Annotated in this window: 190 protein-coding genes, 2 tRNA genes, 1 other RNA gene, 2 pseudogenes and 1 riboswitch (1 of these 196 cut by a window edge); of the genes and pseudogenes, 119 read left to right on the top strand and 76 right to left on the bottom strand. The window is 72.7% G+C overall.

Features of this window, described 5'->3' with window-relative positions; all coding sequences use genetic code 11:
• Window positions 1–92: 92 nt before the first annotated feature.
• From ACGFZL_RS21295 to ACGFZL_RS21275, 5 genes are read right to left on the bottom strand one after another with little or no spacing between them, the layout of a single operon-like run.
• Window positions 93–1,403: a DUF58 domain-containing protein gene (locus ACGFZL_RS21295; RefSeq protein WP_393693751.1), complete on the bottom strand. Its 1,311-nt coding sequence runs from the start codon at window positions 1,401–1,403 to the stop codon at window positions 93–95.
• The gene (locus ACGFZL_RS21290; RefSeq protein WP_393693749.1) at window positions 1,403–2,422 is read right to left on the bottom strand and encodes an AAA family ATPase; all 1,020 of its coding nucleotides are present in this window, start codon (window positions 2,420–2,422) and stop codon (window positions 1,403–1,405) included. Before ACGFZL_RS21290 ends, ACGFZL_RS21295 begins: the two co-directional genes overlap by 1 nt.
• On the bottom strand, window positions 2,419–3,624 hold the full coding sequence (locus ACGFZL_RS21285; protein WP_393693747.1) for a DUF4350 domain-containing protein: 1,206 nt from the start codon (window positions 3,622–3,624) through the stop codon (window positions 2,419–2,421). Before ACGFZL_RS21285 ends, ACGFZL_RS21290 begins: the two co-directional genes overlap by 4 nt.
• Window positions 3,621–4,316 carry a DUF4129 domain-containing protein gene (locus tag ACGFZL_RS21280; RefSeq protein WP_393693770.1) on the bottom strand — a complete coding sequence of 232 codons (696 nt, stop codon included), beginning with the start codon at window positions 4,314–4,316 and terminating at the stop codon, window positions 3,621–3,623. The genes ACGFZL_RS21285 and ACGFZL_RS21280 overlap by 4 nt, the downstream gene beginning before the upstream one ends.
• Window positions 4,317–4,359: 43 nt before the next feature.
• Window positions 4,360–5,775 (bottom strand): glycerophosphoryl diester phosphodiesterase membrane domain-containing protein, encoded by a 1,416-nt coding sequence (locus tag ACGFZL_RS21275; RefSeq protein ID WP_393693745.1) that lies wholly within the window; start codon window positions 5,773–5,775, stop codon window positions 4,360–4,362.
• A 140-nt stretch (window positions 5,776–5,915) separates the two neighbouring features.
• Between ACGFZL_RS21275 and mtnA the strand changes: the two genes are divergently transcribed.
• From mtnA to ACGFZL_RS21240, 7 genes are all read left to right on the top strand, one after another.
• Window positions 5,916–7,058 (top strand): S-methyl-5-thioribose-1-phosphate isomerase, encoded by a 1,143-nt coding sequence (gene mtnA / locus ACGFZL_RS21270; protein ID WP_393693743.1) that lies wholly within the window; start codon window positions 5,916–5,918, stop codon window positions 7,056–7,058.
• A 4-nt stretch (window positions 7,059–7,062) separates the two neighbouring features.
• Window positions 7,063–7,752, top strand: a complete 690-nt coding sequence (gene mtrA / locus ACGFZL_RS21265) for a two-component system response regulator MtrA (RefSeq protein WP_355176337.1) — start codon at window positions 7,063–7,065, stop codon at window positions 7,750–7,752.
• A gap of 1 nt (window position 7,753) precedes the next feature.
• Window positions 7,754–9,850: an MtrAB system histidine kinase MtrB gene (gene mtrB / locus ACGFZL_RS21260; RefSeq protein WP_393693740.1), complete on the top strand. Its 2,097-nt coding sequence runs from the start codon at window positions 7,754–7,756 to the stop codon at window positions 9,848–9,850.
• Between the two features lie 85 nt (window positions 9,851–9,935).
• Window positions 9,936–11,681: an LpqB family beta-propeller domain-containing protein gene (locus ACGFZL_RS21255; RefSeq protein ID WP_393693768.1), complete on the top strand. Its 1,746-nt coding sequence runs from the start codon at window positions 9,936–9,938 to the stop codon at window positions 11,679–11,681.
• A gap of 100 nt (window positions 11,682–11,781) precedes the next feature.
• Complete coding sequence (locus ACGFZL_RS21250) at window positions 11,782–12,660, top strand: ComF family protein (protein ID WP_393693738.1); 879 nt, start codon at window positions 11,782–11,784, stop codon at window positions 12,658–12,660.
• Between the two features lie 256 nt (window positions 12,661–12,916).
• Window positions 12,917–13,609: a ribosome hibernation-promoting factor, HPF/YfiA family gene (gene hpf / locus ACGFZL_RS21245; RefSeq protein WP_355176334.1), complete on the top strand. Its 693-nt coding sequence runs from the start codon at window positions 12,917–12,919 to the stop codon at window positions 13,607–13,609.
• Window positions 13,610–13,842: 233 nt separating this feature from the next.
• Window positions 13,843–14,589 (top strand): response regulator, encoded by a 747-nt coding sequence (locus tag ACGFZL_RS21240; protein WP_393693736.1) that lies wholly within the window; start codon window positions 13,843–13,845, stop codon window positions 14,587–14,589.
• Here ACGFZL_RS21240 and ACGFZL_RS21235 read toward each other — a convergent pair whose 3' ends face one another.
• Window positions 14,590–15,777: a winged helix-turn-helix domain-containing protein gene (locus ACGFZL_RS21235; RefSeq protein WP_393693734.1), complete on the bottom strand. Its 1,188-nt coding sequence runs from the start codon at window positions 15,775–15,777 to the stop codon at window positions 14,590–14,592.
• Window positions 15,774–16,391 carry a GNAT family N-acetyltransferase gene (locus ACGFZL_RS21230; protein WP_355176331.1) on the bottom strand — a complete coding sequence of 206 codons (618 nt, stop codon included), beginning with the start codon at window positions 16,389–16,391 and terminating at the stop codon, window positions 15,774–15,776. Before ACGFZL_RS21230 ends, ACGFZL_RS21235 begins: the two co-directional genes overlap by 4 nt.
• Before the next feature lie 249 nt (window positions 16,392–16,640).
• Here ACGFZL_RS21230 and secA point away from each other — a divergent pair, with 249 nt between their 5' ends.
• Window positions 16,641–19,457, top strand: coding sequence for a preprotein translocase subunit SecA (secA, locus tag ACGFZL_RS21225; protein WP_355176330.1), 2,817 nt, complete (start codon window positions 16,641–16,643; stop codon window positions 19,455–19,457).
• Window positions 19,458–19,600: 143 nt separating this feature from the next.
• On the opposite strand, the gene ACGFZL_RS21220 is transcribed toward secA, so the two are convergent.
• The gene (locus ACGFZL_RS21220) at window positions 19,601–20,203 is read right to left on the bottom strand and encodes an Rv3235 family protein (RefSeq protein ID WP_393693731.1); all 603 of its coding nucleotides are present in this window, start codon (window positions 20,201–20,203) and stop codon (window positions 19,601–19,603) included.
• Window positions 20,204–20,505: 302 nt separating this feature from the next.
• Here ACGFZL_RS21220 and ACGFZL_RS21215 point away from each other — a divergent pair, with 302 nt between their 5' ends.
• The 3 genes from ACGFZL_RS21215 (at window position 20,506) to ACGFZL_RS21205 (ending at window position 27,121) form a co-directional block, all read left to right on the top strand.
• Window positions 20,506–20,955 carry a DUF6912 family protein gene (locus ACGFZL_RS21215; RefSeq protein ID WP_393693766.1) on the top strand — a complete coding sequence of 150 codons (450 nt, stop codon included), beginning with the start codon at window positions 20,506–20,508 and terminating at the stop codon, window positions 20,953–20,955.
• Window positions 20,956–21,013: 58 nt separating this feature from the next.
• Window positions 21,014–21,682, top strand: coding sequence for an HAD family hydrolase (locus ACGFZL_RS21210; protein ID WP_393693729.1), 669 nt, complete (start codon window positions 21,014–21,016; stop codon window positions 21,680–21,682).
• Between the two features lie 483 nt (window positions 21,683–22,165).
• Window positions 22,166–27,121, top strand: coding sequence for an NAD-glutamate dehydrogenase (locus ACGFZL_RS21205; protein WP_393693727.1), 4,956 nt, complete (start codon window positions 22,166–22,168; stop codon window positions 27,119–27,121).
• 15 nt (window positions 27,122–27,136) lie between these two features.
• Here the strand turns inward: ACGFZL_RS21205 and ACGFZL_RS21200 are convergent, their stop codons facing one another.
• Window positions 27,137–27,721, bottom strand: coding sequence for a dihydrofolate reductase family protein (locus tag ACGFZL_RS21200; protein WP_393693725.1), 585 nt, complete (start codon window positions 27,719–27,721; stop codon window positions 27,137–27,139).
• Window positions 27,722–27,824: 103 nt separating this feature from the next.
• On the opposite strand from ACGFZL_RS21200, the gene ACGFZL_RS21195 reads away from it, so the two are divergent.
• Entirely contained in the window at window positions 27,825–29,300 is a 1,476-nt protein-coding gene (locus ACGFZL_RS21195) for a hypothetical protein (protein ID WP_393693723.1), read from the top strand.
• A 172-nt stretch (window positions 29,301–29,472) separates the two neighbouring features.
• On the opposite strand, the gene ACGFZL_RS21190 is transcribed toward ACGFZL_RS21195, so the two are convergent.
• The 4 genes and pseudogenes from ACGFZL_RS21190 to ACGFZL_RS21175 all read right to left on the bottom strand — a co-directional run bounded on the left by ACGFZL_RS21190 (window position 29,473) and on the right by ACGFZL_RS21175 (window position 35,292).
• Window positions 29,473–31,140 (bottom strand): glycosyltransferase family 2 protein, encoded by a 1,668-nt coding sequence (locus ACGFZL_RS21190; protein WP_393693721.1) that lies wholly within the window; start codon window positions 31,138–31,140, stop codon window positions 29,473–29,475.
• The gene (locus tag ACGFZL_RS21185; protein WP_393693719.1) at window positions 31,137–33,374 is read right to left on the bottom strand and encodes a CDP-glycerol glycerophosphotransferase family protein; all 2,238 of its coding nucleotides are present in this window, start codon (window positions 33,372–33,374) and stop codon (window positions 31,137–31,139) included. Before ACGFZL_RS21185 ends, ACGFZL_RS21190 begins: the two co-directional genes overlap by 4 nt.
• A 120-nt stretch (window positions 33,375–33,494) precedes the next feature.
• Window positions 33,495–34,355, bottom strand: a pseudogene (locus ACGFZL_RS21180) (ABC transporter ATP-binding protein); the annotation flags it as partial.
• Entirely contained in the window at window positions 34,348–35,292 is a 945-nt protein-coding gene (locus ACGFZL_RS21175; protein ID WP_393693717.1) for an ABC transporter permease, read from the bottom strand. The pseudogene ACGFZL_RS21180 and the gene ACGFZL_RS21175, both read right to left, overlap by 8 nt.
• A 167-nt stretch (window positions 35,293–35,459) precedes the next feature.
• Here ACGFZL_RS21175 and ACGFZL_RS21170 point away from each other — a divergent pair, with 167 nt between their 5' ends.
• The gene (locus ACGFZL_RS21170; protein WP_393693715.1) at window positions 35,460–36,080 is read left to right on the top strand and encodes a TetR/AcrR family transcriptional regulator; all 621 of its coding nucleotides are present in this window, start codon (window positions 35,460–35,462) and stop codon (window positions 36,078–36,080) included.
• A gap of 15 nt (window positions 36,081–36,095) precedes the next feature.
• Here ACGFZL_RS21170 and ACGFZL_RS21165 read toward each other — a convergent pair whose 3' ends face one another.
• Entirely contained in the window at window positions 36,096–37,034 is a 939-nt protein-coding gene (locus tag ACGFZL_RS21165; protein WP_393693713.1) for an ADP-ribosylglycohydrolase family protein, read from the bottom strand.
• 109 nt (window positions 37,035–37,143) lie between these two features.
• Here ACGFZL_RS21165 and ACGFZL_RS21160 point away from each other — a divergent pair, with 109 nt between their 5' ends.
• Entirely contained in the window at window positions 37,144–38,025 is an 882-nt protein-coding gene (locus tag ACGFZL_RS21160; RefSeq protein WP_393693711.1) for an aminoglycoside phosphotransferase family protein, read from the top strand.
• On the opposite strand, the gene galE is transcribed toward ACGFZL_RS21160, so the two are convergent.
• Complete coding sequence (galE, locus tag ACGFZL_RS21155) at window positions 38,022–39,002, bottom strand: UDP-glucose 4-epimerase GalE (protein ID WP_393693709.1); 981 nt, start codon at window positions 39,000–39,002, stop codon at window positions 38,022–38,024. The genes ACGFZL_RS21160 and galE overlap by 4 nt on opposite strands.
• Window positions 39,003–39,095: 93 nt before the next feature.
• Window positions 39,096–39,593 carry a MarR family winged helix-turn-helix transcriptional regulator gene (locus tag ACGFZL_RS21150; RefSeq protein WP_393693707.1) on the bottom strand — a complete coding sequence of 166 codons (498 nt, stop codon included), beginning with the start codon at window positions 39,591–39,593 and terminating at the stop codon, window positions 39,096–39,098.
• A 110-nt stretch (window positions 39,594–39,703) separates the two neighbouring features.
• Between ACGFZL_RS21150 and ACGFZL_RS21145 the strand changes: the two genes are divergently transcribed.
• Window positions 39,704–40,117 carry an organic hydroperoxide resistance protein gene (locus tag ACGFZL_RS21145; protein WP_355176315.1) on the top strand — a complete coding sequence of 138 codons (414 nt, stop codon included), beginning with the start codon at window positions 39,704–39,706 and terminating at the stop codon, window positions 40,115–40,117.
• Window positions 40,118–40,132: 15 nt separating this feature from the next.
• On the opposite strand, the gene ACGFZL_RS21140 is transcribed toward ACGFZL_RS21145, so the two are convergent.
• The 9 genes from ACGFZL_RS21140 to ACGFZL_RS21100 form a co-directional block, all read right to left on the bottom strand.
• The gene (locus ACGFZL_RS21140; protein WP_393693705.1) at window positions 40,133–41,680 is read right to left on the bottom strand and encodes a hypothetical protein; all 1,548 of its coding nucleotides are present in this window, start codon (window positions 41,678–41,680) and stop codon (window positions 40,133–40,135) included.
• Window positions 41,681–41,778: 98 nt separating this feature from the next.
• Window positions 41,779–43,026 carry a hypothetical protein gene (locus tag ACGFZL_RS21135; RefSeq protein ID WP_393693765.1) on the bottom strand — a complete coding sequence of 416 codons (1,248 nt, stop codon included), beginning with the start codon at window positions 43,024–43,026 and terminating at the stop codon, window positions 41,779–41,781.
• Window positions 43,027–43,049: 23 nt separating this feature from the next.
• Complete coding sequence (locus ACGFZL_RS21130) at window positions 43,050–45,272, bottom strand: CDP-glycerol glycerophosphotransferase family protein (RefSeq protein WP_393693703.1); 2,223 nt, start codon at window positions 45,270–45,272, stop codon at window positions 43,050–43,052.
• A gap of 5 nt (window positions 45,273–45,277) precedes the next feature.
• Window positions 45,278–47,485 (bottom strand): CDP-glycerol glycerophosphotransferase family protein, encoded by a 2,208-nt coding sequence (locus ACGFZL_RS21125; RefSeq protein WP_393693701.1) that lies wholly within the window; start codon window positions 47,483–47,485, stop codon window positions 45,278–45,280.
• 92 nt (window positions 47,486–47,577) lie between these two features.
• Complete coding sequence (locus ACGFZL_RS21120; protein WP_393693699.1) at window positions 47,578–49,923, bottom strand: CDP-glycerol glycerophosphotransferase family protein; 2,346 nt, start codon at window positions 49,921–49,923, stop codon at window positions 47,578–47,580.
• 143 nt (window positions 49,924–50,066) lie between these two features.
• Window positions 50,067–50,975: a carbohydrate ABC transporter permease gene (locus tag ACGFZL_RS21115; RefSeq protein ID WP_355176310.1), complete on the bottom strand. Its 909-nt coding sequence runs from the start codon at window positions 50,973–50,975 to the stop codon at window positions 50,067–50,069.
• Window positions 50,972–52,303 (bottom strand): carbohydrate ABC transporter permease, encoded by a 1,332-nt coding sequence (locus ACGFZL_RS21110; protein ID WP_393693696.1) that lies wholly within the window; start codon window positions 52,301–52,303, stop codon window positions 50,972–50,974. The genes ACGFZL_RS21115 and ACGFZL_RS21110 overlap by 4 nt, the downstream gene beginning before the upstream one ends.
• Window positions 52,304–52,307: 4 nt before the next feature.
• Window positions 52,308–53,702, bottom strand: coding sequence for an ABC transporter substrate-binding protein (locus ACGFZL_RS21105; protein ID WP_393693693.1), 1,395 nt, complete (start codon window positions 53,700–53,702; stop codon window positions 52,308–52,310).
• Window positions 53,703–53,980: 278 nt separating this feature from the next.
• On the bottom strand, window positions 53,981–54,424 hold the full coding sequence (locus ACGFZL_RS21100; protein WP_355165255.1) for an NUDIX domain-containing protein: 444 nt from the start codon (window positions 54,422–54,424) through the stop codon (window positions 53,981–53,983).
• A 163-nt stretch (window positions 54,425–54,587) separates the two neighbouring features.
• On the opposite strand from ACGFZL_RS21100, the gene ACGFZL_RS21095 reads away from it, so the two are divergent.
• Window positions 54,588–55,010 carry a hypothetical protein gene (locus ACGFZL_RS21095; protein ID WP_393693691.1) on the top strand — a complete coding sequence of 141 codons (423 nt, stop codon included), beginning with the start codon at window positions 54,588–54,590 and terminating at the stop codon, window positions 55,008–55,010.
• Here the strand turns inward: ACGFZL_RS21095 and ACGFZL_RS21090 are convergent.
• The gene (locus ACGFZL_RS21090; protein ID WP_393693689.1) at window positions 54,999–58,310 is read right to left on the bottom strand and encodes an FHA domain-containing protein; all 3,312 of its coding nucleotides are present in this window, start codon (window positions 58,308–58,310) and stop codon (window positions 54,999–55,001) included. The two genes, ACGFZL_RS21095 and ACGFZL_RS21090, sit on opposite strands and share 12 nt — an antisense overlap.
• Window positions 58,311–58,722: 412 nt before the next feature.
• Here ACGFZL_RS21090 and ACGFZL_RS21085 point away from each other — a divergent pair, with 412 nt between their 5' ends.
• The 4 genes from ACGFZL_RS21085 (at window position 58,723) to ACGFZL_RS21070 (ending at window position 63,831) form a co-directional block, all read left to right on the top strand.
• A complete protein-coding gene (locus ACGFZL_RS21085; protein WP_393693687.1) occupies window positions 58,723–60,408 on the top strand; it encodes a serine/threonine-protein kinase in 1,686 nt (561 codons plus the stop codon).
• 110 nt (window positions 60,409–60,518) lie between these two features.
• Entirely contained in the window at window positions 60,519–61,751 is a 1,233-nt protein-coding gene (locus tag ACGFZL_RS21080) for a serine/threonine-protein kinase (protein WP_355165272.1), read from the top strand.
• Window positions 61,752–61,797: 46 nt separating this feature from the next.
• Window positions 61,798–62,904 carry a peptide chain release factor 2 gene (gene prfB / locus ACGFZL_RS21075; protein WP_355165274.1) on the top strand — a complete coding sequence of 369 codons (1,107 nt, stop codon included), beginning with the start codon at window positions 61,798–61,800 and terminating at the stop codon, window positions 62,902–62,904.
• A 261-nt stretch (window positions 62,905–63,165) separates the two neighbouring features.
• Window positions 63,166–63,831 (top strand): hypothetical protein, encoded by a 666-nt coding sequence (locus ACGFZL_RS21070; protein ID WP_393693685.1) that lies wholly within the window; start codon window positions 63,166–63,168, stop codon window positions 63,829–63,831.
• 86 nt (window positions 63,832–63,917) lie between these two features.
• Here ACGFZL_RS21070 and ACGFZL_RS21065 read toward each other — a convergent pair whose 3' ends face one another.
• Window positions 63,918–64,112 (bottom strand): hypothetical protein, encoded by a 195-nt coding sequence (locus ACGFZL_RS21065; RefSeq protein ID WP_355165278.1) that lies wholly within the window; start codon window positions 64,110–64,112, stop codon window positions 63,918–63,920.
• Window positions 64,113–64,367: 255 nt separating this feature from the next.
• Here ACGFZL_RS21065 and ftsE point away from each other — a divergent pair, with 255 nt between their 5' ends.
• The 5 genes from ftsE to ssrA all read left to right on the top strand — a co-directional run bounded on the left by ftsE (window position 64,368) and on the right by ssrA (window position 68,245).
• Entirely contained in the window at window positions 64,368–65,057 is a 690-nt protein-coding gene (ftsE, locus tag ACGFZL_RS21060) for a cell division ATP-binding protein FtsE (protein ID WP_355165280.1), read from the top strand.
• 24 nt (window positions 65,058–65,081) lie between these two features.
• On the top strand, window positions 65,082–65,999 hold the full coding sequence (gene ftsX, locus ACGFZL_RS21055) for a permease-like cell division protein FtsX (protein WP_355165282.1): 918 nt from the start codon (window positions 65,082–65,084) through the stop codon (window positions 65,997–65,999).
• A gap of 68 nt (window positions 66,000–66,067) precedes the next feature.
• A complete protein-coding gene (locus ACGFZL_RS21050) occupies window positions 66,068–67,246 on the top strand; it encodes a S41 family peptidase (protein ID WP_393693682.1) in 1,179 nt (392 codons plus the stop codon).
• A 46-nt stretch (window positions 67,247–67,292) separates the two neighbouring features.
• On the top strand, window positions 67,293–67,772 hold the full coding sequence (smpB, locus tag ACGFZL_RS21045) for an SsrA-binding protein SmpB (protein ID WP_355165286.1): 480 nt from the start codon (window positions 67,293–67,295) through the stop codon (window positions 67,770–67,772).
• A 73-nt stretch (window positions 67,773–67,845) separates the two neighbouring features.
• Window positions 67,846–68,245, top strand: a transfer-messenger RNA (tmRNA) gene (ssrA, locus tag ACGFZL_RS21040).
• 48 nt (window positions 68,246–68,293) lie between these two features.
• On the opposite strand, the gene ACGFZL_RS21035 is transcribed toward ssrA, so the two are convergent.
• Window positions 68,294–69,586, bottom strand: coding sequence for an MFS transporter (locus ACGFZL_RS21035; protein WP_393693680.1), 1,293 nt, complete (start codon window positions 69,584–69,586; stop codon window positions 68,294–68,296).
• An 83-nt stretch (window positions 69,587–69,669) separates the two neighbouring features.
• On the opposite strand from ACGFZL_RS21035, the gene ACGFZL_RS21030 reads away from it, so the two are divergent.
• From ACGFZL_RS21030 to ACGFZL_RS21010, 5 genes are all read left to right on the top strand, one after another.
• A complete protein-coding gene (locus ACGFZL_RS21030; RefSeq protein WP_393693678.1) occupies window positions 69,670–70,638 on the top strand; it encodes a LysR family transcriptional regulator in 969 nt (322 codons plus the stop codon).
• A gap of 110 nt (window positions 70,639–70,748) precedes the next feature.
• A complete protein-coding gene (locus ACGFZL_RS21025) occupies window positions 70,749–70,931 on the top strand; it encodes a hypothetical protein (RefSeq protein WP_393693676.1) in 183 nt (60 codons plus the stop codon).
• A complete protein-coding gene (locus ACGFZL_RS21020; RefSeq protein WP_393693674.1) occupies window positions 70,922–71,431 on the top strand; it encodes a hypothetical protein in 510 nt (169 codons plus the stop codon). Before ACGFZL_RS21025 ends, ACGFZL_RS21020 begins: the two co-directional genes overlap by 10 nt.
• A gap of 140 nt (window positions 71,432–71,571) precedes the next feature.
• Entirely contained in the window at window positions 71,572–72,897 is a 1,326-nt protein-coding gene (locus tag ACGFZL_RS21015) for a nitrate/nitrite transporter (RefSeq protein WP_393693672.1), read from the top strand.
• Between the two features lie 88 nt (window positions 72,898–72,985).
• Window positions 72,986–74,161 carry a uroporphyrinogen-III synthase gene (locus ACGFZL_RS21010; RefSeq protein WP_393693670.1) on the top strand — a complete coding sequence of 392 codons (1,176 nt, stop codon included), beginning with the start codon at window positions 72,986–72,988 and terminating at the stop codon, window positions 74,159–74,161.
• A 150-nt stretch (window positions 74,162–74,311) separates the two neighbouring features.
• Here ACGFZL_RS21010 and ACGFZL_RS21005 read toward each other — a convergent pair whose 3' ends face one another.
• Complete coding sequence (locus tag ACGFZL_RS21005) at window positions 74,312–74,770, bottom strand: DUF1772 domain-containing protein (protein WP_393693668.1); 459 nt, start codon at window positions 74,768–74,770, stop codon at window positions 74,312–74,314.
• Window positions 74,771–74,934: 164 nt separating this feature from the next.
• Between ACGFZL_RS21005 and ACGFZL_RS21000 the strand changes: the two genes are divergently transcribed.
• The 6 genes from ACGFZL_RS21000 (at window position 74,935) to ACGFZL_RS20975 (ending at window position 81,731) form a co-directional block, all read left to right on the top strand.
• On the top strand, window positions 74,935–75,528 hold the full coding sequence (locus tag ACGFZL_RS21000; protein ID WP_393693666.1) for a CGNR zinc finger domain-containing protein: 594 nt from the start codon (window positions 74,935–74,937) through the stop codon (window positions 75,526–75,528).
• Between the two features lie 199 nt (window positions 75,529–75,727).
• Window positions 75,728–76,249: a sigma-70 family RNA polymerase sigma factor gene (locus ACGFZL_RS20995; protein WP_355165302.1), complete on the top strand. Its 522-nt coding sequence runs from the start codon at window positions 75,728–75,730 to the stop codon at window positions 76,247–76,249.
• 59 nt (window positions 76,250–76,308) lie between these two features.
• A complete protein-coding gene (locus ACGFZL_RS20990) occupies window positions 76,309–77,079 on the top strand; it encodes an anti-sigma factor family protein (protein WP_393693664.1) in 771 nt (256 codons plus the stop codon).
• 88 nt (window positions 77,080–77,167) lie between these two features.
• Window positions 77,168–79,453, top strand: coding sequence for a HelD family protein (locus ACGFZL_RS20985; protein ID WP_393693662.1), 2,286 nt, complete (start codon window positions 77,168–77,170; stop codon window positions 79,451–79,453).
• A gap of 297 nt (window positions 79,454–79,750) precedes the next feature.
• Window positions 79,751–81,172: an NAD-dependent malic enzyme gene (locus ACGFZL_RS20980; RefSeq protein ID WP_393693660.1), complete on the top strand. Its 1,422-nt coding sequence runs from the start codon at window positions 79,751–79,753 to the stop codon at window positions 81,170–81,172.
• 277 nt (window positions 81,173–81,449) lie between these two features.
• Window positions 81,450–81,731 carry an HU family DNA-binding protein gene (locus tag ACGFZL_RS20975; protein WP_355165310.1) on the top strand — a complete coding sequence of 94 codons (282 nt, stop codon included), beginning with the start codon at window positions 81,450–81,452 and terminating at the stop codon, window positions 81,729–81,731.
• Between the two features lie 93 nt (window positions 81,732–81,824).
• On the opposite strand, the gene murA is transcribed toward ACGFZL_RS20975, so the two are convergent.
• Window positions 81,825–83,171 carry a UDP-N-acetylglucosamine 1-carboxyvinyltransferase gene (murA, locus tag ACGFZL_RS20970; RefSeq protein WP_355165312.1) on the bottom strand — a complete coding sequence of 449 codons (1,347 nt, stop codon included), beginning with the start codon at window positions 83,169–83,171 and terminating at the stop codon, window positions 81,825–81,827.
• 200 nt (window positions 83,172–83,371) lie between these two features.
• Between murA and ACGFZL_RS20965 the strand changes: the two genes are divergently transcribed.
• The 12 genes from ACGFZL_RS20965 (at window position 83,372) to ACGFZL_RS20910 (ending at window position 97,125) form a co-directional block, all read left to right on the top strand.
• Window positions 83,372–83,944: a YqgE/AlgH family protein gene (locus tag ACGFZL_RS20965; protein ID WP_393693657.1), complete on the top strand. Its 573-nt coding sequence runs from the start codon at window positions 83,372–83,374 to the stop codon at window positions 83,942–83,944.
• Between the two features lie 61 nt (window positions 83,945–84,005).
• Entirely contained in the window at window positions 84,006–84,293 is a 288-nt protein-coding gene (locus tag ACGFZL_RS20960) for a DUF3039 domain-containing protein (protein ID WP_355165316.1), read from the top strand.
• A 192-nt stretch (window positions 84,294–84,485) separates the two neighbouring features.
• Window positions 84,486–85,784, top strand: a complete 1,299-nt coding sequence (locus ACGFZL_RS20955) for an extracellular solute-binding protein (protein ID WP_393693654.1) — start codon at window positions 84,486–84,488, stop codon at window positions 85,782–85,784.
• Window positions 85,781–86,743 carry a carbohydrate ABC transporter permease gene (locus ACGFZL_RS20950; RefSeq protein ID WP_393693652.1) on the top strand — a complete coding sequence of 321 codons (963 nt, stop codon included), beginning with the start codon at window positions 85,781–85,783 and terminating at the stop codon, window positions 86,741–86,743. The genes ACGFZL_RS20955 and ACGFZL_RS20950 overlap by 4 nt, the downstream gene beginning before the upstream one ends.
• Window positions 86,743–87,579, top strand: coding sequence for a carbohydrate ABC transporter permease (locus tag ACGFZL_RS20945; protein WP_355165322.1), 837 nt, complete (start codon window positions 86,743–86,745; stop codon window positions 87,577–87,579). Before ACGFZL_RS20950 ends, ACGFZL_RS20945 begins: the two co-directional genes overlap by 1 nt.
• A gap of 10 nt (window positions 87,580–87,589) precedes the next feature.
• Window positions 87,590–89,194, top strand: a complete 1,605-nt coding sequence (locus tag ACGFZL_RS20940; RefSeq protein WP_393693649.1) for a beta-N-acetylhexosaminidase — start codon at window positions 87,590–87,592, stop codon at window positions 89,192–89,194.
• Window positions 89,195–89,515: 321 nt separating this feature from the next.
• Complete coding sequence (locus ACGFZL_RS20935; protein WP_393693647.1) at window positions 89,516–90,409, top strand: FAD binding domain-containing protein; 894 nt, start codon at window positions 89,516–89,518, stop codon at window positions 90,407–90,409.
• Window positions 90,406–92,100, top strand: coding sequence for a 2Fe-2S iron-sulfur cluster-binding protein (locus tag ACGFZL_RS20930; protein ID WP_393693645.1), 1,695 nt, complete (start codon window positions 90,406–90,408; stop codon window positions 92,098–92,100). The genes ACGFZL_RS20935 and ACGFZL_RS20930 overlap by 4 nt, the downstream gene beginning before the upstream one ends.
• Window positions 92,097–94,442 carry a xanthine dehydrogenase family protein molybdopterin-binding subunit gene (locus tag ACGFZL_RS20925; RefSeq protein WP_393693643.1) on the top strand — a complete coding sequence of 782 codons (2,346 nt, stop codon included), beginning with the start codon at window positions 92,097–92,099 and terminating at the stop codon, window positions 94,440–94,442. Before ACGFZL_RS20930 ends, ACGFZL_RS20925 begins: the two co-directional genes overlap by 4 nt.
• Window positions 94,443–94,529: 87 nt before the next feature.
• Window positions 94,530–94,985 carry an SUKH-4 family immunity protein gene (locus ACGFZL_RS20920; protein WP_393693641.1) on the top strand — a complete coding sequence of 152 codons (456 nt, stop codon included), beginning with the start codon at window positions 94,530–94,532 and terminating at the stop codon, window positions 94,983–94,985.
• A gap of 78 nt (window positions 94,986–95,063) precedes the next feature.
• Entirely contained in the window at window positions 95,064–96,323 is a 1,260-nt protein-coding gene (locus tag ACGFZL_RS20915) for an MFS transporter (protein ID WP_393693638.1), read from the top strand.
• Window positions 96,324–96,432: 109 nt separating this feature from the next.
• Window positions 96,433–97,125, top strand: coding sequence for a class I SAM-dependent methyltransferase (locus ACGFZL_RS20910; protein WP_393693636.1), 693 nt, complete (start codon window positions 96,433–96,435; stop codon window positions 97,123–97,125).
• 38 nt (window positions 97,126–97,163) lie between these two features.
• On the opposite strand, the gene ACGFZL_RS20905 is transcribed toward ACGFZL_RS20910, so the two are convergent.
• The gene (locus ACGFZL_RS20905; protein WP_393693634.1) at window positions 97,164–97,619 is read right to left on the bottom strand and encodes an Lrp/AsnC family transcriptional regulator; all 456 of its coding nucleotides are present in this window, start codon (window positions 97,617–97,619) and stop codon (window positions 97,164–97,166) included.
• A gap of 123 nt (window positions 97,620–97,742) precedes the next feature.
• Between ACGFZL_RS20905 and ACGFZL_RS20900 the strand changes: the two genes are divergently transcribed.
• The 3 genes from ACGFZL_RS20900 to ACGFZL_RS20890 are packed head-to-tail and all read left to right on the top strand — an operon-like array spanning window position 97,743 to window position 99,089.
• Window positions 97,743–98,336, top strand: a complete 594-nt coding sequence (locus ACGFZL_RS20900; protein WP_393693632.1) for an RBBP9/YdeN family alpha/beta hydrolase — start codon at window positions 97,743–97,745, stop codon at window positions 98,334–98,336.
• A gap of 9 nt (window positions 98,337–98,345) precedes the next feature.
• Window positions 98,346–98,888, top strand: coding sequence for a GNAT family N-acetyltransferase (locus ACGFZL_RS20895; RefSeq protein ID WP_393693629.1), 543 nt, complete (start codon window positions 98,346–98,348; stop codon window positions 98,886–98,888).
• A gap of 9 nt (window positions 98,889–98,897) precedes the next feature.
• Entirely contained in the window at window positions 98,898–99,089 is a 192-nt protein-coding gene (locus ACGFZL_RS20890; protein WP_393693627.1) for a hypothetical protein, read from the top strand.
• Between the two features lie 33 nt (window positions 99,090–99,122).
• Here the strand turns inward: ACGFZL_RS20890 and ACGFZL_RS20885 are convergent.
• Window positions 99,123–99,194 (bottom strand) — tRNA-Cys (locus tag ACGFZL_RS20885).
• Between the two features lie 183 nt (window positions 99,195–99,377).
• On the opposite strand from ACGFZL_RS20885, the gene ACGFZL_RS20880 reads away from it, so the two are divergent.
• From ACGFZL_RS20880 to ACGFZL_RS20860, 5 genes are all read left to right on the top strand, one after another.
• The gene (locus tag ACGFZL_RS20880; RefSeq protein WP_393693625.1) at window positions 99,378–100,826 is read left to right on the top strand and encodes an MFS transporter; all 1,449 of its coding nucleotides are present in this window, start codon (window positions 99,378–99,380) and stop codon (window positions 100,824–100,826) included.
• Between the two features lie 8 nt (window positions 100,827–100,834).
• A complete protein-coding gene (locus tag ACGFZL_RS20875) occupies window positions 100,835–100,975 on the top strand; it encodes a hypothetical protein (RefSeq protein WP_393693623.1) in 141 nt (46 codons plus the stop codon).
• A gap of 217 nt (window positions 100,976–101,192) precedes the next feature.
• Window positions 101,193–102,983 (top strand): DEAD/DEAH box helicase, encoded by a 1,791-nt coding sequence (locus tag ACGFZL_RS20870; RefSeq protein WP_355165346.1) that lies wholly within the window; start codon window positions 101,193–101,195, stop codon window positions 102,981–102,983.
• 301 nt (window positions 102,984–103,284) lie between these two features.
• Complete coding sequence (locus ACGFZL_RS20865; protein ID WP_393693620.1) at window positions 103,285–103,926, top strand: IclR family transcriptional regulator; 642 nt, start codon at window positions 103,285–103,287, stop codon at window positions 103,924–103,926.
• A 52-nt stretch (window positions 103,927–103,978) separates the two neighbouring features.
• On the top strand, window positions 103,979–104,770 hold the full coding sequence (locus ACGFZL_RS20860) for a S16 family serine protease (RefSeq protein WP_355165350.1): 792 nt from the start codon (window positions 103,979–103,981) through the stop codon (window positions 104,768–104,770).
• Window positions 104,771–104,782: 12 nt separating this feature from the next.
• Here the strand turns inward: ACGFZL_RS20860 and ACGFZL_RS20855 are convergent, their stop codons facing one another.
• The 5 genes from ACGFZL_RS20855 to ACGFZL_RS20835 are packed head-to-tail and all read right to left on the bottom strand — an operon-like array spanning window position 104,783 to window position 108,968.
• On the bottom strand, window positions 104,783–105,748 hold the full coding sequence (locus ACGFZL_RS20855) for a glycine betaine ABC transporter substrate-binding protein (protein ID WP_355165352.1): 966 nt from the start codon (window positions 105,746–105,748) through the stop codon (window positions 104,783–104,785).
• Window positions 105,745–106,566, bottom strand: coding sequence for an ABC transporter permease (locus ACGFZL_RS20850; protein WP_393693617.1), 822 nt, complete (start codon window positions 106,564–106,566; stop codon window positions 105,745–105,747). Before ACGFZL_RS20850 ends, ACGFZL_RS20855 begins: the two co-directional genes overlap by 4 nt.
• On the bottom strand, window positions 106,563–107,810 hold the full coding sequence (locus ACGFZL_RS20845) for a betaine/proline/choline family ABC transporter ATP-binding protein (RefSeq protein WP_355165354.1): 1,248 nt from the start codon (window positions 107,808–107,810) through the stop codon (window positions 106,563–106,565). The genes ACGFZL_RS20850 and ACGFZL_RS20845 overlap by 4 nt, the downstream gene beginning before the upstream one ends.
• On the bottom strand, window positions 107,803–108,450 hold the full coding sequence (locus tag ACGFZL_RS20840; RefSeq protein WP_355165356.1) for an ABC transporter permease: 648 nt from the start codon (window positions 108,448–108,450) through the stop codon (window positions 107,803–107,805). The genes ACGFZL_RS20845 and ACGFZL_RS20840 overlap by 8 nt, the downstream gene beginning before the upstream one ends.
• A 32-nt stretch (window positions 108,451–108,482) precedes the next feature.
• Entirely contained in the window at window positions 108,483–108,968 is a 486-nt protein-coding gene (locus tag ACGFZL_RS20835; RefSeq protein WP_355165358.1) for an Lrp/AsnC family transcriptional regulator, read from the bottom strand.
• 141 nt (window positions 108,969–109,109) lie between these two features.
• Here ACGFZL_RS20835 and hppD point away from each other — a divergent pair, with 141 nt between their 5' ends.
• Window positions 109,110–110,255, top strand: coding sequence for a 4-hydroxyphenylpyruvate dioxygenase (gene hppD, locus ACGFZL_RS20830; protein ID WP_393693613.1), 1,146 nt, complete (start codon window positions 109,110–109,112; stop codon window positions 110,253–110,255).
• Window positions 110,256–110,826: 571 nt separating this feature from the next.
• Here hppD and ACGFZL_RS20825 read toward each other — a convergent pair.
• The gene (locus ACGFZL_RS20825; RefSeq protein WP_393693763.1) at window positions 110,827–111,459 is read right to left on the bottom strand and encodes an HAD-IA family hydrolase; all 633 of its coding nucleotides are present in this window, start codon (window positions 111,457–111,459) and stop codon (window positions 110,827–110,829) included.
• A 171-nt stretch (window positions 111,460–111,630) separates the two neighbouring features.
• Between ACGFZL_RS20825 and ACGFZL_RS20820 the strand changes: the two genes are divergently transcribed.
• The 8 genes from ACGFZL_RS20820 to ACGFZL_RS20785 all read left to right on the top strand — a co-directional run bounded on the left by ACGFZL_RS20820 (window position 111,631) and on the right by ACGFZL_RS20785 (window position 118,743).
• Window positions 111,631–112,851, top strand: coding sequence for a helix-turn-helix domain-containing protein (locus tag ACGFZL_RS20820; RefSeq protein ID WP_393693611.1), 1,221 nt, complete (start codon window positions 111,631–111,633; stop codon window positions 112,849–112,851).
• An 81-nt stretch (window positions 112,852–112,932) separates the two neighbouring features.
• Window positions 112,933–113,487 (top strand): ATP-binding protein, encoded by a 555-nt coding sequence (locus ACGFZL_RS20815; RefSeq protein ID WP_393693609.1) that lies wholly within the window; start codon window positions 112,933–112,935, stop codon window positions 113,485–113,487.
• A 20-nt stretch (window positions 113,488–113,507) separates the two neighbouring features.
• The gene (locus ACGFZL_RS20810) at window positions 113,508–114,527 is read left to right on the top strand and encodes a thymidylate synthase (RefSeq protein ID WP_393693607.1); all 1,020 of its coding nucleotides are present in this window, start codon (window positions 113,508–113,510) and stop codon (window positions 114,525–114,527) included.
• On the top strand, window positions 114,524–115,561 hold the full coding sequence (locus ACGFZL_RS20805) for a nucleoside-diphosphate kinase (protein WP_393693605.1): 1,038 nt from the start codon (window positions 114,524–114,526) through the stop codon (window positions 115,559–115,561). The genes ACGFZL_RS20810 and ACGFZL_RS20805 overlap by 4 nt, the downstream gene beginning before the upstream one ends.
• Before the next feature lie 17 nt (window positions 115,562–115,578).
• Entirely contained in the window at window positions 115,579–116,757 is a 1,179-nt protein-coding gene (locus ACGFZL_RS20800) for a radical SAM protein (protein WP_393693603.1), read from the top strand.
• Complete coding sequence (locus ACGFZL_RS20795) at window positions 116,754–117,356, top strand: exonuclease domain-containing protein (RefSeq protein WP_393693601.1); 603 nt, start codon at window positions 116,754–116,756, stop codon at window positions 117,354–117,356. Before ACGFZL_RS20800 ends, ACGFZL_RS20795 begins: the two co-directional genes overlap by 4 nt.
• Window positions 117,353–117,964 carry an AAA family ATPase gene (locus ACGFZL_RS20790; protein WP_393693599.1) on the top strand — a complete coding sequence of 204 codons (612 nt, stop codon included), beginning with the start codon at window positions 117,353–117,355 and terminating at the stop codon, window positions 117,962–117,964. The genes ACGFZL_RS20795 and ACGFZL_RS20790 overlap by 4 nt, the downstream gene beginning before the upstream one ends.
• Complete coding sequence (locus ACGFZL_RS20785) at window positions 117,961–118,743, top strand: aldo/keto reductase (protein ID WP_393693597.1); 783 nt, start codon at window positions 117,961–117,963, stop codon at window positions 118,741–118,743. Before ACGFZL_RS20790 ends, ACGFZL_RS20785 begins: the two co-directional genes overlap by 4 nt.
• 511 nt (window positions 118,744–119,254) lie before the next feature.
• Here ACGFZL_RS20785 and ACGFZL_RS20780 read toward each other — a convergent pair.
• A complete protein-coding gene (locus ACGFZL_RS20780) occupies window positions 119,255–120,691 on the bottom strand; it encodes a tetratricopeptide repeat protein (RefSeq protein WP_393693595.1) in 1,437 nt (478 codons plus the stop codon).
• A 98-nt stretch (window positions 120,692–120,789) separates the two neighbouring features.
• Here ACGFZL_RS20780 and ACGFZL_RS20775 point away from each other — a divergent pair, with 98 nt between their 5' ends.
• Window positions 120,790–122,211, top strand: a complete 1,422-nt coding sequence (locus ACGFZL_RS20775) for an FAD-binding oxidoreductase (protein ID WP_393693593.1) — start codon at window positions 120,790–120,792, stop codon at window positions 122,209–122,211.
• Window positions 122,212–122,254: 43 nt separating this feature from the next.
• Here the strand turns inward: ACGFZL_RS20775 and ACGFZL_RS20770 are convergent, their stop codons facing one another.
• Window positions 122,255–122,671: an SsgA family sporulation/cell division regulator gene (locus tag ACGFZL_RS20770; RefSeq protein ID WP_355165366.1), complete on the bottom strand. Its 417-nt coding sequence runs from the start codon at window positions 122,669–122,671 to the stop codon at window positions 122,255–122,257.
• Window positions 122,672–122,876: 205 nt separating this feature from the next.
• Here ACGFZL_RS20770 and ACGFZL_RS20765 point away from each other — a divergent pair, with 205 nt between their 5' ends.
• The 3 genes from ACGFZL_RS20765 (at window position 122,877) to ACGFZL_RS20755 (ending at window position 127,880) form a co-directional block, all read left to right on the top strand.
• Window positions 122,877–124,196 carry an RDD family protein gene (locus ACGFZL_RS20765; RefSeq protein ID WP_393693591.1) on the top strand — a complete coding sequence of 440 codons (1,320 nt, stop codon included), beginning with the start codon at window positions 122,877–122,879 and terminating at the stop codon, window positions 124,194–124,196.
• Window positions 124,197–124,306: 110 nt separating this feature from the next.
• Window positions 124,307–127,081 (top strand): CDP-glycerol glycerophosphotransferase family protein, encoded by a 2,775-nt coding sequence (locus tag ACGFZL_RS20760; RefSeq protein ID WP_393693590.1) that lies wholly within the window; start codon window positions 124,307–124,309, stop codon window positions 127,079–127,081.
• A gap of 73 nt (window positions 127,082–127,154) precedes the next feature.
• Window positions 127,155–127,880, top strand: coding sequence for an RDD family protein (locus ACGFZL_RS20755; protein WP_393693589.1), 726 nt, complete (start codon window positions 127,155–127,157; stop codon window positions 127,878–127,880).
• A gap of 9 nt (window positions 127,881–127,889) precedes the next feature.
• Here the strand turns inward: ACGFZL_RS20755 and ACGFZL_RS20750 are convergent, their stop codons facing one another.
• On the bottom strand, window positions 127,890–128,189 hold the full coding sequence (locus ACGFZL_RS20750) for a hypothetical protein (protein WP_393693587.1): 300 nt from the start codon (window positions 128,187–128,189) through the stop codon (window positions 127,890–127,892).
• Window positions 128,190–128,545: 356 nt separating this feature from the next.
• Between ACGFZL_RS20750 and ACGFZL_RS20745 the strand changes: the two genes are divergently transcribed.
• Entirely contained in the window at window positions 128,546–130,903 is a 2,358-nt protein-coding gene (locus ACGFZL_RS20745) for an immune inhibitor A domain-containing protein (protein WP_393693585.1), read from the top strand.
• A 145-nt stretch (window positions 130,904–131,048) separates the two neighbouring features.
• On the top strand, window positions 131,049–131,381 hold the full coding sequence (locus ACGFZL_RS20740; RefSeq protein ID WP_355165378.1) for a hypothetical protein: 333 nt from the start codon (window positions 131,049–131,051) through the stop codon (window positions 131,379–131,381).
• A gap of 25 nt (window positions 131,382–131,406) precedes the next feature.
• On the opposite strand, the gene ACGFZL_RS20735 is transcribed toward ACGFZL_RS20740, so the two are convergent.
• Window positions 131,407–131,994: an isochorismatase family protein gene (locus ACGFZL_RS20735; RefSeq protein WP_355165380.1), complete on the bottom strand. Its 588-nt coding sequence runs from the start codon at window positions 131,992–131,994 to the stop codon at window positions 131,407–131,409.
• A gap of 46 nt (window positions 131,995–132,040) precedes the next feature.
• Window positions 132,041–133,387 carry a nicotinate phosphoribosyltransferase gene (locus tag ACGFZL_RS20730; protein WP_393693582.1) on the bottom strand — a complete coding sequence of 449 codons (1,347 nt, stop codon included), beginning with the start codon at window positions 133,385–133,387 and terminating at the stop codon, window positions 132,041–132,043.
• 78 nt (window positions 133,388–133,465) lie between these two features.
• Here ACGFZL_RS20730 and clpS point away from each other — a divergent pair, with 78 nt between their 5' ends.
• The 7 genes from clpS (at window position 133,466) to ACGFZL_RS20695 (ending at window position 138,276) form a co-directional block, all read left to right on the top strand.
• Window positions 133,466–133,783 (top strand): ATP-dependent Clp protease adapter ClpS, encoded by a 318-nt coding sequence (gene clpS, locus ACGFZL_RS20725; RefSeq protein WP_355165384.1) that lies wholly within the window; start codon window positions 133,466–133,468, stop codon window positions 133,781–133,783.
• A gap of 14 nt (window positions 133,784–133,797) precedes the next feature.
• Window positions 133,798–134,418: a DUF2017 domain-containing protein gene (locus ACGFZL_RS20720; protein WP_393693580.1), complete on the top strand. Its 621-nt coding sequence runs from the start codon at window positions 133,798–133,800 to the stop codon at window positions 134,416–134,418.
• A 322-nt stretch (window positions 134,419–134,740) separates the two neighbouring features.
• Complete coding sequence (locus ACGFZL_RS20715) at window positions 134,741–136,177, top strand: amino acid permease (RefSeq protein ID WP_393693578.1); 1,437 nt, start codon at window positions 134,741–134,743, stop codon at window positions 136,175–136,177.
• A gap of 144 nt (window positions 136,178–136,321) precedes the next feature.
• Complete coding sequence (locus ACGFZL_RS20710; protein WP_393693576.1) at window positions 136,322–136,741, top strand: Mov34/MPN/PAD-1 family protein; 420 nt, start codon at window positions 136,322–136,324, stop codon at window positions 136,739–136,741.
• 101 nt (window positions 136,742–136,842) lie between these two features.
• Window positions 136,843–136,938, top strand: coding sequence for a putative leader peptide (locus ACGFZL_RS20705; RefSeq protein ID WP_355165392.1), 96 nt, complete (start codon window positions 136,843–136,845; stop codon window positions 136,936–136,938).
• A 102-nt stretch (window positions 136,939–137,040) separates the two neighbouring features.
• Complete coding sequence (locus ACGFZL_RS20700; protein ID WP_355165394.1) at window positions 137,041–137,319, top strand: MoaD/ThiS family protein; 279 nt, start codon at window positions 137,041–137,043, stop codon at window positions 137,317–137,319.
• 6 nt (window positions 137,320–137,325) lie between these two features.
• Window positions 137,326–138,276, top strand: a complete 951-nt coding sequence (locus tag ACGFZL_RS20695; RefSeq protein WP_393693573.1) for a PLP-dependent cysteine synthase family protein — start codon at window positions 137,326–137,328, stop codon at window positions 138,274–138,276.
• A 54-nt stretch (window positions 138,277–138,330) separates the two neighbouring features.
• Here the strand turns inward: ACGFZL_RS20695 and ACGFZL_RS20690 are convergent, their stop codons facing one another.
• Entirely contained in the window at window positions 138,331–138,777 is a 447-nt protein-coding gene (locus ACGFZL_RS20690; protein WP_393693571.1) for a type II toxin-antitoxin system PemK/MazF family toxin, read from the bottom strand.
• Window positions 138,778–138,979: 202 nt separating this feature from the next.
• On the opposite strand from ACGFZL_RS20690, the gene ACGFZL_RS20685 reads away from it, so the two are divergent.
• Window positions 138,980–139,732 carry an MBL fold metallo-hydrolase gene (locus ACGFZL_RS20685; protein WP_355165400.1) on the top strand — a complete coding sequence of 251 codons (753 nt, stop codon included), beginning with the start codon at window positions 138,980–138,982 and terminating at the stop codon, window positions 139,730–139,732.
• Window positions 139,733–139,788: 56 nt separating this feature from the next.
• On the opposite strand, the gene ACGFZL_RS20680 is transcribed toward ACGFZL_RS20685, so the two are convergent.
• Window positions 139,789–141,051 carry a PTS transporter subunit EIIC gene (locus ACGFZL_RS20680; protein ID WP_393693569.1) on the bottom strand — a complete coding sequence of 421 codons (1,263 nt, stop codon included), beginning with the start codon at window positions 141,049–141,051 and terminating at the stop codon, window positions 139,789–139,791.
• A gap of 152 nt (window positions 141,052–141,203) precedes the next feature.
• Complete coding sequence (locus ACGFZL_RS20675) at window positions 141,204–142,499, bottom strand: PTS transporter subunit EIIC (protein ID WP_393693567.1); 1,296 nt, start codon at window positions 142,497–142,499, stop codon at window positions 141,204–141,206.
• Window positions 142,500–142,671: 172 nt separating this feature from the next.
• On the opposite strand from ACGFZL_RS20675, the gene ACGFZL_RS20670 reads away from it, so the two are divergent.
• The 4 genes from ACGFZL_RS20670 to rdgB all read left to right on the top strand — a co-directional run bounded on the left by ACGFZL_RS20670 (window position 142,672) and on the right by rdgB (window position 144,947).
• Entirely contained in the window at window positions 142,672–142,905 is a 234-nt protein-coding gene (locus tag ACGFZL_RS20670; protein WP_061444474.1) for a glucose PTS transporter subunit EIIB, read from the top strand.
• Between the two features lie 92 nt (window positions 142,906–142,997).
• A complete protein-coding gene (rph, locus tag ACGFZL_RS20665; RefSeq protein WP_393693565.1) occupies window positions 142,998–143,735 on the top strand; it encodes a ribonuclease PH in 738 nt (245 codons plus the stop codon).
• Window positions 143,736–143,911: 176 nt separating this feature from the next.
• Entirely contained in the window at window positions 143,912–144,307 is a 396-nt protein-coding gene (locus ACGFZL_RS20660; RefSeq protein ID WP_393693563.1) for a hypothetical protein, read from the top strand.
• 37 nt (window positions 144,308–144,344) lie between these two features.
• Window positions 144,345–144,947 (top strand): RdgB/HAM1 family non-canonical purine NTP pyrophosphatase, encoded by a 603-nt coding sequence (gene rdgB / locus ACGFZL_RS20655; RefSeq protein WP_393693561.1) that lies wholly within the window; start codon window positions 144,345–144,347, stop codon window positions 144,945–144,947.
• Window positions 144,948–145,000: 53 nt separating this feature from the next.
• On the opposite strand, the gene ACGFZL_RS20650 is transcribed toward rdgB, so the two are convergent.
• The 4 genes from ACGFZL_RS20650 to bcp form a co-directional block, all read right to left on the bottom strand.
• Window positions 145,001–145,073: transfer RNA gene (locus tag ACGFZL_RS20650), tRNA-Leu, on the bottom strand.
• A 15-nt stretch (window positions 145,074–145,088) separates the two neighbouring features.
• Window positions 145,089–145,562 carry an HNH endonuclease gene (locus tag ACGFZL_RS20645; protein ID WP_393693559.1) on the bottom strand — a complete coding sequence of 158 codons (474 nt, stop codon included), beginning with the start codon at window positions 145,560–145,562 and terminating at the stop codon, window positions 145,089–145,091.
• Window positions 145,559–146,203 (bottom strand): HNH endonuclease signature motif containing protein, encoded by a 645-nt coding sequence (locus ACGFZL_RS20640; RefSeq protein ID WP_393693557.1) that lies wholly within the window; start codon window positions 146,201–146,203, stop codon window positions 145,559–145,561. The genes ACGFZL_RS20645 and ACGFZL_RS20640 overlap by 4 nt, the downstream gene beginning before the upstream one ends.
• Window positions 146,204–146,332: 129 nt before the next feature.
• Window positions 146,333–146,800: a thioredoxin-dependent thiol peroxidase gene (gene bcp / locus ACGFZL_RS20635; protein WP_393693555.1), complete on the bottom strand. Its 468-nt coding sequence runs from the start codon at window positions 146,798–146,800 to the stop codon at window positions 146,333–146,335.
• A 93-nt stretch (window positions 146,801–146,893) separates the two neighbouring features.
• On the opposite strand from bcp, the gene ACGFZL_RS20630 reads away from it, so the two are divergent.
• From ACGFZL_RS20630 to ACGFZL_RS20620, 3 genes are all read left to right on the top strand, one after another.
• The gene (locus tag ACGFZL_RS20630; RefSeq protein ID WP_393693553.1) at window positions 146,894–147,223 is read left to right on the top strand and encodes a DUF3618 domain-containing protein; all 330 of its coding nucleotides are present in this window, start codon (window positions 146,894–146,896) and stop codon (window positions 147,221–147,223) included.
• Window positions 147,224–147,301: 78 nt separating this feature from the next.
• Window positions 147,302–147,604: a co-chaperone GroES gene (locus tag ACGFZL_RS20625; protein WP_203634995.1), complete on the top strand. Its 303-nt coding sequence runs from the start codon at window positions 147,302–147,304 to the stop codon at window positions 147,602–147,604.
• 58 nt (window positions 147,605–147,662) lie between these two features.
• A riboswitch (guanidine-III (ykkC-III) riboswitch) is annotated at window positions 147,663–147,731 on the top strand.
• 32 nt (window positions 147,732–147,763) lie between these two features.
• Window positions 147,764–148,084: an SMR family transporter gene (locus tag ACGFZL_RS20620; protein ID WP_355165418.1), complete on the top strand. Its 321-nt coding sequence runs from the start codon at window positions 147,764–147,766 to the stop codon at window positions 148,082–148,084.
• 11 nt (window positions 148,085–148,095) lie between these two features.
• Here the strand turns inward: ACGFZL_RS20620 and ACGFZL_RS20615 are convergent, their stop codons facing one another.
• Entirely contained in the window at window positions 148,096–150,450 is a 2,355-nt protein-coding gene (locus ACGFZL_RS20615) for a transglycosylase domain-containing protein (protein ID WP_393693550.1), read from the bottom strand.
• Window positions 150,451–150,700: 250 nt separating this feature from the next.
• Here ACGFZL_RS20615 and ACGFZL_RS20610 point away from each other — a divergent pair, with 250 nt between their 5' ends.
• From ACGFZL_RS20610 to ACGFZL_RS20595, 4 genes are read left to right on the top strand one after another with little or no spacing between them, the layout of a single operon-like run.
• Window positions 150,701–151,501, top strand: coding sequence for an ABC transporter permease (locus ACGFZL_RS20610; protein ID WP_393693548.1), 801 nt, complete (start codon window positions 150,701–150,703; stop codon window positions 151,499–151,501).
• A 31-nt stretch (window positions 151,502–151,532) separates the two neighbouring features.
• Window positions 151,533–152,354, top strand: a complete 822-nt coding sequence (locus tag ACGFZL_RS20605) for an ABC transporter permease (protein WP_393693761.1) — start codon at window positions 151,533–151,535, stop codon at window positions 152,352–152,354.
• A gap of 11 nt (window positions 152,355–152,365) precedes the next feature.
• On the top strand, window positions 152,366–153,343 hold the full coding sequence (locus ACGFZL_RS20600) for an ABC transporter ATP-binding protein (RefSeq protein ID WP_355165422.1): 978 nt from the start codon (window positions 152,366–152,368) through the stop codon (window positions 153,341–153,343).
• Between the two features lie 33 nt (window positions 153,344–153,376).
• A complete protein-coding gene (locus tag ACGFZL_RS20595; protein ID WP_393693546.1) occupies window positions 153,377–154,246 on the top strand; it encodes a DUF1707 domain-containing protein in 870 nt (289 codons plus the stop codon).
• Window positions 154,247–154,282: 36 nt separating this feature from the next.
• Here ACGFZL_RS20595 and ACGFZL_RS20590 read toward each other — a convergent pair whose 3' ends face one another.
• Entirely contained in the window at window positions 154,283–155,647 is a 1,365-nt protein-coding gene (locus ACGFZL_RS20590; RefSeq protein ID WP_393693544.1) for an SGNH/GDSL hydrolase family protein, read from the bottom strand.
• 292 nt (window positions 155,648–155,939) lie between these two features.
• On the opposite strand from ACGFZL_RS20590, the gene ACGFZL_RS20585 reads away from it, so the two are divergent.
• The 3 genes from ACGFZL_RS20585 (at window position 155,940) to ACGFZL_RS20575 (ending at window position 159,312) form a co-directional block, all read left to right on the top strand.
• The gene (locus tag ACGFZL_RS20585; RefSeq protein ID WP_393693542.1) at window positions 155,940–157,325 is read left to right on the top strand and encodes a DUF445 domain-containing protein; all 1,386 of its coding nucleotides are present in this window, start codon (window positions 155,940–155,942) and stop codon (window positions 157,323–157,325) included.
• 70 nt (window positions 157,326–157,395) lie between these two features.
• Window positions 157,396–158,910, top strand: a complete 1,515-nt coding sequence (locus tag ACGFZL_RS20580) for an MFS transporter (protein ID WP_393693540.1) — start codon at window positions 157,396–157,398, stop codon at window positions 158,908–158,910.
• A gap of 42 nt (window positions 158,911–158,952) precedes the next feature.
• Entirely contained in the window at window positions 158,953–159,312 is a 360-nt protein-coding gene (locus ACGFZL_RS20575; RefSeq protein ID WP_355165433.1) for a VOC family protein, read from the top strand.
• Between the two features lie 21 nt (window positions 159,313–159,333).
• Here ACGFZL_RS20575 and ACGFZL_RS20570 read toward each other — a convergent pair whose 3' ends face one another.
• Together ACGFZL_RS20570 and ACGFZL_RS20565 are read right to left on the bottom strand one after the other, a co-directional pair.
• Window positions 159,334–159,663, bottom strand: coding sequence for a hypothetical protein (locus ACGFZL_RS20570; protein ID WP_393693538.1), 330 nt, complete (start codon window positions 159,661–159,663; stop codon window positions 159,334–159,336).
• A gap of 57 nt (window positions 159,664–159,720) precedes the next feature.
• Window positions 159,721–160,110 carry a winged helix-turn-helix transcriptional regulator gene (locus ACGFZL_RS20565; protein WP_393693536.1) on the bottom strand — a complete coding sequence of 130 codons (390 nt, stop codon included), beginning with the start codon at window positions 160,108–160,110 and terminating at the stop codon, window positions 159,721–159,723.
• Window positions 160,111–160,214: 104 nt separating this feature from the next.
• Between ACGFZL_RS20565 and ACGFZL_RS20560 the strand changes: the two genes are divergently transcribed.
• On the top strand, window positions 160,215–160,964 hold the full coding sequence (locus ACGFZL_RS20560; RefSeq protein ID WP_393693534.1) for an SDR family oxidoreductase: 750 nt from the start codon (window positions 160,215–160,217) through the stop codon (window positions 160,962–160,964).
• Between the two features lie 111 nt (window positions 160,965–161,075).
• Complete coding sequence (locus tag ACGFZL_RS20555) at window positions 161,076–161,549, top strand: carboxymuconolactone decarboxylase family protein (protein ID WP_393693532.1); 474 nt, start codon at window positions 161,076–161,078, stop codon at window positions 161,547–161,549.
• A gap of 18 nt (window positions 161,550–161,567) precedes the next feature.
• Here ACGFZL_RS20555 and ACGFZL_RS20550 read toward each other — a convergent pair whose 3' ends face one another.
• The gene (locus ACGFZL_RS20550) at window positions 161,568–162,020 is read right to left on the bottom strand and encodes a TIGR03618 family F420-dependent PPOX class oxidoreductase (protein ID WP_393693530.1); all 453 of its coding nucleotides are present in this window, start codon (window positions 162,018–162,020) and stop codon (window positions 161,568–161,570) included.
• Window positions 162,021–162,132: 112 nt separating this feature from the next.
• Window positions 162,133–163,617 (bottom strand): MFS transporter, encoded by a 1,485-nt coding sequence (locus ACGFZL_RS20545; RefSeq protein WP_393693528.1) that lies wholly within the window; start codon window positions 163,615–163,617, stop codon window positions 162,133–162,135.
• 71 nt (window positions 163,618–163,688) lie between these two features.
• Between ACGFZL_RS20545 and ACGFZL_RS20540 the strand changes: the two genes are divergently transcribed.
• The 5 genes and pseudogenes from ACGFZL_RS20540 to ACGFZL_RS20520 all read left to right on the top strand — a co-directional run bounded on the left by ACGFZL_RS20540 (window position 163,689) and on the right by ACGFZL_RS20520 (window position 167,237).
• Window positions 163,689–164,183 (top strand): MarR family winged helix-turn-helix transcriptional regulator, encoded by a 495-nt coding sequence (locus ACGFZL_RS20540; RefSeq protein ID WP_393693526.1) that lies wholly within the window; start codon window positions 163,689–163,691, stop codon window positions 164,181–164,183.
• Between the two features lie 164 nt (window positions 164,184–164,347).
• Window positions 164,348–164,923, top strand: coding sequence for a hypothetical protein (locus tag ACGFZL_RS20535; RefSeq protein WP_393693524.1), 576 nt, complete (start codon window positions 164,348–164,350; stop codon window positions 164,921–164,923).
• A gap of 94 nt (window positions 164,924–165,017) precedes the next feature.
• Window positions 165,018–165,595: pseudogene (locus tag ACGFZL_RS20530) on the top strand (SAM-dependent methyltransferase).
• 17 nt (window positions 165,596–165,612) lie between these two features.
• On the top strand, window positions 165,613–166,071 hold the full coding sequence (locus ACGFZL_RS20525) for a hypothetical protein (RefSeq protein ID WP_393693522.1): 459 nt from the start codon (window positions 165,613–165,615) through the stop codon (window positions 166,069–166,071).
• A gap of 59 nt (window positions 166,072–166,130) precedes the next feature.
• Window positions 166,131–167,237, top strand: a complete 1,107-nt coding sequence (locus ACGFZL_RS20520; protein ID WP_393693520.1) for a hypothetical protein — start codon at window positions 166,131–166,133, stop codon at window positions 167,235–167,237.
• 89 nt (window positions 167,238–167,326) lie between these two features.
• Here ACGFZL_RS20520 and ACGFZL_RS20515 read toward each other — a convergent pair whose 3' ends face one another.
• A complete protein-coding gene (locus ACGFZL_RS20515; RefSeq protein ID WP_393693518.1) occupies window positions 167,327–167,959 on the bottom strand; it encodes a LysE family translocator in 633 nt (210 codons plus the stop codon).
• Between the two features lie 104 nt (window positions 167,960–168,063).
• On the opposite strand from ACGFZL_RS20515, the gene ACGFZL_RS20510 reads away from it, so the two are divergent.
• Together ACGFZL_RS20510 and ACGFZL_RS20505 are read left to right on the top strand one after the other, a co-directional pair.
• Window positions 168,064–168,972 (top strand): MFS transporter, encoded by a 909-nt coding sequence (locus ACGFZL_RS20510; protein WP_393693516.1) that lies wholly within the window; start codon window positions 168,064–168,066, stop codon window positions 168,970–168,972.
• On the top strand, window positions 168,969–169,571 hold the full coding sequence (locus ACGFZL_RS20505) for an MFS transporter (RefSeq protein WP_393693514.1): 603 nt from the start codon (window positions 168,969–168,971) through the stop codon (window positions 169,569–169,571). Before ACGFZL_RS20510 ends, ACGFZL_RS20505 begins: the two co-directional genes overlap by 4 nt.
• A 233-nt stretch (window positions 169,572–169,804) precedes the next feature.
• On the opposite strand, the gene ACGFZL_RS20500 is transcribed toward ACGFZL_RS20505, so the two are convergent.
• The 3 genes from ACGFZL_RS20500 to ACGFZL_RS20490 form a co-directional block, all read right to left on the bottom strand.
• Complete coding sequence (locus tag ACGFZL_RS20500; protein ID WP_393693512.1) at window positions 169,805–170,071, bottom strand: hypothetical protein; 267 nt, start codon at window positions 170,069–170,071, stop codon at window positions 169,805–169,807.
• Between the two features lie 151 nt (window positions 170,072–170,222).
• Window positions 170,223–170,432, bottom strand: coding sequence for a DUF397 domain-containing protein (locus tag ACGFZL_RS20495; protein ID WP_393693510.1), 210 nt, complete (start codon window positions 170,430–170,432; stop codon window positions 170,223–170,225).
• Window positions 170,433–171,278, bottom strand: coding sequence for a helix-turn-helix domain-containing protein (locus tag ACGFZL_RS20490; protein ID WP_393693508.1), 846 nt, complete (start codon window positions 171,276–171,278; stop codon window positions 170,433–170,435).
• A 227-nt stretch (window positions 171,279–171,505) separates the two neighbouring features.
• Here ACGFZL_RS20490 and ACGFZL_RS20485 point away from each other — a divergent pair, with 227 nt between their 5' ends.
• Window positions 171,506–172,135, top strand: a complete 630-nt coding sequence (locus ACGFZL_RS20485) for an ATP-binding protein (protein WP_393693506.1) — start codon at window positions 171,506–171,508, stop codon at window positions 172,133–172,135.
• 17 nt (window positions 172,136–172,152) lie between these two features.
• Here the strand turns inward: ACGFZL_RS20485 and drmB are convergent, their stop codons facing one another.
• Genes drmB through ACGFZL_RS20465 form a run of 4 tightly spaced genes read right to left on the bottom strand, consistent with a single transcriptional unit; the run spans window position 172,153 to window position 183,942 of the window.
• Window positions 172,153–174,030, bottom strand: a complete 1,878-nt coding sequence (gene drmB, locus ACGFZL_RS20480; RefSeq protein ID WP_393693504.1) for a DrmB family protein — start codon at window positions 174,028–174,030, stop codon at window positions 172,153–172,155.
• On the bottom strand, window positions 174,027–177,272 hold the full coding sequence (locus ACGFZL_RS20475; RefSeq protein ID WP_393693502.1) for a helicase-related protein: 3,246 nt from the start codon (window positions 177,270–177,272) through the stop codon (window positions 174,027–174,029). The genes drmB and ACGFZL_RS20475 overlap by 4 nt, the downstream gene beginning before the upstream one ends.
• The gene (locus ACGFZL_RS20470) at window positions 177,269–179,173 is read right to left on the bottom strand and encodes a UvrD-helicase domain-containing protein (protein ID WP_393693500.1); all 1,905 of its coding nucleotides are present in this window, start codon (window positions 179,171–179,173) and stop codon (window positions 177,269–177,271) included. Before ACGFZL_RS20470 ends, ACGFZL_RS20475 begins: the two co-directional genes overlap by 4 nt.
• Window positions 179,170–183,942, bottom strand: a complete 4,773-nt coding sequence (locus tag ACGFZL_RS20465; protein WP_393693759.1) for a sacsin N-terminal ATP-binding-like domain-containing protein — start codon at window positions 183,940–183,942, stop codon at window positions 179,170–179,172. The genes ACGFZL_RS20470 and ACGFZL_RS20465 overlap by 4 nt, the downstream gene beginning before the upstream one ends.
• A 500-nt stretch (window positions 183,943–184,442) precedes the next feature.
• On the opposite strand from ACGFZL_RS20465, the gene ACGFZL_RS20460 reads away from it, so the two are divergent.
• The 3 genes from ACGFZL_RS20460 to ACGFZL_RS20450 are packed head-to-tail and all read left to right on the top strand — an operon-like array spanning window position 184,443 to window position 188,458.
• On the top strand, window positions 184,443–186,590 hold the full coding sequence (locus ACGFZL_RS20460) for a helix-turn-helix domain-containing protein (RefSeq protein WP_393693498.1): 2,148 nt from the start codon (window positions 184,443–184,445) through the stop codon (window positions 186,588–186,590).
• Window positions 186,591–186,593: 3 nt separating this feature from the next.
• A complete protein-coding gene (locus tag ACGFZL_RS20455) occupies window positions 186,594–187,589 on the top strand; it encodes a hypothetical protein (protein ID WP_393693496.1) in 996 nt (331 codons plus the stop codon).
• A complete protein-coding gene (locus ACGFZL_RS20450) occupies window positions 187,586–188,458 on the top strand; it encodes a DUF6339 family protein (RefSeq protein WP_393693494.1) in 873 nt (290 codons plus the stop codon). Before ACGFZL_RS20455 ends, ACGFZL_RS20450 begins: the two co-directional genes overlap by 4 nt.
• Before the next feature lie 16 nt (window positions 188,459–188,474).
• Here the strand turns inward: ACGFZL_RS20450 and ACGFZL_RS20445 are convergent, their stop codons facing one another.
• From ACGFZL_RS20445 to ACGFZL_RS20410, 8 genes are all read right to left on the bottom strand, one after another.
• Window positions 188,475–190,022 (bottom strand): DNA cytosine methyltransferase, encoded by a 1,548-nt coding sequence (locus ACGFZL_RS20445; protein ID WP_393693492.1) that lies wholly within the window; start codon window positions 190,020–190,022, stop codon window positions 188,475–188,477.
• A 43-nt stretch (window positions 190,023–190,065) separates the two neighbouring features.
• On the bottom strand, window positions 190,066–191,049 hold the full coding sequence (locus tag ACGFZL_RS20440; RefSeq protein WP_393693490.1) for a DNA cytosine methyltransferase: 984 nt from the start codon (window positions 191,047–191,049) through the stop codon (window positions 190,066–190,068).
• 9 nt (window positions 191,050–191,058) lie between these two features.
• Complete coding sequence (locus tag ACGFZL_RS20435; protein WP_393693488.1) at window positions 191,059–191,490, bottom strand: very short patch repair endonuclease; 432 nt, start codon at window positions 191,488–191,490, stop codon at window positions 191,059–191,061.
• 33 nt (window positions 191,491–191,523) lie between these two features.
• Window positions 191,524–192,837: a hypothetical protein gene (locus ACGFZL_RS20430; protein WP_393693486.1), complete on the bottom strand. Its 1,314-nt coding sequence runs from the start codon at window positions 192,835–192,837 to the stop codon at window positions 191,524–191,526.
• Window positions 192,834–193,100, bottom strand: a complete 267-nt coding sequence (locus tag ACGFZL_RS20425; RefSeq protein WP_393693484.1) for a hypothetical protein — start codon at window positions 193,098–193,100, stop codon at window positions 192,834–192,836. The genes ACGFZL_RS20430 and ACGFZL_RS20425 overlap by 4 nt, the downstream gene beginning before the upstream one ends.
• 28 nt (window positions 193,101–193,128) lie before the next feature.
• Window positions 193,129–195,813 carry an SUMF1/EgtB/PvdO family nonheme iron enzyme gene (locus ACGFZL_RS20420; RefSeq protein WP_393693482.1) on the bottom strand — a complete coding sequence of 895 codons (2,685 nt, stop codon included), beginning with the start codon at window positions 195,811–195,813 and terminating at the stop codon, window positions 193,129–193,131.
• Entirely contained in the window at window positions 195,810–196,496 is a 687-nt protein-coding gene (locus ACGFZL_RS20415; RefSeq protein WP_393693480.1) for a class I SAM-dependent methyltransferase, read from the bottom strand. Before ACGFZL_RS20415 ends, ACGFZL_RS20420 begins: the two co-directional genes overlap by 4 nt.
• 296 nt (window positions 196,497–196,792) lie before the next feature.
• The gene (locus tag ACGFZL_RS20410; protein WP_393693478.1) at window positions 196,793–197,830 is read right to left on the bottom strand and encodes an SEC-C domain-containing protein; all 1,038 of its coding nucleotides are present in this window, start codon (window positions 197,828–197,830) and stop codon (window positions 196,793–196,795) included.
• Between the two features lie 159 nt (window positions 197,831–197,989).
• Between ACGFZL_RS20410 and ACGFZL_RS20405 the strand changes: the two genes are divergently transcribed.
• The 4 genes from ACGFZL_RS20405 to ACGFZL_RS20390 all read left to right on the top strand — a co-directional run bounded on the left by ACGFZL_RS20405 (window position 197,990) and on the right by ACGFZL_RS20390 (window position 200,295).
• Complete coding sequence (locus ACGFZL_RS20405; protein ID WP_393693476.1) at window positions 197,990–198,115, top strand: hypothetical protein; 126 nt, start codon at window positions 197,990–197,992, stop codon at window positions 198,113–198,115.
• A 27-nt stretch (window positions 198,116–198,142) separates the two neighbouring features.
• Window positions 198,143–198,475, top strand: a complete 333-nt coding sequence (locus ACGFZL_RS20400; protein WP_393693474.1) for a DUF6412 domain-containing protein — start codon at window positions 198,143–198,145, stop codon at window positions 198,473–198,475.
• Between the two features lie 108 nt (window positions 198,476–198,583).
• On the top strand, window positions 198,584–199,288 hold the full coding sequence (locus ACGFZL_RS20395; protein WP_393693472.1) for a YidC/Oxa1 family membrane protein insertase: 705 nt from the start codon (window positions 198,584–198,586) through the stop codon (window positions 199,286–199,288).
• Window positions 199,289–199,437: 149 nt separating this feature from the next.
• The gene (locus tag ACGFZL_RS20390; RefSeq protein WP_393693470.1) at window positions 199,438–200,295 is read left to right on the top strand and encodes a fumarylacetoacetate hydrolase family protein; all 858 of its coding nucleotides are present in this window, start codon (window positions 199,438–199,440) and stop codon (window positions 200,293–200,295) included.
• A gap of 82 nt (window positions 200,296–200,377) precedes the next feature.
• On the opposite strand, the gene ACGFZL_RS20385 is transcribed toward ACGFZL_RS20390, so the two are convergent.
• The 3 genes from ACGFZL_RS20385 to ACGFZL_RS20375 form a co-directional block, all read right to left on the bottom strand.
• Window positions 200,378–201,250 (bottom strand): LLM class F420-dependent oxidoreductase, encoded by an 873-nt coding sequence (locus tag ACGFZL_RS20385; protein ID WP_393693468.1) that lies wholly within the window; start codon window positions 201,248–201,250, stop codon window positions 200,378–200,380.
• Between the two features lie 76 nt (window positions 201,251–201,326).
• On the bottom strand, window positions 201,327–201,836 hold the full coding sequence (locus tag ACGFZL_RS20380) for a heme-degrading domain-containing protein (RefSeq protein WP_393693466.1): 510 nt from the start codon (window positions 201,834–201,836) through the stop codon (window positions 201,327–201,329).
• Complete coding sequence (locus ACGFZL_RS20375; protein WP_393693464.1) at window positions 201,833–202,921, bottom strand: Gfo/Idh/MocA family oxidoreductase; 1,089 nt, start codon at window positions 202,919–202,921, stop codon at window positions 201,833–201,835. The genes ACGFZL_RS20380 and ACGFZL_RS20375 overlap by 4 nt, the downstream gene beginning before the upstream one ends.
• 47 nt (window positions 202,922–202,968) lie before the next feature.
• Here ACGFZL_RS20375 and ACGFZL_RS20370 point away from each other — a divergent pair, with 47 nt between their 5' ends.
• Window positions 202,969–204,165 (top strand): ROK family protein, encoded by a 1,197-nt coding sequence (locus ACGFZL_RS20370; RefSeq protein ID WP_393693462.1) that lies wholly within the window; start codon window positions 202,969–202,971, stop codon window positions 204,163–204,165.
• 20 nt (window positions 204,166–204,185) lie between these two features.
• Here the strand turns inward: ACGFZL_RS20370 and ACGFZL_RS20365 are convergent, their stop codons facing one another.
• Window positions 204,186–205,625, bottom strand: a complete 1,440-nt coding sequence (locus ACGFZL_RS20365; RefSeq protein WP_393693460.1) for an MFS transporter — start codon at window positions 205,623–205,625, stop codon at window positions 204,186–204,188.
• A 207-nt stretch (window positions 205,626–205,832) separates the two neighbouring features.
• On the opposite strand from ACGFZL_RS20365, the gene ACGFZL_RS20360 reads away from it, so the two are divergent.
• The 8 genes from ACGFZL_RS20360 to ACGFZL_RS20325 form a co-directional block, all read left to right on the top strand.
• Window positions 205,833–206,639 (top strand): hypothetical protein, encoded by an 807-nt coding sequence (locus tag ACGFZL_RS20360; protein ID WP_393693458.1) that lies wholly within the window; start codon window positions 205,833–205,835, stop codon window positions 206,637–206,639.
• Between the two features lie 34 nt (window positions 206,640–206,673).
• Window positions 206,674–207,429 carry a GntR family transcriptional regulator gene (locus tag ACGFZL_RS20355; protein WP_393693456.1) on the top strand — a complete coding sequence of 252 codons (756 nt, stop codon included), beginning with the start codon at window positions 206,674–206,676 and terminating at the stop codon, window positions 207,427–207,429.
• A gap of 132 nt (window positions 207,430–207,561) precedes the next feature.
• Complete coding sequence (locus ACGFZL_RS20350) at window positions 207,562–208,686, top strand: TIGR03364 family FAD-dependent oxidoreductase (protein ID WP_355165504.1); 1,125 nt, start codon at window positions 207,562–207,564, stop codon at window positions 208,684–208,686.
• Between the two features lie 5 nt (window positions 208,687–208,691).
• Window positions 208,692–209,414 carry an HAD family hydrolase gene (locus tag ACGFZL_RS20345; protein ID WP_393693454.1) on the top strand — a complete coding sequence of 241 codons (723 nt, stop codon included), beginning with the start codon at window positions 208,692–208,694 and terminating at the stop codon, window positions 209,412–209,414.
• On the top strand, window positions 209,414–210,463 hold the full coding sequence (locus ACGFZL_RS20340) for an ABC transporter ATP-binding protein (RefSeq protein ID WP_393693452.1): 1,050 nt from the start codon (window positions 209,414–209,416) through the stop codon (window positions 210,461–210,463). Before ACGFZL_RS20345 ends, ACGFZL_RS20340 begins: the two co-directional genes overlap by 1 nt.
• Entirely contained in the window at window positions 210,456–211,310 is an 855-nt protein-coding gene (locus ACGFZL_RS20335; RefSeq protein ID WP_393693450.1) for a 2-aminoethylphosphonate ABC transporter permease subunit, read from the top strand. The genes ACGFZL_RS20340 and ACGFZL_RS20335 overlap by 8 nt, the downstream gene beginning before the upstream one ends.
• Entirely contained in the window at window positions 211,297–212,094 is a 798-nt protein-coding gene (locus ACGFZL_RS20330; protein WP_393693448.1) for an ABC transporter permease, read from the top strand. Before ACGFZL_RS20335 ends, ACGFZL_RS20330 begins: the two co-directional genes overlap by 14 nt.
• A 42-nt stretch (window positions 212,095–212,136) precedes the next feature.
• Window positions 212,137–212,908, top strand: the 5' portion of a protein-coding gene (locus tag ACGFZL_RS20325) for a 2-aminoethylphosphonate ABC transporter substrate-binding protein (RefSeq protein ID WP_393693446.1). It continues 302 nt past the right edge of the window; only the first 772 of its 1,074 coding nucleotides appear in the window; the start codon lies at window positions 212,137–212,139; its stop codon lies beyond the right edge, outside the window.

Here is a 212,908-nt window from a genome sequence, read left to right as displayed (position 1 = left end):
CTGCAGGGGGGACCCTGTGGGAGAGTAGGACGCCGCCGAACAATCATTAGGGGAAGGCCCCGCACCGTTTATGGTGCGGGGCCTTTCTGCGTTTACAGCCGGCCCGTCGCCTTCAGTTCGAGGTACGCGTCGGCCAGCGTCGGCGGGAGTTCCTCCGGGGTCGCGTCCACCACCGTCACGCCGTAGCGGCGGAGGCGGTCTGCCGTGCGGCGGCGTTCCTCCTGGGACTGGGCTGCTGCTGCCGCCTCGTAGACCGACTCGGTGGTGCCGCGGGCCTTCGCCATGCCCGCGATGTGCGGGTCCGCCACCGAGGCGAGCAGGACCGTGTGGCGTTGGGTGAGCTGGGGGAGTACCGGGAGCAGGCCCTCCTCGACGGGGGCCGCGTCCAGGGTCGTCAGGAGCACGATCAGGGAGCGGCGGGGGGCCGAGCGGAGGGCGGTGGCGGTGAGGCCGCGCGCGTCGGTCTCCGTCAGTTCCGGCTCCAGCGTGGCCATGGCCGTGACCAGGGACGGCAGGACGTCGCCGGCGGTGCGGCCCTGGACCAGGGCGCGTACCCGGCGGTCGTAGGCCAGCAGGTCGACGCGGTCGCCCGCGCGGGAGGCGAGGGCGGCGAGGAGCAGGGCGGCGTCCATGGCGGCGTCCAGGCGCGGGGCGTCGCCGACGCGGCCGGCGGAGGTGCGGCCGGTGTCGAGGACGATGAGGATGTGCCGGTCGCGCTCGGGGCGCCAGGTGCGTACGGCGACCGTGGTCTGACGGGCGGTGGCCCGCCAGTCGATGGAGCGGGTGTCGTCGCCGGGGACGTAGGAGCGCAGGCTGTCGAACTCGGTGCCCTCGCCTCGGGTCAGGACGCTGGTGCGGCCGTCGAGTTCGCGCAGGCGGGAGAGCTTGGACGGCAGGTGTTTGCGGCTGGTGAAGGGCGGTAGGACGCGTACCGTCCACGGGACGCGGTGGGTGCCCTGGCGGGTGAAGAGGCCGAGGGGGCCGTAGGAGCGGATGGTGACGCGGTCGGCCTGGCGGTCGCCGCGGCGGGTCGGGCTGAGGCGGGTGGTGACGCGCCGGCGTTCGCCGGGGGGCACGGTGAGCCGGTGCCGGGAGGCGTCCGTCTCCGTGCCGGGCCGCCAGGTGCTGGGCGGCCAGGCGTCGCGGAGTTGGGCGCGCAACGGGCGGCGGGACGGGTTGGTGACCGTCAGGGTGACGTCCGCGGTGTCGCCCAGACGGGTGGAGGTGTCGCCGGAGCGGGTCAGGCCGAGGCGGCGGACCGGGGCGGCCAGCGCGAAGTCGCAGGCGCAGGCGGCGGCCAAGGGGGCGTTGACGGCGAGGATGCCCGTCCAGCCCGGGTCCCAGAGGCCGACGGGGAGCGAGGCGAGGGCCGCGACGAGGGCGGCGCGTCCGGTGAGCGCCATCAGCGGGGGACCGGGACGTGCGCGAGGATCGCGTTGATGACGGAGTCGGCGGTGACGCCCTCCATCTCGGCCTCGGGGCGCAGCTGGACGCGGTGCCGCAGGGTCGGCAGGGCGAGGGCCTTCACGTCGTCGGGGGTGACGTAGTCGCGGCCGGTCAGCCAGGCCCAGGCGCGGGCGGTCGACAGCAGGGCGGTGGCGCCGCGCGGGGAGACGCCGAGGGTGAGGGACGGCGACTCGCGGGTGGCGCGGCACAGGTCGACGACGTAGGCGGTGATCTCGGGGGAGACGGTGGTGCGGGCGACCTCGTCGCGGGCGGCGGCCAGGTCGGCGGCGGTGGCGACGGGGCGTACGCCGGCGGCGTGCAGGTCACGCGGGTTGAAGCCGGCGGCGTGGCGGGTGAGGACGTCGATCTCGTCCGCGCGGGAGGGCAGGGGGACGGTCAGCTTGAGCAGGAAGCGGTCCAGCTGGGCTTCCGGGAGGGGGTAGGTGCCCTCGTACTCGACGGGGTTCTGGGTGGCGGCGACCAGGAACGGGTCGGGGAGGGCGCGGGGGGTGCCGTCGACGGTGACCTGGCGTTCCTCCATGGCCTCCAGGAGGGAGGACTGCGTCTTGGGCGGGGTGCGGTTGATCTCGTCGGCCAGGAGGAGGTTGGTGAAGACCGGGCCGGGCTGGAAGGAGAACTCGGCGGTGCGGGCGTCGTAGATCAGCGAGCCGGTCACGTCGCTCGGCATGAGGTCCGGGGTGAACTGGACGCGCTTGGTGTCGACGTCGAGGGCGGCGGCCAGGGCGCGGACCAGCAGGGTCTTGGCGACGCCGGGGACGCCCTCGAGGAGGACGTGGCCGCGGCACAGCAGGGCGACGACGAGGCCGGTGACGGCGGCGTCCTGGCCGACCACGGCCTTGGCGATCTCCGCCCGCAGGGCCTCCAGGGCGGCGCGGGCGTCGGCCTTGTCCGCGTACTCCCCGTTGCCCCGGTTCTCACCGGTGCGCCCGGCATTGTCAGTGGTCGGGTCCATCATGGACGGCGTACCTCTCTTTCGAGGGCGTCGAGTCGGTCGGCGAGGGCCACGAGGGCCGGGTCGTCGGCGGGGGGCGGGCCGAAGAGCAGGTCGGGCAGGGCGGGTTCGTCGCCGTGGAGGTGGGCGGACAGGGCGGGGAGCAGGGTCTCGGGCGTGTGCGCCTGGGAGACGGGGACACCGACGAGAGGGGCGAGGCGGGTGCGGGTGGCGGAGCGAAGAGCGGTCGAGGCGCGGTCGCGTGCCTTGGTCCTGCGGTAGAGGCGGGCGCGGCCCTCGGCGGTCTCGGAGGCGCGGATCGCGACGGGCAGCCGCTCGGGCACGAGGGGGCCGAAGCGGCGGGCCCGCCACAGGGCGGCGAGGGCCGCGGCGACGAAGAGCTGCAGGGTGCCCCAGAGCCAGCCGCCGGGGATCAGGTCCAGGAAGCCGCGCTCGTCGTCGGAGGCGGTGGTGTCGGAGAGCGAGGGGAGGTACCAGACGAGATGAGGGCGCGAACCGAGGAGTTGGAGGGCGAGCGAGGCGTTGCCGTGCTCGTCGAGGCGGTCGTTGAGGAGGATGTCGGGGGCGCCGAGGAGGACCGTGTCGCCCTGGGCGGCGTCTTCCTCGGGGGCCTGGTCGGGGACGCGCAGGAGGGTGGCCGCGCCCTCGCTGGGGTAGCAGGCGTCGGCGCCGGGGAGGGCGGTGCGGTAGCGGATGCCGGCGGTGTCGGCGGTGCCCGCGCGGCGGGCGGCGGGCAGGGCGCAGCCGGGGGCGAGGGTGGTGCCGGTGCCGGCCGGGGGAGCGGCGGTGACGCCGGGGGCGAGGCGGTCGGTGGCCCGGGCGCCGGGGGCGACGAGGACGGTGCGGCTGCCGGAGTCGGCGGTGGTGGCGCGCAGGTCGTCCTGCTGGCGTTGCGTCAGCCGGTCGGGGACGGCGACCAGCAGCGTGGTGTCCGGCCCGGCCGCGGCGCGGGCGTCGGCCAGGGTGGTGACCACGCGGGTGGACACGCCCCGGTCGGCGAGGAGTTCGGCGACGGCCCGGCTGCCGTGCGGGGCGGCGGAGCGGGGGTCGAGTTCGCCGTGCCGGGTGTCCGAGCGGACCACGGCGATGGCGACGGCGGCGGCCAGCACGACGACGAGCGCGAGGGTGATGCCGCGCGCGCGGGTCCACACCTGGCGGGCGGTGGGCGCGGCGGAGGTGGCGGGGAGCGTGGCCTCCGCGGTCATCCGGCGGCTCCCCGGCGGGTGTCGGTGCCGGCCAGGAGGGGCTTGGCGCGGGTCAGGTCGTGGTCGAGGGCGGTGAGGCGCCGGTACGCCTGCTCGGTGCCGGGGCGTCCGCCGTATGTGACGTCGTCGAAGTCCCGGGCGGCGGCGCGCAGTCGGTCGCCGTGGGCGGGCAGGGCGCGGGCTGCCTCGGCGGCTGCCTCGGCGGCGGTGCGGCCGGGGCGGACGTCGAGCAGGGCGCGTTCCTCCAGGGCGCGGACGACGGCCCGCATGCGTTCCCGCACGGCCTGGCTCCAGTGGCCCTGGGCGGCGTGCGCGTCGGCGGCCGAGCGGTGTTCGGCGGCGCTGCGCGGACGGTCGTCGAAGAGGGCGGCGGCGGAGACCGGCCCGCGGCGCGGGGTGCCCAGGCGCCACCAGAGCGCGCCGAGCACGGCGAGGACGGCCAGGACGACGACGAACAGGCCGAGCGCCCCGCCGGGGGTCGCGGCGGACGCCGTGTCGAAGAGGTCGCCGACCCAGTCCCAGAAGGCGTTGAGGGCCCGCTGGAACCAGCTGGGGTCGTTCTCGTGGTACATGCGCTTGGACAGCTCGCGGCGCGCCGCCTCCCGCGCGGGGTCGCGCGGGACGGTCACCGGCGGTTCGTCGCCGGAGCGCGGCAGCGACCGGGCGCGCGCCGGGACGGCCGCGTGCCCCAGGAGGTGTGCCTGTGCGAGAAGCTCCCCCGAGCGGCTCACCGCATCAGCTCCCCGGGGTGGAGCCGGGGCGGGCGTCCTGGGGGCCGGCGGCGCGGGCCAGTTCGAGGTCGAGGGCCTCGCGGCGGATGCGCTGGTCGATGTAGAGCAGCACGGTGACGCCTGCGGTGATCGGGAAGGTGATCATGGAGCCGATCACCGAGCCGACGCCGCTGATGATCAGGTAGGTCCAGCCGAGGTCGCCGGTGCCCTCCAGGAGGCCGCCGACGCCGTCGCCGCTGAGGGCGGCGGCGAGGAAGCTGAACGGGATGACGATGATCGACGCGACGATGTTCGCGATGACCCCCGCGAGCAACTGGATGCCGAAGACCCGCCACCAGGAGCCGCGCACCAGCTTCACCGAGCGGCTCAGCGCCTTCTTGATGCCTTGCTTCTCCAGCATCAGCGCGGGCGACGCCAGCGAGAAGCGGATCATGATCCACAGGGCGACCACGCCGGCGCCGAGCATGCCGAACACCGCCAGGGCCGCGCCCACCCCCTTGTCGGCGGTGAGGGCGACGAGGACGCCGGGCAGGGAGCCGGCGGCGACGATGGCGGCGGCCAGGAGCAGCAGCGAGACGATGAGGCCGAACAGCCTCGGCAGCTGTGGGCGGGCGTCCCGCCACGCCTCGCCGATGGTCACGGACCTGCCGAGGACGGCGCGGCTGGTGACGGTGGTCAGCAGGGCGGTGGCGACGACGGTGCCGATGAGGGAGATCAGGAGGACGACGCCGGAGTTGATCGCCGTGTCGACCATGGCGTCGCTGACTTCGCCCACGGTGGCGTCGGGGTCGTTGAGCGCGTCGGTGCTGCCGGTGTTGTCCAGGACGAGGCCCTGGAGGAGGACGACGAGGATCTCGGAGAAGACGGCGACGGTCAGCGAGATGCCGAGGACCGTGCGCCAGTAGGTGCGCATGGTGGAGACCGCGCCGTCGAGGATCTCGCCGACGCCCAGCGGGCGCAGGGGTATCACGCCGGGCTTGGCCGCGGGCGGGGGTCCGCCCCAGCCGCCGGGCGGGCCTCCCCAGCCGCCCGGGCCGCCGCCATAGCCGCCGTAGCCTCCGGGGCCGCCGTAGCCTCCGTGACCGCCGGGGGGCGGAGCGCCCCAGCCCTGGCCCCAGCCCTGGCCGTGGCCGGGGGCCTGGCCCTGGCCGCCGGCCGGCGGCGCGGGTGGCGCCTGGCCGGGGCCGGTGGGCGCGGACCACTGGCCGGGGGGCGGCTGCTGCGGGGACCACTTCGGGCCGGGGCCCGACGGCTGCGCGGCCGGGTCGTTCGCGGGCGGCGAAGGCTCTGCGGGACCCGAGGGCTCGCCGGACGCTCCGGACCGGTCCTGGGCGGGGCGGTCGGCGGGGCCGGACGCGCCGGGGTCCCGCCCGTCGGACGGGGCGGATCCGGGCGAGGCCCAGCCCGGAGAGTCGTTCATCGTCGCTCCTTCACGGTGCCCGTCCGCGGTCGCGGCGGCAGGTTGGCAGCCATCGTGCCATGGGGCGGTGGGCCGCGGACCGGGCGCGGTAGGCCGTCGGCACCTTCAATTGTCCGCCGGTTAGCGGGCAGACTGACCGCATGGCTGATCAGTACGCGCAGAGCGGCGAGGACAAGCGGCCCACCGAGATACCGGCGCTTCGCTGGGAGGAACCACCCGAGGGCCCGGTGCTGGTCCTCCTGGACCAGACGAGGCTCCCGTCCGAGGAGGTCGAACTGGTCTGCACGGACGCCTCCGCGCTCGTCGAGGCGATCCACTCCCTCGCCGTGCGCGGCGCGCCGCTGCTCGGCATCGCGGGCGCCTACGGCGTCGCGCTCGCCGCCGTGCGGGGCTTCGACGTGGAGGAGGCCGCGACGGCGCTGACCGGCGCCCGGCCCACCGCGGTGAACCTCGCCGTCGGCGTGCGGCGGGCCAAGGCGGCGTACCGCGAGACGGTCGCGGCGACCGGTGACCCCGGACGGGCCGCGGCGGCCGCGCTGGAGGCGGCGCGGGCGCTGCACCGCGAGGACGCCGCCGCCAGCGCCCGGATGGCCGAGCACGGCACGGCGCTCCTGGACGAGCTGCTGCCCGGCGGCGGCCACCGGCTGCTCACGCACTGCAACAGCGGCGCGCTCGTGTCGGGCGGCGAGGGCACCGCCTTCGCGGTGGCGCTCGCCGCGCACCGGGCGGGGCGGCTGCGCCGGCTGTGGGTGGACGAGACGCGTCCGCTGCTGCAGGGCGCCCGGCTGACGGCGTACGAGGCGGCGCGCAACGACATGGCGTACACGCTGCTCACCGACAACGCGGCCGGTTCGCTGTTCGCGGCGGGCGAGGTGGACGCGGTGCTGGTCGGGGCGGACCGGATCGCGGCCGACGGCACGGTGGCGAACAAGGTGGGCACCTACCCGCTGGCGGTGCTCGCGCGCTACCACCACGTGCCGTTCGTCGTGGTCGCCCCGCTGACCTCGCTGGACCCGGACACGCCGGACGGGGCGGCCATCGAGATCGAGCAGCGTCCCGGGTACGAGGTGACCGAGGTCATGGCGCCGCAGGTGCCGGTCAGCGGGTCGGGTGGCGGGATCCCGGTGGCCCCGCTGGGAACCCAGGCGTACAACCCGGCGTTCGACCTGACACCACCCGAGTTGGTGACGGCGATCGTCACCGAGGCGGGGGTCGTCTCGCCCGTCACGGGAGAGGCGCTGGCCGACCTGTGTGCCAGGTCACGCCAGGTCACCATGAGCTGATGGGATGATGTCCTCCATGAAGGGACGAGTCCTTGTCGTCGACGACGACACCGCGCTGGCCGAGATGCTCGGCATTGTGCTGCGTGGCGAGGGTTTTGAGCCGTCTTTCGTGGCCGACGGCGACAAGGCGCTGGCCGCCTTCCGGGAGGCGAAGCCTGACCTGGTGCTGCTCGACCTGATGCTGCCCGGCCGGGACGGCATCGAGGTGTGCCGCCTGATCCGGGCGGAGTCGGGTGTGCCCATCGTGATGCTGACGGCGAAGAGCGACACCGTCGATGTGGTCGTCGGCCTGGAGTCCGGCGCCGACGACTACATCGTCAAGCCGTTCAAGCCCAAGGAGCTGGTGGCCCGCATCCGGGCCCGGCTGCGCAGGTCGGAGGAGCCGGCGCCGGAGCAGCTCACCATAGGGGACCTGGTCATCGACGTGGCCGGGCACTCCGTGAAGCGGGAGGGGCAGTCGATCGCGCTGACCCCGCTGGAGTTCGACCTCCTGGTGGCCCTGGCCCGCAAGCCGTGGCAGGTGTTCACCCGGGAGGTGCTCCTGGAGCAGGTCTGGGGCTACCGGCACGCGGCCGACACCCGGCTGGTCAACGTCCACGTGCAGCGGCTGCGCTCCAAGGTCGAGAAGGACCCGGAGCGCCCGGAGATCGTGGTGACCGTCCGCGGCGTCGGGTACAAGGCCGGACCGAGCTGACATGAGCAGGGACAGTGCCGCTTCGGCGACCCCCGGCCGGTCCGGGACCCCCGCCGGGCGGCCTGTCGGCCCCGAGGACGCCGGCTCCCGGCCGCGCCGGCTGCCCGCGGGCGGGCTGCTGCACGGCCAGGTGCAGGGCAGCAGCCCGCTGCTGCGGCTCTTCACCCGCTGGGTGCGCCGGCCGCTGCTGCCGGTGATGCGGCTGTGGCGGCGCAACATCCAGCTCAAGGTCGTCGCCACCACGCTGCTGATGTCGCTCGGCGTGGTCCTGCTGCTCGGCTTCGTGGTGATCGGGCAGGTCCGCAACGGCCTGCTCGACGCCAAGGTGCGCGCCTCGCAGTCCCAGGCCACCGGCGGCTTCGCGGCGGCCAAGCAGAAGGCCGACGAGGCGGCCTCTGCGGTCGGCGGCGACGATGCGGTGTCCGTCGACGGCCGTCCCTCGCAGAACCTCACCGAGTGGATGAGCGAGCTGGTCAAGTCGCTCTCCAGCGGCGGCCAGGGCGCCTTCGACGTGGCCACCCTGCCGATGGGCGGCGAGAGCGGCAGCGGGCGCTTCCCGCGCGCCTCCGGCGGCGTCGAGCCCCCGGCCAGCGTGCCCGAGGACCTGCGCGACCGCGTCGACGGTTCCACCGCGGCGGCCCAGAGCTACACCCGGGTCGTCTACACCACCGCCTCCGGCCAGCCGTCCCAGCCGGCGCTGGTGATCGGCAAGCAGGTCAACGACCCGAACGGGGAGCCGTACCAGCTGTACTACCTCTTCCCGCTGACGCAGGAGGAGAAGTCGCTCAGCTTGATCAAGGGCACGCTGGCGACCGCCGGGCTGTTCGTCGTCGTGCTGCTCGGGGCGATCGCCTGGCTCGTGGTGCGCCAGGTGGTCACGCCGGTGCGGATGGCGGCGAGCATCGCCGAGCGGCTGTCTGCCGGGCGCCTTCAGGAGCGGATGAAGGTCACCGGCGAGGACGACATCGCCCGGCTCGGCGAGGCGTTCAACAAGATGGCGCAGAACCTCCAGCTCAAGATCAGCCAGCTGGAGGACCTGTCGCGGATGCAGCGGCGGTTCGTCTCCGACGTCTCCCACGAGCTGCGCACGCCGTTGACCACCGTGCGGATGGCCGCCGACGTCATCCACGACGCGCGCGTGGACTTCGATCCGGTGACCGCGCGCTCGGCGGAACTGCTCGCCGACCAGCTGGACCGGTTCGAGACGCTCCTCGCCGACCTGCTGGAGATCAGCCGGTTCGACGCGGGCGCGGCGGCCCTGGAGGCCGAGCCGATCGACCTGCGCGTGGTGGTGCGCCGGGTGGTCAGCGGCGCCGAGCCGCTGGCCGAGCGCAAGCGGACGCGGATCCTCGTCGCCGGCGACCAGCAGCCCGTCGTCGCCGAGGCCGATGCCCGGCGCGTGGAGCGGGTGCTGCGCAATCTCGTCGTCAACGCCGTCGAGCACGGCGAGGGCAAGGACGTCGTGGTCAAGCTGGCCGCGGCCGGCGGCGCGGTGGCCGTCGCGGTGCGCGACTACGGCGTCGGGCTCAAGCCCGGCGAGGCCACCCGGGTCTTCAGCCGCTTCTGGCGGGCCGACCCGGCACGCGCGCGTACCACGGGCGGCACGGGCCTCGGGTTGTCGATAGCCCTCGAGGACGCCCGGCTGCACGGCGGCTGGCTGCAGGCGTGGGGGGAGCCGGGTGGCGGCTCGCAGTTCCGGCTGACGCTGCCGCGGACGGCGGACGAGCCGCTGCGGGGCTCGCCGATACCGCTGGAGCCGGCCGACTCGCGCCGCAGCCGCGGACTGCAGGACGCCGGCGCGGCGGAGACCGGCCCGGTGGCCGCCGGTCCCGCGACGGCGGTGCCGTCGCAGCCCGGACCCGCCTCGAAGGTGCCGGACCGGGGCCCGATACCGCCGCGCCAGGGCACCGCGGCGCCCGCGGTCGACCCGACCGCGCTGCCCGGCAGTGGCGCGCGCGTGGTGCCGCGGCCCGCGCCCGGCACCGGCGGCGGAACCGGCTCCGGTGGCGGGCCGGAGGGCACACCCCCGCCCGGGGGCCGGGGCGGGCACCAGGACGCCGGCAGGCAAGGGGAGGCAAGCCGTGGACGAGGACGCTGACCGCGAGGGGGGCGCCCGGCGCACGCCGGGGCGCGCGGTGGTGTACGCCGTCTGCGGCGCCGTCCTGCTGGCCGGCTGCGCGTCGATGCCGGACAGCGGGGACCTGCGGGGCGTGGAGTCCACGCCCCGGCAGGACCCGCAGGTGCGGGTCTTCGCGATGCCGCCGCCGGAGGGCGCCGCGCCCTATGACATCGTGCAGGGCTTCCTGGAGGCGCTGACCAGCGACGACCCGCACTACGAGACGGCGCGCAAGTACCTGACCGGCGACGCGGCGAAGAAGTGGCGGCCCGAGCAGTCCACCACGGTGCTCGCCGGCGGCCCGAGCACCGAGTTCGGCCGCTCCGGCGGCCGCGAGGCCGGCGACGCCTACGCCGTCACCCTGACCGGCACCCGGGTCGCCACGGTCGACGCGCAGCAGGCGTACGCGCCGGCCGGCGGCGACTACCGCGAGCCGGTGCACCTCACCAAGGACCGCAAGAGCGGGCAGTGGCGCATCGACACGGTGCCGCAGGGCGTCATCGTGGGCAAGTCGGACTTCCAGCGCACCTACACGTCGGTCAACACGTACTACTTCGCCTCGGACGCCGCCGCGAAGGTCGAGGCCGGCGCCGAGGCGCGGCCGGCCGCCGTCGCCGACCCGGTCTACGTGCGGCGCCTGGTGGACCCGATGACCCAGGTGGTGCGGTCCCTGATCGACGGGCCGACCAGCACGCTGGGGCCCGCCGTCCGCACCAGCTTCCCGCGTGGTACGGCGCTGGCGAAGGACGTCGTCTCGCTGGCGCCGGACGACAACAACAAGCTGACGGTGCCGCTGAACGCCCGGGCCGCCCGGGTCGACGCGGACACCTGCGACGGGATGGCGGCGCAGCTCCTCTACACGCTGCAGAGCCTCGCCCCGACGGTCGAGGAGGTCGAACTGCGCTCCGGCGGCCGGCAGCTGTGCGCCCTCACCGAGGACCGCGCCGAAGCGGTCGCCGCCCGCGGCTCCGCCCACCGCCCCGACTACCTGTACTTCGTCAACGACCAGCAGCGCCTGGTGCGCATCGCCGCGGGCAGCGGCGGCACCCGGCCCGAGCCGGTGCCCGGCGCGTTCGGCGGGGGCGGCCTGGCGCTGCGGTCGGTGGCGGTCTCCCGCGACGAGCACAGCGCGGCCGGGATCGGCCCCGGGCGGCGCGGGCTGTACGTCGGCTCGCTGGTGTCGGGTGGGCCGCTCGGGGACCCGGTGCTGGTCAGTGGCGGCAAGACGGAGGGGGACCGGCTGACGCCGCCCAGCTGGGATCCGCGCGGCGACCTGTGGGTGGCCGACCGCGATCCGGCCCGGCCGCGGCTGCTGGTGCTGCGCGAGGGGGAGGGCGCGCCGGTGGAGGTGGCGACGCAGGGCCTGGACGGGCGGATCCAGGCGGTACGGGTCGCGGCCGACGGGGTGCGCATCGCGCTCGTGGTGGAGAAGGACGGGGAGCGGTCGCTGCTCATCGGGCGGATCGCCCGGGGCGGGGACGACTCCCGGGGGCCGGAGATCAGCGTCCTCGGGCTGCGCTCGGCGACCCCGGGGCTTGAGGAGGTCACGGCGATGTCGTGGGCCGGGGACAGCCGGCTCGTGGTGGTCGGGCGGGAGCGCGGGGGCGTCCAGCAGATCGGGTACGTGCAGGTCGACGGGTCGGCGCCGGAGGTGTCGGTGCCGGCGGCGCTGACCGGGGTGCGGGAGATCGCCGCGACCGAGGACGAGCGGCTGCCGCTGGTCGGGCACTCCGAGGACCTGATCGTGCGGCTGCCGTCGGGGGCGCAGTGGCAGAAGGTGACCGAGGGGACCGGGCCGGTCTATCCGGGGTGACGGCGGGTGGCGCCCGTGGATGGGCTGGGCCTGTGGATGATCTGGGGAGGGGTTTTCCACAGGTCTGGCAGGGCGGCGCGGGGCCCGGCACAGTGAGGCCATGCGCGGATGGTGGCGGGAGATGGCCGACCTGGTGCTGCCGGCCGAGTGCGAGGGCTGCGGCAGGGCCGGCGCGGTGCTGTGCTCCCGGTGCCGGGCGGCGCTGACCGGGACCGAACCGTGGCGGGCCCGGCCGGATCCGGAGCCGCCGGGACTGCCGGCCGTGCACGCGGCGACCCGGTACGGGGACGAGGTGCGGGCCGCGCTCCTCGCCCACAAGGAACGGGGCGCGCTGGCGCTCACCGGCCCGCTCGGCGCGGCCCTCGCCGGGGCGGTGCGGGCCGGATCGGCGGCGGCGCGGGAGGGGCCGGCTGCGGGGCGCGGCGCGGTGCTGCTCGTGCCGGTGCCCTCCGCGCGGCGGGCGGTGCGGGCCCGGGGGCACGACCCGGTGCGGCGGATCGCCCTCGCGGCGGCGGGGGAGCTGCGCCGGAGCGGTACTCCCGCGCGGGTGCTGGCCGTGCTGCGCCAGCGGCACGCGGTGGCCGACCAGTCGGGGCTGGCCGCCCGGGAGCGGCTGGAGAACCTGCGGGGCGCGCTGGCGGTGGTGCGCGGTGGCGGCCGGCTGCTGTCGGGCGGGGGGCCGGTGGTCCTGGTCGACGACCTGATGACGACCGGGGCGTCCCTCGCGGAGGCGGCCCGCGCGGTGCGGGCGTCTCGGGGCGCGGAGCGGGGTCTGGAGAGGTACTCGTACGGGAGCACGAAATGGTCCGTGTATCCCTCTGCGGCAGGGGAAGGCAGAGAGGAACGGAAGGCCGGGCCCGCAACCGAGGAGGGCCCGAACGGAGGCGGTGACGTGGTCCGGGACGGGGTCCGCGCCGCGGTGGTGGCGGCTTCTCCGGACGCAAGCGAAAACCGGCTGAATTCACTGGAACGGAGGTAGGGCGAGCGAGAGGGTGACGACTTCCGTCCGGGCGAGATATGTTCGGTTGTGAGGAAAAGCCGCAGGCCAGACCTTACGCAACCGACCGCCGTGCTGCGAGGTCGACCCTCGTCACCCGCACCGGTGGAATGCAGATCCTGCCCGTTGGGGAGGAGGTGGACGTCACCGAGTCCGAGGTTCCGGGACCCACCGGAGCCTGGTGCAAAAGGGAGACGCTCCGCCGTGGAAGCGGAGCTATCCGGGAACGGAGTTCTGCGTGGACATCGTCGTCAAGGGCCGCAAGACCGAGGTGCCCGAGCGGTTCCGGAAGCACGTGGCCGAGAAGCTGAAGCTGGAGAAGATCCAGAAGCTCGATGGCAAGGTGATCAGCCTCGACGTCGAGGTGTCCAAGGAGCCGAACCCGCGGCAGGCCGACCGCTGCGACCGGGTGGAGATCACGCTCCGCTCGCGCGGCCCGGTGATCCGCGCGGAGGCGGCGGCGAGCGACCCCTACGCGGCGCTCGACCTGGCGGCGGAGAAGCTGGACGCCCGGCTGCGCAAGCAGCACGACAAGCGCTTCTCGCGCCGCGGATCGCGGCGGATCCCGGCCGCGGAGGTCGCCGACCACGTCCCGGGCGCGGCGACGCTGAACAGCGCCGGGGACGTCATCCCCCAGGAGCCGGTGGACGGCGTACCCACCAAGAAGATCGGCTCGCTGGAGGTCCAGGGCGACGGACCCCTCGTCGTCCGCGAGAAGACCCACGTGGCCGCCCCCATGTCCCTCGACCAGGCGCTCTACGAGATGGAGCTGGTCGGGCACGACTTCTACCTGTTCGTCGACTCCGAGACCAAGGAACCCAGCGTCGTCTACCGGCGGCACGCCTACGACTACGGCGTGATCCACCTGACGACGGACACGATGGTCACGCAGACGCACGCCCCCGACGCGGGCGACGCGCTCGGTGGCTGACGACGCCGGGTGACAACGGGACGGTGCCCCTGGAGCGCGTACGCGCCCCCAGGGGCACCGGTGTGCGACGGTGCGCTCGCCGTGCTCCGCCGCAGGCCGCGGCTTCGTCACCGCGGCGTCGTCCGGACGTGGAATCATGGCGTCGACAGCCCAACCGGTGGGCGGTTGCCCTGGGTTGGCGGGGGCGGCGATGGCTCGGGACCTTGAGGCCGCGGCCTTCAGGGGGAGGAACGATGGCGGACAGTTTCGGACCGATGCGGGACGACGACGGCCCCCCTGGCGTCGTCGGCGTGGGCCCGGAGGAGGGCGCCGCGCGCACGGAGCCGATCAGGGTCCTGGTCGTGGACGACCACGCGCTGTTCCGCCGCGGTCTGGAGATCGTGCTCCAGGCCGAGGAGGACATCCAGGTCGTCGGCGAGGCCGGGGACGGCGCCGAGGCCGTGGAGAAGGCCGCCGACCTGCTGCCGGACATCGTGCTGATGGATGTGCGGATGCCTCGGAGGGGCGGGATCGAGGCGTGCACCTCGATCAAGGAGGTCGCCCCCAGCGCCAAGATCATCATGCTGACCATAAGCGACGAGGAAGCCGACCTCTACGAGGCCATCAAGGCGGGCGCGACCGGCTATCTCCTCAAGGAGATCTCCACCGACGAGGTGGCCACCGCCATCCGCGCGGTCGCCGACGGGCAGTCGCAGATCAGCCCCTCCATGGCGTCGAAGCTGCTCACCGAGTTCAAGTCGATGATCCAGCGCACCGACGAGCGTCGCCTGGTGCCCGCGCCGCGGCTCACCGACCGGGAGCTGGAGGTGCTGAAGCTGGTCGCCACCGGGATGAACAACCGGGACATCGCCAAGGAGCTGTTCATCTCCGAGAACACCGTGAAGAACCACGTGCGCAACATCCTGGAGAAGCTCCAGCTGCACTCCCGGATGGAGGCCGTGGTCTACGCGATGCGGGAGAAGATCCTCGAGATCCGCTGATCACGTCAGCAGGCGGGCGAGCTCCTTCGTGAGCGGCCCGTGCAGTTCCGCCGCGTCGATCCGCTCCACCCGCACGTCCGTGCAGCCCACCCAGCCCGCCGCCTCGACCAGCGCCTGGGCCACCGCCGGCACCGCCCTCGGGCCGTCCAACGTGACCTGCCTGGCCACCAGGGTGCGCCCCTCGCGCGCCGGGTCGACCCGGCCGATCAGCCGCCCGCCGGCCAGGACCGGCATCGCGAAGTAGCCGTGCACCCGCTTCGGCCTGGGCACGTAGGCCTCCAGGCGGTGGGTGAAGCCGAAGATCCGCTCGGTGCGCGCCCGCTCCCAGACCAAGGAGTCGAAGGGGGACAGCAGCGTCGTGCGGTGCCGGCCGCGCGGTGGCGTCGCCAGGGCCGCCGGGTCCGCCCAGGCGGGACGCGCCCAGCCCGCCACGCTCACCGGCACCAGACCCGAGTCGGCGATCACCGCGTCGACCTGCTCGGCCTTGAGCCGGTGGTAGTCGGCGATGTCCGCGCGGGTGCCCACGCCGAGGGCCTCGCCGGCCAGCCGGACCAGGCGGCGCAGGCACTCGCGGTCGTCCAGGTCGTCGTGGAGCAGCTCGGCCGGGATCGCGCGCTCGGCGAGGTCGTACACCCGCTTCCAGCCGCGGCGCTCCACGCAGACCACCTCGCCGTACATCAGCGCCCGCTCGACGGCGACCTTGGTGCCCGACCAGTCCCACCACTCGCTGGTCCGCTTCGCGCCGCCCAGGTCGGTGGCGGTGAGCGGGCCCTCGGCGCGCAGCTGCGCGATCACCTGCTCGTAGGCACCCTCGGGCAGGTGGTGGCCCCAGTGCGGGCGGGCGCGGTAGGTGCGGCGGCGGAAGGCGAAGTGCGGCCACTCCTCGACGGGCAGGATGCACGCGGCGTGCGACCAGTACTCGAAGGCGCGGGGCGGCGCGCCGGCCGGCTTCCAGTAGGCGGCCTCGACGGCCGCGCGGCCCACCGCGCCGAGGCGGGCGTAGGGGATCAGCTCGTGGGAGCGGGCGAGGACGGAGATGGTGTCGAGCTGCACCGCGCCCAGGTGCCGCAGCACCCCGCGGACGCCGGCGCGGCGGTCCGGGGCGCCGAGGAAGCCCTGTGCGCGGAGGGCGAGGCGGCGGGCCTCGTCGGCGGAGAGTTCCGTGGCGGGCGGCGGGAGCGTCGTCATACGTCCGCACGATAGGCGGTGGGTGTGACAGCGGGGGAGCCGTCGGGCGCGGGGGCCGGGAGGTAGGGGGCCGCCGACGGCAGCGACAGGTCGGACGGGAGCAGGGAGCCGATCCAGACGTCCCGGCGTACGCCGTTGTTGTCGAGGCCGGCACGCAGGGTGCCCTCCATGACGAAGCCGAGGCGTTCGGCCACCGCGCGGGAGGCGTGGTTGCCGACCTCGGCGCGCCACTCCAGGCGGTCGACGCCCCGCTCGGTGAGCACCCAGCGGGCCAGGGCGGCGCACGCCTCGGTGACGTAACCGCGGCCGCGGTGCTCCTTGGCGCACCAGTAGCCCAGCTCGCCGACGCCGGGGGCGTGCATCGTGACGCCCGTCATGGCGGCCAGCTCCCCGGAGGGCAGGAAGGCGCCGAGCGTGAACATGGAGTCGCCCGCCCAGCCGGCCGGGACCAGCAGCCCGGTGAAGCCGCTCGCGTGCTCGGGGCGGTAGGGCGAGGGGACCGTGGTCCAGCGCTGGATGTCGGGGTCCTGGCAGGCGGCGTACACGGTGTCCGTGTCCGCCGGACCGGGGGCGCGCAGGACGAGGCGTTCGGTGGTCAGCGTCAACGGTTCCATCGGCCGATTCTGCTGGGCGGGCCGCCCGGGACGCCATCGCGTTTTCGCCGGGTGAACGGGCGGGCACGTTTCGTACGAATGTCGGCGGCATGCGGCACCATCGGCGGGCCCCGGACGTTGGACGGGGTGACGGCGGACCGCCGCCGCAGGGCCTCCCGGGGCGGCGGGGTCCTCGCATACGATGGCCGTTGCTCAGTGAGTCAAGGAAACCGACCGTCCCAGGCCCGACCGGCAAGGAGACCAACCCCCGTGTCCGTCCTCTCGAAGATCATGCGTGCAGGCGAAGGCAAGATCCTGCGCAAGCTGCACCGCATCGCGGACCAGGTCAACTCCATCGAAGAGGACTTCACCGACCTCTCCGACGCCGAGCTGCGGGCCCTCACCGATGAGTACCGGCAGCGCTACGCCGACGGCGAGAGCCTGGACGACCTGCTGCCGGAGGCCTTCGCCACCGTCCGCGAGGCCGCCAAGCGCGTCCTGGGCCAGCGCCACTACGACGTGCAGCTGATGGGCGGCGCCGCCCTGCACCTCGGCTATGTCGCCGAGATGAAGACCGGCGAGGGCAAGACCCTGGTCGGCACCCTGCCCGCGTATCTGAACGCGCTGTCGGGCGACGGCGTGCACATCGTCACGGTCAACGACTACCTGGCCGAGCGCGACTCCGAGATGATGGGTCGCGTCCACAAGTTCCTGGGCCTGAACGTCGGCTGCATCCTCGCCAACATGACCCCGGCCCAGCGCCGCGAGATGTACGGCTGCGACATCACCTACGGCACGAACAACGAGTTCGGCTTCGACTACCTGCGCGACAACATGGCCTGGTCGAAGGACGAGCTGGTCCAGCGCGGCCACAACTTCGCCATCGTGGACGAGGTCGACTCCATCCTGGTGGACGAGGCCCGTACGCCGCTGATCATCTCCGGCCCCGCCGACCAGGCCACCAAGTGGTACGGCGACTTCGCCAAGCTGGTCACCCGCCTCAAGCGCGGCGAGGCGGGCAACCCCCTCAAGGGCCTGGAGGAGACCGGCGACTACGACGTGGACGAGAAGAAGCGCACCGTCGCCATCCACGAGTCGGGCGTCGCCAAGGTCGAGGACTGGCTGGGCATCGACAACCTCTACGAGTCGGTGAACACCCCGCTCGTCGGCTATCTGAACAACGCCATCAAGGCGAAGGAACTCTTCAAGAAGGACAAGGACTACGTCGTCCTCGACGGCGAGGTCATGATCGTCGACGAGCACACCGGCCGCATCCTCGCCGGCCGCCGCTACAACGAGGGCATGCACCAGGCGATCGAGGCGAAGGAAGGGGTGGACATCAAGGACGAGAACCAGACGCTCGCCACGATCACCCTCCAGAACTTCTTCCGCCTCTACGGCAAGCTCTCCGGCATGACCGGTACGGCGATGACCGAGGCCGCCGAGTTCCACCAGATCTACAAGCTCGGCGTCGTCCCGATCCCGACCAACAAGCCGATGGTCCGCCTGGACCAGTCGGACCTGATCTACCGCACCGAGGTCGCCAAGTTCGAGGCGGTCGTCGACGACATCGCCGAGAAGCACGAGAAGGGCCAGCCGATCCTGGTCGGCACCACCTCGGTCGAGAAGTCCGAGTACCTCTCGCAGCAGCTCAGCAAGCGCGGCGTGCAGCACGAGGTGCTCAACGCCAAGCAGCACGACCGGGAGGCGATCATCGTCGCCCAGGCCGGCCGCAAGGGCTCGGTCACCGTCGCCACGAACATGGCCGGCCGCGGTACCGACATCAAGCTCGGCGGCAACCCCGAGGATCTCGCCGAGGCGGAGCTGCGCCAGCGCGGCCTCGACCCCGAGGAGCACATCGAGGAGTGGGCCGCGGCGCTGCCCACCGCCCTGGAGCGGGCCGAGCAGGCGGTCAAGGCCGAGAAGGACGAGGTCGAGAAGCTCGGCGGCCTGTATGTGCTCGGCACCGAGCGGCACGAGTCGCGGCGCATCGACAACCAGCTGCGCGGTCGTTCCGGCCGTCAGGGCGACCCCGGCGAGTCCCGGTTCTACCTCTCCCTGGGCGACGACCTGATGCGGCTGTTCAAGGCGCAGATGGTCGAGCGCGTGATGTCGATGGCCAACGTGCCGGACGACGTGCCGATCGAGAACAAGATGGTCACCCGCGCGATCGCCTCCGCGCAGTCGCAGGTCGAGACGCAGAACTTCGAGACCCGCAAGAACGTCCTGAAGTACGACGAGGTCCTCAACCGCCAGCGCGAGGTCATCTACGGCGAGCGGCGCCGCGTCCTGGAGGGCGAGGACCTCCAGGAGCAGATCCAGCACTTCATGAACGACACGATCGACGCCTATGTCCAGGCCGAGACCGCCGAGGGCTTCCCCGAGGACTGGGACCTGGACCGGCTGTGGGGCGCCTTCAAGCAGCTCTACCCGGTGAAGATCACCGTGGAGGAGCTGGAGGAGGCGGCCGGCGACCGGGCCGGGCTGACCGCGGAGTTCATCGGCGAGTCCATCAAGGACGACGTCCTGGAGCAGTACGAGGCGCGCGAGGCGCAGCTCGGCTCCGAGATCATGCGGGAGCTGGAGCGGCGGGTCGTGCTGTCGGTCCTGGACCGCAAGTGGCGCGAGCACCTCTACGAGATGGACTACCTCCAGGAGGGCATCGGCCTGCGCGCGATGGCCCAGAAGGACCCGCTGGTGGAGTACCAGCGCGAGGGCTTCGACATGTTCACCGCCATGATGGAGGGCATCAAGGAGGAGTCCGTCGGCTATCTGTTCAACCTGGAGGTCCAGGTCGAGCAGCAGGTCGAGGAGGTTCCCGTCGCGGACACCGTGCCGGCGCCGGCCGAGGGCGCGGACGCGGTGCCCGTGCAGGCGGGGGCGCGTCCCGAGATCCGCGCCAAGGGCTTGGACGCCCCGCAGCGCCGGGAGCTGCACTTCTCCGCGCCGACGGTGGACGGCGAGGGCGGCGTGGTCGAGGGCGACTTCGCCGCGGACGACGAGGGCGGGCCCGCCGAGGGCGACGGCCTCACCCGCGCGGAGCGCCGCAAGGCCGCGAAGGGTGGCGGGCGGCGCCGCAAGAAGTGACCTGAGGGTCGTACGAGGGGCCGGCCGCCGACGAGGCGACCGGCCCTTCGGCCTGTCCGGGGGCGCCGAACGCGCGCTCCGGGGCCGGTCAGCCGTCCCTGCGCGGGCCCTGCCGGGGGCGTGTGGCGTCGTGCCGGGGCGTGTCAGCCCTCCCCGCGCCGGCCGCCCAGCTCGACCGCTGTGCAGCGCCAGCGCAGATCGTTGCCCCGCTCCAGGCGGAACGCCATCGCCCGCACCTGCTCCCCGGCGGCGATCCGGGCGAACACCTCCAGGGCGCCGGGCCGGGCCTCGTACCACCCGAGGTCCCGCACCACCGGCAGCACGCCGCGGGTGCGCAGCGGACCCCGCTCGGCGAGCACCGCCAGATCGTCGTAGGCCTGTCCCCGCGTGTGCCGCAGCATCGAGTGCACGGGCCGGCGCCCGCTGAGCACGGCGAGCAGCAGCTCGGCGAAGTGGTCGGTGGGGCGGGGCGGGGGCACCGGGCGGCGCAGGGTGCGGTCGGGGGCGGGGGCCGGGGCGCTCGTGCGCGGGCCTGAGCCGACGGTCGGCGGGCGGGTGTCCGCAGGCCGGGTGCGGGACCGCGCCGACCTGCCCGGGGAGCCGGGCGGACGGCCGCCGGAGGGCGCGGTGCGCACGCCGGTGCCGCCTGGCCTGCGGGGCGGGAGGCCGACTCGGTCCTGCGGTGTGGGGGCGTCCGAGGGGCTCGGCACCGCGCGGAGCTGGGCTCTCGTCATGACCTTGCGCATGTGGATTTCCCCGTTTCCGGTGGCCGACTGGTACCAGTCGGTAACTTTTTGTGGTCGGGGATCTTGTACGGGGTGGGGGCGGGGTGGGGCAAGGCGTGGGGGAGCGGTGGCGTGGGGGCGGGGGATTTCACTTATCCGGGTGATTCTGGGGGTCCATGGCCGGTGTTCAGGCGGGTGGGGAGGGTGAATTTCTGGCGTGGAGTGGACGGGTTCGGGGCTGTGGGGGGCAGCTCGATAGGGGACGGGCGCGCGTATTCTGGGGGTCCGTTCGGATCATGTCCCGAGAACGAAAGCAGCTCAATATGCGCGTCTACGTCCCCTTGACCCTCCCCGGCCTCGCCGAGGCCCACCGGACGGGCGAGCTGGGGACCGGTGCCGCCTACGCCGTCACGCCCGCGCTGCGCGACTGGTACGGCTCGGAGGACGTCGAGGAGCTGGAGTACGCCGCGCTGAACGCGGCCGGGACGGCCTCGCTGCGGCTGCTGGCCGGTGACGACGGGGCGGCCCGGCGGCGGGTGGTCGTCGCGGTGGACGTGGCCGACGGGGCGGTCACCGCGGTACCGGACGCCGACGAACCCGGTGAGGTGAGCGTCGCCGGGCCCGTGCGGCTGGCCAAGGCGGCGGCCGTGCACCTCGACTCCGCCGACGCGGAGGCCGCCGTCGCCGCCGGTGACGCGGACGCGCTGGAGGACCACGACCTGCTCTGGTACGCCACGCAGGAGATCCCGAACCTGCTGGCGGACGGTCACTGACCGGTCGTTCATCCACAGGCCGCCGTCACTGTCAGTGGCGGCGGGTACGGTTTTGGGCATGGGGACGAACACGGGCACACACATCGTCTGGGACTGGAACGGCACGCTGTTCCACGACAACGACGCGATCATCGGCGCGACCAACGCGGCCTTCGCCGAGCTGGGCCTGGCGCCGATCACGCTGGAGCAGTACCGCTCGCTGTACTGCGTGCCGGTGCCGAAGTTCTACGAGCGGCTGATGGGCCGGCTGCCCACCGGCGCCGAGTGGGAGCTGATGGACGCCGTCTTCCACCGGTACTACACCGAGCACCGGGTGCGCTGCACGCTCGCCGAGGGCGCGGCCGAGCTGCTCGCCGGCTGGCGGGCGGCCGGGCGCAGCCAGTCCATCCTCAGCATGTACGGGCACGAGGACCTGCTGCCCCTGGTGCGCGGCCTCGGCATCGAGACGCACTTCATACGCGTCGACGGCCGCACCGGCCCCTCCGGCGGCAGCAAGGCCGAGCACATGGTCCGCCACCTCGCCGCCCTCGCGGACACCGTCGAGCCCGCCCGCACTGTCGTCATAGGCGACGCCGCCGACGACGCGGTGGCCGCGCTGCACGTGGGGGCGCGGGCGGTGCTGTACACCGGGGGCTCGCACAGCCGGGCCAGCCTGGAGGGGGCCGGCGTGCCGGTGGTGGACACCCTGCGGGAGGCCGTCGCGGAGGCCGAGCGCCTCGCCGCGTGACGCGAGTCGTGACGCGAGTGACACGCGGGGCGTGAAGGGACCGTACGCCGTCCGGAGCTGTGCAGAACGTCAAAGTTCCACCCCCGGTTTTGTACACATACGGCTCATGACGGGGGCCCCGCACGGGGCGATAGCCTTGTGGCGTGATCAGCGCGATAGCTCGCGGGGGCATCGGCGCCCCCGCTCCGCGCCCGGCGCCCACGGACGACATCCGCGGCCGGGCGCAGGTCGCTGGTCTTCGCGGGCGGGACGGGGCGTCGAAGGCCCCCGGCATCACGCCGCACCCTTCCCCGGCGGTGGCGGCGAGAGCCATGTCACACCCGGCGGGCGCGGTGACATCGGCCGATATGCCCCCGCTCCTCCCGCCTTGCGGCATAGCGTCGGACCAGACCGGAAACCCCGCGTCTCGGCGTCACGTCGGAGGGCAGGAGACCGTACTTCCTTCTACGTCACGCAACGGCGCGCGACAGGAGCCAGAGGACAATGCAGACCAAGCTGGACGAAGCCAAGGCCGAGCTGCTCGAGAGGGCCGCCCGGGTAGCTGAGAACAGCCCGGTCGGGGGGCACCTACCGACTGGGACGACGGACGAGGGCACGCCGGACACCCCGGGCCCCTCGGGAACCCCCGACCAGGCATCCGTGTTCGCGTTCCTCCAGCGCTACTACCGGCACACGGCCCCCGAGGACCTCGCCGACCGCGACCCGGTCGACGTCTTCGGCGCCGCCGTCTCCCACTACCGGCTGGCCGAGAACCGCCCGCAGGGCACCGCCAACGTCCGGGTGCACACCCCGACGGTGGAGGAGAACGGCTGGACGTGCAGCCACTCCGTGGTCGAGGTGGTCACGGACGACATGCCCTTCCTCGTCGACTCCGTCACCAACGAGCTGACCCGGCAGGGCCGCGGCATCCACGTCGTCGTCCACCCGCAGTTCGTGGTCCGGCGCGACGTCGCCGGGCGGCTCATCGAAATGCTCCCCAAGAGCGCCGCCGGCGAGCTGCCGCACGACGCGCACGTCGAGTCCTGGATCCACGTCGAGATCGACCGCGAGACCGACCGCGGCGACCTCAAGCAGATCACCGCCGATCTGCTGCGCGTCCTCAACGACGTCCGGGAGACCGTCGAGGACTGGAGCAAGATGCGGGACACCGCCGCCCGCCTCGCCGACGACCTGCCGGGCGAGCCCACCCCCGGCGACCTGCCCGCCGGAGAGGTCGAGGAGGCCCGCGAACTGCTGCGCTGGCTGTCCGACGACCACTTCACCTTCCTCGGCTACCGCGAGTACCAGCTGCGCGAGGACGACTCCCTCGGCGCCGTCGCCGGCACCGGCCTCGGCATCCTGCGCTCCGACCCGCACCACGAGACCGACGAGGCCCACCCGGTCAGCCCCTCCTTCGAGCGGCTGCCGGCCGACGCCCGCGCCAAGGCCCGCGAGCACCGCCTGCTGGTGCTGACCAAGGCCAACAGCCGGGCCACCGTGCACCGGCCGTCGTACCTCGACTACGTCGGCGTCAAGAGGTTCGACGCGGACGGCAACGTGGTCGGCGAGCGCCGCTTCCTCGGCCTGTTCTCCTCCGCCGCCTACACCGAGTCCGTGCGCCGGGTGCCGGTCATCCGCCGCAAGGTGGCCGAGGTGCTCGACCGGGCCGGCTTCTCCGCCAGCAGCCACGACGGGCGCGACCTGCTCCAGATCCTGGAGACCTACCCGCGCGACGAGCTGTTCCAGACCCCGGCCGACGAGCTCCAGTCCATCGCCACCTCCGTCCTCTACCTCCAGGAGCGGCGCCGGCTGCGCCTCTACCTGCGCCAGGACGAGTACGGGCGCTACTACTCGGCCCTCGTCTACCTCCCCCGGGACCGCTACACCACCGGCGTCCGGCTGCGGATCATCGACATCCTGAAGGAGGAGCTGGGCGGCACCAGCGTCGACTTCACCGCCTGGAACACCGAGTCGATCCTGTCCCGGCTGCACTTCGTGGTCCGCGTCCCGCAGGGCACCGAGCTGCCGGAGCTGTCCGACGCCGACAAGGAGCGCATCGAGGCCCGCCTGGTGGAGGCCGCCCGCTCCTGGGCCGACGGCTTCGCCGAGGCGCTCAACGCCGAGATGGGCGAGGAGCGCGCCGCCGAGCTGCTGCGCCACTACGCGGGCGCCTTCCCCGAGGGCTACAAGGCCGACCACGGCCCGCGCTCCGCGGTCGCCGACCTCGGCCACCTGGAGCGGCTCGACGCGCACAACACCTTCGCGCTCAGCCTGTACGAACCGGTGGGTGCCGCGCCCGGCGAGCGCCGGTTCAAGATCTACCAGAAGGGAGGCTCGGTCTCCCTGTCGGCCGTGCTGCCGGTGCTCAGCCGGCTCGGCGTCGAGGTCACCGACGAGCGCCCCTACGAACTGCGCTGCGCCGACCGCACCACCGCCTGGATCTACGACTTCGGGCTGCGCGTGCCGAAGCTCACCGCCGGCGGCGAGCACCTCGGCGACGACGCCCGCGAGCGCTTCCAGGATGCCTTCGCCGCGGCCTGGAACGACAAGGCGGAGAACGACGGCTTCAACGCCCTCGTGCTCGGCGCCGGGCTGACCTGGCGGCAGGCGATGGTGCTGCGCGCCTACGCCAAGTACCTGCGGCAGGCCGGCTCCACCTTCAGCCAGGACTACATGGAGGACACCCTCCGCAACAACGTCCACACCACCCGCCTGCTGGTCTCCCTCTTCGAGGCCCGGATGGCCCCGGCCCGCCAGCGCGCCGGGCACGAGATCGTGGACGCCCTGCTCGAAGAGGTCGACGCGGCGCTCGACCAGGTGGCGAGCCTGGACGAGGACCGCATCCTGCGCTCCTTCCTCACCGTCATCAAGGCGACGCTGCGCACCAACTTCTTCCAGACGGCGGAGAGCGGCGAGCCGCACGACTACGTGTCGATGAAGTTCGACCCGCAGGCCATCCCCGACCTGCCCGCCCCCCGCCCGGCCTACGAGATCTGGGTGTACTCGCCGCGCGTCGAGGGCGTGCACCTGCGCTTCGGCAAGGTCGCGCGCGGCGGCCTGCGCTGGTCGGACCGGCGGGAGGACTTCCGCACCGAGATCCTCGGCCTGGTCAAGGCGCAGATGGTGAAGAACACCGTCATCGTGCCGGTCGGCGCCAAGGGCGGCTTCGTCGCCAAGCAGCTGCCCGACCCGGCCGCCGACCGCGAGGCGTGGCTCGCCGAGGGCATCGCCAGCTACCGCACCTTCATCTCGGCGCTGCTCGACATCACCGACAACATGGTCGGCGGCGAGGTCGTCCCGCCCACCGACGTCGTCCGGCACGACGGGGACGACACCTACCTCGTCGTCGCCGCCGACAAGGGCACCGCGACCTTCTCCGACATCGCCAACGAGGTCGCCGAGTCCTACAACCTCTGGCTCGGCGACGCCTTCGCCTCCGGCGGCTCGGCGGGCTACGACCACAAGGGCATGGGCATCACCGCCCGCGGCGCCTGGGAGTCCGTCAAGCGGCACTTCCGTGAGCTGGGCGTGGACACGCAGAACGAGGACTTCACGGTCGTCGGCATCGGCGACATGTCCGGCGACGTGTTCGGCAACGGCATGCTGCTCAGCGAGCACATCCGCCTGGTCGCCGCCTTCGACCACCGGCACATCTTCCTCGACCCGACCCCGGACGCGGCCACCTCCTACGCCGAGCGCCGCCGCCTGTTCGAGCTGCCCCGCTCCTCCTGGGAGGAGTACGACACCTCCCTGCTGTCGGCCGGCGGCGGGATCTTCCCGCGCACCGCGAAGTCGATCCCGGTCAACGCGCACGTCCGCGAGGCCCTCGGTATCGAGGCCGGCGTCACCAAGATGACCCCGGCCGACCTGATGAAGGCGATCCTCCAGTCGCCGGTCGACCTGCTGTGGAACGGCGGCATCGGCACGTACGTGAAGGCCGCCGCCGAGTCCAACGGGGACGTCGGCGACAAGGCCAACGACGCCATCCGCGTCGACGGCGCCGACCTCAGGGTCAAGGTGGTCGGCGAGGGCGGCAACCTGGGCCTGACCCAGCTCGGCCGGATCGAGTTCGCCACGCGGGGCGGGCGGGTCAACACCGACGCGATCGACAACAGCGCCGGCGTGGACACCTCCGACCACGAGGTGAACATCAAGATCCTGCTCAACGGCCTGGTCAAGGAGGGCGACATGACCGTCAAGCAGCGCAACAAGCTGCTGGCGGAGATGACCGACGAGGTCGGCGCGCTGGTGCTGCGCAACAACTACGCGCAGAACACCGCGCTGGCCAACGCGCTCGCCCAGTCCAAGGACATGCTCAACGCCCAGCAGCGCTTCATGCGCCACCTGGTGCGCGAGGGCCACCTCAACCGGGCCCTGGAGTTCCTGCCCACCGACCGCCAGATCCGCGAGCGCCTCGGCGCGGGCCAGGGCCTGACCGGCCCGGAGACGGCCGTGCTCCTGGCGTACACGAAGATCACGGTCGCCGAGGAGCTGCTGCACACCTCGCTGCCCGACGACCCCTACCTGCGCGGGCTGCTGCACGCCTACTTCCCCACCCAGCTGCGCGAGCAGTTCGCCGAGCAGATCGACACCCACCCGCTGCGCCGCGAGATCACCACGACGGTGCTGGTCAACGACACGGTCAACACCGGCGGTACGACCTACCTGCACCGGATGCGGGAGGAGACCGGCGCCTCCCTCGAAGAGGTCGTGCGGGCGCAGACCGCGGCGCGGGCGATCTTCCGCTCGGCCCCGGTGTGGGACGCGGTGGAGGCCCTGGACAACCGGGCCGAGGCCGCGGTGCAGACCCGCATCCGGCTGCACTCGCGCCGGCTGGTCGAGCGCGGCACCCGCTGGCTGCTCAACAACCGGCCGCAGCCGCTGCAGCTCGCCGAGACGGTGGAGTTCTTCGCCGAGCGGGTCGGGCAGGTCTGGGCCGAGCTGCCCAAGCTGCTGCGCGGCGCGGATGCGGAGTGGTACCAGCGGATCTACGACGAGCTGACCGCCGCCGGCGTGCCGGACGAGACGGCCACCCGGGTCGCCGGGTTCTCCTCGGCCTTCCCGACGCTGGACATCGTCTCGGTGGCCGACCGCATGGGCAAGGAGCCGCTGGAGGTCGCCGAGGTGTACTACGACCTCGCCGACCGGCTGCGGATCACCCAGCTGATGGACCGGATCAGCGACCTGCCCCGCGCCGACCGCTGGCAGTCCATGGCCCGCGCGGCGATCCGCGAGGACCTGTACGCGGCGCACGCGGCGCTTACCGCGGACGTGCTCGCGGCGGGCCACGGCACGTCGACGCCGGAGGAGCGGTTCACCGTGTGGGAGCAGAAGAACGCGGCGATCCTGAGCCGGGCGCGCACCACGCTGGAGGAGATCCAGTCCTCCGACGCCTTCGACCTGGCGAATCTGTCGGTGGCGATGCGGACGATGCGGACGCTGCTGCGTACGCACGCGTAGCCGCGTGCGCCGCGCTCACCTCCGGGTGTAGTGCGCGATGATCACTCCCTTGGGGGTGGTGACGCTGCCGGTCAGCTCGTACTCGGTCAGCGGGGCGGGGCCTTCGAACAGCCTCGTCCCGCTGCCGAGCGTCAGCGGGTGGATCAGCAGCGTGTAGTGGTCGATCAGGCCGGCGGCGTGCAGGCTCCGCACCAGCGCCGCGCTGCCGTTGATCGACAGGTCGTTGCCCGGCCGGGCCTTCAGTCCGGCCACCGTCTCGGTGGCGTCGCCCCGCAGCAGGGTCGAGTTCGGCCAGTCGGCGACGTCGTCGAGGGTGCGCGACACGACGTACTTGGTGGCCGCGTTCATGTGGGCGCTGAAGGGGTTGCCGTCGCTCGCGCGCCCCCACACCGCGAGGAAGTCCTGCCAGGTGCGGCGGCCGAACAGCAGGTCGCCGGGCGCGGCCATGCCCTTGGCCAGCTCGCGGCCCATGACGTCGTCGTTGTACCGGGGGCCCCAGCCGCCGTGCGGGAAGCCGCCGCGGGTGTCCTCGTCGGGGCGGCCCAGGCCCTGGACGACGCCGTCCAGGGTCATGAACATCCGGGCGGTGATCGAGCGCATGTCGTTCTCCCTTCCGCACTCATGGACCCGACGGGGTCGCGGAACTCATCGCTGCGCGGTCTTCTGGTGCGGCCTAAACGGACATTGCGGATAAAGTGACCGGGTGACTGGGCGCTTCTCGGGTGTGCGGGTCGTTTCCGGGGTGGGGGCGGGGCTGGTGCTCGTCCTGTTGCTCCTGGTGGTGGTGCGGCTGCCGTGGATCGGCGACCTCGGCATGCACGCGGCCACGCTGGAGCGGCTGCGGCACAGTCTCACGGACCCGGGGAATCCGCTGGTCGACGCGGATACGCCGAGTCCGTACTACTCGCCGTGGACGGTGCTGCTCGGGTGTCTCGCGCGGGTGTCGGGGTGGTCGGTGTTCGTCGTGCTGCGGGTCGGGGCGGTGGTGGCGCTCGGGGTGCTGGGGTCCGGGGTGTGGCGGTGGGTGCGGACGCTGAGCGGGCGGGCGGTGGCGGTGCCGCTGGTGTTTCTGTGCCTGGTGCTGCTGTGGGGGTGGGTGCCGTTCGACTGGAGCGGGTTGCTGGGGCTCGAGTCGTTGGCGCTGACGGTGGCGTATCCGAGTGTGCTCGCGTTGGGGCTGGCGTTTCATCTGTGGGCCTGGGTGGGGCGGGCGGTGCGTGGTCCGGTTGGGTGGGGGGCGGGGGTCGGTCTCGGGGTGCTGTGGGCCGTCGTTCTGCTGTGCCATCAGTTCTCGGGTGTTGTCGCCTCGTTGGGGGCGTTGGCCGTGGTGGTCGCCGGGCGGCCCGGGGGGAGGGTGCTGGCGCGGCTGGGGGTCGGGGTTCTGGTGGGGGTGGGGGTGCTGTGGGTGTGGCCGTACTACGACTTCTTCGCGTTGTTCGGGGCGGGGGGTGCGTTGGAGGCGGTGCATCGGCCGCTGTACGCGGGGCTGGGGGCGCGGTTGTGGCTGGTGGGGGTGGTGGGGGTGGTCGCCCTGGTCGTGCGGGGGCGGCGGGTCGGGTTCGGCCGGGATCCGCTGGTGGTGTTCTTCGTGCTGGGGGTGCTGGTGTTCGCGGCGGGCGGGGTGACGGGGCACTGGTCGTGGGGGCGGGTGCTGCCCGCCGTGGTGATTCCGGCGCAGGTCGCGGTGGGGGTGGAGGTGGCCGAGGCCGCGGCCGTCGGGCGGCGGGTGTGGGTGGCGGGGGTGGCGTTGGCGCTGGTGGTGGGGGCGTGGGCGCAGGTCGGGGCGGTGGGGTTCGTGGTGGGGCGGGGGGTGTTGCCGCGGTGGGTCGAGGCGAAGTACCGGGAGCCGTGGGAGGGGTATCACTGGATCACGCGGTGGGTGGGGTACGGGGATGTGGTGATGGCTCGGCGGGTGCCGTCGCGGGAGATTCCGGCGTATGGGGCGTACACGGTGGTGCCGGGGTATCCCGACTTCTTTCTCGCGGATGAGGGGGCTCGGGAGGGGGCGGTGCGGGCGTATTTCGCGCGGGGGGCTGGGGGTGGGGTGCGGAGGGGGATTCTGGAGGAGTACGGGGTGCGGTGGGTGGTGGATCGGGGGAGTGGGCTTCGGGGGGTTGCCGGGTTGCGGGAGGTGGGGCGGGGGCCTCGGGGAGAGGTGCTGTACGCGGTGGTGCGGTGAGGGGCCTCTGGTGGTGCCGGGGTCGGGTCCGGTGCCCGGGGATCGGCCGGGGGGGGGCGTCACGCAGCCCGGCGTAGCGGGTTGCCGCCTGCGCCCACCCGTGCCGCCCCAGCGGCACGACTGCCCGCAGGCTGGGCCGGCTGGGTGGCCGTGGTGCCGGTGGTGGGTGGGGTTACTTCAGGCGGATCAGGTTGGTGGCCAGGCGGGTTGCCCGGCGTACTCGGGGGGTCGCCAGGTGGTGGACGGCGGGGGCGATCAAGGTGGCCGTCGGGCCGACGGGGTGCCAGTGGAGTTGGAGGCGGCCCGGGTCGTGGCCCTCGGGTTCGGCGGTGACGGTGTGGTGGGGGGTCTGCATCGTCACCGGCGGGAAGGACAGCGGGGCCAGCAGGATCGCCGTGTGGGTCTGGGACTGGTGGGTCAGGCGCAGGACCGGGTGGCGGACGCCCTCGAAGCCCTGGAGGGGGAGGCGGGCGGCGGCCAGGTCGAGGCGGACGGTGCCCTCGTAGACGCCGGGGCGCACGGGGGAGAGGCGGAAGGGGACCGTCAGGCGTCGGCGGCCGGGGGTGAGGACGAGGGTGGCGCGCTGCGGGCCCACGGGGAGGCGCAGGGCGGGGTCGTACGTGCGGATCGTCAGGTCCAGGGCGGCGGCCGAGCGGACCGGGGTGATGTCCGTGATCTCGTGGCGCAGCAGGGCGCTGAAGAACGGCCGGGTGTCCGGCTCCAGGTCGCTCAGGTCCAGTTCGCGGCGGGCCGTCTCCGACAAGGGGATCCCGGCGCCCCAGTAGGTGCGGTCCGTCGCCGGGTCCGTGGTCAGACGGCGGGGGGCGACGGTGTGGCCGAGGCCCCGGGCGGCCTCGCGGACGTCGGCGGGGCGGCGGTCGCGCACCAGTTGCAGGACGATCCGCTCGGGGCGCGGCAGCCGGGCGAAGGCGCCGGGGGCGAGGGTGTCGAGGTAGGGGGCCATGATGTCGGCGAAGGCGGCGTGCCAGGCGTCGTCGCGGTAGGGGAGGTCGCCGGCGTACATGCGGAAGTCGTGCTTGAGGAACTTGAAGTCCTTGTCCTCGCGCAGCGACTCGTGCCCGCTCTCCGCCAGGAACGCGTCGATCAGCCGCTGCACGTGGACGCGGTCGCGGACGTTGGAGAGCTTGTGCCGCTGGTTGGAGATGGAGGCGGTGTCCCCGGCGGCGTACGGCTCGATGTACCAGCGGTAGACCGGCTCCGGCACGACGGCGAACGCCTTGGCGAGGCAGTACGCCTGCGCCGAGAAGAGCTGGTCCTCGTAGTGGATGCCCTCGGGGAAGCGCAGGCCGTGCCGGTCCAGGAAGGCGCGGGCGTACATCTTGCTGGTCGAGAGGTGCTCGAAGAGCAGCCGCGGGTCGGCCTCGATGCCGTCCACCGTGCGGGCCTCGCGCACCAGGTGCGGCATCCACAGCGAGCGCTTGCCGTTGTCGACGCGGACCCGCTGCACCTGGCCCATCGCGAAGTCGAGGTCGCGTTCGCGGTGGGCGGCGAGGAGCACCTCGACGGCGCGCTCGGGGAGTTCGTCGTCGCTGTCCAGGAACATCAGGTACGGGGCCCGCGCGATCTCCAGGGCCCGGTTGCGCGGGGCGCTGCACCCGCCGCTGTTCTCGTCCAGGCGCAGGTACACGATCCGGGGGTCCTCGGCGGCCAGCGCGCGGGCGACCTCGGAAGTCGCGTCCGTGGAGTGGTCGTCGCTGATGACGATCTCGATGTTCGCGTGGGTCTGGCGGCGGACCGACTCGACGGCGCGGGGGAGGCGTGCGGCGTCGTTGTAGACGATCACCGTGACGGTGACGTCGGGGGTCGGGTCGACGGTCATGCGATCGCCTCCGGGCTCGGCGCCGGTGTCCGTTCGGCGAGCGGCAGCACCGGCGGCAGCGCGCGCTCGTCCTCGCCCAGGAAGACCCGGCGCACGACGCGTTCGGCGGCGCGGCCGTCGTCGTACTCGCAGAAGCGGCGCCGGAAGGCGGCCCGCGCCTTCGCCGCGCGCTCGTCGCGCCAGGCGTCCGTGGTGAGCAGCTCGGTCAGCTCCTCCTGGGTGCGGGCGACCGGGCCGGGCGCCTCGGCCATCAGGTCGAAGTAGACGCCGCGGGTGGTGCGGTAGGTCTCCCAGTCGTCGGCGTGGACGACGATCGGGCGGTCCAGGTTGGCGTAGTCGAACATGATGGACGAGTAGTCGGTGACCAGCGCGTCGGCGGCCAGGCACAGGTCCTCGACGGGGTCGTACGAGGAGACGTCGATGATCCGGCCGGTGCGGCGCAGGCCGGCCAGCGGGGAGGCGGCGCCCTCGTAGAAGTAGTGGCCGCGCACCAGCAGGATCGTTTCCTCGCCGAGCCGGTCGGCGAGGGCGGCGAGGTCCAGGCGGGGGGTCCAGCCGGCCTCGTAGTCGCGGTGGGTGGGCGCGTAGAGGATCGCCCGGCGGCCCGGGGCGATGCCGAGGCGCTCGCGGACGGCGCGGACCTGCTCGGCGCCGGCCGTGTAGAAGACGTCGTTGCGCGGATAGCCGTGGTCCAGGGAGACGTACCCGGAGGGGTAGGCGCGCTGCCACATGCGGGTGGTGTGGCTGTTGGCCGAGACGCTGAAGTCCCAGCGGTCGACGCGCTCCAGGAGGGCCTGGAAGTTCAGGCCGCGGGCGGCGGCCGGGTAGGGCATCTGGTCCACGCCCATCTGCTTGAGCGGGGTGCCGTGATGGGTCTGGAGGTGGACGCTGCCGGGCCGTTTGACCACCGCGTCCGGGAAGTTGACGTTGTTGACCAGGTACTTCGCCCGGGCCAGCACCTCCCAGTAGCGGCGGGTGCCGGGGACGACATGGTCGGTGCCGGGCGGCAGCAGGGCCGCGTTGCGGTCGGTGACGACCCACACCGGGTGGATGTGCGGGGCGAGTTCGGCCAGCTTGGCGGCGACGGCGGCCGGGTTGCAGGCCACGCCGCGGGCCCAGTACGCGGAGAAGACGGCCAGGTGCGGGTCGAGCGGGGCGGCGAGCGCGCGGCGGTACTGGAGGGTGCGCAGCCGGGTCCCGGCGCGGCGGCGTCCGGTGCGGACCGCCTTCTTGACCGTGCGGCGGGCGCGGTTGGCGGCCTGGAGGGCGTGGTAGCGGCCGAAGGCGCCCTCTTCGAGCAGCGAGCGGCGTACGCCCTCCAGACCGGCCGGCGTCTTCAGGCCGCCCGGGCGGCGGCGTCGTACGGCGTCGGAGGCGCGGCGGAAGAACTCGCGGGCGACGTCGTCGGGCATGCCGGAGCGGGCGTAGGTGCGCAGGCAGTCGCGGACCATCAGGTCGTAGAGGGTCGAGTACACCGCGGGGCGAGCCTCTTCGCGGACGTCCTCGCGGCCCTCGGCGAGATCCAGGAGCCGCTCGTGGCGCTCGATCAGCGCGTACCACTGCTCCGGCGTCAGCGGCGGCAGGCTCTCCGGGCGCAGCCGGCGGTCCTCCAGGGCGGGCAGCGGCAGGCAGGCGACACGGTCGGCGAGCAGCAGGGCGGCGGTGGCGGCGAACGGCTCGTCGTCGGTGGTCAGGAGGCGTTCGTGGGCTCGCCAGAAGTCGGCCCGCACGGCCCGGTTGCCGAGCAGTGGGGTCAGGCGCAGCAGGCCGGCGGCGGCGTCGAGGGCGAGGTCGGCGCGGCCGGCGCGGGCGAGGCGGGGGCCGTCGGGGGAGGGCAGCGACGTGGTGCGCCAGGTGCTGCGGACGTGGTCGAGGAGGAGGACGTCCACCGTGTCGGGCAGGGACGCGGTGTGCTCGGCGACCCGGCGGACGGCGCCGGCGGGCAGGCCGTCCTTCGCGCGGACGAAGTGCAGCCACCGGCCCCGCGCACGCGCCGCCCCCGCCGCGCGGGCCGCCGAGTCGGCGGCGCCCTCCGGGAGGGGCAGCACGGTGAACGCCGGGGTGTGCCGCTCTGCCGTCTCGCGGGCCCAGTCCCCGACGGCGGCGACGATCACCTCGGTGCCGGTGAGGGGGTGGGCGTCCAGGGAGTCCAGGAGGGCGGCGAGGTGGCCCTGGACGTCGGGGCCGTGGACGACGACGCTCAGGGCCGGGGTCTGCGAATCGGGTTCGGGCATCGCGGGGACTCCTTCGCCTTCGTCGTTCCCGGCGGCTCCTCCTGTTCGGACATACTGGCACTGATCGGACAGGCGGGCCATGTGCGGCTGCGCCCGATGGGGGACGGGGCGTGGGCGTCAGGCGGCCTTGGGCTTGGGTTTGGCCGCCCGCTTGGCGGCCCCGCCGGTGCCGGTGAACTTCTCGTACTCCCGCAGCACCTCCTCCGTCGGCCCGTCCATGCGCAGCTCGCCGCGCTCCAGCCACAGCACCCGCTCGCAGGTGTCGCGGATGGAGGAGTTGCTGTGGCTGACCAGGAACACCGTGCCGGCGTGCGCCCGCAGCTCCCGGATCCGCTGCTCGGAGCGCTTCTGGAAGGACCGGTCGCCGGTGGCCAGCGCCTCGTCGACGAGCAGGACGTCGTGGTCCTTGGCGGCGGCGATGGAGAAGCGCAGCCGGGCCGCCATGCCGGAGGAGTACGTGCGCATCGGCAGCGAGATGAAGTCGCCCTTGTCGTTGATCCCCGAGAAATCCACGATCTCCTCGTACCGCTCCTTGATCTGCGCCCGGGACATGCCCATCGCGAGGCCGCCGAGGTAGACGTTGCGCTCGCCGGTCAGGTCGCTCATCAGGGCGGCGTTCACGCCGAGCAGGGAGGGCTGGCCGTCGGTGTGGATGCGGCCGTTCTCCACCGGGAGCAGGCCGGCGACCGCCTTGAGCAGCGTCGACTTGCCGGAGCCGTTGGTGCCGATCAGGCCGATGGCCTCGCCGCGGTACGCCACGAAGGAGACGTTCTTCACCGCGTGCACCTTGCGGACGCCGGCCGCCTTCTCGGCCCGGCCGCGGCGCAGGATGCGGTTGAGGGCGGCGGTGGCGGAGCCGCGTCCGGCGCCGGTGCCGTTGACCCGGTAGACGATGTCGACGCCGTCGGCGACGACGGTGGGGACGCGGGCCCCGTCACGGGTGTCGGGGGTATCGGGAGTGTCAGGGGTGTTGTCAGCCACGACCGTACGTCTCCTCGGCCTTCCAGAAGTAGATGAATCCGCCGATGCCGGCGACCAGCGCCCAGGCCACCGCGAGCGCCCACACGTGGGGCGGCAGCTGGTCGCCGTGGAAGCTGTCGATCAGGGCGAAGCGCACCAGGTCGATGTAGACGACGGCGGGGTTGCACTGGAGCACCGGCCCCACCCAGGACGGCACCCCGCTCGCGGAGTCGGTCATGTGGCTGATGCTGAACATCACGCCCGAGCCGTACATCCAGGTGCGCAGCACGAAGGGCATCAGCTGGGCGATGTCCGGGATCTTGGCGCCGACCCGGGCCATGGCCATGGACACGCCGGTGTTGAACACGAACTGCAGCGCCAGCGCCGGGATCACCAGCAGCCAGGAGGTGGCGGGCGGCACGCCGAAGCCGAGCAGGATGACGAGGAGGGCGCCCATCGAGAAGAGCAGCTGCTGGAGCTGCTGGAGCGAGAAGGAGACGGGCAGCGCGGCGCGCGGGAAGTGCAGGGCGCGGACCAGGCCGAGGTTGCCGGAGATGGCGCGGGTGCCGGCCATCAGGGAGTTCTGCGTGAAGGTCCAGATGAAGACGCCGGTCACCAGGAAGGGCACGAAGTCCGCGATGCCGCGCTGGGTGTGGAGCAGCACGCCGAAGATCAGGTAATAGACGGCCGCGTTCAGTAGGGGCGTCATCACCTGCCAGACCTGGCCGAGCTTGGCCTGGCTGTACTGGGCGGTGAGCTTGGCGGTGGCGAAGGCGCCGATGAAGTGCCGGCGGTCCCAGAGCTGCCGCACGTAGTCGGGGAGTGAGGGGCGGGCGCCGCTGACCGAGAGGCCGTGGCGGGCGGCGAGGGCCGCGAGGTCGGTCTCGTCGGCGGCGGCCGGGGCCGCGGACGCGGCGGGGGCCGGTGTCGGGGGCGGTGTGTCGAGGACCTGGCTCACATCCGCTGCTTTCGCTCGGGGGTCTCGGGGAGGTCGGTTCACCTGACGCAGGGCGGGTGTTCATCTGCCCGCCACGTCGGGACGGAACCGTATCGTCGTGGCGTGAGCGTAGGGCGTCACGACGTCGGAACGCAACCGTCACGTCGTGACGCCCTATGCTGGGCCGTATGACTACCGACGCCGACGAGCCGCGCCCGCGCCGACGGGCCCCCGCCGGTGCGGCGGTGCTCCGCGAGGACGTGACGGAGGCGATCCGGGCCGCGGTCTTCGAGGAACTGGCGGCCGTCGGCTACGCGCGCATGTCCATCGAGGGCATCGCCCGCCGGGCCGGGGTCGGCAAGACGGCGGTCTACCGGCGTTGGCGCTCCAAGCTGCACCTGGTGCTCGACGTCGTCTCGGCGCTGGCCGTCCAGGGCCTGCCCGCCCCGGACACCGGCTCCCTGGAGACCGACCTGCGCCTGCTCTACGAGGTGACCTCCCGCGCCCTGCGCCACCCGATGGCCTCGCAGATCATCCCCGACCTCCAGGCGGAGGCGGCCCGCAACCCGGAGATCGACGACGCGCTCCAGAAGGCGTTGCGGGAGGGCCAGGTGGGCGTCGCCAGCAAGATCCTCGCGGCGGCGGAACACCGCGGCGAAGTCCGCCCCGGTCTCGCCCCGGACCTCGCCCTCGACCTGATCTCCGGGCCCCTGTACTGGCGCTCCGTGGTCATCCGCGGCCCGAAGCCGCCCAAGGGCTACCTGGCGGCCCTTGCCCGGACGACGGCGGCGGCCCTCAAGGCGCTGTGAGCCACGGGGCCCCGCTCAGCGGCACAGCCGCCGGGTGAGCGCGTCCAGGTCGGCCGCCCGCAGCACCCGCCCGCCGAACCCGGGCAACGGCACGTGCAGGGCGTCGGTCCAGCGCTGGGGCACGGCCGCGACGCCGTGCACGGCCCCGGCCAGACCGCCGGTGACGGCGGCCACGGTGTCGGTGTCGCCGCCCAGGTCGACCGCGGCGCGCAGGGCGTCCTCGAAGGAGGAGGTCGTGCGCAGCGCCCAGACCGCCGAGGCGAGGCAGGGCCAGACGGCGCCGTTGAACTCGGTCGCGAGGTCGGGGTGCCAGTCCGGGGCGAGGGCGGTGGCGTAGCGCCGCCGGTGCTCGGGGTGGACGGCGTCCAGGGCGGCGTCCACGGCGGCCAGGGGGTCGTCGCCGGCCAGGGCCACGCGGACCAGCTCGTGGAAGAGGGCGGTGCCCTCCCAGGCGGCCCGGTCCCCGTGCGTCAGCGCGGCGATGCGCCGGGCGGCGTCCATCGTCGCCTCGCGGCCCAGCGGCGCGAAGTGCACGGCGGCCGGCGCGGCCCGCATCAGCGCGCCGTTCCCGGCGCCCCGCTGACTGCTCTCGAAGTGCAGCGCGGCGGCGCGGTCCCAGGGATCCCCGGAGCCCAGCACGGCCTCGGTCTGGAGGCCGATGTCCTTGGGCTCGGCCGCCGCCCAGCGCTGGAACCGCCGGAACACGTCCGGCAGGTCGAGCCCGCCGCACTCCAGCAGCGACTCCGCGACCAGCACCGCCATCTGCGTGTCGTCCGTGGCCTCCCCGGGGTCCCAGCCACCGCCCCCGCACATCTCCCCGCCCCTGCCCGGCTCCGGGAAGCGCGCGGAGAAGGCGCCCTCGGGCCCGAACTCGAAGGGCGCGCCCAGCGCGTCCCCGACGGCGGAGCCGATGACGGCGCCCAGGGCGCGGTGGAGGGTCGCGGGTGTGGCCATGAGGGGAGCGTAGGGCCCCGGGGAAATGCGGTCGACAAGGGGTGAGGTGCCGGACTGTGATGGGCCCCCGACGCCCGCCGCCCCGTGCGGGCTCCGTACAGGAGGTGCCGTGGGGACCGTTGAAACCGCCCCTGAGATCGACGTCGCCCTGATCCGGCGGCTGGTCGACGACCGGTTCCCGCAGTGGGCGGGGCCGGCGCTGGAGGAGGTGCGGTCGGGGGGACTCGATCACGTGATCTACCGGCTGGGGGAGGGGCTGGCCGTGCGGCTGCCCCGGCGGGTCGGCGTGGCCGGGCACGTACGGGTCGAGGCGGAGTGGTTGCCGCGGCTGGCCCCTGCGCTGCCGTTGGCCGTGCCGGTGGTGGTGGGGGTCGGGGAGCCCGGGTTCGGGTATCCGTGGCCCTGGGCGGTGTCGCGGTGGCTGGACGGCGAGGTGGCGACCGTCGAGTTGCTGGGGGACTCCGTCGAGGCTGCCGGGGAGCTGGCGCGGTTTCTCGGCGCCCTGCACGGCTTTCCGGTCGATCACGCCGACGAAGGGCTCGCCGCCTGGGCGCTCGCCGACCGGGACCGGGTGACCCGTGAGGGCATCGCCGAGGTCGCCGGGGTGTTCGACGCGGCGGCGATGACGCGGGTGTGGGACGCGGCGCTGGACGCCCCGGCGTGGGACCGGCCGCCGGTGCTGTTCCACGGGGACTTCCACACGGGCAACCTGCTGATGGACGGCGGCCGGCTCAGCGCCGTCATCGACTTCGGCGGACTCGGCGCCGGCGACCCGGCCTGCGACCTGATGATCGCCTTCACTCTCCTTGGCGCCGAGGCCCGGGCGGTTTTCCGGGAGACCCTCGCCGTGGACGACGCCACCTGGGCGAGGGGCCGCGGCTGGGCTCTGGCCACCGGGCTGAACGCCTACACGTACTACGCCGCCGTGGACGACCGGATCGCCGCGCAGACCAGGAGGCAGATCCACGCGGCGCTCGCCGACGCCCCTTAGCCCGCCGCCTCCGGGTGGTGATGGACCCAGCCCGCCCACGCCGACGTGATCATGTCGTCCACGTCGTGCCGGGCCTTCCAGCCCAGTTCCGTCGCCGCCCGGTCCGACGAGGCGACGACGCGGGCCGGGTCGCCGGGGCGGCGGGGGGTGACGGTGGGCGGGGTGGTGTGGCCGGTGAGGGTGTTGACGCGGGCGATCAGCTCGCGGACGGAGACGCCCTCGCCGCGGCCGATGTTCAGGGTGAGGGTGCGGCCGGGGGGCGATGCCTGGAGGGCGCGGGCCGCGGCCACGTGGGCCTCGGCGAGGTCGACCACGTGGACGTAGTCCCGTACGCAGGTGCCGTCCGGGGTCGCGTAGTCGTCGCCGAAGATCAGCGGGGCCTCGCCCGCGGTGAGCTTCTCGAAGACCATCGGGACGATGTTGTAGACCCCGGTGTCGGCCAGCTCGGGGCCGGCCGCGCCCGCCACGTTGAAGTAGCGCAGGGACGCCGTCGCGAGGCCGTAGGCGCGGCCGGTCGCGCGGACCAGCCACTCGCCGGCCAGCTTGGTCTCGCCGTACGGCGACATGGGGACGCAGGGCGTCTCCTCCGTGACCAGGTCCACGTCCGGGGTGCCGTACACGGCCGCCGAGGAGGAGAGGACGAAGGAGCCGACGCCGGCCGCGGTGACCGCGTCGAGGAGGACGCGCAGGCCCTCCACGTTCTCCCGGTAGTAGTGCAGCGGCAGCTCCACCGACTCGCCGACCTGCTTCTTCGCCGCCAGGTGCACCACGCCGGTGATCTCGTGGTCGGCCAGGGCGCGGGCGACGCGCTCGCCGTCCAGGACCGAGCCGACCACCAGGGGGACGCCGTCGGGCACGCGCTGGGCGACGCCGGTGGACAGGTCGTCGTAGACCACCGCCCGCTCGCCCGCCTCGGTCAGCGCCCGGACGACATGCGCTCCGATGTAACCGGCGCCGCCGGTGATCAGCCAGGTCATGTGCCTTCTCGTTCCGTGGTCGTCGGTGGCGTGCCCGCCCTGTGCCTACCGGCCATGATCCGCCATGATCCGGCATCGCGGGTGTGGCGGCCGTCAGGACTCCGGGTCGTAGGGGTCGTGGGGGTTGTGGGGGCCGTCGGGGTGGTACGCGTCCAGCGCCGTGGTCAGCCGGTCCAGGCGGGTCCGCAGCTCCTGGATCTCCGTCAGGTCGAAGCCGGTCGCCGCCGCGATCCGGCGGGGCACCTCCACCGCGCGCTCGCGCAGCGCCACGCCCTCGCCGGTGAGCCGGATCTCCACCGACCGCTCGTCGCGCGCGCTGCGCTCGCGCCGCACCAGGCCGGCCGCCTCCAGCCGCTTGAGCAGCGGCGACAGGGTGCCGGAGTCCAGGCGCAAGTGCTCGCCCAGCTTCTTGACCGGCAGCTCGCCGTGCTCCCAGAGAGCCAGCATCACGAGGTACTGCGGGTAGGTGAGCCCGAGGTCCTTCAGGAGCACGCGGTAGACGCCGCCGAAGGCACGCGCCGCCGCGTTCAGGGAGAAGCAGATCTGCTGGTCCAGGCGGAGCCAGTCGGACCCGGTGGTGGAGATGGGCATGCGTTCAGGGTAGCCGGGGTGGGGTGGGAGCGCTATTTAGTTGTGTGCAATTGAATTGCGTGCTTCACTGAGTCCGTCAGGATGCCCCGAGACACTTAGGACGGTTCCCCATGGACGCGATCTACACCGCCGCCGCCACCGCGACCCACGGCCGGGGCGGCCGCGCCGTCAGCTCCGACGGCAAGCTGGACCTCGATCTCAGCGCCCCCGTCGAGATGGGCGGCGACGGCAAGGGCACCAACCCGGAGCAGCTCTTCGCCGCCGGGTACGCGGCCTGCTTCGGCGGCGCGCTCGGCGTGGTCGGCAAGAAGGCGAACGTCGACGTCAGCGAGGCCGCGGTGACCGCCGAGGTCGGCATCGGCAAGCAGGGCGAGGGCTTCGGCCTCAAGGTCACCCTCCGGGTCGAGCTGCCCGAGGGCGTGGACGAGAACACCGGCCGCGAGCTGGTCGAGCAGGCCCACCAGGTCTGCCCGTACTCCAACGCCACCCGCGGCAACATCGAGGTCGACCTCGTCGTCGAGTAACCGCCGCTCGAAGATTCACCGCACCCGCGCCAGCACCTCCCCCGTCCGCTCGCTCCACGCCACCACCACCGCCTCCGCCGGCACCCGCCGCCACCGCGTCAGCAGCAACCACCGCACGTGGTAGCGGCGGACCACGGCGGTGCGCCGGGCGGCGGTGGAGTCCGGGGCGAGGTACGCCGCCACGTCGGCCGCCCGCCGCGCCCGCTCCCGTTCGTCCAGTGAGGCGTCCGGCCAGGCGGGCGCGGCGAGGTCCGGCCCGTAGCCGGCGATGGCGTGCCCGGCGTAGTACCCGTCGGTGATCACCACCTCGCCGGGGCGCATGTGCCGCGCCGCCCAGGTGTACGACGGCCACTCGGGCGGCTGCGGAAAGCCCCCGGGGATCAGCGCCCCCGCCTGCACGGTCAGGAACCCGGTGAGCGCCCCCGCCGCCGCCGCGCAGCCCAGCACCCGGCGCCACCGCCCCCACGGCCGGGGCGCCGCCAGTTCCACCGCCAGCGCGAACTGCGCGGGCACCAGGCTCAGGCCCAGGATGCGGCCGTAGGTGTAGTGGCCGCTGACCCAGCCGTACGCCACCACCGCGCAGTCCAGCGCGAACATCAGCACCAGCGGGTCCCGCGCCGAGCGCCGCCCGCGCAGCCACAGCGCCGGCAGCCCGAGCAGCGCCAGCCAGAACTCGCCCGGCAGATCCAGGTACAGCACCCGGTGCATGCCGTCCACGCTGCCGTCCCCGGCCAGCGCGAAGACGTCGAAGTACGGCCACAGCGCGGCGGCGCCCAGTGCCACCGCCCCGGTCAGTGCCCAGCGTCCGGCGACCGCCGCCCGCCAACCCCGCTGCCAGCCGGCCACCAGCGCCACCGCGCCGAGCACCGCGGCCACCGAGGTGATCGGGTGGACCAGGAGGATCAGCGCGTAGAGCAGGCCGAGCAGCGCGTACCCGGGCAGCCCGCGCAGTCCGCCCGGGCCGACGTACCGCACCCGGCGCCCGTCCCGCGCCCGCGCGCCGGTCAGCGCCCAGGCCCAGAAGGTCAGGCCGATGGCGAAGGTCGACGGGTAGCCGAGGTTGCCCGTCATCGACATCAGCCCCAGATACCCGCTCCACCAGGCCCGGTCGGTGCCCCACAGCAGCGTCATCGCGCCGAGCGCCAGGACCGGCGCCCACGGCCGCGGGGTCAGGACGCGCACGAAGCGGTTCAGGCCGGTCAGCAGCACCAGCAGGTTCAGCGGGCCGGCCAGGCGCAGCACCTCCCAGCCGCCGAAGCCGGTCAGCCGGGCGAAGACGCCCTCGGCCAGCGCGTACGGCGAGTAATAGGGGCTGCCGGCGCCGGGCAGGTCGGCCATCGGGTGGCGCGGGTGCAGCAGGCTCGCCCGGAGCCGTTCGACCACCGCCGCGTGCTGTCCGGCGTCGCAGCACAGCGGCACCCGCCAGTAAGCGAGGGACATGGCGAGGAAGAACAGCAGGCCGGCGACCTGGAACGGGGTCGGCCGCCAGGCGCGGCCACCGCGCAGCGCCGTCGCGCCGCGCACGGAGCGCCCGGTGCCGGTGGTGAGGACGCCGGTGCTCACAGGGCGACGGAAGGCAGGGACATTCGAGGCATTTGCCGTACCTTCCCGCCAGGATGGGTCAGCTGGCGTCACGTCACCCCAACGAGTGAGCCGCGCCGCTAACCGACCGCACCCACCCGCGCACCCTGCCCCTGCGCCGGCACCGCCACCCGCCCCCGCACCACCGGCTCCAGGAGCAGCGGCAGCCCGAGCACCGGCAGCAGCCAGGCCAGCACGATCAGCCGGTCGCCCCAGATGGCGATGTCCGGATGCGCGGCCTGGGTGAGCACGCCGGTGGCGGCAGCCGCGACGACGAAGCCGCCGGCCGCCCGCCCCCGCCGCAGCGCGCCCCAGGCGCCGGCGGCCAGGGCGGCGAGGAAGAGCGGCTGCACCGCCTGCCGGCGCAGCCACTCCACCCAGAAGTTGCCCTCCAGCTGCCAGAACTCCGGCCACGGACGCGGACGGTCGGGCCGTGCGAAGTGCCCGGTGAGCAGGTCCTGGAGGCTGTCCGTCTCCGACGGGTAGTGCAGCAGCCGGGCCAGCACCATCGTGCCCAGCGCGCCCGCGAGGCCGACCGCGGCGAGCGGCAGCGCGTCCCGGGCGGCCGACCGGCGGCGCACGGCGATCAGCGCGCCCGCCGCCGCGAGGGCGAGGCCGAGGAACAGCGCCTGGGAGTGCTTCACGGTGAACAGCGCCGCCAGCGACCCGGCGACCAGCGCGAGACCCGCCCGCCGCCGGTCCGTCCGCAGCACCAGCGCGCAGCCCCACACCGCCGCCAGCGTCAGCGCCATGAGCAGCCCCTCGGCCATCGGCCGCATCGCCGTCGACCCGCACGGCAGCACGTAGTACAGCGCCTGCCCGGTCAGCGCGAGCGGCACCGGCACCGCGAGGGTGCGCAGGATCAGGAAGGCCAGCACGCCACCCGCCACCGCGATCACCACGCCGGCCGTCCACAGCCCCCAGTCCGCCCCGAGGGCGGTGACGAAGGGCACCAGGAACGCCGGGTAGCCGGGGCGCACCTCGAAGATGCGCATGTAGCGCTCCGTCAGGTACGGCACAGTGTGCCCGCCGGTCTGCCCGGCCGCCAGCCGGGGCGCCACCTGCGCCCACTCCCGCTCCCGGCACGTCTCGGTGACCGGCACGGTGGGGTCGGCGCGGTGGAAGCGCAGCACGTGCACGCTCTGCGTGCGCCGGGCCGTCGAGGCTTGGCTGGCGCACACGTAGTCGATGGTCTCGGCGGCCACGCTCCGCTTGTCGCCGCCGCTCAGGCTCAGCGCGTACGCCAGGTAGTTCTTGGTGTCCGGGGTGTCCCGGCCGGTGACGCCCGCGAGCTGGACCACCGCGAACAGCGCGGCGAGGAGCAGCACCCAGGTCCGCGGCCTCGGCGCCGTCACGACGAGGTCAGCAGGTCGCGGCCGGGCGTGGCGGCGCGGGCGCCGGGCACGGCGGCCCGGGGCGCGGGCATCGGCTCGCCGAGCAGCAGCGTGCGCACCACCCGCTCGGCGGCCCGCCCGTCGTCGTACTCGCCGAACCGCCGCCGGAAGGCCGACCGCAGCCGCGCCGACTCCTCGTCCCGCCACGCGCCCGAGGTGAGCAGCCAGGTCAGTTCGCGCTGCGAGCGCGCGACATGGCCCGGCGGCTCGGCGGTGAGGTCGACGTACAGGCCGCGGCTCGCGGTGTACGCGGCCCAGTCGTCGGCGTGCAGCACGATCGGGCGGTCCAGGAGCGCGTAGTCGGCCATCAGGGCCGAGTAGTCGGTGACCAGGACGTCGGCGGCGAGCAGCACCTGCTCGACGTGCGGCTCGCCGGTCGCGTCGACCAGCACGCCCCTGCGGTGCAGCTCGGCCAGGCCCAGGCCGCGCGCCGGGCCGCCGGCCAGGCTCGGGTGCAGCCGCACCACCAGGGTGTGCCCGGCGCCGAGGTCCGCGGCGAGCCGCTCCAGGTCGAGCCGGTCGACGTGCCCGCCGCGCCGGTAGTCCCGGCGGGTCGGCGCGTACAGCACCGCCGTGTGCCCGTCCGGGACGCCGAGCCGGGCGCGGGCCCGGGCGGTGTCGGCCGGGCCGGCGTTCACCAGCACGTCGTTGCGCGGGCTGCCGGTGCGGGCCGAGGCGAAGTGGCAGGGGTAGGCCCGCTCCCACACCCGCTCCGAGTACCGGTCGGCGACCAGGCTGACGTCCCAGCGGTCGGCCCGGCGCAGCATCTGCGGCACGTCCAGGCCGAGCCGGGCGCCGGGCCTGCCCAGCAGGTCGACGCCCATGTACTTCAGCGGGGTGCCCTGGTGGGTGTGGATGTGCAGGCTGCCGGGCCGCTTGGGCACGGCACCGGGCCAGTTGACGTTGTTCACGAGGAACGCCGCCCGCTCGGTCGCCCGGCGGTAGGCCGCGCTGCCGAGCAGCACGTAGTCGGTGTCCGGCGGCAGCAGCGCGGCCTCCTCGGCGCCGCGCACCACCCACACGCCGCGCAGCCGGGGCGCGATCTCGCGGGCCTTGGCGTGGATCGCCGCCGGGTCGCCGAGGGCGCCGCGGTGCGAGAACGCCGAGTACAGGACGAGATCCTCGTCGAGGGGGCGGCGGACGTGCACCGCCGAGCGGGCCCGGCCGAGCCGCCCGGTGACCTGCTCGCGGGCCTGCCGGCCGCGCCGCTCCGCCGTGCGGGCGGCCCGCGCGGCGCGGCGGTGCAGCAGGTAGGCGGGCCAGCCGTGCTCCAGGACCCGCAGTGCGGCCGGCACCTCGGCGCCCTCGGGGCGGTGGGCGCGGAACAGCTCGGCGGTGCGGCGGAAGAACTCCGCCCGGTCGGCGGGGGGCAGCCGGTCGGGCTTGGAGAGGATGTCCAGGCAGTGCTCGCCCATCTTGGCGTGCAGGAAGGGCCGCCAGCGGGCGAGGTGCGGGCGGGCGTCGAGGAAGGCGAAGACCCGCTCGTACTGCTCGTGCACGTCGAAGTGCTTGCGGCTGGTGGTGGAGAGGATGTTGCCCTGTCTGCGCTGCCGGTAGTTCAGGCAGATCCGGTCCAGGACGGCGATCCGGTCGGCGCTGAACATCACCGGGAAGGTCCAGGGGGTGTCCTCGTAGTAGCCCGGCGGGAAGGCGAAGCCCTCGCGCTCGACGAAGTCGCGGCGGTAGACCTTGTTCCACACCACCATCAACAGGTCGAGGATCTCCGGGCGTTCGGCGGCGGTGAAGGGTGCGGGACCCGCCTCGGTGAGGACCCGGGCGAGCGCGTTGCGCCGGGTGCCGCCCCACCAGTAGGCGCGGGCGTAGTCGAAGACCAGCACGTCCGGGTCGCCGGCCTCCGCCAGGCGGGCGGCGGTCGCGGCCAGGGCGCCCGGGGTGAGGGTGTCGTCGCTGTCCAGGAAGAACAGGTAGTCGCCGCGCGCGTGCGGCAGCCCGGCGTTGCGGGCCCGGCCCAGGCCCACGTTCTCCGGCAGGTGCAGCACCCGCACCCGGGCGTCGCGGGCCGCGTACTCGTCCAGGATCGCGCCGCAGCCGTCCGGGGAGCGGTCGTCCACCGCGATGACCTCGAGGTCCCGCCAGGACTGCCCGAGGACCGAGTCCAGGCACTCGCGCAGGAAGGCCTGCACCTTGAAGCAGGGGATGATCACGCTGAAGCGGGGCACGACGGTCAGCTCCTCACGGGGGTGGCGGCGGCGGGGGCCGGGACGCGTTCGGCGAGCGGCACCACCGGCGGGATCGCCTCGGGCGGCTCGCCGAGCAGCACCCGGCGCACCACGCGCTCGGCGGCCCGGCCGTCGTCGAACTCGCAGAACCGCTCCCGGAACGCGGCCCGCAGCGCCGCCGACTCCGCGCCCAGGTGCTCGCCGTCGCGGAAGACGCGGGCCAGCTCCTCGGGCGTGCGCGCGAAGGGGCCCGGCGGGGCGGCCGGCAGGTCGAAGTAGACGCCCCGGGTCTCCCGGTAGACCTCCCAGTCGTCGGCGTACACGACGATGGGCCGGTCCAGGTTGGCGTAGTCGAACATGATGGACGAGTAGTCGGTGACCAGCGCGTCGGCGGCCAGGCACACCTCCTCGGCGGAGGGGTGCGCGGTGACGTCGATGACCCGGCCGGTGGAGCGGGCGCCGCCGCGGTCGTAGAAGTAGTGGGCGCGCAGCAGCACCACCACGTCCTCGCCGGCCGCCGCGCAGAACGCCTCCAGGTCCAGGCCGCCGGCGCCGAAGCCGGTCTCCCAGTCGCGGTGGGTGGGCGCGTACAGCACGGCGGTCCTGCCGTCCGGGACGCCGAGCGCGCGCCGGGCGCGGGCCACGTCGTCGGCGGTCGCGGTCAGGTACACGTCGTTGCGCGGGTAGCCGTACTCCAGTTGCTCGTACGAGCCCGGGAAGGCCCGCTCCCACATCTGGGTGGAGTGGCGGTTGGCGGAGAGGTTGAAGTCCCAGCGGTCGACCCGGCCGAGCAGCTTGCCGAAGCTGCCGGTGGCCGCCGCGACCACGGGGTACGTCGACTGGTCGACGCCCATGGTCTTCAGCGGGGTGCCGTGCTGGGTCTGGAGGTGCACGCTGCCGGGGCGCTTGACGACGCCCTCGGCGAAGTTGGCGTTGTTCACCAGGTACGTGGCCCGCGCCAGCACCTCCCAGGCGCGGCGGGTGCCGAGCACGGCGGTCTCGACGCCGGCCGGCACGGTGTGCGCCCGGCCCGGCTCGACCAGGAACACCCCGCGCAGGTGGGGGGCGAGTTCGCGGGCCTTGGCGTGGATCGCGGCCGGGTTGCAGGCGTAGCCGCGGCCCCAGTAGGCGCAGTACGCGACGAGGTTCGGGTCCAGGGGGCGGCGCAGCGCGCGCCGGTAGCGCAGCCGGGTGCCGAGGCCGCGCGGGGGGCGGGGCAGCCGGGTCAGCGCGCCGGCCGCCGCGCGGTTGGCGGCGCGCAGCGCGCGGAAGCCGGAGTACGAGCCGGACGCCAGGAGCCGGTGCTGCACGCCGAGCCGGCCGCCCGGGACGCGGAAGCCGGCCGGGCGGTGACGCCGGTAGAGGCGGCTCGCGCGGCGGAACCAGTCCCGGCGGCCGTCGGTGAGGCGCCGGGGGTGCACGGCGGTCTTCAGGATCGCGGCGAAGAGCTGCTCGAAGAGGGCCGCCCGGCGCTCCGCCGCGAGGCCCCGCTCGGCGGCGTGCGCCAGCGCCCGCTCCGCCTGGTCGAGGAGGTCGGCGTGGTGCGGCCCCGGCAGGCTGAGCCGGCTGCCCTGGCGGCGTACCAGGTGCCGCACGATCACCGCGCGCAGCACCGCCACCCGGGTCGCCTCGGCGGCGGCAGGCGCGCCGAAGCCGACGTCCGTGAAGTGGCCCTCGGGGAAGGACAGGCGGCGGTCGGCGAGGAACGCCCGGCGGTAGAGCGCGCTCCAGGCGGGCAGCTGCACGCCGGTCAGCCACGGGGCCCGGTCGGGGGAGAAGGCGTCGCGCGGGGCCTTCGCGAGCAGCGGGGCCGCCGGGTTGGCGGGCTCGCCCTCCCACCAGGGCACCCGCTCGTGCTCGGCGTACAGCACGTCCACGCCGCCGGTGTCCGCGAGGCGGGCGTCCAGCGCGGTCAGGGCGCCGGGGGCGAGGGTGTCGTCGCCGTCGAGGAAGAGCAGGTAGGCGCCGGTCGCCGCCCGGGTGCCGGCGTTGCGCGCGCCGGCCAGGCCGGCCGACGGCGGGGCGTGCACCGGGCGCACCCGGGGGTCGTGCGCGGCACGGGCGGCGACGACGTCCGCGGCGGCGGCGTCGGCCGCGTCGTGCACGGGGATCAGCTCGAAGTCGCCGAAGGACTGGGCGAGGACCGAGTCGAGGGCGAGGGGCAGCCGGCCCGCGACGCCGTGGGACGGGACGATGATGCTGAAGCGGGGCATGCTGCTGCTCTTTCTCTCTGGTCGTTCTCTCCGTGACCGGCGCGTGTCGTCCGTGGACCGGCGCGCGGGTGCTCGCGGTGGACCAACGCCGGTCAGCGGCTGTCGGTGACGGTGCGGGGCCCCGCGGGATGCGGCACGGCGGGTGGCGGCGCGGCCGGGTGGGGCACGGCGGGGTGGGGCACGGCGGGGTGCGGCACGGTCGCCGACGGGGTGCGCGCGAGGGCGGTCGCCGCGAGCGTGGCGGACGGTGCCGGGTGCCGGTCGGCGAGCGGCACCACCGGGGGCAGCGCGGCCTCCGGCTCGCCGAGCACCACGCGGCGCACCACGCGCTCGGCGGCGCGGCCGTCGTCCCACGGGCAGAACCGCTCCCGGAAGGCGGCCCTGAGCCGGGCGGACCGGGCGCCGCGCCAGTGCCCGGAGACGAAGACGTCGACCAGTTCGTCCTCGTCCCGGGCGACGGCTCCTGGCGGGTGCGCGGCCAGGTCGACGTAGGTCCCGCGGACCGCCTCGAAGACCTCCGCGTCGGCGGTGTGCAGCACGATGGGGCGGTCCAGGCCCGCGTAGTCGCACATCAGTGCCGACCAGTCGGTGACCAGGGCGTCGGAGGCGAGGCAGAGCGCGGCGAGGCTCGGGTGCTCCCGTACGTCGCTGACGTCCAGCACCCGGCCCCGGGTCTCCGCGAGCGGGCCGCCGTGGCCCAGCGGGGCGCGGGCCAGCACCGTGAAGCGGGGGCCGAGCCGCCCGGCGACGCGCTGGAGGTCAAGGGCGCAGTGCTGGGTGCGCCGGTGGTCGCGGGCCACGGGCGCGTACAGGATCGCGACGGTGCCCTCGGGGATGCCGAGCGCCGCGCGCAGCCGGGCCACGTCGGCGGCGGTCGCCCGCTGGAGGACGTCGGTGCGCGGCCGACCGTACTCCAGGGTGGTGTAGCGGCCGGGGTGGACGCGCTCCCAGGTCAGGGTGGAGTGGCGGTTGGCGGAGAGGACGAAGTTCCAGGAGTCGACGTCCGCGAGCAGCCGCGCGAAGTCGGTGCCGACCGAGGCGGCCGGGCGCTCCTGGAGGTCGAGGCCCGCGTGCGCCAGCGGCGTCCCGGCCTGCGTCTGCACCAGCACCTGGCCCCGGCGGCGGCGCAGGCCGGGGTCGAAGGGGGCGTCGTGGACGAGGTACTTGGAGCGGGCCAGCGCCGTCCAGTACGCCGCCGAGCCGGGCGTCAGCCGGCGGGTGCCGGGCGGCACGGTGGGGTGGTGCGCGGGGTCGGCCGCCCACGCCGTGCGGAGGTGCGGGGCGAGGGAGCGCACGGCCTGCTCCAGGGCGCCCGGGTCGCCGCCGTGGCCCCCTTCGGCGGAGGCGAACACCGCGCGGTCCGCGCGCAGCGGGAGGGCCCGCTGGAGGCGGTAGTGCAGGCACAGGGCGCCGGTGCGGGTCGCTGTCCGCAGCCGGCGCCCGAGCCCGCGGATCCGGCGCCCGACGGCGGCGGCCAGGCGCAGGGCGTCGTAGGCGCCGGGCGGGCCAAGGCGGAGCAGGGCGTGGCGCAGCCGGGCGGGCGGCGCGGCGGGGGCGCCGGGGACGCGGTGGCGGCGGCAGTGGACGCGGGCCCGGCGCAGGAACTCGGGGCGCAGGGCGCGGGGGAGGCGGTCGGGGCGGGCGTACACCGCGACGAGGTGGTCGGCCATCCGCCGGTACAGGGCGGGTCGCCAGCGGGACAGCTCGGGGTGCGTCCCCAGGAAGGCGAAGACCCGGTCGTACTGGTCGAAGACGTCCAGGTGGCGCTCGCTCGGCGTGCCGAGGATGCTGCCGCTGCGGCGTTGGCGGTAGTGCACGCAGACCCGGTCCAGGGTGGCGATCGTCCCCGCCCGCATCAGCACCGGGTAGGTCCACGGGGTGTCCTCGTAGTAGCCGGGCGGGAAGGCGAAGCCCCCGCGTTCGGCGTACGCGCGGCGGACGGCCTTGTTCCAGGCCACCATCAGCAGCCGGAGCAGGCCGGGCCGGTCGGTGAGCGCGAAGGGCTGTTCCGCCCCCCGCTCCGTGAGGTGTGCGGCGGCCTGGTTGCGCACCGCCTCGCCGGTCCACGCCACGCGCGCGTAGTCGTAGACCAGGACGTCCGGCTCGCCGGTCTCCTCCACCCGGCCCGCGACGGCGGCGAGCGCGCCCGGGGTGAGGGTGTCGTCGCCGTCCAGGAAGACCAGGTAGTCGCCGCGCGCCCGCGCCATACCGGCGTTGCGGGCGGGGCCCAGGCCGCCGTTGGCCGGCAGGTGCACGGGCCGCACCCGGGGGTCGCGGGCCGCGAACTCGGCGATGACCTCCGCGCAGGCGTCCGGCGAGCAGTCGTCCACCACGATCAGTTCGAGGTCCGGGTACGACTGGGACAGCACCGACTCCAGGCACGCGTGCAGATACGCCTGCACCCGGTACGCGGGGACGATGACACTGAACCTGGGCACGGGGACATCCATGGGTCGGCGCGGGCGTTCTGCCCGGCAACGTCCCGTGCGGCGGGTTGGTTACGGCCGCTGCGGCAATCGGGGGACGCGGAAGGGGCGGACCCGTGCCGGGTCCGCCCCTCTCAAGTGCGTTACCGCAGGGCCTACTTGACGGCGCCCGCCATCACGCCGGACACGAACTGCCGCTGGAAGGCGAAGAACACCGCCAGCGGGATCACCATGGAGATGAACGCGCCCGGCGCCAGCACGTCCACGTTGTTCCCGAACTGCCGTACCTGCGTCTGCAGGGCGACCGTGATCGGCTGGCTCCCGGAGTCCGAGAAGATCAGCGCGACCAGCATGTCGTTCCACACCCACAGGAACTGGAAGATGCCCAGGCTGGCGATGGCCGGCCCGCCCAGCGGCATCACCACCCGGGCGAACAGCCGGAGTTCACCTGCGCCGTCGAGCCGGGCCGCCTCGAGCAGCTCGCGGGGTATCTCCGCGAAGAAGTTCCGCAGCAGGAACACGGCGAAGGGCAGCCCGAAGCCGACGTGGAAGAGGATCACCCCGAGGATCGAGCCGAACAGGCCGATCTTGCCGAAGAGTTCGGCGATCGGGATGAGCGCCACCTGCACCGGCACCACGAGCAGCCCCACCACGGCCAGGAACCACCAGTCGCGGCCGGGGAACTCCATCCACGCGAACGCGTAGCCCGCGAGCGCCCCGATGACCACGACGAGCACCGTCGCCGGGACGGTGATCAGCGCGGTGTTGACGAGGGAGTCGGTGATGTCGCCGTTCTTCAGCAGGTCCTCGTAGGCCGAGAAGGTCAGCTTCGACGGCTCGCTGAACACCTGCCACCAGCCGCTGTCCGCCATCTCCCGCGAGCTGCGCAGCGAGGACAGCAGCAGCCCGAGGGTCGGCACCAGCCAGAACAGCCCGACCACGATCAGGAACACCTGGACGAGGCCGCCGCTGACGCCCCCGGCGAGCCGCGAACCCAGCGACGGCTTCGCCTTGGCCGTCGCCTCGGGCGCCTTCGTGAGGGAACCCGCCGCCTCCGCGGTCATCGCCGCACCTCCCGCCTGAGCCGCCGTACGTTGAACCACATCACCGGGATGACCAGGAGCAGCAGGAACACCGCGATGGCGCTGGCGATGCCCGGCTGGTCGGAGGCGAAGCCCTTGCGGTACAGCTCCAGGGCGAGCACGTTCGCGTCGTCCTGCGAGGAGCCCGGGGCGATGATGAACACCAGGTCGAACACCTTCAGTACGTTGATCATCAGGGTGACGACCACGACCGCGAGGACCGGCGCCAGCAGCGGCACGGTGACCCGGCGGAACACCTGCCACTCGTTGGCGCCGTCCACCCGGGCCGCCTCGAGCAGCTCGCGCGGCACGCCGGCCAGCCCCGCCGCGATCAGCACCATCGCGAAGCCGGCCCACATCCACACGTACGAGCCGATGATGGCCGGGGTGACCAGCGACGGGCCGAGCCAGTCCAGGCCGTTGTACGCCTCCGCGAAGTTGCTCGCGGGCAGCCGCAGCAGCGCGCCGTCGGCCTCGGCGGGCAGCGTGAACGTGCCGTCGTCGGCCGCCTTGGTGGACGCGACGACCTCGCCGTCCTTGACGGCCTCGATCCGCATCCCCGGGTAGCCCAGCTCGGCCGCGTCGACCCCGCCCAGCTTGCCGACGCCCTTGCCGCGGGTGAAGTCCTGCCAGGTGGTGCCGGTGACCTTGCCGTCCTCGGCCTTCGGGGCCGCCGCCGGCTGCGCGCCGTCCGGCAGCTGGTCGGGGGCGACGCCGACCAGGGGCAGCGCGACCGGGGTGCCGGCGGAGACGGGCGCCTTGGTGACGAAGGCGCCCCCGCCGGCCGCCTTCAGCGGCGACTGCCGCCCCGGGTGGGCCTTCGGGAACGCCGAGGACTCGGCGAAGGTGTCGTGCACCCCGACCCACACCGCGTTGGCGACGCCCTTGTCCGGGTCCTGGTCGTACACCAGGCGGAAGATGATGCCGGCGGCGAGCATCGAGATCGCCATCGGCATGAAGACGACCAGCTTGAACGCCGTGCCCCAGCGCACCCGTTCGGTCAGCACGGCGAAGACCAGCCCGAGGGCGGTGGCGACGGTGGGGGCGAACACCACCCAGATGACGTTGTTCTTCAGCGCGGTGCGGATACCGTCGTCGGTGAACAGCGCCTGGTAGTTGTCGAAGCCGGCGAAGCCGTCGCCCGACTGGTCGTAGAAGCTGCGGACCAGGGAGTACCCGATCGGGTAGACGACGAGCGCGCCGAGCAGGACGAGGGCGGGCAGCAGGAAGAGGGCGGCGACGGTCCGGCGGGTGCCGGTGACGCTCTTCCTGGTCCTGGGCCCGGTGGGCGCCGCGGTGGCGGACGTCATCGCGTCAGTCCTTGTAGGCGGCGGCCGCTTCCGCCTCCAGCTTCGCCTGGGCGCCGGCCACGTCCTTCGGGTTCTTCAGGAAGTCCTGGAGCGCCTTCCACTCGCCCTTGCCGGGTGTGCCGCCGAACGCCTGCGGGGCCTGGTCGGACATGTCGAAGCGGAAGTCGTCGCCGGCGGCGACGAGCGCCTGGGCGGTCTTGCGCTGCACGTCGTTCGGGTAGGCCGAGTTGTCCACGGCCTTGTTGGGGGAGAGGTAGCCGCCGAGCTTGGCCTGGATGGTGGCCGCGTCCGGGGAGGCGAGGAAGGTGGCCAGCGCCTGGGCGCCCTTGGAGTCCTTCAGCACCACGGCCGCGTCGCCGCCGGACACCACGGGCGCGGTGTCGCCGACCTTGGGGAACGGGAAGACCTTCGCGTCGGTGCCGACCTTGGCGCCCGCCTCACCGACCGTGACCTGCACGAAGTCGCCCTCGTAGACCATGCCGGCCTTGGGCTGGTCGCCGCCGGTGAAGGTCTGGGTGACCGAGGCGGGGAACTCGGTCTGCAGCGCGCCGTCGGCGCCGCCCGCCACGAAGTCCTTCTTGCCCCAGACCTGCGCGAGCGTGGTCAGCGCCTGCTTGACGCTCGGGTCGGTCCACTTGATCTCGTGCTTGGCCAGCTGGTCGTACTTCTCCGGACCCGCCTGGGAGAGGTAGACGTTCTCGAACCAGTCGGTGAGGGTCCAGCCGTCGGCGCCGCCGACGGAGAAGGGGGTGACGCCGGAGTCGTAGACGGTCTGGGCGGTGCTGAGCAACTCGTCCCAGGACTTGGGCTCGGCGGCGCCGGCGTTCTCGAAGACCTTGGCGTTGTACCAGACCAGCGACTTGTTGGCGGCCTTGTAGTACACCCCGTACTGCTTGCCGCCGACCTTCCCGATGTCCTGCCAGCCCTGGGAGTAGTTCTCCCCCAGCTCCTTGCTCGCCTCCGCCCCCAGCGGCTTGGCCCAGCCCTTGTCGACGGCCTGCTTGATGGCGCCGGGCTGCGGGAGCATCGCCACGTCGGGCGGGGCGCCGCCGGCGATCTTCGAGCCGAGGAAGTTGATGATCGGGTCCTGGGCCGGCACGAAGGTCACCTTGGCGCCGGTCCGCTTCTCGAACTCGGCCAGCACCTTCTTGAAGTTCTCCTGCTCGGTGCCGGTCCACACGGCGGCGACCTCGATCGTCTCGCCGTTCAGCTTGGGAAGCGTGACCGTGGCGGCGGTCTCCTTCCCCCCGTCCCCCTTGTCCCCGCTGCCCTCGTCACCGTCGTCACCGCCGCACGCCGTGAGCGAGAGCGTGAGGGCTCCGGCTGCGGCGAAGGCGGCTGCGGCTCTCATCGTGCGGGTGGCGGTCCGTGAGCGGTCGTGCGTGATACGCGTGCGCATAGCTGCCCCGTTCTTCGTCCTCATCGACGTCCAGCGCTGTCCCGTGGGCTCTGGTGTACGCCAGGGGGTGACCACCGGCAAGACCGCGTCCCAGGCCGCAACGGAGATCGTGACCGCGTCGTGACTCGGCTGACAGAGCTGGGGAGTTGGGGGCGATCGTGCGCTAGGGCGTGTCCGTAAAGTCCCGTCGTCCGCCCGTAGGGCGGGCCGCGCGGGGTCCGGTGCGGCGAGAGTGCGTGCCGGGCGTCGCCAGGCAGACGAGACTTTGCGGACCCGCCCTAGGCCCAGCCGTGCTCGGTGAGCGGCTCACCGCCCTTGAGGTAGCCGAGCAGCCCGGCCTCGGGGTACTCGATGATGTCCTCGGGCAGCTCGTGCACGGACCACCACCGCAGGCCGAGGCACTTCTCGGGCTCGCGGTTGACCGGCTCTCCCGCCCACAGGGTGGCCAGGAAGAAGAGGCCGATGCGCTCCGTCTCCAAGCCCTGCTTGTGGTGCACCACGTGCACGAGCCTCAGGTGCTCGGGGTCGACCTCGACGCCGGTCTCTTCGTTCAGCTCGCGCGCGGCGCCGACGGTGAGCGGCTCACCGGCGTCCAGCTTGCCCGAGGGGGCGTGCCACCGGCCGTACCCGTACGGGCCTCCACGCTGCGACAGCAGCACTTTGTCGCCGTCGCGCAGAATCACGTGCGTGTCGATCGTGGGGGTCGCGGGCGTCGGGGTCATGAGTTCACCGTGGGGTTGTCGGGTGTGGTGGGGGTGCTGACGCTACCGCCGGGTGCCGGCACGGCGTCGGCGATTCGCTTGGCTACGTCCGTAGGAGTGGAAGTGCTGGAGTCGGCGGGGGGCCGCAGATGTCGCTCGACGGCTGGGGCCAGGGGGGCTGAGCGTGGAGAACATGCTGTCCGTGGCCGTCGGGGCCGCTGTCGGGCTCATAGGGGTCGTGTTCGGGGCGTGGTTCACCGCGCGGCGGCAGGATCGGATGTGGGTGCGGGAGCAGAAGCTCACGGCGGGGGTCGGGTTCAACACCGCCGTGGTCCAGCTGCTCGATCAGCTGAAGGGCACGCGGCTGGGGGACGACGGGCCCGGAGCCGAGGAGTTGGCCGGGCGGATGCAGGAGGCGCGGTCGGCGCTGTATCTGCTGTGCGCCCGCGAGACCGTCGATCTCGCCGACGCTCTCGCGCGTCGGGTGTGGAGCACGCGGCCCACCGACGGCAGGGAGGAGCGCAGGGCCGAGTTCCGGGAGACGCTGGAGCTGCTGGGCCGCTTCACCCGGCGGCTTCGGCGGGAGATCGCCGGATCAGAGCAGTGACGGGACCTCCGCCGCCGCCACCTCCCGCGCCGCCCGTTCCAGCGCGCTGGCCAGGAGGGCCAGGTCGGTGGGGCCGTTGCCCAGTTCGCGGACCGGGCGGTGGGTCGGGGGGTCGCCCATGCGGGGCCAGTCCAGGGGGACGACCGTGGGGCGGAGGGTGGCCGTGCGGGGGATGCGGCCGGTGACGCGGCCCGCCTGGAAGGGGGTGGTCCGGCCGTCGGGGGTGGCGAGGTGGCCGCGGCCGGGGGACGGTTCGTCCGGGCCGGGGCGGGGGGCGTCCAGGGTGACGCGGAGGGAGGCGCGACGGGACGGTTCCGTCTCGGCCGTGCGGCCGCCCGGCGCCGTGGCGGCCACCAGGTGGACGCCCAGGCGCTCGCCGTCTCGCGCCACCGCCTCCAGGGCCCGGGTCACCGAACCCGCGGCCGGTCGACCGGGTGAGCCCAGCGCGGGAGTGACCAGGGCGTCAAGGTCGTCCACGACCACGACCAGGCGGGGGAGCGGCGGGGGCGCGGCCGTCGTGCGTTGCCGGGACGCGGCGGGGCGCAGGCGCATGGTGGTGCTGGGCGGGGAATCTATGTCCGCGGAGTCGGCGCTCGTGCGTTGCGGGACCAGGCGGTCGGCGACCTCATGGCCCGTGTGCCAGTCGGTGAACGAACCCCGGCCCAGCAGCTCGGCCCGCCGCTTCAGCTCGGCGCTCAGGGACTGGGCGAACTCCCGCATCCGGATCGGGTCGTTGGCGCCCAGGTGGGTGGTGACGTGCGGGACGTCCGTGCACACGCGCAGGCCCTCGCCCGCGCCAGTGGTGACGCCGTCCCGGCCGTCCAGCAGGACGATGCCCAGGCGGTCGGGGCGCTCGGCGGAGGCGAGGGAGGCGACCGTCGCGCGCAGCAGCTCCGTACGGCCGCTGCCCGGCGGGCCCTCGATCAGCAGGTGCGGGCCCTCGGCCGCCAGGTCCACCGCGACCGGGCCGCGCGGGCCCGCGCCCAGCACGCCCTGGGCGCGTCCGCCGAGCGACTCGGTGTCGTCCACCGCGTCCGCCCAGCGGGCCATCAGGGACGCCGGGGTGGCCCGGGCGAGGCCCAGCTCGTCCAGGAGCCGGGCCGCCTGGGGCAGCGGCGCGGACACCCGGGCCGGCCGCTCGGCGCCCGAGCCGTCGGTGCGCAGCGGCGCCACGGCCCGCGCGAACCGCTCGGCCCAGGCCGCGGAGACGGCGTCCACCGTGCCGAGCGTGCCATTGCCGACGGGGCCGCCCGGGGCGACGCGCAGCAGCCGGAGGGTGGTCGCCACGTCACCGCTGAGCAGCGCGACGGCCCCGCACTCCCGGAACACCGCCGACGCCGCACAGGCCGCCTCGTAGGTCTCCGCCACCGGGGAGGCGGGGGACGCGGCGGGCGTCTCGGCAAGGGCCACCACATGGATGCCGGCCCGCGGGCCCTCCTGCGCCAGCCGCGCCAGCGACCCGCGCAGGTCGGCGCCGCCGGGGTCGCCGTCCACGACCACCACCGTGTACGGGCCGGTGTGCTCGCCGGTGTCGGTGTCCGGCAGCGCCCAGGAGGGGCGCCGGGCCGGGCCCTCGCCCGGGGACGCGGTCGGCTGGGCCGGGATCCTCTCGGAGGCGGAGGCGCGGGCCCCCGTGTCGGCGACGTGGTCCTCCAGGCGGCGCAGCAGCTCCGCGGCGCGGGCGCCGGCCTGCTCGCGGTCGTGGGCCAGCAGCAGCCGGCAGTCCTGGCCGTGCGCCGGGCGCAGCTGCGGCAGCCAGCCCAGCCAGGCCCACTCGGCGCTGCGCTCGGCGAGCGGCCGAGCGCGGTCCGCGCTGATCAGGACGATCTCCAGCAGGTCGGGCGAGTGCAGCGCCGCGAGCTGGGCCAGCACCGCGCGGGCCAGGCCGGCCAGCCGCTCGCGCGGGCCGGCGAGGCCCAGCGCCCCGGCCTCGCGCAGTCCGACGGTCACCGGCACGGCGGGCAGCGCCCCGCCGCCGGGGGCGAGGCGGTCGGCGGTGCCCAGCCGCACGGCAAGCACCTCGGGGTGGCCGGGGCCGCGCTCCCACAGCCGCGGGCCCGGCCCGAGCGCGGTCAGCAGCAGGGCGGCGGGGTCCGGCCAGGTCTCCGGCGCGGGGGAGGGACCGGCGGCCGGAGGCGACGGTGCCGCCGGCTCGGCGTACGGGTCGGTCCCGTGCCCGGCGGGGCCCTCGTGCTCCCCGTACCCGTCGTTCGTGTACCCGTCGTCCGTCGTCGCGCGCGGGCCCGGTACGGCGGCGCCCGCCCCCTCCGGGCGCCCGCCGGTGAGCCGGCGCGCCCAGGCGCCGAGCCCGCCGCGCCGGCGCGCGCCCTGCGGGAGGTCGTGCCCGAGATCCCGCGGTACGTCCGTGCCGTGCGACGGCGTGGCCGTGCGGCCCGCCTCGCCGGGGCGGTCCGCCCAGCCGAGGCCGCCGAAGCCGCTCGCGTGCGTGGCGTCCGCGCCCGGGCCGCCGCCGTCGGTGCCGTACGCCATGGCCCCTCGCGCGTGATGCGTCCCCGCGGCCGGCGCCTTGCCGGTGACCCGCACGGCACCGGCCGCCCCCGCCGCGTCGGCCACGCGCGCGTGGGCGACGGCATCGACCTCGCCGACCCCCTCGGCGGCGGCGTGACCCGGCGCCGGTGCCACCCGCACGCACCCCTCCCCGTCCGGCACCGTCCGCACCCGCGCCGCCTCCGACAGGGCCGCCGGCACCAGGCGCAGCGCCGACTCGCCGACCCGCAGCAGCGCCCCCGGCGCGAAGCGGACCGGGCGCTCGCCGACCCGGACGCCGTCCAGCAGGGTGCCGTTCGTGGAGCCGAGGTCGGCGACCGTGACCTGGCCGTCGCCGGCGACGGTCACCGCGCAGTGGGTGCGCGAGACGTCCGGGTCGTCGAGCGGGACGTCGGCGTCGGCGGACCGGCCGAGCCTGACCTGGCCGCCGTGCAGCAGGTGGACGCCGCCCGCGTCGGGACCGGCGACCACATGGAGCTGGGCCGGGGCGGCGGCCGGCTCGCCGTGCGGGTCGGGCTCGCCGGGGGCGCCCAGGCTGAGCACGGCGCCGTCGATCAGCGGGGGCTCGCCCAGGGTGCAGCGCTGGGCGTCGAGGCGGCGCGCGCCCGCGTAGAGCACCACCGGGCCGGAGGCGGGGGCCTCGCCGCCGGGCAGCGCCGCGGCCAGCGCGGAGGCGACCGCGGCCAGCGCGGTGCCGGCGGGCGCGGTGACGAGGAGGTCCCGCCACACGGCGCGGGTGCCCGCCGCGGCATGCGGGCCCTGCGGGTCTACGACGGTCAGCCGGATCTGCATCGCCGTCAGCGGTCCCTTCGCGCGGGCGCCCGGGCACCGGGGGCGAAGCGGTCCCCGCGGTCCCCACCGCGGACTTCCCCCACCGCCGCACGAGCACGTCGGCCAGTACTGCACGCATCCTCGCACCTGCCACTGACAACCCGCCCGCCGCGGGCCGTCGAATGATCTTGATTGCTCGGCTCTGCCCGCAAAAGTGCCTGACAGGTGCCCCGCGGGTGATCGGAAACGCCCGTCTTGAGATCGGTCACGTCCGGGTTCGGCAACCATGGGACCGGGTCGCGCGTCTTTCCGGACCCGCACCGAGGACTGCGACAACCCGGCGCGGGACGGCTGCGGCACTACAGTGGGTCGGCGGGAGCAGTCCCCCGCAGCACCCCGGAACACCGTCCAGAACCAGCAGGGAGCGCATGACGTGCGGCCGGTAGGCAGCAAGTACCTCCTGGAGGAGCCGCTCGGTCGCGGCGCCACCGGGACCGTCTGGCGAGCCCGCCAGAACCAGACGGCGGGCGCCGAGGCGGCCGTCGCGGGACAGCCCGGCGAGCTCGTCGCGATCAAGGTCCTCAAGGAGGAGCTGGCGAGCGACGCCGACGTGGTGATGCGCTTCCTGCGGGAGCGCTCCGTCCTGCTGCGGCTGACCCACCCCAACATCGTCCGGGTCCGCGACCTGGTCGTGGAGGGTGATCTGCTGGCGCTGGTCATGGACCTCGTCGACGGCCCCGACCTCCACCGCCACCTGCGCGAGAACGGCCCCTTCACCCCGGTCGCCGCCGCGCTGCTCACCGCGCAGATCGCCGACGCGCTGGCCGCCAGCCACGCCGACGGCGTGGTCCACCGCGACCTGAAGCCGGCCAACGTGCTGCTGAAGCAGGCCGGCGGCGAGCTGCACCCGATGCTCACCGACTTCGGCATCGCCCGCCTCGCCGACTCGCCGGGACTCACCCGCACCCACGAGTTCGTCGGCACGCCCGCGTACGTCGCGCCGGAGTCCGCCGAGGGCCGCCCGCAGACCTCCGCCGTGGACGTCTACGGCGCCGGCATCCTGCTCTACGAGCTGGTCACCGGCCGCCCGCCGTTCTCCGGCGGCAGTGCCCTGGAGGTGCTGCACCAGCACCTGAGCGCCGAGCCGCGCCGCCCCTCCACCGTCCCCGACCCGCTGTGGACGGTGATCGAGCGCTGCCTGCGCAAGAACCCCGAGGACCGCCCCAGCGCCGAGAACCTCGCCCGCGGCCTGCGCGTCGTCGCCGAGGGCATCGGCGTGCACGCGAGCAGCGCCCAGATCGGCGCCGCCGAGGGCGTCGGCGCGCTGCTCGCCCCCGACCCCGCGCCCGCGCAGGTGCCGGAGGCGGCCGGGGCCGCCGACCCGACCCAGGTCCTGCCGCACGGGCAGGGCGCGTACACCCCGCCGGGCGCGTACGACCCGCAGGGCCAGGGCGCGTACGACCCGAACGGCGCCACCAGCGTCCTCCCGCACACCGGCGCCCCGGGCGGGCAGGGCGGCGCCGACCCGACCACCGTCATGCCGCCGGTCCCCCCGGGCCAGCAGGGACAGCCCGGCCCCCAGGACCCCCACCCCTGGCAGAACCAGCTCCGCGCCGCCCGCGACCGCAACGAGCAGACGCAGGTGCAGTACCTCGACCCGAACGAGGACCCGCTGCGCCGCCGCCCCCAGCGCCAGGTCGCCCGCCCGCAGCAGCCGCCCCGCCAGGCCCCGCCCGGCGGCCCCCAGCAGCCCCCGCCGGGGTACGGCTACCCGCAGCAGCCCCAGCCGCAGCGCTACGCCACCCCGCAGCCGCAGCAGCCCCAGCAGCCGGCGCCCCAGCGGTACGCCCCGCCGCCCGCGCCCGAGCCGGCCGCCCCCCGGCGCGAGCCCCGGCCGCCCCGGCAGCGCAGCGCCAACCCGATGCGCATCCCCGGCCTCGGCTGCCTGAAGGGCTGCGTGGTCACCCTGGTCGTCCTCTTCGTGGCCGGCTGGCTGGTCTGGGAGCTGAGCCCGCTCCAGGACTGGATCGGCACGGGCAAGGGCTACTGGGCCCAGCTGAGCGACTGGTTCACCACGGTGACCGACTGGATCGGCGACCTCAGCTCGGGCGCCAACTGACCCGACTCTGGGGATTTGTCGACAACCAGCGGGTGAATCCGCCCTCCTTGGTGAAGGCTGCCTCCGTCAACGCGTAGCTTTGTCGGCAACACGCGTCGGTAGGAGCAGTCTTGGCACGGAAGATCGGCAGCCGGTACACCGCCCACCAGATCCTCGGGCGGGGCAGCGCCGGCACGGTGTGGCTGGGCGAGGGTCCCGAGGGGCCCGTCGCGATCAAGCTGCTGCGCGAGGACCTGTCGTCCGACCAGGAGCTGGTCGGGCGCTTCGTGCAGGAGCGCACCGCCCTGCTCGGCCTGGAGCACCCGCACGTCGTGCCGGTGCGCGACCTGGTGGTGGACGGCAACGACCTCGCGCTCGTCATGGACCTGGTGCGCGGCACCGACCTGCGCACCCGCCTCGACCGCGAGCGGCGCCTGGCGCCCGAGGCCGCGGTCGCCGTGGTGGCCGACGTGGCCGACGGCCTGGCCGCCGCGCACGCCGCCGGCGTGGTGCACCGGGACGTCAAGCCGGAGAACGTCCTCCTCGACATGCAGGGCCCGCTCGGCCCCGGCGGCTCGCACCCCGCGCTGCTGACCGACTTCGGGGTGGCCAAGCTCATCGACACCCCGCGCCGCACCCGCGCCACGAAGATCATCGGCACCCCGGACTACCTCGCCCCGGAGATCGTCGAGGGCCTGCCCCCGCGCGCGGCCGTCGACATCTACGCCCTGGCGACCGTCCTGTACGAGCTGCTCGCGGGCTTCACCCCGTTCGGCGGCGGCCACCCGGGCGCGGTGCTGCGCCGGCACGTCACCGAGTCCGTCGTCCCGCTGCCCGGCATCCCGGACGAGCTGTGGCAGCTGCTCGTGCAGTGCCTCGCCAAGGCGCCGGCCTCCCGGCTGCGCGCCTCCGAGCTGGCCGCCCGGCTGCGCGAGCTGCTGCCGATGCTGGCCGGGATGGCCCCGCTGGACGTGGACGAGCCGGAGACGGAGGAGGAGCGCGAGGGCCTCGCCGAGCCTGCCGCGTCCCCCGCCGGGGAGCGGGCCCGGCGCGGGGCGGTGCCGCTGGTGCCGGGCGCCAAGCCGGCCGACGCCAACCGGGACACCCACACCTCGATGCGGGTCCCGGCCCCGGACGAGCTGGCCGGCGGCGCCCACGGCACCGCCCGCGCCCCGCGCGCGTCCGGCGCCCCGCGCCCCGGCTCGGCCCGCAACCGCGCCACCACGCGCCGCCGCCGCGTCGTCCTCGGCACGTCCGCCGCCGTCCTGCTGGCCGCCGTCGGCGCCGGCACCTGGCTGGCCACGTCGGGCGACGACGCCCCGTCCCCGCCCGACCAGCGGAACTCGGCCCCGGCGGTCCCCTGAGCGGAGCGGGGCCGGAGCCGGCCGGCGGAGCCGTTACGCTGGTTGCGTGGCAGTCGTCGATGTATCCGAAGAGCTGAAGTCCCTCTCCTCGACCATGGAGTCGATCGAGGCCGTCCTGGACCTCGACAAGATGAGGGCAGACATCGCCTCGCTCGAGGAGCAGGCGGCAGCGCCGTCGCTGTGGGACGACCCGGACGCGGCGCAGAAGATCACCAGCCGCCTCTCCCACCTCCAGGCCGAGGTGCGCAAGGCGGAGGGCCTGCGCGGGCGCATCGACGACCTCTCGGTCCTCTTCGAGATGGCCGAGGAGGAGGACGACCCGGACACCCGCGCCGAGGCCGAGTCCGAGCTGGCCTCCGTCCGCAAGGCGCTGGACGAGATGGAGGTCCGCACCCTGCTCAGCGGCGAGTACGACGCCCGCGAGGCGCTCGTCAACATCCGCGCCGAGGCCGGCGGCGTCGACGCCGCCGACTTCGCCGAGAAGCTCCAGCGGATGTACCTGCGCTGGGCCGAGCAGCACGGCTACAAGACGGAGATCTACGAGACGTCGTACGCGGAGGAGGCCGGCATCAAGTCGACCACCTTCGCCGTGCAGGTGCCGTACGCCTACGGCACCCTCTCTGTCGAGCAGGGCACCCACCGCCTGGTGCGCATCTCGCCCTACGACAACCAGGGCCGCCGCCAGACCTCCTTCGCCGGCGTCGAGGTGCTGCCCGTGGTCGAGCAGACCGACCACGTCGAGATCGACGAGTCCGAACTGCGCGTGGACGTCTACCGCTCCTCGGGCCCCGGCGGCCAGGGCGTGAACACCACCGACTCCGCGGTGCGCCTCACCCACCTGCCCACCGGCATCGTCGTCTCCTGCCAGAACGAGCGCTCGCAGATCCAGAACAAGGCCACCGCCATGAACGTCCTCCAGGCCAAGCTCCTGGAGCGGCGCCGCCAGGAGGAGCAGGCCAAGATGGACGCCCTCAAGGGCGACGGCGGCAACTCCTGGGGCAACCAGATGCGTTCGTACGTCCTGCACCCCTACCAGATGGTCAAGGACCTGCGCACCGAGCACGAGGTCGGCAACCCCGAGTCGGTGTTCAACGGCGAGATCGACGGCTTCCTGGAGGCCGGGATCCGCTGGCGCAAGCAGCGCGAGAAGTAGCGGCAGACGCGGCGGGAAGCGTCGAGACGCGGCGAGTTTTACAACACACTCACACCCTTCGCGACCGGCATACCCCTCGCTACCCGGACATCCCCCAACACACCGCCCTTGACTCGCCTTTGAGCTTTGGGAAGGGTAAGGCGCGGCATGCGTGTTTCGCGGGGCGCATGTGAACCGGGGGGTCCGAGCGCAGCCACCCCCCGTAGATCACGGCCCCGAGCGCCGCATCACTGACGATGAGCTACTGGGGGTAGCAACCTTATGACCAAGAAGACGCGGATCCGGTTCGCACGCATAGCGGCCGGTGCCGTGATCGCGGCCGGCGCCTCGCTGACCGCCGCCGGCGCCGCCTCGGCGCTCGACATCGGCGGGAGCGTCGACGTCGGCGTGACCGTCGGCGACGACGACACGACGCCGCCGCCCTCGCCGTCGTCCCCGGACGACACCATCCCGACCAGCCCGAACGAGACGCCGCCGCCCTCGCCGTCGGCCCCTGAGGACCCGACGACGCCGCCGGCCCCCGAGGACCCGACCACCCCGCCGCCGGCCACCGACAACCCTACCGAGCCCGCCGAGGAGCCGTCGGAGCCCACGGAGGACCCCTCCGACCCCTCCAACCCCACCGAGCAGCCCCCGGGCGGCGGTGACAACGGCAACGGCAACGCAGGCGGCAACGGCGGCAGCGGCAACAACGCCGACCCGGCCGGCGGCGCCGCACAGGAGCAGGGCTCCTCGTCGCTGACCGACACCGGCCAGGAGCTCCCGCGCGCCGACACCTCCGCCCAGGGCGGTGGCGCCGAGCTGGCCGAGACCGGTGCCGCGGAGACCACCTTCCTGCTGGCCGGTGCCGCGACGATGATCGCCGGCGGCATCGCCTTCCGCGTCCTGCCCCGCGTGATGGGCAACCGGGGCGGCGCGGCCGCCTGAGCCGACGCGGCCACGTGAAGGGGCCCGGAGCGCGCGACAGCGCCTCCGGGCCCCTTCCAGCTTCTGTACGGGTCTCTACGGGCCGCTCAGGCCGTCTGGTGCGCCAGCAGGGCCACCGCCGCGATCAGCACCGCGAGCAGCGCCACGAGCGCCACCGGATTCAGTCCCGCGAAGAAGGACTCCTGCTGCTGGAGTCGCTCGCGGTTCGCCCGGCACACCGGGCAGCGGCCCTCGCTCACGGGCGCCGCGCAGTTCGCGCACACCAACCGGTCGTACGTCATGCGCTCGCCCTCCTAGCCGCCGGCTCCGTCCGGAGAACGCCCGCAAGGACGCGAACGTTCCCCCTCCACTGTGCCAGGTTCCGCCAGGGCCCGCGCGCGTTCCCGGCGGTACCGGGACAGGACCGGTACAAGGGCACGCTGGGCACCCGGGGACAAAACGCGCAAGTGCCACTCAACTACGCCCGGTGACTGCGGGGGCCTCCCCGGGTCGCGTATGGTCACGCTCATCTACCCCCGGCGACCCGTGGTGCACCCGTGATCCGATTCGACAACGTCTCCAAGGTCTACCCCAAGCAGACCCACCCGGCACTCAGGGATGTCTCCCTGGAGGTCGAGAAGGGCGAGTTCGTCTTCCTCGTGGGCTCCTCCGGCTCGGGCAAGTCCACCTTCCTGCGGCTCATCCTGCGCGAGGAGCGGTGCAGCCACGGGCAGGTGCACGTCCTGGGCAAGGACCTCGCGCGCCTGTCCAACTGGAAGGTCCCGCACATGCGGCGCCAGCTGGGCACCGTGTTCCAGGACTTCCGCCTGCTGCCGAACAAGACGGTCGGCGAGAACGTCGCCTTCGCGCAGGAGGTGATCGGCAAGTCCCGTGGCGAGATCCGCAAGTCGGTGCCGCAGGTGCTGGACCTGGTCGGCCTCGGAGGCAAGGAGGACCGCAGGCCCGGCGAGCTGTCCGGCGGCGAGCAGCAGCGCGTCGCCATCGCGCGCGCCTTCGTCAACCGGCCCAAGCTGCTGATCGCCGACGAGCCCACCGGCAACCTCGACCCGCAGACCTCCGTCGGCATCATGAAGCTGCTCGACCGCATCAACCGCACCGGCACCACCGTGGTGATGGCCACGCACGACCAGAACATCGTGGACCAGATGCGCAAGCGCGTCATCGAGCTGGAGAAGGGCCGCCTCGTCCGCGACCAGGCGCGCGGCGTCTACGGCTACCAGCACTGACCACGAAAGGTTCATCCAGACGCCATGCGCGCCCAGTTCGTCCTCTCGGAGATCGGTGTCGGTCTTCGCCGCAACCTGACGATGACCTTCGCGGTGATCGTCTCCGTCGCCCTGTCCCTGGCCCTCTTCGGCGGCTCGCTGCTGATGAGCGACCAGGTCAACACCATGAAGGGCTACTGGTACGACAAGGTCAACGTCTCGATCTTCCTGTGCAACAAGAGCGACGCCGGCTCCGACGCCAAGTGCGCCAAGGGCGCGGTCACCGAGGACCAGAAGAAGCAGATCAAGGCCGACCTCGACGAGATGGCCGTGGTCGAGAAGGTGACGTACGAATCGCAGGACGAGGCGTACAAGCACTACAAGGAGCAGTTCGGCGACTCCCCGCTGGCCAGCTCCCTCACCCCGGACCAGATGCAGGAGTCGTACCGCATCAAGCTGAAGGACCCGGAGAAGTACCAGGTCATCGCGACCGCCTTCGACGGCCGTGAGGGCGTGCAGTCGGTGCAGGACCAGAAGGGCATCCTGGACAACCTCTTCGGGCTGCTCAACGGCATGAACTGGGCCGCGCGGGCGATCATGGCGCTGATGCTGGTCGTCGCGCTGATGCTGATCGTCAACACCGTGCGCGTATCGGCGTTCAGCCGCCGCCGGGAGACCGGCATCATGCGCCTGGTGGGCGCCTCCGGCTTCTACATCCAGGCGCCGTTCATCATGGAGGCCGCGGTCGCGGGGCTGATCGGCGGCGGTGTCGCCTGCGGATTCCTGGTCGTCGCCCGGTACTTCATCATCGACCACGGCCTGGCGCTGTCCGAGAAGCTGAACCTCATCAACTTCATCGGCTGGGACGCGGTGCTGACCAAGCTGCCGCTCATCCTCGCGACCAGCCTGCTGATGCCCGCACTTGCCGCGTTCTTCGCCCTGCGCAAGTACCTGAAGGTGTGACACATGCCAAGGGGGCGGGACGGCCAACGGCCCGTCCCGCCCTTTCGGCTTGTCCTAGACTCACCCGCATGTCAGGCCGTGACCCGTTCTGTCAGCCCCGTCGCGTACGCCGCGGGGCCGCCCTGACCTTGGTGTTCGCCGGTGTGCTGGTGGCCGGGGCGGTCACCGGCAGCTTCCCGGAATCGGACCGGAAGTCCCCTGCCGAGACGGCCCGTTCGGTCAGCCCCGTCGGACACCACGAGGCGGTCGCCCGGGCGGCGGCCGAGGCGATGGCGGACGGCAAGTCCCCGACGGAGGCCGCCGAACGCGCCGTCAGCCGCAGCGGGGACCGCTGGGGCGCCGTCTACTCCCCGGACGAGTACGAGGAGTTGGAGGAGTCGCTCGACGGCCGCTACACCGGCGTCGGCCTCTCCGCGCGGCGCGAGCACGACGGCGGGATCGAGGTGACCCGGGTGCGCTCCGGCTCGCCCGCCGCCGGCGCCGGCATCCGCGAGGGCGACCGGCTGCGCAGCGTCGACGGGCGCCGGGTGGACGGCCGGCCGGTGACCGAGGTGGTCGCCATACTGCGCGGCGACGCCGAGCGGGAGCCCGCCGGCAGCGCCGTCCGGCTCGGCCTGGAGCGGGGCACGCGCGCGTGGACGGAGACCGTGCGCCGGGCCACGCTCTCCACGGACCCGGTCGGCGTCCGCACCCTCTCCGACGGCCTCACCGTCATCCGGGTCTCCTCCTTCACCCGGGGCACCGGCGACCAGGTGCGCGCCGCCGTCGACCGCGCCCGGCGCGGCACCGGCGCCGTCCTCGACCTGCGGGGCAACTCCGGCGGCCTGGTCGCCGAGGCCGTCACCGCCGCCTCCGCCTTCCTCGACGGCGGCCTGGTCGCCACGTACGACGTCGACGGCGACCAGCGCGCCCTGCACGCCGCGCCCGGCGGCGACACCGCCCGCCCGCTGGTCGCCCTGGTCGACGGCGGCACGATGAGCGCGGCCGAGCTGCTCGCCGGCGCGCTGCAGGACCGGGGCCGCGCGGTCGTCCTCGGCTCGCGCACCTTCGGCAAGGGCTCGGTGCAGATGCCGAGCACGCTGCCCGGCGGCTCGGTGGCCGAGCTGACCGTCGGCCACTACCGCACCCCGTCCGGGCGGGCCGTCGACGGCCGGGGCATCACGCCCGACCTGGATGTGGACCCGGCGGACCCGGGCACCCTGGAGCGGGCCCGCACGGTGCTCGGCGGCCTGGGCCGGCCCTCGTAATCGGCTTTCCCCCGCGGGGCGTCGTAGTGCCAAAATGGGCGGCACTATGGCTAAGGAAAAAGGGCGCAAGCTGATCGCGCAGAACAAGAAGGCGCGGCACGACTACCAGATCCTCGACACCTACGAGGCCGGCCTGGTCCTCACCGGCACCGAGGTGAAGTCGCTGCGCCAGGGGCGGGCCTCGCTCGTCGACGGCTTCGTGCAGCTGGACGGCAACGAGGCGTGGCTGCACAACGTGCACGTGCCGGAGTACAGCCAGGGCACCTGGACCAACCACAGCGCCCGCCGCAAGCGCAAGCTGCTGCTGCACCGGCTGGAGATCGACAAGCTGGAGTCGAAGTCCCAGGAGACCGGCCACACCGTCGTGCCGCTGGCGCTGTACTTCAAGGACGGCCGGGCCAAGGTCGAGATCGCGCTGGCCCGGGGCAAGAAGGAGTACGACAAGCGGCAGACGCTGCGGGAGAAGCAGGACCGGCGGGAGGCGGAGCGCACGGTGTCGGCGCTGCGGCGCCAGCGGCGGGCCTGATACACTTGATCTGTACCACGTAGCTGGTGCGCGCCCCTCCCGGTGTTTCAGGGAGGGTTTGAGAAATCAACATGGGGATGATCGGTTTCGACAGCGGTTGTCGAAGCAGGGGAAGCGTGTCGAGGAAGCGGCCATGATCTCGTAAACCACAGGCCGAAACAAATAATCGCCAACACCAAGCGCGATTCCTCCCAGCAGGCCTTCGCCCTCGCTGCCTGATCTCAGGTAGCAGAGCGAGCCTCCTACTACGGGAGTGTCAGCCCGGGGCTGTTCCCGTCCCGGATCCTGGCATCAGCTAGGGGACTAAACCTTGATCCCGGTCACGGGGTGAAGAGGGAAACCAAACAGTGACTGAGCCCGTCGGAGACTTGTCCGCGTGATCTCCGGGGCTGAGAAAATCGAAGCGGACTGCACACGGAGAAGCCCTGGTTCCGCACCGTTGGACGCGGGTTCGATTCCCGCCATCTCCACAGTTCCCATGTGGGCCGAGGCCCCGTCGCTCCCACGCGGCGGGGCCTTCGTCATGCCCGGGGCCCGTCACCGACGCCCCGCAGGGTCAGCAGCAGCGCCACCGCGGCGGCCGTCGCCGGGGTGCCGTAGCCGGCCGTGGGGGAGAGGTGCTCCGTCGTCCAGCCGCCTGCCGCGCTGCCGCAGGCGATGCCGCCGAGGAGGGCGGTCACCGCGAGGGTCATGCCCTCGGTGAGGCGGCCCTCGGGGGTGCGGCGCTGGACCAGGGTCATCGTGGTGATCATCGTCGGCGCGGTCGCCGTCCCGGCGGCGAGCAGGGAGAGGGCCAGCAGCGGCAGGCCGCCGCCGAGGGAGGCCGCGAGCAGCGGGAGGGTCATCAGGCCCGCCATCGCCGCCACGCACCACGGCAGCCGGCCGGCCGGCGACCCGGCCGGGCGCACCGCCCCGAACAGCAGGCCCGCCGCGCAGGAGCCGGCCGCCTGGAGGGCGAGCACGGCGCCGGCGGCGGCACGGTGCCCCCGGGCGTCCGCGAAGGCGAGGGTGACCACCTCCATCGCGCCGAAGACCGCGCCCATCGCCAGGCACACCGCGAGCAGCGGCGGCATGCCGGGCGCCCGCAGCGGTCCCCGTGCCACCGGCGGACGCGCCCTGGCCGGGGGCTCCGTGGCCCGCTGGGTCGCCAGGAGCAGCACGCCGGACAGGAGCAGGGCCACCCCGGTCAGCGTGCCGGCCTCCGGGAAGAGCGCCGTGCACAGCAGGGCCGCGAGCAGCGGGCCCAGCATGAAGCACAGCTCGTCGGCGGCCTGCTCGAAGGAGTTCGCGGTGTGCAGCGCCCCCGCGTCGCCGCGCAGCAGGTGCGCCCAGCGGGCCCGGGCCATGCCGCCGGTGTTGGGCGTCGTGGCGGTGGCGGCGTAGGCGGCGAGGAGGGTCCAGTCGGGGGCGCCGGTGCGCACGCACAGCACCAGGGCGAGCGAGCCGAGCACGGCGCACAGGGTGGCCGGCACGGCGACCTTCGCCTGGCCGTGCCGGTCCACCAGGCGGGCGGTCCACGGCCCGACCAGCGCGGTCGCCGCCAGGCCCGTCGCGGTGACGGCGCCGGCGAGGGCGTAGGAACCCCGGGTGGCGGCGATCATCACCACCGCGCTCACGCTGAACATGCCCATGGGCAGGCGGGCGAGCAGGTTCCCGGCGGTGACCGCCCGGGCGCCGGGCGTCGCGAGGAGCCGGCGGTACGGGCCCGGCGGCCGGCGGTGTCGGTCGCGGGGCCGGAAGTCGGCGATGACGGGGGAGTCGGCGATGACGGAGAAGAACGGGTCGCGGGCGTCCCGCGGGGTGGGCTTCGGCATGTCCGTACCGTCGCCCGCGGCCGGCGACGGCGTCCAACACCTGCCATGTGCCCATTCACGCACCGGTGTTGTAAGTTCGCCCGATGCCCGCACCCGTCCACCTGGACCCCCGCCTGCTGCGCGCCTTCGTCACGGTGGCCGAGGAGCTGCACTTCACCCGGGCCGCCGCCCGCCTCTACGTCGCCCAGCAGGCGCTCAGCCGCGATGTGCGGCGTCTGGAGCGGGAGTTGGGTGCGGAGCTGTTCGTGCGCAGCACCCGGCAGGTGGCCCTCACCGCCGACGGCGAGCGGCTGCTGCCGTACGCCCGCCGGGCCCTCCAGGCGCAGGACGACCTGCTCGCCGCCGCCGGGCAGGCCCGCGCCCTCCTGGTGGACCTCAACTCCCCGGGCCTGTCCACCGGGAGCCTGGTCCTGGACCGGGCCCGGCGGCTCGCCCCCGAACTGGAGCTGATGGCCCGCTACGAGAGCGGCCTCACGCATGCCGCCGCCGAACTGCTCGCCGGCCGCCTCGACGCCTCCTTCGGCCGGGTCGCCGGCCTCGCTCCGGCGCTCCGGGCGGGCCTGGACCACCAGCCCGTGCGCTACGAGGCCATGGCGCTGGTCCTGGCCGAGGACCACCCGCTGGCCGCGTCGCCCGCGGTCCCGCTCGCCGCGCTCGCAGGGGAGACGGTCTACGCCGGGGCCGGCAACCCGCGCACGCCGGAGTGGACCGACCTCGCGCACCGGCTGTTCGCCGGGCGGGACATCGAGGTGGCACCGCCGATGCCGCTGGCGGTCGGCGTGGAGGAGTTCCGGCGCGTCGTCGGCCGCGCCGGCCACCCGGTCCTCGCCGTGACGGGCTTCCCGGCCATGCCCGGCACCGTGGTACGGCCGCTGGTCGAGCCGGTGCCGCTCTCGCCGGTGTCGCTGGTCTGGCGGAGGGGCCTGGCGCACCCGGCGCTCACGGCGCTGCGCCGGGCGGCGGCGCGGGTCGCGGCCGAGGAGGGGTGGCTGGAGCGGCCCGACGGGGGGTGGCTTCCGGCCACCGACCTGGCGGTGATGTCCGGGGCGTGACCGCAGCCGGATCGCGACCGGCGGCCCCGTCGTATGGTTCGGCTGGGCGGCGGGCGTGGCGGGTGAGGCGCACGCTCCCCGTGGTGGCCGGACGGACGAAGGGGGCAGGGGTGGGCAAGCGGCAGATCCAGGGCATGCTGCGGCTGATGGCGGGTGGCGGGCCCGTCGAGGTGCGCAGCAGGACGGCGTCCGTGAAGAAGCTCGCCCGGCTCGCCTTCACGGCCCAGCAGTTCGGCTACGAGTACGCCGACGTGCGGACCGGCACCCAGCGCGGGACACCGCGATGCGGATGACCCTGGTGCCCGACCACAGCCCCCAGGCCCGCGCCCGCGCCGCGCACCACTGGGCGCAGTACCCGAACGCCCACGACGGGGTGTCCCTGCCGCCTCTGGTGCCGGACGCGGTCGAACTGCTCAAGGCCCGGATCAACTTCGACCTCACCGGCAGGAGCGCCGAGAAGCGGCTGGGTCTCGCCGCGCTCGCACTCACCGTCGCGGTCCTCGCGTACACCCTCCAGGAGGGCAGCCTCGGGGTCACCGCGGTGGTGTGGGTGGTGGTCCTCGCCCTCCTCGGTGTCGCCTTCGTCGCCAACCGCCGGCGCAACGCCGGGTTCGCGGCGCGGCTGCGGGCCGCCGGCTTCGTGCCGGTCACCGACGCCGGCGGCCGGGTGCGGTACCTGCCGGCCACCGGATCGCCGTACGGGACTGCGCCGCCGCACCCCGGTACGCCCGCCCAGCCGCCCCACGCCCCCCAGCAGAACCCGTACTGGCAGCCCCAGCAGCCACCGCGCTGATCCTGGGCCTCTCATCCGGCCCACCGGCGGGGTGAGAGCAACGTTCCCTGCCGGTCACCCGGGGCCCCACCGGGCCGAAACGCGCCCTCCCTAGCTTCGGCGGCTCAGCCACTCGCAGCGCGGAGCACCGTGGAGGCGTCATGACAGGCAACGGCCGTCGCTGGATCCGGCACTGGGATCCGGAGGACGAGACCTTCTGGAGGGAGACGGGGGAGCGGGTCGCCCGGCGGAACCTGCTCTTCTCCGTGCTGAGCGAGCACATCGGGTTCTCGGTCTGGACGATGTGGTCGGTCCTCGTGCTCTTCATGGGCCCGGAGTACGGGCTGACCCCCGCCGACAAGTTCCTGCTGACGTCCCTGGTGACGCTGGTCGGCGCGGTGGCCCGGGTGCCGTACACCTTCGCGGTGGCGCTCTTCGGCGGGCGGAACTGGACGGTCGTCTCCGCCGGGCTGCTGCTCGTCCCGACCGCCGCCGCCCTCGCGGTCATGGAACCCGGCACGTCCTTCCGGACCTTTCTCCTGGTCGGCCTGCTGGCCGGCATCGGCGGCGGCAACTTCGCCTCCTCCATGACCAACATCAACGCCTTCTTCCCGCTGCGTCGGAAGGGCTGGGCGCTCGGCCTCAACGCGGGCGGCGGGAACATCGGCGTGCCGGTCGTGCAGCTCGCCGCGCTCGCGGTGATCGGCGCGGGCGGCGGGCCGCGGGTGCTGCTCGGCATCTACCTCCCGCTGATCGTCGTGGCGGCGGCGCTGGCCTGGGTCTTCATGGACAACCTCGCCGACGTGCGGGGCGACACCGGCGCGGCCCGGGACGCCGCCCGCGACCCGCACACCTGGATCATGTCCGTGCTGTACATCGGCACCTTCGGCTCGTTCATCGGCTACAGCTTCGCCTTCGGGCAGGTGCTCACCACGCAGTTCGGGCGCACCCCGCTCCAGGCCGCGTACCTCACGTTCATCGGCCCGCTGCTCGGCTCCCTGGTCCGGCCGGTGGGCGGGCGGCTCGCCGACCGGTACGGCGGGGCACGGATCACCCTGTGGACCTTCGTCGCGATGGGCGCCGCCACGGGCGCGCTGATCGCCGCCGGCATGGCGGGCTCGCTGAGCCCCTTCGTCGCCGTGTTCGTGGTGCTGTTCCTGCTCAGCGGGGTCGGCAACGGCTCGGCGTTCAAGATGGTCCCCGGCATCTTCCAGCGCAAGGCCCTCGCCCGGGGCCTGGTGGGCGAGGCGGCCGTCGCCCACGGGCGCCGGCTCTCCGGGGCCTCCATGGGGCTGATCGGCGCGGTGGGCGCGCTCGGCGGCGTCGGCATCAACCTCGCCTTCCGGCAGTCCTTCCTCACCGTCGGCTCCGGCACCGGCGCCTTCGTGGCCTTCCTCGCCTACTACGGCCTCTGCTCCGCGGTGACCTGGGCGGTATACCTTCGCCGTCCGGCCGCCGCCCCGTCAGCGGTGCCGGTGCTGACGTAACACTCGGGACACGCGACGGAACGAGCCTGTTCACGCGGGATTGACAGGCTCGTCCGGAGCCGGGAGCCGACCGACCGGGACGAGAGTGATGGACGACGACCTGCCCGACCACGTGCCCGCACCCCTGCCCGCACCCCCTTGCGGGCCCCTCGCCGGATTCACCGTCGGCGTCACCGCCGCGCGCCGCGCCGACGAACTGGGCGCCCTCCTCGAGCGGCGCGGCGCCGCGGTGCTGCACGCCCCCGCGCTGCGGATCGTGCCGCTCGCCGACGACGCCAAACTGCTGGCCGCGACCGAGCAGCTCATCGGGCGGGCGCCGGACGTCGTGGTGGCCACGACCGCCATCGGCTTCCGCGGCTGGGTGGAGGCCGCCGAGGGGTGGGGCCTCGGCGGCGCGCTCCTGGAGCGGCTGGGCTCGGTGGAGCTGCTGGCCCGCGGCCCCAAGGTCAAGGGCGCGGTGCGGGCCGCCGGGCTGACCGAGCGGTGGTCGCCGGCCTCGGAGTCGATGGCGGAGGTCCTCGACCGGCTCCTGGAGGAGGGCGTCGAGGGGCGCCGGATCGCCGTCCAGCTGCACGGGGAGCCGCTGCCGGGGTTCGTGGAGGCGCTGCGGGCGGCGGGCGCGGAGGTGGTGGGGGTGCCGGTGTACCGGTGGCTGCCGCCGCGGGACATCGGGCCGGTGGACCGGCTGCTCGACGCGGCCGTGGCGCGGGGCGTGGACGCGGTGACGTTCACCAGCGCGCCGGCGGCGGCGTCGCTGCTCGCGCGGGCGGAGGAGCGGGGGGTGCTGGGGGAGTTGCTGGGTGCGTTCGGGCACGGGCTGGTGGCGGCGTGCGTCGGGCCCGTGACGGCGGTGCCGTTGCAGGCGTACGGGGTGGAGACGGTGCAGCCGGTGCGGTTCCGGCTCGGGCCGCTCGTGCAGGTGCTCTGCCAGGAGCTGCCCGGGCGGGCGCGGCGATTGCCTGTCGCCGGGCGGCTGTTGGAGATACGCGGGCACGCGGTGCTGGTCGACGGGGAGTTGCGGGCGGTGCCGCCGGCGGGGATGGCGTTGCTGCGGGCGCTGGCGCGGCGGCCGGGGTGGGTGGTGTCGCGGGGGGAGCTGCTGCGGGCGCTGCCGGGGGCGGGGCGGGACGAGCACGCGGTGGAGACGGCGATGGCTCGGCTGCGGGTCTCTCTCGGGGCGGCGAAGCTGGTGCAGACGGTGGTGAAGCGGGGGTACCGGTTGGCGTTGGACGCGGCTACGGATGCGAAGTACGGGGGCGGTTAGGGGCACTGGGGGAGGCACGACTGCCGGTAGCGGCGGCTGTGCGGCAGACGTGACGGCAACCCCCTGGGGGCGCGGGGCTGTGACATTTGCGGCTCCGCCGCGGGGCGCGACCAGCCACGACGCGGCCGGACCCGACAGACGGTCCGCAGCTCAGCCGGCACGGCTGCCCGCGGCCAGGCAGCCCATGGCGATCGTGCACAGGGCCGCCCTCACTCCGTTCCACAGGACCCACGTGTCCTCGAAGTGGGCCCGCAGGGACGCCGGATCGCCCGGCTCGGCCAGGGCGTCGTTCAACGGGACGTTGATCGCCGAAGTGATGACGAAGGCCGCCGCATACGCCGCCGCACCGATCCAGACCCACCAGCGGCCCGGCCGGTGCCGTGCCTGCCAGGACGCCCAGCCCGCCAGCAGCAGCGCGCCCACGAACACCGGAAGGAACACCGGGTTCTGGATGACGTCGTTGACGTCGCGCATCACGTCGACGTACACCCGGTCGTCGCTGCGCGACAGCGCCGGCATCACCGCGCAGGCGAAGGCGTAGAAGGTGCCGGCCATCAGGCCGGTGGCGACCGTGGCCGCGACGAGTACTCCCCGTTTGGTCGTTGTCATGCCCTCCAGTCAAGGCCCGCGAGGCGCCCGGCGACATGGCCCGGACACCCAGCCGCATACGCGTGCGTCCATCCCCGGGGCGGTGGGAGGGGTTCCGGGCGCGGGAGCGGGCAGGCACTGTAGGGAGAGGGTGCGTTCGGGCGACCGCAGGTGGTGACAGGGACATGGCATTCGGAACGGACACCGGCCCCTACGACCTGCGCTTCCATACCGGAAGGGTCTGCCTCGACCTCCTCGCCACCACCCACCCCGCCGAACGACTGGACCGCGTACCGGCGTTGCGGGCCTGGATCGCCGGCAGCGGACTCGTCCCGCCCGGCACGCCGCTCGCCCACGTCGACCTCGGCTGGCTCACCGCCTTCCGCGAACTGCGCGGCCACACCGCCAGGTTGGTCCGCGTCCACCCGCCGGCGTCCCCCGCCGCCGCCCGCGACCTCGCCCTGGCCCGCGTCAACGACCTCGCCCGCACCGCGCCTCCGGCCCCGCGCGCGGTGCCCGGCGAGAACGGGGCGCTGGTACGGGAGTTGACCGCCCCGCCCGAGTGCCCCGCGCTGCTCGGCGCCGTCGCCCGGGACGCGGTGGACCTGCTCACCGACCCCGCCGCCCGCGCGGCCCTGCGGCAGTGCGAGGGCGACAACTGCCCGATCCTGTACCTGGACACCTCCCGCGGGCAACGCCGGCGCTGGTGCTCCAGCGAGATCTGCGGCAACCGGGAGCGCGTGGCCCGGCACCGCCGTCGCGCCGCCCTGGCCCGCTGACGGGGCGTCCGGCAGCCGGCCGCGCCCAGGAGGCGGTAGCCCCGCCGCGCCCAGGTGGCGGTAGCCCGTTGAACACCCCGGCCCCCGCGTCCGTAGGGATGGGCGAGCGACCGACTGGGGGAACCCCCGGACATCGGAGGTGGGCGTGCGCAAGGATTCCGTCGTGGCCGGTGAACGCGGTGCGAGGGCCCGACATCGCATGTCCTCGGCCCCGGAGCCCGACGAGGACCTGATGCGCGCCCTGTACCGGGAGCACGCCGGTCCGCTGCTCGCGTACGTGCTGCGCCTGGTCGCGGGGGACCGCCAGCGCGCCGAGGACGTCGTCCAGGAGACGCTCATCCGGGCCTGGAAGAACGCCGGTCAGCTCAACCGGGCGACCGGATCGGTACGCCCCTGGCTGGTGACGGTCGCCCGGCGCATCGTCATCGACGGCCACCGCAGCCGGCAGGCCCGGCCGCAGGAGGTCGATCCGTCGCCGCTGGAGGTCATCCCCGCGGAGGACGAGATCGACAAGGCGCTGTGGCTCATGACGCTGTCGGACGCGCTCCAGGACCTGACCCCGGCGCACCGGGAGGTACTCGTGGAGACCTACTTCAAGGGGCGTACCGTCAACGAGGCGGCCCAGACCCTGGGCATACCCAGCGGCACCGTGCGCTCCCGGGTGTTCTACGCCCTGCGTTCGATGAAGCTGGCACTGGAGGAGCGGGGGGTGACGGCGTGACGGGCGGATACGGGGGTTCGCAGGAATTCGGGGCCGGTGACACGGGTAACCCTGCCCACATGCCGAACGAGCACGAGACCGTCGGCGCGTACGCCCTCGGCATCCTGGACGACGCCGAGGCGACCGCCTTCGAGGCCCACCTGGCCGGCTGCCAGTGGTGTGCCCGGCAACTGGACGAACTGGCCGGCATGGAGCCGATGCTGGCCGCCCTCGCCGACCTGCCGCCGGGCGGCACGGGCATCCCCGCCGGCGCCGAGTCGCTGACCGCGCGGCCGAGCCCCCGGCTTGCGGAGCGCCTGGTGGACGAGGTCGCCGAGCGCCGGGCCGCCAAGCGGCGCCGCAACCTCTACCTGGTCGGCACGGCCGCCGCGCTGATCATCGGCGGCCCGTTCGCGGCGGTGGCGACGACCGGCGCGGGCGGTGGCGGCGACGGTGACGGCGGCCGGCGGACGCAGGCCCGGGAGACGACCTCGCCCGCCGCCTCCGACTTCGCCGCCATGCCCGACCGGGTCACCGCCACCGACCCGGCGACGAGGGTCAGCGCGACCGTCGCCCTGGAGCAGCGGGCCTGGGGCACGCAGACGGTCCTGGAGCTGAAGAACGTCAAGGGCCCGGAGAAGTGCTCCCTGATCGCCGTCGGCAAGAACGGCGAGCGCGAGACGGTCACCTCCTGGTCGGTCCCCGACCGGGGCTACGGCATCCCCGAGGCCACCGACAAGGCCAAGGAGCCCCTGTACGTCCACGGCGGCGCCGCCTTCACCCCGAACGAGATCGACCACTTCGAGGTGACCACCTTCGGCGGCAAGCGGTTGGTGGAGGTGGATGCCTAGAGGCGCCCTCACAGGGAGTGCCCCGTGGCACTCGGGTACCCCCGTGGCGTACGGTTGACGGCTGCCCAGCACGTCAGAAGGGGGCCCGGTGGCCGCACAGGCGCAACAGGATTCGGCGGTCGACTCGGTACGGGACCGGGAGATCGGTGTGGAGCAGGCACACCTGGACCGGGTGTACCGGCGGCTCGAGGAGAAGATCCACGAGGCGGAGTTCCTCATGGCCGACGCCGCCAAGCGCGGCCAGGTCGGCACGCCGGGGGCGCTGGCCGAGCGGGACGCGCAGGTCTTCCGGGCCGGCATCCACCTGAACCGCCTGAACAGCGAGTTCGAGGACTTCCTCTTCGGGCGCATCGACCTGCTGACCGGCAAGGACGGCAAGAAGGGCCCCGACGGCGCCTACACGGCCGTGGAGCCCGCCGACGGCGCCGTCAGGCCCGACGGCACCGCCGACATCGCCGAGACCCTGCACATCGGCCGCATCGGCGTCCTGGACACGGACTACGCCCCGCTGGTCATCGACTGGCGGGCGCCGGCCGCGGCCCCGTTCTACCGCTCCACCCCCGTCGACCCCGGCCGGGTCGTGCGCCGCCGCGTCATCCGCTCCCGGGGCCGGCGCGTCCTGGGCGTCGAGGACGACCTGATGCGCCCCGAGATCCGGGCCAGCCTGGACGGCGAGGCGCTGCCCGTCATCGGCGACGGCGCCCTGATGGCCGCCCTGGGCCAGGCCCGTACGCACTCCATGCGGGACATCGTGGCCTCCATCCAGGCCGAGCAGGACCTGGTCATCCGCGCCCCCGCCGCCTCCGTGACCTACGTCGAGGGCGGCCCCGGCACCGGCAAGACCGCCGTCGCCCTGCACCGCGCCGCCTACCTGCTCTACCAGGACCGGCGCCGCTATGCGGGCGGCATCCTCATCGTCTCCCCGACCCCGCTGCTCGTGGCGTACACCGAGGGCGTGCTGCCCTCGCTCGGCGAGGAGGGCCAGGTCGCCATCCGCGCGGTCGGCTCGCTGGTCGACGGCGCCGAGGCGACGGCCTACGACTCCCCGGCGACCGCCCGCGCCAAGGGCTCCTCGCGGATGCTGAGGGTGCTGCGCCGGGCCGCCCGCGGGGCCCTTGAGCCGGAGGGCTCCCCGACCCTGCTGCGCGTCGTGGCCTTCGGGCGCCGCCTGGAGCTGGCGGCCGAGCAGCTGGCCGGCATCAGACGGACCGTCCTCGGCGGCACCGCCCCCGTCAACCTGCTGCGCCCCCGCGCCCGCCGCCTCCTCCTGGACGCCCTCTGGGAGCAGTCCGGCGCCGGCTCCCGGCACAGCGACCCGGAGCTGGCCGCCGAGCTGCGCTCCTCCTTCGACGAGGACGTCACCTCCGAGGACTCCTTCCTCGCCTTCCTGGACGCCTGGTGGCCCGAGCTGACCCCCAGGGGCGTGCTCGTCGCGATGGCCGACGAGAAGCGCCTGGGCCGCTGGGCCCGCCGCATCCTCAACCCCGGCGAGGTCCGCAAGGTGGCCCGCTCCCTGCGCCGGGACGCCTACTCCGTGCACGACATCGCCCTGCTCGACGAGCTGCAGGCCGTCCTCGGCGCCCCGGCCCGCCCCCGCAGGCGCCGCGAGCTGGACCCGTTGGACCAGCTCACCGGCCTGGAGGAGCTGATGCCGCAGCGCGAGGAGACCCAGCGCGAGCGCGCCGAGCGCCTCGCCCAGGAGCGCACGGAGTACGCGCACGTGATCGTGGACGAGGCGCAGGACCTCACGCCGATGCAGTGGCGGATGGTCGGCCGCCGCGGCCGGCACGCCACCTGGACGGTCGTCGGCGACCCGGCCCAGTCCTCCTGGTCCGACCCGGAGGAGGCCGCCGCCGCCCGCGACGAGGCCCTCGGCACCCGTCCGCGCCGCCGCTTCGAGCTGACCGTGAACTACCGCAACCCGGCCGAGATCGCCGAGCTGGCGGCCAAGGTGCTGGCCCTCGCCATGCCGGGCGCCGACGCGCCGCGGGCGGTCCGCTCCACCGGCGTACGGCCCCGGTTCGCCGCGGTCGGGAACTCCCTCGCGGAGACGGTGCGCGCGGAGGCCGCCCGGCTCCTGGAGCAGGTCGACGGCACGGTGGGCGTGGTCGTGGCGATGAACCGGCGCGAGGAGGCCCGCCGCTGGCTGGCCGGCCTGGGGGAGCGCGTGGTGGCGCTGGGCAGCCTGGAGGCCAAGGGCCTGGAGTACGACGCCACGGTGGTGGTCTCGCCGGCCGAGGTCGCGGACGAGTCGCCGGCCGGGCTGCGCGTGCTGTACGTGGCCCTGACCCGGGCGACCCAGCAGCTCACGGTGGTCTCGGGCGAGCGGGACGAGCCGGACGCGGACGGGGTGCCGGACCTGCTGCGCGATTGAGAGAAGTAGGTGGCACCGACCCGCCATGCTCGCCTCGCGGCAAGTGGTCGCTCTAGGCGACGAAGGTTGGGCCCGGGGGCTTGGATCGGGCCGGTGCCATGTCCAAGGTAACAAACGATCCCCGTAAGACAATTCCCCTCACACGGGTTTCTCGCCTCTTCCGTCGCTGCGGTACTTCTCGTATGGTGGAAGTCGTTTTCCGCTCTCGATGCCGTTCCCGGTTACCACGTACCCGGTGGTAGGTGCGACGATCGGACGGCACCACCAGCGACACCGTGAAAGCAGAGGAAGTCGGCCATGGCAACGGCGCCCAGCGTCTCCTACTCGATGACCATCCGGTTGGAGGTGCCCGCGAGCGGAACGGCCGTCTCGCAGCTCACCACCGCCGTCGAGTCCTCCGGAGGCTCGGTCACCGGCCTCGACGTCACGGCTTCCGGCCACGACAAGCTCCGCATCGACGTCACCATCGCGGCCGGCTCCACCTCGCACGCCGACGAGATCGTGGCCCAACTGCGCACCATCGAGGGCGTCAACCTGGGGAAGGTCTCCGACCGTACGTTCCTCATGCACCTCGGTGGCAAGATCGAGATGGCGTCCAAGCACCCCATCCGCAACCGCGACGACCTCTCCATGGTCTACACCCCCGGCGTCGCCCGGGTCTGCATGGCCATCGCGGAGAACCCCGAGGACGCCCGGCGCCTGACCATCAAGCGCAACTCCGTCGCGGTCGTCACCGACGGCTCCGCGGTGCTCGGCCTCGGCAACATCGGGCCCAAGGCCGCGCTGCCGGTCATGGAGGGCAAGGCGGCCCTGTTCAAGCGGTTCGCCGGCATCGACGCCTGGCCGATCTGCCTGGACACCCAGGACACCGACGCGATCGTGGAGATCGTCAAGGCCATCGCCCCGGGCTTCGCCGGCATCAACCTGGAGGACATCTCCGCGCCGCGCTGCTTCGAGATCGAGGCGCGGCTGCGCGAGGCCCTGGACATCCCGGTCTTCCACGACGACCAGCACGGCACCGCCATCGTCGTGCTCGCCGCGCTGACCAACGCGCTGCGCGTGGTCGACAAGAACATCGAGAACGTGCGCGTGGTCATGTCCGGCGCCGGCGCGGCCGGCACGGCCATCCTGAAGCTGCTGCTCGCCGCGGGCGTGAAGAACGCCGTGGTGGCCGACATCCACGGCGTCGTGCACGCCGGGCGCGCCGACCTGGTCGACGCGGCGCCCGAGTCGGCGCTGCGCTGGATCGCCGACAACACCAACCCCGAGGGGCTGACCGGCACGCTGAAGGAGGCCGTGCACGGCGCGGACGTCTTCATCGGCGTCTCCGCCCCGAACGTCCTGGACGGCGAGGACGTGTCCGCCATGGCGGACGGCGCGATCGTCTTCGCGCTGGCCAACCCGGACCCCGAGGTCGACCCGGCCGTGGCCCGCCTGACGGCGGCCGTGGTGGCCACAGGCCGCTCGGACTTCCCGAACCAGATCAACAACGTGCTGGTCTTCCCGGGTGTCTTCCGCGGCCTCCTGGACGCCCAGTCCCGCACGGTCAACACCGAGATGATGCTGGCCGCCGCGCAGGCGCTGGCGGACGTGGTGTCCGAGGACGAGCTGAACCCCAACTACATCGTGCCGAGCGTCTTCAACGACAAGGTCGCCGGCGCGGTCGCGGGCGCCGTGCGCGAGGCGGCGAAGGCCGCCGGCGTGGTCGCGGGCGCCTAGCGAGGAACGTACGGCGGCTGCCGCCGTGGCTGTGAGGATGGCCACGGCGGGCCGCCGGACCGGCGCGTCGCGGAACGGCGGGCCGCCGACCGCCCTCTAAGGTGGCGCCAGGCTCAGACCCTCCGGATCGGGGGACTCCCCAAGGGTGGTCTCCACGACGTGTGGGGGTGCCGGATTGGCTTTACCGCCGCAGGTGGAGGCAGGATGCCTCCCTGGGCGCGATGCGGCTCCGCCGCGTGGCACGCCTCAACGGCAAGAAGAACACGGGAGTAAGAACATGAACCGCAGTGAGCTGGTGGCCGCCCTGGCCGACCGCGCCGAGGTGACCCGCAAGGACGCCGACGCCGTGCTGGCCGCGTTCGCCGAGGTCGTCGGCGACGTCGTCTCCAAGGGCGACGAGAAGATCACCGTCCCCGGCTTCCTGAACTTCGAGCGCACCCACCGTGCCGCTCGCACCGCCCGCAACCCGCAGACCGGTGAGCCGATCCAGATTCCGGCCGGCTACAGCGTCAAGGTCTCCGCGGGCTCCAAGCTCAAGGAAGCCGCCAAGGGCAAGTGACCCTGCCGTAGGCAGCGCCTGCTGCCGTGGGCAGCGACACCAAGGGGCGACCACCCGTCGAGGGTGGCCGCCCCTTCGCCGTACGCGCGCCGGCTAGCCGAGCGCCTTGCCCGGCAGCTCGACCTTCGCCCCCAGTTCCACGAGCTTCTCCATGAAGTTCTCGTAGCCCCGGTTGATCAGGTCGATGCCGTGGACGCGGGACGTGCCCTGGGCGGCGAGGGCCGCGATCAGGTAGGAGAAGCCGCCGCGGAGGTCGGGGATGACCAGGTCGGCGCCCTCCAGCTTGGTGGGTCCGGAGACGACCGCCGAGTGGAGGAAGTTGCGCTGGCCGAAGCGGCAGTCGGAGCCGCCCAGGCACTCGCGGTAGAGCTGGATGTGCGCGCCCATCTGGTTCAGCGCGGAGGTGAAGCCGAGCCGGGACTCGTAGACCGTCTCGTGGATGATCGACAGGCCGGTGGCCTGCGTGAGCGCCACCACCAGCGGCTGCTGCCAGTCGGTCTGGAAGCCGGGGTGGACGTCCGTCTCCAGGGCGATGGACTTCAGCTGCCCGCCCGGGTGCCAGAAGCGGATGCCCTCGTCCTCGATCTGGAAGGCGCCGCCCACCTTCCGGTAGGTGTTGAGGAACGTCATCATCGAGCGCTGCTGCGCCCCGCGCACGTAGACGTCGCCCTCGGTCGCCAGTGCCGCCGACGCCCAGGAGGCGGCCTCCAGGCGGTCCGAGAGGGCGCGGTGGGTGTAGCCGCCCAGCTCGTCCACACCGGTGATGCGGATCGTCCGGTCGGTGTCCATCGCGATGATCGCGCCCATCTTCTGCAGCACGCAGATGAGGTCCTCGATCTCCGGCTCGACGGCCGCGTTGGACAGCTCGGTGACGCCCTCGGCCAGCACGGCCGTCAGCAGCACCTGCTCGGTCGCGCCGACGGACGGGTACGGCAGGTTGATCTTCGTGCCGCGCAGCCGCTGCGGGGCCTCCAGGTACTGCCCGTCCGCCCGCTTCTCGATCTTCGCGCCGAACTGCCGCAGCACGTCGAAGTGGAAGTCGATGGGCCGGCCGCCGATGTCGCAGCCGCCCAGACCGGGGATGAAGGCGTGCCCGAGGCGGTGGAGCAGCGGGCCGCAGAAGAGGATCGGGATGCGCGACGAGCCCGCGTGGGCGTCGATGTCGGCGACGTTCGCGCTCTCCACGCGGGTCGGGTCGAGCACCAGCTCACCGGGCTCCTCGCCCGGCCGTACGGAGACCCCGTGCAGCTGGAGCAGGCCGCGTACGACGCGCACGTCCCGGATGTCCGGCACATTGCGCAGCCGGCTCGGCGCGCTGCCGAGCAGGGCCGCGACCATGGCCTTCGGCACGAGGTTCTTCGCACCGCGGACCCGGATCTCGCCCTCCAGCGGGGTGCCGCCGTGGACGAGCAGTACGTCATCAGTGCCGTTGACGGTCATGGATCTCGCGTTCCGTTGGGGTTGGGCGGGGGGTCAGAAGGGAAAGGGTAATCGCCTTCTACCCCCGTTCTGTAAGCCCGCGCAGGGTCGGGGACCGTCATAGGTGTGTCACAACACGGTCCGTCCGCCGCCGGGCACGTGCGGTCACGCACCGGGGGGTTGCCTCCCCAGCGAAGGGAACATGCGGGATCATGTCTGGCATGACCGAGGTGTCCTCGCTCACGGGGCGGCTGCTCGTGGCCACGCCCGCCCTGGCCGACGCGAACTTCGAGCGTGCGGTGGTGCTGCTCCTCGACCACGACGAGGAGGGCTCCCTCGGCGTCGTCCTGAACCGCCCCACTCCGGTGGGCGTCGGCGACATCCTGGAGGGCTGGGCGGAGCTGGCCGGCGAGCCCGGCGTCGTCTTCCAGGGCGGCCCCGTCTCGCTCGACTCCGCCCTCGGGGTCGCCGTCGTCCCGGGCGAGTCGTCCACGGACGCCGCGCCGATCGGCTGGCGCCGGGTGCACGGCGCGATCGGCCTGGTCGACCTGGAGGCCCCGCCGGAGCTGCTGGCCCCCGCGGTGGGCGCCCTGCGCATCTTCGCCGGGTACGCCGGCTGGGGCCCGGGCCAGCTGGAGGACGAGCTGGCGGAGGGCGCCTGGTACGTGGTGGAGTCCGAGCCCGGCGACGTCTCCAGCTCGTCCCCCCAGCGCCTGTGGCGCGAGGTGCTGCGCCGCCAGCGCGGCGAGCTTGCCATGATCGCGACGTACCCGGACGACCCCTCGCTCAACTGACGCACCGGCCGGTCGCGGCGCACCCCGCCGAGGACCCGCCCGGCTTCAGTACCCTGGCTGCATGAGCACTCTCGAGCCCGAGCGCGGGACTGGTACGGGGACCCTCGTCGAGCCGACGCCGCAGGTGTCCCACGGCGACGGCGACCACGAGCGCTTCGCCCACTATGTCCAGAAGGACAAGATCATGGCGAGCGCCCTCGACGGCACCCCCGTCGTGGCGCTGTGCGGCAAGGTGTGGGTGCCGGGCCGCGACCCGAAGAAGTACCCCGTGTGCCCCATGTGCAAGGAGATCTACGAGTCCATGAACGGCGGCGGGGACGAGGGCAAGGGCGGCGGCGACAAGAAGTAGCGCCCCTCCCCGGCCGGTCTCGGTCTCCGAAGGCCCCCGGAGCGCGTTCGACGCGCTCCGGGGGCCTTCGTGCATCACGAAGTGGTGGAGACCTCTTGTGGACATGTTCATGTACTCCATAACCTCACGGGTGTTGTGCAGAGCGAAACCGTCATTGCATATGTTGCAACGCACGCCCGGAGGATCGACTCCATGAAGCTCCACGCCCGGCCGGCCCTCTTCCTGGCCGCCGCTGCCCTGACCGCCGCCGCCTGCGCGCCCCAGACCTCGGACGACTCCTCCTCGAACAAGGACGAGAAGACCGGCACGCTGCGGGTGTGGCTCTTCCAGGAGGTCAACAACAAGCCCAAGGAACACGTCGTCGACACCGTGCTGGCCGACTTCAAGAAGGCCCACGCGGACACGAAGGTCACGGTCGAGTACATCCCGGTCGAGACCCGCGCCCAGCGGATCAAGGCCGCCTTCAACGACCCGAAGAGCGCCCCCGACGTCATCGAGTACGGCAACACCGACACCGCCGGCTACGTCAAGGACGGCGGACTCGCCGACGTCAGCGAGGAGTTCGCCGCCTGGGACGAGGCCAAGGACACCGACCCGACCGCCCGCCAGTCGGTCACCGTGGACGGCAAGGTCTACGGCGCCCCCTACTTCGTCGGCGTCCGCGCCCTGTACTACCGCACGGACGTCTTCAAGAAGCACGGCTACGAGGTCCCCAAGACCCTGTCCGAGCTGACCGACCTCGCCGAGCGGGCGCACAAGGACGAGCCCGGCATGTACGGCCTCGCCGTCGGCGGCGCCTACACCTACGGCGCGATGCCCTTCCTCTGGGCGCACGGCGGCGAACTCGCCACCGGCAAGGGCGACTCGTACGCCTCCGCGATCGACAGCGACGCCGCCCGCGAGGGCGTCGAGGCGTACACCGACCTCTTCGGCGACGCCAACTGCCCCGCCGCCAAGTGCGCCGGCATGGGCGGCAACGACACCGTCACCGCCTTCGCCTCCGGCAAGGCCGCGATGGCCATCGGGGGCGACTTCAGCCACCAGGCCGTGGAGGCGGGCGCGGTGAAGGGGAAGTACGCGGTCGTCCCGCTGCCGGGCGTCAAGGCCGGTTCCATCGCACCGGCCTTCGCGGGCGGGAACAACATCGGCGTCCTCAAGAGCACCTCGCACCGCACCCTCGCCGTCGACCTGATGGAGCGGCTCGCCTCGAAGAAGGCGCAGGGCGAACTCTTCGACGCGATGGGCTTCCTGCCGACCTACAAGGACGTGCGCGACGAGGCCGCGAAGAAGCAGCCGTTCGTCGAGCCCTTCGTGAAGACGCTGGCCGCGGGGGCCAAGTTCGTGCCGGCCTCGCCCGCGTGGGCGCAGATCGACTCGTCGCTGGTGCTGCCGACGATGTTCCAGGAGATCGTCAGTGGCAAGAAGGATGTGAAGGCGGCCACGGGGGACGCGGCTCGGAAGATGAACGAGGCGTTTGGCTCCGCCGGATGAGCGGGGCGCCCTTCAGCTCGGGGGGTGCGGTGCGTGGGCGGGTGCGGGTGCTGGGTGGCTGGTCGCGCAGTTCCTCGCGCCCCTGGGGGGTTCGTGCCACGCCCTGGATCTATCTCGCGCCTGCTCTTGTGGTGCTCGGGGGGTTGCTTGTCTACCCCGTTTACCAGCTTGGGCTGATCTCTTTTCTGGAGTACACCCAGGCGCAGGTCAGCGGTGGGGAGCCGGCCACCTTCCAGGGGTTCGGGAACTACGCCACGCTGCTCGGGGATTCCGAGTTCTGGCGGGTGCTGCTCGCCACCGTCGTGTTCGCGGGGGCCTGTGTCGTCTCCACGCTGGCCGTGGGGTGTGCGCTGGCCGTGTTGCTCACGCGGGTGCGGGCCGTGCCGCGGCTGGCGTTGATGCTGGCCGCGCTCGGGGCGTGGGCGACGCCGGCGGTGACCGGGTCGACGGTCTGGCTGCTGCTGTTCGACCCGGACTTCGGGCCGGTCAACCGGATGCTCGGTCTCGGGGACCACTCCTGGACGTACGGGCGCTACAGCGCGTTCCTGCTGGTCCTGCTCGAAGTGGTCTGGTGCTCCTTCCCGTTCGTCATGGTCACCGTCTACGCGGGCATCCGCGCCGTCCCCACCGAGGTCCTGGAGGCCGCCGCCCTGGACGGGGCCTCGCAGTGGCGGACCTGGCGGTCGGTGCTCGCCCCGATGCTCCGGCCGATCCTGGTGGTCGTCACCATCCAGTCGGTCATCTGGGACTTCAAGGTCTTCACCCAGATCTACGTCATGACGAACGGCGGCGGCATCGCCGGCCAGAACCTGGTCCTCAACGTCTACGCCTACCAGAAGGCGTTCGCGTCCTCGCAGTACAGCCTCGGCTCGGCGATCGGCGTCGTGATGCTGCTGATCCTGCTCGCGGTGACGCTGGTCTACTTGCGGCTGCTGCGCCGCCAGGGGGAGGAGCTGTGATGCGTGCCCTGGTGCGCCGGCCCCGGCGCCTCGCGGCCGAGGCCGCCGCGCTGCTGATCGCCGTGGTGGTGGCCTTCCCGCTGTACTGGATGGTGCTCAGCGCCTTCAAGCCGGCCGGCGAGATCGAGACGACCGACCCGCGGCCCTGGACCCTGTCGCCGTCCCTGGACTCCTTCCGACGGGTCTTCGGGCAGCAGGAGTTCGGCCGTTACTTCCTCAACAGCCTGTTCGTCGCGGCCGTCGTGGTGGTCGCCTCCGGGCTGATCGCCTTCCTCGCGGCCACCGCGGTGACCCGCTTCAGGTTCCGCTTCCGCACCACCCTGCTGATCATGTTCCTGATCGCGCAGATGGTGCCGGTGGAGGCGCTGACCATCCCGCTCTTCTTCCTCATGCGGGACGCCGGGCAGCTCAACACGCTCGGCTCGCTGATCCTGCCGCACCTCGCCTTCTCGCTGCCCTTCGCGATCTGGATGCTGCGCGGCTTCGTGAAGGGCGTCCCGGAGGCGCTGGAGGAGGCGGCGGCCCTGGACGGCGCCAGCCGGACCCGGTTTCTGTGGCAGATCCTCTTCCCGCTGGTGCTGCCGGGGCTGACCGCCACCAGCGTGTTCTCCTTCATCTCCACCTGGAACGACTTCCTGTTCGCCAAGTCGTTCATCATCAGCGACACCTCCCAGTCGACGCTGCCGATGGCGCTGCTGGTGTTCTTCAAGCCCGACGACCCCGACTGGGGCGGGGTGATGGCGGGCTCCACCGTCATGACCGTCCCGGTGCTCGTCTTCTTCGTACTCGTGCAACGGCGGCTGGTCTCCGGGCTGGCCGGCGCGGTCAAGGACTGAGGAGTCTCACGTGACCGACCTGATCCCCGCTCCCCGCGGCGTCCAGGGGCCCTGGCGCCGCGCCGTCCCGCTCACCGAGGCCACCGCCCTGTGGGCGGGACCCGGCACGGAGACCGCCGAGCACTGGCTGCGCGCCACGCTGGGAGCCGCCCTCGGCCTGCCGCTGCGCCCGGGGCCCGAGGACGCGCGGGACGCCGTACGGCTGCGCCTGGACGCCTCCCTCGGGCCGGAGGCGTACCGGCTGACCGTCAGCCATGGCTCCGGCGTGGAGATCGCCGGCGGCGACGCGGCCGGCGTCTTCTGGGGCGCCCAGACCCTGCGCCAGCTCCTCGGCCCGGAAGCCTTCCGCAGGGCGCCGGTGGGCGGTCGGGGGGCGCCGTACGTCCTCACCGATCAGGTGATCGAGGACGCCCCCCGCTTCCGCTGGCGCGGCGTCCTCCTGGACGTCGCCCGGCACTTCATGCCCAAGGACGGCGTGCTGCGCCACCTCGACCTGATGGCGGCGCACAAACTCAACGTCCTGCACCTCCACCTGACGGACGACCAGGGCTGGCGGATCGAGATCCTGCGCCACTCGAAGCTGACCGAAACCGCCTCCTGGCGGTCGCGCACCAAGTACGGCCACCGCGACTCCCCGCTCTGGGAGGACAAGCCGCACGGCGGCTTCTACACCCAAGACGACATCCGGGAGATCGTCGCCTACGCCGCCGCCCGGCACATCACCGTCGTCCCGGAGATCGACGTCCCGGGCCACTCCCAGGCCGCGATCGCCGCCTACCCGGAACTGGGCAACGCCGACGTCGTCGACACGGCCGCCCTCTCCGTCTGGGACACCTGGGGAATCAACCCGAACATCCTCGCCCCCACCGAGGCCGTGCTGCGCTTCTACGAGGGGGTGTTCGAGGAGGTCCTCGACCTGTTCCCCTCGGCGTACGTCCATGTCGGCGGCGACGAGTGCCCCAAGGACCAGTGGCGGGCCTCGCCCACCGCGCAGGCCCGGATCGCCGAGCTGGGGCTGGCCGACGAGGACCAGTTGCAGTCGTGGTTCATCGGACACTTCGACGCCTGGCTGAGCGCGCGGGGGCGCCGGCTGGTCGGCTGGGACGAGATCCTGGAGGGCGGTCTCGCGAAGGGCGCCACGGTGTCGTCGTGGCGCGGCTACGAGGGCGGCATCGCCGCCGCACGGGCCGGGCACGACGTGGTGATGTGCCCCGAGCAGGAGGTCTACCTCGACCACCGCCAGGACCCCGGCCCCGACGAGCCGATCCCGATCGGCTTCGTGCACACCCTGGAGGACGTCTATCGCTTCGAGCCGGTACCGCCGGAACTGACCCCGGAGGAGTCGGCACATGTCATCGGCACACAGGCCAACCTGTGGACCGAGGTGTTGGAGAACCAGTCCCGGGTCGACTACCAGCTCTTCCCGCGCCTGTCCGCCTTCGCGGAGGTGGCGTGGAGCACCTTGCCGCCCCCTTCCGAACGGGACTTCCTCGACTTCACGCGCCGCATGACAACCCACTACGCCCGCCTGGACGCCCTGGGCGTCGCCTACCGCCCCCCGACGGGCCCCTTGCCATGGCAACGCCGACCGGGGGTCCTGGGCAGGCCCCGCTAGCCGGTCCGCAGAGCTGCGGGCAGTCGTGCCGCTGGGGCGGCACGGGTGGGCGCAGCGGCACCCCGCTGCGCCGGGTTGCGCGAGGTGTCGTTACCCGCACGCACCCTCGCCTACCAAGCCAACTCCCGCCGTATGCCCGATCAACGCCCCAGCACCCCCAAACCGGGGCATCTAGGAGCCGAGGAGGGCGAACACCTCCTACCGGACCCGTGCGTTCGCCCCCTGCAAAGATGTGCCAGAGTTGCCCCGACCGCCCGGTCAGCACGTACCGTACGGCGACACGAGCGGCACCACGTGGGTCAGCGGGAAGGGGCAGACGGTTTGACCACGCACACACCCCAGGCGGCGCACCCCGTCACGCTGCCCACCACCCTGGACGAGGCCGTCGCGGCACTCACCGCGCACCCCGCCGCCGTCCCGGTCGCGGGCGGCACCGACCTCATGGCCGCGGTCAACTCCGGCCAGCTCAGGCCCGCCGCCCTGGTCGGCCTCGGCCGCATCAGCGAGATCCGCGGCTGGCAGTACCTCGACGGCCACGCCCTCCTCGGCGCCGGCCTCACCCACGCCCGCATGGGCCGCCCCGACTTCGCCGCCCTGATCCCGGCCCTGGCCGCCGCCGCCCGCGCCGCGGGGCCGCCGCAGATCCGCAACGCCGGCACCCTGGGCGGCAACATCGCCTCCGCCGCCCCCACCGGCGACGCCCTCCCGGTGCTCGCGGCCCTGGAGGCGACGCTGATCATCGCGGGGCCGGAGGGCGCCCGCCGGGAGATCCCCGTCTCGCACCTGCTGGCCGGCATGGAGCTGCTCCGCCCCGGCGAGCTGATCGGCCACGTGCGCGTGCCGCTGCTGCACGCGCCCCAGGTCTTCCTCAAGGCGACCGGGCGCACCGGCCCCGGCCGCGCGTCGGCCTCCGTGGCCCTGGTCCTCGACCCCGCCCGCCGCGGCGTGCGCTGCGCCGTCGGCGCCATCGCGCCGATGCCCCTGCGGCCGTTGGAGGCCGAGGAGTGGGTGGCCCGGCTCATCGACTGGGACAACGGCCGCGCGATCGTCCCGGAGGCGCTGACCGCCTTCGGCGAGTACGTCGCCGCCGCCTGCATCCCCGACGCGGCCCCGGAGGCGGACGGCTCGGTGCCGTCGCTCCCGCCGGCCGTCCTGCACCTGCGGCGCACCGTCGCCGCGCTGGCCCGACGAGCACTGGGGAGGGCGCTGTCGTGACCGACGACCAGCAGGGCGAGGGCGGTGCGCCCCGCGGCGGCCGCTGGGACCCGCTGCCCCAGGGCGACTACGACGACGGCGCGACCGCCTTCTTCAAGCTCCCCGAGGGCGCCGTCGACGCGCCGCCCGCCCCCGGCGACAGCCCGCTCGCCGCACCCGGGCACGGCTACGTGCCGCCGCAGATAACGGTCGCCCCCGCCACCACCGCAGGCACCGACCCGGCGGCCACCGGCACCTGGAGCATCCCCGTGGTGCCGGCCGACGGCGCCGACTGGCACACGCCGGGGGAGGACACCGGCGGCCACGACGGCTACGAGCCCGAGGGCGGCGAGGCGTACCAGGAGCCCGGCGGGCCCCAGGACTACGCCGGCTACCCGCAGCACGACCCGTACGGCCAGGCCGCGCAGTACGACGCGACGGCCGGCCACGTCGGCACCTACGCCTACGACCCGGCCGCCGGCACCGGCCACTGGGACTTCGCCGCGGTCGCCGAGGAGGCCGCCGCGCCGGACGCCGCGCCCGCGCCGGAGGCGACCGGGCACGACGTGACCGGGCAGTGGTCCATCCCCGTCGCCGGGGGCGACCTGCCCGAGGAGTCCGGCGAGTTCACCGCGTCGGCGCTCGCGGAGCAGTACGCGGGCACGGCCCCGGCGACCCTGCCCGGCGGCGCCCCCGCGCCCTGGGCGGTCACGGAGACGCCCGCGGAGGCCGCTGCGAGCCTCGCTGAGCCCCGTACCGAGCCGTCCGGGACCCCGGAGCCGGAAGCGGCGCCGGAGGCCGCCGAGGAGCCGCTGACGGACGCGGCGCCGGAGTCGGATGCGGGTACGGATGCGGATGCGGACGTGGCGGAGACGGTCGAGGCGCCCGAGGCCGAGGAGGACTCTCAGCCCGAGCCCGGCTCCGAGCCCGAAGCCGAGCCGGACTCGGCCGAGGAGGAGCCCCGGCCGGACGCGATCCCGGCCGCCGCCGAGGCTCCAGAAGCCCCCGAGCCCCTTGCAGCTGAGCAGCCGCACTCCGCAGCCCCCGCGGCCCCCCAGGACGAACACCCCCTCGCCTCCTACGTCCTGCGCGTGAACGGCGTCGACCGCCCCGTCACCGACGCCTGGATCGGCGAGTCGCTGCTCTACGTGCTGCGCGAGCGCCTCGGCCTGGCCGGTGCCAAGGACGGCTGCTCGCAGGGCGAGTGCGGCGCGTGCAACGTCCAGGTGGACGGCCGGCTCGTCGCCTCCTGCCTCGTCCCCTCGGTGACCGCCGCCGGCAGCGAGGTGCGCACCGTCGAGGGCCTGGCCGCCGACGGGCAGCCCTCGGACGTGCAGCGGGCGCTCGCCCGGTGCGGCGCGGTGCAGTGCGGCTTCTGCGTGCCCGGCATGGCGATGACCGTGCACAACCTCCTGGAGGGCAACCCGGCCCCGACCGACCTGGAGGCCCGGCAGGCCCTGTGCGGCAACCTGTGCCGCTGCTCGGGCTACCGGGGCGTCCTGGACGCCGTCCAGGAGGTCGTCGCCGAACGCCGCGCGCTGAGCGGCGCGGACAGCGCCGACACCGCCGAGACGGACGCCGACGAGCCCCGTATCCCCCATCAGGCGGGCCCCGGCGCCGGCGGCGTGCACGCCTCGGCGTTCGACCCGCCCGGGTTCGCCCCGGGCCGGCCCGACCAGCAGCACTACGGCCAGGACGGAGGCCAGGCGTGAGCCAAGACGCCGCGACGGCGGAGTCCGCGGGGGCCACCGGGCCCGTCGAGCCCACCGTCTCCGCCGCCCCGGAGCCGATCCCGCACGGCCTCGGCGTGTCCCTCCCGGCCGCGGACGCCCGCGCCAAGACGGAGGGCACCTTCCCGTACGCCGCCGACCTGTGGGCCGAGGGCCTGCTCTGGGCGGCCGTCCTGCGCTCACCGCACCCGCACGCGCGCATCGTCTCCATCGACACCACCCACGCGCGCGAGATGCCCGGCGTCCGCGCCGTCGTCACCCACGAGGACGTGCCCGGCACCCCGCTGCACGGCCGGGGCCGCGCCGACCGGCCGGTGTTCGCCTCCGACGTCGTGCGCCACCACGGCGAGCCCATCGCCGCCGTCGCCGCCGACCACCCGGACACCGCGCGGATGGCCGCCGCCGCCGTCATCGTCGAGTACGAGGTGCTCGACCCGGTGACCGACCCGGAGCACGCCTTCGAGGCCGAGCCGCTGCACCCCGACGGCAACCTGATCCGGCACATCCCGCTGCGCCACGGCGACACCGAGGCGGCCGGTGAGGTCGTCGCGGAGGGCCTGTACCGCATCGGCCGTCAGGACCCCGCGCCCATCGGCGCCGAGGCGGGCCTGGCCGTGCCGCGCCCCGACGGGGGCGTGGAGCTGTACCTGGCCTCCACCGACCCGCACACCGACCGGGACACGGCCGCCGCCTGCTTCGGCCTCGACCCCGAACGGGTGAAGATCGTGGTGACCGGCGTCCCCGGCGCCACCGCCGACCGCGAGGACCAGGGCTTCCAGCTGCCGCTCGGCCTCCTGGCACTGCGCACCGGCTGCCCGGTGAAGCTGACCGCCACCCGCGAGGAGTCCTTCCTCGGCCACGCCCACCGCCACCCCACCCTGCTGCGCTACCGCCACCACGCCGACGCCGAGGGCCGCCTGGTCAAGGTCGAGGCGCAGATCCTGCTCGACGCGGGGGCGTACGCGGACACGTCGTCCGAGGCGCTGGCCGCCGCGGTTGCCTTCGCGTGCGGCCCGTACGTCGTCCCGAACGCCTTCATCGAGGGCTGGGCGGTGCGCACCAACAACCCGCCCTCCGGGCACGTGCGCGGCGAGGGCGCGATGCAGGTGTGCGCGGCGTACGAGGCGCAGATGGACAAGCTCGCCAAGAAGCTCGGCCTGGACCCGGCCGAGGTGCGGCTGCGCAACGTCCTGGCCACCGGCGACGTGCTGCCCACCGGGCAGACGGTCACCTGCCCGGCCCCGGTCGCCGAACTCCTCCAGGCGGTCCGCGACTTCCCGCTCCCCGCGCTCCCCAAGGACACCCCCGAGGACGAGTGGCTGCTGCCCGGCGGCCCCGAGGGCGCGGGCGAACCGGGTGCGGTGCGGCGGGGCGTGGGCTACGGCGTCGGCATGGTGCACATGCTCGGCGCGGAGGGCGCCGACGAGGTGTCGACGGCCACCGTCAAGGTGCACGACGGCGTGGCGACGGTGCTGTGCGCGGCGGTGGAGACGGGCCAGGGCTTCGCGACCCTGGCGCGGCAGATCGTCCAGGACACGCTCGGCGTGGACGAGGTCCACGTGGCCCCCGTGGACACCGACCAGCCCCCCGCCGGACCCGGCTGCCGGGGCCGGCACACCTGGGTCTCGGGCGGCGCGGTGGAACGGGCGGCCAAGATGGTCCGTACGCAGTTGTTGCAGCCCCTGGCGCACAAGTTCGGCATGTCCACCGAACTCCTGCAGATCGCCGACGGCAAGATCACCTCGTACGACGGCGTCCTGTCGACCACGGTCGCGGAGACCCTGGAGGGCAAGGAACTGTGGGCCACGGCCCAGTGCCGCCCGCACCCCACCGAGCCGCTCGACGAGGCCGGCCAGGGCGACGCCTTCGTGGGCATGGCCTTCTGCGCGATCCGCGCGGTGGTGGACGTCGACATCGAGATCGGCTCGGTGCGGGTGGTGGAGCTGGCCGTCGCCCAGGACGTGGGCCGCGTCCTGAACCCGGCCCAGCTGACCGCGCGCATCGAGGGCGGCGTCACCCAGGGAGTGGGCATCGCGCTGACCGAGAACCTGCGCGCCCCGCGCGGCCAGATCCGCCACCCCGACCTCACCGGGTACGCCCTGCCCACCGCTCTGGACACCCCGGACATCAGGATCGTCAAGCTGGTGGAGGAGCGGGACGTGGTGGCCCCGTTCGGCGCGAAGGCGGCCGGCGCGGCGCCCGTGGTGGCCTCGCCGGCCGCGGTGGCGTCGGCGGTGCGGGCGGCGACGGGCCGCCCGGTCAACCGCCTGCCGATCCGGCCGCAGGCGGCGGTGGTCACGGCGGCCACGGCGGTCACGGCCTGAGGCCGTTGTCAGTGGTGGCCCCTAGGCTGCGGAGCAGTGGCGGACGACGGCCGTCACGGCACGGCACGCACGGGGGACGCACGCACCATGACGACGACGCTCACCACCCGCACACCGCCCGGGACCCGCTCCGGCCTGGCCCTTGACCTCCCGCCCCGCTTCCTGACGGACGCCTTCGGCCCCCACCGGATCGTCCACTTCGAGGACATCGACTTCCCGCCCACGCTCACCCACGCCCCGACCCGGCACTTCCTGCGCGAGCACGGCCTGCCGGAGGAGGGTGGCGGCTTCGCGCTGAACACGGACGTCCCGCTCCCGACGCTGGCGGAACACTGGTGGGACGCGCCCGCGGCGGCCTCCCTGCCGCCGGACGCGGACGACCTGATACACCTCGGCCACCTCCACGACCACACCGCGCTGCTGGTGCACGGCCGGACGGGCGCGATCCTGACATGGACCGCCGAGGACCCCGCCCCGCACCCGCTGACCCGGGACCTCTCCACGCTGGCCGCACAACTCCTGGTTGTGCCGGCGCCCGCTTGAGGTTGTTTGACCTGCGCCGCCGCCCCCCGCTTGACTCCGGTCGACGGCGAATCGGTGACAGGGCGGTGCGGGCGGGGAATGGACGCGGACACGAGGGGCGGGCCCCGTCTGGGGCGGGCGTTCGGCTGGCTCTGGGCGGCCTACGGGACCAGCGCCCTCGGTACGTGGCTGGCCTTCGGCGCCTTCCCGCTGATCGCCATCCAGGTGCTGCACGCCGGCCCGGCGGAGGTCGCCGCGCTCTCGTCGGTGGGGGCGGCGGTGGGCGCGGCGGTGGCGGTGCCGCTGGGGCCGTGGGTGGAGTTCCGCCGCAAGCGCCCGGTGCTGATCGGCATGGACCTGCTGCGGTGCGGGGCGCTCCTGACGATCCCGGCGGCGTACGCGCTGGGCGTCCTCGGCTTCCTCCAACTCCTGCTGGTCTCGGTGGTCGTCGCCGCGTCGGACATCACGTTCCGGGCGGCGTCGGGCGCGTATGTGAAGGCACTGGTCCCGGCGGAGCACCTGCTGGTGGCCAACGCCCGCTTCGAGTCCACGTCCTGGACCTCGACGATCATCGGACCACCACTCGGCGGCGCGGCGATCGGTCTGCTCGGCCCGGTGGCGACGGTGGTCGCGGACGCGGCCAGCTACCTGCTCTCGGCGCTGGGCATCCGCGCGACCGGCGGCACGGAGCCGCGCCCCACACCCCGGGAGCCGGCCACCCGCCTGCGCGCCGGCGACCTGCTCCACGGCTGGCGCCACATCCTGTCCGACCCGACCCTGCGCCCGCTGTTCCTCAACACCGCCCTGTTCAACGGCCTGCTGATGGCCGCCGACGCGCTCCTTGCGGTCCTGATGCTGGGCCGTCTCGGCTTCACCCCCTGGCAGTACGGCCTGGCCTTCGCGGCCCCGTCGATCGCGGGCCTCCTCGGCTCCCGCCTGGCCCGCCCCCTGGCCGCCCGCCACGGCGCCCACCGCGTCCTGCGCACCACGGGCACCCTCCGCGCCCTCTGGCCGATCGGCCTGGCCTTCCTGACTCCGGGGACGGGCGGCCTGCTCCTGGTGATGACGCTCCAACTGGGCCTCATCTTCTGCTGCGGCGTCTTCAACCCCGTCCAGGCCACGTACCGCCTGGAACGCACCGCCCCCGACCTCATCACCCGCACCCTCTCCGCCTGGTCGGTGACGACAAAGGCGACGACGGCCCTCCTGACGGCCCTCTGGGGCGCCCTGGGCACCTGGCTGGGCCCCCGCCCCGCCATCGCCCTGGCCGGCGCCCTCATCCTCCTGACCCCCCTCCTCCTGCCCCGCCCCGCCGACACACCCCGACAGGCCCCGGACCCGACCCCCACCCACGCCTGACGAGCGGACCGAGCAGGAGCCTTCCCGTCAGCTCTGTCCGCTCCCGCTGCCGGAGTGACATGCGGCGGAAGCGGCCCGCTGTCGGCCGGGCTCCAGCAGTATGGGCCGGGTGACCACCGGCACCGCAGACCTCTGGCACCACTACGGCCGCGCCCGCGCCCAGCGTGACCGGGCCGTCCCCGGCGTCTTCTCCTGGTCGTGGGATCAGAACGGCGGTCCCGGGGCCGAAGTCCTCGGCGACCTGACCGGCCGGTGCGTCGGAGATCTGGGCGCGGGGACCGCCCGGCACGCGGCCCACCTGGTCGTCCACCACCGCCCCGCCCGGGTGGACGCCGTCGACGCCTCACCGGCGCAGCATGCCATGGCCCGCGGTCTGTACGGCCGCCTCGCACCGGCACTGAGGATCGTGCACTCCGATGTCACGCGCCACCTCCGGGCGAAACCCGGCGAATACGACGTGTTGTACAGCGTCTTCGGTGCGGCCTGTTTCTCCGACCCGGGTGAGCTGATGCCCGCGGCAGCCGCCGCCCTCCGGCCGGGCGGGAAGCTGGTCGTCTCGACCCTCGCGCACCACCTGAGCGGCGAGTCGGCGCAGCCGGACGTCCTCGCCGCCGACATCCCGGCGAGGACGCCGGACGGAGAAGCGGCCACGATGCGCCGCTGGGTGCTTCAGGACAAGGTGTGGGTGAAGGTCCTCGGCTCCGCCGGATTCTCCCGCGTCGACGTGCGCGTGCTGCGCTCCTCGACCGAGGGGCCACGCGCTGCCGACACTCTGCTGGTGACCGCGCACGCCGGGGTGTGACCGGTCTCGTCGGCGGGGGCGCGGCGGAGCCCCCTTGATCACGGCGTCGTGGAGGGCTTCGGCGGCAGCGGCTTGGGTGGGTAGCCGCGCAGGACGAGGGAGGTGGTGACCGGGCCGTAGCGGGCCAGGGAGTCCACGACCTGCTCCAGGCGTTCGGCGTGGGAGCAGTACACGTCGAGCAGCAGGCAGTCCTCGCCGGTCACGCGGAGGGTCGAGACGACCTCGGGGGTGCGGGCGGCGAGTGTGAGCGCGGAGGAGAGCTGCGCGTGGGTGGTCCGGAGCCGGACGACGGCGTGGATGTTCAGCCCGACCGCGGCCGGCGCGACGACGGCACGGTAGCCCGTGATGACGCCGTTCTTCTCCAGGCGCTGGATGCGGGCGCCGGCGGCCGGCTGGGACAGTCCGACCCGGCGTCCGACCTCCGCGCCGGTGAGCCGGCCGTCGGTCTGGAGCAGTGCCAGGATGGCCCGGTCGATCTCGTCGAGTGATTCCATCGTTGTCGCCCCCACTTTCTTCGTCATCACTTGCCGGGCCGGGTCGCGGCCGATGCTCCATCGAGAATCGCCCCAGGACGGCCTCGCCACGGGCGGGGGCCACGACTGGAAGGGCGGCAAGCGGTGGTCGCGTACGTCATCATCCCCGGTATCGACGGTTCGGACGAGAGGCACTGGCAGAGCCGGTGGGAGGAGCAGTGGGGGGCCTCGGCGGTCCGGACCGCACCGGCCTCGTGGAGCGAGCCGGACCTGGGGGACTGGGTCGCCGCGGTGGAGGGCGCCTACGAGAGCGCCGCCCGGCGGGACAGCCGGGTGGTGCTGGTGGCCCACAGCCTCGGCTGCTGGGCGGCCGCGCAGTGGCTGGCCGGGCGGGCGGGGACCGGCACCGGCCCGGTGGCGGCCTTCCTGGTCGCGCCCCCGGACCCCGCCGGGCCGGGGTTCCCGCGGGAGGCCGCCGCCACGTTCCTCGGCCTGACCGCCCGCCCGCTGCCCTGCCCGAGCCTCCTGGTGGCCAGCGACGACGACCCCTACTGCGACCCGGCGACGGCCGTGTCGTTCGGGCACGGGTGGCAGGCGGAGGTGCACCTCGTGGAGAGCCACGGCCACATCAACTCCGGCAGCGGCCTCGGCGACTGGCCGGCCGGCCGGGAACTCCTGCGCGGACTCGTCGACCGCGGCCACCGTAATTCACTTGGCTCCGGCGGCCCCGTCGCATAGAAAGCGCGCATGCTCAGAGGCGGCAAGGTCGGGCTCAGGGCCCGGCACGAAGACGACATACCGGTGCTGCAGGCCGGGTTGCACGACGACGTGGTGACCTACTCGCAGGCCGAGGGAGCGCCGTGGCGGCCGATCACGCCCGGTTCGAAGGCGTCGCAGTTCGTCGTCGACGACTCCGACCAGCGCAATGCGTGTTTCTCCGTGGTGGAGCTGGAGGGCGGTGCGCTGATCGGGGCCGCGGAGCTGTGGAAGATCGACACCCACAACCGGTCCGCCCACATCGGCCTCGCGCTGCTGCCGTCCGCGCGCGGCAAGGGGTACGGCGCCGACGCGGTCGCCGTGCTGTGCCACTACGGCTTCGCCGTGCGCGGGCTCCGGCGGCTCCAGATCGAGACGCTGTCGGACAACGCCGCGATGCTGCACTGCGCCGAGCGCAACGGCTTCGTCCGCGAGGGCGTGCTGCGCTCCGCGGCCTGGATGATGGGCGGGTTCGTGGACGAGGTGCTGCTCGGGCTGCTCGCCGAGGAGTGGCAGCCGGACGGGACGCCGTAGGTGGATCCGTTGCCCCCTTCCGCCCTCTGCTGCTTCTGCTTCCGGACCGTCGACCTCGCCCAGGACCGGGCAACCACCGCGCTCCTGCTCGGCGCCGTCGACCCGGAACGGGGCGGCCACGTGCGGCAGAAGGCCTACGCGCACTCGACCTGCCTGCGCGACCGGGTCGACCCGAACATCGACCTCTGGTGGGAGATCTGAGCGCGGTCCGACCGCAGAGGTCGGCCGCGTCGGAGGCCGTGGCGGGGATCGAACCCGCGTAACTCGCTTTGCAGGCGAGCCCCTCAACCACTCGGGCACACGGCCGGGATCCGGAGGTGGTGCGTGGTCCGGACTCGGTGCTGTCGACCGTAGGGCGGGGTGGGGGAGGGGCTCAAGGGACGCGGGCGGGTTGCCACGGGGGGCAATGGGACTGCCATACGCCGTTCATGAAGGGGCGGGGGCGTAGGACAGGGGTCAATGCCGGTTACGGGCCTTACGCTTGCGGGCATGGCTGTTTCCGAGTCGCGTGACGACGCCGAGGTCACGGCGCTCTCCCCTGGGCCCCGCGAGGGCGACGAGGGCGTGCTGGGGCGGGGGTTCCGGGCGCTCAGTGTCGGGATCGTGTCCGTCGTCGTGCTGATCGCCTTCGAGGCGACCGCCGTCGGGACGGCCATGCCGGTCGCGGCGCGGGAGCTGGACGGGGTGTCGCTGTACGCGTTCGCCTTCTCCGGGTACTTCACCACCAGCCTGTTCGGCATGGTGCTCTCCGGGCAGTGGTCCGACCGGCGCGGGCCGCTCGGGCCGTTGACCGGGGGGATCGGGGCGTTCGCGGCGGGGCTCGTGGTGGCCGGGACGGCCGGGGGGATGTGGCTGTTCGTCGTCGGGCGGGCCGTGCAGGGGCTCGGCGGGGGGCTGGTGATCGTCGCGTTGTACGTGGTGGTCGGGCGGGCCTACCCGGAGCGGTTGCGGCCCGCGATCATGGCGGGGTTCGCGGCGGCGTGGGTCGTGCCGTCCGTCGTCGGGCCGCTGGCCGCCGGGGCGGTGACCGAGCAGCTGGGGTGGCGGTGGGTGTTCCTCGGGATCCCGGTGCTGGTCGTCGTTCCCCTCGGGCTGGCGCTGCCGCAGATCCGCCGGCGCGCGTCCGGGGCCGTGGCCGCTGGCGGTGACGCCGCCTTCGACCGGCGGCGTATCCGGCTCGCCCTCGGGATCTCGCTGGGGGCGGGGCTCCTCCAGTACGCCGCGCAGGACCTCCGGTGGGTCTCCCTGCTGCCCGGCGCCGCCGGACTCGCGCTGCTCGTGCCCGCCGTGCTGGGGCTGCTGCCCCGCGGGACCTGCCGGGCCGCCCGCGGACTGCCCTCCGTCGTGCTGCTGCGCGGCATCGCCGCGGGGTCCTTCATCGCCGCCGAGTCCTTCGTGCCGCTGATGCTGGTCACCCAGCGGGGGCTCAGCTCGACCCTGGCCGGGCTCTCGCTGGCCGCGGGCGGGGCGACCTGGGCGGCGGGGTCGTGGGTGCAGTCGCGGCCGCGTGCGGAGCCGTACCGGGAGCGGCTGATGACGGTGGGGATGGCGCTGGTGGCCGCCGCGATCGCCGCCGCGCCCAGTGTGCTCCTCGACGCCGTGCCCGTCTGGACGGTGGCCGTGGCGTGGGGGTTCGGCTGCTTCGGGATGGGGCTGGTGATCGCCTCCACCAGCGTGCTGCTGCTGAAGCTCTCCGCCCCCGAGGAGGCCGGTGCCAACTCCGCCGCCCTGCAGATCTCCGACGGCCTCTCCAACGTCCTCCTCCTCGCCGCCGGCGGCGCCGCCTTCGCCGCCCTGGGCGGCGGCACGGTGACCGACGCGGCCACCGAGGCATCCGGCTCCGGCTCCCGTCCGGCGGCCTTCGCGGCGGTGTTCCTGCCGATGGCGGGGGTGGCGTTGGTGGGGGCGTGGGTGACACGCAGGGTGCGGGTCGGCTGAGTCGGCCGGTGTCGCCGTGGACTGTGCACGCCCTCGTGCTCAGAGCGGTGGACGAATACCTGGCCAGGACCTCGCACGAGGCGCTCGTGAGCGAGGCAGCCGAGCAGCAGACCGCGAAATGGGCCGAGCTGCTGGAGCGGCTCGAGTGACGTGTGCCCCACTACGGCCGAGGACATCCTCACCTCGGCCCGCGTGCGGTGGGCGATCGTAGGTCCGACCCGGTGATGTGACGTCGGTCCCACCCCCGCGTCCCCCCGGCCGGGCCGGACGCCCGGCGCCCCCGGGCGCCGGTAGGGTGACCCGGTCGTCATACGTGGCCGAGCCGTTCCACGTCCATCGGACACCCACCGGACCCCTTCGGAGACCGTGACTACCACCGCCAGCACCTCGCACCACCTGTCCCCCGCCTTCCCCGGCCGCGCCCCCTGGGGCACCGCCAGCAAGCTGAGGGCCTGGCAGGAGGGGGCGATGGGGAAGTACCTCCAGGAGCAGCCCCGGGACTTCCTCGCGGTCGCCACGCCCGGCGCCGGGAAGACCACCTTCGCGCTGACCCTGGCGTCCTGGCTGCTGCACCACCACGTCGTGCAGCAGGTGACCGTCGTCGCGCCGACCGAGCACCTCAAGAGCCAGTGGGCCGAGGCGGCGGCCCGGATAGGGATCCGCCTCGACCCCGAGTACAGCGCCGGGCCGCTCAGCCGGGAGTACCACGGCGTCGCCGTGACGTACGCGGGTGTCGGCGTGCGGCCGATGCTGCACCGGAACCGGGTCGAGCAGCGCAAGACGCTCGTCATCCTGGACGAGATCCACCACGCCGGCGACTCCAAGTCGTGGGGCGAGGCGTGCCTGGAGGCTTTCGAGCCGGCCACGCGGCGGCTCGCGCTCACCGGTACGCCGTTCCGGTCGGACACCAATCCCATCCCCTTTGTCGTGTACGAGGAGGGGGACGACGGGATCCGGCGGTCCGCCGCCGACTACACCTACGGGTACGGCGCCGCGCTCAACGACGGCGTCGTGCGGCCCGTCATCTTCATGAGCTACAGCGGCAACATGCGCTGGCGCACCAAGGCCGGCGACGAGATCGCCGCGCGGCTCGGCGAGCCGATGACCAAGGACGCCGTCAGCCAGGCCTGGCGCACCGCGCTCGACCCGCGCGGCGAGTGGATGCCGGCCGTGCTGCGCGCCGCCGACCAGCGGCTCACCGAGGTCAGGAAGGCCATCCCGGACGCCGGCGCCCTCGTCATCGCCGCCGACCAGGACTCCGCCCGCGCCTACGCCAAGCTCATCCGGGAGATCACCGGCACCGGCCCGACGGTCGTGCTCTCCGACGACACCGGCGCCTCCAAGCGCATCGACGACTTCAGCGCCAGCGACGACCGGTGGATGGTCGCCGTCCGGATGGTGTCGGAGGGCGTCGACGTGCCCCGGCTCGCCGTCGGGGTGTACGCCACCACCATCTCCACCCCCCTCTTCTTCGCCCAGGCCGTCGGGCGCTTCGTACGGTCCCGGCGGCGCGGCGAGACCGCGTCCGTGTTCCTGCCGACCGTGCCCGACCTGCTCTCCTTCGCCAACGAGATGGAGCGCGAGCGCGACCACGTCCTCGACAAGCCCAAGAAGGAGGGCGAGGAGGACCCCTACGCCGAGTCCGAGAAGGAGATGGACGAGGCCAACCGGGAGCAGGACGAGGACACCGGCGAGCAGGACACGCTGCCCTTCGAGGCGCTGGAGTCCGACGCCGTCTTCGACCGGGTCATGTACAACGGCGCCGAGTTCGGCATGCAGGCCCACCCCGGCAGCGAGGAGGAGCAGGACTACCTCGGCATCCCGGGGCTGCTCGAACCCGACCAGGTGCAGCTGCTGCTCCAGAAGCGGCAGGCCCGCCAGATCGCGCACAGCCGCAAGAAGCCGGACGAGGAGGCCGACCTCCTGGAGATGCCCGCCGAGCGCCGCCCGGTCGTCTCGCACAAGGAGATGATGGAGCTGCGCCGCCAGCTCAACAACCTCGTCGGCGCCTACGTCCACCAGACCGGCAAGCCGCACGGCGTCATCCACACCGAGCTGCGCCGCACCTGCGGCGGCCCGCCCAGCGCCGAGGCCACCGCCGGACAGCTCCGCCAGCGCATCGCCAAGGTCCAGGAGTGGGCCACCCGCATGAAGTGAACCCCGCTCGGCCACAGCCCCGGCGACCCGATCACGTACCGGGGTAAAGAGCGGCATTCCGCACCCCGCGCTGCCCGGATTCTGGACGGAGCCTTCCGCTGAGCGGACCGGCTCGCTACTGTCCCGCTACGCACACGCCCCGTGGCAGCGCCGCCGCGGAGCGCAGCCGTGAAGCGACTGGGCCCGGGGCAACGCCGGGCCCTCCAACGATCGGCGGCCTCTGAAGCGCGTCGCCGACGGGACTCGGCGACGCACCTGCCGCGAGGAGACCGCCGACCTCACCACTTAAGGAGTGGGCGTCGTGACCGCGGAGACCTCTCAGACGCTCGACCGGGGACTGCGCGTCCTCAAACTGCTGGCCGACACCGACCACGGGCTGACCGTCACCGAACTCTCGCAGCGCCTCGGGGTGAACCGGACGGTGGTCTACCGCCTGCTCGCCACCCTCGAACAGCACGCCCTGGTCCGCCGCGACCTCGGTGGCCGCGCCCGCGTCGGCCTCGGAGTGCTCGGCCTCGGCCGCCAGGTGCACCCCCTGGTACGCGAGGCCGCCATGCCGGCCCTGCGCTCCCTGGCCGAGGACATCGGGGCCACCGCCCACCTCACCCTGGTGGACGGCGCCGAGGCGCTGGCCGTCGCGGTGGTCGAGCCGACCTGGACCGACTACCACGTGGCCTACCGGGCCGGCTTCCGGCACCCGCTGGAGCGCGGCGCCGCCGGCAAGGCGATACTCGCCGCCCGGCGCCAGCCGGCCGCCGACCCCGGCTACACCCTCACCCAGGGCGAACTGGAGGCCGGCGCCAGCGGGGCCGCCGCGCCGCTCCTCGGGGTGACCGGCGTGGAGGGCAGCGTGGGCGTGGTGATGCTGTCCGACGTGGTGCCCGAGCGGGTGGGCAGCCGGGTGGTGGACGCGGCCCGGGAGGTGGCGGAGGCGCTGCGCTGACGCCCGGGCCCCAGGGGCCTGCCGGAGGGCCGGCCCGCGTTAGATTGACCCCGTGCTCTCTCGCCTCACCCGCCTCCAGGCCCTCGTCCTGTGCGCCCTGCCCGTGCTCGCGCTGCTCGGCGTCGCGGTGTTCGCGCCGCTGCCGTTCTCCGTGGCGCAGCCAGGGCTGACCGCCGACGTGCTGGGCAGGAACCAGGGCGCGCAGGTGATCACGATCAAGGGCGCGCCGACCCGGAAGACCGACGGCCAGCTGCGGATGACGACCATCGAGGCGACCAGCCCGGACGCCCGGGTCTCCCTCTCCGACGTGCTCGGCAACTGGTTCCGCACCGACCGGGCGGTCATGCCGCGCGACGCCGTCTACCCGAGCGGCGACGACGTCCAGGAGATCGAGGACTACAACAAGAAGCAGATGACCGAGTCCCAGGACGCCGCGACCACCGCCGCCCTGGACTACCTGAAGCTGGACCCGGCCGACGTCGACGTCTCCCTGCGCCTGGAGGACGTCGGCGGCCCCAGCGCCGGTCTGCTCTTCTCCCTCGGCATCGTCGACAAGCTCGGCGGCGACGGCAGCGGCGGCGACCTCACCGGCGGCCGGGTCGTGGCCGGCACCGGCACCATCGACGGCAAGGGCGCGGTCGGCGCGGTCGGCGGGGTGCCGCTGAAGACGAAGGCCGCCCGGCGCGACGGCGCCACCGTCTTCCTCGTACCGAGGGCGGAGTGCTCCGACGCCCGCACCGAGCTGCCCAAGGGCCTGCGGCTGATCCCGGTCACCACCCTCAAGGGCGCCGTGGACTCCCTGCGCGCCCTGGAGAGCGGCAAGGGCGCGATTCCCTCCTGCTGAACTCGTAGAAGGTCAGCCCTCCTTCACGAAGCCCCGGTCCTTCATCCAGTCCAGGGCCACCTGGTGCGGGTCCTCCCCGTCCACGTCGACCTTCGCGTTGAGCGTCCGCGCCACGTCGTTGGTGAGCGCCCGGGTGACCGGGTCGAGGACCCCGGCGATGGCCGGCCACTTCTTCATCGTCGAGGTGCGGATCATCGGGGCCGCGTTGTAGATGGGGAAGAACTTCTTGTCGTCCGCCATCACCACCAGGTTCATCGACTTGATCCGCCCGTCGGTGGTGAACACCTCGCCGTACGTGCAACTGCCCTTCGCCGTCTGCGTGTAGATGATCCCGGTGTCCATCTGCGTGATGTTGCGCGCCGGGATGTCCATCCCGTACGCCTTCTCCAGACCCGGCAGCCCGTCCGCGCGGTTGGCGAACTCGCCCTCCACGCACAGCGTCACCGCGCCCGGGTCGGTCTTCGACAACTCGGCGACCTGGGACAGCGTCCGCGTGCGGTACTTGCGGAAGTTGGCCTGGTTCATGGCCAGCGCGTACGTGTTGTTCATCGGCGCCCGGGGCAGCCAGGTCAGCCCCTCCTTCGCGTCCGCCGCGCGCACCGCCTCCCACTGCTTGCGCGAGTCGGGGATGGGCTTGCTGTTGCCCTGGTACGTGATCCAGGCGGTGCCCGTGTACTCGTACGTGGCGTCCGCGTCGCCGTTCACCACGGCCGCCCGGGTGCCCACCGAGCCCTGGATGCCGGTGCGGTCCAGGACCTCGGCGCCGGCCGCCTCGAAGGCGATGCCCATGATGGCGCCGAGGACGAGCTGCTCGGTGAACTCCTTGGAGACGACGGTGAGGTGGGCGCCCTCCAGCGGCCGGCCCTTCCCGATCGAACCCGGCTCCACGTCGTCGACCATGGGGGAGCCGCTGGTCAGGCCGCACCCGGCGGCGGCCAGGAGCAGCACCGCCGCCACTGCCACCGGACGGCGCCTCATGTCCGTACCTCCAGTCCCCGCGGCCGCAGCAGCAGCTCCGCCAGTGAGGCCAGCCAGTCCACCAGCAGCGCCAGCGCGACGGTGAGGATCGAGCCGAGGACCAGCACCGGCATCCGCTGGCTGGTGATCCCGGTGGTGATCAGCACCCCCAGCCCCCCGCCCCCGCCGAAGGTGGCCAGCGTCGCCGTGCCGACGTTGAGCACCAGGGCGGTGCGCACGCCGGCCAGGATCAGCGGCACGGCGAGCGGCAGCTCCACCCGGGTCAGCACGCCCAGCGGCGACATGCCGATGCCCCGGGCCGCCTCCAGGAGGGTCGGGTCGTTGGCGCGCAGGCCGGCGATGGTGTTGGAGAGCACCGGCAGGATGGCGTAGATGATGATGCCGATCAGCGCGGAGCGGCGGCCGATGCCCAGCCAGATCACCAGCAGCGCGAGCAGGCCGATGGCCGGTGTCGCCTGGCCCATGTTGGCCAGCGCCATCGCCACCGGGGTGGCCCGGCGGAACATGCGGCGGGTGAGCAGGATGCCCAGCGGGATGGCGATGATCAGCACGAAGAAGGTCGAGATGACGGTCAGCTGGACGTGCTGCCACAGCGCCTTGGTGACCTGGCCGCCGCCCAGCGCGTTCTGGCTGAGCGCGTCCAGAGTGGCCTGCCGGAACCACAGCCAGGTGGCCAGCAGCACGGCGATCAGGAAGACGGGCAGGAAGGTCAGCTTGCGCCAGCCGATGCGCCGTACGGCCGCGGTCACCCGCGAGGGGCGCGGCTGCTCGGCGGCCTCCGCCGCGGGGTCCGTGGCCGGTTCCGGTGGCGCGTTCACGCCCGGCCCCCCGCCGCGCCGCCGCCCTCCTGCTCGGAGTGCGTCTGCGCCGTCCGCGACTCCTCCAGGTCGTGCCGGTGCTCCAGCGCGTCCAGGCGGTCGGCCTCGAGCAGCTCCTGCACGGAGGTCATCAGCGTCTCCATGTCCACCACGCCCGTGTACTCCCCGCGCCGCCCGGTGACCGCGACCCGGCCCGTGTTGTCGGTCAGCACCGCCTCCAGGGCGTCCCGCAGCGTCGCGTCCCGGGTCACCGTGTCGCTGACCAGCGTCCCGGCCCGGGCCAGCGAGCCGCGGGCCCGCATCAGGTCGCCGCGGCGCAGCCACTTGTAGGGACGGCCGCGCCGGTCGAGGAGGAGGATCTCGTTGGTACCGGCGTCGCGCAGCCGGTCGAAGATGTGCTGGAGCGGGTCCTCCACGGTCACCGTCGGGTAGTCGGTGACCTCCACGTCCCGCACCCGGGTCAGGTTCAGCCGCTTCAGCGCCGCGCCCGCGCCGACGAAGCCGGAGACGAAGTCGTCGGCCGGGTTGGTGAGGATGGCCTCCGGCGTGTCGAACTGGGCGATGTGCGAGCGCTCGCGCAGCACCGCGATCCGGTCGCCCAGCTTGATCGCCTCGTCGAAGTCGTGGGTGACGAAGACGATCGTCTTGTGCAGCTCGTGCTGGAGGCGGATCAGCTCGTCCTGGAGGTGGTCCCGGGTGATCGGGTCGACCGCGCCGAACGGCTCGTCCATCAGCAGCACCGGCGGGTCCGCGGCCAGCGCCCGGGCCACCCCGACGCGCTGCTGCTGCCCGCCGGAGAGCTGGCGCGGGTAGCGGCCCTGGAACTCCCCGGCGTCCAGGCCGACCAGGTCCAGCATCTCCTCCACCCGGGCCTTGGTCCTGGCCTTCGACCAGCCGATCATCCGCGGCACCAGCGCGATGTTCTGGGCGACGGTCATGTGCGGGAAGAGGCCGGAGGACTGGATGGCGTAGCCGACCTTGCGGCGCAGCTTCACCGGGTCGATGGAGGTGACGTCCTCGCCGCCGATGCGGATGCGGCCGCCGCTCGGCTCGATCAGCCGGTTGATCATCTTCAGGGTGGTGGACTTCCCGCACCCCGAGGGGCCGACGAAGATGACGATCTCGCCCGCCTTGATCTCCATGGAGACGTTCTCCACGGCGGGCGTCGGGTTGCCCGGATAGAGCTTGGTGAGGCTGTCCAGCTCGATGGTCGCGCCCGTGGCGGCGCCGGTCGTCTCAGGCACGGATCCCCCTCGGAATGGTCAGCCGCCCGAGCAGCACGTACGCGGCGTCGAACAGCAGGGCCAGGACGATGATGCCGAGCGTGCCCGCGAGCACCTGGTTCAGCGCGTTCTTGCTGCCCAGCGAGGCGATGCCGCGGAAGATCTCGTTGCCGAGCCCGGGCCCGGAGGCGTAGGCGGCGATGGCGGCGATGCCCATCAGCATCTGCGTGGAGACCCGGATGCCGGTCAGGATCGGCGGCCACGCCAGCGGCAGCTCCACCCGCAGCAGCCGGGCCGCGCGGGACATGCCGATGCCCTTGGCCGCGTCCACCAGGGCCGGGTCGACGCCGCGCAGCCCGACGATGGCGTTGCGCACCACCGGCAGCAGCCCGTACAGCGTCAGCGCGGTCACCGTCGGCGGCACGCCGAGGCCGAGCACCGGGATGAGCAGGCCGATCATGGCCAGCGAGGGGATGGTCAGGACGGTGGAGGTGGCCAGGGTGGCCAGGTTCCCGGCCCACTCGCTGCGGTAGGTGGCGACGCCGATCGCCACCCCGATCAGGGTCGCCACCACCATGCACTGGAACACCGCGCTGGCGTGCTGGTAGGCGTCGGTGAGCAGCTGCTGGTGGCGGCTGCCCAGGAACTCCCAGAAGTCCACCCGTCACCCACCTCCCGGAGCCTTGAGCCGCGCTAGTCGGTCCGTACGTCGCCGTCCCGGGCCGCCTGCTCCACCAGCGGGATGATCCGCAGCGGGACGGGGTTCTCCATGACGATCGCCGTGGCGGCCCGGACGATGCCATCAAAACCGACGACGAGGTCGATCACCCGCTGGAGATCGGCGTTGGAGCGGGCCACCAGGCGGCACAGCATGTCTCCGGAGCCGGTGGTGGTGTGCAGTTCGAGCACCTCCGGCACACCCGCCAAGTGCGCCCGTACGTCCGGGCCTTGGCCCTGTCGGATCTCCAGCGTGGCGAAGGCGGTGACCGGGTATCCGAGGGCCGCCGGGTCCACCTCGGGGCCGAAGCCGCGGATGACTCCGTTCGACTGAAGCCGGTCGAGCCGGGCCTGCGCGGTGCCGCGCGCCACGCCGAGCCGCCGGGACATCTCCAGGACCCCGATCCGCGGCTCCACGGCCAGCAGCCCGATGATCCGCCCGTCCAGCGCGTCGATCCCCATCCCCGCCACCCCTCCCACCGCCGCCGGGCGCCCTGTACACCCTGTACAGATCGTCCGCCCGGACCGGTCCTTCACTGGGCAGAGTGCCCAGCGAATGCGCAAACTATTGCGCACCTTGCGGAGCCGTAAGACCCTGCGCCTATGACGCAGACCACACACCACACTCCCGACACCGCCCGGCAGGCCGATCCCTTCCCGGTCAAGGGAATGGACGCGGTCGTCTTCGCCGTGGGCAACGCCAAGCAGGCCGCGCACTACTACTCCACCGCCTTCGGCATGCAGCTGGTCGCCTACTCCGGACCGGAGAACGGCAGCCGGGAGACCGCCGCCTACGTCCTGGAGAACGGCTCCGCCCGCTTCGTCTTCACCTCGGTGATCAAGCCCTCCTCCGACTGGGGCCGCTTCCTCGACAGCCACGTCGCCGAGCACGGCGACGGCGTGGTCGACCTCGCCATCGAGGTCCCCGACGCCCGCGCCGCGCACGCCTACGCCGTCGAGCACGGCGCCCGCTCGCTCGCCGAGCCGCACGAGGTGAAGGACGAGCACGGCACGGTGGTCCTCGCCGCCATCGCCACGTACGGCAAGACCCGCCACACCCTGGTCGAGCGCGCCGGCTACGACGGCCCCTACCTGCCCGGCTTCGTCGCCGCCGACCCGATCGTCGAGCCGCCCGCCCACCGCACCTTCCAGGCCGTGGACCACTGCGTGGGCAACGTCGAGCTGGGCCGCATGAACGAGTGGGTCGGCTTCTACAACAAGGTCATGGGCTTCACGAACATGAAGGAGTTCGTGGGCGACGACATCGCGACCGAGTACAGCGCGCTGATGTCCAAGGTGGTCGCGGACGGCACCCTCAAGGTCAAGTTCCCGATCAACGAGCCGGCCGTCGCGAAGAAGAAGTCCCAGATCGACGAGTACCTGGAGTTCTACGGCGGCGCCGGCGTCCAGCACATCGCGCTCAACACGGGCGACATCGTGCAGACGGTGCGCACCATGAAGGCGGCCGGCGTCCAGTTCCTGGACACGCCCGACTCCTATTACGACACCCTCGGCGAGTGGGCCGGCGAGACCCGCGTGCCCGTCGACACCCTGCGCGAGCTGAAGATCCTGGTCGACCGGGACGAGGACGGCTACCTGCTGCAGATCTTCACCAAGCCGGTCCAGGACCGCCCGACGGTCTTCTTCGAGCTGATCGAACGCCACGGCTCGATGGGCTTCGGCAAGGGCAACTTCAAGGCCCTGTTCGAGGCGATCGAGCGCGAGCAGGAGAAGCGCGGCAACCTGTGACGCCGGTGAGGTGACATGAGGGCCCGGCTCCGCCGGGCCCTCATGCGTTCAGCGGAAGGCCAGTTCCCGGAAAAGGAGCTTGTTGGTCAGCAGCACCGCCCCCGATCCTTCGAGGGGGAGGTCCACATGCCGGTGCCGGTGGCTGGGCCCGCAGTGGGAGGCTTGCGGTCCGGGTCAGCAGCCGGCGGGCGGTGACCGTGCCGAGCGGCCGGTCGGTGACCTCGTCCCAGAAGGTGCCCAGCGGGGCGTCGAAGTCGAGGACGCCGTCTTCACACAGGGCGCCGATGGAGGACCGCAGAGAGGACCTAGGTGAAGACGGCGGCATCGCTGGCGGCCCACACGGCGCCGGGCGGACCTTGTTGCCGACGCCTCCGTTCAGCAGGGCTTCGATGCGGTCGATTGCGTGCGCCATGGTCTCCCTGTTCGCCGTCTGCTCCCGTCGATCAGCGCAGTGATGCGGTGAGGTCGGACCGGGCAGTGGCGCGACGGCACGCCCGGCCCTGACCGTCGCGCCTGCGCTGGCGGGGGGTGCTGGACCCAGCAGCCCTGGGCGCCACACTCTCCTGCCCGATCAGGCCGGGGCCCGGTCGAGCAGGAGGGCGTCCAGGAGGGCGGCGGTGCCAGCCGGGTCCACGGTGTGGTGCACGGTTCGGATGCCCAGGGTCTCGGCGGGCGGCAAGTTCTCCGCGTGGTCGTCCACGAAGACGCATTCCGGGCCGGTTAGCTCCAAGGCGTCGAGGACTCGCTGGTAGATGAGCGGGGACGGCTTCCGTACGCCCTCCAGTTCCGAGAGGATCACGGCGTCGAAGAAGTCGGTCCACATGCCCTTGTCCACGTACGGGTTGTACGGCTCGATCCCGAAGCTGTTGCTCAGCATGGCGACTTTGACACCGGCCGCACGGGCACGCTTCGCCGCGGCGATGATCTGCGGCTCTGGACGCAGGTTGGCGAGCGCGCGCTGCATCAGGTTTGTGGGGTCGATGCCCAGGATGCCGCCGACGACGCGGTTCCAGTCTTCCTGCGTCGCCTCCCCGACCTCCAGCGCCGCGTAGATCGCGACCCCGTCAGGGTTCTCGTTCAGCGCTGCGAAGTACTCACCGGGCTTGAGGCCCTCCGACCTCTCGAACGCCTCCCCGTTGAGTCGCATGCGCGTGGTGAGCACACCGCCGAAGTCGAGAATCAGGCCACGGTACGGGGGTGCCAAAGCGACCTCCTTGCCTTCGCTCACGTGTCGAGGCCCCCCGGCCGTCGGCGCGACAGGGGGACCGCTGAGTGCTCTCTCCCGGAGAGAGGCATTCAGTATCACCCCTGCCCGTCTCTCTTGGGGCATACGCTTGACGGGACGCCTTGCCCCCCAGCGACGGACGGTCAACCCATGACTTACGACGCGGAGTTGTTCAGTATCGGCCAGCGGATCAAGTGGTACCGGGAACGTCGAGGGATGTCCCAGAAGATGCTGGGCGATCTCACCGGTCGATCCGAGAACTGGGTCTACAAGATCGAGAACGACCGCATTCCGCTGGACCGGCTGCAGAACCTGATTGCGCTCAGCAGGGCCCTCCGCTGCAGTGTCAGCGATCTGACCGGTGGCTACGTCTCCGGGTTGGACACCGGAGGGACCGAGCACCAGCACGTCCCCGCCATTCGGCAAGCCCTGTCCTTACCAGCCTCGCTGCTTCCTCGACGCGTCGGCGCTATCAGCGCCGACGACTTCAAAGAATCCGTGGCTGCTGCCTGGACCGTCTACGAGACGCAGGCCGAGGGTCGCTACCGTGATGTCGGGGAACGGCTGCCCACGCTGCTCAGGCAGGGCCACGCGGCGCTCCGTGATGCTCCGGCCGAGCAGCAGGCCGCCGTCCTGCGGCGGCTCATCAGCCTCTACAGCTTGCACCAGATCTGGTTGCGCCGTGTCGGAGAGCCAACGCTTGCCCGAGTCGCTGCCGACCGCGGCATGTCTCTCGCGGACACCGCCGGCGACCCGGCCCTACTCGCGGCAGCGGCCTGGGCTCTGGCCTGTGTCCTCACCTCCGCCGGGGACGTGGAGGACAGCTACGAGCTGGTGCAGCAGACGATCGCCCAGTGCCGTCCGCAGGATGACTCTAGCCCGGAGCACTGGTCCGCGTATGGGGCACTGCACCTTCAGGGCGCCGTCGCGGCCGTACGGGCCACCAAGGGACCGCGGGCATGGGACCTGTACCACGGTGCTCAGCGGGCCGTGGAGCGGGTCGGATCGGATGCCAACCACTGGCACACCTGCTTCGGGCCCACCAATGTCGCGATGCACGAGGTGCACTTGAAGGCCGAGGAGGGCGACGTCGGCGAGGCACTGCGGGCGGCGGATCACGTCAGGACCGACCCCGACGTTCCGTTGGAGCGCCGGACCAGGTACCTGATCGAGCTGGTGAACCTGAATCGCATCCAGCGCGACGACTACGCGACGGTGCACATCCTGGGCAAGCTGTTGAAGCAGTCCCCCGAAGAGATCGTGTTCTCTTCGCTGGTCAGGGAGGCGGTGGCCGACCTGCTGAAGCGTGAGAAGCCGTTGTGGCGCGATGACCTCCGCGCGGTCGCCGCGCACATCGGGCTCACGGCATAGGCGACTGCCGACCCTGAGCGCCAGTCAGCCCTGAAACTTCTTCAGGGCTGAGGTGCGGAAGTGGCTCTACGTTGACTGCTTATGACGAACAGTCACGCTGAGGTAGAGCCGGGCGCGGCGTCCTCGCCTCCCGTCGGGCCCGGCCCGTTCTCGCAACGCCCGACCTCGCCTCGGTACGGCCGCTTGGTGAGGGAGGTTTTCCCCATCGCCAAGCATGATCCGGGCGAACCTCTTCCACCTGAAGACGGGCGCCGGGTACGTGCCATGCGGCAGGTCACCCAGGACCGACTTCGCTCTTGTGGCCTGCACTGCGTCGCCGATGAAGCGATCCTGATCGTCTCCGAGCTGGTCACCAACGCCATCTTGCACGGCGGCGGCCAGCAGGTGTGTCTCACGCTCGATCTCGAAGGGGACCTTCTCCGCATCCGTGTCCACGATGGCGTTGCCAGCCACCGGGGGACCGTGCGACGCCCCGGTGATGAGGAGGAACACGGTCGCGGCCTCGCCCTGATCCAGGAGCTCGCCCGCCAGAAACGAGGGGCCTGGGGCGTCGATGACGACGGAGCCACCACATGGTGCGACCTGAGGTTGGCTGCCGACGACCTCAGCGCGTCTTCCAGCACCCGATCCGGGTGAAGAACCGATCAGGAGAGACGATGCCCACTGCACCCACCTATCGCACCGTCGAGGACGCGTACCTCGCCCTGCTGCGGCTGGCCTGTGACAGGCCCGAGTACCGTATCCGGGCTCGTGGGAACGACGCGCGCGAAGTCGTCGGCGTGACCTTCCGGCTGCCGGACCCCCGCCAGCGGCTGCCCTACATCGTTGCGAGGAAGGTCAATCCGGTCTTCCACTTCGCCGAAGCGCTCTGGTACCTGGCCGGCCGCCGGGACCTGGAGATGATCGGTTACTACGCGCCGTCCATGCGTTCCAGCTCCGCCGACGGCGTCGCTCTGGGCGGATCGGCGTACGGACACACCCTGTTCAACCCCGCCGACGGCGACACGGTCTCTCCGTTCGACCGGGTGTTGGGGTTACTGCGCACGGAGACCGACAGCAAGCGCGGGTACTTGCCGGTCTTCTCGGCGAAGGAACTGGTCGTCTCCGACAACCCCGACATGGCCTGCCTCGCGGGCCTCCACCTGTTGGTCCGTGACGGCCGGCTGCACATGGTGTGCCACATGCGGGCGAACGACCTCGACTGCGGACTGCTCAGCGACGTGTTCTCCTTCACGATGATCCAGGAGTACGCGGCCGTCCAACTCGGCCTCCAACTGGGCCATTACACGCACACGATCGGCTCCGCTCACATCAACGATCGGAACGCCGAGCGCGTACGACTGGTGCTGAACGAGGCCGAGCTGCGCCGCGCCCCGCAGCAGTTCCCGTTTCCGGCCATGTCGGCGGAGACCGGTCCGGACACGATCAGCCGCCTCATGGAGCACGAGGAACTGCTGCGGACCAACATGGTCAAGTACAGCGCGGACGAGATCGCGCACCTGGACGTGGACGCGTACTGGCAGCAGGTCCTCTTGCTGTTCGAGGTGTACCGCCAGATCCAGCACGACGCGACCGACACGGTGAGCCGCGATCTCCTCGATGCCCTGCACCCCGGTCTGCGCTGGCTCCTCGGGCACAAGTGGGCGGCGTGCGTGACCGCCGAGGACGCCCGATGAGCCGGAAACCGGCGTCCGGTGCTGTGGTCACCGGAATCGACTTCGACCGCTGGGCCGTCGTCCTGTGCAAGCCGGACGCAGTGGATCGCGGCTTGGTCGATGTCGTCCTCGACCGGATCGAAGGAGCTGGTGTCTCCGTCCGCGCCCGGACGGAGCTGGTCGCGGAGCCGTGGCAGGCCCACGTTGCCTACCGCGACATGCTGGCCGACCCGGGACGATTCCCCGCGGACCTGCCCGCGCGCATTGACGACGCGTACGCGGGACAACGCGTCACGGTCGCGCTGGCGCACGGCGGGCCCGACATCCACGCCCGTCTTCGGCGGCTGATAGGGCACACCGACCCCACGAAGGCCGTGGTCGGCACGATCCGCGGCGACTTCGGCAACGACAGTGTCGCGGCTGCCGCCAGGGGAGGCCGGCTCGTGCGGAACCTCGTGCACACCTCCGACGATCCGGCATCTGCCCGTCGGGACTTCGGCACCTGGTACGGCCCCGGACGGACCCTGAAGGTCTCCGACTTCGACCGCCGCTCGGTCATCCTCTGCAAGCCGGACGCCGTGGAGCGCGGTTTGGTCGACGCCGTCTTGGAGCGGATCGCCGCGACGGGCGCCACGGTCGCGAACCGGCAGGAGATCACTGTTCAACCCTGGCAGGTGCACGTCCACTACTGGGACCTCCTGGTGGACCGCGACTGGTTCCCTGACCGGGACATCCCCGCCTGCCTGGACGAGACGTACGCCGGGCGCAACGTCGCCGTCGCCCTGGCCTATGGCGGGCCGGGGCTGCACACCCAACTCCGCGATCTGTTGGGCCACTTCGACCCGACATTGGCTGCCCCCGGCACCATCCGCGGCGACCTGGGCGACGACAGCCTTGCCGCTGCCCTCGCCGAAAAGCGGCTGGTGCACAACCTCGTCCACACCAGCGACGACGCCGACGCGGCTCGACGCGACTTCGGCACCTGGTACGGCGCCGGCCGCCGTGACCTCCTCACTCCGGAACTACCGACACAGAGCACGCCCGCCGACGCCTGATCCCACCTGGAGACCTGATGAGCACTCCCACCATCGGAGCCCGGCGCGCGCTGCCGATCCTCACCCCCGAGAAGATCGGCGGCTTGAAACAGGAACTCGCCGACGTGATCGAGTACCGCAAGTCGGGGCTCTCGCTGAACTGGATCGTCGGCTGCCCGCTCGACTGCGGGTACTGCGTGCGCCACCTCTTCCAGAACTTCGACATGAAGGTCCCCCGTCGGCTGATGAGCGACGAGGAAGCCGTGCGCCGCCTCGTTGGGCACCGCTACTTCCGCCCGCACCGGACGCCGATCCAGCTCCTGAACCGGGCCACGGACCCGATGCTGCCCGCCGTCAAGCCCCACGTGTTCAACGTGCTGCGCCAGCTCGACAAGCAGGGGCTGACCAACCACGTCCTGATCATCACCCGCTGGCGCGTCGACCCCGACGACTGCGCCGTCCTCAACAGCTTCACCAACCTGCGGCTGACCGTCCTGGTGACCCACTCGCACATCCAGGACGAGCGGATCGAGCCGGTGGACAGCAACATCGCCGCCGCGAGCCTGCGCACCCTCTACGAGAACGCCGAGCGGTACCGCACCGTCCTGTACTGGCGTCCCATCGTGCCCGGCCTCAACGACTCGGCCGCCGACATCGCCCGCGCCAAGGAGCTGTCCCAGTACGCGCACGCCACCGTCTTCACCGGCCTGTTCTTCCGCAAGGAGATCGCCGCGTACTACGAGGCCCACGGTCTGGAGATGCCGTACGAGGACACCGCCCGGCGCAAGATCATGCCCGAGGCCGCGGAACAGCGGATTCTCGACGCCTTCGAGCAGGACGCCTCATGGGGAGCGCTGTTCCGTAAGACCTCCTGCGGTGTCGCGTACGCGCACGGGGAGGCTGACTACAACGGTCACTACGGCATCCGTGAGCTGTGCGACATCTGCCCGCCGGAGCAGATCGCGAAGTGCGAGGCGGCCTGGGTCCAGCCGGACGCGAAGGCCGTCACGCGGGAGGCGCGCGAACTCGGCGCGACCGGCCCGATCGATGTCACCGAGCGTGCCATCGTCGTTGAGGGATTGGACGAACCGCCGCGCTACTACCTCCAGCACGGGTTCGGCTACCAGTGCCACGACCGAGCCAAGCCCCACCACTACCGCCAGCACGGCCGAGCCGACATCGGCTGGAAGGCGGAGGACGGAACACCAACCGCATGATCTTCTCCTCCTGGCCCGCGCTGTTCGTTGTCGACGTCGAGGGCAACGGCACCAACCCGCCTGACCTGGTCGAGGTGGCCGCACTTCCCGTACGCGACGGACAGCCCGACAAGCACACCGCCGGAGCATGGCTGATCAAGCCGAAGAGGCCCGTCACGCCCTTCGCCGCTCGCGTACACGGCCTCACCAACCAGGTCCTGGAAGACAAGCCGGGCTGGGAGGAGATCAAGGGCGCGGTCCACGAACTGCTCGGCACTTCGTGGATCGCCGCCCACAACGCCCACGTGGACTACCGCGTCTTGTCCGCCCACCTGCCGCAGTGGCAGCCGGCCGGAGTCATCGACACGCTCCGGCTGGCCAAGGCCACCTATCCCGACCTGCCGAAGTACAGCCTCGATGCCCTGCTCAAGCACACGACACCGGACCTGAGCGAAGCCCCCGGCCACCGCCACCGCGCCACCTTCGACGCCTACGCGACCGCCCAGCTCCTCATCACGATGGCCGACCAGTACGAGAGCTGGGATCAGCTCGTGGCCGCCGCCGTCCCGCCCGGCCTTCCCGGCGCCCCCGAACCAGAACAGGAGCCCACCCTGTGGTGACGACGACCCCGACGAAGCTCATCCGCATCGGCGTGATGGGAACCCATTCCACCGGCAAGAGCCTGCTGATGCGCCGCATCGAGATGGAGCTGCGCGGCCTGGACATCCCCGTCCAGCGCACCGGCCACCTCGGTCGACGGGCTGCGCTCGTCCCGCTGCCCAAGATGCAGCACCACACGGTGGAGTCCACCCGCTGGGTCCTCGCGACCGGCATCGCCGACGAGGTCGCCGCCGCAGCGCGCTTGGACGACGCGTCCGTGCGCGTCGTCCTCGCGGACCGGGCCTGCTGGGACGCGCTCGCCTACTTCCAAGCCGCCCTCGAATGGCGCGGTGCGTCCGCCCCGCGCACCGACCGCGAAGCCCTGCACCAACTCGCCGCAGCCCACGAGCCGTACAACCTTCTGTTCGCCACCGTCCTCGACCCGGACTTCCCCATCAAGCCGAAACACGACTACGACGACCGTTACCGGGCGCTTGTCGACCACCACACCCATGCGCTCCTGCGCGACGACGGCATCCCGCACGTCCGCGTCACCGGCGACGACGACAGCCAGACGTCGGCCATCGAACGTGCCCTTCAGCTCTGTGGCGCGGAGGCACTGGTATGACCCTCACGCCGCCCGGCGGTTCCATCGAGATCGCGGGGAAGACTGTCTCCCGCCTCGGCTTCGGGACTATGCGCCTGACCGGCCCCGGCACTTGGGGTGACCCGGAGGATCGCGAACAGGCCCTCGCCGTGCTCCGCAACGCCGTGCACACCTTCGGCATCAGCCATATCGACACCGCCGACGCATACGGCCCCCACACCGTCGAGCACCTGATCAAGGACGCGCTCCACCCCTACCCCGACCACGTCCTCATCGCGACCAAGGTCGGGTTCGCACGGCCGGCCCCGAACATGTGGGTCCCGCACGGGCACCCGGTGTACCTGCGGACCAGTGTTGAGGCGAGCCTCCGCCGCCTGCGCCTGGAGCGCCTGGAGCTTTGCTACCTGCACCGCGTCGACCCCGAGGTACCGCTCGCGGATCAGCTCGGCACCCTCGCGGCCCTCCGCGAGGAGGGGAAGATCGGGCACATCGGAATCTCCAAGGTCACGCCGGAGGACTTCGCCCTGGCTCGCAAGGCGGTCCCTGTCGCTGCGGTGCAGAACGTCCTCAACATCCACCACCGCTACGACCCCGTCATGGAGATGTGCCGCGACGCGGAGATTCCCTACGTTCCGTACCGCCCGCTCGACGCCGGCGCTGCGGCGCCGGGCGGCAACGTCATCGCGGCTCTGTCCTGGCTGCTGTCCTGCGGACCGCACATCGCCCCGATCCCCGGGACGAGTAACCCGGAACACCTGGACTCGATCGCCCAGGCCGTGAACGGGGGCGGCTGGGCATGACGTCGGTCGCGGCTTCACCCGTACCGAAGCCACGAACCCGGGCTCCATACGAGAACTGGCGTCCCCCGGTCATCGGTGTCAGCGTGCTGGCCCCGGTTGGTGCTACCGGCCTGGTCCTCCCCTGCATGCCCGGCGGGGCGCTGGTGCTGGCGACGGGAACCGTCGAGGACGGGCAAAGCCCCGAGGAGGCGGCGCAAGCAGTGCTTACCGGCCTGCCCGACGGTCTGCCGATCCGACGGCGAGTCGCCGTCAGGCAGGTGCAGATGAGGCGTCGAAATGTGATCACTCACCTCGTCGTGACCGCGCCCCTCACTGTCCACGAAGCGAACTCCTTGGTCTACCGCGACGTACGTGCGGAGGTTCGGGTTCTGCCTACTGACCACGCCGTGGCTGCTCTCCCAGAGGAGGCCCGGGCTCGCGTTCTCCTCGGCCTCCAAGCTCTCGCGATCGGAGCAATGGTCTACGTGCGGGACGGCGGGCTCCAGCGGATCGAGTCCGTTCCGACTGGCTACTAGTCCGGCGGCCCCTCCTCCGAGGGCTCGCCCAGGGCCTTCAGGGCGCGGCGGGCCTCCGGGGCGGCCAGTGGGGAGAAGTGCGGGTTGATCTGGAGCGCCTCCGTCAGGTGCCGGCGGGCGGCGCCGTAGCGCTCCAGGGAGCGCTCGATCACCCCCTGGTGGTAGGCGTACAGGGCGCTGCGGACGCCGCCGCCGTGCTGGGCGTCGGTGGCGCGGGTGGCGTGCTTCAGGGCCTCCTCGTCCTGGCCGGCGCGGTGCAGTGCCCAGCCGAGGGCGTCGGCCACCGCGATGCCCGGCTGGCGGTCCCACTCGGCGCGCAGGAGCTCCACCGCGGTGGCCGGGTCGCCGTGGTCGGCCTCGAAGCGGCCCAGGAGCAGCTCCTCGTCGGCGCCGGCCGCCTCCGCCGCGCGGACCCGCTCGCGCAGCAGGTCGTAGTTGACCTTGGCCGGCTGGGCGAGGCCGAGGGATTCGTACAGCTCGCCCAGCTCCAGGGCGTACTCCGGGGCCGGGCGCGCCGCCAGCGCCGCCCGGTAGGCGGCCAGCGCCTCCGTCGTGCGGCCGAGGGCGGCCAGCGCCCTGCCCTGACCGGCCTGCGCGGCCCGCTGGTCGGGGTCGGTGCGCAGGGCCTCCTGGAAGAAGCGCAGGGCGCCCTCGCGGTCCCCGCGCTCGAAGGCGAGGCGCCCGGCCTGCTCCAGGTACGCCGCCCGCTCGGCCGGAGCCTGCGCGCCGGCCGCCGCGTCGGAGATCTGCGCCGCCGCGTCCTCCCGCCAGCCCCGGTCGCGGTAGACCGCCGCCGCCCTGGCCCGTACCGCCGGGCCGGTGCGCAGCCCCATCAGCGCGTCCAGCTCCTTGCCGACCGCCTTGTGGTCGCCGAGCCCGTCGTACGCGTCGATCAGCACCGCGTGCGCCGTCCACCGCTTCGGGGCGAGGGCGCGGGCGTCCTCGCCGAACTCGCGGGCCGCGGTGAAGTCCCGCCGCTGCACCGCGAGGGCGGCCAGGCCCTCCAGGGCCGCCGGGTCCTTGGCCGGGCCCACCTTGAGCGCGGTGCGCAGGGCGGCCTCCGCCTTCGGCCAGGCCGCCGTGTCCGCAGTGCGGCGCTCCCGCTCCACGTAGGCCGCGCCGAGCACCGCCCACGCCGGGCCGTCCAGCGGGTGCGTCCGCAGGTACGTCTCGCGCTCGCCGATCAGCGCCGTCAGGTCCGGCAGCGCGGCCGGCGCGCCGGCGACCACCGCGCCGCGCGCCACGGCGGCCGGGCCGGGCGCCGACGGGGGAGCGGGGTGGCGGGGCTGCGCGGCCGGCAGCAGCGTCCAGACCACCCCGCCGAGCAGGGCGCACCCGGCGGCCACGCCGAGCAGCACCCGGCGCCGGCGCCGGCGCCGCTCCCCGGCCTCCAGGTCCGTCGCGATCCCGGCGGTCGCTGCGCTTACGTCCATGGCGGCCACTGTGCGGCAGTACGACGAGCACACCCGGGCAGGTGAAGCACGCCGCCCGCGGACTTCACACCGATGGCCCCGGGTGCGACGCTCGGATCATGAGCCGTATCGAAGCGCGCCCCGACGAGGACACCGCGGCGCCCGGTGCCCCGGCCGAACCGCTGCTCACCGCGCTGCGCACCGGCCTGCCCGCCGACGCGGTGCTCACCGACCCCGACGTCACCGCCTCCTACGCCCACGACATGGCGAGCTTCTGCCCGGCCGGAGCCCCCGCCGTGGTCGTGCTGCCCCGCACCGTGGAAGAGGTCCAGCACGTCATGCGCACCGCCACCGCGCTGCGCGTCCCCGTCGTCCCGCAGGGCGCCCGCACCGGCCTGTCCGGCGGGGCCAACGCCACCGACGGCTGCGTCGTGCTGTCCCTCACCCGGATGGACCGGATCCTGGAGATCAGCCCCGTCGACCGGATCGCCGTCGTCGAGCCCGGCGTCGTCAACGCGGCGCTGTCCCGGGCGGTCGGCGAGCATGGCCTGTACTACCCGCCGGACCCCTCCAGCTGGGAGACCTGCACCATCGGCGGCAACATCGGCACCGCCTCGGGCGGGCTGTGCTGCGTCAAGTACGGGGTGACCGCCGAGTACGTCCTCGGCCTGGACGTCGTCCTCGCCGACGGCCGCCTGATGTCCACCGGGCGCCGCACCGCCAAGGGCGTCGCCGGGTACGACCTCACGCGGCTCTTCGTCGGTTCCGAGGGCTCCCTCGGCATCGTCGTGCGGGCCGTGCTCGCGCTGCGCCCGAAGCCGCCCGCGCAGCTGGTCCTCGCCGCCGAGTTCGGCTCGGCCGCCGCCGCGTGCGACGCCGTCTGCCGCATCATGGCCGGCGGGCACGTGCCCTCCCTCCTCGAACTGATGGACCGCACCACGGTCAAGGCGGTCAACGACTTCGCCCACATGGGCCTGCCGGAGACCACCGAGGCCCTGCTGCTCGCCGCCTTCGACACCGCGGACCCGGCCGCCGACCTCGCCGCCGTCGGCGCGCTGTGCGAGGCGTCCGGCGCCACCCAGGTGGTGCCCGCGGAGGACGCCGCCGAGTCCGAACTCCTCCTCCAGGCACGCCGGTTGTCGCTCACCGCCCTGGAGGCGGTCAAGGGCACCACGATGATCGACGACGTGTGCGTGCCCCGCTCCCGGCTCGGCGACATGCTGGCCGGGGTGGAGCGGATCGGGGCGAAGTACGGCCTGACCATCGGCCTGTGCGCGCACGCCGGGGACGGCAACACCCACCCCACCGTCTGCTTCGACGCCCTCGACCCCGATGAGTCCCGGCGGGCCCGGGAGTCCTTCGACGAGATCATGGCGCTCGGCCTGGAACTGGGCGGCACGATCACCGGCGAGCACGGGGTGGGGGTGCTGAAGAGGGAGTGGCTGGCCCGCGAACTCGGTCCGGTGGGGCTCGAGATGCAGCGGGCGGTGAAGCAGGCGTTCGACCCGCTCGGCATCCTCAACCCCGGCAAGCTGTTCTGAGTACCTCCCCCGCCAACCCCCCGCTGAGCACCCCCCCGCTGTGTCACCGGGCCAGCAGGTCGGTGAGCCCGTCGTCCAGGTCGAGGCGCCCGCCCTCCGCGCCCGGCGGCACCGCCCGCAGCGTGCGCTCCAGCCACGCCGACACCTGCGCCGCCGGCGCCTGGAGCAGCGCGTCCCCGTCCGGGCTGCTCAGCGCCATCAGCACCACGGCCCGGCCCTCGGCCCGCGACGGCCACACCCGCACGTCCCCGTGCCCGCACGGCCGGAACACCCCCTCCACCAGCAGCTCGCGGGCGAACGTCCAGTGCACGGGGCGGCGGGAGTCGACGTGGAAGGCGATGTGGACGGCGTAGGGGTCGTCGGCGCGGTAGCGCAGCAGGGCGGCGACCGGGACGCTCTCCCCGGGCGACAGGATGAGCCTCAGTTCCAGCTCGCGTTCCACGACGGCGGTGGGGTGCATGGCGTGTCCTCTCGGGCGGCGGCTGCGCACGCTTACACGTACGGGTTCGTACCTCAGAGAGCGGACGGAGGCAGAAGCATTACGCGGGTTTCCGCGGTTGCCCGGAAAGGGGCGGGTCCGGTGGGACCGGCCGTGCGGAGTGCCCCGGTCTGATAGATGTGGTGCCTCCCCCTATCAACCCCCGAGCAGATACGGGACGACGGACATGAGCGCCCCAACCCCGGCCCCCGGTGACGACCGCCCCCGCGAGGGGTACTACCCGGATCCGTCCATCCCCGGCTACGTCCGCTACTGGAACGGCGCCTCCTGGGTGCCGGGCACCAGCCGGCCCGCGCCCCGCGACGGTGAGCCGCTGGTCCCGCCGGCCGGGGCGGGGCCCGCCGTGGAGGAGACCGGGCCGCACTTCTTCGACGAGGACCCGGTCGAGGAGCCGGCCGGTGGCCGGCCGGCCGAGGGGCCGCCGGCCGCCGGTACATGGCAGTCCGGGGAGCCCAGGCGGGCCTGGCCGCAGGCCGCCGGCGCGGACCCACGGGTGCCGGCCCCTGCCGGGGAGACGGCCGCCGGGCCGGAACCGGGGCCCGGGGGCGGGGGCGGGGGCGGAGCCGGGAACCCCTTCGTCTTCCGGCGCCCCGCCCCGGAGCCACAGCCCGCCCCCGCCACCCCAGCCCCTGCCGCCCCAGCCCCCTCCGCCCCGGCACCGTCCGACGAGGGCACCCTCACCTTCCGCGCCGTCGCCCCCCGCCCCGGCGCCCCCGGCTTCGCGGCCGGCAAGGCGGCAGCCGCCCGCGCCGCGGCCCCCGCCTCGCCGGCAACACCGGCAACGCCCGCCGTCCCCCGCCAGCCCACCGCACCCGTCGCACCCGTCGTACCCACCGCCCCCGTCGCCCCCACCGCCCCCGTCTCCGCAGGCCCCGGCGGCGGCCAGTCCTCCTGGGCACAGCAGGTGCACCAGCTCGCCGGGGCCGACGGCGACGAGCCGCCCGTCGCGCCCTGGAAGCCCCCGGCCGAGGACGTCTTCCAGGCCGCCGCCCGCCGTCAGGCGGCCGCCCGCCCCGCCGCGCTCGGCAAGCGGCTGGCCGCCCGGCTCGTCGACACCGTCGCCCTGGCCGCCGTCACCGCCGGGGCCGCCCTGCCGCTCGGCACCCGGGCCCTGGACCACATGGACGAGAAGATCGACCAGGCCAAGCAGTCCGGCCGGACCGTCACCGTCTGGCTGCTCGACGGCACGACGTGCACGTACCTGGGCGCCGTACTCGCCGTCCTCCTCCTCTTCGGCGTCGTCTACGAGGCGCTGCCGACCGCACGTTGGGGCCGCACCCTCGGCAAGCGGCTGCTCGGCCTGGAGGTACGGGACATCGAGGCCCACGAGCCCCCGACCTTCGGCGCCGCCCTGCGCCGCTGGCTGGTCTACAGCGTCCCCGGCCTGCTGGCCGTCGGCCTCGTCGGCGTGCTCTGGTGCCTCTTCGACCGCCCCTGGCGCCAGTGCTGGCACGACAAGGCCGCCCGCACCTTCGTCGCCGGCTGAGCACACGTCACACATTCGTACCGTTATCACGCCAAGCGTGCTGCATACGGGTGACTCGGTTAACGTCTAATGGCTCATAACCGAAGGACATGTGAAGAAGGGCGTTGCTCATGGCGCAGTCTCTCGCCACTCTGGCGTCGGCACGAGTGCGGAGGGTGCTGCGGTTCTTCCCCGAAAGCTCGCGGGCCGAGCGCGAGGAACTGTGTGCCGCGGCGCGGGAACTGCTCGACGCCCATGGCGAAGAGGCGCTCACCTGCCTCCCTCCGACGGAGCGCGTCATGTGGTATCTCGCCACCGAGGGACGTGCCGAGGACCTGGACGACGTGGTCCGCAACCAGCGCAGGGACCCGGGTTCCTTCCTCGTGGCGGGCGCCCGGCGTCCCCGCCTGTTGCTGCCGGGGCTGCGCGGCCTGGCGCTGCCCGAGCGGATAGCCGCGCTCAAGCCCGCTGACCTGCCGGTGACGGCGCAGCTCACCTCGGTCGAGTGGCGCGGCGACGATCTGGTGTGGCAGGGGTACGCGTTCATCGCGAACCTGCCGCGTCCGTCGAGCCGCGCCCTCGGCCGCTTCGCGGTGCTGGAGCACGGCGAGAGCGGTCGCCGCGTGGTGCTGCGCATGCGCCGCATCAAGAACCCGCAGGCCACCGTCGCCTCCGGGCAGGCCCTGCACTGCTACGACGACACGGGCTTCGAAGTCGTCGTCTCCGCCCGCCGGCTGCGCGAGCTGGCCGGGCGCGGCGCCGGCCAGTGGTCGCTGTCCGTCGGGATACCGGGACCCGGCGGGATATACCGCGCGCCGGTGCGCAAGCGCGACGCGGGCGCGGCCGGGCACAACCAGTTCCGCCGGCTGGCGGACGGCTCACGTCTCGTGGTCGGCTTCGGCAAGGACGCCGTGGCCATCACGGTGAAGCAGCCCCTCGCCACGGTCGAGTCCTGCACCGTCGCGGACGGCGAACTGCGGCTGGTCACCAGGGCGCTGAGCGGCGCCGAGGCCCCCGCCGCCGTGAGCGTCGCGGAAGGCGACACCCGTCTCGAGAGCCCGCTGACCCCGCTGTCCGGTTCCCCCGACGGGTTCCAGCGCCGGCAGGCGGTCTTCGGCCTTGCCGAGTTGGCCGAGAAGGACCCGTCCGGCATCGCGGGACGCCAGTTCAAGGTGGCCCTGAAGGGCGCCGACGGCCGGCGTCTGGAAGCCCCCATCACCGAGGACTTCGCGACCAGTAGGCACCCGCTCGCCTCCGGCCGCGAGCTGGCCGTCCACCGCGACGGGCCCGGCAATCTGATCCTGGCGACGCGAGCCGTCCGCCCCGTGGTCGACGCGATGACCACGACGGAGTCGGGGGAGCTGGTCCTCGAGGGCACGTATCCCGCCGAGCAGGCGGCCGGGAAGAAGGTCGTCCTGCGGCACGGCGTCCGCCTCGAGGAGAAGGAGCTGCCGGTCGAGCTGGCCGACGGGCGGTTCACGGTCCGGATCGACCCCGAGTCGGCCCCCCAGGTGAACGGTCCCGCGCTGCCCCTGTGCCCCGGCCGCTGGTATCTCTTCTTCCGCGACGCGGACGCCTGGGACAAGTCCGGGGACATCCCGGTGACCCTCCGCCCGGAACAGGTGGAGGAGCTGCCCCTGCGCTTCAGCGGCCGGCAGCGTGCCCACACCGTGGACCGCCGCTTCTTCGACCGCCTCTTCATCGAGCCGGAGCGGCTGCTCAGCCCCGACGAGCACGGCGCCTACCGGCAGCGCATCCTGCGCGAGGTGTACTTCAACGAGCAGCGCGAACGCCCGCTGCGCGACGCGGTGCTCTACTTCAGCCTCGGGGGCAAGCAGTTCTCCGACTCGCCGCGGGCGGTCTACGAGGAACTGGTGCGCCGGGGGACCGACGTCGAGCACATCTGGATCCAGGACGCCGGACTGCCCGAGATGCCCACGGGAGCGCGGGTGGTGACCTGGGGCACCCGCGAGTGCTACGAGGCATTCGCCCGCAGCCGCTATGTCGTCGTCAACACGGCGATCGGCGACTGGTTCGTCGCCCGCCCCGGACAGCGGGTCGTGCAGACCTGGCACGGTACGCCGCTCAAGAAGATCGGCAAGGACCTGAGCGGCTCGTCCAAGTCGAACCCCGCCTACATCGCCGGCCTGCCGCACACCTACCGGCAGTTCGACTTCGTGGTCTCGCCCAACGCGTACACCACGGAGATCATGAGCAGGGCGTACTCCATCGAGAAACCCATGTTCGAGAGCGGTTATCCGCGCAACGACATCTTCCACGCCCCCGACCGTGCGGCGCGGGCCGCGCGGGTCAGGGAGCGGCTCGGCCTGCCCGAGGGCAAGAAGGTGGTGCTCTACGCCCCCACCTGGCGGGAGGACCAGCAGCACGCGAGCAAGCTGTACAAACTCGATCTGCGGATCGACCTGGCCGCGGCCCAGGCCGAACTGGGCGACGACCACGTGCTGCTCCTGCGCAAGCACCCGAGGGTCCACGGCAGCGTGCCGGGGGTCGGCCGGGGCTTCGTGTGGGACGTCACCCGCTACCCGGACATCGCCGATCTGTACCTCGTCGCCGACGTGCTGATCACCGACTACTCCTCGGCGCTCTTCGACTTCGCGCACTCGGGCCGGCCGATGCTGTTCTTCACCTACGACCTGGAGCACTACCGGGACGAGCTGCGCGGCCTGTACTTCGACTTCACCACCCGGGCGCCCGGCCCCCTCCTCAAGACCTCCGAAGAGCTGGTCAAGGCCGTGCGCGACGTCGACGCCGTCGAAGCGGAGTACCGCGAGAAGTACGCGCAGTTCAAGAAGGACTTCTGCGAGCCCGGGGACGGCCTCGCGACCGCGCGGGTCGTGGACCGCATGCTCGCCGACGGACCGCACGCCACGGCTCCGGCCGAATGACGTCGTGAGGGCCCGTACTCCGGACGGCCGCTCGCCGGATGCGTGACCGGGGGGTTCGCGGTCGACTCGGGCCATGAGCAGCCCACCGCCCCCCGGCTCCGGTCAGCCGCCGGAAGACGACCCGTTCAGGAAGCAACCCCCGCCGCCCGGCCCCGGCCCCGGTCCCGGCCAGGACGCGGGCGGCTCGGGCTCCCCGTACGACACCCCGCCCCCGCCCCCGCCGGGCCAGGGCGGGCCGTACGGCGGCGGTCCCTACGGCGGCGACCAGCCCCCGCCCCCCGGCGGCGGCGCCCCGTACGGCAGTGACCCCTACGGCGGCGGCCCGGGGCGCCCCGGCGACCCGCTGGCCGGCATGCCGCCACTCGCCGACAGCGGGCGGCGCGTGCTCGCGCGGATCCTCGACATGATCCTGGTCGGCATCGTCGTGTGGCTGCTCAGCTGGGCGTTCCACGTCCAGGAGTACGACGTGGACGGCGACCACATCCAGACCAGCAAGTCGATCGGGCAGTCGGTCATCGCGGCCGTGCTCTACATCGCGTACGACACCTTCATGACCGCCCGCACCGGGCAGACCCTCGGCAAGCGGTGGCTGGGCCTGCGGACGGCGAACCTCAGCGACGGCGCCACCCCCTCCGTGCAGACCTCGCTGATCCGCGCGGCGGTGCTGTGGCTGCCCTTCGCCTTCTGCTGCGCCTGCATCTGGACGATCATCGCGGGCGGCTGGAGCTTCTTCGACAAGCCCTACAAGCAGGGCCTGCACGACAAGGCGGCCAAGACGGTGGTGGTCAGCACGAGGTAGCGGAGGCGCTCAGGCGGCGCGGCCCCGCACCCGCTCCCCGGCGTCCGCCGGGACGCGGGAGGCGGCGGCCCGCGCCCGCACCGGTGGCTCGGCCGGGGTGAGCCGGCCGCCGGACGCCACGGTCCGGGTCCGGCGCGCTCTGGGCTGGGGAACCGTCATCGCGACCAGCAACCCGAGGCCGAGCGCGGCCACGGCGACGACCGCCACCCCCGGCCCCGAACTGGTCCGGGACAGCAGCAGCATGGCGAGCGTCGAGAGAAGCACGGTGCACGAACCGTAGGCGTACTGTGCGGCAGTCGGACGGGGCATGGCCATCGTGTCCTCGGCAGACGATCTGGGGGAGACGAGCGCTCGGCGATGTTCCGCCGACCGACTCTAACCCGCTGTGTGCCCGAGCGGAACGAACGGTAAGCGTGACCTTACCTACAGCACGGATGCACAGGGGGCGCACGGATTCACGGCGACGGAACGCGCCCGGCGCGGACGTCCGCTGAGCGGACTCCCACTCCGCATAGTGCACTTGAACTGAGCAAGTCAAGGTCTGTCTTTTCGCGTGAACCTCTAGTCAAATGACGTCACTTGACTACACGCGATGACCACGTGTGCGCGGACCACGCATGTCCTGTCCCCCCTCCGCGCGCGGGCACGCGGGGGAGGAACATCAAGTGATCCGTAGATCCTGGACGTTCAGAGCGGCGGCCACCACCGTCGCGCTGGCGGCCGCCACCGCCACCCTCACCGCCGCCACCGCGGCGCAGGCGGACGCGCCGGCCCACCCGGCCGCCGCCGCCGAGGGCCACGACCCCCAGCCCGCCAAGGGCACCGACTCGCACGACCTGGACGGCCCGCTGAGCCGCACCCAGGACGCCCAGCGCCAGGAGGCCCTGGAGCAGGTCCTGTCCGGCAAGGCCGCGGTGCAGAAGAAGAAGGACGGCTCCCGGGTCGTCCAGCTCAAGAGCCGCAAGGGCGACAGCAAGTACGTCGAGCTGGGCCGCGAGAAGACCGACAAGATCTTCACGATCCTCGTCGAGTTCGGCGACCAGGTCGACAGCCGCTACGGCGGCACCGCCGGCCCGCTGCACAACAAGATCGCCAAGCCGGACCGCAGGAAGGACAACTCCACGGCCTGGCAGGCGGACTACAACCAGAAGCACTACCAGGACCTCTACTTCGGCACCGGCAGCAAGACCGAGTCGGTCAAGAAGTACTACGAGAAGCAGTCCTCGGGCCGCTACTCGGTCGACGGCGAGGTCTCGAACTGGGTCAAGGTCCCCTACAACGAGGCCCGTTACGGCAACAACGCCTGCGGCTCCACCAACTGCTCCAGCGTGTGGAACGTCGTCAGCGACGGCCTGAACGCCTGGGTGGCGAGCCAGAAGAAGGCCGGCCGCACGGACGCCCAGATCAAGGCGGACGTCGCCAAGTTCGACCAGTGGGACCGCTACGACTTCGACGGCGACGGCAACTTCAACGAGCCCGACGGCTACATCGACCACTTCCAGATCGTGCACGCCGGCGAGGACGAGTCGGCCGGCGGCGGCGTCGAGGGCACCAACGCCATCTGGGCGCACCGCTGGTACGCCTTCGGCAGCGACGCCGGTGCCACCGGGCCGACCGACAACAAGCTGGGCGGCGCGCAGATCGGCACCACCGGCCTCTGGGTCGGCGACTACACGATCCAGCCGGAGAACGGCGGACTCGGCGTCTACGCCCACGAGTACGGCCACGACCTCGGTCTGCCGGACCACTACGACACGGCGGGCGGCGACAACTCCACCGGTTTCTGGACGCTGATGTCCTCCGGCTCCTGGCTCGGCCGGGGCAAGGACAACATCGGCGACCTGCCCGGTGACATGAACGCCTGGGACAAGCTCCAGCTGGGCTGGCTGAACTACGACTCGGCCAAGGCCGGGATCAGCTCCTGGCACAAGCTGGGCCTGGCGGAGTACAACACCAAGCACAAGCAGGGCCTGGTGGTGAACCTGCCGAAGAAGGCGGTCACCACGCAGATCGTCCAGCCCGCCCAGGGGAACACCCAGTGGTGGAGCGGCAGCGGCAACGACCTGAAGAACACGCTGACCCGGAACGTCGACCTCACCGGCAAGAAGTCCGCCGCCCTCACCCTGGACGGCTGGTACGACATCGAGGCCGAGTACGACTTCCTGTACGCCGAGGTCTCCACCGACGGCGGCGCCAACTGGAAGGCCCTGGACGGCACCTACAACGGGCAGCCCATCCAGCGCGACGGCAGCGACAAGCCCGCCCTGTCCGGCACCGTCGACGCCTACGGCAAGCTGGTCTACCCGCTCGACGCCTACGCCGGCCAGAAGATCGGCCTGCGCTTCCGCTACCAGACCGACGGCGGCCTGGCTCTCAAGGGCTTCACGGCCGACGAGATCTCGGTGACCGCCGACGGCGCGCCCCTGTTCGCCGACGACGCCGAGAGCGCCGACGCCGCCTGGACGGCCGTGGGCTTCTCCCGGGTCGGCGCGTCCTTCACCAAGGACTACGCGCAGTACTACATAGCCGAGAACCGGCAGTACGTCTCGTACGACAAGACCCTCAAGACCGGCCCGTACAACTTCGGTTCGGCCAAGCGCCCCGACTGGGTCGAGCACTACGCGTACCAGAACGGCCTGCTGATCTGGAAGTGGGACACCTCCGAGGCGGACAACAACACCAGCGTGCACCCCGGCACCGGTCTGGCCCTGCCGATCGACGCCCACCCGAAGGCCCTGAAGTGGTCCGACGGCACGCTGATGCGCAACCGCATGCAGGCGTACGACTCGCCGTTCAGCCTCTACGGCACCGACGGCCTCACCCTGCACAAGACGGACGTGAAGACCCGCATCCCGGCCTCGAAGGGCGTCTCGGTCTTCAACGACCACACCAGCACCTACTACGACGCCTCGAACCCGACCGGCGGCGTGAAGGTCACTGACACCAACACCAAGATCAAGATCACCAAGGAGGCCCGCGACGGCTCGACCATCGAGCTGGAGGTCGGCCCCGCGGTGAAGTAGTTCGCATCATCGCAGGTCAGAGCGCGATCGGCGGCGACCCCCTGGCGGGTCGCCGCCGATCCGTGTTTAGGTGCACCCGTGGTTCTCTTATTGACACCTGCCGCGGCGCCCGCCCCGGCACCGGCCGACACGGGGGTATGACCGCATGGCTCAGGGAGGCTTCTGCAGACTGCCGAACGGCACCGTGGTGGTGGCGCTGGTGCTGGCGAGACCGGCACCGGCCGCGGGCAGCGTCCGCGTGCTGGTCCACGCCCGCAACCGGGCGCGCGCCCTGACCCGGCTGCGCAACCTGGGCCTGCGGGCGGTCTACCTGCGGGGCAACGCGGCCCCGCCGACCCTGGACGAGATCACGGCGGTCCTGCACCACCCGGACGGCCTGATATGGCGCTCGGCGCCGCAGCCGGCCGGCCCGGACCTGGTCCAGGAGCTGTGGCACCCCATCCGGGCCCTGCTCAGACCCCCGGCCGCCCCGGCCTGACGACCCGCCTCGCGCCCCCGGTGAGCTACTGCACGACCGGCTTCCCGGACAGCTCCACGCCCGCCTCGCGCAGCTCCTCCAGGGCCCGCTCGGTGGTCTCGGCGGCCACCCCGGCGGTCAGGTCGAGCAGCACCTGCGCGCGGAAGCCCGCCCGCGCCGCGTCCAGGGCGGTGGCCCGCACGCAGTGGTCGGTGGCGATGCCGACGATGTCCACCTCGTCCACCTCGCGCTCCCGCAGCCAGGCGGCCAGCGCCGTGCCGTTCTCGTCGGCGCCCTCGAAGCCGCTGTAGGCGGCCGAGTAGGCGCCCTTGTCGAAGACGGCGTCCACCGCGCCCGAGGCGACCGCCGGGGCGAAGTTCGGGTGGAAGCCGACGCCCTCCGTGCCGGCGACGCAGTGCGCGGGCCAGGAGTGCACGTAGTCCGGGTTGTCCGCGAAGTGGCCGCCCGGCGCGATGTGGTGGTCCCGGGTGGCGACCACGTGCCGGTAGCCGGCCGGCGCCTGACCGATCAGCTCGGTGATGGCGGCGGCCACGTCGGCACCGCCGGCCACCGCGAGAGAGCCCCCCTCGCAGAAGTCGTTCTGCACGTCTACGACGATCAAGGCGCGGCGCATGGTCGGTGTCCTTCGACTGGGCGGTGGCGGCTGGGTCGCACCTGCTTTAGCTACCCGAGCCCTCGTGTGCGTACTCCGTCGGAATGACGGGTTCCCCTCGGGAGAGCTGCGTGGCGGAGAGCGGCAGGTTGGCCCGGGCGGCCACGTGCCGGTCCCGGGCGGCGTCCAGCGGCTCGCGGGCGACGACCTCGCCGCCCTCGACGAGCCGGACGAGGAGCTGCCGGTCGGCGAGGTCGTCCGGCACCGGCCCGGTGCCGACCACCTCGGCCTCGGCGTACCCCCACGGGTCCAGCCGCCGGGCGGCCCACTTGCGGCCCCCCACCGAGGTCTTCCCGCCGGTGGACTTCTTGGCCACCGCCACCAGCGGCGCGTCGGCGCCGGGCGACTCGGCGCGGGCGACCAGCTTGTAGACCATGGACGCGGTCGGGTGCCCGGAGCCGGTCACCAGCTGGGTGCCCACCCCGTAGGCGTCCACCGGCGCGGCGGCCAGCGAGGCGATGGCGTACTCGTCCAGGTCGGAGGTGACGACGATCCGGGTGTCGGTGGCGCCCAGCTCGTCCAGCTGCTGGCGCACCCGGTGCGCGACCAGCAGCAGGTCGCCGGAGTCGATGCGCACCGCGCCGAGATCGGGCCCGGCGACCTCCACGGCGGTGCGGACGGCCTCGGCGACGTCGTAGGTGTCCACCAGCAGCGTCGTGCCCCGGCCCAGCGCGTCGACCTGGGCGCGGAAGGCGTCCCGCTCGGTGTCGTGCAGCAGGGTGAAGGCGTGCGCGGAGGTGCCGACGGTGGGGATGTGGTACCGGAAACCGGCCGCGAGGTCGGAGGTGGTCGCGAAGCCGCCGACGTAGGCGGCGCGGGCGGCGGCCACCGCGGCCAGCTCGTGGGTGCGGCGGGCGCCCATCTCGATCAGCGGGCGGTCCCCGGCGGCCGAGGACATCCGGGAGGCCGCGGCGGCGATGGCCGAGTCGTGGTTGAGGATGGAGAGGATCACCGTCTCCAGGAGCACGCACTCGCCGAAGCTGCCCTCCACCCGCATGATCGGCGAGCCCGGGAAGTACACCTCGCCCTCGGGGTAGCCCCAGATGTCGCCGCGGAAGCGGTAGTCCGCCAGCCAGTCCAGGGTCTCGGCGTCGACGATGTCCTGCTCGCGCAGGAAGCGCAGCACGTCCGGGTCGAAGCGGAAGTTCTCCACCGCGTCGAGGACCCGCCCGGTGCCGGCCACCACGCCGTAGCGCCGGCCGTCGGGCAGCCGCCGGGTGAAGACCTCGAACACGCTCCGCCGGTCGGCCGTGCCGGCCTTCAGCGCGGCGCGGAGCATGGTCAGCTCGTACTGGTCCGTGAAGAGCGCCGTGGAGGGGACGTCCACCGGCAGCCCGAGGTCCGCTGTGTTCATGTCGAGAGCGTACCCCCATTTCGTCAGTCTGACGATTTAGGGCCCTCGTTTGTGCGTGCGGACCCCTCAGGTGGCAGCATGGGCCCTGTGACGGCAGCCGCACCCATGGAGATCGAGAAGACCGAATCGGCCGAGGAGGTCTTCGCCGTACCCGAACCCGACGTCCCGTGGGTGACGATCGTCCACAACGATCCCGTCAATCTGATGAGCTACGTGACCTATGTCTTCCAGACGTACTTCGGCTACTCCAAGGACAAGGCCACCAAGCTCATGCTCGACGTCCACCAGAAGGGCCGGGCGGTCGTCTCCAGCGGGTCCCGCGAGGAGATGGAACGCGATGTGCAGGCCATGCACGGCTACGGTCTGTGGGCCACCCTCCAGCAGGACCGGAAGTAGCGGCTGATACTCAGATGCCCGGACAATTCGAAGCGCTCCCCGGCGGCGGCGCGGCCGTCGCCCTCGACGACGTCGAGATCTCCATCATCCGGTCGCTGGCCGTCCAGCTCCTGGAGCTGATCGGCCCGGGCCCCGCGGAGGACGCCTCCGACGACCCGCTGGCCGAGCTGTTCGCCGAGGGCCCCAGCGAGCCGCCCTCCGACCCGGTGCTGCGCCGCCTCTTCCCCGACGCCTACGGCGACCCCGAGGGCTCCCCGCGCCCCGCGGAGGCCGAGGAGGAGCGGGCGCACTCCGCGGAGTTCCGCCGCTACACCGAGAACGACCTGCGGGCCGGCAAGCGCGAGAACGCCCTCGCGGTGATCCGCGCCCTGGACGCCCTCGCCTCCGACTCCGACTCCGCCTCCTCCGGCGACGGGGGCGCGGTGCTCAAGCTGTCCGAGGCCGAGTCCCGGCAGTGGCTGGGCGCGCTGAACGACCTGCGCCTCGCGATCGGCTCCCGCCTGGAGATCACCGACGAGGACGACACCGACCTGCTCTACCGGCTCCCGGACGAGGACCCGCGCAAGCCGATGGTGATGGCCTACCTGTGGCTCGGCGGGCTGCAGGAGACGCTGGTCACGACGCTGCTGCCGTGAGCGGCCGGCGCTCTGGGGCGTCCGCTCAGCGGACGCTCAAATCCGGATAACGATCGCGTCACCTCCGTGGCCGAAATTGCCCCCTCCCGGCGCGCTTTGTCCGCTTCTTCCCGTGGGATGGATCACATCGTCCCTCCCGGGCCGCCGGAACGGCCGTGATACATCTTCACGACCGCCCGGCCGACACCACCCATGTCCGGCCGGGTGCGCCACCGAGCCGACGACCGTCGGCCAGGCAACCACTCCAGTAATCCGGGGGGATCGAGATCCGGTCCGCGGCCGAGCGAAGGCCCGGGTCGGCATGGAGAAAGGCGCACCACACATGACCTCAGCGCAGGTCGACCAGGATCGCGACGGCAACGAGGCCGTGCGGGCCGACGGCAGCGAAGGCGGCGAGGGATACCAGCGCGGGCTCGGCGCCCGGCAGATCCAGATGATCGCCATCGGCGGGGCCATCGGCACGGGTCTCTTCCTCGGCGCGGGCAAGGGCATCTCCAAGGCCGGCCCCAGCCTGATCCTCGCCTACGCCGTCGCGGGCGTGGTCATCTTCCTCATCATGCGGGCCCTCGGCGAGCTGCTGATGTACCGCCCGGTGTCGGGCTCCTTCTCGGAGTACGCGCGCGAGTTCATCGGCCCCTTCGCGGGCTTCGTGACCGGCTGGACGTACTGGCTGTTCTGGGTGGTCACCGGCATCACCGAGGTCACCGCCGCCGCGTCCTACATGACGTACTGGTTCGACATCCCGCAGTGGGTGTCGGCCCTGATCTTCACCGTCGTCCTCTACGGCGCCAACCTGATCTCCGTGAAGCTCTTCGGCGAGCTGGAGTTCTGGTTCTCCATGGTCAAGGTCACCGCCATCATCGGCATGATCCTGATCTGCGCCGGCATCCTGACGATCGGCTTCTCCGACGCCGGCGACACCGCCTCCGTCGCCCACCTGTGGAACCAGGGCGGCTTCTTCCCGCACGGCGTCGGCGACACCCTGATGACGCTGCAGATGGTCATGTTCGCCTTCCTCGCCGTCGAGCTGGTCGGCGTCACCGCGGGCGAGTCCAAGGACCCGAAGACCGTCCTGCCCAAGGCCATCAACACCGTGCCGTGGCGCATCGCCGTCTTCTACGTCGGCGCCCTGATCATGATCCTCTCGGTCGTGCCGTGGACGAGCTTCTCGCCGGGCGTCAGCCCCTTCGTCGCCGCCTTCGAGAAGATGGGCCTGGCCGCCGGCGCCGGCATCGTCAACTTCGTCGTCCTGACCGCCGCGCTGTCCTCCTGCAACTCCGGCATGTACTCCACCGGCCGGATGCTGCGCGACCTGGCGCTCAACGGCCAGGGCCCGAAGTTCTTCACCAGGCTCACCCGCAGCGGCACCCCGCTGGTCGGCACCACCGTCTCCGCCGCGCTGATGCTGGTCGGCGTGTGGATCAACTACCAGTGGCCGGGCAAGGCGTTCGACTACGTGGTCTCCTTCGCCACCATCTCCGGCATGTGGGCCTGGATCGTCATCCTGGTCTGCCAGATCCGCTACCGCGCCAAGGCCGACCGCGGCGAACTCCCGCAGTCGGAGTTCCGCGCCCCGGGCGCGCCGTGGACCAGCTGGTTCGCCCTCGCCTTCATCGGCATGGTCATCGTGCTGATGGGCATCGACAAGGACGCCCGGGTCTCGCTGTACTGCGCGCCGCTGTGGGGCCTGATCCTCGCCGTGTCCTACCTGGTGCTCAAACGCCGCAACCCGGAGGCCGCGGCCTTCAGCAAGCGCTGACCGCTGACGGCCACCCCCGAGGACGTCCGGCCGCACGGGGCCGCTCGTGGCGCCCCCGACCCGGCCGCCGCTCAGGACGTCCGGCATGTGGGCCGATCCGTACCACCCCCTGGTACGGATCGGCCCCTTGCTTATGCTGGCCGCATGCTGACCCTCACCCAGGACCTGTACGACCGGATCGTCGCCCACGCGCGCGAGGACCACCCCGACGAGGCCTGCGGCGTGGTCGCCGGGCCGGCGGGCTCGGGGCGCCCCGAGCGGTTCATCCCGATGCTCAACGCGGCCCGCTCGCCCACGTTCTACGAGTTCGACTCCCAGGACCTGCTCAAGCTCTACCGCGATCTCGACGACCGCGACGAGGAGCCGGTGATCGTCTACCACTCCCACACCGCCACCGAGGCGTACCCCTCGCGCACCGACATCAGCTACGCGGGCGAGCCCGGCGCGCACTACGTCCTGGTCTCCACCGCCGACACCGACGGCGGCGAGTTCCAGTTCCGCTCCTTCCGCATCGTGGACGGCGCGGTGACGGAGGAGGACGTGAAGGTGGTCGAGGCGTACTGAACGCCTGGTCGGCGGGGTGTCGTCTCATCAGGCGATCGGTCGGCGTCCGAGGCGCGAGACGGGCCTCCGAATGCCGGAGGGGGAATCGATACGATGAGCCCATGGTTCTTCTCGACGTGAGCGACAAGTCGCCGGGCACGCTGCTCGTGGCGCGGCTGCACGTCGACCTGTGCAGGCTGAACAGCGCCATCTGTTGATCCACCGCCGCCGTACGCCGTAGCACCGCGGCGGGAGTGCCGCATGCCGCCACGCGCCGCGCCCCCGCACCCCATCACACCTTCCGACAGGAGCCCTGAGCCATGGCCATCGAGGTCCGCATCCCGACCATCCTCCGCCAGTACACCGACGGCCAGAAGGCGGTGGAGGGCACCGGGGACACCCTCGCCGACCTGTTCGCCGACCTCGAGACCCGGCACCAGGGCATCCAGGCCCGCATCGTGGACGGCGAGCAGCTGCGCCGGTTCGTGAACGTCTACCTCAACGACGAGGACGTCCGCTTCCTCGACGGCATCACCACCAAGGTCGCCGACGGCGACAGCGTCACGATCCTGCCGGCCGTGGCCGGCGGCATGGCCTGACCGGCGATGCGGTACGACTCCCCGCTGGCCGCGGTGGGCAACACCCCCCTGGTGCGCCTGCCGCGTCTCTCGCCGTCCGACGAGGTCCGGATCTGGGCCAAGCTGGAGGACCGCAACCCGACCGGCTCGATCAAGGACCGGCCGGCCCTGCACATGGTCGAGCAGGCGGAGAAGGACGGCCGCCTCACCCCCGGCTGCACGATCCTCGAGCCGACCAGCGGCAACACCGGCATCTCGCTGGCCATGGCGGCCAAGCTCAAGGGCTACCGCATCGTGTGCGTGATGCCCGAGAACACCTCGCAGGAACGCCGTGACCTGCTGGCCATGTGGGGCGCGGAGATCATCTCCTCGCCTGCCGCGGGCGGCTCCAACACCGCGGTGCGGGTCGCCAAGGAGCTCTCCGCCGAGCACCCCGACTGGGTGATGCTCTACCAGTACGGCAACCCGGACAACGCCGGCGCCCACTACGCCACCACCGGCCCGGAGATCCTCGCCGACCTGCCCTCGGTCACCCACTTCGTGGCCGGGCTCGGCACCACCGGCACCCTGATGGGCGTCGGCCGCTACCTGCGCGAGCACAAGCCCGACGTGCGCATCGTCGCCGCCGAGCCGCGCTACGACGACGTCGTCTACGGCCTGCGCAACCTCGACGAGGGCTTCGTCCCCGAGCTGTACGACGCCTCGGTGCTCACCACCCGCTTCTCGGTCGGCTCCGCCGACGCGGTCGCCCGCACCCGGGAGCTGCTCCAGCAGGAGGGCATCTTCGCCGGCGTCTCCACCGGCGCCGCGCTGCACGCCGCGATCGGCGTCGGCAAGAAGGCGGTCAAGGCCGGCGAGAGCGCGGACATCGTGTTCGTCGTCGCCGACGGCGGCTGGAAGTACCTCTCCACCGGCGTCTACACGGCCGCCACCACGGAGGCGGCCATCGAGACCCTGCACGGCCAGCTCTGGGCCTGACCCCGCCAGGAGACGCCCCCTAGGGGGCGCTGCTCGGGCTCGGGCTCGGGCTGGTCAGCGGGCCAGGTGGCGGACCTGGTCCCAGAGGCCGGCGTCCAGCACCCCGGCCCGGCGGCGGAAGTCGGTGAGCGGGACGCGGCGCAGTTCGTCGGTCTCCAGGTAGCTCGCGCGGCCCCGGGCGTCGCCCACGGTGCCCGGGGGCAGCGGGATCACCCCGGCGCGGTCCGCCCGGTGCGTGCTGGTGATCTTCGCGACCAGCGCCCGCCGGCCGCGCGCCGAGAGGACCAGGCAGGGCCGGTCCTTCGCGCCGTCGGTGTCCTCGTAGGGCACCTTGGCCCACCAGATCTCGCCCGCCCGCGGCCGTCTGCCCGTCGGCGCGGGGCGCCCCGGTGGCCGCCGCCGGCCGCCCGGACGCGAGCCGCGCCCCCAGCCGTCGACCACCGCGGCGACCAGGGCGAGCAGGACGACCGCCGCGAGCGCGAGCCACCAGGACCTGTCCATACCGAAGACGGTACCGGCGCGCGCCCGCACCGCGCGCCCCCTCGGCGGCCCCGTGCGCCCCACTTCCAGCCGAACCGGTGACACCGCAGGTGAGTTCGCCCACAACGTCCCCTGGCGGAGGAGCGACGCGCGCCCGCGCGCCTTACGCTCGACGCACCGCACGCCCCGTCTCCCCCCATCCGCCAGCGGAGGTCTCCGCCCCATGAAGCTCACCGTCGTCGGCTGCTCGGGGTCGTTCCCGTCCGCGGAATCGGCCTGCTCGAGCTACCTCGTAGAGGCCGACGGCTTCCGGCTGCTCCTCGACATGGGCAACGGCGCCCTGGGCGAGCTGCAGCGCCACTGCGGTCTCTACGACCTCGACGCGATCTTCCTCAGCCACCTGCACGCCGACCACTGCATCGACATGTGCGCCTACTTCGTCGCCCGCTACTACCGGCACGAGGGAGGCCGCTGCGCGCCGCTGCCGGTCTACGGCCCCGAGGGCACCGAGCACCGGCTCACCACCGCCTACGCGGACACGCCCTCCGCGTCCTCGATGAGCGAGGTCTTCGACTTCCACACGGTCAAGCCGTCCACCTTCGAGGTCGGTCCCTTCACCGTGCACACCGAGCGCGTCGCCCACCCCGTGGAGTGCTACGGCGTCCGCGTGGAGCACGGCGGGCGGTCGCTGACGTACTCCGGCGACACGGGCGTCACCCCGGTCCTCGACGAACTCGCCCGGGACACCGACCTGTTCCTGTGCGAGGCGGCCTTCACGCACGGCAAGGAGGACATCCCCGACCTCCACCTCAACGGCCGCGAGGCCGGCGAGACGGCGTCCCGCGCCGGCGCCCGCCGCCTCCTCCTGACCCACATCCCGCCCTGGACGGACCCGCAGATCAACCTCACCGACGCCCGCGCGGCGTACGCCGGGCCGGTGGAGCTGGCGGCGCCGGGGGTGGCGTACCAGGTGTAGTGACACGTGAAGGCCCCGGAACCTCGCGGTGAGGTTCCGGGGCCTTCGTCATGCCGTCACGCCTTGGTCAGGTCCTCGATCTCCTCCTCGGGCTCGCGGCCCGGGGTGGGGAGGTTGAACTTGACGATGGCGAAGCGGAAGACCACGTAGTAGATCACCGCGAAGACGAGGCCGATCGGGATGATCAGCCAGGGCTTGGTGGCGAGGCTCCAGTTCAGCGCGTAGTCGATCGCGCCGGCCGAGAAGTTGAAGCCGTCGTGCACGCCCAGGCCCCAGGTGACGGCCATCGAGGCCGCGGTGAGCACCGCGTGGATCACGTAGAGGATCGGCGCGATGAACATGAACGAGAACTCGATCGGCTCGGTCACACCGGTGACGAACGAGGTCAGGGCCAGCGAGACCATCATGCCGAGGACGGCCTTGCGGCGCTCCGGGCGGGCGGTGTGTGCCATGGCGATGGCGGCGGCCGGCAGGCCGAACATCATGATCGGGAAGAAGCCCGCCTGGAACAGGCCGGCGTTCGGGTCGCCGTGCAGGAAGCGCGGGATGTCGCCCTGCCAGACCTGGCCGGCGGTGTCGGTGAAGTCGCCGAGCTGGAACCAGGCGACGGTGTTCACGAACTGGTGCATGCCGACCGGGATGAGCGCGCGGTTGACGCCGCCGAAGATCGCCGAGCCGCCGGCGCCGAGGCCGGTCATCCACTCGCCGAAGTTCGAGATGCCGTCGCCGATGGGCTCCCAGACCAGGCCGAAGAAGACGCCGAGGACGATGCCGACGAAGGCCATGATGATCGGCACCAGGCGGCGGCCGTTGAAGAAGCCCAGCCAGTCGACGAGCTTCTTGCGGTGGTAGCGCTGCCAGATGACGGCCGAGAGCAGGCCCATGATGATGCCGCCGAGGACACCGGGGTTGTTGAAGGTCGCGGCTATGTCCGCGCCCTTCTGCACCTTGGCCTCGGTGACCGGGAAGGCCTCCAGGACCTTGCTGTAGACGAGGAAGCCGACCACGGCGGCCAGCGCGGTGGAGCCGTCCGCCTTCTTGGCGAAGCCGATGGCCACGCCGATGCAGAACAGCAGCGGCAGCGAGCCGGTCAGGGCGCCGCCCGCGTTGTTGAACACGGCCGCGACCTTGTCCCAGCCCAGGCCGTCCTTGCCGAAGATGTCGTCCTGGCCGAGCCGGACCATGATGCCCGCCGCCGGCAGCACGGCGATCGGGAGCTGGAGGCTCCGGCCGATCTTCTGCAGGCCCTTAAGGAGCCCGGATCCCCGCTTCTTTGCGGGAGCCGCGGGGGCGGCCGCCGTGTCGGTGGCGGTGCTCATACTTCCTCCATCGGTGGTGGTCTACACCACTGAGTGGTGTAGACCTGTTGTAACACGATGAAGGTGGCGTAAGGAACCCACGATTCCGCAACGATGGGATCACGGCCGCAACGGCGTCAAGACCGCAGGTCAGGCCCCCCAGGGCGGTCCCGTCAGGACTTGGTGACGTCCTCCACTTCGTCCTCCGGTTCCCGCCCCGGCGTCTTCAGGTCGAACTTCGTGATCGCGAGGCGGAACACCGCGTAGTACACCGCCGCGAAGCCCAGGCCGATCGGGATGATCAGCCACGGCTTGGTCGCCAGGTTCCAGTTGATGACGTAGTCGATCAGGCCGGCCGAGAAACTGAAGCCGTCCTTCACCCCCAGCGCCCAGGTGAGGGCCATCGAGACGCCGGTCAGCACCGCGTGCATCGCGTACAGCACCGGCGCCACGAAGAGGAAGGAGTACTCCAGCGGCTCGGTGATGCCGGTGACGAAGGAGGTCAGCGCCACCGACAGCATCAGGCCGCCGACCTCCTTGCGGCGGTGCGGCTTCGCGCAGTGCGTGATCGCCAGCGCCGCGGCCGGCAGCGCGAACATCATGATCGGGAAGAAGCCGGTGGTGAACTGCCCCGCGTTCGGGTCGCCGGCCAGGAACATGTTGATGTCGCCGTGCACCACCGTGCCGTCCGGCTTGGTGTAGCTGCCGAACTGGAACCACATCGGCACGTTGAGGAACTGGTGCAGCCCGATCACCAGCAGCGCCCGGTTCGCCAGCCCGAACACGCCCGCGCCCCACGCGCCGATCCCGTTCAGCCAGTCGCTGAAGCTCTCCAGCGCGTCGCCGATCGGCGGCCAGACCCACAGGCACAGCGCCGCGAACACGATGGCGACGAACGCCATGATGATGGGGACGAGCCGGCGGCCGTTGAAGAAGCCCAGCCAGTCCACCAGCTTGGTGCGGTGGAAGCGCCGCCAGAAGTAGGCCGCCGCCAGGCCCATCACGATGCCGCCGAACACCCCCGGGTTCTGGTACGTGAACTGCGTGACCGTCCCCGACCCGTCGGTCAGCTCGCAGCCGACCTGCGGCACCGCCTTCGAGCCGCCGGGGCAGTCCTCCGGGAACTGGCGCAGCACGTTGTAGTAGACGAGGAACCCGGCCACCGCCGCCAGCGCCGTCGACCCGTCCGCCTTCTTCGCCATCCCGATGGCCACGCCCACGCAGAACAGCAGCGGCAGCCCGAGCGCCCCGTCGAGCAGCGCGCCACCCGCGCCGATCATGACCTTCGAGACGTTCGTCCACCCCAGCCCGTCGGCGCCGAAGACGTCCGGCTGGCCGAGACGGTTGAGGATGCCCGCGGCGGGCAGGACGGCGATGGGCAACTGCAAGCTGCGGCCCATCTTCTGCAAGCCCTGGAACAGGCTGTTCATACGGGCACGGGAGGGACTGACCGCGCTGTCGGCACTCATCCGGGCTCCATCCGGCCGGCGGTTTGGCGGCCGTACCCCCGGTGGTGTAGACCAGTTGAGGACGGTTCCGCTGTCGTGACGCCATCATTCGGTACGCACCGCATGACCGCTCGCGAAGATGGGCCAACTGTGGGTTACTGCGACAAAGCGGTTCGGATCAGGGAGAAGGACTATGGCCAGCAAGGCTGAGAAGATCGTCGCCGGGCTCGGCGGCATCGACAACATCGACGAGGTCGAGGGCTGCATCACCCGCCTGCGCACCGAGGTCCACGACGCCTCCAAGGTCGACGAGGCCGCCCTGAAGGCCGCCGGCGCCCACGGCGTCGTCAAGATGGGCACCGCCATCCAGGTCGTCATCGGCACCGACGCCGACCCGATCGCCGCGGAGATCGAAGACATGATGTGAGCCAGGCGCGCTCACGGTGAAGGGGCCCGCCCGGTACGCACCCGACGTGCGCGGGGCGGGCCCCTTCCCCATGGCCCGCTAGGCTCACCCGCATGTCACGCATCGACGGCCGCACCCCCCAGCAGCTCCGCCCGGTCACCATCGAACGGAACTGGAGCAAGCACGCCGAGGGCTCCGTCCTCGTCTCCTTCGGCGACACCAAGGTGCTCTGCACCGCCTCCGTCACCGAGGGCGTCCCCCGCTGGCGCAAGGGCAGCGGCGAGGGCTGGGTCACCGCCGAGTACGCCATGCTGCCCCGGGCCACCAACACCCGCGGCGACCGCGAGTCCGTCAAGGGCCGCATCGGCGGCCGGACCCACGAGATCAGCCGCCTCATCGGCCGCTCCCTGCGTGCCGTCGTCGACTACAAGGCGCTCGGCGAGAACACCGTCGTCCTCGACTGCGACGTCCTCCAGGCCGACGGCGGCACCCGCACCGCCGCCATCACCGGCGCCTACGTCGCCCTCGCCGACGCCGTCGCCTGGGCGCAGGGTCGCAAGCTGATCAAGGCCGGCCGCAAGCCGCTGACCGGCACCGTCTCCGCCGTCTCCGTCGGCATCGTCGGCGGCGTCCCGCTGCTCGACCTGCGCTACGAGGAGGACGTGCGCGCCGAGACCGACATGAACGTCGTCTGCACCGGCGACGGGCGGTTCGTGGAGGTCCAGGGCACCGCCGAGGCCGAGCCCTTCGCCCGCGAGGAGCTGAACGCCCTGCTCGACCTCGCCGCCGGCGGCTGCGCCGAGCTGACGGAGCTGCAGCGCAAGGCGCTCGCCGCCGTCGCGGGGGAGTAGGCGGCCGGGCAAAGGACGCGTCAACAGCGCGTCAACAAAGGCGACATGGGGACGCAACTCCGGGGACCATCACCGCGTCTTGGGCAGTGCGGGCGTACGGACGAGCCGCCGTACCCCGCACCGCCGCACCGCATCCGGGCCGCCCGGCCCCGTCCCCCTGGGGAGGACCGAGATCCATGGCCGCGACCCGACGCCGCAGCGTTCTCGCCACCGCCGTCACCGGTCTCGTGCTGAGCGCCGCCCTCACCACCACCGGCTGCGACGCGGTCGGCAAGGCCCTGGACTGCGTGCAGACCGCCGACTCCATCGCCGACAGCGTCACGGCGCTCCAGCAGGCGGCGGAGAACGCCTCGAACGACCCGGCGGCGCTTGAGAGGTCCCTGGACTCCATAGACCGCGACCTCACCGAGATCGGCGACAGCACCGACGACGTCGACGTCGAGGAGGCCGTGGACCACCTCGGCACCGCCGTCGACAACATCCGCACCGCGGTCCGCGACGGCGACCGCACCCCGGACCTCACCCCGGTCACGAGCGCGGCCGGCGAACTGACGAAGGTCTGCACCCCGTAGCCCGGCGCTCCGGGTACCGGCCTGGATACTGGACCCCATGAGCCGCCTGATCCTCGCCACCCGCAACGCCGGAAAGATCACCGAACTGCGGGCCATCCTCGCCGACGCGGGCCTGCCCCACACCCTCGTCGGCGCGGACGCCTACCCCGACATCCCCGACGTCAAGGAGACCGGCGTCACCTTCGCCGAGAACGCCCTCCTCAAGGCGCACGCCCTCGCCCGGGCCACCGGCCTGCCCGCCGTCGCCGACGACTCCGGCCTCTGCGTCGACGTCATGAACGGCGCGCCCGGCATCTTCTCCGCCCGCTGGGCCGGCCGCCACGGCGACGACCAGGCCAACCTCGACCTCCTCCTCGCCCAGCTCGGCGACATCGCCCCCGGACACCGCGGCGCCCACTTCGCCTGCGCCGCCGCCCTCGCCCTCCCCGACGGCACGGAACGCGTGGTCGAGGGCACCCTCCCCGGCACCCTCCGCACCACCCCCGCCGGCACCGGCGGCTTCGGCTACGACCCGATCCTGGAGCCGTCCGGCGAGACCCGCACCTGCGCGGAACTGACACCGGCCGAGAAGAACGCGATCAGCCACCGCGGCAAGGCGTTCCGGGCGCTGGTGCCGGTGGTGCGGGAGCTGCTGGGCTGAGCCCATGACGGGCCCCGCACCTCCGGTCAGGGGGTGCGGGGCCCGTTCTTTCGTGCGCCCGGTCGGATTCGAACCGACAAACACAGCCACCTAAAGACTGCCGCTCGGCCGTTGGCGTACGGGCGCCCGGCCCTCGCCACTCTACCGGGGAAGAGTATGACCGCGCCGTCCTCCTCGGCACCAGGTGCCGGTGACGGCGTGGCAGTTAGGACACAGCAGCCGCAGGTTCTCCCGTCGGCCGTCGCCCCAGTCGCCGTTCAGGTGGTCCACCTCCAGCGTCATGGGCCTGCCCTGCCATTCCGGACCCGTCCCGCACTCCGCGCACTTCTCGGGTACTCCGACTTCGCGCAGGGCTCGACGCAGCAGGGCGGTCTTGGTGCGCCTCTCGCCGTCATGCCGGACGAGGATGTCGTCGGCTTCTCGGCGAGGGTGCGGGCCTGGTCGCCCGCGCCGGTGGCCCTGGCCGAGGAAGTGCGCGGTCGAGAGGGCTTCAGCGGTGATCTGTCGGCGCAGCGCCGCGCGCCGGGACTGGTTGTCCGGTTGCCCGAGTCGGCGGAGGACTTCGGCAATCGAGACGGATTCGGCCACCGCCACCCGCAGCTCGCCGCTGCTCACGCGCGCACCCGCCCCTTGCCGCGCCCCCGGTACCGATCCGTGGTCGCATGGCAGTTGGGGCACAGGAAGCGCAGGTTGCCGATCCTGTTGTCGCGCCAGTTGCCGTCGATGTGGTCGACCTCCAGCGGGAGTGGCCGTCCCCGCCAGACGCTGTCCGTGCCGCAGAGGGCGCATCGCTCTGGCAACCCGAGAGCCGCCATCGCCCACCGCAGCCGGTCGGCCGGGACGCGGCGGGCGCTACTGGGAGGTTGTTCCACGAGCAGGCCCTCCGGTGTCCGAGGGCGCCAGGGGAGGCCCTTCCGCGTGGGGGACCGGAAGTGCGAGACATCGATGCCATACGCCTTGATGCGGCGACTGATGTGCGTGTGGTGTCCACCGACTACTTCCAGCCCGAGATACCGGAGAACCCCGCACATGTTGGTGGAGGCGGCGACCGCCTCTTGGGGGACCTCTCTCGTCCACTTCACGCCCTCGCGCTGGAAGTGGGACGTGTCCACGCCGAGCCGTTTCATCCGGTCCAGCAGGTACCGGCGTGTAGAGCTCCGCGGGTCCACCCCCATCCGCACCAACGCCTCCGAAAGTGTCCGTGCTCCCCGGGCCGCCTCTTCCAGTCGCTCCCTCGTGTATGCACTGGCCCCCATCGAACCCCTCCGTCCCCGGCCACCTGTTCGTGGCTCGTACGGAGTAACGAGCTGCGGCCCATGCGGTCACGCCCGGCATGCGAAAAGGCCGTACCGGGGGTTCGGTACGGCCTTTCCGGGGGACGGAGGTCAGAGGCCCAGGTCCTTGATGATCTTGGCGACGTGGCCCGTGGCCTTCACGTTGTACAGGGCGCGGTCGACCTTGCCCTGTTCGTCGACGATGATCGTGGAGCGGATGACGCCCGTGACCGTCTTGCCGTAGAGCTTCTTCTCGCCGTACGCGCCGTAGGTCTCCAGGACCTTTTTCTCCGGGTCGGCGAGGAGGGTGACCGAGAGGGACTCCTTGTCGCGGAACTTCGCGAGCTTCTCGGGCTTGTCGGGGGAGATGCCGATCACGTCGTACCCCGAGGCGGCCAGCAGGTCGAGGTTGTCGGTGAAGTCGCACGCCTGCTTGGTGCAGCCGGGGGTAAGGGCAGCGGGGTAGAAGTAGACGATGACCTTGCGGCCCGTGTGGTCGGACAGGGACACCTCGTGGCCGTCGGCGTCCGGGAGGCTGAAGGCGGGGGCCACGTCCCCGGTCTGGAGTCGCTCGCTCATCGAAACAGCGTAACCGGGGGTCCTGACAGTGCGGCGCGGGCCGGAGCTGACAGACTGTCCGGGACAGCGTCAGCAGACTTCGGAGGGCGTACGGTGGCGGACACGTCGGACAGCAGGACCCCGGCGCAGATCGAGGCGGACATCAGGCGTCGCCGCGAGGTGCTGGCCGAGACCCTCGACGAGCTGGGGATGCGGGTGCACCCCAAGACGATCGTCGGCGACGCGAAGGCGAAGGTCGCCTCCAGCGTCGACCACACGGTCGGGCGGGCCTACGTCCAGGTCAACCGGGTGGTCGGACAGGTGAAGGCGCAGTTCACGGACGAGAAGGGCGCGCCCAGGCTGGAGCGGGTCGTGCCCGTGGCGGTGGCCGTCGTCGCCGTCGTGGGGCTGCTCGCCCTCGGCACCCGGCGGCGCGGCGACTGAGGCCGGGCGGGTAGGTTTTCGGGCGTGAGCGCCAAGAAGAGCCAGCCAGGCACCCAGGACGACAAGCTGCCCATCCGGATGCTGCACGACCGCGTGCTCGTGCGGCAGGACACCAGCGAGGGCGAGCGGCGTTCGGGTGGCGGCATCCTCATCCCCGCCACCGCGGCGGTGGGCCGGCGCCTGGCCTGGGCCGAGGTCGTCGCGGTCGGGCAGAACGTGCGGACCGTGGAGCCCGGCGACCGGGTGCTGTACGACCCGGAGGACCGCGCGGAGGTCGAGGTGCGCGGGACCGCGTACGTGCTGATGCGCGAGCGCGACCTGCACGCCGTGGCCGCGGACCGGTTCGAGGGGTCGGAGGACTCCACCGGCCTGTATCTGTAGAACGACCCGTGGAACACCCCGGGAAGGGGCCGGTGATCGACGTCACCGGCCCCTTCCCGCGTTCCTTGCTACCGTGGAAGGACCCCGACGAGACGCGCCGTACCGGGTCAGGCAAAGACGACGCACCACCGTTCAGTTCCGTACACGGAGGTGCCTGTCATGGCGTGGGTTCTGCTCGTCGTCGCCGGTCTGCTGGAGGTCGGCTGGTCCATCGGGATGAAGTACACCGACGGCTTCACCCGGCTCGTGCCCAGCCTGCTCACCGGCGCCGGGATCGTCGCCAGCATGGCGCTGCTGTCCTACGCCGCCCGTTCGCTGCCGATCGGCACCGCCTACGGCGTGTGGGTGGGCATCGGGGCGGCCGGTGCGGCGGTGCTCGGCATGGTGGTGCTGGGGGAGCCGGTGACCGCCGCCCGGATCTTCTTCATCTGCCTGCTGCTGGTCGCCGTGGTGGGGCTCAAGGCGACCAGCGGTCACTAGGCCAGAAGGTCCTATGGCCGGCGGGGTGTCGCCGTGAGGCCGCCGAGGGCGCCGCCGGGGCCGGGGCCGCCGCCGGCACCGCCGTCGTCGTCACCGCCGGTGCCCCCGTCGTCCGAGCCGCCCCCGCCGTCGTCCCCGCCCGTGGGGCCCGGTTCGGTGGTGGCGCCGCCGGTGGCGGGGCCGGTCGGCGGGGTGCCGCCGTCGTCGCCGCCGGGCTCGGTGGGGCTGGTGCCGCCGTCCTGGCCGGGGGTGCCCGAGCCGGAGGGGTCCGGGGTGGCGCTGCTGTCGTCGGTGGCGCCGTCGGAGGGCTCGCCGGTGCCGGGCTCGTCGGAGGACTGGTCGGCCGGGGCCTCGGAGACGTCGGCGCCGGGCTGGAGTTGGAGGTCGAAGTCGCGCACCGGCCGGCCCTTGAGGGCGTCGCGGGTGAACTGCGCCCAGATCTCCGCGGGCGCGCCGCCGCCGTTGATCCGGTCCAGGCCCATCGCGTTGTACAGCGGCACGTGCTTGGCCGTCTTGGGGTCCTGGCCCATGACGGCGACGACGGTGGCGAGGTCGGGGGTGTAGCCGGCGAACCAGGCGGCCCGGTCCTCCTCGGCGGTGCCGGTCTTGCCCGCCGCGGGCCGGCCGGCGGCCTGCGCGGCGGTGGCGGTGCCGTTCTCCACGACGCCCCGCAGCACGGAGGTGGTGGTGTCGGCGGCCTCGCGGCTGACGGCCTGCGACTCGCGCCGCTCGGGCAGTTCGACGGTGTCCTTGCCGCCCTTGGTGACCCGGTCGACCAGCGTGTACGTGGCGCGCCGGCCGTGGTTGGCGAGGGTGGCGTACGCCTCGGCCATGTCCAGCGGGCTGGCCTGGGCGACGCCGAGGGCGATGGAGGGCGAGGCGATCAGCTCGGGGGTCGCGGAGGACAGGCCGAGGTCGACGGCGGTGTCCTTGACCTTGTCGGAGCCGACGTCCACGGCCATCTGGGCGTAGACGGCGTTGACGGACTTGTCGGTGGCCTCGCGGACGGTGATGGGGCCGTAGCTGCGGTGGTCCTCGTTCTCCGGGGCGTAGTCGCCGCCGCTCCAGCCGCGCACGGGGCGCTCGCTGGTGCCGTCGTAGATCGTGCTCGGCCTGATGGTGCGGCCGTCCTGCGTCTCGGAGTGGTGCTGGACGGCGGCGGCGAGGACGAAGGGCTTGAAGGAGGAGCCGACCTGGAAGTCCCGGCGGGTGGCGTTGGGGGTGTACTGCTTGACGTAGTCGATGCCGTTGTACATCGCGAGGACCTTGCCGGTCTTCGGGTCGACGGCGGCGCCGCCGGCCCGGACGCTGCGGTCGACCGGGTTGTTCTCCTTGTCGAGCTTGGACATCAGCTGGTCGTCGACGGCCTTGACGAAGGCGTCCTGCTTGCCCTTCTGGAGGGTGGTGGTGATGCGGTAGCCGCCGCGGCCCAGCTCCTCCTCGTCCACGATCTTGTTCTTGACCAGGTAGTCCCGGACGATGTTGACGACGTAGCCGCGCTGCCCCGACATGCCGGTGGAGACGGTGGACGCCTTGACCTTCGGGAACTTCAGCCCGGCCCGCTCGCCGGCGTCCAGCCAGCCCTTCTTGACCATGCCGTCCAGCGTGTAGTTCCAGCGGGCCTCGGCGGCCGGCCGGTTCTCCGGGTGGGCGACGACGTCGTACTGGCTGGGCGCGTTCAGCAGGGAGGCGAGGTACGCGGCGCGGGCCGGGTCGAGGCCGGCGGCGTCGACGCCGAAGTACGCCTGGGACGCGGCCTGGATGCCGTAGGCGCCGCGGCCGAAGAAGCTGGTGTTGAGGTAGCCCTCGAGGATCTCGCTCTTGCTCTTCTCCCGGTCCAGCTTGATCGAGATGAAGAACTCCTTCACCTTGCGGGTGACGGTCTGCTCCTGGGCGAGGTAGTAGTTCTTCACGTACTGCTGCGTGATCGTGGAGCCGGACTGCTTGCCCTTGCCGGTGGCGGTGTTCCAGCCGGCCCGGATCATGGCCATCGGGTCGACGGCGGACTCGGTGTAGAAGTCGCGGTCCTCGGCGGCGAGCACCGCGTGCTGGCCGTCCTTGGAGATGCGGCTGAGGTCGACGTTCTCCCGGTTGACCTCGCCGTCGCGGGCGAGCACGGTGCCGTCGGCCCACAGGTAGACGTTGCTCTGCTTGGTGGCGAGCGCGTTGGCGGAGGTCGGGATCTGCACCAGCGAGTAGCCGAGGAAGAAGCCGCCGACCACGAGGAGGACCACGACGACGACGGTGCCGAGCACCATGCGCCAGGTCGGGATCAGCCGACGCCAGCCGGTCCGCTTGGGCCGCTTGGCCTTCTGCGGGGTGGACTGGTCCGGCTGCTGCGACTGCGGCTGCGGCTCGTCGGTCATCTCGTGCACGAACTCCTGTTTCGCGTCGTACGGTCTGCTCCCGTACGGCCTTGTGCGCCTCTGCGCCCTCTGATGAAGACTCTCGCACCGCCTGTTCCGTTCCCGCTCGACGGCACACGCGTCGGATCGGGCGACGCCGGGGGTGCGCGTCGGCGGGAAAACCCGTGGCACGGCGGGCGGGCGCCGCACTAGGCTCCTGCGCTTCGGTGTCCGGACGGTTCCGGGCGGTGGGTCCAGGCGGGAGGCGGGCGTGGGTTCAGGGCGGTTGTACGCGGCCGTCGCGGCGGGGGGAGTACGACGGTACGCGACCTATCGCGCGGCCACCGCGGCAGGGGTGTTCACCAACACGGTCTTCGGGCTGATCCTCGTCTACACCTACCTGGCCCTGTGGGACGAGCGCCCGCACCTCGGCGGCTACGACCAGGGACAGGCCGTCACCTACGTGTGGCTGGGGCAGGCGCTGCTGTCGACGATGGCGATCGGCGGCGGGGGCGTGGAGAACGACGTGATCGAGCGCATCCGTACGGGTGACATCGCCGTCGACCTGTACCGGCCGGCCGACCTCCAGCTGTGGTGGCTGGCGGCGGACCTGGGGCGGGCGCTGTTCCAGCTGGTGGGACGGGGCCTGGTGCCGTTCGCGTTCGGGGCGCTGTGCTTCCCGGTGTCGCTGCCGGCCGAGGCGGGGGTGTGGGCGGCGTTCCTGGCGGCGGTGGTGCTGGGGATGCTGGTGAGCTTCGCGCTGCGCTATCTGGTGGCGCTCTCCGCCTTCTGGCTCCTGGACGGGATGGGGGCGACGCAGCTGATGTGGCTGGCGGGCACCTTCTGCTCGGGCATGCTGCTGCCGCTGAACGTCTTCCCGGGCGCCCTCGGCGAGGTCGTGCGCGCCCTGCCCTGGTCCTGTCTGCTCCAGGCCCCGGCGGACGTGCTGCTCGGCGAGGCCGAGCCCTGGGGCGTCTTCGCCTTCCAGGCGGTCTGGGCCGCCCTGCTGCTGGCGGCGGGCCGGCTGCTGCAGGCGGCGGCGACCCGGCGGGTGGTGGTGCAGGGTGGCTGACCCGTCCGACCTCCGGGGCGAGGTGCCGGTCATGTCGCGGGCGCGGCTGGTCGGCGAGGGGCTGCGGGCCTACCGGCTGGTGGCCGGGATGTGGATCCGCTCCACCATGGCCTACCGGACGTCCTTCGCGCTGACCGTGCTCGGGAACTTCGCCGTGACCGCGCTGGACTTCCTGGCGATCGTCCTCATGTTCTCCCGGGTCGACGTCCTCGGCGGCTACGGCCTCGCCGAGATCGCCTTCCTGTACGGGCTGTCCGCGGTCTCCTTCGGCCTGACCGACCTCGCCATCGGCTCGATGGACCGGTTGGGGCGCCGGGTGCGGGACGGGACGCTCGACACCCTGCTGGTGCGCCCCGCGCCGGTCCTCGCCCAGGTGGCGGCCGACCGCTTCGGTCTGCGCCGGCTCGGCCGGGTGGTGCAGGGCGCGCTGGTGCTGGGCTGGGCGGTCGGCGCGGCCGGCGTCGACTGGACGCCGGCGAAGGTGCTGATGATGCCGGTGTTCGTGCTCAGCGGCGCCGGGATCTTCGGGGCGGTGTTCCTCGCGGCGGCGGCGTTCCAGTTCGTGGCGCAGGACGCCTCGGAGGCGGCCAACGCCTTCACCTACGGCGGCACGACGCTGCTCCAGTACCCGCCGACGGTGTTCGCGGTGGAGCTGGTGCGCGGGGTGACCTTCGTGGTGCCGCTGGCCTTCGTCAACTGGCTGCCGGCGAGCTGGGTGCTCGGGCGGCCGTATCCGCTGGACCTGCCCGGCTGGGTGGCCTTCACCCCGCCCCTGGTGGCGGTGGCCGCCTGCGTGCCGGCCGGGCTCGCCTGGCGGGCGGGACTGCGTTCGTACCGGAGCACGGGAAGCTGAGGGGAGAGACGGTGACAGGGGCAGCGGAGGACTTCATCGCGCTCGACGGCGTCGAGAAGGTCTTCGAGGTGCGCAGGCGGACCGGTTTCCTGAAGCGGGAGCGGCGCGAGGTGCGGGCCGTGGACGGGCTGACCTTCCGCGTGGCGCGCGGCGAGATGGTCGGCTACATCGGTCCCAACGGCGCCGGCAAGTCCACCACGATCAAGATGCTCACCGGCATCCTCACGCCCAGCGGCGGCCGGCTGCGGGTGGCCGGCATCGACCCGTCGCGGGAGCGGACCCGGCTCGCGCACCGCATCGGGGTGGTGTTCGGGCAGCGCACCACCCTGTGGTGGGACCTGCCGCTGATCGACTCCTACCGCCTCGCGCACCGCATGTACCGCATCCCCGACGCCCGCTACCGCGAGAACCTGGCGCGCTGTGTGGAGCTGCTCCAGCTCGGGGCGCTGCTCGACGTGCCGGTGCGCCAGCTGTCGCTGGGCCAGCGGATGCGCGGCGACCTCGCGGCGGCGCTGCTGCACGATCCGGACGTGCTCTACCTGGACGAGCCGACCATCGGCCTGGACGTGGTCTCCAAGGCGAAGGTGCGCGCCTTCCTGAAGGAGCTGAACGCCGAGCGCGGCACCACGGTGCTGCTGACCACCCACGACCTCCAGGACATCGAGCAGCTCTGCTCCCGGGTGATGGTCATCGACCACGGCCGCCTCATGTACGACGGCCCGCTGGCCGGCCTGCACGAGGCGGGGGAGAGCGAGCGGACCCTGGTCGTCGACCTGGAGCGGGAGCTGCCGCCGATCGAGGCGCCGGCGCCGGCCCGGGTGGTGCGGGTGGAGGGGCCCCGGCAGTGGCTGGCGTTCCCGGCCTCGGCGTCGGCGGCCGGTCTGGTGGCGCGGATCGCCGAGGAGTACCCGCTGGTCGACCTCTCGGTGCGGGAGCCGGACATCGAGGCCGTGATCGCCAAGATCTACGCGGAGCGCGCGAGCACGTAGTGCCCGGCGCGTCCGCCTCGTAGGCTGCTGTCCATGACCGACGACGCAGCCGGGCTCCGCGCCTCCGACGCCGACCGCGAGCGGGTCGCCGAGATCCTGCGGGACGCCCTCGCCGAAGGGCGCCTGGACATGGCCGAGTTCGAGGAGCGGCTGGAGGCCACCTACGCCGCCCGGACCTACGGCGAGCTGGCGCCCATCACCCGGGACCTGCCGGGCGGTGCGGCACCCGTGGCGCCCGGGGTGCCGGCGGTGTCGCTGAGCAAGGACCCGGCGGCGGGCGGTGCCTGGGCGGGGCGGATCACCGGCGGCGAGGGCTCCTCGTCGTGGGCGGTCGCCGTGATGTCCGGCTTCCAGCGCAAGGGCCGCTGGCGGGTGCCGCAGCGGTTCACCGCGGTCGCCTTCTGGGGCGGCGGGGACATCGACCTGCGCGAGGCGGACTTCGCGGAGCGCGAGGTCGTCCTCAACTGCGTCGCGATCATGGGCGGGGTGAACGTGATCGTGCCGCCCGGCGTCGAGGTGGTGGTGCGCGGCATCGGCGTCATGGGGGGCTTCGACCACCGCGAGGAGGGCGTGCCGGGCGAGCCGGGCGCCCCGCGGGTGATCGTGACGGGCTTCGCCTTCTGGGGCGGGGTCGACGTGCGGCGCAAGCTGACCCGCGCGGAGCGGCAGCGGCTGAAGGAGGAGCGGCGGCTGGAGAAGCAGGACCGGGGTGCGGGCCGGCGCGAGCTGCCCGAGGACCGCTCCCACCGCGGGTTGCTGGAGGGCCACCGCGACCTGCTCGGCGGTCACCGTGACGGCCTGCGCGAGGAGCGGCGGGAGCGCCGGGAGCTGCGCCGCGACGACCGCGAGCGCCGCCGGTACGACCGCTACGACCGGTACGGCCGCTACGACGACGAGGACTGAGCCGGCGCCGCCCCGCGGGCCGGCGCCGGCCGCCGGTCACAGGCGCACCGGCACCGAGCCCTTGAGGTCCGCCGGGTCCAGGGCGCCGCCCATCCGGGCGTAGCCGTCGTCGTCGGGGTGCACGTGGTCGCCGCTGTCGTACTCGGCGCGCAGCCGGCGCGGGTCGTACGGGTCGCGCAGCACCTTGTCGAAGTCGACCACGGCGTCGTACACCCGCCCCGCGCGGATCTCCGCGTTGACCTGCTGCCGCATCTCCTCACGGGCGTCGGTGTAGCGGACGTACCCGCCGAAGGGGGTGATGGTGGAGCCGACGACCTTGATGCCGCGGGCGTGCGCCTGGGCGACCAGGGTGCGCAGGCCGGCCAGCAGCTTGTCCCGGTCGGCCAGCCGGGGGCTGTTGAGGACGTCGTTGACGCCGAGCGCGATGACGACCGCCTTCACGTTGGGGCGGCCGAGGACGTCCCGGGAGAACCGGCTGAGCGCGCTGGGGTTGTCCGCGGGCCGGCCGCCCCGGCTGGTCAGCACCCGGTTGCCGCTGATGCCGGCGTTCACGACGCTGTAGCGGGGCGCGTCCGGGTCGCCGGCCTGGGCGGCGGCGCGCAGCCGGGCGGCGAACACGTCGGGCCAGCGGCGGTTGGCGTCCATGGTGGAGGCGAAGCCGTCGGTGATCGAGTCGCCCAGCGCGACGACGGTGCCCCTGGCCTCGTGGCTCTGCACGTCGAGGGCGGTGACGTAGCGCCAGAACGGGGTCCGCACGGTGTAGGCGAGCCCGCTGGTGTCCCCGGCGCGGTCGCCGGCCGCGAGGTAGCTGGTCTGCCGGGCCACCCGGTGGTAGGTGACCGGGCCGGCGGCGGTGGGGGAGTAGGTGGTGACCAGGACGTCGGCGCCGCGCGGGACGGCCAGCGCGGCGCTGTCGCTCGTCACCTGGCCGCCGGCCGGGACGGTGACCCGGGGGCTGCCGGCGAAGGTCAGCGGGCGCAGGGTGCCCTCCCGCGCGGCGGCGGTGCCGGGTCCGGCGGCCAGCGCGACGGTGGCGTGCGTGACGGTCAGCGGGGAGCTGCCGTAGAGGTTGGACAGGGTGACGCGGGCGCCGTTGCCGCCCACCGAGGCGTGCAGCACGTTGCGCACCGAGCGGTTCGCCATGCCGGTCACGGCGGTGCCCGGCTCGGCCTCGGACGGGGCGGCGTACCAGGCGCCGACCCAGGTGCCGGCGGAGGCGGGCGCGGCGCCGTACGGCGGGCGGCCGTCGGGGAGCGCTGTGCGGGTCCGCGCGCCGTTGCCGGTGGCGGTGCCGGCGTATATGGCCGCGGAGATCGTCACGATGAGGGTGACGATCGCGGCGAGCAGGGCACGGTGCTTGGTGGGAGACGCGTCCGCGCCCCCGTCACGAACCCGGGACATGCTGTGGTGTTCTCCTCGGGAGACAGGGGAGAAGGGAGCCCGAGGCTCCGATCAGATGAACCCATGATGCGACATAGGCCGGATTGGGGCCTGCGGTACCCCCCTCAACTCACCCCTCATGAGTGGATGCGGGGAACAACTGTTCCGTTCCGGTGGGCGATGACCCAGTGTCGGTCGGTCAAGAAGGGACAATGGTGGGCGGGAGCGGCCGTGTGCCACGGGCGGGCCTGCGGACGGCATCGACCGGATGGAGCGGACGGAGCGGATGGAGCCGATGAAGCCGAGGGAGCCGATGGGACGCGCCGGGGAGCGGCTTCCGGACACTCCGGCGACGGCGGGTGGCGTGGGGGCCGGTGCCGGGACGGCCGGGGCCGGTGCCGCGGGGGCCGGTCGGTCGCCGGTGGCCGGCCGCAGCATGGCCGCCTTCAGCCCCGCCGACGAGGAGAAGCAGCGCGGTGTGCGCCGCATGAAGCTCACCGCGACCGGCCTGCTGCTCCTGGTCGCGCTGGTCTACGCGCTCGCCGAATGGGCGTCACACCGGGGCGCCGGTCCCTGGGCGGGGTACGTCTCGGCCGCCGCCGAGGCCGGCATGGTCGGCGCGCTCGCGGACTGGTTCGCGGTCACCGCCCTCTTCCGGCACCCGCTCGGCCTGCCCATCCCGCACACCGCGATCATCCCCACCAAGAAGGACCAGCTGGGCGTCTCGCTCGGCGAGTTCGTCGGCGAGAACTTCCTCTCCGGGGACGTCGTGCGCCAGCGGCTGCGCTCCGTCGGCATCGCCGGCCGGCTCGGCGCCTGGCTCGCCGTGCCGCAGAACGCCGACCGGGTGACCGCCGAGCTGTCCGCCGCGCTGCGCGGCGCCCTGACCGTGCTGCGCGACTCCGACGTGCAGGCCGTGGTCGGCGAGGCCATCACCCGCCGGGCCGACGCCCAGGAGATCGCGCCCGGCGTCGGCAAGATGCTGGAGCGGGTCGTCGCCGACGGCGGCCACCACCGCGCCGTCGACCTGGTCGTCGGCCGCGCCCACGACTGGCTGGTGCTGCACGGCGACTCGGTGATGGACGCCGTGCAGGGCGGGGCGCCCGGCTGGACGCCCCGGTTCGTGGACCGCAAGGTCGGCGAGCGGGTCTACAAGGAGCTGCTGCGCTTCGTCACGGAGATGCGCGACATGCCCGCCCACCCGGCGCGCGGCGCCCTGGACCGCTTCCTCGCCGACTTCGCCGCCGACCTGCAGTCCGACACCGACACCCGGGCCCGCGTGGAGCGGCTGAAGACCGAGGTGCTGGGCCGCGGCGAGGTGCAGGATCTCATCGCCTCCGCCTGGAGCGCCGTACGCTCCATGATCGTCGCGGCGGCGGAGGACGAGCGCAGCGAGCTGCGCCTCAGGGTCCGGGCCTCGCTGCTGTCGCTCGGCACCCGGATGGCCTCCGACGCCAAGGCGCGGGGCAAGGTCGACGGCTGGGTGGAGAGCGCCGCGGTGTACGTGGTGACCACCTACCGGCGCGAGATCACCTCCCTGATCACCGACACCGTGGCCGGCTGGGACGCCGAGCACACCACCCGCAAGATCGAGGCGCACATCGGCCGCGACCTCCAGTTCATCCGGATCAACGGCACGGTGGTCGGCTCCCTCGCCGGGCTGCTGATCTACACCGTCTCCCGCATCCTGGGGGCGTAGCCGCCCCGGCCGGGCTTGTTGCCTGCCGTGCCGGGCAGACGGGAGGCGTTCGCTCGACGGAGAGGGAGCCATGACAGCAGAGTCGTCGCCGGCCTCGGTGCCCGCAGCCACCGGCACCATCACCACCGCGGTCCCCGCCCGCCTGGACCGGCTGCCCTGGTCCCGCTGGCACTGGATGATCGTGATCGGCCTGGGCACCGTCTGGATCCTGGACGGCCTGGAAGTGACGATCGTCGGCAACGTGGCCGGCCGGATCGCCGAGGACGGCAGCGGCCTGGACATCAGCTCCGCCCAGATCACCGGCCTGGCCGCCGCCCTGTATGTGGCGGGCGCCTGCGTCGGGGCGCTGTTCTTCGGCTGGCTGACCGACCGCTTCGGCCGCAAGAAGCTGTTCATGGTCACCCTGGTGGTCTATCTGGCCGCGACCGCGATGACGGCGCTCTCCTTCCAGTCCTGGTGGTTCTTCCTCTTCCGCTTCCTGACCGGCTTCGGCATCGGCGGCGAGTACGCGGCCATCAACTCCGCCATCGACGAGCTGATCCCCTCCCGCTACCGCGGCCGGGTCGACCTGATCATCAACGGCAGCTACTGGCTCGGCGCGATCGGCGGCTCACTGCTCTCGATCCTGATGCTGAACACCGCGATCTTCCCCAAGGACCTCGGCTGGCGGCTCAGCTTCGCCCTCGGCGTCGTCCTCGGCCTGGTCATCCTGCTGGTGCGCCGGCACGTCCCGGAGAGTCCGCGCTGGCAGTTCATCCACGGACAAGGGGACGAGGCCGACCGTCTCGTCGGCGACGTGGAACGCGAGGTCGAGGCGGAGAAGGGCGAGAAGCTCCCGAAGCCCAAGGGCGAGATCACCATCCAGCAGCGGCAGAGCATCGGCTTCGGCCTGATCGCCAAGACCGTCTTCAGCCGCTACCCGCGCCGCGCCGTCCTCGGCCTCGCCCTCTTCATCGGCCAGGCGTTCCTCTACAACGCCATCACCTTCGGCTTCGGCACCATCCTCATCACCTTCTTCGACGTGCCGACCGGCCACACCGGCTACTACTTCGCGGTCGTCGCGGCCGGCAACTTCCTCGGCCCGCTGCTGCTCGGCAAGCTCTTCGACACGGTCGGCCGGCGCATCATGATCTCCAGCACCTACCTGCTCTCCGGCGTGCTGCTCTTCGGCACCGCCTGGCTCTTCGACCGGGGCTCGCTGACGGCCACGACGATGACGGCGTGCTGGTGCGTGGTGCTGTTCTTCGCCTCGGCCGGCGCGTCCAGCGCGTACCTCACGGTCTCCGAGATCTTCCCGATGGAGACCCGGGCCATGGCCATCGCCTTCTTCTACGCCCTCGGCACCGCCGCCGGCGGCATCAGCGGCCCGCTGCTCTTCGCCGACCTCACCGAGTCCGGCGTGGTCGGCGACACGGTGCTCGCCTTCCAGATCGGCGCGGCGCTGATGTGCGCGGGCGGTCTGGTCGCGGCGTTCCTGGCGGTGAAGGCGGAGGGCCGGTCCCTGGAGGACATCGCGGAGCCGCTGTCGGCGGCGGCTGCGAAGGGGAGCGGCACGGCTGCGGGTACCGGGGCGGCACCGGCGTAGGCTGCCTCACCCCGTGCCCGTCGCCGTGAGGAGCCCTGCCCGATGACCATTCGCAGGATCGTCCCGAACATCGAGGTCGCGTCCGAGGAGCGCAAGGCCGAGAGCCGTGACTTCTACGGCCTGCTCGGCTTCGAGGAGGCCATGGACATGGGGTGGGTCGCGACCCTGGTCTCCCCGGCCAACCCCACCGCCCAGCTCAGCCTGCTCACCGAGGAGCGCACCGGCCCGGTCGTCCCCGACCTGAGCGTGGAGGTCGAGGACGTCGACGCGGTGTACGCCGAGGTGCTGGCGTCCGGCGCCGAGATCGTCCGCGACCTGCGGGACGAGGAGTGGGGCGTGCGGCGCTTCTTCGTCCGGGACCCCAACGGGCGCGTGGTGAACGTCCTGGGCCACCGCGCCTGACCCCTGTGCCGGGGGCGGGCCTCAGGCCCTGCGGTCCGCCACCGCCCAGGAGGCCAGCGCCACGGCCCCGGCGGCGCCGAACACCGCGGGCCAGGCGCCCACCTTCTTGGCCAGCGGGTGGGACCCGGCGAAGGCCGCGACATACGCGGCGCCCAGGGCGCCCGCGGCCTTCCCGCCGGCCCGCTCCCGCCACCGCCGCCCTGCCGCGGCGCCTGCGACGGCCAGCACGGCCCCGCCGAGCGGGCGCCGCCTCGTCCAGCGCGCCACGCCGTACCCGCCGACCAGTCCGCCGGCGGCGATCACCGCGCCGGGGACCCCGCCGCCGGTGCCCTTGGTGCTGCCGCTCGCCATGCCTGCCTCCGCCTCGTCCGTCCCGGATCCCGAGCTGGTCCGTTCCGGATCCCGAGGCTATGCCCCGCCCGGTTCGGCGTCGTAGGCGGCCCGGGCCGCGGCGACATGGCCCAGGTTCTCGGCGGCCCACTCGGTGAGGTGGGCGAAGAGCGGGGCGAGGCTGCGGCCCAGCTCGCTGATCTCGTACTCGACCCGGGGCGGGATCTCCGGGTAGTACGTCCGCACCACGAGGCCGTCCCGCTCCAGCTGCCGCAGCCGCTGCGTCAGCACCTTCGGGGTGATCCGGGTGATCCGGCGCTCCAGCTCCACGAAGCGCTGGCGGCCGTAGGTGTGCAGGGACCACAGGATCGGCGTGGTCCAGCGGCTGAAGACGATGTCCACGACGGGGCTGACCGGGCAGGCGAACTCGGGGTCGGCGGCGGTCGGTTCGGTGGCGGCCTCGATCACGGGCTCATTCCCTCTGGGGAGTCACTTTCCTCTAGGTACCTACTATACGGCCGCTGTTAGCGTCGTCTCCTCGGTTGTCGAACAGTCGAACAGGGGAGCCAATCATGATCGTCGTCACCGGAGCGACCGGGAACGTCGGCCGTTCACTCGTCCAGATCCTCGCGGCGGCCGGTGCGGACGTGGTCGCCACCTCCCGGAGCGTCACCGCCGACGGCCTCCCGGCCGGCGCCGGCCATGTGCGGGCCGACCTCACCGACGCCGAGACGCTGCGGCCGGTCCTCGACGGCGCCGATGCGCTGTTCCTCCAGAACGGCGGCCCCAGCGCCCACCTCGTCGACGCCCCCCTGCTGATGGACGTCGCGAAGGCCGGCGGAGTGGGCCGGGTCGTGCTGCTCTCCAGCCAGGCCGTCGAGACCCGCCCCGGCACCGTCTCCCACGGCCGGGTCGGCCGGGCCATCGAGGACGCCGTCCGCGAGTCGGGCCTGCCCTGGACGGTGCTGCGCCCCGGCGGCTTCTTCTCCAACACCTACGGCTGGGCCGAGTCGGTGCGCACCCGGCGGGTCGTCGCCGCGCCCTTCGGGGACGTCGGCCTGCCGGCCGTCGACCCGGCCGACATCGCGGAGGTCGCGGCGGCGGCCCTGCGCGCGGCCGGCCACGAGGAGCTGACCCGCGAGGAGGCCGCCGCCCGGTTCGGCGCGTTCATGCCGGCGCCGGTCCTGGAGACGACGCTGTCCATCCTGGGCGACCCGGAGCCGGCCGAGCGGGCCGTCAGCCCGGACGTGGAGCGGGTCCTCGGCCGGGCGCCCGGCTCGTACGCCGAGTGGGCGCTGCGCCACGCGGCCGTCTTCCGCTGAGACGCGGGTCACATGGTGTGCGGCGGGGGTCCGGTCACATCCGCTCGGTGCGATCCGTCGTACCGGTGAAGCGCGCACACGAGAGCGCGACGGACGAGGGAGAAGATCACCATGGAAGCCCGACTCGACCTGTTCGGCAACCCGCTCGCCGGCAAGTTCCTGCGCCAGCTCAACGCGGCCGGCGTGACCCTGGGGGACTCGGCGCTGCCGCTCGCGACCCAGGAGCTGGTGAAGCTCCGCGCCAGCCAGATCAACGGCTGCGGGGCCTGCACCGACATGCACACCAAGGAGGCGGCCAAGGCCGGGGAGAGCGCGGTGCGCCTGCACCTCGTCGCGGCCTGGCGCGAGGCCACGGTGTTCACCGACGCCGAGCGCGCCGCCCTGGAGCTGACCGAGGAGGGCACCCGCATCGCCGACGCGGCCGGCGGCGTCAGCGACGCGGTGTGGGCGCGGGCGGCCGAGCACTACGACGAGGACCAGCTCGCCGCGCTGGTCGGCCTGATCGCCGTGATCAACGCGTACAACCGGATCAACGTCCTCGTCCGGCAGCCGGCCGGGGAGTACGAGCCGGGCATGTTCGGCTGAGCCCGGGGCGCGCGGGGTTCACCCGACGTCCAGGGCGGTGCCGTACAGGCGGGACACCTTCAGGCGGAGGACGACGCGCTGTTCGGCGACGGCCTCCGCCAGGAAGGCGGCCTCGTCGGCCACCGGCGCACCGGCCGCCGCCGCCATCGCGAGCAGCTCGCGCCCGACGGCGTCGCCCGGTTCGACGGTCGGCTCGGACACCTCCGCCTCGCCCTCGGCGACCGCGTACGTCCACACGTCGCGCGCGACGTGCAGGGCGGCGTGCGGATCGGCGCGCAGGTGGCGGGGCTTCAGGCGGTCCCGGGTGCTGGAGATCCGGATCACACGCTCGGCCGGGTCCCAGCGGTAGAGGACGGTGGCGAGATGCGGGTGGCCGGTGCGGCGGACGCTGGCGAGTACGCCGAACTGCTCGGCGCGGAGCAGGGTGTCGAGCTCGGGGTCGGTGAGGACGCGGGGGGCGGGGCCGGGCATGGGGGTTCCTCTCGGGTCGGGTCGGTCCGGTTCGGGTCGGGCCGGGCCGGGGTGCGGGGCTGTCGGGCCTCGCGGCTTGGGCTCGGGGCTCGGGTCTCAGGGCTCGGCGCGGTCAGGCGACCGGCGTCGGAAGGGTGTCCGTCCCCTCCGCCGGGGTGGGGACGGGGGCCGGCCGGCGCAGCAGGAGCAGCGTGGTCAGCAGGGCGAGGGCGAGCAGCCCGGCGCCGGTGGCGAAGGCGAGGTGGTAGCCGCCGGTGAGCGCCTCGGGCCGGTCGGCGCCGCCGCGGGTCAGGGCGTCGGTGCGGGCGGCGGCGAGGGTGGACAGGACGGCGACGCCGAGGGCCGCGCCGAGCTGCTGGGTGGTGTTGAACAGCCCCGAGGCCAGCCCCGCGTCCGCCTCGCCGGCGCCGGACATGGCGAGCTGGGTGAGCGAGGGCAGGACCAGGCCGAAGCCGGCGGCGAGCAGCATCACGGGCAGCAGGTCGGCGACGTAGCCGCCGTGCACGGGCACTCGGGCCAGCAGGACGAGCATGGCGAGCAGCAGCGCCAACCCGGCGCGCAGCACGGCGCGTTCGCCGTACCGGCCGATCAGCCGGGGGGAGAGCAGCAGTGAGACGGCGCCGATGGACACGGCGGCCGGCAGCATGGCGAGGCCGGTGGCGGTGGCGCCGTGGCCGAGGACGTTCTGGAGGTACAGGGCGACCAGCACCTGGAAGGCGAACAGGGCGGCGACCGTGAGGAGTTGCACGAGGTTGGCGCCGGCCACCGCCCGCACCCGCAGCAGGGCCGGCGGGAGCAGCGGGGTGCGGGCGCGGGGCTGGCGCAGGAAGAAGGCGGTGACCAGCGCGGCGCCGGTGAGCGCGGGCGCCAGGGTGAGCGGCGAGGCCCAGCCGTGGGCGGGGGCGCCGACGATGCCGTAGAGGGCCGCCATGAGGCCGGTGGTGATGAGTCCGGCGCTCCAGGCGTCGGCCCCGGCGCGCAGGCCGAGGCCGCGGTCGGCGGGGAGGGCGGGGCCCGCCAGGGCGAGGACGGCGGCGCCGATGGGGAGGTTGATCAGGAACGTCCAGTGCCAGTCGAGGGCGTCGGTGAGCACCCCGCCGAGGACCTGGCCGAGGGAGGCCCCGGCGGCGCCGGTGAAGCTGAACACGGCTATGGCGCGGCCCCGTTGGCGCCCGTCGGGGAAGAGGGTGACCAGGATGCCGAGGCCCACGGCCGCGGTCATGGCGCTGCCGACGCCCTGGAGGAAGCGGGCGGTGAGCAGGGCGGCGGGGGTGGTGGCGAGCCCGGCGAGCAGCGAGGCGGCGGTGAAGACGCCGGTGCCGGCGACGAACATCCGCTTGCGGCCGAGCAGATCGCCGAGCCGTCCGGCGAGCAGCAGCAGGCTGCCGAAGGCGACGAGGTAGGTGTTGACGACCCAACTCAGGCCGCTGGGGCCGAGGTCGAGGTCGCGCTGGATGGCCGGCATGGCCACGGTGACGATGGAACCGTCCAGGATGATCATCAGCGTGCCGGCGGCGACGACGCCGAGGGCGAGGTGGGTGCGCGGCGTTCTGGCGGGCGTTCTGGAGGGCGTCCCGGAGGGTGTTCTGGAGGACATGGTGGGACCGTAGCAGATAGTTTCGTTGCAGACTATCTATCTCGGTACCGCGTGTGCCGTACCCTGGCCCCATGACCGCGATGTCCCCCCTCCCGCTCCGCACCCAGCCCGACCTCTCCTACCTGCTGGACCACACCGGTCACGTCCTGCGGGCCCGGATGGCGACGGCCCTGGCCGAGATCGGGCTCACCGCCCGCATGCACTGCGTGCTGGTCCATGCCCTGGAGGAGGAGCGCACGCAGGCGCAGCTCGCGGAGCTGGGGGACATGGACAAGACGACGATGGTGGTCACCGTCGACGCCCTGGAGCAGGCCGGCCTCGCCGAGCGCCGCCCGTCCGGCACGGACCGCCGGGCCCGGGTCATCGCCGTCACGGAGGAGGGAGCGCGGGTCGCGGCACAGAGCCAGCGCATCGTGGACGGCGTCCACGAACGCGCCCTCGGGTCGCTCCCGGAGGCCGCCCGCGAGCAGGTCCTGGCGGCCCTCACCGCCCTGGCCGAGGGCCACTTGAGCACTCCGCCGGCGACGCCGGGCGTCACCGCGCGGCGGTCGCGGCAGCGGGGGTAGTCCGCCGGCCGGGGGTGTGGGCGTGCCCGTCGGTGCGGGCCGCGCGCACCGGGTGTGCACCACGCGCCAGGGCCGGGGCCGCGTAGGCCCTGCACGGAAGGCGTCACGCGGGCCTACGTTCCGGACTGTCGCTGTGCACCCGGACGATCCCCCAAGGAGTGGCCATGGACGCCAACCGATCTCGGACGCGGCGGTGGGCCCTGAAGCAGGGCGCGGTGGGCGGAGTCCTCGCGCTCGCGTGCGGCGGGCTGTTCGCCGGCGCGTCGGAAGCCGGGGCCACCGGCGGTCCCGTCGACATCGACTGCCTGGTGGGGAGCCAGACCACCTCGTACGCGCCCGCGAAGACCAACACCCCCCGGCCGACCACCATCACCACCGACGAGCACTTCACCTGCACGAGCCTGCTGAGCGGCATCAGCAGCGGCACCAGCCGCCGTGTCAGCAACCAGGAGGTCGGCGGCTGCCTCCTGTCGGGGCGACCGCCCTTCGATCCGCAGACGGTCAAGTACACCTGGAACACCGGGCAGACCAGCACCGTCACCTACACGGTCGACGCGGTGGAGACCGCGGCCGGCGGCACCTTCGTCGTCACCAAGACCGGCACGGTGAGCGCCGGTCTGGACAGCGGCCGGCTCGCGACCGAGGTCGTCGTGGTCCCCGCCCTCGACCTCACGGCCTGCCTCACCACCGGCATCACCTCCCAGACGGGCCCGGCCACGCTGGAGATCGCGCCGGTCTGACACCCCAAACACCGTCGTCGGCACATGAATTGGCGCGGTCGGCGCTAGGTTGGTGCTTGATCGCCCACGTGCTCCGACCGGTAGGAGACCCGCCGTGTCCGACTCCAGCTCCCAGCTCGCCGCCGGCGAGGAGACACGGGCCCGTATCGACACCACCACGCCGCACTCGGCCCGCTTCTGGAACTACTTCGTCGGCGGCAAGGACCACTACGAGGAGGGCATCCGCCAGTTCCTCGACGTCGGCACCGGTCTGCCCACCGCCGACAACACCCACGAGGTGGCCCAGCGTGCCGCGCCCGGCGCCCGGATCGTCTACGTCGACAACGACCCGGTCGTCCTGGCCCACGCCGGCGCGCTGCTCACCAGCACCCCCGAGGGCCGGACCGCCGCGACCTGGTGCGCCGCCTGATGGCGGGCCTGCCGTCGGGCTCGTTCCTGGTGATCGGCGACAGCACGGCGACGAGCGAGGGCATGATCGCCGCGTCCGACGCGTACAACGCCGGCGGGGCGACGCCGTACCACGTGCGCGAGGTCGAGGAGGTCGCCGCGTTCTTCGAGGGCCTCGACCTGGTCGACCCCGGCGTCGTGCAGGTCCCGTCCTGGCGCCCGGACGCGGCCGCGGCGAGCGCGGTGGACGTGGACGCGTACTGCGGAGTGGGCCGCAAGCGGTGACGGAGTCCGGCGGCCCCTTGCCCCGCGTCGACGAGCACGCCACCGTCGTCGCCGCCGAGCCCGAGGCGGTGTGGCAGGCGACGGCACGCGTCGTCGCCCGTGCCTTCTCCCGCCCCGCCGCCGCGCGTTACGCGCGTGCGGTCGGGGCCGACCCCGGCGCGGTCACCGGCCCCTGGCCGCCCGCCGAGGGCTCGACGCTGCCCGGCTTCCGCGTGACGGCGGCCGTCCCCGGCCGGCTCCTGGAGCTGACGGGCCGGCACCGGTTCTCCAGCTACACGCTGACCTTCGCCCTGGACCCCGTCGACACGGCCCGCACCCGGCTGCGCGCGGAGACCCGGGCGGTCTTCCCGGGCCTCGCGGGCCGCGCGTACCGCCTGCTGGTCATCACATCCGGCGGCCACGCGGTGGGCGTGCGGCGGCTGCTCGGTTCGGTCGCCGACTCCCTCTCCTCGGCCGCCACAGGGGGCGTGTCATGATGCTGTGAGCCACCGCTGGGGAGCGGGCGGGCCACGGGGCGGGGACCAGGGGGTCGGGAATGAGTGCGGGTACGGAGCCGAACGGCTCGTCCAGGTCCGACGAGGAGTGGGAGCGGTTCCTCCGCGAGTCGGTGGAGGGCGTATCCGACGCGCCGAAGGAACCCTCCGCGCGGGCCCGCGACGTGGCGCACCGGCTGCGCACGCAGCCCGACCGCGGCCCGGAGCCCTGGCGCGCTCACCCGCCGGCCCGGCCTCGGCGCCGCACCGGCTGGTACGTGGTCGGATTCCTGGCCGCGCTGGCGCTGCTGGCCGTGGCGCTGGCCCCGTCGCGGATCATCGACCTGTTCACCGGCGACGACACCGACGCCCCGCCGCTGGCCGCGGAGACGGCCCGCCCGACCGAGGCGCCGCCGACGGAGGCCGCCCAACGCCCCACCCTGGCCCAGCCGTTCCGGGGCTCACCGGCGGCCCGCTGGGCGGACGGTGCGGCGGGGATCACCACGGTGCCGGAGAAGGCCGAGGCGGTCGGCTGGATGAACGCGGCCGAGGTCGAACGCGCCCTGGCCCGCACCCGCGACTTCCTGGTGGCGTCCAGCCTCGACCCGGCGGTGCTGCGGGGTGAGCGGCCCGAGAAGGCGATCGCGCTGATCAGCCCGTACCAGAAGGACGTCCAGGCCCTCCTGAAGTCCGGGTTCCGCACCCCGGGCGAGGACAGCAACCCGCTGTTCCTCTTCAGCCGCTTCGAGCCCTCCCGCACCCACCTCGTCGGCGACGTCGTGAAGACCCGCGGGCGTATCACCTACCAGGAGGGCAAGCGCGGCGCGTTGGAGGTGACGGCCGACGTCACGTACGTCTACCCGGTCACGCCGGCGAACGCGCGCTTCGACGACGAGATCGTCCGCACCATCGTCCGGCGCGAGCTGGTCCTGAGCTGGGACGACCCGGCCAAGGTGACCACCAGGCCGGGCACGTTCTCGGTCGTCTCCTTCAAGTACGACGCGACGAACGGCGGTTGCGGCAAGCCCACCGGCTACCTCACTCCGCCCTCCGGCAAGGACCCCCGCATCGACCCGACCGCTCCGGAGTCCGACCCCTACGACCGCCACGGCCCGGTGGCGCAGGGCGGGAACCCCGAGAACGGCTGCGGGAAGGCATCGCGGTCGTGACTTGGCCGGACTCAGCCGGACTCAGCCGGGCCGGGTGACTAGCCAGCTTCGCGTGGCCTGACGCTACCGCCTGCCTCCCCGGCGAGCGCCTACTCCGTCGCGGCCACCCCCACGCCGAGCGCGATGAACAGCCATCCGCCGACCCGCTCCCACCGCCGACGCCACCCAGGGCGCCCGAACACCGCGCGCAGCCGGGCGGCGACCTGCACGAGGGCCAGCCAGTAGACGAGGCCGATCGCGACGTCGATCGCGCCGAGCAGGAAGACCTGCCCGGTCACGGAGCCGCCGCCGTCCCGGTCCACGAACTGGGGCAGGACGCTGAGGAAGAACAACGCGGCCTTGGGATTGAGCACGTTGGTGAGCAGCCCCTGCGTGAACCCGCCCCGGCACCCGACCGCCTCCCGCTCCCGCTTCCCCCCGGCCCCGGTCGCCCCGCCCTTCCTTCGGGCATCCCGCAGCGCCCGCACCCCGAGGTAGACGAGATACGCGGCCCCCGCGAGCTTGATGACGCTGAAGGCCACCGCCGACCGCGCCGCGATGACCGAAAGCCCCATGGCCGCGGCGCACATGTGCACACACAACCCGGCCTGCGCCCCGACCGCCGCCGCCCGTCCCACGCTCGCCCGCTGGGCAGCGGCCCGCACGACGACGAGGAAGTCGGGACCGGGGACGAGATAGGCGAGCAGCACGACACCGAGGAACCCGGCGAGATCGACGGACATGAACCTGCCCCCTTGATCCGCTTACGACACCCGCGCGGCGGGGCGTCTCCAGTAAGCCACTTTCCTCTAGGTACCTACTATATTCACGCTGCCAGCTTCCGAGAATGAACTCCATCGGGAACGACCTCCCGCCCCAACACCCCCTGCCCCGCACCGCCGAAGGACAGACGTCGGCCCCGCCGAGACGCCCCGGCCTCATCCTCGCCTTCCTGTGCCTGGCCGGCTTCATGACCTTCCTCGACGTGACGATCGTCAATGTGGCGCTGTCGACGATCGAGAGGGAACTGGACATCTCCCAGCCGTCCTTGCAGTACATCGTGACGACCTACGGCATGCTGCTCGGCGGCTGCCTGCTGCTGACCGGCCGGCTGGCGGACGCGTTCGGCCGCCGCCGGATGCTGCAGACGGGCCTGGTCCTCTTCGCCCTCGCCTCGCTGGGCGCGGGCCTCGGCCAGAGCGCCGTCACGCTGACCGTGGCCCGCGGCGCCCAGGGCCTCGGCGCCGCGTTCATCACGACCGCCGCGCTCTCGCTGCTCGCCGCCGAGTTCGCGGAGGGCGCCGAGCGCAACAAGGCCCTCGGCGCCTGGGGCGCGCTCAGCGGCATCGCCGCGGTGGCCGGGGTGACCCTCGGGGGCCTGCTCACCGACGGTCCGGGCTGGCGCTGGATCTTCTTCGTCAACGTACCGATCGGCCTGGCGCGCGCCGCCCTCGCCCCGAAGGTCGTCGCCGAGAGCCGCGCCGCCGAGCGCGGCTCCTCGTTCGACGTGGCCGGCGCGGTGACGCTGACCGCGGGCCTCGTCCTGCTGATCTTCAGCCTCGGCCAGACCGTGAGCGACACCGACGTGCCGGCGGCCCGCGTCTACGGCGGCTTCGCCCTCGCGGCACTCCTGCTGACCGCCTTCGTCCTCGTCGAACGCCGCGCCGAGGCCCCGCTGATCCCGCTGGGCGTCTTCAGCCGCAAGCCGCTGTGCGCGGCCAACGTCGTCGCGCTCCTCCTCCTCGGCACTGCGTGACCCTGTTTTTCTTCGCGAGCCTGTTCATGCAGCAGGTCCTCGGCTGGTCGGCGCTGCGCACCGGCCTGGCGTACGTGCCGCTCGCGGTGATCGTCGCCGTCGGCGCGGGCGTCGCCTCGCAGCTGGTGGCCAAGGTCGCCGCCAAGCCGGTGCTGCTGACCGGTCTGACGCTGACCGCGGCCGGCATGCTCCTCCTCTCGCGGGCCCCCTCCGACGCCTCGTACGCGGCAGGTCTGCTGCCCGCCTTCCTCCTCTCCGGCCTCGGTCTCGGCCTGTCCTTCGTGCCGGTCCAGGTGGCGGCGTTCACCGGCACCCAGGAGGACGAGTCGGGCCTCTCGGCCGGCCTGATCAACACCGCCCAGGAGGTCGGCGGCGCGCTCGGCCTCGCGGTGGCGGCGACCTGCGCCTTCCGCCGCGTACCGGAACTGACGGCCTGGGCCGACGGGGTGCCGTCCCGGGTGACGGAGGCCCGCACGGAGGTCTTCCACGCCGCGTTCCTCGCGGACGCGTGCTTCGCGGGGGCGGGGCTGGTCCTGACGGTGGTGCTGCTGCCCGTCGCGAAGGCGGAGCAGCAGGCGGCGGCGCCTGTGCAGGCCTGAGAACTGAGCTTGCTGCCGACTGGCGGCGCCGAGGTGGAGAGACCGGAGCTACCGCAGAGCTCGGTCGTCAGGGGTGAGCGACGTGATGGCGACCGTCGGCGGAGGAGCAGGTGCGTACACGTATGCCACGGCGATCCCCAGAACCTCCCCAGCGGCCTCGATCCGTGTCTTCCGCACCTCTAACACCGTCGTCGCGGCGCGGGCCCAGGAATACGCCGAGCCGGTGCACGAGCTCAAGCTCCCGCCACAAGCTCTCGGACGGCGATGTCGTAGTCGGGATCCTGGTAAGGACGGATCCGCCCCCGGTAGTCCACGATCACCGCGGCCACGGCCGTGAGGTCGGTCTCCGAGGACGCCTCCAGCGCCCGCTGGAGGTCGGTCTCGAAGGCCTCCTGGTCACCGGGGAACCCGTGGCCGGCGAGCAGAGCGGCGCTTATGTCACCGATGGTCCTCAAGGGAAGCGGAGCGGGGACGCCGGTCTCCGCGTACTGTGCGCTCACGGTCATCCACTCCTCGGCCTCCTGTGCCCTACTGAGAGTCTCCTACAGGTTGCCTATCGTCGCGGACTCGGCTGGAGTTCGCTCCTTCACCGCAGCTCGAGCCGCCCCTGCCCTGCCGCGTGAGGACACCACGTCGGTCCGAACATCGGATCTAGACGTCTCCCCGACAGAGAGCAGCGACGAAGCGGCCCCACGAAGCGCTCTCCAGTGACAGGACAGGACCCTGCGCGCTCTTCGAGTCCCGTACGTACGTGGTCTGCGGAGCATGTGCGCACTCGACGCATTCGGTGGTGTTCCCGCCGCTGTAGGACGACTTGAACCAGACCGGCTGCCGGTCGGCGGTCTTCGCGTCGGGGGACACTCACAACTCCTTGAAGGCACGGTGGATCATGGCGCTGGTGGCTTCCATGTCCAACGCTTGTGCACGCAGGTACTCGAACGCAAGTCTGTATCGCTCCAGTTCCTGCTCCTTCTCCAGGAAGAGCGACCCGGTGTGGAAGTCGACGTAGACGACGTCCAGCGCCGGTTCGGTGCCGCCGATGATGACGAAGCTCCCGAGGGCCGCGGCATGGGCGCCCTTGGCGAAGGGGAGCACCTGGAGGGTGATGTGCGAGGACTCGCCGGCTTCGAGCAGCCGGCCGAGCTGCTCACGCATCGCCTGCCGTGACCCCACGACCCGGCGGATGACGGACTCGTCCAGGATGGCCCACAGGTGCAGAGGCTGGGGCCGGGTGAGGATCTCCTGCCGCTTCATGCGGATGTCCACCAGGCGCTCGATTTCAGCAGCCTGGAGGGGGACTTCGTTGGCTTGCTGCAATGCCGTGCTGTAGGCGCGCGTCTGCAGGAGCCCCGGAACGTAGACGCAGGAGAAGTGATTCTCGCGCACGGCCTCGTCTTCGAGCGTGAGCAACAGGTTCATGCTCTCGGGAACGGTGTCGGCGAAGGAACTCCACCACCCCTGCTCCTTGGCCCCCTTGGCGAGGCCGACCACCGCCTCCCGTTCGGCCTCGGTTGCGTCGTACTCCCGGCACAAGGCATCCACGACGATCCACTTGACCGGCCCCGCCTGCGTCTCGTACCGGCTCACCGTCGCCTTGGAAACGCCGACCAGCCGCCCGGCGTCCTCGAGGGTCAAGCCCTTACGGGCACGCAACTTACGCATCATCGCCCCGAGCTGGCGACGACGGGTGGTGGTCCGCTCGGACATCCGACTCCTCTTGCGTCCTCTTGCGCAGGCCGGACACCGGCGCCCGGAGATCCGCATCAGGGTAGGCAGGGCGTGGGGCTCCCGGGCGCGGAATCACTCGATCGAGATTCCGTGAGAAGTTACACGGCGAGACTTCTCTATGCCATGCTCGCTGCCAGGCGGCTACGCAGCGCACTCGTGACGACACGGTGTGCATGAGGCTGCGTGGCCGGGAGGGAGGAGTTGCCATGTCCGACTGCTCAGGCGCTGAACCCCGCTTCCGCTGCGTGCTGCCCTTCGAGGCGGCACCGGCGGAGGTACGACTGCTTCGCAGGGCCACCGCCGGACAGCTGAACCGATGGGGGATGCCGAGGGTCGTCGACGAGGCGGAACTGCTCGTCACGGAACTGGCGACGAACGTCATCAAGCACGTCGGCGAAGGAGTCCCCTCCACCCTCATCCTCGAGTGGACCGGCGAGCGGCTCCGGCTCGAAGTCCACGACACGAGCCGCGCGCTGCCTTCCGTCAGGGACGCCGGCTGCGACGAGGAGTGCGGTCGCGGACTGCATCTGCTGGCCGCGCTCGCCGTCGACTGGGGATCGGTCCTGACCGCGGCGGGCAAGGCAGTGTGGTGCGAGATCCCCACCGGACCCGAGCGCACGTGCCGACGGATCGAGCGGGCGGTCAAGGCGCTGGAGAGCTATCAGGCAACAGATCTCCGGGCCCTGGCCGTCCGGAGCCGCGCGGCTGCGGCGGCCCTCGAAGAGTCGGTGGTCGAGCTGATCGCCGACCTGCTCCACTGGACCGCCGCCCGCGGGGACGACCCCGAGGACGTCTTGGACCGGGCCCAGATGTACTTCGAGGCCGAGGCCGCTTGACGTCCGTGCGCCGGACGTCAGCCTCCGAGGCCGGGGGTGAAGAAGCTCAGCGCGGGTTCCTCAGGTGTACCCACCAGGAGTGCACGGTCCAGCAGGATGTTGTTGTGCTCGCAGCTCGTCTCCGGGAGCATGACGCAGGCGTGGCAGGCGGCGAGATTCGTCCCGGGGGAGCCGGCCGCATCGGCCTCCATGCAGAGGGGATCGGAGGAGCACCACTCGGCCCGGCGTATCGCCGAACGCACTGACCGGTCGAGGACTTCCGGTTCGCCCTGGGCGACGAGACCACCCAGACTGCCCGCCGAGTCGCTCGTCGCCGTGTAGATGAGCACCCCGGCCATGTCGTCCGCGGCGTACAGGCGCTCGCGCAGGGAGGCGGACGGGTAGCCGGCTTCCAGACTCCACTCATTGATCAGCACGTGGGCCAGCGTGTGCAACAGCACCATCCGAGGCGTCGCCGGGGACGGTACGGCGCGGCTCGGGTCGTCGGCCCGCTGCTCCAGCACCCGCTGGTGAGCGGTCCGCATGCGCTCGACGCGGGCCGCCACCGCCGTCGCCTTCTCCCAGGCGTCCAGCCTGGTCTCGTCCAGCCGCAGGAAGACTCCCTCGCCCTTCACCTCCATGGCGGGCAACCAGCGCAGGGAGGCCTGGGAGAGTGGCATCTCCTTCACGTCGGTCGTCGACTCGGCGTCGACAAGGCGGGTGAAGGCCTTCAGGGCCCGTACCTCGCGAAGCTTCTTGACCAGCATCGGGCCGGTGACGCCGAGCGGCGCGAGCACGCTCCGATCGCCCAGCGGGGTCTCGCAGACGAACTGTTCGTCGCGGGAGTGTCCGCTCTCGTCGTTGCCGGAGCGCAGGCGCTCGTACTCCTTGTTGCGAAGGGCGCGGTAGCTGTGGTCGAAGGTCTGGGCGGCCTCACCGTCGGGGTCTTCCTCGCGTTCCGCCGCGAGCAGCGACATGACCTCGTCCAGAGAGACGGGCCACTCCCCCTCGTCCCCCTCGAAGACGGCGTCGAGATAGATGGCCACGTTCGCGCGGTCCTCGTACTTCCTGAGCTTCGCCCAGTGGCTGGCGAGCGGGTCCGCTCGCCCGTTGCTCCAGGGCGGGATGGAGAGCGCCGACTTCAGCACCGGCTGCCACACCGACGAGGAACCGCGCTGCAGGGTGCGCAGGGGGTTTCCGCACCTCTCCGGGTCCGTGGCCGAGAGGCCGAGCCAGGGACGGGTGCCGCGGCAGGTGAGACGCAGGTCCCTGAGCACGTTCCTGCGGAAGGAGCCCTCCATCGAGACCTCGGACACCTGACCGCAGGTGCAGGAGACGATGATGGAGCGGAGCGAGGACGTGCGTCCGGTCGTGCGCATCCTGAGCCTGCCCCCGCACCTCCCGACCCTCGCGGCATCCCTGTCCGATGAGCGGTGCACCCACTGCCAGTAGGGGAACTCGTCGAGGTGCCCGGCCTCGCAGGCGACGACGAAGCGGGAGGGGACGAGGTCCACCTCGCACGTGCCGCAGACGCTTCGACCGCGTGGTGGGGAGAAGTCGCGGTGCGGCTGCAATTCGTTGCACTCGGGGCACGAGTGCATCAGGGGGAAGCGACGCACTCGTAGACCGTCCTTGCTGGTGTCCTCGGACGCCGGCGGCAACCGGAAGTGGTCGACGTCGAGCAGACGGGCCAGACGCCGCTCATGGACGACTTTCGACTCGTCCGGGCTCCAGCTGCGGTCGGCCTCGTCCAGGCCGGAGACGATGAAGGACTCGTGGTCGACGGCGATCAGCGATCCCACGCCGTAGGTGGTGATCACCTGTGCACGGCGGACCGTGCCCCGGCGGGGGAAGTTGTGGGCCGGGGCGCTGCCGCTTCCTGCGTTGCGGCGGCGACGGGCGGGGGGCGGGGTCATCGGCTTCCCTCCATGAACAGGGCGGACTCGGCGTCGACGTCGCGCAGGCTCCACAGGGTGGACCATGCCTCACGGTCCGCGGTCTCGTCGTCGTACGACTTCAGGAGCGAGGGGGCCCGGCTGCCCCGCATCGGTTCGAAGAGGAGGCCATTGTCGATACCGGCTTCCTTGCACCACCAGGTGACGAACTCGTCGAAGCTTTGCTCCACGGCCTCGGTCTCCGCAGGGGTGACCGCGCGGACGCGTTCCACGAGTAGGGACCTGATACGGCCGCGTACGACGTGCTCGTAGGTTTCGACCCGCCCGGCACCCTCGTTCGGGCGGGCGGCCGGGATCAGGACGCGCGCGAGAGCGACGATCACGGCGTGCAGTCCTCGTTCCCGGGCGCGGGAGGAGAAGGGCGTGACGGAGGTGGACTCCACCTCGCGGTAGAGGGCGGAGTGGTAGTGCTGGAAGTTCTCGTAGTGCGAGCGGTCCCGGGCACGTGCCGCGTTGAGCATGACGGCGACCAGTCCGGGGTGGCCGCGGCCGACGCGGCTCGTCGCCTGGATGTACTCGGCGGTCGTCTGGGGCTGGCCCATGACGGCCATCAGTCCGAGCCGGTCCACGTCCACACCCACGGCGATCATGTTGGTGGCGAGCAGGACGTCCACCGTGTCGTCGTCGGGGAGCCTCTTCTCGATGCCCTTGAGGCGCGTGGGGATCTCGCTGGCGTCGATCCGACTCGTCAGCTCCGAGTAGTTGGCGACGGAGCGAAGTGCCACCCCCTCGCGCTCGGCGAGCAGCTCCAGGTACACCACCACGTCGTCGTGCACCTGCAGTTCGGCCGCGGAGAGCAGCCGCAGGCTGTTGAAGTAGCCGACGAGGCTCCAGTACGCGTCGCGCACCTTGTCGTCGGTGTCCGCGTGCATGGCCCAGTGCAGCAACGTGGCGTACGTGCGGATCAACAGCGTGGACTGGCTGGTGCCGGGAGCCAGGAGCCCGACGTAGCGCCGGCTCGCCTTCTCCTCGCGCGGGGTCTCCACGGCGAACCAGGAGTCACGGCTGTCCAGGCCGGCGGGCGGGAACTGTCGCACCTCGCGCGCGAAGAGGTGACGGCCCTGATCGGCCGCGCGACGGATGGTCGCCGTGGAGGCGATCACCTTGGGCCGATCGGCCAGCGCGTCCACGGCGGTCTCGTACAGCCCCGTGAGAGTACCCAGGGGGCCGGAGATCAGATGGAGCTCGTCCTGGACGATCAGCTCCGGGGGAGGGGTCCCGTCCTCGGGATCGTCCAGGTTGAAGAGCGCCGAGGTCGCCGGACGCCAGGGCATCGAGGCGAACTTATCGACGGTGGCGATCACCAGCGTCGGGCGCGCGTCGTACACCGCCTCGTCGATCAGGTGGACGGGGAGACCGCCGGCGAACTCGCAGTCCGTGCCGGGACAGCGGATGTGCATCCGCTTGGCGTTCTCGTCGGCCTCGTAGTCCCTGGCGTCCAGCCGGGTCCCGCACCAGGGACAGGCGTGCAACTGGACGGGGTTCTCGGTGGCGAGCCGCTTGTCGAGGTCGGAGCGGAGTTCGTCGAGCCGGGCGGCGGCCTCGGCCATGGTGTTGGGCGTGGCCGAGCGCCCCACCCACATGCCGACGGAGAACGGCTCGTCACCTAGCTCGGGCGTGTGACGCCGCATCTGTTCCATGGCACACAGCAGGATCGCCGCACGCTCGAACTGCTGCAGCGTGAGCAGCCGGAGGGTGTAGCGCATGAGGACGGTGACCCCGCCGCCGTCGGCGCCCTTGCGGATGCGACGCAGGAAGGACGTGAGGGCGATGAGCCCGAGGTATGCCTCCGTCTTGCCGCCGCCGGTCGGGAACCAGAGCAGGTCGGAGGTCTTCCGATCGTCGTGCTCCCGATCGTCGATTCCGGCGACACAGAGCAGCACGAAGGCGATCTGGAAGGGGCGCCAGCGTCCTGCGGACGGCTCGGGGCTGCCGGCACGCCCGTTCTTGACCCAGGCGCTGCGGGCGCGCTGGTCGGCCATGGCGCGGTTGGCGAGCCGGAACGCCCGCATCAGGTCGGGCTTGGCGCCCAGCAGAGCGATGCCCTCCCGGATCCGGCCGAGCGCCTCGCGACAGGCGTCCACCTGGTCGCGCGCGGGCTGCTCGTGTGGGCCGCCCGTCAAGGCCTCGGCCTCAGCCGACTTACGGGCGATCCAGTCCTCGTACCCCGTGGCCAGCGCCTCCAGGGCGATCAGCACCTCGGCGTCGGACTTCTCGGCCAGGCCGAGCATCGACAGGGACGAGCTGTCGATCTCCGGGTTGGAGTCCGTCAGCAGCACCTCCACACTGGGCAGGAACTCGCTGCGCACTTCCGGGACGGCGGCCTTCTCCGTCTCGGTCACGCCGATCGGGGACGGGGTCCAGTCCCAGGCGGCGGCACAGCCGTGGCCGACGGCGAAGGTCGGGGCATGGCGGTGCAGGAGGCGGCTGGTGGCGATCTCCGGGTCGTGCGCGGCGGCCGGGGCGGGGCGCTCGACGAAGGCGCTGGAGTCGTCGGCGGCGCGGACCGTGAGACCGCACTGGAACAGGGCGAAGGCGTCCTGGAGGTCGCGCTCGCCGACTCGCTGCCTGTTGATCAGTGTGGCCGTGACGGTGACCGTGCCGGTGAGCGGGTCCGGTCGGCGGACGATGACGTGCAGGGCGACCTGGTTCGGAACGAGGTCCTTCGGCTCGTCCGAGGCGGGTGCGGTCACGTCGACGGTCCGCTCGGGGAGCCGGAGTTCCCGCCGCCGCCACCGCTCCCGCTGCTCGGTGACGGTGCGGGCCTCCGCGCGGCGGGGCGGGAGCGGGGCGCCGTCGGCATCGGTGGGCTCGTACACCGCGGCGCGCGCCGAGATCACGATCGTGGCGCTCACGGCCGGGTCCACCGCGAAGGTCAGTCCCATGGAGGACGGGCGCTTGTCGCCCGAGGTCCCGACGTCCTGCGCCGCGCCGGCCTCTTCGGCGTCCTCCCGGGCGAGAGCGGGCGCGGCGTCGAGGCCGTCCTGCTCGGCGGCGTTCTGGGCCCTCCGCTCCCGAGAGGCACGGGGGTACAGGACGCCGGTCAGATACCGGTCGATCGGCGCGTCCTGAGCGAGAACCTCGGCCCTGTCCTCCGGCTCGAGTGCCTCGGTGGGGCCGAAGAGCTCCCTACGCAGCCCGACGAGAAGCTCCTCGTCCCGCACCCGGTAGTGCTCGGAGTGCCGACCTGCCACGTTCGTCATGCGCCCTGCTCCTCTGCGTCGTCAGCTCGCCGAAACATGCCGATGCCGGTGATCCGCGGGGCGATCCACACCCCGCGGTCGCCGAGGCCGGCGTTGGCACCGGCCGCGACGCTGCCCGTCACCGTCTCCAAGGTGTCGATCCGCAGGCCGTGGATCTCGTCGGGCCACCAGGGGTCCCATGTCCGGTTCACCTTCTGCACCCGAAACAGGTCCTCGCGAAAGCGTTGCGAGGCCTCGCCGATCTCCCGCCCTTCATGCAGCACGGCGTACGGCGGACTCTGCGTTTCGCCCGTGGGCAGCTCGTGGCGCCTGCGCAGCACCACGCTCTGGCCGGGACGGATCCGTCGGAGTACGTAGTCCTGAGTGGCGACGGCATGCGTCTCATGGCTGGGCGGGTGGTCCCGGTCGACATCGCCGGATGCCGCGACGATTCCGTACCTGTCGTACGACCGCCAAGACCCGAGGTAGCGACGGCCGTCGTGCCGGGGGCCCGCCCGCCGGAACAGGGGCAGTTCCGGGGAGGGCACGTGATAGAGGTCTTGGCGGGCTCGGGTCATCGCCACGTACAGCGCGCGGGCCTCGGCCGGCAGGTCCAACTCGTTCCCGTACCTCATGCGCAGGTCGCCGACGGTCGGCGGGGTGAGGACGATCACCCGGTCGAACTCCAGCCCCTTGGCCCGGTGCACGGTCGATACGACGATGCGCGCGGGTTCCGGATCGGCGGCCTCGTCCGGAAACCGGCCGTCGGCGACCGCACGACGCAACCGGGTCAGGTCGAGAACAGCCCGGCCGGGTCCGCGCGCGATTCGGCGCAACACGGTCCACAGGGCGGCGGCGTTCGGCTCGTAGGGCAGCGGGATCCGCGTGAGCAGGGATGCGAACCGCTGCTCGTCGAGGGCAGTCGCCTCCGTACTCCGCAGCAGCTCGGCCACCCAGTACGGCACCGGACGCTCTTCGAGCGGGCGTCGAAGCCGATGCTCGACGCCGTGCTCGTGCAGCAGGCCGGAGACCACGAGGGCCTCCTGATTGTCGCGCGTGAGTACGGCGCAGCTGTCGGTGAGGTCTCGCAGACCTTGCAGGGTGTACTCGTCGGAGAGGCCCTGCATCGCGTTCATGGGGTCGACGAGGAGATCGCGCAACTCCGAGTAGAGCGTGGCCGCCTCGTTCGGGTCGGTGAGCCGCTGGAGGCGAACACCGTGGGCCAACGCAACGCGGGCCTCCTCGGTGGTGGCCCGGAAGTTCCGGGTGAGACGCAGCTCCACGAGATCGTCCGGATACGAGCCGCGCAGCCAGTCGAAGAACCGGCCGGTCTCGTCGGTGCGCTCGTCGCGGTCAGGGATCTGAAACCCGTAGACACACTGGGCGGCATCACCGACGACGGTGAAGCCGCAACTGTGCTGGTGCCTGTCGAGCAGCGCCTCCACCAGCTCCCGGCGGCCACCCAGCAGGTCCTGCACCTCGTCGATCACGACATGTGCCGGCGGAACGACGTCGCCGACCTCCAGGGCGCCTTTCTCGATCTCTCGAGTGGCCGCGGCGATTCGCTCGCCGAAGCCCACCGTTCCCCACTCGCCGTCCGGACGAGTCTGGAGAAGCACATCGAGGGCCCACGCGTCGAAGGTGCGGGCCCGGACTCGGCGGGCATGCTCGCCGTACCGCGAGATCCGTTCGCGCAGCTCGCGGGCGGCCGCGCGTGAGAACGTGAGGACAAGGATCTCGGCGGCCTCCAAGGCTTCGTCGGGGTCCTCGTGTCCGCACAGGGCGTCGAGCCGTCGCACCAGCGTGTGGGTCTTGCCCGCTCCGGCGCCCGCGGTGACGAGGACGCGCGCGTTCCAGGCTTGTTCGACCACGGCCCGTTGCTCGTCGGTCAGCGGCGGATTGTCCACGTAGACATCGGTCACTTCCGGCTCCAGAGGTGCTCGAACTGGGTGAAGGCGAGCCGGGTGTCGAAATTGGCGATGTTGTCGCTGACATTGAGGATCAGGCAGGTGGGCTCGCCGCCGTTCCTCGGCCCTCGCAGGCCGCGACCGATCATCTGTTGGTAGACATTGGTGCTGTAGACCGGGCGCGCCACCACAACGACTCGTGTCGCCGGAGCGTCGAATCCCTGGGTCAGCACACCGTAGTTGGTGAGGACACGGATACGCCCCTCGCGGAAGTCCTCGATGCGACTGCGACGGTCCTGGGCGCTGGTGGTCGAATCCACCGCCGCCGCCGGGACTCCGCGGTCGTTGAACATGGCCGCCAGGTACTTGGCGTGATCCACGGACGTGGCGAACAGCAACGTCGGCCATTCCGCGGGCAGGCCGGCCACCTCGTCGATGATGCGGCGGCTCCGTGCGTGGTCGTCGGCGAGCCGCTGTTCCGCGGCGCGGGAGAGCATGGCCATCCGGAGTGCTCGGGTCCTCTCCTCCGGCTCCAAGACGATCTGCCCACCCTCCAGGGTGCGGTGCTCCACCTGTGCGAGCATTCCCCACTCCTGCAGGTCACGGTAGGGATCGCCGGACGGAAAGACGCCCTCGTCGAGCCGCCGGTTGCCGAAGCGTCCGACCAGACGACGGGTCTCGTCCTCGTTGGTGTTGCGGAACGGCGTGGCCGTCAGACCGAGCAGGTGGCGCCCGGTTTCGTACTGGGTGAGTCCGAGGCGGGCCAAGATCTCGGTGTAGCGCTTGGAGATCGCGGTGTGGGCCTCGTCCACGACTACCAGTACCGCTTGCCGTAGCCATGCGTACGAGTCGGCATCGAGGCACCGTTCCAGCTTGGCGTCAGTGGCGACGACCAGATGGGGATGGTCGACGACATTGCCCACCTCGTGGGTGCTCCACAGGCGGCTGATGGTCAGGGGCCGTTCGGCGCCCACTTTGCTCCACACGAACTTCCAGCTCTGCACCGCCTGCTCACACAGCTCTTCGGTCTGGGCGATCCACAGCAGAGGGCCGCCCAGGTCGCCGACGCGCTTCACCCAGCGGATCACCGCCTCGGCGGTGACGCGTGTCTTCCCCGCGCCGGTCGGCAGCGACAGCATGGCGCGTTGCGGCACCAGACGATCGAGCAGGGTGGTGATATTGCGGACCAGGTCCTCCTGGTAGTCGTGCAGCCGGGGGAAGTCCCGGGGGCCCTCGACGGTCTCGAAGGCTGGGGGCGCGGGAGTGCGGGAGCCAGCGAAGGTCATCGGCAGTCCCAACTCCGAGACGAAGGCGATGGCCGCCGACGAGCCTCCGTACGAGAGGGGTGCGTTCGGGAACCTGGACTGGATGTTGCGCGCATGGTGCTGCAACACACCGTCGCCGTGCGCGTTGAAGGCCATCTGTGCGATGCGGTGACCGGAGGGCATGTCCCCGCCGGTCTCGTGCAGTTCGGCGTCCATCAGTCCGTCGGGCAGACCGACCCTCAGCGCCTCCGCTCCGATCAGCAACTCGATCTTGGCGACGACGTCGCCGGCGTCGCGGACTGCCTTCCGGGCGGCCTCCAGATCGCTGTCCCGTGCCATGCGCTCCTGGTGCTCGAGCACCACCCGGCATCCGTCGGCGCCGAGGCCAAGGCCCAGCTCGCGATCGATCAGGCGAAGCATCGGCCCGGCTTCCATCGGCGTGCGGACCTTGATTGTGCCGCCCTGGCGCACTGCGGCCAGGGGGCGTGCCTTCGTGCCGCGGTCGGTTCTGGTCACTTCCTCTAGTTCACCGCAGCGCTGCACCATGGTTGTTCGGTTGCCGCTGTTCAGCCGCTGACGCAGGGGTGGGTACAGCTCCACGAGCGGTACCGGATCGCCGTCCGGAACCTCACGGGTTTCCTTGGTGATGGCCTCGGCATAGCGCTTCATCTGCCACTTCTCGACCATCAGCTCGGCGTCCTCCGAAGTGGCCACGAGAAGGGCGGGAAGCTGCTCCGCGCGCAACGCCCGGTACTCGACCGCGCCGACCGCGACGGCGATCTCCTCGTCCGGAAGGGACCCCCAGTCGTCTCCGATGCGGCACCGGGTCAGCGAGTCCTCGGGGAACGCCGCCTCGAAGCGGGTCAGCATCACGTAGGTGTTGCCGACGAAGGCGTCGTCGTCGCTTCTGGCCAACTCGGCGAGCAGTGTCTCCCAGTGCTTCTCCGGAACGTCACCGATCTCGGTGGGCACGCGCAGCTTGCGGGCCTTCTCCGGAGAGATGTCGGCCACCGGCAGCAGATCTCGGTAGGCGGAGAGCTGAGGCCCGACCGCGTCCCTCAACGGCCTGATCCCCTTGGAGGTGGAGACGGTTCCATGGGTCCGCAGCATCCACCGGATCGGCGACACCACGGTTCGGCGCGTATTCGTCTGCGCGCCGATCTGTCGCGTCCAGTTGTCCACCACGGCCTCGTCCGGGAGTGCCTTGAGGAAGGCGGCACGCGATTCCTCCGACAGCTCCCGGAAGAAGTGGAGCGGGCCGCCGATGGGTGAGCCCTCGGTCTTCAGCCGGTTGATCGTGGGGCGGGGTGTGCCGGGCGCCAGGGTGCGCAGATAGGCCGTGTGGACGGCCTCCCGATAATCGTGCTCGTACCAGTCCTCCCCTTCCGGGCGTGTCGAGAGCGAGGGGCGCTCCCGCAGACCGAGGTCGCGGAAGAAGGCGAGGTCGTCGGAGTGGAAGGCGGTGTCGACGGCGATGGTGGGCTCGCGCCGGGCGTCGACCACGACGCCGGGCAACATGCAGTCACGCACGGGGCGGAAGCTGCCTGCCGCGGTCCGAACCCGCAGTGTCTCGCGCGCGTCCGGCACGTGCCTGAGCACCGTGTGGGTCAGGCGACGCCCTCCGGCCCGGCGGAACAGGTCCCAGAAACGCTGCCACTCGGCGTCGCCGTATTCTGCGAACCCCTGGTCGAGAACGCTGATGAACCTGCCCTCGGCGTCCGCCTCCCGGATTCCGAGGACGTTGAGCGCGGTAGCGAGATCGGGGTCTTGTGCGATGTCACCCACCACGTACTTCAGGGACTCGCGCAGTCCGTCCTCGGCGGAGCGACGGAACACCTGGCCCGGCACCGGGGCGACAAGACCGTGCTCCTCGGTGAGCACGATCTCCGCCCTGCGTGCCTCTGCGGCGTGAGGAGACCTGGCGTTGACCATGTCGGCGAGAATGCGGATCGCCGTCGCGGAGGCCTCTGCGGTGCCGCACTCGACCAGTGCCTCCAACCACTCGCGTACGTCTGCACGCTGCCGGCCGGCGGCTGTGAGGATGTGCTCCACCTTGCCGGTGCGTAGGACGTCGGCCTCGGCCTTCGGATGCAGCCAGTTCGACGGTCGACCGGGAGCCTCGTGCCAGGTCCGCAGCCAGCCGGCGCTCCGCTCCTTCTCGAGATCCTTGTCGAGACGTGGAGGAACACGCAGTTCGGCCGGTGCGCGCAGGGTGCCCTCCTGGTCGGGCAACGATGGACGGATCGCCGCGCGGTCCCAGATCTCCCGGGTGAGGAACTCGTCGGCCCAGCTGATCGCCTCCTTCACACGGCCCGGCAGCAGCGGCAGGTACGCGGCAGGGTCTTCGGCAGGGGAGAGACGGGAAAGGGAGTCAACCACCAGGCCCGCGGAGACCCTGATCATCTCCTCGTTGAACGCCGAGGAGTCGAGGAGGTTCTGCCGGTCCTCGTTGGTCTTCCAGGCCCCGTTGAGGATGCCGCTCAGGGACATCTCGTACTTGGTCGGGAAGAAGGACCAGAACCGACCCCGCCCGCGCGACTGCAGGCTCACGAAGAGGCCGCTCTTCGCGTCCTTCACGAGTTCCGGCACGGCCCAGGCGAGATCGAGGGCGAGCCGGTCGTGCAGTTCCCCCGCGTCCGAGCGGGCGGCCGGGCCGGGCTCGTGGGTGGTGGAGAAGACCCGCCAACGAGCGCTCAGGCCGACGGCGGATCGCCCCGTCCGCTTCTCGACCACGGTGTGCAGGTCCCCGGACTGCTCGGTGGTCAGCACACGGTGTAGGGGCGGGGTGGGGCGGCGGTCTTCGAGGACGACTTTCGCCACATGGGGGGAAAGGAGCTGGAAGCCGAGGGGGAACTCCTCGCGCGCAGGCCCGGCGGACGTCCGCCCTCCGTGCATGTCCACCGCCAGCCTGCCGGCGGCGCCGTCGAGCAGCGGCAGGCGGACGACGGTCGTCGCCCAACCCAGCAGTTCGTCGAGGACGGGGTCCTGTGCGCGCTCCGTGCCTTCGTCCAGGGGGCGAGCCATGCGCAGCACCGGCGCCTCGAAGTGCTCCCCCAGGCGCTCCCGCACCCCGGGAACGCCCTGGATCTTGTCGAACGCCCATTCCCGGTCGAACCCGAACGATCCGGAGCTGCTGAAGAATTGCGGGGTGTCGGTCACGACCAAGACGGATTTCACCCCCACACCGAAACGTCCGATCTGACCACCACGCTTACGTGACATGCTCATACGAAGAATGGTCTCGGCGCCTTCCGGGGTCACCGGGTCGCCTTCGTTGGCGCAGTAGAGGTGCGTGTCGGTGAGGACGACCTGGACGGTTCCTCCCGGGTGGGTGGCGATCTCGTCGGCCGCGTTCTGTACCAGTTCGAAGAGCTGTCGGTCCCCGTACCCGCCCTGGGTAATACGGCGTTCGCCGTTCGCGTGCTCAGGGATGAGTCCCGGGTCGACTTCGTAGGTCTGGAGAACGCGTGCGGACTGGCCGAGGACGGTAGAGATGACAGGCTGCGGAGAATGGGACACTGAGCCTTCACTGCTCCTACGGCTTGCTGTGAATGTTTCGCGGTCAGGGTGCGGAATGGCAAATCCGACGAACGAGTCCGCGATGTCGCCGACTTCCTCGATTGCGGTGAAAATCTGCGGAAATCCGCACACGGCGGTGACCAGGAAGGATACAACTCACCCGTTGCACACAGAAGTTCCCCAGCGGGGTGGGTCACTACCTGCCGTCAACCACTCTAGTCGCCATCACTCTTTCGTGTCACCCGTGTTTTTTCAGCCGCGTAATTTCGGCCGCATCCGGATTTCGCGGGTTCATCTACAGGGAGCGTGGGCGATGGCAAAACAGGGCAATTCATACCCGGGTAGACGTGAGCGATATTTCGGCTGAAGCGGACATGATGTGGAGGATCGAGAGTGCGATTCGTCGTCGTCAAACGACTGTTGACGCGTCGCGACGTGTCAAATTAACCTGCTTGTGATCGAGGACACGCCGGCATGCAGCGAAGAGTGGGAGGCCCCGCATGGAGGCGGGTGAGGAGTTCGGACCCTGGCTGGCCCGACAGCTCAGCATCGCGGACAAGTCGCAGACGGAGCTGGCAGAGGAGTTGGGCCTCACCCGAGCCGCGGTGTCGGCGTGGATCACCAAGCGTTCGGTCCCACGTCCCACTGTCATGGGCGAGATCGCGAAGGCTCTCGGCACGGACCTGAGCACAGTGCACACGCGCACCACCGACACTCGGGCAGGGCTGCCCGTCACCTGGTACCACCGGCCGGGATACGAAGACGGTGGGCGCGACGGCGGCAACGCCGCGGCCTTCGCCTTCGACGCGGACGTCCAAGTGCTCGCTCGAGAGACCTGCCAGAACAGCCTCGACGAAAGGCTCGTGGACAACGGCCGGCCGGTCCGCGTGCGCTACACGATCCACGAGTTGACCGGTGAGGCGCTGAATGCCTTCCGCGCCGCCGTCCTCTGGGACGAACTGCAGCCGCACTATTCGGCGGTCTCGGAGTCGGCGGCAGATCAGAAGGTCGGGCGCGTGGTGGACGACGGCGTGCGCGACATGTTCGAGAGGGGGCGCCTGATCCTACTGCGGATCGACGACTACAACGCTTCCGGACTGACCGGCGACGACTACGACGACGGCAAGTTCGCGGCCGTGGTCCGCCGGCAGCTGGAGAGCCTCAAGTCGGGACGCGGCGCCGGCGGTTCATACGGACTCGGCAAGGCGACGCTGTGGGCGACCAGTGCGCTGGGCATGGTTCTCATCAACTCCACGCTCTCTGAACCCCACGAGGGCCGCACGGAACGTCGTGTCATCGGGCGCCTCGAACTGCCCTGGCGCTCCGTGGACGGCAACGCGTACGCCGGCCCCGCCTGGCTGGGACGTCCCGATCCCGAGTCGCACAACGCGGAAGTGGCCCGCTCATGGTGGGCGGACGAGGAGACGGTCGAGCGCCTGCACCTCACCCGCGAGAGCGGTGAGCCGGGCACGTCGTTCCTCGTCGTCGGTGCCCACGACGTGGCCAGTCTCGCCCCGGAGAAGACCGACTCCGGCGTCGAACAGGACGAGAACGGAGGCGAGGACGACGGAACCCGTGACATCACCGTCATGCACCGTCGTCTGGTCGAAGCGCTGGGCCGGGACTTCTGGGCGGCCATGACCGGGGGCGGCAGCAGGCTTCCCCTGCTGGAGACCTCGGTCAGGACGATGCGCAACGGGGAGGTCGTCGTTGAGGAGGAAAAGGTCGACCCCGGCGACAGGCAACCGTCGCGAACCCGGGCCCTTCGCGCGTTCTACGAAGGAACGACCGTGGATCGGCTCACCCAGGCCGGCCAGGTGGCACTCCGGACGGTTCCGCTCCGGCTTCCCCTGGGCGGCGGACGACGTGGCACCCTCGGAGCGCACCAAGGAGTGCTCCTGGTCACCGAGGCGGAGGACAAGGACGGTCCGAGGAGCGAGGTCCACTACCTGCGTGGCAACAGGATGACCATCAAGAAGTCGACCGTGCACGGGCTCCCCCTAGGGGTCACCGCCTTTCAGGCGGTGCTCCTGGTCGGTCACGCCGCCGGCGAGTCGGTGCCCTTCGCCGACGAGGCTGAGGAATTCCTGCGTGCCGCCGAACCGCCCGAGCACGACCGGTGGGGGCAGACCGAGGAGCTGACCCTTCGCTGGTCGCACAGCGCACACCACCGCATCTCCTGGTTGACGACCGAGGTCAACTCCGCAGTCAAGGAAGTCGTGGTCAGGCCCAGGAGCCCCGGGTCCCGGCAGAACGCGAAGCTGCGCAGGAAGCTCACGGTCCAGAACAAGAGAAGCGCCCCTAATCGGGCATCGGGGCCTGCGCTGCCGGAGCTGGACGGACTGGAGGCCAAGATCGGTGTCGACGGTGAGTGGAAGATCACCGCGGAGGTGAAGCTGCCCAGGGCGGACGAACTCCCTGCCATGTCCCCCGTGGTCATGCTGGACGTACGTTCGGGCAGCCGCCCACGACTCGGCTGGGCGGAGCTCGTCGCGATGGAGGGCTGTACGGTCGAGGACGGCGTACTTCGTTTCACGCCGGGTGCCCGCAGAGCCGTCTTCCGAGGCTCTACCGATGTCAGCAGCCATCCGGTCCGCACCGAACTCACACGGCTCGTTCTCGAACTCCGTCCCGGCTCGGGGGAGTGAGCCATGAAGTTCTACCCGTACAAGAGACTCAACCGCCCGATCACCCTTCGAGTGACCTCGGTGTCCCTCAAGCTGCCCGACGGCACGCGTGATCCCCTGGACACCTCGGCGTACTCAACGCCGCAGCGGACCGTGGCCCTGGGGGTGGCACAGCACGAGGACTGGATCTCGGCGCGGATCGGGCTCTCGGCCACCCTCCCACCGGGGGCCACCTCTCCCGACGCACCGTGGCACGACCTGCGGGTCCTGGCGGTCCTCACCGACGGCGACACCAACACGCGGACCACGTTCGACCTGCGGCAGGATGCTCCCGACAGCAAGGAGTGGTCCGGTGCCGTCGAGGTGCTCCGCGACGACCATGTGGGGCGTGCCGGCCTCGCGGCCCACGCCGTCGCCACGATCGATGGTGTTCCTGGGCGATCGGTCACCGAGACCAACGGGGACTGGACCGTCGACGTCGCCGCCGAGGAGCCGCTCGGCGGGCTGCACCTCGATGTGAAGCAGGCCGGCTTCTCGAAGAGTGCGCGCGAGTGGCTGCGTCCGTACGCCGACGTCCCGTGGGTGATCGACACCTCAGGGCGGCTGCCGCTGGTGATGATCAACACGGATGTGGAGGGATTTTCGGATCTCCTCGGCGGCGACAACGGCGGGATCGAGAACAAGATCCACGAACTCTTGCTGTCCCAGATGGCTACCGACGTGTGGACCGCGGTGTTCCACAGCGCCGTGGGCGATCTCGAGGTGGAGCCGGACGGCTCCCCCGTCTTCCCCACGGACTGGAAGGGGGAGGTGTTGCGGGAGATGCTTCCCGACGTGGCACCGGGCCTCCGGGTCGAGGACGCGCTCCGCAGCGTCCACCGTCGGAGAACCGGCGACGAGGGCTGGTCGGAGCTGCAGACCCGTATCCACTCGGCCGCCGTGCGCCGTGCCGGCGCGAGCAAGGCCGTCGCCAACGCTCTGCGGGCTCTGCAGCAGTTGAACCGAGAGGACAGCGAGTGATCGACAGGCCGCACTTCCTGCCCGAGCGCCTTGGTTTGCTCTCGTCGACTGCAGCCGACCCCTTCCTCACCGAGGACCTCCTCAGGGGCGTCCAGGGACACGGAGGTGTGGACCTGGACAAGGTCGTGGAGCGCTTGCCCGAGGACGACGTCCGGTGGGCGGTGGAACCTCTCAGAGACCTCGTCGACGACGCGAGGTATCGGTCCCGGGACAACCGGACGGACGCCGACGGGTGGTTGGCGCCCCGCCTGCACGCGACCCTGCGTCTGACCCGGCGAGAGGCTGCGGACAAGAGAATCTGGACTCATCTCGGACTCGCTGTCGCGCCCGACTACGTCGCCTGGCGGCACCCTCCCAAGTCCCAGGACGCCAAGCCGCCTCGCATCAACCCGGCCCGGTTCAAGGGCGCCCCGGATCGGCAGTGCTTCTCTCGCCTGTGGTGGGCGGCCGAGATGTTCCGCGACGGAGAGGACTACGCACCGGTGGTGACGGCCTGCTCCAACCAGGACCTCATTCACAACGCGCTGCGCATGGACCTGGTCGATCATCGACCCACGGCTCAGGCATTGGTACGGATACTGGAGCGAGGGATCGCGAGCAGTGGCCGTGAGATCAACGGACTCATGACGGCGATCAACACGGCGGGTGCCACCCTGGTCTACGACGCGCTCGCCCCGGACGAGCCGCGTGACCCCGACGCGCTGCGCCGGTGGATCGAAGAGGCCGAGTCCGCCCCGCCGGCGCCGCGCCACGACCTTCCGGACGGCCCCGACGAGGAGCGCGTCCCGGAGTGTTCGGTGTCTGCGCTCGCCGACTACCTTGCCGAACTCTTCGAGACGGCTCCCATCAGGGGGCGGTCGCCCGCGTGACGGAACGGGGGAGGGGTCACCTGCCGGTGAGCGGGTGCCCCTCCCACTGCCCGTGCTCACGCACGGCAACGGCGGCTCCGGGCTCCCAGACCTCCAGATCCGTGATGGCCTGCTTCAGTCGGGCTTCGGCCTTCTCACGGGCCAGCTGGGGTTCGAGTACCTGCCGCAGCACGTGCAGCGCGAGCCGGGGCGGTACGGCGTTGCCGACCTGCTGAGACTGGTCGGAGTTGCGCCACGGGTACGCGACGGGGAACGTCTGCAGCACGCCTGCCTCGGCGAACGAGAACCGCTCGAAGTGGGGGAGATCCTTGTCGGTGCCTTTGAGGACCAGGCGATTGCGTGACACTTTCCCTGTGATCGTCGCGGACGGAGCGTCGTGATCGCGTCTGCCGCGTGCGCCGGGGTCGCCACCGGTTCCGTAGTTGGAGACAACCGTGAAGGCGGGTCGGTCCGGCAGGTCTATAGGAACGGTCAGGTCGGCAGCAATGGCCCGTGCCTTCTTGAGTGCCGTCTCCATGGACACCCACGAATCCTTGGGCGGGGACGTGCGTACGCTCCGTTCCTCGACCTTCCAGAGCCCCTCCGCGGCGTCGGACGCGCGGATGGCCACCTTTCGGGACCCGTAGCGCACGTGGGTCTCCTCCACCTCCGGGAGGTTCGTCTCGCCGAGCCGCGCCATGAGCACGGCACGCTTCCGTGTCTGTGGCACGCCGAAGGCTTCGGTGTACATCAGTTGTGTTCTGGCTCCGTAGCCGAGTGCGCGAAGGACTCGGGTGTACTCCTTCCACACGGGCATCACCGCGGGCACCTGTTCCAGAACAACGGCTTCGTACGGTGTCGACCCCGGACGTCGGCTTCGCTCGATCACCCACCACAGTGGCTGGAGAACAAGCCCCGTGCGTTCGTCGCCGAGTTCTTCCAGCTCGGCCTTGAAACGGTCGATCTCGGCAGTTAGAGCCTTAAATTCTCCCATCAGCCGCCCGAGTTCCGGAGTCTTGCGAACAAGAGGCTTGGGCACCTGAAGCGCCTTGAAGATGGGCTTGGTGTCCTGCGGGGCAATACTGTGCTCCTTCAGGAGCCTCTTGATCTCCGTGCGGATTACAGCGCGGCTCTTCTCGACCGCGCGTTTATTGGTTTTGACGACTTCGGCATCGAGGGCCTTCAGGCGCAGGTCCTCGGAGATCCTGCGCCAGGTTCGGAAGATGTCCTCCCACCTTGCGTCCTCCGCGTCCACGGCAAGGTGAAGTCGGTGGATGTACTCCAGAACCTGGTCCAGCGCCTTGCGGCCGGCGCCGTGCCCGGCCACCGTGAAGGTCTGGCAGGGCGGCCCCCCGGTGAGCACCCGGGCGTGGGGGAAGAAGGACGCCCGATACCGCCTCACGTCTCCGTAGAAGGTGTCCATTCCGGCCGCGCTTCGTGTGGCGCACGCGTCCCTGTCGAACTCGATGCCGGTTACGTGGTATCCCAGCACGTCAGCCGCCACATCGAGCCCGCCAGGGCCGGCAAATAGGTCCAAAATGGACAAATCACCAGGCGGTGAGGGCGGAGTGCTGGCGTGGCTCATGGGGCCGCATTGTAGCCGGCGGGGCGTGGACAATTCGGACTTTCTAGGTGAGTGAGGATGACCGTAGTGCGGTCGTGATGGCGGTGCCGAGAGCCTTTCCGACCGGTGGTGGCGTCGCATGACCGATCTGCCGGTATCGCGCTGTCTTCCGACCGGTGATCCGCCACTCGGGAGGGAACGATTGGAGCAGGCCGGCCTGGTCCACCGTGATCTTGAGCATCCGGGCGGTCCCCGCCGTGGGTTGCCACTGGTAGTCCGGTCCCGGCACCTCGTTGGCCAACGTGCCGGCGTTCACTCCCATGCGAGCCCATGCCCGCTTGGTTCCGGAGGGGCCGAGGTCGGCGCCGCCGCGGTTGTCGGAGCCTCCGACCAGGGTGGGGGCCACCGCCAGCGCCTGGGCCGCCCACGTGTCCGCGTCGGGCCATCCGCGAGCCGCCATGGACCGACGCAGGGCTCGGCCGACCGGAACGTGTTCGGTCACCGTCGGTCGGGGCGGTGCGAAGGCGTGGAACCACTGCTTCTTGAGAGCGACCAGTACGCCGAGCCTGCGTTCCTGCGGCACGCCGAAATCGGCCGCATTGAGCACGAACCAGCAGAACTCGTAGCCGAGGTGTGCCAATTCAGCCCGGACGAATTCGCGAATTCCGGAGTAGGCGGGGGATTCGGCAAGGGCCGGTACGTTCTCCAACAGCAGCGCGCGCGGTTGGATCGAGTGGACCAGGCAGATGGTGGCGGTGAGCAGGCGCAACTCCTGGTCACTGTCCCGGCGTCTCACGGCGGCCGACGCCTTGACCCGTGGAAGGCCGGCCGACAGGAGATCGACATCCAGTGCTTCCGGGAACTTCTCGGGAAGGAAATCGATCAGATCGTCGCAGACCACGTTCCACTCGGGCCGATTCGTCAGGAGTGTTTCGCACGCCTGGCGCTTGTTGTCGAGCAGCAGAACCGGCGAGATGCCCGCGCTCTCCAGCCCCAGTGCGAGCCCACCCGCACCGGAGCACACGTCGACCGAAGTCAGCCCTTCCACTGCGCCCCCTCATTCGTCTCCTGGAGCCCCGGCGGGCAGAACGGCCTCCCTGACCGTATTGGCCACGTCTTCAGGCGCCTCGTGCTCCCAGAACCGAAGCACCGTCCACCCTCCGTCCTGCAGATGCCTGGTCGTCTCGTTGTCGCGCGACATGTTCCTGTCGAGCTTCGTCCGCCACCATTCGGCATTCGCCTTCGGCCGCGTGGCGTGCTGGGGGCACCCGTGCCAGAAGCAGCCGTCGAGGAAGATCGCGACCTTGCTTCTCGGGAAGGCGATGTCGATCGTGCGGCGGGACATGCCCGGTACGGGAACGTTCACGCGGTAGCGCATCCCCGAGGCGTGGAGCAGTCGCCGTACCGCGATCTCCGGGGCCGTGTCGCGCGAGCCCTGGCGGCTCATGCGGGCGGACACGGAGGCGGAGGACGGGACGGGTTCGGACACGCTGCCATTGTGCCGGCGGGCTCCGTACGGGCATCAAGTCATTGATCGTCTGCCCCCACTCCTGCCACCCCGCAACGACGACAGCACCAGCCGCCCGTACCGCGTGGTCAGCACTCCGGCCGCCGCGGCCACCGAGAGCGCCAGCGCGATGAACAGGTGGGACAGGGAGTCGTCGTCCAAGACCTGGAGGATGCCGAGGGCCGTGCCCAGGGGGAGACCGAGGATGGTCAGGACGCCCAGGGCGCCGCTGATCTGCTGGCTCTCCTGGGTCTGGACCAGTCGACTGTAGTCGGCGGCTTCGGCGAGGATCTCGTCGAAGCGTGCCGGTAGCCGATGCTGGTTCTGGAAGGCGAGCAGCAGCTCGTTCGCGGGGCCGTGCGCCGTGAGGTGCTGCCGCCAGTAGCCGCTGCGGAAGAGGGCGATGTTGCGCTCCAGTGAGGCAACCCGGCGGGCCAGGCGCCGAGGCGAAGCGAACACCTCCGACAGGTCGTCGGTGAGCTCGTCGATGTGATCCCGCTGGAGGGCGCCGAGAAGCACGGCGTCAAGGTAGACGGTGCGAAAGTGCAGCGCGCCGAAACCGTAGAAATCGCCCTCGCCCGTGTCGGGTCTGTGGCCGAGGAAGGCTGCTCCCTGCCGCAGTACCAGGGCGCTCCAGTCTGCGGAGATGCGTACGGCGTCCTGCAGATGGCGCGTGACTGTCTCAGGGGCCAGCGGGAAGTCCTGCGCGTTGGAGCAGGAGGCCAGTTGCCACAGCCAGCGGTCCGCTGTGGCTGGCAGGGCGCCCTCCGGGCCGTCGCGAAGAGCCGGGGCGTGGTGTGCCGTCGGGGTGAGGAAGGCGATCGTGTAGGGCCGGGCCATGGCGAAGGGCGTTGCCGGGTCCCGCACGTCGGCGATGCCGCCGAGCAGCAGAGCCGGGTCGAATGGTCCGGTGAGCCCGATGAGCGGCTCGCCGGCCGTGGCGGAGCTGCGACCTGCCAGGGTTCGCAGGAGCGGAAGGAGCGGCCTCTCGACACGGAAGTGCAGAACGGCCAGGGCATGTTCCGGATCACGCGCGGTGGCCGCGCGGAGCAGCTCCACACCGAGCAGGCGTAGCCCGTCGTGCTTGACATCCAAGGGCAGATGCCACCGACGGGGCCGCGCGGGGGTGCCATAGAGGGCACGCGCGGAGGCCGGTGCGAAGTAGGTGGACCGCGTGGTCGTGTCCGTACGACGACTGCCGAGGTCGAACGGAAAGGGGCCCTCGGGCCAGTCGGGAGCACGGCGCAACCGGGCGGGCAGGACGACGGTCAGCTCCTGCCGGGCCCCTGTGACGTCGTCGAGCGGCGCTGCGGCATCGGCTGTGGTCACCGGTAGTACTCGACAGGGTCGGGCTGGTCGAGACGGATGACGAACTCGGCACGGTCGTGGCTGACGGCGCTGATGTGGAAGCGGACGCGCTCGCCGGTGCGAATGGTGCGGAAGCCCTCCGTCACGATCTGCCGGTAGTCGAAGCTGTAGTACCGCTCGTCTGCGTCGTCGCGGACAATGTACGAACCCTGCGAGCCGCTCACTCCACCGCCGCTCGGACGCCGGTCGACGATGGTCCCGTGCCGTGGCTCGCCGCTGCTCATGCTGTCGTCCTCTCCGCTGCGGCCGTGGTTATTCCGGGACATGGCGACCGTCCGGGGTGTTCAGGTCCTCGACGCAGCGGAAGCCGACCGCATTGCTTCCGCCACGCTTGCGGTAAATGCCCTTGGTGCTGGTCTGCACCGCACGCATCGGGTTGTCGTAGCTTCCGCCGCAGATGACGGCCTCGCCGGGGTCGCCCAGCGATGTGGAGGTCCACTCCCAGCAGTTCCCCACCATGTCGAGGACACCGAACGGTGAGCGGTTGCCCGGGCGTTCGTCTGCGGGAGTGACGCTCGCCCGCCGGCCGGCGTCGGCCGCGAAGTCCCGATACCAGGCTTGGTAGGTCACGACGGGACGGCCGACCCAGCCGTCGGCGCAGTTGACTCGATCGCTGTCCGGGGTGTCGCCCCAGGGGAAGAGTCGTCCGTCGGTGCCGCGTGCGGCAGCCTCCCATTCGAGCGAGGTCGGCAGCCGCTTCCCCTCGAAGGCGGCGAAGGCGTAGGCGCTCCACCAGTTGACGCAGATCGCCGGATGATTGTGAAAGCGCGGGTTCTCGTAGTAGTCGGGGTGGCGCAAACGATCGGTCCACGGAAGGTGGGTGACGTGGGACGGCTGGTCCGGATGGTCCCACCGCGAAGTGCCCCGAGTGTCGAGGGCGTCGAGGAAGCGCCGATACCGGGTGACGGTCACAGCCTGGCGGTCGAAGCGCACGTCGCTATCGACACGGCGGACCAGTAACCGCTCGGACGGGCCGACGACGTATGCCCCGGCGGGCAGCACGCAGTCATCGCGGGCCGTTCCGCCGCCGTCGTCGGACAGCCCGGCGAGAAAGGCACGCAGCTGTTCCGTCAGGAAGGCGCCGTGGGGAAGGTCCGCTGCGGCTTCCCGGTGGCCCGGAGCGGCGAGGTATCGGGCACCCAGCAGCTCCTGGTACGCGGAGTGCTTGAAGGCGACGAGGTCGGGCCCCGCCGGGCGCAGTAGAGGGGCGAGGAGACAGGAAGCCGGCTCCAGGCGACCGTCCCGGAAGGCTGCGGCGCCCAGTTCGCGGTGCAGGTCGAGCAGGGAGAACACGGTTCGGTCGGTGAGGAAGGCCCGCCCGAGCGAGGCGGGTAGGCGCTGCTCCAGCTCCGGGTGCCCGCGTTCGGTCAGCGTCCGCGTGATGTGGGTGCCGAGGATGTCCGCGAGGGACCGGCCCGGCGGCAGTCCGAGCCGCGCGTTGAGGTGGCGCTCGAGAGGGGTGCTCTGCGGCTCGGAGAGGCGTACGACATGGAAGTGCGGAACGCGGGACGGGTCCACGCCGTTCGCGTACATCTGCTCGACCAGCTGCTCGGAGCGGCCGGCTCCGCTGTCCAGCAGCTGGCGTACCTGCGGCGAATCCGCCAGGAAGGAGACCCGGGAGCTCATGACGACCGCGGACTCGGCCGACAGGACGGCCGAGAGGTCGGTGAACAGGCGCAGAAAGCCGGCAGGACTCGCCTCCGAGACTCCCTCGTCGAAGGCGTCCAGTACGCACAACGCGGCCCCGGAACGGATGAGGTAGAGGAAGAGGTCGTACGCACGGGAACGGTCCGAGGCCATGGCCGGTGCCAAGACTCGGGCGGCGTACTCCGAGAAGGGTTCCTCCTTCGGCTTGAGGCCGAGATCGAAGTAGAAGCGGAACCGACGAATTCCGGGGTTGGCGGCGAGGGTTCGCAGGAGGGTGCTCTTCCCGCTTCCGGGACGCCCGGTGACCAGTACGTTGGCACTGCCCTCCGCGAGGCGGACCAAGAGTTCCAACGCGTCGCCCGACTCCGTCACGGTCGATTCGCCGGTGCGCGGGTCGGTGCTCAGAACCGTCGCTGCCACGGCGGCTCGCGGCTCGTGCGCGGACCCGGCGGTGTCGTCGGAGGCGGTGGTCTCGACGAGTCCGGCGAGATGAGTGTCCATATTGACGACGGTTTCGACGAATCCGTCGTATCGCACGATGCGGAAGTCCGTCCCCAGAAGTTGGCGAAGAGCGCCGGAGGGCGCGTCCCGGTCCGTGTCGACGACCACGAACCGGGTCAGTTTGGGCAGTCGGGTGTGGAGCAGCTCACCGCCGCTGGAGGTGAGAACGGTGCCGAGGTCGTCGGCATCCCGGGAGAGCATCAGCTCCACGTATTCCAGCCGCATCCCCGACTCGCGGCAGAACAAGAGGTACACGGTCTCCGGGCTGAGCACGAATCGCTTGGCCTGTCGGTAGCCGAGGGTGAGGTAGAGCCCGGCGAGGAACTCGCAGCGCAGCGCGATCTCCGGGGCGACGTCCGGCTCGCCGCCGACCAGCGCCGCGCTGCCGGTGTCGGTGAACCAGACGAGGACATCGACGAGTCTGCGGACAGCCAGCAGCCCGTCCTCGTCGCTGATGTCGTACCCGTCGTGGGTGGAGCGGTTGCGCAACCGGCGGATGTCGTCGAGTGCGTCCAGAACCGTGCTGCTGCGGATGTGCGGGCGGCAGCGTTTGACAAGGTCGTTCAGCGCCTTGGTGGAGGGGTCGCCTTCGACTCCGTGGTGCCGCCACAACTCCTTGAGGAGCTTCTCGGTCAGCTTCCCGACCAGCGCGACCGCATTCTCCGGATAGCCGTCGTCGAGTGAGCGCAACGGACGCTCCAAGTCGAGACCGATGCGGTCTGCGATCCTTGTGTGCTCGTCGAGTTCACTCCGCAGGCGCCGGAGCCGTTCGTCGACGACGCTGCTCACGCCATCTCCTCCACTCGCCGGCCGAGCACGAAGGCGAATCGGTCCGGGATGATCAGTTCGGGCTCCGGGTGGGCAGCTCGCATCTCCTCGACACCTTCCCTCAACTCGCTGTCGGTGAAAGTGGACAGCAGCGACATGTAGCGCGCGCGGACCATGTCCAGGTACCTGTCCCGGTCGATGCGCAACTCGTGCTCGACATGGGTGATCCGGGTGTCCAGACCGGCTTCGCGCAAATGCCCCTCGATCACCGCTGGGTCGGGTTGCAGTTCCGCGAAGCGGGCCAGAGCCGCTTCGAACAGGGGATAGCGGATGGTGGCCGGAAGCATGACGATCAGCAGCCGGCCGGCCGGAGCGAGTCGGTCGGCAAGACCGTGGAGCGTACCTGCCTGGTCCGTCACATGGTGCACCGACTCCTTCAGCCAGATCGCGTCCAGCTCTTCGTAAGGCAGCCGAGCCCGGCCTTCGGCCACGTCCTCCGCCGAGGCGACGACTGGCGCGAGGCCCGAGGGGAGCGGGTCGCCGAGCCCACCGAGCATTGCTTCCGAGGGGTCGACGCAGAGAATGGGGTGGCGGGGGCACAACTGCCCCGCCACCTCCTTGGCGAAGAGACCAGTTCCTGAGCCGATGTCAGCGATCCGGTCGGTCGAGTCGAGCCGCAGAGCCTCGGCGATTCGGCCGGACATCCACGGGACGTACTCCGGTCCGTAGTCCCAGTGTCCGTCGTACTGGGCTGCGAGACCGTCGTAATGCCCTCGCACATCGTGCCGCCTCACGGTCCCCTCGCGCTCCCCAAGCCGTGCCTGCAGTGGCCATCAGGCAGGCTATAGGCAGTGGCAAGGCGGCAACAGTGCGTAACGCGACAGCTGTTGGCCGAGGGCCACGAGTTGCTTCGTCGTGTCCCGCTACGGGGCCGTGTCGCGTGTCCGGTGGAGCGCCCGCCGTCGGCGAATCGCGTCGATTCGTGGCGAGGGCTGCCTGCCTACCGGCCGTGGCACTCCCCATAGCTCCGCCCCGACCCGCACCAGCACCCCGCCCCCCGCTCCGGCGGCCACGCCGCTGCCCTGCCGCGGGCTGCCAGGACCGTCGCGTACTGGGGGAGGAGGGACGGGTCGGACGGGGACGTGCCCTCGGAGGCGGCGAAGGCCTCGTAGGAGGGGACCGTGCCGGGGACGACGCCGAGGTTGAGGGTGCCGGAGGCGGCGAGTTCGCGGAGGGCCGTTTCCACCGCGGTGAGGTGGGCGGAGTAGGACGGGTACTCCTCGGCGAGGGGCGGGTACGCCTCGACGAGTTCGGTCAGTTCGTCGGCCGGCCAGTGCAGGAGGGCCACCGGGAAGGGGCGGGAGAGGGCCTCGCGGTAGGCGCCCAGCTCCGCGCGCAGGCGGGCGATCTCGGCCTGGAGGTCGGCCGGGTCGTCGGAGCCGAGGGACCAGACGCGGCCCGGGTCGTGCAGCTCGTCCAGGGAGACCGGCATCGAGTGCAGGGTGTCGGCGCGGGCGTCCCAGTCGTCGTGCGGCAGGCCCAGCATGCGGCGTACCCGGTGGCGGCCGATGAGGAGGGGGTGAGTGGCGTACGGGGGGTCAGCGACGTCGGCCAGGAGGCGCTGGGCGCCCTCCGTGAAGGTGTCGTGCGCCGCCTCCAGCTCGTCGTGGGCCTCCAAGGCCTCGGCCACGATCACCCAGGGCGCCGCATCCCGCGGCGCGGCCAGGCGGACGCCGTCGATGATCGCGCGGGCCTCCGCCTCGTGGCCGTACTCCCACAGGTTCGCCGCCTTCAGGGCGCGGACCAGGGACGGGGTCTCCAGGGTGCCGGAGGAGGACAGCAGGCGGTCGTAGAGCGCGGTCGCGGCGGGGCGGTCGCCGGACACCTCCAAGTGGGCCGCCGCGCGCAGGAGCAGGGCCTCCGCGTCCTCCGGGTAGAGGCCGGCGGTCCGCTCCAGGCGCGCCGCCTCGGCGGGGTGGTCGACGGTGTCGGCGGTCTCGGCGTTCGCGACGTTCTCGGCAGGCGTGTCGGGGCGCATGGGGGACACCGTACTGCCGCCCGGTGACATCGGGTCGGGGCCCTCCACCGGCTGCCCCTTGCCGGCGCCGGTACCCGCTCCGCCACACGGAGCGCGGCGTCGCCCTGCGGGCGCTCGGCCTCTGGGGGCGCGAGCGGATGTCCCGTCCGGGGAACCTTTGTGGCCCTCCCGGACGTCAAGATGGTGCCGGGACCGGGACTCGATCCGGACCCGGCGGATCCGGTCAGCCGTGCGCTGCTCAAGCCGCGCCGGCTGCTGGAGCCGGTCGAGACGGAATCCGGGTAGCCGGGACGAGCCGAAGGAGGAGACGCCATGCACCGCACCGCCGGCCCGCGCGTCCTGCTCCCCCTCCTGCTCGCCCTCCTCGCTCTCGTCCCCACCCTCGCCACCGCCCAGGCCACCGGCTTCGCCGGCCTCTCCGCGGCCGTCGCGCTCACCGCGACCACCGCGGCCGGCTCCGCGCTCGCCGTGTGCGCCCTCGTCGCCGCCCGCGGCGCGCCCCTCGTCGCGCCCACCCGCATACGCACGGCCCTCCGGGACCGGGACCGCCGTACGGCCTTCCTGCCGCAGCGCGACCCCGACGCGGCCGGCCGCCGCCGTCCCCGAGCGCCGGGCCGCGCCCTCCGGGCGACCGTCGCCGTCTAGCGGGCACCTCCAGCACCCCAGCCTCCCGTCCCGCCCGGCGTCCCTGTCGTCCTGCCGCCAGCACCACCTCACCCGGCACGACGAGACCCCCGGAGGGCTCACCCACCCATGTCCGTGTTCGCCAGCCTGGTCGAGCGCCTCGCCGACCTGCTCCAGCCGCTGTTCGGCGCCTCCGCCGCGGCCGCCGCCATCATCCTGTTCACCGCCCTCGTACGCCTCCTCGTCCACCCGCTCTCCCGCGCCGCCGCCCGCGGTCAGAAGGCACGCACCGCGCTCCAGCCCCGCATCGCCGAACTTCGCCGCAAGCACGCGCGCGACCCCGAGAAGCTCCAGCGCGCTGTCCTCGAGCTGCACAGCGAGGCGAAGGTGTCGCCGCTGTCGGGCTGCCTGCCCATGCTGTTCCAGATGCCGGCCTTCTTCCTCCTCTACCACCTCTTCTCCGGCTCCTCCGCCGGCGACCTGCTCTCCCACCGGCTGCTGACCGCGCCACTCGGCGGCCGGTGGGCCGACGCGCTCGGCGACGGCGGGCCGCTCGGGGGCGCCGGTCTCGTCTACGCCGCCCTGTTCGCGCTCGTCGCGGCCGTCGCGTTCGTCGGCTACCGCGTCAACAGGCGGGCCCTGGCCGACCGTCCGCCGCTGCCCGCCGCCGACGAGGGGCCGCAGCTGCCCGGCCTCGGGGCGGTCACCCGGGTGCTGCCGTTCATGTCCTTCCTCACCCTCGTCACCGTCGCGGTGGTGCCGCTGGCCGCCGCGCTCTACGTCGTCACGAGCACCACCTGGAGCGTGGCCGAACGAGCCCTGCTGTACCGCTGACGTGCGCGGTTACGGTCCAGTACCTGAACGGGGTCTTGCGGAGCGCCCCCCTGACTTGGAGGATCGAACAGTCCTCCGATGGCTGCGCACTGCCGCAACCAGGTCGCACCTCATCGGGCGGGCTGCCCGAGATCGAGGAGTTGGGGATCATGAAGCTGTTGCGAGTCGGTACGGCGGGATCGGAGCGGCCCGCGCTGCTCGACGCCGACGGGACCCTGCGCGACCTGTCGGGCCTGGTCCCGGACATCGACGGGACCCTGCTCGCCGACGGCGCGGCGATGGAGCGGATACGGGCCGCCGCGACCGCCGGCGACCTGCCCGCCCTGGACGCGGCCGGGCTGCGCGTCGGGCCGCCGGTCGGCCGGATCGGCAAGGTCGTGTGCATCGGGCTGAACTACCACGACCACGCCCGCGAGACCGGTGCGCAGCCGCCTGCCGAGCCCGTCGTCTTCCTCAAGGCGCCGGACACGGTGGTCGGCCCGCACGACACCGTGCTCGTGCCGCGCCGCTCGGTGAAGACCGACTGGGAGGTGGAGCTGGCGGTCGTGATCGGCCGCACCGCCCGCTACCTGGGCTCCGCCGAGGAGGGCCTCGCGTGCGTCGCGGGGTACGCGGTCGCGCACGACGTGTCCGAGCGGGAGTGGCAGATCGAGCGGGGCGGCACCTGGGACAAGGGCAAGAACTGCGAGACGTTCAACCCCCTCGGCCCCTGGCTGGTCACCGCCGACGAGGTGCCCGACCCGCAGCGGCTCTCCCTGCGCCTGTGGGTCAACGGCAAGCTGCGGCAGGACGGCACCACGGCCGACCAGATCTTCCCGGTCGGCGAGGTCGTGCACTATCTGAGCCAGTTCATGACCCTCCACCCCGGCGACGTCATCAACACCGGGACCCCGGCGGGCGTCGCGATGGGCCAGCCGGAGCCGAAGCCCTACCTGCGGGCGGGCGACGTCGTCGAGCTGGAAGTGGCGGGGCTGGGGCGCCAGCGGCAGTCCCTGAAGGGAGCGTAGGGGACATCTCCCCCAGGGGGCTTCGTGGGGCCCGCACGCGGGAACTCGCCGGGCATCGAACGGGCGCCCGGCGAGGCGGCGTTCAGGCCAGCAGCGCCGCCAGTTCGCGCCAGCCCTGACGGGGGAGCGGGTTCGGGGGGTTGCCCTCGATCAGCTGGAGGGCCACGTGGTCCGCGCCCGCCTCGTGGAAGGCCGCGACGCGGTCGCGGATCCTGCCGCGGTCGCCCCAGGCGAACACCGCGTCGATCAGGCGGTCGCTGCCGCCGTCCGCCACCTCGGACTCGGTGAAACCGAGGCGGAGGAAGTTCCGCACGTAGTTCGGGAACTCCAGGTAGCGGGCCAGATAGGCCCGGGCCGTCGCCCGGGCGGTGGCCGGTTCGGGGTCGAGCACGACCTTCAGCTCCGGGGCGAGCAGCGGGGCGTCGCCCAGGGTCTCGCGGGCCCGCGCGGTGTGCTCCGGCGTCACCAGGTACGGGATCGCGCCCGCCGCCCGGTCCCGGGAGAGTTCGAGCATCTTCGGGCCGAGCGCCGCGAGCACGCGGTGGCCGGGGCGCAGGCCCGCCCGGTCCAGCTCGTCCAGGTAGCCGACCATCGTGGAGTACGGGCGGCTGTACTCCTTCACGCGCGGGCCGTGGCTCACGCCGAGGCCGAGCACGAAGCGGCCGGGGTGGGCGACCTCCAGTTCGGCGAACCCGGCCGCGGACGCGGGGGCCTCGTGCTCCCAGATGCTCTGGATGCTGGTGCCGACCACGATCCGCTCCGTCGCCTCGATCAGCGGGGCGGCGTTCGCCGCGGAGCTGTTGCCGCCCAGCCACAGGGCGCCGAAACCGAGGGACTCCAACTCGGCGGCGGCCTCGGCGCGTTCGGCGGCGCCCTGCGGGTCCTCGTCGCGCAGCCCCACGCTCCAGACGCCGTACCGTCCGACCGCTTCCTTCAGCGCACTCGCGTCGTCCATCGGTTCCGATCCCTCCGGGCAGGTGGTGACCAGCAAGGTGTGGCGATCACCAAGGTGTGGTGATCTCTGAGCGTCTCTACCCCAGGAATTGTTCCAGCGCCGCCACCACCAGCCGGTGGTCCTGCACCTGGGGCAGGCCCGAGACCGTCACCGCGCCGATGACGCCGGCGCCCGCCACGGCGAGCGGGAAGGAGCCGCCGTGCGCGGCGTACGCGTCCGGGTCGAGCCGCGAGGACTCCTCGAAGGTCGTGCCCTTGGCCCGGAACCGGGCGCCGACCAGGTACGACGCCGAGCCGTACCGCTCCACCACCCGGCGCTTGCGGGCGATCCAGGCGTCGTTGTCCGGGGTCGAGCCCGGCAGCGCGGCGTGGAAGAGCTGCTGGCCGGCGCGGTGGATGTCGATGGCGACCGGGGCCCGGCGGGCGCGGGCCAGCTCGACCAGGAGCGAGCCGAGGGCCCAGGCGTCGTCGTGGGTGAAGCGCGGGAGGACCAGGCGCCTCTCCTGCGCCTCCAGTTCCTCGACCGTGGGCGCGGGGTCCTGCGGGCCGGGGTTCTGTGGGGCGGGGCTCTGCGGGGCGGCGCTCACAGCGACACCACCGCGCCCTCGCGCGCCGAGCGCCGCGCCGCCTCCAGTACGTCCAGCGCCGCCGCGGCCTCCCGGGCGCCGACCGGGTTCGGGGCGCCCTCGCGCAGGGCCCGCGCCACGGCCGCGTAGTACGCCGGGTAGTCGCCCGGCACCGTCGGGCGGACCTGGCCGCCGCCGGTCAGCGGGGACTCGCCGGCGCCGACGCGGCCCCACAGCGCCTCGTCCTCCTCGCCCCAGCCGGCCCCCGGACGCTCGCCCTCGCGCAGGGCGGCCTCCTGCGGGTCCAGGCCGTGCTTGACGTAGCCCGCCTGCGAGCCGAGGACCCGGAAGCGGGGGCCGAGCTGGGCGGTGGTGGAGGAGACGTAGAGGTGGGAGCGGACGCCGTTCGCGTGCGTGAGCGCGAGGAACGTGTCGTCGTCCGCCTCCGCGCCCGCGCGCCGGACAAGCGACTCGGCGTAGACGGAGGTGACGGGGCCGAAGAGGACCAGGGCCTGGTCGACGACGTGGCTGCCGAGGTCGTAGAGCAGGCCGCCGATCTCCGCCGGGTCGCCGGACTCGCGCCAGCCGCCCTTCGGCTTGGGCCGCCAGCGCTCGAAGCGGGACTCGAAGCGCCACACGTCGCCCAGGGCGCCCTCGGCGAGGAGGGCGCGCAGGGTGAGGAAGTCGTTGTCCCAGCGGCGGTTCTGGAAGACGGAGAGGAGCAGGCCGCGCTGCTCGGCGAGGTCCGCGAGCGTTCGGGCCTCGGCCGCCGTGCCCGCGACCGGCTTGTCCACGACGACCGGGAGGCCGGCCTCCAGGGCACGCGTCGCCAGCGGGACGTGCGTCTTGTTCGGGGAGGCGATGACGACCAGGTCCAGGTCGGCGGCGCGGGCGAACAGCTCGTCCGGCGTCGCGACGGTCGTCACGTCCGGGAACTCGTCGCGGGCCTGGCGCTGCCGGTCCGGGTCGGAGGTGACCACCGTGTCCAGGGCCAGGCCCTCGGTGGCGGCGATCAGCGGGGCGTGGAAGACGGAGCCCGCGAGGCCGTAGCCGACCAGGCCGACGCGGAGGGCTCCGGAGGGTGCGGTAGGGGAGGTACCAGTCATGCCTCCACTTTGGCAACGCTGTTGCCAAAGTGCAAGCGGTGGGGACAATGGAGGGTGTGAACGGGACGAACAGCAGCGCGGGCGCGGGCGGGGTCAACCTGCTCGCGCTGCGCAGCCACAACGCCGCCCTCGTGCTCGATCTGCTGCGCACCGCCGGTGAGGAGGGCATCAGCCGGCTGGAGCTGGCCGAGCGGACCGGGCTGACCCCGCAGGCCGTCAGCAAGATCACGGCCCGGCTGCGGGCGGACGGCCTCGCCGCCGAGGCCGGCCACCGCGCGTCCACCGGCGGCAAGCCGCGCACGGTGCTGCGGCTGGTGCCGGACGCCGGGCACGCCGCCGGAGTGCACCTGGACCGGGACGAGCTGCGGGTGGTGCTGGCCGATCTGCGGGGGGCGGTGGTCGCGGAGCGGCGGGTGCCGCTGGACCTGGGGGCCGGGGCGGAGGCCGTGATGGAGGGGGTGGCGGCGGAGGTCGGCGAGGTGGTCGGCGAGGTCGAGGCGGAGGGGCCGGCGCCCCGCGCGAGGGCCGTCACGGCCGCCGGGCACGCCACGGGAGCCGTCGGAACCCCTGCCGGTGTCCCCGGCCTCCTCGGCGTCGGCGTCGCGCTCCCCGGGCCGCTCGACCACGCCCGGGGCGTCCTGCACCGGGTCACCGGGTTCCCCGAGTGGGACGGGTTCCCGCTGCGGGACGCGCTGGCGCGCCGGCTCGGCGTGCCGGTCGTCGTCGACAAGGACACCAACGCGGCGGCGCTCGGCCTCGCCGTCACCGGCGAGGGCGGCTCCTTCGCCTACCTGCACCTCGGTACGGGCCTCGGCGCCGGCCTCGTCATCGGCGGCGGTGTGCACCGGGGGGCCAGGACCGGGGCGGGCGAGTTCGGGCACCAGGTCCTCCAGATGGACGGGCCCCCCTGCACCTGCGGCGACCGGGGCTGTGTCGAGGCCCTGTGCCTGGCGGCCGTCGCGCGCGGCGACCTCGCGGAGGCGGCCCGGGTGCTGGGGGTCGGCGCCGCCAACCTCGCCGGCCTGCTGGACATCGACCGGGTCCTGCTCGGCGGTCGCACCGTCGCCGCCGCGCCGGAGGCGTTCGTCCACGGGGTCGGCGCGGTCCTGGACGCCCGGGCCCGCCGCGAGGGCGGCGACGAGGGGGCGGTCCCGGTGCGGGTCGCCTCCGGCGGGGAGCGGCAGGTGGCGGAGGGGGCGGCGCAGTTGCTGCTGGCGCCGCTGTTCGGGCGGGGGGATGCCTGAGAAAGGACGTCTGGCGGCAGCTAGGGCGGCCCGTCGCGGAGCCGGTCGCCCTCACCGGCCGCCGCCCGGGTCGTGGCCCCAGGAGCGGGGCCGGGGTCGGAGCCGGGGCCGTTCCAGCGGCGGCCGTTCACCCAGTACGCCTCGATCTCGGCCAGCGTCCGGCCGGTGGTGTCGGGCACCTGGAGGTACACGTAGCACCAGGCGGCCACGTTGACGGCGAGGAGCAGGCAGAAGGTGGCGGTGCCGCCCAGCGCGGAGAGCGCGCTGAGGAAGAACTGGGCGATGATCAGGTTGGCGCCGAGGTTGGCCAGGAGCATGGCCGACGCGCCCGCGCCGCGCAGTCGGCCGGGGAAGCCTTCGGCGGCGAACACCCAGATCAGCGCCCCGAAACCGGCGTTGAAGCCGATCGCGAAGACGGCGAGGCCGAGCAGTCCGGCCGAGGCGGGCAGGAACTCGGCGAACACGCCGACCAGCAGCAGATGACCCGCCGTCATCAGCCCGGTGCCGGTGAGCAGCGCGGCGCGCCGGCTCACCCGGTCGATCGCCACCGCGCACACCAGCGCGGCGACGGCGGAGAGCAGCTGGATCAGGCCGGGCAGCATGAGCAGGCTGAAGTTCCCCTCGTAGCCCATGCGTTGGAAGATCCGGGGGCTGAAGTAGCCGATGGCGCTGATGCCGGTGATCTGGACGAGGAAGCCCAGGGTGACGACGAAGAGCGTCAGGCGCCGGTACGTGGGGCCGAACAGCTCCGCCATCCTGCCCTTGGCCGGTGCGGCGGCGGAGGGGGCCTCGGGGGCGGAGACCGGCTCGGGCCCGTCCAGGGCCAGGACGCGGGCGGCCTCGGCGGCACGGTCGGGCCGGCCCTTCGCCAGGTGCCAGCCCGGTGTCTCCGGCAGGCGCAGCAGGGAGACGGCCGCCGCGGCGGCGCAGAGCGCCGGGACGACCAGCATGACCCGCCAGTGGCCGCCGCCGGCCAGCAGGTAGCTGACGAAGTACGTCGCCGCGCAGCCGCCCGCCGTGGCGCACTGGTACAGCACGGCGACCCGGCCGCGGATCGCCGTGCGGACGGACTCGGCAAACAGGATGGGGGCGACGACGATGAGCACCCCCATGGTCATGCCGAGCACCGCCCGGGTGCCGACCAGCATCACGGGGTTCACCGACAGCGCGGACACGACGGTGGTGAGGGAGCAGACCGCGGCGGCGAGGGCCAGCGCACCGCGCCGGCCGGCCGCGTCGGAGAGCCGCCCGGCGAGGACCGTGCCCGCCATGAGGCCGATGACGGGACCGGCGTACAACGTCCCCTGCTCGAAGGGCGAGAGGTGGAACACCTCGGTGACGAGGATCTGGGCGCCGGCCATCGCCGTGCCGTCGTAGCCGTAGGTCAGGCCCAGCAGTACGGCGGCGAGACCGACCGCCGTGCCGGGCCTGCGGAGGGGGCGGCCGGGGGGTGTCGGCATCGAAGGCGCTCCCTCGCTGTGGCCGCTCGCGGAGCCCGCTCGCGGAGCTTGGCATGTGCCCGTCGCGCGGCGGCGCAAACGCGGGCCCCTCGCGGCCCACCGGTAGGCCATCGGAGGGGCGTGCCCCGAACGGCGGTGCCCAGCGGGGGCTCCGTCCGACACGCTCATGTGTTTATGCGACTGTTCACGCCCGCGTCCCCCTGCCTCATGGTGGCAGCCGCCCTCCTGGCGGCCGGGGCCGCCGCCTCGCCCGCGTACGCCGCCCGCCCGGGACTCGCGGCCCCGGCGCAAGCCAGCCCCGCCCCCACGCCCTCCACCCCCACCACCCACGCCCCCCTCCCCGCCTGCACCGCCGCCGAGGACCACACCTTCCCGCTCACCACCCGCCTCCACGGCGGCCCCGCCGGCTACGAGGCCGGTGGCGGCGCCGGGACCTGGTATCTGGACCTCACCAACACCACCTCCCGCACCTGCGCCGGCATCCACCCCGTGGTCGTCCTCGTCGACGACGCCCGCTCCCTCACCCCCGCCCAGGCCCACCTGGCGTACGACGACGCCGAGGGCCGCCCGCACCCCGTCACCCTGGAGACCACCGACCGCGACGAGCTGATCGGGGCGTTCGGCGGCGAGGGCGGGCAAGGGGCCGGCCAAGGCTTCACCGTCGGCCCCGGCGCCACCCTCACCGTCACCGTCCGCCTCGCCCTCGCCCCTGACGCCGCCCCCAACCGCGTCACCGCCAACGCCGCCGTCGTCCAGCGCCGCGGCGGCGACGGCGAGTGGGTCGGGCAGTCAGACGACTACCGCTTCCGCGTCGGCACCGGCGAGTCCGCCACCGGCGCGAGCGACGGGCCCGTCACGCCCTCCGTCGCCTCCACCCCCGACGGCACCGGCCTGCCCTTCGCCGACGAACTCGCCGGCACCGGCCTCGGCCGCCTGGACGCCGCCGCGCTGACCGCCGCCCTCCTCGTGGCGGCCGGCACCACCGCCTACGTGCTGGCCCGCCGACGCCGCTGACCACGCACCCGGCGACGTCTGCGAACATCCCTGCGTGGACTACCCGAACGACCAGGCCCCCGGCGCCCCCGTCCGCTCCGGGATCCCGGAGCACGGCCGCGTGCCGAAGTACTACGCCGTCAAGGCCCGCATCGACCGGCTCGTCGCCGACCTGGGGGAGGGCGGCGCCATCCCCACCGAGCGGGACCTCGCCGAGCGCTACGAGGTCGCCCGGGAGACCGTCCGGCAGGCGGTGCGCGAGCTGGTCCTGGAGGGAAAGCTGCGCAGGCAGGGGCGCGGCACGGTCGTCGCCGGGCCCAAGCTGGAGCAGCCGCTGTCCCTGGCCAGCTACACCGAGGGCGTCCGGCGCCAGGGCCGCACCCCCGGCCGCACCCTGGTCACCCTCGACCGCTTCCCCTGCCCCGAGGCGCTGGCCGCCGAGACCGGCCTGACCCGCGGCGAGCCCGTCTGGCACCTGGAGCGCGTGCTGCTCGCCGACGACGAGCGGGTCGGCCTGGAGAGCACGTACGTCTCCGTGGCCCTGCTGCCCGACCTGGACACCGCCTTCGACCCGGACTCCTCCTTCTACGCCCACCTCGCCGGCCGGGGCCTCGCCTTCGGCGACGCGGACGAGCGGATCGAGACGGTGCTGGCGACGCCCCGCGAGGCCCTGCTCATCGGCACCCCGCCGGCCCTGCCGATGCTGCTGATCCACCGCGTCTCGCGGGGCACCGACGGGCGCCCGCTGGAGCGCGTACGGACCCTCTACCGGGGCGACCGGTTCTCCTTCTCCGCCCATCTCAACGGCTGAAAAGCAACCCTTCGGCGCCCGTCCGCGAGATAACGAATGCATAACGGGTCTAGCCCAAACGTGATGCCCAGTTCACGCTTTCGTTGTCAGCCGGATCCCTCCGGTTCCCCGACACCGAGGAGCGTGGCCGTCGTGAGAGTGATAGTCGTCGGAGCCGGCGTGGTGGGCACCATGCACGCCTGGCACGCAGTGAACCGCGGCCACGAGGTCGTACAGATCGAGCGCGAGGCCGAGGCCCGCGGCGCCTCGCTGCGCAATTTCGGCCAGATCTGGGTCAGTGGCCGCGCGGGCGGCGAGGAGCTGGAGACCGCGCTGCGGGCGCGGGAGCTGTGGGAGGAGATCGGCGGCCGGGTCCCGGCCCTCGGCTTCCGCCCGAACGGCTCTCTGACCCCGCTCCGCGGCGACCTGGAGCGCGCCGTCGCCGAGGCCGCCGTGGCCCGCCCGGACGCCGCCGCCCGCGGGCACAAGCTCCTCACCGCCGGCGAGGCCCGCGCCCTCAACCCCGCCCTGCGCGGCGACTTCGAGGCCGCGCTGTACTGCGAGCGGGACGCGGCCGTCGAGCCCCGCACCGCTCAACTGGCCCTGCGCGCGGAGCTGCTCAGGTCCCCGCGCTACACCTTCCTGCCCGGCCGCGAGGTCCGGGACGTGGTCGGCGAGCACGCCGTGCGCGACGACCACGGCGACGTGCACACCGGCGACGCCGTGGTGCTGTGCACCGGCGCCTGGCTCGGCGGCCTGGTCCGCGAGCTGGCCGGGCCCGATCTGCCGGTGCGCCGGGTGCGCCTGCAGATGATGCAGACCGACCCGCTGGGCGAGCCGCTGACCACCTCGGTCGCCGACGCCGACAGCTTCCGCTACTACCCGGCCTACGGCTCGCCCGCCCTGGACGCCCTCAACGCCTCCCAGCCGCAGGCGCCCACCGCCGCCGAGCACCGCATGCAGCTGCTCATGGTCCAGCGCGCCGACGGCGGCCTGACCATCGGCGACACCCACGAGTACGAGCACCCCTTCGCCTTCGACACCGTCGAGGAGCCCTACGAGCACCTCACCGGCGTCGTGGAGTCCCTCCTCGGCCGCCCGCTGCCCCGGATCCGGCACCGCTGGGCCGGGGTGTACGCGCAGTGCACCGACCCCGCCCGGGTCGTGCACCGCCAGCGGGTCCGCGACGGCGTGTGGCTGGTCACCGGGCCCGGCGGGCGCGGCATGACCTGCTCACCCGCGATAGCCGAAACCACCGCGAACGAACTGGGCTGGTGAACCCCATGAACCAGACGAACCCTCCGACCGACTCCGACACCGTCCACCTCGTCGTCCTCGACATGGCCGGCACCACCGTCGCCGACGGCGGCCTCGTCGAGCGCGCCTTCGACGCCGCCGCCCGCGAACTCGGCGTCGAGCCCGGCACCCCGGACCACGCCGAGAAGCTCGACCACGTCCGCGCCACCATGGGCGAGTCCAAGATCTCCGTCTTCCGGCACCTGTTCGGCACCGAGGACCGCGCCCGACGCGCCAACACCGCCTTCGAGAAGGCGTACGGCGAGTCCGTCGACGCCGGCCTGATCGCCCCCGTCCCCGGCGCCCGCGAGGCCGTCGAGGAGCTGGCGGCCGACGGCCGCACCGTCGTCCTGAGCACCGGGTTCGCCCGCGTCACCCAGGACGCCATCCTGGCCGCCCTCGGCTGGCGGGACCTGGTGCCGCTCACCCTGTGCCCGGCCGACGCCGGCGGGCGCGGGCGACCGTACCCGGACCTGGTCCTGGAGGCGTTCCTGCGCACCAAGGCCGCCGACGCCCTGCGCCAGGTCGCGGTCGTCGGGGACACCTCGTACGACGTCCTCAGCGGCGTCCGCGCCGGCGCGGGCCTGGTCGGCGGGGTGCGCACCGGCGCTCACGGCGACGACGCCTTCCGGGCGGCCGGCGCGACCCACGTCCTGGACTCGGTCGCCGACCTGCCGGCCCTGCTGCGTGCGCCGCGCGGGGCCGGCTGATGGGCATCCGCTTCGACGGCGTCACCGTCGCCTACGGCGGCGACGTCGTCCTCGACGCCCTTGACCTCACCGTCCGTCCCGGCGAGGTCATGGCGCTGCTCGGGCCGTCCGGATCCGGCAAGACCACCGCGCTGCGGGCGGTCGCCGGGTTCGTGCGGCCCGCCTCGGGGCGGGTCTTCCTCGGCGACCGCGACGTCACCGACCTGCCCCCGCACCGGCGCGGCATCGGGATGGTCGTCCAGCAGTACGCGCTGTTCCCGCACCTGAAGGTGGCGGACAACGTCGCCTTCGGGCCGCGGGCCCGCAAGGTGCCCCGCGCCGAGATCCGGGATCGGGTCGCCGAGGCCCTCGAGATGACCGGCATGGCCGCCTACGCGGGGCGGCACCCGCGCGAGCTGTCCGGCGGCCAGCAGCAGCGCGTCGCCATCGCCCGCGCCCTGGCCGTCCGCCCCGAGGTGCTGCTCCTGGACGAGCCGCTGTCCGCCCTCGACGCCCAGCTCCGCTCCGGCATGCTCGCCGAACTGGCCCGGCTGCACCGCGAGCTGCCCGACGTGTCGATCCTGTACGTCACCCACGACCAGGTCGAGGCGCTCACCCTGGCCGACCGGATCGCCGTGATGGACCGGGCCCGCCTCCAGGCGTGTGGCACCCCGCAGGAGCTGTACCGGGCGCCGGCCAACGAGTTCACCGCGTCCTTCGTCGGCAACGCCAACCTGCTGCCGGTCACCGTCGGCGCCGGCGGCGTGTCCCTCGGGGACGCCGAGATCAAGGTCGACACGGGCGGTGCCCTGCCCGGCGCGACGGCCACCCTGTGCGTACGCCCCCACCTCGTCGGCCTCGGCGACGGGCCCAACCGGCTCACCGGCACCGTCGGCGAGATCCAGTGGCGCGGCTCCACGCACCGCCTCCTGGTGGACGTCGCGGGCCACCGCGTCATGGCCGACCTGCGCGAACTGCGCGACCCGCCCGCCCACGGCGACCCGGTCACCCTGCACTTCGCCCCCGAGGACGCGGTGCTGCTGACGGCGGGGGTGGGCGCCGATGGCTAGCGCCGCCCTCACCGCGCCAGCCCGCCCCCGGGTCCCCGCCTGGCTCTGGGCGCTGCCCCCGGTCGGCCTGCTCGGCCTCGTCTTCCTCTACCCCCTCGCCCTCGTCGTCCGGCAGTCCTTCCAGCCCGACACCGGCGGCACCTCCGCCCAGCCCTACGCCGACGTGCTCGCCTCGGACGCCTTCCGCGAGGCGCTGTGGACCACCGTGTGGCTGGCGCTGGCCTCCACCGCCGGCTGCCTGGTCCTCGGCTTCGTCCTCGCCCTGGTCATCGCCTTCGTGCCGTTCCCGGGGGCGCGGGCGGTCTCCCGGTTCGTGGACGTCTTCCTCTCCTTCCCGTCCTTCCTGATCACCCTCGCCCTGCTCTTCGTCTACGGCTCCACCGGCATGGCCAACGGCCTGTGGACGGACGTCACCGGCGCCGCCGAGGGCCCCTTCGCGTTCCTCACCACGCCCTGGGGCGTACTGCTCGCGGAGGTCACCTACTTCACGCCCTTCGTGCTGCGCCCGCTGCTCGCCGCCTTCTCGCAGCTGGACACCGCCCAGCTGGAGGCGGCCAGTTCGCTGGGCGCCCGCGCCCCGCGCATCGTCCGGCAGGTCATCCTCCCCGAGGCGCTGCCCGCCCTCGCCGCCGGCGGCAGCCTCGTCCTGGTGCTGTGCCTCAATGAGTTCGGCATCGTCCTCTTCACCGGCGCCAAGGGCGTCACCACCCTGCCGATGCTCGTCTACGGCAAGGCGATCCTGGAGTCCGACTACCCGGGCGCCTGCGTGGTCGCCGTCGTCAACGTCCTGATCTCCGTGGGCCTGTACGGCCTCTACCGGGTGGTGAGCCGCCGTGCTGGTGCATAGCCGCGGGGCCAAGTGGGCCGTCTGGGCGCTCTTCCTCGTCCTCTTCCTGCCGCTGTTCGCCCTCCCCCTCCTCGTCGTCCTCGGCGCCTCCTTCGCCACCCACTGGTCCAGCGTCCTGCCCTCCGGCGCCACCCTCGCCAACTACCGCGCCGCCACCCGCGGCGAGGCCCTCCAGGCCCTCACCACCAGCCTCGTCACCGCCCTCACCGCCAGCCTCCTCGCGCTGGCCGCCGGCACCTGGGCCGCCCTCGCCGCGGCGGCGCTGAAGAAGCGACAACGCCGGGTGATGGACGCCCTGTTCGTGCTGCCGGTCGCCGTGCCCTCGGTCGTCGTCGGCCTCGCCGTCCTGGTCGCCTTCTCCGAACCGCCGCTGCTCCTCAACGGCACCCGGTGGATCGTGATCACCGCGCACGCCGTGCTGGTCACCGCCTTCGCGTACCAGTCGGTCTCCGCCGCCGTCACCCGCCTCGACCCCGCCTACGAGCAGGCCGCCGCCTCCCTCGGCGCGTCCCCCGCCCGCGTGCTGTGGCGGATCAGGCTGCCGCTGCTGCTGCCCTCCCTGACCGCCGCCGCCGGCCTCTGCTTCGCCCTTTCCATGGGCGAGTTGAGCGCCACGATGATGCTCTACCCGCCGGACTGGACCCCGCTGCCCGTCCTGATCTACGCGGCCACCGACCGCGGCGCCCTGTTCACCGGCTCCGCCGTCGCCGTGGTCCTCATGGCGGCCACCCTGCTGGTGCTGCTCGCCGTCTCCCGGATCCGGACCAAGGCGTCCTACCGGTAACCCTCCTCAACCCCTCCCTCAGAGCCAGGAGTTCACCTCGCCATGCCCAGAAGCACGCGCAAGCCCGCCGCCCTCAAGCCGCTCGCCGCCCTCGCGGCCCTCGCCCTCCCCGTGACCGCGCTCTCCGCCTGCTCCGCCTCCGCCGCCGCCGACGACAAGACGGTCACCGTCTACAGCGCCGACGGCCTCAAGGGCGAGAACGGCGACGGCTGGTACGACCAGGTCTTCAAGGACTTCGAGAAGCAGACCGGCATCAAGGTCAAGTACGTCGAGGGCGGCTCCGGCGAGATGGTGCAGCGCGCCGTCCGCGAGAAGAGCAACCCGCAGGCCGACCTCCTCGTCACCCTGCCGCCCTTCATCCAGCAGGCCGACAGGAAGGGCCTGCTCCAGAAGTACGCCCCGAAGGGCGCCGACCAGGTCAGCGGCGCCGACAAGGCGGCCGACGGCACCTGGACCTCCGTCGTGAACAACTACTTCGGGTTCGTCCACAACACCAAGACCCTCAAGCAGCCCCCGGTCACCTGGGAGGAGCTGCTGGACGGGAAGTACAAGAACAAGCTCCAGTACTCCACCCCCGGCGTCGCCGGCGACGGCACCGCCGTGCTCGTCAAGGCCCTGCACGACTTCGGCGGCGAGCAGCCGGCCATGGCGTACCTGAAGAAGCTCCAGGCCAACAACGTCGGCCCGTCCGCCTCCACCGGCAAGCTCGCGCCCAAGGTCGACAAGGGCGAACTCCTCGTCGCCAACGGCGACGTGCAGATGAACTACGCCCAGTCCAAGACCATGCCCCACCTCGGCATCTGGTTCCCGGCCC

Origin of the sequence: Streptomyces sp. NPDC048182, from assembly GCF_043202555.1 — a bacterium.
GTDB lineage: Bacteria > Actinomycetota > Actinomycetes > Streptomycetales > Streptomycetaceae > Streptomyces.
This window is presented reverse-complemented; position numbering and strand designations above follow the sequence as displayed.

Coding starts and splice junctions, on each gene's coding strand:
- ACGFZL_RS20365 (WP_393693460.1), bottom strand. CDS start 205,625: ATGCCGACACCCCCCGGCCGCCCCCTCCGCAGGCCCGGCACGGCGGTC.
- smpB (WP_355165286.1), top strand. CDS start 67,293: ATGGCTAAGGAAAAAGGGCGCAAGCTGATCGCGCAGAACAAGAAGGCG.
- ACGFZL_RS21295 (WP_393693751.1), bottom strand. CDS start 1,403: ATGGCGCTCACCGGACGCGCCGCCCTCGTCGCGGCCCTCGCCTCGCTC.
- ACGFZL_RS20535 (WP_393693524.1), top strand. CDS start 164,348: ATGGACGCCAACCGATCTCGGACGCGGCGGTGGGCCCTGAAGCAGGGC.
- ACGFZL_RS20360 (WP_393693458.1), top strand. CDS start 205,833: ATGGTGGCAGCCGCCCTCCTGGCGGCCGGGGCCGCCGCCTCGCCCGCG.
- ACGFZL_RS20755 (WP_393693589.1), top strand. CDS start 127,155: ATGAGCAGCCCACCGCCCCCCGGCTCCGGTCAGCCGCCGGAAGACGAC.
- ACGFZL_RS20590 (WP_393693544.1), bottom strand. CDS start 155,647: ATGTCCCGGGTTCGTGACGGGGGCGCGGACGCGTCTCCCACCAAGCAC.
- ACGFZL_RS20945 (WP_355165322.1), top strand. CDS start 86,743: ATGCGTGCCCTGGTGCGCCGGCCCCGGCGCCTCGCGGCCGAGGCCGCC.
- ACGFZL_RS20425 (WP_393693484.1), bottom strand. CDS start 193,100: ATGAGCAGCGGCGAGCCACGGCACGGGACCATCGTCGACCGGCGTCCG.
- ACGFZL_RS20515 (WP_393693518.1), bottom strand. CDS start 167,959: ATGTCCGTCGATCTCGCCGGGTTCCTCGGTGTCGTGCTGCTCGCCTAT.
- ACGFZL_RS20700 (WP_355165394.1), top strand. CDS start 137,041: ATGGCCATCGAGGTCCGCATCCCGACCATCCTCCGCCAGTACACCGAC.
- ACGFZL_RS20720 (WP_393693580.1), top strand. CDS start 133,798: ATGCCCGGACAATTCGAAGCGCTCCCCGGCGGCGGCGCGGCCGTCGCC.
- ACGFZL_RS20785 (WP_393693597.1), top strand. CDS start 117,961: ATGACCCTCACGCCGCCCGGCGGTTCCATCGAGATCGCGGGGAAGACT.
- ACGFZL_RS21000 (WP_393693666.1), top strand. CDS start 74,935: ATGGCATTCGGAACGGACACCGGCCCCTACGACCTGCGCTTCCATACC.
- ACGFZL_RS21185 (WP_393693719.1), bottom strand. CDS start 33,374: ATGCCCGAACCCGATTCGCAGACCCCGGCCCTGAGCGTCGTCGTCCAC.
- ACGFZL_RS21050 (WP_393693682.1), top strand. CDS start 66,068: ATGTCAGGCCGTGACCCGTTCTGTCAGCCCCGTCGCGTACGCCGCGGG.
- ACGFZL_RS20670 (WP_061444474.1), top strand. CDS start 142,672: ATGGCCAGCAAGGCTGAGAAGATCGTCGCCGGGCTCGGCGGCATCGAC.
- ACGFZL_RS20710 (WP_393693576.1), top strand. CDS start 136,322: ATGCTGACCCTCACCCAGGACCTGTACGACCGGATCGTCGCCCACGCG.
- ACGFZL_RS21210 (WP_393693729.1), top strand. CDS start 21,014: ATGGGGACGAACACGGGCACACACATCGTCTGGGACTGGAACGGCACG.
- ACGFZL_RS21230 (WP_355176331.1), bottom strand. CDS start 16,391: ATGGAACCGTTGACGCTGACCACCGAACGCCTCGTCCTGCGCGCCCCC.
- ACGFZL_RS20540 (WP_393693526.1), top strand. CDS start 163,689: ATGACCGCGATGTCCCCCCTCCCGCTCCGCACCCAGCCCGACCTCTCC.
- ACGFZL_RS20345 (WP_393693454.1), top strand. CDS start 208,692: ATGAACCAGACGAACCCTCCGACCGACTCCGACACCGTCCACCTCGTC.
- ACGFZL_RS20895 (WP_393693629.1), top strand. CDS start 98,346: ATGCTCAGAGGCGGCAAGGTCGGGCTCAGGGCCCGGCACGAAGACGAC.
- ACGFZL_RS20680 (WP_393693569.1), bottom strand. CDS start 141,051: ATGAGCACCGCCACCGACACGGCGGCCGCCCCCGCGGCTCCCGCAAAG.
- ACGFZL_RS21105 (WP_393693693.1), bottom strand. CDS start 53,702: ATGCGCACGCGTATCACGCACGACCGCTCACGGACCGCCACCCGCACG.
- ACGFZL_RS20595 (WP_393693546.1), top strand. CDS start 153,377: ATGACCGACGACGCAGCCGGGCTCCGCGCCTCCGACGCCGACCGCGAG.
- ACGFZL_RS20580 (WP_393693540.1), top strand. CDS start 157,396: ATGACAGCAGAGTCGTCGCCGGCCTCGGTGCCCGCAGCCACCGGCACC.
- drmB (WP_393693504.1), bottom strand. CDS start 174,030: ATGACCCCGCCCCCCGCCCGTCGCCGCCGCAACGCAGGAAGCGGCAGC.
- ACGFZL_RS20780 (WP_393693595.1), bottom strand. CDS start 120,691: ATGGACGTAAGCGCAGCGACCGCCGGGATCGCGACGGACCTGGAGGCC.
- ACGFZL_RS20410 (WP_393693478.1), bottom strand. CDS start 197,830: ATGCGCCCCGACACGCCTGCCGAGAACGTCGCGAACGCCGAGACCGCC.
- ACGFZL_RS21125 (WP_393693701.1), bottom strand. CDS start 47,485: ATGCCCCGCTTCAGCATCATCGTCCCGTCCCACGGCGTCGCGGGCCGG.
- ACGFZL_RS20960 (WP_355165316.1), top strand. CDS start 84,006: ATGAGCACTCTCGAGCCCGAGCGCGGGACTGGTACGGGGACCCTCGTC.
- ACGFZL_RS21215 (WP_393693766.1), top strand. CDS start 20,506: ATGCGCGTCTACGTCCCCTTGACCCTCCCCGGCCTCGCCGAGGCCCAC.
- ACGFZL_RS20545 (WP_393693528.1), bottom strand. CDS start 163,617: ATGTCCTCCAGAACACCCTCCGGGACGCCCTCCAGAACGCCCGCCAGA.
- ACGFZL_RS20335 (WP_393693450.1), top strand. CDS start 210,456: ATGGCTAGCGCCGCCCTCACCGCGCCAGCCCGCCCCCGGGTCCCCGCC.
- ACGFZL_RS20570 (WP_393693538.1), bottom strand. CDS start 159,663: ATGGCGAGCGGCAGCACCAAGGGCACCGGCGGCGGGGTCCCCGGCGCG.
- ACGFZL_RS21285 (WP_393693747.1), bottom strand. CDS start 3,624: ATGACCGCGGAGGCCACGCTCCCCGCCACCTCCGCCGCGCCCACCGCC.
- ACGFZL_RS20685 (WP_355165400.1), top strand. CDS start 138,980: ATGAAGCTCACCGTCGTCGGCTGCTCGGGGTCGTTCCCGTCCGCGGAA.
- ACGFZL_RS21235 (WP_393693734.1), bottom strand. CDS start 15,777: ATGACGACGCTCCCGCCGCCCGCCACGGAACTCTCCGCCGACGAGGCC.
- ACGFZL_RS21220 (WP_393693731.1), bottom strand. CDS start 20,203: ATGCGCAAGGTCATGACGAGAGCCCAGCTCCGCGCGGTGCCGAGCCCC.
- ACGFZL_RS20995 (WP_355165302.1), top strand. CDS start 75,728: ATGTCCTCGGCCCCGGAGCCCGACGAGGACCTGATGCGCGCCCTGTAC.
- ACGFZL_RS20400 (WP_393693474.1), top strand. CDS start 198,143: ATGCACCGCACCGCCGGCCCGCGCGTCCTGCTCCCCCTCCTGCTCGCC.
- ACGFZL_RS20690 (WP_393693571.1), bottom strand. CDS start 138,777: ATGGACAGGTCCTGGTGGCTCGCGCTCGCGGCGGTCGTCCTGCTCGCC.
- ACGFZL_RS20455 (WP_393693496.1), top strand. CDS start 186,594: ATGAAGTTCTACCCGTACAAGAGACTCAACCGCCCGATCACCCTTCGA.
- ACGFZL_RS21030 (WP_393693678.1), top strand. CDS start 69,670: ATGCCCGCACCCGTCCACCTGGACCCCCGCCTGCTGCGCGCCTTCGTC.
- ACGFZL_RS21005 (WP_393693668.1), bottom strand. CDS start 74,770: ATGACAACGACCAAACGGGGAGTACTCGTCGCGGCCACGGTCGCCACC.
- ACGFZL_RS20640 (WP_393693557.1), bottom strand. CDS start 146,203: ATGGGGGCCAGTGCATACACGAGGGAGCGACTGGAAGAGGCGGCCCGG.
- ACGFZL_RS21240 (WP_393693736.1), top strand. CDS start 13,843: ATGGCGGACAGTTTCGGACCGATGCGGGACGACGACGGCCCCCCTGGC.
- ACGFZL_RS20675 (WP_393693567.1), bottom strand. CDS start 142,499: ATGAGTGCCGACAGCGCGGTCAGTCCCTCCCGTGCCCGTATGAACAGC.
- ACGFZL_RS20490 (WP_393693508.1), bottom strand. CDS start 171,278: ATGTCCGAGCGGACCACCACCCGTCGTCGCCAGCTCGGGGCGATGATG.
- rdgB (WP_393693561.1), top strand. CDS start 144,345: ATGAGCCGCCTGATCCTCGCCACCCGCAACGCCGGAAAGATCACCGAA.
- ACGFZL_RS20705 (WP_355165392.1), top strand. CDS start 136,843: ATGGTTCTTCTCGACGTGAGCGACAAGTCGCCGGGCACGCTGCTCGTG.
- ACGFZL_RS21010 (WP_393693670.1), top strand. CDS start 72,986: ATGGACGACGACCTGCCCGACCACGTGCCCGCACCCCTGCCCGCACCC.
- ACGFZL_RS20730 (WP_393693582.1), bottom strand. CDS start 133,387: ATGAACACAGCGGACCTCGGGCTGCCGGTGGACGTCCCCTCCACGGCG.
- ACGFZL_RS21035 (WP_393693680.1), bottom strand. CDS start 69,586: ATGCCGAAGCCCACCCCGCGGGACGCCCGCGACCCGTTCTTCTCCGTC.
- ACGFZL_RS20835 (WP_355165358.1), bottom strand. CDS start 108,968: ATGGGGATCGACGCGCTGGACGGGCGGATCATCGGGCTGCTGGCCGTG.
- ACGFZL_RS21110 (WP_393693696.1), bottom strand. CDS start 52,303: ATGACGTCCGCCACCGCGGCGCCCACCGGGCCCAGGACCAGGAAGAGC.
- ACGFZL_RS20855 (WP_355165352.1), bottom strand. CDS start 105,748: ATGAGGCGCCGTCCGGTGGCAGTGGCGGCGGTGCTGCTCCTGGCCGCC.
- ACGFZL_RS21115 (WP_355176310.1), bottom strand. CDS start 50,975: ATGACCGCGGAGGCGGCGGGTTCCCTCACGAAGGCGCCCGAGGCGACG.
- ACGFZL_RS20920 (WP_393693641.1), top strand. CDS start 94,530: ATGACGACGACGCTCACCACCCGCACACCGCCCGGGACCCGCTCCGGC.
- ACGFZL_RS21170 (WP_393693715.1), top strand. CDS start 35,460: ATGACTACCGACGCCGACGAGCCGCGCCCGCGCCGACGGGCCCCCGCC.
- mtrB (WP_393693740.1), top strand. CDS start 7,754: ATGAGCAGGGACAGTGCCGCTTCGGCGACCCCCGGCCGGTCCGGGACC.
- ACGFZL_RS21150 (WP_393693707.1), bottom strand. CDS start 39,593: ATGCCCATCTCCACCACCGGGTCCGACTGGCTCCGCCTGGACCAGCAG.
- ftsX (WP_355165282.1), top strand. CDS start 65,082: ATGCGCGCCCAGTTCGTCCTCTCGGAGATCGGTGTCGGTCTTCGCCGC.
- ACGFZL_RS20760 (WP_393693590.1), top strand. CDS start 124,307: ATGGCGCAGTCTCTCGCCACTCTGGCGTCGGCACGAGTGCGGAGGGTG.
- murA (WP_355165312.1), bottom strand. CDS start 83,171: ATGACCGTCAACGGCACTGATGACGTACTGCTCGTCCACGGCGGCACC.
- ACGFZL_RS20955 (WP_393693654.1), top strand. CDS start 84,486: ATGAAGCTCCACGCCCGGCCGGCCCTCTTCCTGGCCGCCGCTGCCCTG.
- ACGFZL_RS20740 (WP_355165378.1), top strand. CDS start 131,049: ATGGCTCAGGGAGGCTTCTGCAGACTGCCGAACGGCACCGTGGTGGTG.
- ACGFZL_RS20385 (WP_393693468.1), bottom strand. CDS start 201,250: ATGGACGACGCGAGTGCGCTGAAGGAAGCGGTCGGACGGTACGGCGTC.
- ACGFZL_RS20560 (WP_393693534.1), top strand. CDS start 160,215: ATGATCGTCGTCACCGGAGCGACCGGGAACGTCGGCCGTTCACTCGTC.
- ACGFZL_RS20475 (WP_393693502.1), bottom strand. CDS start 177,272: ATGACGAACGTGGCAGGTCGGCACTCCGAGCACTACCGGGTGCGGGAC.
- ACGFZL_RS20820 (WP_393693611.1), top strand. CDS start 111,631: ATGACTTACGACGCGGAGTTGTTCAGTATCGGCCAGCGGATCAAGTGG.
- ACGFZL_RS20395 (WP_393693472.1), top strand. CDS start 198,584: ATGTCCGTGTTCGCCAGCCTGGTCGAGCGCCTCGCCGACCTGCTCCAG.
- ACGFZL_RS20415 (WP_393693480.1), bottom strand. CDS start 196,496: ATGTCCGGCCGAATCGCCGAGGCTCTGCGGCTCGACTCGACCGACCGG.
- ACGFZL_RS20795 (WP_393693601.1), top strand. CDS start 116,754: ATGATCTTCTCCTCCTGGCCCGCGCTGTTCGTTGTCGACGTCGAGGGC.
- ACGFZL_RS20340 (WP_393693452.1), top strand. CDS start 209,414: ATGGGCATCCGCTTCGACGGCGTCACCGTCGCCTACGGCGGCGACGTC.
- ACGFZL_RS20460 (WP_393693498.1), top strand. CDS start 184,443: ATGGAGGCGGGTGAGGAGTTCGGACCCTGGCTGGCCCGACAGCTCAGC.
- ACGFZL_RS21020 (WP_393693674.1), top strand. CDS start 70,922: ATGCGGATGACCCTGGTGCCCGACCACAGCCCCCAGGCCCGCGCCCGC.
- ACGFZL_RS20550 (WP_393693530.1), bottom strand. CDS start 162,020: ATGCCCGGCCCCGCCCCCCGCGTCCTCACCGACCCCGAGCTCGACACC.
- ACGFZL_RS20915 (WP_393693638.1), top strand. CDS start 95,064: ATGGACGCGGACACGAGGGGCGGGCCCCGTCTGGGGCGGGCGTTCGGC.
- ACGFZL_RS20950 (WP_393693652.1), top strand. CDS start 85,781: ATGAGCGGGGCGCCCTTCAGCTCGGGGGGTGCGGTGCGTGGGCGGGTG.
- bcp (WP_393693555.1), bottom strand. CDS start 146,800: ATGAGCGAGCGACTCCAGACCGGGGACGTGGCCCCCGCCTTCAGCCTC.
- ACGFZL_RS20660 (WP_393693563.1), top strand. CDS start 143,912: ATGGCCGCGACCCGACGCCGCAGCGTTCTCGCCACCGCCGTCACCGGT.
- ACGFZL_RS20445 (WP_393693492.1), bottom strand. CDS start 190,022: ATGAGCCACGCCAGCACTCCGCCCTCACCGCCTGGTGATTTGTCCATT.
- ACGFZL_RS20510 (WP_393693516.1), top strand. CDS start 168,064: ATGAACTCCATCGGGAACGACCTCCCGCCCCAACACCCCCTGCCCCGC.
- ACGFZL_RS21275 (WP_393693745.1), bottom strand. CDS start 5,775: ATGAACGACTCTCCGGGCTGGGCCTCGCCCGGATCCGCCCCGTCCGAC.
- ACGFZL_RS20585 (WP_393693542.1), top strand. CDS start 155,940: ATGGGACGCGCCGGGGAGCGGCTTCCGGACACTCCGGCGACGGCGGGT.
- ACGFZL_RS21145 (WP_355176315.1), top strand. CDS start 39,704: ATGGACGCGATCTACACCGCCGCCGCCACCGCGACCCACGGCCGGGGC.
- ACGFZL_RS21100 (WP_355165255.1), bottom strand. CDS start 54,424: ATGACCCCGACGCCCGCGACCCCCACGATCGACACGCACGTGATTCTG.
- ACGFZL_RS20485 (WP_393693506.1), top strand. CDS start 171,506: ATGTCCGACTGCTCAGGCGCTGAACCCCGCTTCCGCTGCGTGCTGCCC.
- galE (WP_393693709.1), bottom strand. CDS start 39,002: ATGACCTGGCTGATCACCGGCGGCGCCGGTTACATCGGAGCGCATGTC.
- ACGFZL_RS20980 (WP_393693660.1), top strand. CDS start 79,751: ATGGCAACGGCGCCCAGCGTCTCCTACTCGATGACCATCCGGTTGGAG.
- ACGFZL_RS20615 (WP_393693550.1), bottom strand. CDS start 150,450: ATGACCGACGAGCCGCAGCCGCAGTCGCAGCAGCCGGACCAGTCCACC.
- ACGFZL_RS21205 (WP_393693727.1), top strand. CDS start 22,166: ATGCAGACCAAGCTGGACGAAGCCAAGGCCGAGCTGCTCGAGAGGGCC.
- ACGFZL_RS21165 (WP_393693713.1), bottom strand. CDS start 37,034: ATGGCCACACCCGCGACCCTCCACCGCGCCCTGGGCGCCGTCATCGGC.
- ACGFZL_RS20770 (WP_355165366.1), bottom strand. CDS start 122,671: ATGCACCCCACCGCCGTCGTGGAACGCGAGCTGGAACTGAGGCTCATC.
- ACGFZL_RS20390 (WP_393693470.1), top strand. CDS start 199,438: ATGAAGCTGTTGCGAGTCGGTACGGCGGGATCGGAGCGGCCCGCGCTG.
- ACGFZL_RS20605 (WP_393693761.1), top strand. CDS start 151,533: ATGTCGCGGGCGCGGCTGGTCGGCGAGGGGCTGCGGGCCTACCGGCTG.
- ACGFZL_RS20775 (WP_393693593.1), top strand. CDS start 120,790: ATGAGCCGTATCGAAGCGCGCCCCGACGAGGACACCGCGGCGCCCGGT.
- ACGFZL_RS21015 (WP_393693672.1), top strand. CDS start 71,572: ATGACAGGCAACGGCCGTCGCTGGATCCGGCACTGGGATCCGGAGGAC.
- ACGFZL_RS20575 (WP_355165433.1), top strand. CDS start 158,953: ATGACCATTCGCAGGATCGTCCCGAACATCGAGGTCGCGTCCGAGGAG.
- ACGFZL_RS20750 (WP_393693587.1), bottom strand. CDS start 128,189: ATGCCCCGTCCGACTGCCGCACAGTACGCCTACGGTTCGTGCACCGTG.
- ACGFZL_RS20735 (WP_355165380.1), bottom strand. CDS start 131,994: ATGCGCCGCGCCTTGATCGTCGTAGACGTGCAGAACGACTTCTGCGAG.
- ACGFZL_RS21290 (WP_393693749.1), bottom strand. CDS start 2,422: ATGATGGACCCGACCACTGACAATGCCGGGCGCACCGGTGAGAACCGG.
- clpS (WP_355165384.1), top strand. CDS start 133,466: ATGGGCCCTGTGACGGCAGCCGCACCCATGGAGATCGAGAAGACCGAA.
- ACGFZL_RS20695 (WP_393693573.1), top strand. CDS start 137,326: ATGCGGTACGACTCCCCGCTGGCCGCGGTGGGCAACACCCCCCTGGTG.
- ACGFZL_RS20965 (WP_393693657.1), top strand. CDS start 83,372: ATGACCGAGGTGTCCTCGCTCACGGGGCGGCTGCTCGTGGCCACGCCC.
- ACGFZL_RS20620 (WP_355165418.1), top strand. CDS start 147,764: ATGGCGTGGGTTCTGCTCGTCGTCGCCGGTCTGCTGGAGGTCGGCTGG.
- ACGFZL_RS20375 (WP_393693464.1), bottom strand. CDS start 202,921: ATGACTGGTACCTCCCCTACCGCACCCTCCGGAGCCCTCCGCGTCGGC.
- ACGFZL_RS20555 (WP_393693532.1), top strand. CDS start 161,076: ATGGAAGCCCGACTCGACCTGTTCGGCAACCCGCTCGCCGGCAAGTTC.
- ACGFZL_RS20370 (WP_393693462.1), top strand. CDS start 202,969: ATGGAGGGTGTGAACGGGACGAACAGCAGCGCGGGCGCGGGCGGGGTC.
- ACGFZL_RS21190 (WP_393693721.1), bottom strand. CDS start 31,140: ATGACCGTCGACCCGACCCCCGACGTCACCGTCACGGTGATCGTCTAC.
- ACGFZL_RS21065 (WP_355165278.1), bottom strand. CDS start 64,112: ATGACGTACGACCGGTTGGTGTGCGCGAACTGCGCGGCGCCCGTGAGC.
- ACGFZL_RS20800 (WP_393693603.1), top strand. CDS start 115,579: ATGAGCACTCCCACCATCGGAGCCCGGCGCGCGCTGCCGATCCTCACC.
- mtrA (WP_355176337.1), top strand. CDS start 7,063: ATGATGTCCTCCATGAAGGGACGAGTCCTTGTCGTCGACGACGACACC.
- ACGFZL_RS20520 (WP_393693520.1), top strand. CDS start 166,131: ATGAGTGCGGGTACGGAGCCGAACGGCTCGTCCAGGTCCGACGAGGAG.
- ACGFZL_RS20765 (WP_393693591.1), top strand. CDS start 122,877: ATGAGCGCCCCAACCCCGGCCCCCGGTGACGACCGCCCCCGCGAGGGG.
- rph (WP_393693565.1), top strand. CDS start 142,998: ATGTCACGCATCGACGGCCGCACCCCCCAGCAGCTCCGCCCGGTCACC.
- ACGFZL_RS21250 (WP_393693738.1), top strand. CDS start 11,782: ATGCGCGGATGGTGGCGGGAGATGGCCGACCTGGTGCTGCCGGCCGAG.
- ACGFZL_RS20975 (WP_355165310.1), top strand. CDS start 81,450: ATGAACCGCAGTGAGCTGGTGGCCGCCCTGGCCGACCGCGCCGAGGTG.
- ACGFZL_RS21255 (WP_393693768.1), top strand. CDS start 9,936: ATGCCGGACAGCGGGGACCTGCGGGGCGTGGAGTCCACGCCCCGGCAG.
- ACGFZL_RS20905 (WP_393693634.1), bottom strand. CDS start 97,619: ATGGAATCACTCGACGAGATCGACCGGGCCATCCTGGCACTGCTCCAG.
- ACGFZL_RS20805 (WP_393693605.1), top strand. CDS start 114,524: ATGAGCCGGAAACCGGCGTCCGGTGCTGTGGTCACCGGAATCGACTTC.
- ACGFZL_RS20810 (WP_393693607.1), top strand. CDS start 113,508: ATGCCCACTGCACCCACCTATCGCACCGTCGAGGACGCGTACCTCGCC.
- ACGFZL_RS21090 (WP_393693689.1), bottom strand. CDS start 58,310: ATGCAGATCCGGCTGACCGTCGTAGACCCGCAGGGCCCGCATGCCGCG.
- hppD (WP_393693613.1), top strand. CDS start 109,110: ATGACGCAGACCACACACCACACTCCCGACACCGCCCGGCAGGCCGAT.
- ACGFZL_RS20625 (WP_203634995.1), top strand. CDS start 147,302: ATGCTGCACGACCGCGTGCTCGTGCGGCAGGACACCAGCGAGGGCGAG.
- ACGFZL_RS20990 (WP_393693664.1), top strand. CDS start 76,309: ATGCCGAACGAGCACGAGACCGTCGGCGCGTACGCCCTCGGCATCCTG.
- ACGFZL_RS20815 (WP_393693609.1), top strand. CDS start 112,933: ATGACGAACAGTCACGCTGAGGTAGAGCCGGGCGCGGCGTCCTCGCCT.
- ACGFZL_RS20880 (WP_393693625.1), top strand. CDS start 99,378: ATGGCTGTTTCCGAGTCGCGTGACGACGCCGAGGTCACGGCGCTCTCC.
- ACGFZL_RS21070 (WP_393693685.1), top strand. CDS start 63,166: ATGACCAAGAAGACGCGGATCCGGTTCGCACGCATAGCGGCCGGTGCC.
- mtnA (WP_393693743.1), top strand. CDS start 5,916: ATGGCTGATCAGTACGCGCAGAGCGGCGAGGACAAGCGGCCCACCGAG.
- ACGFZL_RS20715 (WP_393693578.1), top strand. CDS start 134,741: ATGACCTCAGCGCAGGTCGACCAGGATCGCGACGGCAACGAGGCCGTG.
- ACGFZL_RS21200 (WP_393693725.1), bottom strand. CDS start 27,721: ATGCGCTCGATCACCGCCCGGATGTTCATGACCCTGGACGGCGTCGTC.